This window comes from Streptomyces sp. NPDC040405 (genome assembly GCF_055595765.1).
The window spans coordinates 315,561-514,406 of sequence record NZ_JBVIVI010000008.1 but is presented as its reverse complement, the minus strand read 5'-3'; the positions used below and the strand labels follow the sequence as shown (position 1 = coordinate 514,406).

Genomic DNA, 198,846 nt, shown 5'->3' with positions numbered 1-198,846 from the left:
CCCACCGGCAGGGGCCAGGCCCGCTGGACCATGCGCTGGAAGACCGCGCTGAACGCCTTCGACATCACCTTCGACGGCCGACTCTCAGCAGCCCGTCAGTAACCAACAACCCCAGTTACACCGCTCGTTTGACAGACCCGGGCCCGCTCGAACCTGGGGAGCGTGGCCTGTTGCAGGTCTCAGGCCGCGGTTGGGGGGTTTGCCGTTCCGGCGGTGCGGCGGTGTTCGGCGTTGACGCGCTGGGCTTCTTCGAGCTGGTCTTCGAGGATGATGATGCGGCAGGCGGCCTCGATGGGGTCCCGTGGTCGACGAGTTCCCGATCGCGGGCCGCGATGCACAGCTGGTAGCGGGAGTAGCGGCGGTGTCCGCCCTCGGAGCGGAGCGGGGTGATCAGGCGGGCTTCGCCGATGGCGCGGAGGAAGCTCTGGGTGGTGTCGATCGTCTCGGCGGCCCGGCCCATGGTGTAGGCGGGGTAGTCGTCGTCGAGACGGCCGTAGGAGTCGTCTGTCTTCGCACCTCTCTGTGGAACGCGTGGAGGGGCCCTGGCGCCGTCTGGCACCAGGGCCCCGAAGGAACTGCTACACCATCTGCCGGCCCTGGTTACTGCGCCGGCTTTCTGTTTCCGCAGACCCGACCGAGATGCTGTCGGGGGTGCGGGGATCGCGGTTGCTTGACCGGAGACCACCTCACTATCGATGTCCTGCGGTACCCGGGCTCAAGACTTCCGCCCGGGCGATCCTGATGGCGCCTGGCTCCTCCGTTTCTTCCCTCTGGGATCTATCACTTACCTACTGCTGGTACTTCTCTCCTGCGTACTGCTGGTGATGCGAACTGCTCCGTGGCCCGTTGTAGCGCCACTCTTCGGCAGCCAGCCCCGTCGCCCGTCCTGCGTCTGCTCTGGCTTAGCACCCCACTGCCGAAGTTCCCGGTGCGCGCGTCCGCAGCCGACGCCTTCACCGAGGTGTTGCTCTCTGACTTCACTGCTGGGTACTGCGAACTGCACTTACCGAACTGCGGCACTGCTCACGGCGGCCCCTGATCACTGTGGGCCACCCGGTCCGGTCGTCAGTCCCGTCGCCGTCATGCGACAACCCTGGCTTCGGAACTCCACCACCGAACCGTCCTGCGCACTGCAACTGCGGGTACTACTGGCCGGCAGTTCGACTCTGCCAGGCCCCGTTGATCTCGGCTACGAGAGAAACCATAACCACACCACCACCCAATGTCTACTCTGGCCGACACAGATTTCCGCGTGTTCGACGGTGAGGTAATCGGCCTCGAGCGATGATGGAGGACGGGCGCAAGCCGGGTTAACGGGCCGCAGGCCGGGGCACAAGCCCCGGGCAGAAGGACCGGGCATTGACGATCCAGAGACCAGGGGGGACCTAATGGACACGATGAGCGTCAACGTCGCGACCCTCCGCTCCGCCACATCCATCGCCGGCGCACGCGAGAGCGCCCGGGACTTCCTCGGCGGGCTCGTACCGGCGATCGCGGCCGAGACCGCCGACACGGTGATCCTGGTCGTCTCGGAGCTCGTCACCAACGCCCTGCGTCACGGCGGCGGCACTTACACCCTGACCCTGACCGCGCACCCGGACAGCATCGAGGCGGCCGTGCACGACCGCAGCCCGCACGCGCCGCGCATGCGCACCCCCGACCTGAACGACGGCACCGGAGGATTCGGCTGGCCCATGGTCAACCGCCTCGCCCGCGCCACCGCCGTGACCCGCCAGGCGGCCGGCGGCAAGACCGTAACCGCCGTCCTCGCCCGGTAGCGCCAAGGCGCCGACGCAGTGCGTGGGCGACATCGGCCAGCGATCACCCGTAGAGCGAGCGGGCTCCCGGGCTATTGCCCTGGAAGCGCTGGCCCGCGGCGATCTCCTCGCCGACCACCGACCAGACTGTCTCGTCGTCGCGGAAGGGGAGCGGGTCAATGCTGCTCGTCTCCTGACAGATACGCTCGACCTCGCGCTCCAAGCGCTCGAAGTCGGCTTCCTCATCGCCGTCGTCGCCGCTGAAGGTGAACTCCTCAAGCAGGCGCTGGAACCGGAGGGTGACCTGGACGAGGGAGGAGACGTCCGTGTGGAGTTCCTGCACGGTCTCCTCGTCAGCGTCGAAGGCGTGCATCTTGCCGGAACCGGGGTCGAGGGCGAGGTGGGCGTTGAGCAGCCAGCCGATGACGGGCCATTCGCCCGCGTCCTCCGAGGCGTCCTCGAAGACCTCGGCGTCGACGACGTCCTGGACGAGGGGCAGCCAACCGGAGTCCTCGTCGGGCTCACGCAGCCAGAGCGTCCCGGTGGGGACGCCGACGGTCTGCAGGAGGCGGGCGCCCCCGGTGTCCGCGGTGGAGGGCGGGAAGGCCGTGGTGGGCAGGGTCGCGAGCCGGTCCTCGCCGAAGATGTCGGCGAGTTCGCTGCGGGTGACGTCGAAAAGCACTGCCGGAACTCCGAACTCGGCGGCGGCACGGGCCCCGTGGGACTCTTAGTGGACGGAAGCGGTCATAACAACAGCACCCGCTTCTCTTCAAAATGTACGTCAGCGGGCGTCGCGCCTGCCCGCCGCCCGACCGGCTGCGGACGGGAAGGGCGATGCCAGATCTCCGAACCCACCGCCTGCGTCATTGATGCCCAGAGCGTCAAGACCGCTACCAGCGTGCCCACCGACACCCAGGGCACCGACGCCGGCAAGAAGATCGGTCGGCCGCAAACGCAGCATCGTCGTCGATACCCTCGGCCTGTCACTGCTGGTCATGGTGGCTGTCGCCAGCGTCTCGGACAACGAGGCCGGTCTCCAGCTCCTTACCCGCGTCGCCGCCGACCACCCCACCATCAGCAAGGCATGGGTCGACACCGGCTACAAGAAGAAGGCGATCGAGCACGGCGCCTTGCTCGGCATCGACGTCGACGTCGTCCCGCGAAACGAGCAAGTCAAAGGCTTCTCCGTGATCCCGCGGCGCTGGGTCGTGGAGCGAAGCTTCGGATGGATCATGATGCACCGTCGCTTCGCCCGCGATTACGAGACCAAACCGGCGCACTCCGAGAGCATGATCCGCCTTGCGATGATCTCCAACCTCGCGAAACGAGCAACCGGTGAAACGCCTATAACTTGGCACAACCCATGAACTATCGCATCTTCAGCCGGAACGCCCTCTCAGAGGAAACTGAGAACTTCGCGTGCCAGGCTGACCGCCTGACCACCGCTTCATGCTCGATCCGCTGGAGGAGCCACCGATGAGCTTGATCAACGGCCTGCCCGCGCACGTTCTGCTCGTGCACTTCGTCGTCGTGCTCGTTCCCCTGACGGCGCTGGCATTGGTGGTCTGCGCCGTCCGGCCGAAGGCGGCGCAACGGCTCGGCGTGGTGCTGCCACTGCTCGCCCTGGTCACGCTCGCGCTCGTGCCCCTCACCACCAATGCCGGGGAGTGGCTGGAGCGGCACGTAGACAGCGACGCCCTGGTACGCCGGCACACCGAACTCGGTGACGGTCTGCTCCCCTGGGCCGGCGGCCTCTTCGTCCTGGCGGCCCTCGTCTGGTGGATGGCACGCCGGGCCACCGCGTCGGGATCCGGCACGCCCGGCAGCGTCCGCGGGTCCACCACTCCGGTGCGCGTCGCGGCCGCGGTCCTGTCGATCTTCGTGGCCGCGGGGGCCGTCGTGGACGTCTACCGCATCGGCGACTCCGGGGCGAAGGCCGCGTGGCACGACGCCTTCTCCAAGACCTCGTCGGGCGGCGGCGACGCGGACGAGGGCTGACCGACCGGCTCAGCCATGGGCTGGGCCATGCGCCGAGCGGGCGTGGGGTGGGCGCTCCGGGAAGAGCCGCCTTTGCGCGCGCATGACGACGTGCCCGAGGCCGGAGAGCGCGCAGGCGATCGCGAGGTCGACGGGCGGCAGCGGTTCGGTGCCCAACAGGGCGCGCAGGGGCGGCAGATAGACGCCGGCCGCCTGGAGGGCCAGGGCCGTTCCCACGGCGACCAGCAGGAAGGGGTTGGTGAGGCTGCCCGGGCGGGCGCGGGAGCCCAGTGCGACGCCGAGTTGGGTGGCGCCGAGGACCAGGAACATCATGGACTGCCAGGGGCGGCCGGTATCTCGCGCCCACACCCCGGCGGCCAGGGTGACGCAGGCGACGAAGGCGCCCATGATCAGGATGCGGGGCCACAGCCCGGCGCCGAGGACGCTCTCCTCGGGCGGGCGCGGCGGGTGGCGCATCACGTCCGGGGCCACGGGTTCGGCTCCCAGCGCCACACCGGGGAGGCCGTGGGTGAGCAGGTTGATCCACAGGATCTGGGCGGGGAGCAGGGGCAGCGGCATGCCGAGGAACGGGCCGAGGAGCATGACCAGGATCTCCGCCGTCCCTCCGGCGAGCGCGTAGAGCAGGAACCGGCGCACATTGGCATAGACGCGGCGGCCTTCCTCGACGGCGGCGACGACGGTGGCCAGGTTGTCGTCGGCGAGCACGAGGTCGGCCGCCTGGCGGGCCACCTCGGTGCCGCGCCGTCCCATGGCCACGCCGATGTCCGCCCGGCGCAGGGCGGGGCCGTCGTTGACGCCGTCGCCGGTCATCGCCACGACATGGCCCGCCGCTCGCCACGCCTGGACGATGTCCAGCTTCTGGTCGGGCGTGGTCCGGGCGTAGACGCGCAGGGCGGTCAGCTCGCCCGCGGTGCCCGTGCGGATGCGTGTCCCCGTGGTGACCTTGTCCTGCCGGGCGGCGATGCCCGAACGGGCCGCCACGGCACGTGCGGTGAGGGGGTGGTCGCCCGTGATGAGGACGGGGGTGATGCCGGCCCGTTCGCAGGCGGCGATGGTCGTACGGGAGGTGTCGCGGGGCGGATCGAGGATGCCGACGAGGCCGAGCAGTGACAGGCCCGACTCCCAGGTGCCGTGGCTCGCGGGTGGCGCCTCGTCGTGGTCGGCGGAGGCGACGGCGAGGACCCGGTAGCCGCCGCGGGCCAGTTCCTCGGCCCGGGCGGCGGCCCGGGAAAGCGTGTCCGGTGGGTCGGCGAGGACCGGGGGCCGGAGCATGACCTCGGGCGCTCCCTTGCAGACGACCCGCAGCCCGCCGCCGCCCCGGCGGTGCACGGTCGTCATGCGCTTGCGCGCGCTGTCGAAAGGGATCTCGTCGAACCGTGGCAGCCGGCGTTCCAGGGCCGCGCGATCCAGGCCAAGCCTGGCCCCGGCGGTGAGCAGGGCGGCCTCAGTGGGGTCGCCCATCGGGCGCCACCGTGTCTCGCCGTCCGACGAAGGTTCCAGCGCGGCGTCGTTGCACAGCATCGCGGCGCTCAGCAGCGCGGCCAGGTCGGGGGCATCGCTCGCCGTCACGGTGTGGCCGTCGCGGGCCACGCGTCCCTCGGGGCCGTAGCCGATACCGCTGACGGTGGCCGCGCCCCGGGGCGTCCACAGCTTTTCGGCGGCCATCCGGCCCTCGGTCAGCGTGCCGGTCTTGTCGGTGGCGAGCACTGTGACCGAGCCCAGCGTCTCCACCGCGGGAAGTCGGCGGACGATGGCGTGTCGATCGGCCATCCGCCGTGCCCCCAAGGCCAGGGCGAGGGTGACCACGGCGGGCAGGGACTCGGGCACGGCCGCGACGGCGAGGCTGATCGCGGCCACGACCATCAGCTCGACCGGCTGCCCGCGGCCCAGCCCCAGGGCGAGCACCACCGCGCACAGCGCGACGATGACGGCCGCCAGCACCCGGCCGAACCGGGCCAGCCGTCGCTGCAGCGGGGTCAGGCCCGGCGCGGTTCCCATCAGCGCGGCGATCCGGCCGAGTGCGCTGTCCGGCCCGGTTCCGGTGACCTGTACGCGTCCGCGTCCGCGGACGACCACCGTGCCGGCCGACACCGTGCCGAGCGCCGCGTCCGAGCCGACGGTCTTCTCCACCGGAACGGACTCCCCCGTCAGCGCCGACTCGTCGACCAGGAGCAGCGCGGCATCGAGGACGTCCCCGTCCGCGGGCACGATGTCCCCCTCGCCGAGCAGGACCAGGTCTCCCGGCACCACATCGGCGGCGGGTACGGAGGACTCGGCGCCGTCGCGTACCACCCGGGCGGTGGGGGCGCTCAGTGCCGTCAGGGCGGCCACGGCCCGTTCCGCCCGGACCTCCTGGGCGACACCGGCCACGGTGTTCACCGTGATGACGAGCAGGATCACCGCGGTGTCGGGGAGGTCCTTGGTGGCGAGGGTCAGCGCGGCGGCCACGAGCAGCACCACGATCAGCGGGTCGCGCAGTTGCTGCGCCACGCGGCGCCATACGGGCGTGGGTCTCTCCTGGGCGACGGCGTTGGGCCCGTACTCCCCCAGCCGCCGCGCCGCCTCCTCCCGCGACAGCCCTGCCGTCACCCGGGTCCGTTCCTCCCGGTCAGCCGTACCGCCGTGACCTTGTACTCGGGGCAGGAGGTGACCGTGTCGGCGTGGTCGGAGGTGAGGCGGTTCACGCCGCTGGCGGGGAAGTGGAAGGCACAGAAGACCTGGCCAGGGGCGGTTTCGACACCAATCCGGGTGAGCAGGCGGGCATTTCCGTGTCTGCTCGTCACCGTGACAGGCGCGCCGTCGAGCAGGCCGTAGCGGGCGGCGTCGTCCGGGTGGACATCGAGGTGGTCGGTGGGGTCGATGGTGAGGTTGCCTCCGCGACGGGTCATGGAGCCGGAGTTGTAGTGCGCCCAGCGCCGCCCGGTGACCAGGATCAGGGGGTACTGGTCGTCGGGCTGCTCCCCCGGCGGCAGATACGGAGCGGCCGCCAGGTGTGCCCGCCCGTCGGGGGTGGCGAATCGCTCCCGGTACAGTGTGGCCTCGCCCGGCCGTCCCGGGTCCGGGCAGGGCCAGGGGACGGCGCCCTCCCGGTCCAACCGCTGATGGGACAACCCGGCGAACAGCGGGGTGAGCCGGGCGCATTCGGCCAGCGCGGCCGCCGGGGTCGGGCAGCCCAGATCGGTGTCCATGGCGGAGGCGACGGCCTGGACGATCTCGAAGTCGGAGCGGGCCAGACCCGGTGGGGCCACGGCGGGGCGGACCCGCTGGAACCTGCGGTCGAAGTTGACGAAGGTGCCGTCCTTCTCCAGCCAGGAGGTGGCCGGCAGGACGACGTCCGCGTGGCGGGCGGTCTCGGACAGGAACAGCTCGTTGCACACGACCAGCGGACAGGCGTCCAGGGCCTGGGCCACCCGGTTGGCGTCGGGGTCGGTGGCACAGACGTCCTCCCCGACGACCCACAGCGCCCGCAGCCGCCCGGCCCGTGCCGCCGCGAACATCTCGGGAATCCGCAGACCGGGCCGGTCGGGCACGGGGGCGCCCCACACCTCCTCGGCCCGTGCGCGGACGGCCGGGTCGGTCACCTTGCCGTAGCCGGGCAGCACGTCGGGCAGGGCGCCCATGTCGGAGGCGCCCTGCACGTTGTTCTGGCCGCGCAGCGGGTTGACCCCGTATCCGCGGCCGGTGCCGACGGCGCCACGCAGGACGGCGAGGTTGGCCAGGGCCCGTACGCCGTCGGTGCCGTGGAGGTGTTCGGTGACGCCGAGACCGTGGACGATGGCGGGGCGTTCGGCCCGCCCGTAGAGCCGGGCGGCCGCCACCAGGTCCACGGCGGGCACGCCGGTGAGGGCCGCCACCCGGTCCGGCGGGTAGTCGGCCAGCAGCTCGGTCAGCTCCGGCAGTCCGGTGGCCCGGTCCCGCAGGAACGCGTGGTCAATGAGATCCTCGGCGAGCAGCACATGGGCGAGGCCGTGGAAAAGCGCGACGTTGGTGCCGGGCCGGGGCCGCAGATGCACATCGGCATGCGTCGCCAGCCCCACGGCCCGGGGGTCGGCGACGACGAGACGCGCCCCTTGGAGCACGCGCTGCAGCAGTCGTGCGCCGACCACCGGATGCGCCTCGACCGGGTTGGCGCCCACCACCAGCAGGCAGTCGGACCGCTCGGCCTCGTCGAAGGTGTCGGTGCCACCGGGGAGGCCAAAGGTGGCCGTGAGTCCGGCGGCGGACGGGGAGTGGCACAGCCGGGAACAGTTGTCGACACTGTTGGTGCCGATCACAACCCGCATGAACTTCTGGAGGAGGTAGTTCTCCTCGTTGGTGGCGCGGGCGGAGGAAATGGCCGCCACGGCGTCAGGGCCGCCTTCCTGGACGGCGGCGCGCAGCCCGCGGGCGATGTGGTGCAGCGCCTCGTCCCATCCAACGGGCTCCAGGCGGCCGTCGCGGCGCAGCAGGGGCCGGGTGAGCCGCTCGGGCGAGGTGCGGTAGCCGCGCGCGAAGCGGCCCTTGACGCAGGCGTGTCCCCGGTTGACCGGTCCGTCGCGGGCCGGCAGGACGGCCGCGATAGCGCCGTTCTCCGTGACCACGTCCAAGGTGCAGCCCACGCCGCAGTAGCCACAGGTCGTACGGGTTCGGGTGGCTGTCGCGGGGTCCGTGGGGCTCGCGCTGGTGAGTCCGGGCGCGGGGCCCGGCTCGAAGATCGCGCCGGTGGGGCAGGTGTCGACGCAGCCGCCGCACGCGACGCAGTCGGACTGGGCCCACGGCCCGCCGGTGCCGGGGGCGACGACGGTGTCAGCGCCCCGGCCGACCAGGGTCAGGGCGAAGGTGCCCTGCACGTCCGCGCACATGCGCACACACCGGCCGCACGCGATGCACAGGTCACGGTCGAGGTGGACGTACGGATGGGAGTCGTCGCCACCACGGTCTCCGGGGCCGGTGGCCGTCTCGGGCCCGATGCCCAGCGCCCGGCACACCCGGGCGAGTTCGGTGCGGCTGTCAGGGGTCAGGGCCCGGGGCGGCAGGGCGGAGACGATGACCTCGACCGCCTCACGGCGCATTGCCTGCAGCTCGTCGGTGGTGACTTCCACCGTGGCGCCGGGGGCCGCCGGGGTGACGCAGGACGCCACGATCCGCCCGTCGGCCCGTACCAGGCAGGTGCGGCAGGAACCGGCCGGGGCGAAGCGGTCATCGTGGCAGAGCGCGGGCAGCTCGATCCCGGCCGCGCGCGCGGCGGTGAGCAGCGAGACGCCCTCGGGTACGTCGACGGCGGCGCCGTCGAGCTGGATCGCGGTCATCGGTCCCACTCCGCCAGGGGTTCTCCGTAGGCTCGTGCGAGGCTGCGGACGGCGGGCGGGATACGCCGCCCGAAAGCACACAGGCTCGCCTCGGCCAGGACGCGCGCCAGCCTCCCGTATTCCACACCGGGCGGAGTGCCCGCGGACGCCAGTTCCAGGCCGCGGCGGGAGCCGACCCGGCACGGGGAGCAGGCCCCGCAGCTCTCGGCGGCGGCGAACTCCCAAACGTGCCGCAGGACGTCCTGCGGTGCCACGCGCCGGTCGAAGGCGACGAGACCGGCGTGGCCGAGGGCCGCGCCCCGGGCCGCCAGACCCGCCTCGCTCAGCGGCACGTCCAGCGCGTCGGCCGCGAGGAAACCGCCCAGCGGGCCACCCACCTGGAGCGCGGCGAGCTCGGCACCGTCCTTCAGCCCACCGCCCAGCTCGGTGACGATCCGCCGCACCGGTGTGCCCAGCTCGACCTCGTGGACGCCCGGCCGGGCGAACCGCTCGGACAGACACACCAGCTTGGTACCGGACTCCTCGGGTGTCCCGCGCCGGGCGTACGCCGCACCGCCCCGGGAGACGATCCACGGCACCGCCGCCAGCGTCTCGACGTTGTTCACCACCGTCGGCGCGTCCCACAACCCGCGCTGGGTCGGATACGGCGGACGAGGACGGGCACAGCCCCGGCCGCCCTCCAGACCGGCGATGAGGGCGGTCTCCTCACCGGCCACGTACGACCCCGCGCCCCGGACCACCTGGATGTCCACCGTGGTGCCGGTCCCGTGCACCCGGGGGCCGAGATGGCCAGCGGCATAAGCGTGGGTGACCGCCTCCTTCATCCGGGTCAGCGCTCGCGGGTATTCCGAGCGCACCAGCACCACGCCCCGGGCGGCTCCGCAGGCGAAACAGGCCAGGGCCAGTCCCTCCAGCACCCGGTCCGGGTCGGCTTCCATCAACAGCCGGTCGGCGTAGGAACCGGGGTCGCCCTCGTCCCCGTTGGCCACCACCACGGTGTCCGGAGCACCGCCCGCGGCGGCCCATTTGGCGGCCACGCGGTATCCCGCACCGCCACGCCCCCGCAGCCCGGATTCCGCCACCTCCCGATCGATGTCCTCGGGCCGGCGCGTGGCCACCACATCCGGCCAAACCTGCCACGGGCGCTCCCCCGACACCACGCCACCCAGCAGAACGGGGTCACCAGTGGCATCGGCCGCGGGAACCTCGGGCGCCGCCCGTGGTGGCACCCGGCCGGTGAGCTGCTCAGCCAGGTCGGGGCCGGTACGGGGCGTGTCACCGTCGAGGGCGGCGGGTCCCGCGTAGCAGTAGCCGAGGCAGCGAACAGCCTGCAGTGATGTCTCCCCGTCCGCTGTGACGCTCCCCGTGGCGACGCCCAGCCCGGCCTGCACCTCACCGGCATGGCGCCCGGCCGATGCCGCGAAGCACGCCGTCGCGGCGCACACCCGCACATGGCGGCGGCCGTGCGGGGCGGTGAGGTCCGCGTAGTACGAGGCCGGGCCGAGCGTGGCGGCGGCCGGCAGGCCGAACCGGGCACCCTCCTCGGGTGCCCAGTCCTCGGGGCCGTCCGCCGTCCGGGCGCGGGTACGGGCCAGGGATTCCAGCAGCCGGTCACCCGGACGCCCCCTCCGGGCAGCCAAGGCCCGGAAGGCGTCGAAGCGCTCTGCGGAGTAGGGGGCCGACATGGCTTCATCGTGCGACCGGTCTCCCAGCGGCGCATCCGGTGACCGCTGTCAGGGTCGGCCGTTCCCGCCATCGGAAGCATCCGATGGAACCGCGGCGGTGCGAGCGTGGCCAAGGGGGTACCCAAAGCGGACGAGTCGACCGTAGAAAGGCGGTGGGGATGATGGCGCTCCCGCTGGTCGTGGGTGTTGACGGATCGGACTCCAGTCTTGAGGCGGTGGACTGGGCCGTGGACGAGGCGGCCCGCCACGCACTGCCCTTGCGCCTGGTCCACGCCTCCCGATGGGAGCAGTACGAGGGCCGTCTCCCCTCGTTCGGCACCAGCCGCTCCTCCGGGGAGATCGTGGCCGAGAACATCGTCGCCTCCTGCATGCAGCGCGCGACATCGCGCAACGCGGAGGTGAAGGTGTCCGCCGAGGCCCTGTCCGAGGACGCCGTGTCGGCTCTGCTGCAAGAGGGCCGCGAAGCGTTCGCCGTGGTCACCGGCTCCCGCGGCAGGGGCGAGCTGGCGGACACGCTTCTGGGCTCGGTCAGTCTGGCGGTGGCGGCACGTTCCCTCTCTCCCGTGATCGTGGTCCGCGGCGCGGAGCGCAACCGTCGGGCGGCCTTCGGACGTGTGGTCCTTGCGGTCGGCGATGTCGCGGAGGGGTCGGCCGCCATCCGGTTCGCCTTCCGCGAGGCGCGGGCGCGGGACGCCGAACTGCACGCCGTACGCACCTGGCGGCGCCCGGCGCACTCACACGGGAGCCAGTCGCTGCTCATACACGAGGCGAGCACCCTGCTCTACGAGGAGCAGGCGGCGACCATCCTCAATGAGGTGCTGGACGAGGTCGAGCGCGAGGAGGGCGACAAGGGCGCCAAGACCGTGTGCCACCGCGAGGTGATCGAGGGCCCGGCACACCGGGTCCTTCAGGACGTGTCGGAGCAGGCCGATCTGCTGGTCGTCGGATCTCTGCACCGTCGCGACCGCTCCGGGTTGCAGCTCGGCCGGGTCAGCCATGCCGTGCTGCACCGCGCGGCGTGCCCGGTGGCCGTCGTCCCGCAGCGGGTGTGACCGGAACGGGTGTGCTCAGGCCCGCCACCTGCGGGCGGCGCGCAGCCGTCGCAGATAGGGGTCGTACGCGTGGCGGGGCAGGATGCGCAGCCGGACGTCCAGGGCCACGACGCCATCGGGCCGGGCCACCACCGGGTTGAGGTCGGTCTCGGCGAGCTGAGGGAGGTCACAGGCCATCCGCGACAGTCGCAGCAGGAGCTCTTCCAGCCCCTCCAGGTCGACAGCCCCGCCACCGCGATAGCCGAACAGCAGTGGGGCACAGCGCGGGGCGGTGAGGAGGCTGTGCACGTCGCGGTCGGTGAGCGGGGCGAGCCTGGCGGCGTGGTCGGCGAGGAGTTCGGTGGCGGTGCCGCCGAGGCCGAAGAGCACCAGGGGGCCGAACACCTCGTCCTGGACGACGCCCGCGAACAGTTCGATGCCCCGGCGCGCCATCGGCTGGAGGAGGGCACCGGTCATCCGGTCCCCGAAGCGCGTCCGCAGTTCCCGGTACGCGTGGCGTACCTGGTCCGGCCCTTCGAGGTCGAGCCGCAGCGCTCCTTGGTCGCTCTTGTGCACCAGGCCGGGCCAGTACGCCTTGATGGCCACCCGGCCGCGCTCCTCCCCGACCAGGTGCCGTACAGCGGCCGCGGAGGTGTCCTCGTCCTCGGCCCAGGCCCAGGGCAGCTGGGGGATGCGGTAGCGGTCGAGCAGGGCCGCGCAGTCACGCGGGTCGAGCCAGCCACCGCCGGGGTGGCGGGAGAGGAATGTTTCCACGAGGTCCGCCGCACCGGCGCGGTCGATCCCCGACAGCGGGGGGACGCTGCCTGGCGGTTCGGCCCGCCAGTGGGCATAGCGGACGGCGTGGGCGAGGGCACGGGCCGCCGACTGGGGTTCGGTGTAGGCCGGTACCAGGCTGTCGTCCGCGGTCGGCAGGAGCCGTACGGGAGCTTCCTGGTCGAGGAGGACCGCGGCCACCGGGCGGGATCGCCGCCCGGGTGCGGCGGTGAGGGCGAGCAGCGGGTCGTCCCGGGTGCCGGTGGCCAGCGCGGTGGGTACGAGCGCCACCAGTACGGCGTCCACGGCTCCGTGCGCCGTCAGCCGGTCCAGGCAGGAGCGCAGCCGGTCGGCGGTGACCGCGGCCGTGGTGTCCACGGGGTTGGTGGTGGCGGCCCCCGTCGGCAGAATTCCTCGCAGCTCATCGGCCAAACCCGTGTCGAGGGCGGGTACCGTCAGCCCCGCGTCGACGCAGGCGTCGGCGGCGAGCACACCGGCTCCCCCGGCGTTGCTCACGACCGCGACACGGGCACCGGCGGGCAGTGGCTGGGCGTGCAACAGCGCCGTGGTATCGACCAGTTCGGCGACGCTCTGGGTGGCGATGATGCCCGCCTGGGTGAACAGGGCGCGGCGGGTCATGGTGGGGGTGGCCGCGGCGGCGGTATGGGAGGCAGCAGCGCGCCGTCCGGCTTCCGAGCGGCCCGCGTCCACGGTCAGGACGGGCATGGTCCGGGCGACGCGGCGGGCGGTGCGGGAGAAGGCCCGCGGATTGCCGAAGGACTCCAGGTGGAGCACGGCGAGCCGGGTCGCGGGGTCCGACTCCCACCACTGGAGCATGTCGTTGCCGCTGACGTCGTACTTGTCGCCGAGCGAGACGAAGCTGGACACGCCGACACCGAGGCGCCCGTACCGCTCCAGCAACGCGATGCCGACGCCGCCGGACTGCACGGCGACGCCCACACACCCCGGCAGCGGCGGATGCGCGGCGAACGTGGCGTTGAGACGCACCTCGTCGAAGGTGTCGGCGATCCCCAGGCAGTTGGGGCCCACCAGCCGCATCCCGTGGCGGCGACAGCAGGTGAACAGCGCCTCCGCCTGGCCGGCGTCGAGCCCCGCCGTCAGGACGACCAGCGCCCGCACCCCCACCGCGCCGCATTCCTCCGCCACGCCCGGGACCGCGGGAGCCGGTACGGCGAGCACGGCGAGTTCGGGCACGCGCGGCAGGGCAGCCACGGACGGGAACGCCGGTGTTCCCTCGATGACGGGGGCATGGGAGTTGACCGCGTACAGCGGACCGGTGAAGCCCCCGGACCGCAGGTTCCCCAGCACGGCGCGCCCCACCGATCCGGGCCGCCGGCCCGCGCCGACGACGGCCACCGAACGCGGCCGCAGCAGTGGCCGCAGGCTGGCCACATCGGCGATCCGGCCCCGCCGGTCCACCGCCGCAAGGTAGTCCTCGTCCTCCGCCAGGTGGACGGTGCAGCGTACGTCGGTGCCGTCGAAGTGGCGTGAGGTGCGCAGACCCAGATCGCCGAAGACCTTCAGGACCTCGTGGTTCTCGGCCAGCGCTTCGGCCGTGAAGGCCGAGATCCCCGCCTCCCGGGCCGCGTGCACCAGGTGTTCGAGCAGCAGGGTGCCGATGCCCAGGCCGTGGCGGCCCTCGGCAACGGCCAGGGCAATGTCGGCGGACACCGGTTCGCCGGGGGCCGTGGGCAGCGTGTCGTACTCGGCCACGCCGACCACCCGGCCCCCGGCCACCGCGACGAGCGCCTGGTATCCGGGGTGTTCCGGTGCGCAGATGCGCTCCGCCGCCGCCCGTGCGTAGCGCGGATTGACGGCGAAGAAACGCAGCCGCAGGGCCTCGGGGGACATCTCACGGTGCATCCGCAGGACCTCGTCCAGGTCCTGCGGCCGGGCGGGACGTATCTCGACGGTGCTGCCGTCCGCGAGCAGTGCGTGGACCGTGCCGGGACGGTGGGTGGTGTCCGTCATCCGTGCCCCCTTCCGTCGGCCGGGCCGGCCTTGGGGACTGGTCCGCGGTCCGGGACCAGGAGCGAGGCGGCATGGTCGGGCACGAACGTCTGCAATTGCCTGGGGGGCCGCTGGTAGCCGGTGGGCGCGGGGCGGGACGGCAGCCGCAGGTCCGGCAGCCGGACGTCGCCGTACGGCACAGTGGACAGCAGATGGGCGATCATGTTGATCCGGGCCGTGCGCTTGTCGTCGCTCTCGACGACGTACCACGGGGCCTCGGGGATGTCGGTGTACGCGAACATCTCGTCCTTGGCCCGGGAGTACGCCTCCCAGCGGGTGATGGACTCCAGGTCCATCACCGATATCTTCCAGCGTCGGGTGGGGTCGCTCAGCCGCTGACGGAACCGCTGCTCCTGTACGGCGTCGCTCACCGAGAACCAGTACTTGAGCAGCAGGATCCCGTCCTCGACCAGCATCCGCTCGAAGACCGGGCACTGACGCAGGAAGCGCTGGTACTCCTCTTTGGTACAAAAGCCCATGACGCGTTCAACGCCGGCCCGGTTGTACCAGCTACGGTCAAAGAGCACGATCTCACCGGCCGCGGGAAGCTGCTCGACATAGCGCTGGAAGTACCACTGGGTGCGTTCGCGGTCCGTCGGCACCGGTAGGGCGACGGTGCGCACGACACGTGGGTTGAGGCGCGCGGTGACCCGTTTGATCGCGCCGCCCTTCCCGGCCGCGTCCCGTCCCTCGAAGACCACCACGAGGCGCTGGCCCTCGCCCCGTACCCACTCCTGGAGCTTCACCAGCTCGACCTGCAAGCGCCGCAGCTCCTTCTCGTACCGTGCGCGAGGCAGTCGTCCTGCTCCGCTCTCGTCCGGTGTCGTGCGGCGCGCCATCGGTTCTCCCTTCCAAGGGCGGCTGACCGCGTTTCGTCAGTCATGGGGTACGACGGCGACGGGGCACGTGGCGTGATGGAGGAGGGCGTGGGTGACATGGCCGAGGCGGGGGCTCACGGCGGGCCGGTGGGTGGGGCGGCCGACGACCACCAGGCCGGCCCGCGAGGCCGCCGTCAGCAGGACCTCCGCGGCGTGACCGTGCTCGACGTGCTCGGTCACCGGGACATCGGGATATTTCTCCTGCCACAGCTCCACCGCTTCGGCCAGCCGCCTAGGCTCCGCATGTCCGGCACCCTCGCCAGGAAGTGTCCGCGGGCCGTGGGGGAACACGGCCGGCGGCGCCAGTACCCGTACGGCACGCACCCCGGTCCCGTGTGCGGCGGCGGTGGCGAAGGCGAACTCGATCGGTACGGCCGACTCCGGCGGATCCTGGATGCCCACGACCACCTCGCCCCCTCCGGGCCCGGTCCGTTCCTCACTGCCTCGGCGCACCATCACCACCGGGCTCGTCGAGGACCCCAGCACGTGCAGTCCGACGGATCCGAGCAGAAAGCCGGCTGCCCGGCCCTGCCCGTGCGACCCCAGCACCAGCATCTCCGAGGCAGCGCCGCGGGCCACAAGACCCTCGACGGCCGTGCGCGGGACGAGTTCGGCGGAGACCGGCACCTTTGGGTAGCGGGCCATGAGACGCGCTTTCGCCGCGTCCAGGGCCTCCTGTGCCCAGAGTTTGCGCATCTCGGGGGTCTGGGCGGTACGCGCCGTCTGCGCCGGCAGCATCCAGGCGTGGACCAGCCGCAGCGGCGCGCCTCGGCACTGCGCCTCGCGCGCCGCCCACTCGGCGGCAGCCAGGCTTTCGGGCGAGCCGTCCAGGCCGACGGTGATGGGGCGTGCCATCGGAGTCTCCGTCATCGGGTCTCGGCCTCCTCGCGGATTCCGGTGCCGTCGCGGACGGGCAATCGCGGTGGCCCCCGCGCGCCACCACACCGGGGACGCGGGGGTGCGCCGGTCACCCATGCGGCCAGTGTGGCACCCATCGGGCGGCCACGCTGCCGAGCCGCATCGCCTATGGACAGCCCAGTCCAGCGCGACAGGCCCCCGCCCGGTGCGGACACTGGGAGCGAGGGCCGAACCAAGAGGAGAGGTCGTGGCCGGACTCCGGGACTTTCTGCTGCGGTTCCGCCCGGTCGGGTCGCCGGGCCGGGCGGCGCCCGGCGGCGTGCCCGCAGACCGTACAGCGGAGCTCAGCGCCGAGTTGGAGCCGCCGCTGGCGCTCCTGGAAGAAGCCGAGGAGGAAGCCCGGCACATCCGCGACGGCGCGGCCCGCGAGGCGACGGAGAGGCGGCGCGCGGCCGAGCGCCGGGCCCGGGAGATCGTGGAGAGCGCCCAGGAGCGGGCTCGGGAGGTGCGGGCGACGAGCGCGGCCCGCGTCCGCCGGGACGCCGAGGCCGAGGCGGCGGAACTGCTCGCCACAGCACAGCGGGAGGCGTCCGCGGTGCGCCGCAGGGCCGAGGAGCGTATGCCCCGTCTCCTGGACCGGGTGGCGCACCTGGTCGCCGAGGACATCGAGACCCCGCACACCCCTGCCAGAGGTCGGCCCGGGAACACCGGTCGGGGGAATCCGTAAGTGGGCGCCGCATGGGTGGCCGGGGTGACACGCGCCAGGGCCATGCTCTCGCGCGCCCTCGGCAGGCAGGAGGCAGAGGAGGTTGCTTCGGCACCGGGCCTCCAAGCCGCCGTTCGCCACCTGAGTTCCTCGCCCTACGGTCGGGGGCTGCTCCCCGGGACATCGCTCGCCGACGCCCAGCAGGCAGTGACGGCCGCTCTTCTATGGCATCTGCGGGTGCTCGCCGGGTGGCAGCCGCTCAGCGGCGCGAACACCATCCGGCTGCTCGCCTCCGGGTTCGAGATCGCCAACGTGGAGGACCATCTGCGGACGCTGACGGGCGTCGGCCGAGCCCGGGTGCCGTACCGGCTGGGCGCGCTGGCGACGGCCTGGCCCCGGCTGGCCCGTACCGGATCGCCGCGGGAGCTGCGGGCCGCACTGGCCGCTTCCGGCTGGGGCGACCCCGGGGCTGCCACTCCCGCGGCGGTGGCCGTGGGGATGCGGGTGTCCGCGGCGGTGCGTACGGCGATGGCCGTGCCGGAGGCCGCGCGCTGGGCGGCGGGGCGGCTCGCCCTGCTGGTCGGGCGGGAGGTGTTCGTCGCCCGCCGTTCCTTGTCCCGGCCGTCCGCGCAACGGGCGGAGCGGCTGCTCGGCGCGAAGGCCATGGCCGCGACGTCGTTCGCCGACTACCACCGCGCGCTGCCGCCCGCCGCCCGCTGGGCCGTGGCCGGGATCGACGGTGAGACCGGTCTGTGGTGGGCTGAGGGCCGGTGGTGGGACCGGCTGGACGAGGACGGGCGGGCGCTGCTGCGCGGCTCCCGCCCCGGCTCGGCACCAGTCGTGGGCGCGGTCGCCGTACTCTCCACGGACGCCTGGCGGGTGCGCGGCGCGCTGGAGGGCGCCGCGCGGGGCGGCGGACATCTGGAGGCGTTCGATGCGGCGTCCTGAGGCGATGGTGCCGGTCCGCATGCGGAGGGTGGCGATCGTCGCCCCGCGAGACGCGCTGCGGGACACGCTGGTGCGCGTCGCCGAAGCCGGTTGCATCGAGATCGACCACACCGAGGGTGGTGGTCCGGGCGTTCCCGGTCAGGGCTCCGCGTCCCATCGGCTACGGCGTTCGCGGGTGGAGCCCGAGCGCGCGGTGCTCAGTGTCCGGGCCCCCGACCTCGACACGTTGGAGCGTGCGGGTCGCACCGATCTACTGGCCGGTGAGGCGCAGCTCGAAGAACGCCGGGGAAGTGCGGTGCGGCGCGGAGACGTCGCGGCACTCGCCGGGTGGTGCCCCGCCGACGACGTTCCGGCGATCGCGGAGCGTCTGGCAACGGCGGGAGGGGCGCTGGTGCCGCTGCGCGCGCCGCGCGGAGTGGAGCCGCCGACGCTGCTCCGCGAAGCCGGTGCGGTACGGCGTTCGTTCGTGCCCCTGGTGCGGACGTACGGGACGGTTCCGTACCCGGATCTCGACCCCACGCTGCCCGCGGGCATCGCCTACGTGGTGATGTTCGGGGTGATGTTCGGGGACGCCGGACACGGGGCCCTGCTGCTGCTCGCGGGGCTCGCGCTGCGCTTGGGCCGCCCCCGCCGGGCCGCGTCCCTGCGCCCGCTGTGGCCGTTCATCGCCGGGGCCGGGCTCACCAGCTGTCTGGCCGGTGCCGCGTACGGCGAGTTCTTCGGGCCGACCGGCGTGCTGCCGGTGCTCTGGCTGAACCCGCTGCGGGACCCGCTGCGGCTGATCGTCGCGGCCATCGGATTCGGCGCACTGCTGCTGGCCCTGGCGTACGCGGCGGGCATCGCGAACCGCTGGCGGGAAGGCGGGCCGGCGAACGCCCTGTTCGCACTCTCGGGGATCGCCGGAGCGATGCTCTACGTGGGCCTCGCCGTCATGGGTGGCAGCGTCTGGTTCGGGCGCGCCGCCATCGTGGCGGGCGCCGTGATAGCGGGTGCCGGCCTCCTGCTGGCCGGATCCGGACTGTCCGCCGTGGCCGGCGGTGGCGCGCAGGGCGCCGTCCAGGTGGGGATCCGGCTCTTCGACGGGGTGCTGCGCATCGGCTCCAACGTCATCTCTTTCGCACGGCTGGCGGCCTTCGGACTCACGCATGCCGCGCTCGGCGCGATCGTGTGGCGTGGCACCACGGCACTGGCGGACCGGGGCGGGGCGGCGGTGCTCGCGGCCGCGGTGCTCTTCGCCGTCGGCAACGCGCTCGCCTTCGCCCTGGAGGCGCTGGTGGCCGGGGTGCAGGCACTGCGACTGGAGTTCTACGAGCTGTTCTCCCGGGTCTTCGAGGCTCAGGGGCGTCCCTTCCGTCCCTGGCGCCTGCCCGTGCTGAACGGTGAGGGGCACGTGGCGACCGCGCCGCGCGGTAAGGCGACGTACGAGGAGGCCATGTGATCGCCTGGTTCATCGCTCTGCCCGTCGTCGGCGTGGTGCTGGCGCTGGGGCGGCTGCTGCTGCGACGGTCCCGGCACAAAGCCCTGCGGTGGGTATTCGCCACCAACGCCCTGCTATTCGCGGGGGCGGTGGCCCTCCTCGTGGTGGCCATGGGCAACGGGTCCGCACAGGCGGCGGCACCGGCCGCGGCACAGAGCTCCGGCGCCGCCTCGGCCGCCCTCATCGGGGCCGCCATCTCGGTGGCCGGGGCCTCCATCGGCGCGGCGATCGCCGTGGCCTACACCGGGGCCGCCGCGGTGGCGGCGCTCAGCGAGCGCCCGGAGCTCTTCGGCCGGGCGATGGTCATCGTCGGGCTGGCCGAGGGCATCGCCATCTACGGGCTGGTCGTCGCCATCATCCTGATCGGGAAGTCCTGACCATGGGACGGGTGGCGGCCCTCGGGGAGCGGACGCGCGTGGCGGGGCTCGCCCTGGCGGGTGTCACCGTGGTCGCCGCCGAGGAGCCGGACGCGGTCCGCGAAGCCTGGCGTGTCCTTCCGCCCGGAATCGAGCTGGTCATCCTCACGCCCGCGGCGGCGGACGCGCTCGGCCCGGGGCCGCTGGAGAGCGTCCGGCCGCTGACCGTGGTGCTGCCGTGATGAGGAAGCCGGTGTCCGACGAGGCGGTGCCCGCTCTCGCGCCGGTGCGCGCGGAGCTGCTGCGTACAGCGCGGGCCGAAGCGCGGGAGGTCCTGGCCCGGGCCGACCGGGAGGCCGCGGCGCTGATCAGCGAGGCACGGACCAGGGCGCGCGTCCTCGTCGAGGACGCCCACCGGCAGGGCGAACGGGAGGGCGCTGCCGCCGCCCGCGGCATCAGGGCGGGCGCCCGGCGAGACGCCCGGATGCGTGAGCTGGCCGCCCGCGAAGCGGTGTACGAGGAGCTGAGCCGCCGGGCCCTCGTACATGTCCGTCAGAAGTGGGGCCCGGCCGACTTGGGCCGACTGCGAGAACGCGCCCGAGGGCTGCTGGGGCCGGACGCCGAGATCGCCGAGGTCCCCGGCGGGGGCGTGGTGGGCCGTGTGCCGGGTCGGTGGGTCGACTGCACCGTGGACAGGCTCACGGAACGCGCGCTGGACCGGCTCGGCGCGGAGGTCGAGACGCTGTGGTCGCCGTGAGCGGAGCCGACGAAGCACGCGGGCGGCGTCCCAGCCGTGTTCTGCGGGTCGCCGGACCACTGGTCGAAATGGAGTACGCGGGTGACACCGCGATGTACGACGTGGTCTCCTTCGGCCCGTCCGGGATCCCCGGCGAGGTGGTGTCGATCAGCGGTGATGTGGTGACCGCCCAGTCCTATGAGTACACGGGCGGCTTGGCCCCCGGTGACGAAGCACGGTCCCACGGGGCGCCGCTGTCCGCGACGCTCGGCCCCGGCCTGCTCGGAGGCGTGTTCGACGGCCTGTTGCGGCCGCTGTCCGGCAGCGGGGACTGGCTGCTGCCCGGGGCCGCCCGGGGCCGGGCCGCTGAGCGGAGCTGGTCCTTCGTTCCGACGACGGGCGAAGGAGAACACGTCGCGGAGGGCGGCGTGCTCGGGGAGATCCGCGACCGGGGGCCGGTACGGGTCCGGGTTCTCGTGCCCCCGGGAGTCAGCGGTGTGGTGGAGCACGTCGCGCCGCAGGGTAGCTACCCCCAGGACGCCGTGGTGGCCGTCGTGGGCGGCACGGAGGTCCGGATCGCCACCTCGTGGCCGGTGCGCCGTCCGCGTCCGGTGCGGGCACGTGGTGGCGAGCCGGAGGCGTTGCACACCGGCCAGCGGGTGATCGACCTGCTGTTTCCCGTCGCCCACGGCGGCACGGTGGCCGTCCCCGGCGGTTTCGGTACCGGGAAGACCATGCTGCTCCAGCAGATCGCCAAGTGGTGCGACGCCGATGTGATCGTGTACGTCGGCTGCGGGGAGCGCGGCAACGAGATGGCCGATGTCATCGCCGAACTGTCCGCGCTGGAGGACCCGCGCACCGGCGGACGGCTCGCCGACCGGACGGTGACCATCGCCAACACCTCCAACATGCCGCTGATGGCCCGTGAAGCCGGTATCCATACGGGGGCCACTGTCGCCGAGTACTTCCGCGACATGGGGCTGGACACCGTACTGATCGCCGATTCCACCTCGCGCTGGGCCGAGGCCCTGCGCGAATTCGCCTCCCGCACCGGCGCGCTGCCCGCCGAGGAGGGCTACCCGGCCGGGCTGGCGTCCGCGATCGCGGCCTTCTACGAACGCGCGGGGGCGGTGACGACACTGGGCGGCGACCGGGGCTCGGTGACCGTGATCGGGGCGGTGTCCCCGCCCGGCGGCGATCTGACCGAACCGGTCACGGCTCACACCGAACGGTTCGTGCGCTGTGTGTGGTCGCTCGACCGCGACCTCGCCTATGCCCGTCACTACCCGGCCGTGTCGTGGGCGGGGTCGTTCTCCCGGGACGCGGCACCGCTCGCCGCCCGTCGGGCGGCCGACGGCGACCCCGCCTGGGCCGCCCGGCGCGACCGACTCGCCGCGGTGCTGGCGGAGGCCGACCGGCTGGCGGATCTGGTCGACCTGGTCGGCATCACGGCCCTGCCCGACTCGGAACGTGTGAGCGTCCTGGCCGGACGGCTGGTGCGCGAAGGAGTGCTGCAGCAGAGCGCGCTGTCCGCCAACGACGCCTACTGCGGCCCGGACAAGGCCGCGGCAGTGGCCGACGCCGTCCTCGCTGTCATCGACCGCTGCCGGGAACTCGTCGCATCCGGCGTCTCGGCGGCAACCGTGGAGGCCACGGACTTCGGGCCGGTGCTGCGGGCGCGCGAGGAAGTGGGCCCGTATGACACAGCGGGAGTGACAGCGCGCCGGGAGACCATGCTCGCCGGGCTCGGGGAACTGCGGTGAGTGGCCGCCCCCGGCCCATCCCCCGCGGCGCGGGAGACGAGGCGCCGTGACCACGTGGAGCGAGGTCGAGTACACGGCCGTGACGGAACTGCGCGGCCCGCTCGCCATCGTGCGAGGAGTCTCGGGGGTGGGGTGGGACGAGTTCGTACGGATCACCCTGGACTCGGGCGAGCAGCGATACGGCCTGGTACTGGAGGTCGACCGCGAACTCGCTGTGGTGCAGGTGCTGGAGGACACCGCCGGAATGGACCCGTCACGCCTGCGGGTGTCCTTCGCCGGGGAACCGCTGCGCGTCCCCGTCGGCCCGGGCTGGCTGGGCCGGGTGTGCAACGGCCGCGGCGAGCCCATCGACGGAGGGCCGCCGGTGTTCGGCGAGACCAGCGCGGCGGTGAGCGGTACCCCGATCAACCCGGTCCGGCGGGAGCCTCCATCCGATCCGGTCCTCACCGGCGTCGGCGCCGTCGACGCCCTGACGACGCTGGTGCGAGGACAGAAGCTGCCGGTGTTCTCCGCGGCCGGGCTGCCGCATCTGGAACTGGCGGCCCAGATCGCCGCGCAGGCCACCGCCGGTGGCGAGGCGTTCAGCGTCGTCTTCGCCGGCATGGGCCTGACCCATCCGGACGCCGCCTTTGTACGGGACGCGCTGGAGGAGCGTTCGGCCGCGGGCGAACTGGTGCTGCTGCTCAACACCGCCGACGATCCCGTGATCGAACGGACCCTGACCCCGCGCGTCGCGCTCACCGTGGCCGAACACCTCGCCTTCTCCCTGGGCCGCCACGTGCTGGTGGTGATGACCGACATGACCGCCTACGCCGAGGCGCTGCGCGAAGTGTCCGCGGCACGGGGCGAGGTCCCGGCCCGCCGGGCCTACCCCGGATACCTCTACAGCGATCTGGCCTCGCTGTACGAGCGCTGCGGCCGGATCCGCGGCCGCGCGGGCTCGATCACGGTGCTGCCCGTCCTCACCATGCCCGCGGGCGACATCACCCACCCGGTACCGGACCTGACCGGCTACATCACCGAGGGCCAGATCGTGCTCTCCCACAAGGTGCACGCCCGGGGGGTGTATCCGCCGGTGGACGCCCTGTCGTCACTGTCCCGCCTCATGCGCAAGGGAGCGGGCCCCGGGCGCACGCGTCCCGACCACCTGGACCTCGCGTCCCAGACGCTGGCCGCGCTCGCCCGGGCCCGGCAGGTCAGGGAGCTGTCGGACCTGGTGGGCGAGGCGGCCCTGAGCCCGACCGACCGCCGCTACCTCGACTTCGACGAGGCGTTCCTGCACCGCTTCCTGCACCAGCCGTATGACGAGGCGCGCCCCCTGGACCGGACACTGGACGCCGCATGGCAGGTTCTCCTCGCCCTGCCCCGCGGTGAGCTCACGATGCTGCCCGCCCCGCTGCTGGACGCGCACGGCGCGCGAGCGGAACCGGACCACGGCGAGCAGGCGGAGCTGGATGGCGGCGGCGAGCGGAACGGGGACGAGCCGTGACGGCCCCGTCCGGCCCTCCGCCCTCCCGCGCCGGACGGCTGCGCCTTCGGCACAGCCTGGATGTGGCGTTGCGTGGTGCGGAGCTCCTGGAGCGGAAACTGCGCGTCCTGCGGACACGGCACGAAGCCCTGCTGTCAGCCGAGGAGGCCGGTGCGCGGGCATGGCGGCAGGCCGTTTGCGACGCCGAGACGTGGCTGCTGAGAGGGCTGCTTCTGGGTGGCGAACACGCCCTGGAAGCGGCGGCGGAGGGGGTCGGCGCCACGGACTTCACCTGGCGTGAGGAGTCGACCGTGGGGGTGCGCCACCCCGCACTCGCCTCGTGCCGTATCCCGGACCGCTCCCCCGACGCGGCCACCCCGGGCAACACCGCTCTGGTGCACGCCGAAGCCGCCTACCGGCAGGTGCTGCTGGCCGGCGCCGAGTACGCCGTCGCACGGCAGGCCGCCCGGGTCGTCGGAGCGGAGGTGGCCGGCACGCGCCAGCGGGTCCGCGCCCTCCGGCGCCATTGGATCCCCCGCCTGGAGGAGACGCTCGACCGGATCAACCTGGCTCTCGAAGAGAGCGAACACGAGGACGCCGTACGCCGCCGCTGGGCCGCCGGCAGGTACAGAGAGCGTGGCGGACCGTAGGGGTGGTGCGTGATCATTTGAGCCCGCCATCGTTTGCCGACAGGGGAGGCATACGAGAAACGGCCGGTCTGTCAGCAGTCCGCTTCGTCGGGGGCGATCAACTCGCGCTGGGCGGTCTGGGCGACGCGGGCGAGAAGGGTGCGCAGCTGCTCCGCATCCTGGGTGTCGAGGTCAGTGAGGAGGCGTGCTTCGGCGGCGGCGAGGCTGCTCCGTACCTGGCTGAGGCGGGCGCGTCCGGTGGCGGTGATGAGGATCTGGCAGGCTCGCCGGTCGCGGAGGTCGGGGCGGCGGATCACGAGCTTGTGCGCTTCGAGGTCGTCGAGGAGATAGGTCATCACAGTGCGGTCGAGGCTGACCTCTTTGGCCAGGGCGAGCTGCGAGGGCGGCTCGCCGCCGCCGACCAGAACGACCAGAACGACCAGAGCGACCGCCACGGAGACCTCGTCGAAGCACCGTTGCGGCCAGCTGTCGCGCGGACCACCGGATGGATCGCGGGCAGCATCACAGCGGGAGCCGTGGCCCTCATCGTGCTCAACGTCCGCAGGGGCATCTCCTGCGCGATGGCCCGTCGCAGGCATGCCCAGTGGGGCGCCGAATGGGACCGGCTGGAACCCCGGTGGTCCCGGAGACTTCCCTGAAGGGCGCGGCTTCACGCAACCGCGGAAGGGCCCTGTGTGTCATCGGTGTGGAAAGAGATGTGTTCGCGGACCGAGACCACCCCGTCCACGCTCCGGCACAGCCGGACAATGATCGGAATCAGACTCTTCACTTCCACCGATCCGCCCAGTGTGACCTCGCCCTCCCGTACCTCGACCGTCACGGCGGAGGGAGCCAGCCGAAGGGTCCGGCGCAGGATGTCGCTGCTGATCTCGTCACGGATGGCATCGTCGTGGCGCAGGAAGACGCGCAGCAGGTCGCCGCGGCTGACGATGCCCATCAGTCTGTCCGTCTCGTCCACGACGGGAAGCCTTTTGATGTCATGGACCGCCATCAGGCGGGCGGCTTCGGCGACCGTCCACTCGGGGCCTACGCACACGGCAGGAGCCGACATCAGCTCCTCCGCCCTCGCACCCTCAGTCTTCGCCCGCTCCCATGCCTCCGGACGCGGCAGCAGCACCCGGCCGGACGGATCGGCCTGACCTGACACCTTGCGCAACAGGTCGGCCTCGGACACCACACCCATCGGACGGTCGGAAGCGTCCACGACCGGCACCGCTGTGACGTCGTTCTCCGCGAGGAGCGCGACGAGTTCCTTGAACGGCATGTCGCATGGCGCCCGGACCACCCCTCGGGTCATGAGCTCTCCCACTGTCCTGTGGTGCACCCTGTCGCCTCCTTCCGACCTTCTGCCGTCCCGGTCGGCTCCCGGCTGCCAAGCCTCGCAACTCATAGTGGCCTCCGAATGAGCTGCACGGCCCACCCGGTCGGCCATTCGGCCCAGGACAGCACTCAACCGCCGTGCCATGGTGGAGAGAGAAGGAGCAAGGGGGACGGGAGGCAGGAAACCTGATGCGTGCCCATGTCGGCGACCAACTGATCGTGGAGAGCCCGAGCACCGGCGCGACCAGGCGGGACGGTGAGATCATCGGGCTCCACCATGACGACGGAACGCCTCCTTACGACGTGCGATGGTCGGACTCGAATCGAGTCAGCCTCGTGTTCCCCGGCCCGGACGCACACATTCACCACATCGAGCACGCGTCGGAGAGGCCCCGGGGCCGCGCGAGTGGGCAACCCCCGTCCGACGAGGTCGTCACGGCTCTGGTACGGGACGCCACAGCCGCCCCGTCGATGCACAACGCCCAGCCATGGCAGTTCCGGTACTTCCGGGGCAGGCGTGTCTTCCACATCCGGGCAGACCTCCGGGGTTCCTTGCCCCACTCCGACCCGGAACTGCGCGCCCTGCACTTCGGCTGCGGCGCGGCCCTGATGAACCTGCGGGTCGCGGTCGCGCACGAGGGATGGCAGGCGACAACCCGGCTGCTTCCCGATCCGGCCGACTCCATGCTGCTGGCCTCCGTCGCACTGACCAGCCCGCTCGACGGCGGTGACGACGATCCGGCGTCCCTGTACCCCGCCGTGCACACCCGGCACACCAGCCGTTACCCCTTCGCCGAGACGCCCATACCCGATTCCGTACGCACCGCTCTTGCCGACGCCGCACGCCGGGAGTACGTCTCACTGTCGTTCGCGTCAGGCTGGCATCTACAGGCCGTCCTGGACCTGGCGCTGGAGGCCGAAGCCCGCAATCTCACCGATTCGGGCGTTGCGGCGGACCTGGCCCGCTTCACCCGCCGGGCGGACGATGCGCGGCCTGCCACCGAAGGCGTCCCGGAGCACGCCTTCGGGCCCCGCCGCCGCATCGGCAAGGCGCCCATGCGGGACTTCGCGGGCGGCGAACCGGTTCCCGGCCGGCCTACCGCCGACTTCGAGACCACCCCACACCTGGCCCTGCTGAGCACCGCACGCGACCGGCCCGAGGACTGGCTGCGCGCCGGCCAGGCGATGGAACGGGTGCTGCTGCACGCCACCCTCGACGGGCTGGCCGCCTCGTTCGTCACCCAGGCTCTGGAATGGGACGACCTGCGCTGGCCGCTGCGTGACCCTATGTCGGGATCGGCCTATGTGCAGATGGTGCTGCGGCTGGGCTACGGCCAGCCGGGCACGCAGACCCCTCGTCGGCCGGTCCATGACGTGCTGGACATCGAGCCGTAGCCCTGTCGACGCCACTGCGCGAGCCGCGTTCAGGAAGATGGTGCCGCCTCGGCGTGTCCAGGGGCGCTGAAGTGGCATTCGACATCCACGACGCCCTCCACGGCCCGGGCGAGGCGCGCGGCCACAGGAATCAGAGCGGTGTCGCCCAGCTGCCCGCTGAGAGTGGCCACGCCCTCGTCCACCCGCACGTGGATGGTGTGTGCGAGACCGGGGAAGAGACAGGACACCACCGTACGGCGGACCTCCTCCGCGATGTCCTCGTCCGCCCGGAGGAAGACCTTCAGCAGATCGCCCCGGCTGACGATCCCCCGCAACATGCCCTCGGCGTCGACCACGGGAAGCCGCTTGACCCGTCTGACGGCCATGATCCGCGCTGCTTCGGCCAACGTTGCGTCCATGTGCACGGTCACCGCCGGGGTGCTCATCAGCTCCTCCGCCGTCACCGCCCTCGCCTTCGCGAGGTCGGGCAGGCGCCGCATCTGCTCGAAGCGGTCCGGATCGCTGTCCCGGAACTCCTCCTTGGGCAGCAGGTCCGCCTCGGAGACGACTCCGATCACCCGCCCCTCGCCCTCCAGGACCGGCATGGCGCTCACATGCCACTGGCCCAGGGTCTGCACGATTTCCTTGAACGGCGCGTCCCGCCCGACAGCGACGACCGTTCGCGTCATCACATCGCTCACGATATGCGGAGTCTCAGGCACAGGACCTCTCCTCTCTCATCGGTTCCACCCGGCGTTTCCGATCGTGCCGTCGCCGACCCGACTCAGGGCGGGGTCCGCGGACGAGCGGTTTACCCCCGGTCATTCATGAGGAACCACGGCGACCGGACAGACGGCGTGGTGCACGGCCGCCTGCACCACGGGGCCAAGGCGGGGGCCGAGGGTGGCTGGGTGTCTCCGCCTCCCCACCATCAGCAGATCACTGTCGGCCGCGGCCCGTACGACCGCCTGGGCAGGGCTCTCCAGCCGGATTTCGTCGATGACCCGCACCCGGGGAAACTTCTCCCGCCACGGCCGCAGGACCTCGTCCAGTTCCCGTCGCGCCTGCTCGGCGAGGTCCCGGGCCACATCGGCCTCCGCGCCCCCGGCGGCGGTATATGCCCGGTCGGGCTTCCTCCCGTGGACGGCATGCAGCGGCACACCACGGGTGAAGGCGGTGACGTAGGCGAACTCGAGGAGGTTGTCCTGGGGACCGTGCAGGCTCAGGCCCACGACCACATGCCGTTGGCGTCCCTCCGCCGCCCGGTCCCCGCGGACCAGCACCACGGCCCGCTCCGCCCGGCCGACGACATGCAATCCGACGTCGCCAAGGAAGAAGCTCGCCACCCGGTCCAGCCCCCGTGAACCGAGCACCAGCATCCGCGACCGCGCGGCCGCGTCGAGCAGGGCCGTCTCGGCCTCGTCCGCGACCAGGTCCTCCACGATGGTCAGCCGCGGATGGAGGTCGGACAGTTCGGTGTGCGCGTCGTGCACGATCCGCTGCGCCCAGTAATTCTGCTCGTCCGCCGCGGGACTGTCGGGAGTGGACGGGGACAGCAGAATCCACGCGTGCGTCAGACGCAACGCCAGTTCACGCCGCTCCGCCTCACCGGCGGCCCAGCGAGCGGCGGCCAGACTCTCGGACGAACCGTCGAGACCTACGGTGACCACTTGCTCCATGGCGGTTGCCTCGTCTCACAAGAAGCCCCTCTACACCCGGGGAAGTACCCCGAAACCACTCAAACCACCACCCCGGTAGACGGGTGCAGCACCCCGTTCCCACGCGCGGCCGCGCCACTGGGACGGGAACATTGTGTGCGAGAGGAGGAACATGAGCAGCCACATGCCGCGGACAGACCACGCGACCGCGCCTCCCCAGCTGTCCTGGATGCTCACCCTTGCCACGACCGGGTTCTCGGTCGCCTTCTGGGCGTGGTCCCTGCTCGCCCCGCTCGCACCGGCCCTCCGGCAGGACCTCGGCCTCACGCCCTTCCAGCAGTCCTTGGTGGTGGCCACACCCGTGCTCGTCGGTTCGCTCGGGCGGATCCCCATCAGGGCGCTCACCGACCGTGTCGGCGCCCGGGTGATGTTCCCGCTCGTCACCGCCGTGACCATCCTGCCCGTGCTCTATCTCGGGCACATGGCCGACTCTCTGGCCGAGGTGCTCGGGGGCGGGTTCCTCCTCGGTCTGGGCGGCACGACGTTCGCGATCGGCGTCCCCTTCGTCAACGCGTGGTATCCCCCCGAGCGGCGTGGACTGGCCCTCGGACTCTTCGGCATCGGCACAGGCGGAACGGCCATCTCCGCCTTTACCACCGTGCAGCTCACCGATGCCGTTGGCCGGAGCTTCCCCTTCGACCTGGTCGCGGTCCTTCTGGCGGTGTACGCCGTCACGGCATCCCTCTTCCTCCGTGATAAGCCCCGGACGTGCCGTCACGGCGGAATCGCTGCTGGCCCGTACGGCGGCCACACTGCGTACGGTCGTCGCCTGGCAGGCGGCCTTCCTCTACGCCGTCTCCTTCGGCGGGTTTCGTCGCCTTCGGCGTGTATCTGCCCACGTATCTCACCACCGCCTTCGGGCTCGAACGCGCGGACGCCGCCACACGCACGGCCGGCTTCGTCCTGCTGGCCGTCGCTATGCGCCCGGTGGGCGGGTGGCTGTCCGACCGGGTGCTCCAGTTCCGGTTCTGGTGACGGCTTACGCCGTGGTGGCCGCTCTCGCGCTCGTCGCCGCGGCAGAGGCCCCCTTGGTCCCTCTCGGCACGATCTCCTTCCTGGGCATGGCCGCCGCGCTGGGCGCCGGCGCCGTCTTCGCTCTCGTCGCCCGCTTGGTGCCCCCGGAACGTGTCGGCTCCGTCACCGGCGTGGTCGGCGCCGCGGGCGGGCTCGGCGGCTTCTTTCCCCCGCTGGTGATGGGGGCAGTGAACAGTGTCACGCACGACTACACCTGGGGATACGTCCTGCTGGCCGCCACCGCGGCCGTCGCCGGAGTGTTCACCGCCAGCGTCGTACGACGTAACGCACGATGACCCGGAAGCCGCCGGAACGGCTGCCACCCTGCGGCTGCCCGCCCACTGTTCCTCGACCCAAACGGCCAACACCCGCTGGGTAAGGGCGAGCCACTCCCTCGCGACGCCTGGTCGCCCGCCGGCCCTCAGGTGCCCATTCGGCGCAGCACGCGTGGCCGCACGCACAAGTTGATCAAAGGATGTTGCTGACGGCCCGTCGGGAGCGAGCGGCCCGAGCCGTCCCCTTCCACCCATGCAAGGAGCCACGGCGCGTCATCACCGCAGCGCTCGGCGGGCACGATGTCGCCCCGGCCGTGGTGTCACCCGACTGACCGCTTCAGCGGTGGGGGAGCCACAGGGCGTGGCTCTGGCCGGGGGCGAGGGTGACGGTCCGGTCGGGGAGTACCAGCCGGATCGGCTCGTGATCGGAGTCGGGAACGGCGATCTGCAGTCGGCCGCGGTCCAAGCGGAGGCTCACGCCCCAGTGGCCGCGGTAGCGGAGGGAGAAGTGGAAGGCAGGCATTTGAGGAAGCGGAGCCGGGTCCAAGTGGAGTGCCCCGTCGTGGGTGCGCAGCCCGGTCAGTCCGCGCTGGACCAGGTCCAGGGTGCCGGCCATGGCGCCGAGGTGGATGCCTTCAGGAGTGGTTCCGCCCTGGATGTCGGCGACATCGGATTCCAGCGCCTGTAGGCAGTACTGCCAGGCCGCCGCACGCTTGGTCCGGGCAAGAACCCAGCCGTGCACCAGACTGCTGAGGGTGGAACCGTGACTGGTGCGCTTCAGGTAGTAGTCCACAGTGCGGCACCACACCGTGTCGTCCACGGTGTAACCGAGCGTTCGGAAGAGCGAGGTCAGTTCGTCCGGTGCAAAGAGGTATCCGAGCATGAGGACATCGGCCTGCTTCGACGCCTGGTAGCGGTTGACCGAATCACCCTCGGCCTCGAGGATGCGGTCGAGTCGGCGGATGTCCCGGTACGTGGCGCGGTAGGCGTCCCAGTCCAGCTCGGCCAGCTCCCCGTAGCGGTCGAACTGGCTGATGACTCCAGCGTGGAAGGGCACGTACAGCCGCCGCGAGATCTCCTCCCAGCGGGCGAGTTCGGCGTCGTCCAGGACCAGCCGCTCCAGCAGCTCCTGCCGCCGCCACACCGGCAGGCCGCGGGCAAGATCGAGTGCCCGGCCGAGTACCCAGGCAGCGGTGACGTTGGTGTACGCGTTGTCGTCCAGTCCCGGCCGGGAGCTGCCCGGGTATGCGTCGTGGTATTCGTCCGGGCCGACCACGCCGCGGATCCGGTAGCGGCCGAGCGCCGTGTCCAGATCTGCCAAGCTGCCCCAGAAGCGGGCGATCTGGAGGATCATCTCGGCGCCCTTGGTGTGCAGGAACTCGGTGTCCCCGCTGGCCTCGCAGTACTGCCACACGTCGTACGCCACCGCGGAGTTCACATGGTGCTGGAGCCGGGAGTGGTCCGGCAGCCAGTGGTTCGAGAGGGGGTTGAGGTGGAGTCGCGGTGTCTCCTCCCGGCCGTCGCTGCCGCTCTGCCAGGGGTACATCGCTCCTAGGTGTCCCGCCTCCCGGGCGGCTCGGCACGCCTGCGGCAGCCGCCGGTGGCGGTAGGTGAGCAGGCTCCGGGAGACTTCGGGGAAGTGCAGGTTCAGATAGGGCAGGACGAACAGCTCGTCCCAGAAGACATGCCCCCGGTACGCCTCGCCGTGCAAACCGCGCGCCGGGACACCCACGTCCAGATCGGCGGTGTGCGGCGAGAGGGTCTGGAGCACGTGGAAGAGGTGGAGCCGCAGGATGCGGCCGGGCTCCCCCGGTACGTCGAGTTCGGCGCGCCGCCACAGCGCGGCCCAGGCACCGGCGTGCGAGGCGCGCAGGCCGGGGAAGTTTTCGGCCGTCGTCGCGCGTTCCACCGCCGCCCGCAGCGGATCGGCGATCGCCAGGTCGCGGGAGGTGTGTATTGCCACGATCTTGTCGACGACGACCGGGTGGCCTGGTTCGACCAGCAGGGTCAGTGCGTGCCCGGCCCGCCGACGTCCGATGCGCGGACGGCATGACATCGGCTCGGCCCCTGTGACCCGGGTCTGCGCGGCGAGCGCGATACGGATGTCAGAGGTCCGGGTACGGCAGCGCAGCCATGCGGTATCGGAGTCCGCGTCACCGGAGCCGAACCCCGTCAGGTGACGCTCGTCCAGGCCCTCGTAACGGCGCACGTTGGCATTGCGCACGTCCCCGTCCAGGGCCGACTCGACCTCGATGCGGCGCAGTCGGTCCTCCGCCGTGAGGACGGTCCGCAGCGCGGCGAGGTGGGGGTCGCCCATGTGGACCAGCCGGTGCTGCTCCACTCCAAGCCGGTGCCCGTCGCGGTCGCGGTAGCCGACCGTCCGGGTGAGGATCCCTGTGCGCATGTCCAGAATCTGCTGGTAGTCGAGCGGCGCGCAGGTGTCCGGGGACAGCCACGCTCCGGCGGCGCCGTCCTCGGACAGTGTCCGCAGGCGCAGCGGCAGCCAGTTCGGCAGATTGACCAGATCCTCGTTCTCCACCTCGCGTCCCGCGACGGCGGAGCGCAACCGGTCGTAACACCCCGCCACGTACGTGCCGGGGTAGTGCACCGGCCCGGTACAGCTCTCGGGCGCAGCGCCGCGGGTCGCCGTATAGCCGTTGCCGAGGGTGCACAGCACCTCACGCAGCCGTTCGGCGGCCGGGTCATAGCCGCGGTACTCCCACGTCCACTCCGTCATGGGGCGCTCATCTCCTCGTCCCATGATGGGAACGCCGCCCCGACGGCGCATGCCGACCGACGGGGGCGGCGGGGCCCTTCGGCCCATGTCCGGTCCCTTCCCGCCGGACCGATCCTGGACATCGGGCGGCCGGGATACGAGGGCGGTGAGGGAGATGTCCGACGCGACCACTACCGACCTGTACGAGGTCACGATGGCCATGGCGTACCTGGACGAGGGAATGACGGCCCCCGCCACGTTCAGTCTCTTCGTACGGAACCTGCCACCCGGCCGCGGTTTCCTCGTCAGCGCGGGCCTGGAGTCGGCACTGGACTTCCTCTCCGCCTTCCGTATCCGCCCCGAGGACACGCGCACCTTCGCGGAGGTACTGCGCCGTCCGCCCCGCGACCTGGCAGCCCTGACCGGCCTGGAGTTCACCGGAGAGGTACGGGCGGCGCCCGAGGGCCGGGTCGTGCTCGCCGGAGAACCGCTGCTGGAAATCACGGCGCCACTCCCCCAGGCCCAGCTGGTGGAGACGTACGTGCTCAACCAGCTCAGCCACCAGACCGCGATCGCCTCGAAGGCCGCGCGCTGCGTACTCGCGGCGGCGGGCCACCCTGTCGTGGACTTCTCCCTGCGGCGGACGCACGGGACGGAGGCCGGATTCCACTGCGCGAGGCTGGGCGCGATGACGGGATTCGCGGGCACCAGCAACGTGGCCGCGGCAGCCGCCTGCGGTCTACCGGCCATCGGCACGATGGCCCACTCGTTCGTGGAGGCGTTCGCCTCGGAAGAGGAGGCGTTCCGTGCCTTCGCCCGCACCCACCCCGGACCGGTGACACTACTGGTGGATACCTACGACACCCGGCAGGGCGTCCGCACGGCGGCGCGAGTGCTGCACGACCTGGGGTGCGCCCCCGGCTCGGCCGTACGGCTCGACAGCGGCGACCTCGGCGCGCTGGCGAGCGAGGCCCGCACGATCCTGGACAGGGCCGGGCTGCCGGAGGTGCGCATCGTCGCAAGTGGCAGCCTCGACGAATACGCGGTGGACCGGCTGGTCCGCTCGCAGGCCCCCATCGACGTCTACGCGGTGGGCACGCGGGTCGGCGTCTCCGCCGACGCCCCTTACCTGGACTCCGCGTACAAGATGGTCCAGTACGACGGTCGGCCGGTGATGAAGCTCTCCGCGGCCAAGGTGACCGCTCCGGGACCGAAACAGATCTTCCGCCGCCCGGGACACCCCGATCTGATCGCCCTCAGCGACGAACCGCCCCCACCCGACAGCCATCCCGTGCTGGAAACGGTGATGCGCCACGGACAGCGCACCGCCCCACGCCCCACGCTCGCGGAAAGCCGTGAGCGCCTGACCGCCGATCTGGCCGACCTGCCGCACGCCGCCCGGCTCATCGAGCATCCAATCGCGCCGAAAGCCGTCTCCTCCGCAGCGCTGACCGCGCTCACCGATCGAGTACGCGACCGCCTTCACGCCCTCACCGTCACGGGGGTGCACACCGGTTCGGTGCGATGACACGCGCACGCGGTCTTGTCGATCAGTGTCCGCGAGGTGCGTACATGGTCACGGCCATTCCGGCGAGGCAGATCAAGGCACCGATGACGTCGAAGCGATCGGGGCGGTAGCCGTCGGCGACCATGCCCCAGGCGATCGACCCGGCGACGAAGATGCCACCGTACGCGGCGAGGATGCGGCCGAAGTCGTCGTCGCTCTGGAAGGTCGCCACCACCCCGTACAGCCCGAGCGCGATGACGCCGGCGCCGATCCAGACCCACCCCTTGTGCTCGCGGATGCTCTGCCATACGAGCCAGGCGCCTCCGATCTCGAACAGGGCGGCGACGGCGAAAAGGGCGATGGAGCGGGCGACGAGCATGACGAGGGTCTTTCTGACGGGGTGAGCAGGGGGAAGAGTAGGCGGGCCCGGTCAGAGGGCCGGGCCGAACAGCTCGGCGAGCAGGCCGGCCGCGTCGGCCGGGGCTCGGACCTCCAGGCGGAGGACCCGGCCGTCGAGGTGGAGGCGGAAGTCGAAGAAGGGGCAGCACTGCTGCTCGGCCGCAGCGAGTTCGGCGACGGTGGCCGTCCGGTCGGCGGGCAGGGTCAGCCGCAGCCCATCGGGAACCGGTGTGCGCTCGGCGCCGTCGACGGCCGCGTGCCAGGCGGCGGCGCGCTCGGCCATCCGGTCGCCGGTCAGGGAACAAGCCACGGGCAGGCGCGCTGCGGTGCGGGCGGCAGGCCGGAGCGGCACAGAACGCGCCGGATGGTGGCGGCGGCGACCCGATGGCCAAGCCGTCGCAGTTCGCCCTGGATCCTGACCTATCCCCAGGTCGGGTTCTCTCTCGCCAGGCGCTGGATGAGCGCGACTGTCTCTTCCGGCAACGGCGGCCGGCCGGGCCTGGCTGGTGCCTGTCGCCATTTCCAGCGCACCAGACGGCGGTGCCAGGTCAGCAGGGTGCCCGGAGTGACCAGGCGATGGCGACGTAAGGCAGGTGGCAGGTACTGGGCGAGAGCGGAGAGCACGGCACGGTCAGCCCATTCTTCGCGGCGGCCGACCGGCCCAACAAGAGGAGGCAGCCCAGTAGTCGGCAGAAGATCAGGTAGAGCAGTCGCAGACCCACGATCACTGATCATGCCCATGCTCGGGCGATCGCAAAGCCCCAGGTCAACCACCGTACGGCAATAAAGACACCCTTCAGGGGTACCGCCCGCTGCCCGAGCCGTCGGCGGACAGGGAGGACGGCGAGACGTAGCGCCCGCCCGCCGCACGCGGTCACGCCCTGCCATCGGCGCTCGGCGGCAGGGCTGCTCCATCCCAGGTCCAGGCCATCTGGCACCCTCCCGCACTCACGGGTATCCGAGTAAGCCCTCGCACACCTGTCTGCGTGCGTTCCGCTGTCCGACGTCGTCAGGCCTGGAGGACTTCAGTGCGGGAGAGGGCCCGCTTGAGCAGAGCCTGCAGCGCGTCCTGCTCGTCCTGCGTCAGGCCGGCGAACAGGGGTTCCTCGGTCAGGACCTTCAGCAGCCGTTCCCGCAGCTCGGTGCCCTCCGGGGTCAGGACAAGCTGCTTGGCCCGGCGGTCGGTGGGGTGGGGGCGGCGCTCTATCAGCCGCAGGGTCTCCAGCTTGTCGATCACGACGGTGGCATTGGACGGTTCGCAGCTCATCCGCCCGGCAAGCTCGCGCATGGTCATCGGACCTGTCATCTCGCGCAGGGCCGAGGCCTGCGCGACGGTCAGACCGAGCCCGGCCACCCATTCACGCATGCGCGCATTGCTCTGCATGTCCAGGTCGTGCACCAGCTTGCCCAGCTCCCACTGCGCTTCCGCCTGCGTCTCCGTCATCGCCATGGCTCCAGACTAGCAAACTACTTCAAGTCATGGTAGATATGACTTGAAACATTAAAGTCATATGCATTGGAGGAGCCTCATGAACCTCAACCTCACGGGTAAGACCGCCGTCGTCACCGGCGCCAGCCGGGGCATCGGACTGGCCACCGTCCGGACCTTGATCGGCGAAGGGGTCCGCGTCGTGGGCGCCGCGCGCACCATCACTCCCGAGCTGAAGGAAACCGGCGCCCACGCCGTGTCGGCGGACCTGAGCACCGCGGAAGGCGTTTCCGCCCTGATCGACACGGCGCTGGCCGAGCTGGGCGGCATCGACCTGCTGGTGAACAACGTGGGCGGCGGGGACGAGGCCGTCATGGGCTTCCTCGACGCCGGCGACACCCAGTGGACCCGCATGTTCGACATCAACGTGCTCGCCACCGTCCGCGCCACGCGCGCGGCCCTGCCCAGCCTGATCGAGCGTCGCGGGGCGATCGTCAACATCTCCTCCACTGTCGCCCGGATGCCCCTGGGCGTCCCGGCCAGCTACAGCGCCGTCAAGGCGGCGGTCACCGCGCTCGGCAAGTCCCTGGCCGAGGAGTTCGGCCCCCAGGGCGTGCGCGTGAACACCGTCTCCCCTGGCCTGGTCCGCACCACCGTCTACGAGGACTCCAACGGCCCGGTCGCCCAGCTGGCCGCGGCAGCAGGTGTCAGTCTCTCCGACTTCGTCCAGCAGGTCGCGAAGGCCCAGAAGATCACGACTGGCCGCATGAGCGAAGCCGAGGAGGTCGCTGCCCTGGCCGCGTTCCTGCTGTCCGACGTGGCCGGCAACATCACCGGCGCCGACTACGTCATCGACGGCGGCACCATCAAGACGGTCTGAATCCAGCACCTCAAACCACGAACAAGGAGGACAGAACCATGGCTCACGTCGTCGTCGGGTCCGCCGAGCGCACGATCGACGCTCCCGCGGATGAGGTCTACCGCTACCTGGCGGACATGCACCTGCACGCTCGCTTCCTGCCCGCCCCCTTCTACGACTGCCAGGTCGTGGACGGCGGCCCGGGCGCGGGCAGCGTCGTCCAATACAAGATCGACTTTGCTGGGGGCGTCCGGGAGCTGCGGATGCAGGTCACCGAGCCGGAGCCGGGCAGAACTCTGGTCCATACCGATACAGGCGGCTCCGGCCTCGTGACGATGTTCACCGTGACCCCGCAAGGCGAGCGGGCGCTGGTGAACATCACCTCCAGCTTTGACGGCGAGACCGGCGTCGCCGGCTTCGTCGAGCGGATCATCGCGCCGCGCAGGCTGCACCGCGTCTACGCCAAGGAACTCGCCAGCTTCGACGCCCACGCCCGCGAGCAGCGCGTCGGCTAGCAGCAGCACGTATCACTTGTCAGTCATCAAGGAACAGGAGTTCAACCATGAAGATGCTCACCTTCAAGGCCACGACCCACAGCGCGAGGTCGGCCCGGATCGGCGCGCCGATCAGCGCGGCGGCCATGGAGTCCGTGATCGACGAGCCGGGGCCGGTCGAGGTCAAGACGATCGGCGCGGACTGGGAAGCCCCGATCACGGGGCTGCTCAACATCAAGCACCCGAAGGCCGTCGCGGCCGGGATCACCGACCACAAGGAGCCGATCAAGATCTACGCCCACGTCGTGCGGCACCCCACGCAGGGTTTCTTCCTGGTGGACACGGGTGTCTCGCGGCGGCTGGTGGAGGACCCCGTGGGGGTCGGGGTCGGAATGATGCTGAGGAAATACGGGGGCATCGAGAAGATGCACCCACAGCAGAGCACCGCGGAGATCATCGAAGCGGAGGGAGTTCCCCTGAACGGGGTCTTCATGACCCATCTCCACCTCGACCACGTCTCCGGACTCCCGGACGTTCCCAAGGACGTCCCCATCTACACAGGCGCCAATGAAGCGGAGGCGTCGCTCTTCCTGAACCTGTTCGCCCAGGGAACGAACAACCACCTCCTGGCCGGACGGCCACCGCTCGAGGAACTCCAGTTCGCCAAGGACCCGGACGGAAGGCTCGAAGGTGTCAACGACGTGTTCGGCGACGGCTCGTTCTTCGCGATCCTGACCCCGGGCCACACCACCGGACACGTCTCCTACCTCGCCCGTACCACGGCGGGTCCGGTGCTCATGACCGGTGACGTCAGCCACACGCGCTGGGGTTGGGACAACGGCGTCGAGCCCGGCACCTACATGCAGGAGCGCGAACCCAGCATCAAAAGCTTGCTCGCCTTGAAGGCGCTCAGCGAGCGCCACCCGAACATGATCGTGAGGCTGGGCCATCAGGAATAGCCCCCAGGCGGCCGAAAGCAGCCGATGCCGGGCCCCCGATGAGGCGACCAGGGGCTTGGCATCCGTCCACCACATCCCGAATCCATCAGGGCCAGGGGTACACACGACGAGCCAGAGCCGTTCGACCTCCTGGTCGCCGGACCCACCCACCGCACCAAGATCCTCATTGGCTACACCCGGGTGTCCACCGGCGGGCAGAAGCTCGACCGCCAGATCGGGGTCCTCACCGCGGCCGGGTGCCGACGGATCTCGCCGACAAGAAGTCCGGCAAGGACGCCTTCACTCGGAGCTGAAGGCCTGCCATGCCCTCCTCGCCGCCGTGGCGAGGACGACGGCGGCGACCAGGGCGCCGGGCTCAAGCGGAATCGCCACCCGCTACGAGACCGCACTCGTCGGAGCGTCCGGTCGGAGCCAGTGGGTGACGTCCACCACCAGGACCAGACGTCCGTCGGCGGCCTCGGGCTGCGGTAGCCCGGCCAGCACCTGCCGCAGCTGCGGCACATCGACATTCCCGCTGTTCAGCGCGTCGTACATCGCGCCGTGCCCGCGCCGGTGCTCGGCCGTCAGCGTGAGGTCCGCCGGTGTGGTCACCGGCCCGTCCGCGCACAACAGCGCATCGGTCAGCTCGAACAGTGTGTCCCCACGCACGGGCAGGCAGTCGAAGAAGTCGTCCCGGAAGTGTGACGCCACCGCGAACGCTTCCCATCGGACGTCGTGATGCAGCAGACTCATTCCCCCACGGCCTTTGTACTGGTCAAGTGCCTCTTTGGTCGGAGCACAGGATCAGCCGGAGGCCGTGTTCACGCCCCCGGAATCCACGTACGAGCGAGCGCGTTCGGGGCATCGTTCGAGGTCAGACCAGGCGGGCGCCGTCGGCCTCACCCCGGAACACTGTCGCTGATTTCGTCGCGGATCGTGGGCGCCGCGCCCTTCCGTTGGTCGTTGATGGGCCTGGTGCCGCGCAGGCCGAAGGCGGAGACCGCCGCCCCCAGCAGCACCATGACCACCGGGACGACGAGCGCGGTGCGGTAGGCGTCCAGCACCGCGCCTGGTGAGCCGTCGGCGTCGGCCGCCGCGATCCCGTACACCGCGGTCACTGCGGAGATTCCGACCGCCGAGCCGAAACTGGGTGAACGTGTACAGCAGCCCGCCGGCCAGGCCCTGCTCCTCCTTGGCTACGCTGTCGGTCGCCGCGATGGTGAGCGGACCGTAGGCGAGGGCGAAAGCGGTGCCCGAAATGATCAGGCTCGGGAACATCGCCGCGTAGGACCAGTCCATCTCGACCGGCAGGAAGAGCCCGTAGGCCACGATCGCCAGCAGGAAGCCGCCGAAGGTCACCCGGCTGTTGCCGTACTGGAAGCCGAAGAACGCGCCCAGAAAGAGCAGCGCGCCGAGGTCGGCCCGCACCATCGCGGCCTTGCGGAAGATCCCCATCCGGACGAGCGGCGCTTTGGCGCGCCGTTCGATCACGATGAACACCGCCACCAGCGCCAGCCCGGCGGCGAGCGCGCCGAGGGTCAGCTCGAGCCCTTCGCCGCGGTGCTCGAGCCGGACGATGCCGTAGGCGAACAGCAGCATCGCGGCGGCGGCACTGGCCGCGCCGACCAGGTCGTAGCTGCGCTGTGCGGGCTCGGGGCGGGCCTCGGCCGGCAGCAGCCTGAGCGCCGCGAGCAGGATGGCGCCGGCCAAGAACACCGGGGCGAAGAACACCCAGCGCCAGCCGAGTTCGGTCAGCAGCCCGCCGATGACGAGGCCCAGCGAGAAGCCGCCGGCGCCGACGCCGGCGAAGACCAGCAGGGCCTTGTCGCGCTGCGGCCCCTCCGGATACGAGGTCGTAATGATCGACATGGCGGCGGGGGTCATGAAGGCCGCCGCCACGCCGGTGACGAACCGGGCCACGACCAGCATCCAGCCGTCGATCGCGAAGCCGCCCAGCATGGAGAAGACCAGGAAGACGCCCAGCCAGGTGAGGAACATCCGCCGCCTGCCCAGCAGATCGGCGGCGCGGCCGCCGAGCAGGGTGAAACCGGCGTAGCCGAGCACGTAGCCACTCATCACCCACGCCGCGGTGCCGGTGGTCAGGCCAAGGTCGGCGCGGATGGTGGGGACGGCAACGGCCAGCATGGCGACGTCGCTGCCCTCGAGGAAGATCGTGCCGCACAGGACAAGCAGCACGGCCCAGGCTCGTCCGCTCTTGCGGGCCGCGGGGACGGTGGACACGGATCGCTCCTCACCCGTTGAGTCGCTTGGTCACCGCCGGTTCATCAGCAACGGACGCCATTCGTCGCGCAAGCTGCACGAGCCCAGCCACGTCGCCCGTGCCCGCACGTCGAACCATCCCTCCCTGAGCCTTCACGATCGCCATGGCCGCGACCGTACCGAGCAGCCAGCAACCCAGGCCGCACCTTTTATCTGCACCCGGAGGTTCGCGTGGGTGGCCGCTGACCCTGAAGCCCACAACCATGGTCCGGTACCGCACCTACGTCACCGCCGACCTCATCCCCGCACTCGGCCAAGTCCGTCTCGATGACCTCGGTTACTCCCACATCGCCGGCTTCGTCCACACTCAACTCGCCCACGGCCGCGGCAAAGTCACCATCCACCGCTGCCTGGCCACCCTCTCCAGCGCCCTGGGCGACGCGGTCAAACACCACCGCCTCAGCCACAACCCCGCACGCCCCACCATCATCCCCCGACCACCCGCGGCCAAACGGCGCATCTGGACCCTCGACGAAGCCGCCCGCTTCCTGCGCTACTGCCACACCGCCGACCCGCTCATGGCCGACCTGGTCGAAGTCCTCATCGGCACCGGCATGCGCAAAGGCGAAGCCCTCGGCCTCCACTGGGCCGACGTCCACCTCCCCGAAGGCATGCTCTTCATCCGCTGCACGCTCTCGGCCGTCGACAACAACCACCTCGTCCTCACCGCACCCAAGACCCGCAGCAGCAAGAACTGGATCGCCATCTCACCCCGGGTCGCCACAGCCCTACGACGCCGCCGCGCCGCGGACCCGGATCCCCGCCGATCCTCACCGCGCGGGGATCTCGTCTTTCACCAGCCGGACGGCAGCCCCCTCCACCCCGAATACGTCCTCAACCACTTCCACCTGCTCTGCCGCAAAGCCGGGGTCCCGCGCACGACCGTTCACGACCTGCGCCACCTCGCCGCCACCATCTCCATCACCGCCGAACAGAAGATGCATCTGCCCAGGCCGCGACCACCCTGCGACCACGCCCCGCGGAAACACGGAAAGGCCGCCCCCGCCTTCCGGCGGAAACGGCCTTCGACCTGAGAAAACGCTGGTCGGGACGACAGGATTTGAACCTGCGACACCTTGCCCCCCAGCGACATCGTCATCGACTGGTTCTTCGGTCGGTCCCGTCAGGTCCTGACTCAGCTTCTGGGTGCGTGCCGGCCGGTCACGAGTTCGGCGAGGTCTTCCGGATGAAGGAACGAGGGTGGCGGCGGTGGGCCCCAGCTGAACAGGCCTTCCGCCCCTTCCCAGACCTCGGGTTCCCAGACCTCGTCCTCGGGGATGCAGTCCATGTCCGAGTAGTACTCGGAGAAGTTGCCAGCCGGGTCTTTGAGGTACCAGAAGAAGTTCGATCCGGCGTGGTGGCGGCCCAGTCCCCACACATGGCGTTCGGGGTGGTCCTCGAGCATCGCGGTCGCGCCCCGCCCGACCTCGTCGATGTCGTCCACCTGCCAGCTGGTGTGGTGCAGGAACGCAACCGGCGCGGCCATCGCCAGTACATTGTGGTGGTCGACGGAGCACCGCATGAACGCGCCCTTGTCGCCGATGTAGTCGCTGATCTTAAAACCGATGCCATCGGTGAAGAACCCCATGGTGGCATGGAGATTGGTCGTGCCGATGACCGCGTGCCCGAGCTTTTTGGGCCGGACCGCCCCGTCGCGGAGCACGCCGGGCGCGCGGCCCGTGCGCTCCACACGTCCCGGGCTGTTGTAGGGGGTGGCGGGCACCGGTTGTGCCACGATGCGGGGCGCGACTTCGACACGGGCCACCACCTCCGTTATCGGCTCGGTCGCGCGGAGGACGTGGGCGTCGAAGTCGCGGGGAACACCGAGTCGTTCCAGGTTCGCCGCGATGCGGGCGATGTCGTCCGCATCGTCCACCCCGATGCCGATCTCCACCAGCCGACGGATGGGTGTGCGCACGAGACACAGTTGCTCCCCGCCGTCGCGGGTGGCGAACACGCCCCCACCGCGGTGCTCGAGACCGAATGCGTCGTAGTAGGCGACCGTCGCGTCGAGATCGGGAACGCCGATGGTGACGCTGGTCAATCTGTGCAGGCTCATGGCGTTATGCCTCCGGGGACTCGCGAAAGACCTGGTTGAGCTCGCCGATTCCGTCGATCCAGCTGCGCAGTTGCTGCCCGGAGGTGGAAAACCGCCGGGGTTATGGGCCCTGGCCGACTCCGGCAGCGTACCGGTGAACACGCGACCGCCGGGGTAGAGCGTGATGATGCGGGACAGGTTCGCGACCAGCCCGGCGATCGGGAATATCAGGTCGTTGGTTCGGCCGCGCCGGACGATCTCGCCGTCGACCTCGGACCACGACATGCCGCCGCTGTGATCGGAACTGCCAGCATGTGGTCCGTGGCATTCAGCCCAAACGGTCGCACCTTGGCCGTCGGCGGTGATGATGGCAAGGTGCGGCTGTGGGATGTGAATACAGGAGCCGTTCACGCCGCCTTGACCGGCCACGGTGACGCTGTCGAGTCGGTGGCGTTCAGTCCGGATGGCCGCACACTGGCCAGCGGCAGCAACGACCACACCGTACGACTGTGGAACATCTCCCTCCCCAACCCGGCCCGAGCGATCAATACAATATGCCGCGCTATCAGCCGGGACATGACCCCGCAGGAAAGCTCCACTTATCTGCAAGGCCAATCACTCCGCCACCCTTGCCGATCCTGAGCCGGTCAGCCCTGCTGATCGCGGTCACACAGCGCATCAGGATCTCTGCGGACACGCTGGAGTCCAGCAGCAGGCCCCGTATTCCCACGCTACCCGCATCACGACTCCCCCAGCGGACACGCCGGTGGGGTCCCGGAGCGCGTACTTGCCGTTGCGCTGCTTGGTGGTGTCGATGGCGACGTCGCCGGTGTACTCGGAGTGGCCCTTGCCCGTGGCCTGGTGCTGCGCGCCGTAGGAGGCGATCTGCTTGCCGACGGTTTCGCCGTGCGCGCCGGTGCCCTTCACGGTGGTCTGCCAGGGCAGACGCGGGGTGCCGTTGACGGCCCGGGCGATCGACTTGGGGCGGGAGGTGGCGTCGTTGACGCCCTCACCGGCCCGATATCACCTTCGTGCGTGCCCGATGGCCTCCTGAGGCTCCTCGCGGGCGGCCCGTGGCGGGCGGGGGCGGCGGGGGCGTCCGATCAGCACGGCCAGGTGCACCGCGAGCATCACCGCAGCGGTCACGGCGGCGCTGTGCCACAGCAGCGCGTCCATCCGGCCCGCCGAGAGATACGCGCCCGCAGCCACCGCCACCAGGGCGCACACCGCGCGGTCGATGATGCTCTCCACCGACAGCAGGGTGGCGCGCGGAGCGCCCGGCGGCACCGCGTCGTTGACCAGTTTGCGCTGGATCGGATACGCGAAGCCGGTGACCGCCGAGAACAGGCAGAGCAGCGCCACCGCCGCCATCGGCCCGCCGAGGGTGATCCCGGCCAGGGACAGCGCCATCGCCAGGCTCAAGACGGACACCATCGTCAGCGGTTTCAGCTTGCGGCCCAGCCACTGCGGCCGGGCCGCGCCCACGGCCTCGGCCACCGTCACCGCCGCCAGCACACCGCCGTGCGAGGGCTCCGGGATGCCCTGGTCGATCAGGATCGGCTGGAACAGGTTCACCTGGCAGATCCGGGAGAGCGTGAAGACCGCCACGCCCTGCACCATCACCAGGGCCAGCCACGGGGAGCCGCGCAGGTGGCGCAGCGCCCGCCCGGCCTCCCGCCACACCCCCGACCGGCGTGCGCCCGACTCCGCGCCCACCAGCCGGGGCAGGGCCATGGCACAGGCCAGTGACGCCGCCGCGCTCACCGCGCTGAGGAGATACGGGGTGGGCCGGGACAGTGCCATCAGCGGTCCCACCAGCGGCCAGCACATCACCTTCGCGGCCAGCCCCAGCGCCCGCGCGTTGCCCTCGGCGCGCAGATAGTGGTCGTCCGCGCCCTGTGCGTGCAGCGCGTCGTAGAGATAGGCGCTGGCCGCCCCGGAGGTGAGGGAACGGCCCGCGGCGATGGCGAGGAAGTGCACCAGGAAGCCGGTGTAGTCGGGAGAGAAGACCGGGACCAGGTTCGCCGCGGTCATCACCACGGCGCCCGCGCGCAGACAGTTGCGGGCGCCGATCCGGTCGGCCACCAGACCGGTCGGGATCTCGAACAGGCAGAACGCGATGTAGTAGAGGGACTGGATACCGAAGATCAGCGCGTCCGAGAGCCCGGCCTGCCGCTGGTAGGCGTAGAAGACCGGCATCCACCACAGCAGGTTGAACAGCAGCTGGAAACCGTTGTTGAGGGCGATGACCCGGCGTGCCCCGGCGGTGAGCGGGGTCCGTCCCTCCGCCGGGGAGCGGCGGAGGAACGGCGCACGGCCCTTCACAGCGCGTACGGGCGGAGCTGGACCAGCTTGAAACCGCCCTCTTCGGTCATCAGCCACTCGATGTCCAGCGGATCGTCCGGACCATCCGGATCGTCCGCGAAGTGCGACTGGAGCAGCCGCCCGGTGAGCGCGAGATCCGCCAGCCGTGCCCGGGCCGAGGACGGCAGGTCCTCAACCGAAGAACCGAGGTCCACCGTGCGGCCCCCACCCTCCACAGTGTTGTAGAGGTACTGCAACGGCAGCGCAGTGCCGTCGACGACGCTCTCGGGCGAACCGGGCGTGCAGTTGATGTAGACGTTGCGGAAGTCCTCACGCCGCGTGGGGTTGCAGGTGACCAGCACCCCGCCGAGCCCGGCCGGGGTGTACTCCTGCACGATGACGCCCATGTAGGTGTCGTCCAGGGAGATGCCCGCCTCGTGACGGAGCCGGACACTGCGCGGCGACACCAGCGAGGCCCACACCTGCCGTACCGCGTCGAGGAGTTCGTCCGTGCCGTGCACCGTGGTGATGGACTCGTAGACCCCGGCGGCGGAAAAGCCGGGCAGGTCCTCGGCATTGGAGGAGGACCGCACCACCAGCCGCTTGCGGCACACCCGGTCCGCGAACGGGCCGGTGATCCGGGCGGCCACATCCTCCGGCACCGGGGTGCCGCGCAGCAGCTGCTGGAGGCTCAGGCACAGCGGGTCCAGCACATCGGTGGCTCCCAGCTCCAGCGCCATCTTCAGCTTGCCGATGCCCTGTTGCAGAGCGGGCGAGGAGATCAGGAAGCGGTGCTGGAGGGCGAACGGCAGCGCCACGCCGTCGGGCGCGGTGACGGTGGCCGCCACGAACTCCGAGGCCGCCCGGCGCAGCGCCTCAGGGTCGGCGGGCGCGGTCAGCCGGGAGGCGAGATGGCCGTACAGATCCTTCCGGGGCGGCCGGGCGCGGCCGTAGAAGGCGGTGAGATCGGCGGTGCGGCTGTCCAGCACATGGTGGAGTTCACCGAGGTTGGCGGCCTTGGTGCCGTATCGGTCGCGGTCCTCGCGGCGCAGCCGGCGCAGTTCCAGGACGGGGACGTCCTCCAGCAGTGGCGGCTCCAGCCGGATCCGCTGCTGGTGCCACGCGGGCTCGTCCAGCTCCGGGACCTCGTGCAGCCGGACCAGGCTCACCTCGTCGTCCTGGACCCGGTAGCACACCCACGCCCCGTCCAGCTCCTCCGACTCCACCAGCCGGGCCATGTCGCGCATGATGGCGTTCGGGATGCCCCAGCCGGAGGCCAGCACATTGGTGTGGGACAGCGGGGTGATGGGGGCGGCGTTGATGAATCCGGCCACCCGTGGCACATCGTCGGGCAGACAGTCCATGGCCACGATGTCCGACCAGCCGAGGTCCGCGGCGTGCGCGCGGTACTCCTCGAGCGAGGCGAACCAGCGCAGCCTGCCGATGGCCTCTCCGGTGTTCAGCGGGGTACGGGGGCGGCTGACGAACAGCTCGTGGCTGAGGATGCGCGGCAGCGTCACGTCGCTCACCGGGGCGAGTGCCGCCTCCTGGCCGTGGTTGGCGGGTTTCAGCAGCAACGGCAGCCGCCCGTCGACCCGCTCCCGGACGAAGTCGTAGAACTCCTGGAGCAAGGGGCCGTCCATGGTGTCGGCCTCGGTGGTCTCCAGCACCAGGAACGGCCGGTCCCGGCCCTCAGTGTCCTCGTCGGCGTGCAGCGACAGCACACCGAGCAGGAAGCGGCGGCCGGGGGCGGTGTACACCGAGGCATTGAACGCGTCGAGTCCGGCGTCGAGTTCGCCCAGGTCCATCCCGAGGATGCGGGTGGCCACATAGTTGACATGGAAGGGGTGGACGGCGGTGTCCAGCAGATGCCAGGTGTGCTCGGTGCGGTCGACCACCACCTTCAGATACGGGTGTCCGGCCAGCACTCCGGACAGCGACCGGAACAGCGGCAGCGACAGGTTCTCGCCGACCACGGTGGCATCGGTGCCGGGCGCGGTGGCCGGGCCCGCAAACGCGCTGATGCCGGTCATCACGGCCTCCCGGTGGCCGGGACGGGCGGCAGGGCGGTGGGCAGGGCGTCGTTGAGCCTTTCGAAGTCACGTATCACCGTGACCGGATCGTCGGCCACCAGCAGACACAGCGCCGCCATGGTGTTCGCGCCCGCCGCCGGGTCGTAGACCGGCACCGGCGTGCCGTCCGGCAGCGAGTGCTCGGCCACCTTCGTCAGCCGCGCCCCGGTGGAGATCAGTCCGGTGCGCTGGACGGCGTCGAAGTCCCACAGCCGCCGGTCCGGCCACGGCGCGCCGGAGCCGTCCACGGCCAGCACCACCAGGGAGCCGGCCGCGCCCTTGGCGTCCGCGGCGCCCAGCACCGAACCGGGCCCCGGATCGGGCCAGTCGACCTCGCGGCCGAGCAGCCGGTCGATGAGCATGCCGATGACGTCCACCCCGAAGACCTCCTCGATCTGGGGGACGGTCATCGCGCCACCGAACCGGGCGGCGGTCTCGATGACCCACATCCGTCCGTCGGCGCCCAGCTTGATTTCGGTGTGGGTGCCGCAGGTGCGCAGGCCGAGCGCGTCCACGGCGGCCGTCGCCAGCTCCACCACCTTGCGCTGGGCGGCCTCGGGGAGCAGGGCGGGGGTGATCCCGGCGCGCTCGGTGAACGGCTCGACGGTGGGCATCCGCCCGCTCAGGCACACCGGGTGATACACGCCCTCGGCCACGACGCCCTCGACGCTGACGTAGTCGCCCCAGCCCGGCTCCTCGAACCAGCCGGCGGCCGTGCCCGTCACGATCTCCTCGACGAGGAAATCGGCGTCCGCCGCGGCCACATGGAGCTCGGCGTAGCCCTGGCGGGCGGACTCCTCCATCACCTCACGGGCCCGGGCCCAGGCGGGCGCGATGTCCTCCGGGCCGCGCAGGATCTGATGGGCGGTGGACCCGGCGCTCCAGGCCGCCTTCATCAGCATCGGGTACGGGATCTCGGCCGCGGCCTCGTGCAGATCGCGCTCGGTGGCCACGGAGCGGAACCGTGGCTGGGACACCCCGTGCGCGTCCCAGGTGCGGCGCATCATCCGCTTGTCCCGGGCCAGCACGCAGTGCGCACCGGCCCCGGCGAGCCCCAGCCGCTCGCAGGCGTCGGCCACCGCCACCACGGCGTACTCGGACGGGGTGAACACCGCGTCGGTGCCGACGGCCTGTGCCTCAGCCGTGATGAGCGCGACGAGGTCCTGGGACGCGGCGTCCACGGGAGCGACCACCGAGGCGCACAGCCGGGTGACCACCCCGTGGGCGGAGGGCGGAAGGGGACTGAGCACGAGCAGATGCACTTCGGCCTTCGCGGCGACCCGGGACAGCGCGTATTCCAGCGGCGGCCCGCCCTTGGCGTAGACAAACAGCACCTTGCTCATAGATAACGACTCCTCGGTCCAGGGTTTCCCGACGGCTCAGCGAAAACCGGCGGGCTGGCACATCCGCCACGATCCGGGCCCGTCAAGCGAACCAGTCGGACAGGACGGCTACCCGCCGAATCGGGGGTGGGCACTCAGGCAAATGCCTGAGTGTCACGAGGGATTCACGGTGAGCGAGGTCACCGGGTGTGGGTTTCAGTCCTTTTCGGCCCCTTTTGCGTTCCGGCTGGTTACGCCGCATGTGAGCGCGGGGCCTGGGCAATCCTTCGTCATGCCTTCGGCGGTCCGTACCCGGAGGCCGGATCGGAAAGGCGGCTGGTGTCCGATATGGGCCTGAGTACGCTGCTCGAACGCATGCCCGTGTCATGGTGGGAAGCCGATGAGGGGCTGCGCATCGTCAACTGCGGCGGGGGCGCCTTCCACGACCCCGGCACCGCACAGCGGTTCGTCGACAGTCTCGGCGGCACGGCCGACGCCGCGCGGGAAGGGGCGGCTACCGAGGGCCGGGAGTCGGGGATCGACCGCCGCCAGGTCCGGTTCGGCGGGCGGCTGTTCGACGTCACCTCCTTTCCCTGCCGACTGGCCGGTGACGGCCGGGGCGGGGTCAGCGGGCTCGCGGTGGACATCAGCGCCCTGGAGTTCGGACGCCACGGCTACGCCGCGTTCACCGACTTCGCCGCCTTCGCGCCCGCCGCGGCGTTCATCCGTGACGCCCACGGCCGCTACCTGTGGGCCAACCACGCCTACGCCCATCTGTACGGCACCACCCCCAACGCCGTGATCGGCAGCAGCGTCACCGATGTCGACGCCCCCGAGGACGTGGCGACCTTCCAGACCCTGGACCGGCAGGTGATCAGCTCGGGCAAGCCGGTGCGGCACACCATCGGCTACCACCGCCCCGACGGCTCACCCGGGCGCGCGGTCGGCCACCGCTTCCCGGTGGCCGAGGGTGGCCAGACCTGTGTGGCCGGGATCTACATCGACATCACCGACTACACCCTCGCCCTGAGCCAGCGGCGCGCCGCCGAGGAGGACCTCCAGGCACTCAGCGAACACAGCGGCCTGCCCTGCGCCCTGCTCTCGCCGGGCGGCCGGATACGCCGGGTCAGCGCCTCGGCCGCGGAACTGCTCCGGGTCCATGTGCCCGATCTACTCGGCCGCCCCGCCCACCGCTATCTGACCCCCGCCGACGATCTGGCCGGACTGCGCCACGCCTGGTGGGATCTGGTGAACCGGCGCCGGCACCGGTTCCAGACCTCCGCGGTCTTCCTCGACTCCCGTGGCGACGAGTGGCGGGCCCGGGTGCTGCTCACCGCCGTCAGCAGCGGTTCACGGCGGGCCCGCGGCGTCTGGGCGGTACTGCCCCACCACACCCTGCCGCACCCGCCGCTGCCACCGCTCACCGCGGCGCAGTTGCGCATCCTCACCCTGCTGTCCGCCGGACACGGCAACAACGAGATCGCCGCCTCGCTCCGGCTCTCCCGGCAGACCCTGGACTACCACCTCGGCCGGCTGCGGGAGTTGCTGGCGGCACCCACCCGGCTGGCGCTGGTCAGCCGGGCGTATGTACTGGGCATCCTCGATCCGCAGGCGTGGCCGCCGCGCTCGGCCGTCGGCTGCCGCCCGGCCGGTCCCTGCTGACGGGAAGCGGACAGGAAGCTTCGGCGTTCGGAACTGATCCAGCCCTGGCGCTGCCACCAGCCGATCGCATGGCGCGCGATAGACAGTTCGCGGCTGATGGTGTCGGCGTCTGTCTCATCCGCCCGGGCAGTCGCCAGTTCGGCCAGCCACTTCGGAAGCGCGCCGCGTCGGGGAACATCCTCAGGCAGCATCGGCTTCCCGGCCCGGCGGGGCCACCCCCGCCCTGCCGCCGCAGCGACGCGGTCCCGCCGCAGCAGCCCCGCACCGAACGCCACCGACTCCGCGGCCCCGCGCGCAGCAAGACCGGCTCACCGCCGCCCTGCGGCTGGGCTGCGCCGTTGAGCAGATCGGACCGTGCGCGTCGTGCCAGGAACTGACCCACCGCCTCCGCCGAGGCGGCGGCGGGGACACGGTGAGGGAGGTGGAGACCTGACTCCGCCTGGCGCAGGGGCGCCTCCCGGTGGTGGCACACCGAGGGGCGCGATGGGCGCGGTCCGCTGGCCGGAGGCTTCGACGGCTGCCGCGCGAGAGTGTGGTTCGGGGCTCCGGCCACTCCGGAGTGGCTCGGTTGCGAGTTCCAGCGCCTGGGGAACCAGCGCGTCCGTACCTTCGGCCATCCACCGGGCGTCGCGAGTCACCACGATGTTGCGCCTGCCGGACAGCGGACGGAATCGCGGAGGTGGAAAGAATCCCATGTCTTGCGCCCCATCACTCCGGATGACCGAGGGTGATCGCCTTGAAATGTGCCATGTCCTCAGGCACTCGCCACGGAATCGCGTTCTCGGCGCCGACCACACCGTCGCGAGCCTGCGCCCCGAATCAGCTCGACCTTCACGAGGGCGGGTTCTGTGTCGGCCACACGAGTCAACCGCGACGATGTCCGCTCCTTCGCGAGCCAGGTGTACCGCGTGGCTGCGCCCCTGGCCGCCTCCGGCCCGGTGATGAAGAAGACCTTCCCGTCCAACAGCCCCACCCCGGCAATCCCTTTCTCTGGCGGGGTTTGACGGTTCTGCAGACGAGGGCCACATAGCCGCCTCACCGCGGAGAAAGCGGTCTCCGCCCGCCGTCTCCCGTTCCGTGAACGCGATCACCCATGTCGGCGACCAACCCTCGGCGCCGTACCGATCATGCCGGCAAGGTCGAATCCGAACGGGACTCCGGCGCAGCGGACCCGACCGGAGAATCGTTCGGCTGCTGACGTGACGGATAAGCAACGCAAGCTTCAGGGTTGCCAGCCTTGTCGGATGCCTGCGGCGAGGATGAGGACTTTCATCCGGTCAGGCTGTGAATCGGCCTCCGTTGCTCAGCAGTACTGCACCAACGACATTTGATGCGGCAGGCGACGCCAGGTAGCAGATGTTGTCGGCGAGTTCCTCCGGCGTCGCGTATCCCAATGCACCCGACTCGGCCATCCTCTGGCGGACGGCATCCGGAGTACGTGCCGCCATCGGCGTGTCCACTGGCCCCGGAGCGACGGTGTTGACGCGTACACCGAAAGCGATGGCCTCTTTTGCCACGGCCTGGGACAGCGCGTGTACGCCGGCTTTGGAAGCGGCGTAGTGCGGATATCCCGTGAGCGTATCGAACGCCGCGGACGAGCCAACAGTCACGATGGCGCCCCTGCCGCGGGTACGCATGGCTCGCACAGCAGCTCGCAGAACGTGGAACGTGCCGTCGAGGTTCACGGCCATCACCCGTCGCCAGGCGGCGTCATCGAGTTGAGTCAGCACGTCCACTGGCTCGCCCGTCTCCTGAGCCTCGAGGATCCGCGCCTTGGCGTCAGGGTCGTCGACCCCGGCCGTGTGGATGACCACGTCGATGCGGCCTTCGGATTCGAGTACGGACGACACGACGGCATCGACAGCCTGCGGATCGGTTACGTCGACAACGTGAGCAACCCCTTTGATGGCGGACGCGACGGTGCGAACACCGTCCGCATTGAGGTCACCCACGTGCACAGCCGCGCATCCTTCAGCAGCAAGCAGGCGGGCCACTGCGGCCCCGATTCCTGACCCGCCCCCTGTAACGAGGGCGACCTGCCCCGCGAAGCGTCGCTCATGGATCGTTGCCATTTGGCTATCTCCTAGATCTCGTACAGAGGTGCTGCCATCCCCACGGCCATGCGTATCCGCGCTTTGGTTCCTTCGCTCGATCCCGAGGCCTACATCACGCAATGTCGCACGCTAAACCCGCGATGATTCCATGCTGATCGAATCGATGCTGCCGGAGTAGGCGAACCGCCCTTCATAGAGGTCGGATACCGGCGTTCCGGTGTTGCATCCGACGTCCAGGGTCTCACTGCAGGAATACCGGTACGGAACCGTACGCGGAACCTCGCCCTTTCCTATCTCGGCTCCGTCGAGAAGAAACACCACGTCGCCGCCGGAGCCAGGCACCTCGTGGACGACCTGCTTGCCCGTAGCCGGGTCGATGGTCGGACTCGTGACCCCACCAACGGACTCCACGGCCACACCATCGATCACGTGACCGGACAGTGACCTGCGCAAGGCCTTCTGCGCCTCTGCTGGTCTGCGCCTTGGGGAATCGACAGCCATCTTCATCGATGGTCCTTCTCAGGGAATGGCATCCGCCGAGAGGCCGGGTGCGTGCCAGCCAGCGCGTAAACGCTCTGGCGAGATCAAATTTAACTGAACTCAGGTATGCATCTCGTCTTGTAGTTGATCTGCCGAGGTGGGTGTCGACTAGCATCAAACCTAATTGAACTCATGTCAACACCTAGGTCGCGCTGAACGAATGGCCCGACCAGGCCCGGCCAGATGGAACGTCCGGCGACCTCACCGGCCGGAAGATGACGTGGAACGTGAGCGAAGATCGCGCGGCGGAGCTCGGCGGTCATGTCGTCCCCAGACGGGGTGGCGCGGGTGCGGGGCGACCGTCTCCAGCGGGTTACCGGCGCCGAACACGGCCTGGATGCGGCCACGGCGCATCGAGCGCCCGGTGACCCGCCTGACGGCGGCCGTTACCGCTGACAAGCCTGCCGCAGACCGGATCCTCGGCCACCCCGACGCTGGGGGCAAAGGCGTGCAGCTCGAAGGCGTGTTCCGAGCCAGGCGGGTAGGTGCCGACGGCCCCGGCCATCGCTGTCGGGATCCGTGACAGGTCGGGTTCCAGGCCGATATAGCTCCACACAGATCGTCACACCGGGCACGATCTCGCCGTCGTATCCAGAATCGGGGAAATCGCCTTCATGGTACAGATACGGGTACTCTCCCGTCATACCGCAGCCATGCGCCGACAGGTAGTACCTGTTCGCGTAATACTCTTCCGGAATGTCCCAGGCTTCCCTCGCGTAGTCCCGAAAGTTCATACCCGGGCGCAGGATGGACATGTTGTGGTGAAGCTGCTCATACGCGACTTTGTAGAGCATTTTTTGTTCGTGGGTTGGCTTTCCCGGACCTGAGTGGAAGGTGGAGGCACGAGTGCCGGAGATGGAACAGCAAGCTTGCTGGGAAACACTTGGCGAATACCGTCTGTTCTACTCGTGCGAATGGAACTCCGACGGCGTCGCCGCGATTGATCCAGGCGTCGCCGTAATCGTCGGCCAAGAACGCTCCCCCTTGGCCCAGACCGTGCTCGCCTGGCCCAGACCGTGCTCGCCTACCTCGATCGCCGGGGAGACGTCAACGCGACCGCGGCAGCCTTGAACGTGCATCGCACCACCCTTTACTACCGCCTCAACCAAGTCGCCAGCCTCATCGGCCAAGATCTCAACGGTCCCGCACGGTTCCGAATCCACGCCGCGCTTCGACTCGCCCAACTGTCCAACCTCTGAGGTCTGGTCCCACCACCACCTCCACGTGCCGGGCGTTGGTCAGGGGCTCTCCTCGCCTTGGGCGACTTCGACCTCGTGGTGGAAGGTGAGCACATCGGTCGTCGCTGCGCCCGCGGACAGAAGTGCGCAGACGGCCAGGAGCAGGGCAGTCCAGCGTCTGGCCGGGGCCGGCCGTTCCGCGGGGGCCAGGAGCGCGGCGACGCGCTGCGGGACCGGGCCGGTGGTCGCGCCGGAGGCGAAGTCCGGGCGGGCGGAACGGGAGCCATGGCCGGCCAGCGCGGCACGGGCGATGGCCTTGGCCGTGAGGCGCCGGTCGCCGACGGCGTCGGCGGCGGCCTCGTCGGCGGCGCGTTCGGCGGCGAGCCGGATGCCGGAGCGCAGTGCGCGCAGGGCGGGGTGGCAGTGGGCGGCGAGTTCGGCGGCGGCGAGGAAGTAGTGGTGGCCGGCCCGGTTGTGGGCGCGTTCGTGGGCGAAGAGTGCCTCGCGTTCGGCTGGGCCGAGGCTGCGCAGCATGGCGGTGGTGACGACGATGCGCTGCGGGCGGCCGGGCAGGGCGTAGGCGTCCGGATGCGGCGAGTCGATGACGCACAGGTCGCCCGCCGCAGGGCGGGCTTCGGCCTGGGTGCGGGCGGTGCGGAAGGTGCGGGCCTGGCGGAGGGTCGAACGCCCGAGGGTCCAGGCGCCGACGGTGAGGGCGCCGGTGGCCAGCGCGGCTGCGGGCAGAGTAAGCAGGTCAGAGGGCGTACGCAGGGGGTGGACGAGCTCGCCGAGCGCCGCGAAGAGGGGAAGCCTGAGCAGTCCGGTCAGTACGAGGGCGCCGAGGGCGGCCACGCACGCGCCGGCCAGCACCAGGGCGGAGGCGGTCAGTACCCACAGCGCGGTGACCGGGGCCAGGCGGGCGAGGGCGCGCCGGGCCGAGGGCGGTGCCGCGAAGGGCAGCAGCAAGGGAACCATGAGCAGGGCGATCACTGTTCATCCGCTTCCAGCAGCCGCCGCAGCACCTGCTCGTCGTCGGCACTGAGCTGGGCGACGAACCGGGCCAGAACCGTCTCCCGGTCGGTGTCCCGCGCCAGTTCCCCGTGCATGCGGCGGGCAGTGAGCCCGGGGGCGTCCTGGACGGCGAAGTAGGCGTAGCCGCGACCCTGCCGCTCGCGGCCCACGATGCCCTTTTCGTGCAGGCGGGACAGGATCGTCGTCACCGTCGTACGCGCCAGGGCGACACCGAGGTCGAGCTGCACGCGGCCCGGGGTGAGCGGCGCGTCAGCGGCCCACAGAGCGGCCATGACGGCGGCTTCGAGCTCGCCGGCCGGACGCCGTTCGTCCTTCTCATCGGTCATGGGAACGTTCCTCACCCCGCCATCGTCTACAGTTCAGTAGACCGTCTACAGGATAGTAGTCGTTCGGGTGCCGTCTCGGCGGCGCCCGTCCGTCCAGTATGAGAGGGCTCGTGCCGATGGCCGCACCTCCCTTCGCCGAAGCATCACAGCTCGCGGTGAACATCCTCAGTGCCCGGTCCCTGCTGTCCGCCTTCGGCGTGCTGGGGGTCGGCGTGGTGCTGTTCGCCGAGACGGGCCTGCTGGTCGGCTTCTTCCTGCCGGGTGACTCACTGCTGTTCACGGCCGGCCTGCTGTGCACCGGGACCGCCGACGGGGGTGTGCGGTTTTCCCTCGGCCCGCTGCTGATCGCCACCGCGGTGGGCGCGCTCGCCGGTGCGCAGTGCGGGTATCTGCTCGGCCGGAAGGCGGGCGGGGCGCTGCTCGCCCGTATCCGTTCGCCCCGGCTGCACGAAGGCGCCGAACGGGCCGAGGCGCTGTTGGAGCGGTACGGATACGCGAAGGCGATCGTGCTGGCGCGTTTCGTGCCGGTGGTGCGTACGGTGCTGAATCCGCTGGCGGGCGCCCTTGGTGTCCCGGCGCGGAGGTTCACGGTGTGGCAGGTCTCCGGCGGGCTCGTCTGGAGTCTGGGACTGACGCTCGCCGGGTACGGGCTCGGCTCCTCCGTCCCCGGCATCGACACGTACCTGCTGCCGGTGATCGCGCTCATGGTGATCGTGTCACTGATCCCGCTCGCCGCGGAGCTGTCCCGTTCCCGCAAGGCCAAGGCGGCTCGGCGGTGATCCTCGCGCTCGACGGATCGTTCCTCGACGGATCGGCCTACACGGATGTCGTGGGCCTGGCGCATCGCGCCCCCGGCTGGCTGAACGGCATGGTCTCGGTGTGGTCGGCATACGGGCTCGTGGTTTTCGCCGTGCTCATGGTCCTGGGCTGGTGGCGAGCGCACCGGGACGATGTCGTGGCCGCGGTGACGGCGCTGGCCGTGCCGGTGGTCGCCGTGCTGGCATACGCCGTGGACTCCCTGCTGAAGCTGGTCGTGCGCGAGGACCGTCCCTGCCAGAGCCTGCACGTGAGCACTCTGGATCCATGTCCGGCGCCGGGCGACTGGTCCTTCCCCAGCAACCACGCGACCATCGCCGCCGCGGCCGCGGTCGCCCTGTTCCTCGTATCCCGTCGGCTCGGCGCTCTCGCCGCCGTGGCCGCGGCCACGATAGCGGCCTCCCGGGTCTGGGTCGGTGTCCACTATCCGCACGACGTGGTGGCCGGTGCCGTGGTCGGCGCACTCGTCGCGCTGGGCGCGGCAGGCGTGCTCAAGCGGGCTCCGGAGACCCTGGCCCGGCGGATGGCGGCCACGTGGCTGCGGCCGCTGCTGATGCCATGAAGCGCGAAGACGCCGCCGGACTGGCCGGGGGCACGGGCCTGGCCGCGTGGGCGGGGTTCGGCGTGCTGAGCATGGTCGTCATCGGCCACGACGGTGCCCCGCCGCTCATGGACCATGGCCTGCTGTCCTGGTCCATGGGCCACCGCTCCGATGTGGTGGTGGCCCTGGCCCGCGGGCTGACCGCGACCGGAACCGGGGTGGCCCCGTACGTGCTCGTCGCCGTGGCCGGAGTCGTCGTGGGACGGACGCCGCCGTCCGGTACGGCGTGATGACGCTGATCGAGCGGGCACGCCCGCCGCATACAGACTGGGCCGCGCACGCCTCGGGCTGGGCGTTCCCGTCCGGTCACGCCACCACGGGGGCTCTCGCCGCAGGACTGGTGATCCTCGCGGTATGTGTGCGAGCCCCGCGCGGGAGAACGCCGGTCTGTCTGGTGGCCGCCCACACGTTCATCACGGAGACCGCACTCAGGGACGAAGGAGCGTTGGAGGATCATGCGCCACAGCATCCTGGTCGTCGAGGATGATCATGCCCTGCGTGACGTACTGCTGCGCGGGCTGTGCGAGGAAGGTTTCGACACGTTGCCGGCCGCCGACGGTGCCACCGCCCTGCGCCTGGCCGCCGGAGACATCGCCGCGGCCGTGCTCGACGTCGGGCTGCCCGACGCGGACGGGCGGGATGTGTGCCAGGCGATGCGGGCTGGCGGATTCCTGTCCCCCGTCATCTTCCTGACCGCCCGTCACGGGCTCACGGACCGGTTGTCCGGGTTCTCCGCCGGGGGCGACGACTATCTGCCCAAGCCGTTCCACCTCGCCGAACTCGCCGCCCGGCTGCGCGCCGCCCTCAAGCGCGCCGGGCCCGGCCCCGCTGCCACCGCCGGGAACCTGGTCCTCGACCCTGTCCGGCACAGCGTCACCGTCGGTGGCGCACAAGTCGACCTGACCCCGACGGAGTTCCGTCTGCTGGCCACCCTCATGGCGGCGTCCGGCGGCATCGTGCTCCGGCGTGAGCTAATCCGGGCGGGCTGGCCCGAGGGCGCGCAGGTCAGCGACAACACCCTGGACCAGTACATGACCCGGCTGCGCCGCAAACTGAGCGAAGCCCGCAGTGAGCTGACGATCGGCACCGCCCGCGGGATCGGGCACCGCCTCTCATGACCACCGTGTTCGCCCGGCTCGCGCCACGCACCTTGCGCGGCCGCCTCTCCCTGGTCGCCCTGACCACCGCCGCGTTGCTGATGACGTTCCTGACCGTGGTGTTCAATACCGTGGTCCGCCACCACCTCCAGCGCCAGGCCGACGACGAGTTGCGCACGCGGGCGGCCGCCGTCGCCACGACCGTCGACACGAGCGGTCCGACGGTACGGGTCCTGGAGTCCTCCAACGACGGGCTCCTCGATGCGAACGTGTGGATCTACGCGGGCACCCGGCTGCTCGAACAGCCGCCGTCACCCGCCGTTTCGCTGACCCACGCCGCCGAACGGCTCGTCGCACACGGCGGGCGGGAGTGCACCGCCATCACCGCCACCGGCCACAGCCCCGGACGTATACGGCTCTGTGCTCAGCCCCTGCGGAGCGGCCACAGCCCGGCCACGGTGGTCACGGCCCTGGACCTGGCCCCGTACCGCAGTTCCGCGGACACCCTGCTTCTGGGTTCGCTCGCCCTGGACGCGACGATGCTCGGCTGCACCTACGTCCTCACCCGGCTCGCGGTGGGCCGCGCGCTGCGTCCCGTACGCACCATGACCGACCAGGCCACCCAGCGGAGCTCCGTCGCCTCTGCGGAGCGCTTCGGCACGGTACGGCAACCAGTCGAGCTCGCCCGTCTGGGCACCTCCCTGGACACGCTTCTGGACCGCATCCGCGCGGCACTGCGCCACGAGCGGCAACTCACCGGGGAGCTCTCGCACGAACTGCGCACCCCGCTCAGCCGGATCGTCGCCGAGCTGGACTGGTGGCAGGCCCGGCCGCGCTCGTCCGCCGAGACCCGCGCCACCCACCAGGTCGTCGCCGACGCCGCGCGGTCCATGCGCACGATCTGCGACACGCTCCTGGACGACGCCCGCGGCGGCACGCACACCGCGGGCACGGCCGAGGTCCGGCCCGTGCTGCGCCGTCTCGTCGCACACCTCGACGTCCCGGACCACGTGACCATCCATCTCGACAATCACCACGGCGGCGACCCCGCCCTGTGCCTGGAAGCCGGAGTCCCTCCGGCCCTCCTCGAACGCATCGTGAGCCCGCTGCTCGCCAACGCCTCGCGGTACGCCCGGTCCAGCGTCGTCGTGCGCACAGTCCGCGAACCCGGCAGCGTACGCATCGAGATCACCGACGACGGGCCCGGCGTACCGGGGCCGTTCGTCGAGCAGCTCTTCCAGCCGGGCCGACGTGCCGATCCCGGTGACGGACACGGCGGAGCGGGCCTCGGGCTGCCGCTCGCACGACGCCTGGCCCGCTCGGCCGGTGGTGAGGTGTCCTATGACAGCGGTCACGGGCCCGGGGCGAGGTTCATGGTCAGCCTGCCGACCGGCTGACCCGGCGGCCCCGTCCCCGGCGACCGGCGGTCGCACGCATACGGAACGGCCGCCGCCCGCTCATGCCGCCCGCTCGCCGAGCCGCTCCGGCTCGATGACGTCCTTCCGTGTCACCGCCAGATAGACGACCAGGCCGAGGATGACCGCGAGGAACAGCACGCTGGTGACCACGGTGCCAAGGCCCAGGCCGCCACCGCCGGACGGCTGGGAGAGGTAGTCGCCGACCGAGGCGCCGAGCGGGCGGGTCAGGACGTACGCGATCCAGAAGCTCCACACCGCGTTCAGGCCGAGCGCGAAGTGCGCCACCGCGACGGCGGCGATCGCCAGGGCGAACAGCACCGCGGACACCCAGTAGCCCAGAGCCATGCGCTCGGCCACCAGGTCGCCCGCCGCGGTGCCCAGCGCGAAGGTGAACAGCACCGCGAGCCAGTAGAAGGACTCGCGGCTCAGGGAGTCGACGCTGTGGATGGACAGGGTCCGCTCGCGGCGATACCAGGCGGTGAACACGATCGCGAGGACGGCCGCGAACACCGTGGTGCTCGTCGTCAGGGGTACGCCCATGTTGTCCGTGAGGTTGTCACTGATCAGAGTGCCGACGATGCTGATCAGTGCCACGGCGAGCCAGTACACGCCCGGCCGGTACGCGGTGGTGCGGAACTGGACGGCGAGCACAACCGCCAACAGCCCGCTCATCAGCAGCGACACACCGGTCAGGCCCAGGCCCAGCTTCTCGTTCAACATGTCCGCCGCGGTCTCGCCCACAGTCGTGCACAGCACCTTGATCACCCAGAAGTACACGGTGACTTCGGGCACCTTGTTCCAGCGGAGGCGGTGACCGGGCGAGGCAGCGGCAGGGTCGCGGACCGTGGAGGTCTCAGAAGTCTCGGATGTCATGAGGCCTGACCGTGCCACCGAATACCTGAACACATCCTGACTGCCGTGCAGCCTCACCGCCTTGACGGCCTCGAAGCCAGGTGGTCAGCGGCCGGGCCACGTAGAGGCGCTGCCCGTCGAACCGGTGGAGGGGCCAGCCCAGGACGTACGCCGGTGGCTCGCCGTTCGCCGTGGTGAGAGCGGCCACCGGCGTCTGACGCGCGGTCCGCAGGAGGTCCGCCCGGGTGGTGTCGGCGTTGTGGCCCTGGGTCTGGGCGGAGGAGCAGCCGGCGTAGAAGGCGATCGGGATGGCCTCGTGTCCCGTCAGCAGGCACGGTGGCCGTACGCCGAGACGGTGCAGTTCGGCCGCCGTACGGGCCCAGTCGCGGTGGGTGGCGGTGGTGCGGTCCACGGTGTGCTCCAACACGGCGTACTGCACCGCCAGATGCCCGGCGAGACCCACCGAGGCCAGGGTCACGGCTGCTGGTCGCCACCATCCTCTCGACGCGGTGACCAGGTGAGTGAGTGCGCAGGCGACCGGAATCGCCAGCAGCCCGTAAGCGGGCAGCAGGAAGCGCGGCGCGGCGTACCCGATCAGGAACAGGTACGGAAGCGCCGCTGTCGTGGCACAGGCCATGGGCAGGAGCGTGTCGGCCACGCGCCGGGCCCTGACCGCGATCACCAGGCCGAGGGCCGCCATTACGGGGAGGGCGAACCACCACGCGGTGATCACCGGGGATGGCATCGGTGTGGTGCAGGGGCGGCACAGGACGCGCCCGCCCAGGCTCCGCAGCTGGTCGCCGACGGCGATGTGCCAGCCCAGTCCGCCCTGGATCCGGGAAGCGCCGGCGAGCCGTGCGCCCAGGCCGCCGTAACCGACGTACGCCTCGACGATCCATTCCGCCGCCCCGGCCGCCAGCCCGACGCCGAGCGCGCCCCACAGCGCGGGTCGCCGCCATCGGCGTACGCACGCCAGGGCGGCGAACAGAGGCAGTGTCGCCCAGACCGCGTCGGTGGGCCGCATCCACGCCATCAGGGCCGCACTCGCCGCCAGCCCCCACACCGCCGCCCGGTCGAAGCGATCCGCCTGGGCGCGCAGGAAGTTCCCCACGGCCGCGAGAGCGCCGATCGCGACCCAGAAGTTGGGCATCGCCTGCGGCCCGTAGAACACCGTCACCCACAGCGTCGCGAACAGCGCACCGGCCAGCGCCAGCACACGTGCCGGGAACAGCCCCCGCCAGCTGCGCAGCGCCAGGAAGAGGCCGAGCCCGGCCAGCACGGCCAGATAGATCCGCAGCAGCGGCGTCGACGACGACCACGAGGCGACCGGTGCCACCAGCAGCGAGATGCCACGGGCTCGGGGCGCGCTGAAGAACGCCGCCGGAGCGTGGGAGCTGACCTGGCTGACGTACACCGTCTCATCCCAGCCCAGCCCCATCCCGGTCCCTACGAGCGCCAGTTGGGCCAGCACGAACCCGCCCGCCACCACCGCGAGAAGGTTTCTGCCTCGAGGACCCCACACCGCGCGGGCAACCGGCGGCGGCGCGTGCCGCGTGGCGCTGGACAGCGTGGTGTGCAGGCTCGCGGTCATTATCCACTCCTTACCCCTACGGGATGTAGGGTCTCCGCCATCCTACAAAGCGTAGGGCCGGAGGAGGAGGTATGAGGCAAAGATGAATAAAACACCCCCTTTCACCCGGAAGTGCAGCGCGGAGGTCGAGGAGGTCTGGCCGCGTGACGCGCGCATCACGCTGCGCCTTTCGCTGGTCGGTGCCGAGGCCCAACAGGCCACCGTCGTTCTGCGGGTCCGGGGCGAGGACGGCGGCGAGCTGCGCCTGCCGGCCGACAGTACCGGCCGGGGGTACGAAGTCCGCATCCCGCTGCGTCTCCTTGCCGCCCCCCGCATCGCGGACGAGTGGTGCTGGGATCTCTACCTCGACGTCGGCGCCGGAGACGAGCCCTTGCGTCTGGGCACGCACCTGGACGACATCACCGGCAAGAAGAAGGTCTTCGTCTATCCGGCCCAGCGCGCGGCCGGCCTCTGGGCGGCGCCGTACTACACGGTCAAGGACAACCTTTCCATCCGCTGCCGCCGGGAGGAGGGCAAGTGAACATCCGTTTCCTTCTCCTCAACGTCTACGCGGTCGGCGGCACTGTCCGCACCGTCGTCAATCAGGCCAACGCGCTCGCCGACGCCGGCCACCGGGTGGAGATCATCAGCGTCCACCGGCACCGCGCCGCCCCGGTATTCCATCTCCACCCGAACGTCCACATGCGGGCCCTCGTGGACGCCACGTCCACCGCGCCCTGGGGGCGACGCCACATCGAGGAGTGGCAGGCGGGGCGGCCCAGCTCACTCGTGGAGCGCACAGAGGTGAGATACGACCGCTTCAACCGGCTCACCGACCGCCGTATCGTCCAGTACCTGCGCTCCCTCGACAACGGCATCCTCGTGTCCACCCGGCCTGCCCTCAACCTGCTCTCGGCCCGCTTCACCCCCGCGAACGTCGTCACCATCGGCCAGGAACACCTGCATTACACCCACCACAAGCCCGCCCTGGCCGCGCAGATAGACCACTGGTACCGGCGGCTGGACGCCGTCACGACGCTGACCGAGACCGACCGGCGGACGTACGCTTCGCGTCTCGGCCTCAGCCGCGTCCGTGTCGAGCACATCCCCAACCCGCTGCCGACCGCCACCGCCGTTCGCTCCACGCTGGACCGGCCGCTCGTGGTCGGCGCCGGTCGCCTCGTGAAGGCCAAGGGCTTCGACACCCTCATCGAGGCGTTCGCGCCCATCGTCCGGGACCATCCCGACTGGCAGCTGCGGATATACGGCTCCGGTCCCGAACGCGACGCCCTGCGCGCCCTCATCCACGAACGACACCTCTACAACCACGTCTACCTCATGGGCAGTACGCCGCACCTGGACGAGGAACTCGCCAAAGCGTCCATCTTCGCGCTCGCCTCCCGCCACGAAGGGTTCGGCATGGTGTTGTCCGAGGCGATGAGCCACGGCGTCCCACCGGTCAGCTTCGACTGCCCGCACGGGCCCCGCGAGATCATCACCGGCGACGACGGCCTGCTCATCACGCCCGGTGACACCGCCGCCCTGACCAAGGGCCTCACCCTGCTGATCGAACGGCCCGACGTGCGCAGATCGCTGGGCGAGCATGCCCTGGCCTCGTCCTCGCGGTACGCACCGGATCGCATCCGCACCCGCTGGGAAGCCCTTTTCGCCGAGTTGACGGCCGCCAAACGGTGACGGCTGCCAAACGGTGACTCGCTCCCCTCCCCCGCGCCCCCTACGCGCTGTAAGGTGACGAGCATGGCAGGAACCGACCCCCGCAGGACGGTACGACGCAGCGCCGGCGAGCTGGAAAGCGAAGTCCTGGCCACGCTGTGGGCCACGGACCAGGCCCTGACGCCCGCAGAGATCCAGAGGGAGATCGGCGGCGGTCTCGCCTACAACACCGTGCACACCATCCTCAAGCGCCTGTACGACAAGGGCCTGGTCCTGCGCGACGTGGACGGGCGGCGCGGCGCGTACGGGCCGGTCAAGAACGCCGCCGAGCTCACCGCCGAAGCCATGCACCAGGCGCTCGACCGCGGGCCGGACCCGATCGCCACGCTCCAGCAGTTCGTGACCGGCCTCAGCCCCGAGGAGGAAACGGCACTGCGGGAACTGCTGGAGAGAGGCGAGTCGTGAGGATCGACGTCTACACCCCGTTCCTGCTGTCCCTGCTGCTCAGCGCGGTCAGCCCCCTGACCGGCAGGCGGGTGGCCCCCGCCCTCGCCGCCCGTGTGCTGACCGCGGCCGCCGTCTGCACCGCCGCCACCACAGTATGGTCGCTGCTCCTCCTGGCGATCACTCTGATCGGGGAGGCCCCGCCCGTCGTCGCGGACGCCCGCGACGACGGCTGGCCACTGCCGGACCCCGTTCCCGAAACCATCGCCTTCGGCGCGCTCCTGGCGCTCGCCGTCCTCGCGCACCGCGTGTACCGCGCCGCCCGGGTCGAACACGCCACCCGCCGCGCCCTGACGGCCCTGTGCGACGGGCATCCGGCCGACACCGAACTGATCGTCGCCGCCTCGTCGGCGCCCCGGGCCTTCGCCATCCCGGGCAGGGCGGGCTCACCGGGCCGGATCCTCGTCACCTCGGCCATGCTGAGCGCCCTCGACCCCGCAGAACGCCACGTGCTGCTCGCCCATGAACGCGCCCACCTCACCCACCGGCACGCGTTCATCTCCACCGCCGTCACTCTCGCCGCCGCGGCCAACCCGCTGCTCGTCCCCGTGCGCCGCACGGTCTCCTTCCTCGTCGAACGCTGGGCCGACGAGCAGGCAGCCGACGCCGTCGGCGACCGCGGCACCACCGCCCGCGCCCTGGCGCGCGCCGCTCTCACCTCGGGCCGACCCGGGCCGTCCTGCGCGCTGAACTTCACCGACCGCGCGGTCACCCGCCGCGTCGCCGCCCTCCAGACCGCCCCTCCCCCACACCTGTGGCCTCTCACCACGACCGTCCTCGTCCTCGGCATCCTCCCGGCCCTGGGCGCCGCCGACGCCACCGGCGACCTTCTCCAGCTCGTTCAGCACATGCTGACCTGACACTTGTGCCGCTGGTGGCTTGGCTGAGGAGGGCCGTATGAATCCAGTGGTGGTGACGTCCGCGGGGAAGGTGCGAGGCACCAGCGGGGACGGGATCTCGTGTTTCCGTGGGATCCCCTTCGCCGCGCCGCCCGAGGGCCCACTGAGGTTCCGGCCCCCGGCTCCGCCTCCGGCGTGGGACGGCACCCGGAACGCTCTCGCATTCGGCGCGGCGCCCCCGCAGCTGGCCCCGGCACCCGGCGCCCCGGCCATGTGGCAGCCCAGCGACGGGCTGGACTGCCTGACACTGAACGTGTGGACCCCCGACCCCGGGGCGGCCAACCTGCCGGTCATGGTGTGGATCTACGGGGGCCTGTGGAAGCACGGCTCGGCGAGCATGCCCCACTACGACGCCACCACGCTCGCGGGCTCCGGAGTCGTCGTGGTGACCTTCAACTACCGGGTCGGCTTCGAGGGCTTCGGGCACCTGCCCGGCGTGCCGGACAACCGCGGTCTGCGCGACCAGGTCGCCGCCCTGGAGTGGGTCCGGGACAACATCGACGCTTTCGGCGGCGACGGCGACAATGTGACCGTCTTCGGCCAGTCCGCCGGTGCTGCCTCAGCCGTCCTGCTGATGGCCGCGCCCGCAGCGCGGGGGCTGTTCCGGCGTGCGATCGCCCAGAGCGTCCCGGCAGGCGCCCGCACCCGGACCGAGGCAGAGACGATCACTGCCGTGATCGCGCAGGCCGCAGGCGTCCCGGCGACGTGGGACGCCATGGCCGACCTGCCGCCCGAGGACATCCTGGCGGTCCAGGACGCGCCGCTTCGCGCTCGCGAGGACGGCTTCACCGCATTCGGTCCCGTCGTCGACGGGGACTTGGTGACCGGGCACCCCTGGGCCGCCCTGGAAGCGGGCGCAGGCCGCGATGTCGACCTCGTCTGCGGCTTCACCCACGAGGAGTACCGCGGCCAGGGACCGGCCCCCGCTGCGGGAGTCGACCTGGAGCTGGTCGCCGAGGCGGTCGGCCTGGGCAAGGAGGCGGCAACCGCCTACCGCCGGACCCACCCAGGGCTCACCGACACCGGCCTGTTCACGGTCATGCTGTCCGACGCCCTCGTCCGGATGCCGGCCTCCCGGGTCGCCTGGGCCCACACCCGCGCAGGCGGCCTCACCTGGCTGTACGACTTCACCTGGCAAGGCCCCACCCTGGGCGCTGCCCACGGCATCGACGTCCCGTTCACCTTCGGCAACGCCACCAGCCGCTACGCCGCCCGGTTTCTGGGATCGTTGCCGCCCTCCGACTTCGCCGACCTGTCCGGGCGGTTGCGAGCCGCCTGGGCCTCCTTCGCCGCAACCGGCGACCCGGGCTGGCCACGCTTCACCCCCGACCAGCCGACCACCAGACTCTGGAACCTCCCACCCGCCGACGCCGCCTACCCGCTGGAAGCATCCCGACAGATCTGGGAACGCGCCGCCCCCGCATAGAACTTCCCGGCACACGACGCCGGAAGAGCGGACACCAGGCAGTCCGTCGGCGGAGATACGTGACTCTTCCCGCGCGAGCTCGATCCGGCAGGCCGCGTGGTGACATTCTGGAGTGGACAGTCACGGAAGTCAGCGGGATAAGGCATCAGAGGAAGCTGGGAATTGTCTGCTATTCAGCTCAGGGAACACCAGGTAGCCCAAAAAGCGAGTTTCCGTAAGTGGGTTGGATTTCCTGCAAAATCTTCTGTGCCTCAGCGAGGGGCGCGGGGCACGATCGTGTCCGCAACCGGTTCGGGAAAGACGGTCACCGCTGCCGCGAGCGCGCTGGAGTGCTTCACCGGCGGCCGGATCCTGGTCACCGTACCGACCCTGGATCTGCTGGTGCAGACCGCCCAGGTATGGCGCCTGGTGGGACATACCTGCTCCATGGTCGCGGTGTGCTCGCTGGAAAACGACGCGGTACTGAACGGGTTGGGGGTGCGTACCACCACCAATCCGATCCGGCTCGCGATGTGGGCCGGGAAGGGGCCGGTGGTGGTGTTCGCCACCTACGCCTCTCTCGTAGACCGTGAGGACATCGACGCGCCGGTGGGCCAGGTGGGCCAGCCGACGGTCCGCGGGCCGCTGGAGGCCGCTCTGGCAGGCGGGGAGCGGCTGTACGGGCAGTCGATGGACGGTTTCGACCTCGCAGTCGTGGATGAAGCCCACGGGACCGCTGGTGATCTCGGGCGGCCATGGGCAGCGATCCACGACAACACCCGCATCCCGGCCGACTTCCGGCTCTACCTCACCGCGACACCGCGCATCCTGGCCTCGCCCCGGCCGCAGAAAGGCACGGACGGCCAGGAGCTGGAGCTCGCGAGCATGGCCGACGACCCGGAGGGCACGTACGGCCGGTGGCTGGCTGAGCTGGGACTGAGTGAAGCGATCGAGCGCGGGATCCTCGCCGGGTTCGAGATCGATGTTCTGGAGATCCGAGACCCCTCGCCCGTGCCGGGGCTGTCGGAGGAAGCGCTGCGAGGCCGACGCCTGGCGCTGTTGCAGACCGCGCTTTTGGAGCACGCTGCCCGGCACAATCTCAAGACCGTGATGACGTTCCACCAGCGAGTGGAAGAAGCGGCCGCGTTCGCGCAGAAGCTGCCGGAGACGGCCGCGGAGCTGTACGTCACCGAGGCCCCGGATGACGCGCTCGCGGCGGCGGAGGAGCTGGCGGCGTCGTCGATCGGTGCCGGGTTGTACGCGCTGGAGGCCGGGCGTCATGTCCCGCCGGACCGAGTGTGGTCGGCGTGGCTGTGCGGAGACCACCTCGTCGGTGAGCGGCGCGAGGTGATCCGGCAGTTCGCGGACGGCACCGATGCGGCCGGGCGCCGGGTGCACCGGGCGTTCCTGGCCTCCGTGCGTGTGCTGGGAGAGGGTGTCGACATCACGGGCGAGCGGGGCGTGGAGGCGGTGTGCTTCGCCGACACCCGTGGCTCACAGGTAGAGATCGTGCAGAACATCGGCCGGGCGCTGCGGGTGAACCGCGACGGTTCCGCCAAGGTTGCGCGCATCATCGTGCCCGTTTTCCTGGAACCGGATGAGGACCCGGCCGACATGGTCGCCTCCGCCAGTTTCAAGCCGCTCGTGGCGGTGCTCCAGGGCCTGCGTTCCCACGATGAGCGTCTGGTGGAGCAGCTCGCCTCCCGTGCGCTCTCACGGGACCGGCGGGAGGGTGCGTATGTCCGGCGTGAGGCGGGTGGCCGGATCGTCGGGACCGGTGGCAACGGTGACGGGGAAGAGCAGGTGGAGGTGAGGGACGGTGGTGGTGCCGGGTCGGCGCTGCTGCGTTTCTCCAGCCCCAAGGACGCGGCGACGATCGCGGCGTTCCTGCGCACCCGGGTCTACCGGCCGGAGTCGCTGGTATGGCTGGAGGGCTACCAGGCCCTGCTGCGCTGGCGGGCGGAGAGGGACATCACCGGTCTGCACGCGGTTCCCTACGACACCGCGACGGCCGTGGGCGTGATCAAGGACTTCCCGCTGGGGCGGTGGGTGCACCAGCAGCGCAAAGCACTGCGGGCAGGCGAGCTGGAAGCACGGCGCAAAGAGCTGCTGGACGCGCCGGAGGCGGGCATGGTCTGGGAGCCCGGCGACGAGGCATGGGAGAACAAGCTCGCCGTGTTGCGCTCCTACCGGCGCGCTGCCGGGCACCTGGCCCCCCGTCAGGACACGGTCTGGGAGACGGGCGGGGCGAGAGCGCCCATCGGGCAGCACGTGGCCAACCTCCGCCGTAAAGGGGGCCTGGGCAAAGACCAGGAACGAGCCGTGAAGCGGGCGAAACAACTGACGGCGATCGACCCGGACTGGAAATGCCCGTGGCCACTGGACTGGCAGCGGCACTACCGAGTCCTCGCCGACCTCGTCGACGCCGACGGTGTCCTGCCCGAGATCCCGCCCGGGGTGTGTTTCGAGGGCGACGACATCGGACGGTGGCTGGAGCGGCAGAAACAGCCGGGCACCTGGACCCGGCTGTCCACCGAACAGCGGGACCGGCTCACCGGGCTGGGTGTGAAGCCGTTTGAGGCACCGTCCGCCGCCCAGGTGACCACGTGCCCGGAGGGGCCGTACAGGGTGCAGGCAGGCTTTCAGCGGGGCCTGGCGGCCCTCGCGCAGTGGATCGAGCGAGAAGGTGCAGGCCGGGCGGTACCACGTGGGCACGGCGAAGAGATCATGATTGCGGGTGAGGCCGAGCCGGTGGTCGTGAAGCTGGGAGTGTGGATCTCCAACACCAAAAGCCGCCGGGACAAGCTCACTCCCCCACAACGAACCGCGCTGACAGAGCTGGGAGTTGATTGGGCCTGACCGTCGAAGTGTTCACGCGTGTAGCTGCTCGCCGCCGACGGCATGTTGGCCGAACTCGCCGCGACGACCGGGCCGGAGTACTGGGCCGCGGACGGCGTGCACCCGACGCCCGCCGGTCATGCCGCGCTCGCGGCGGCCTGGCTGCGCCTGGTCGCGTGACCGGGCCGCGCGAGTCGCCTGAGGGGTTGGGGTGTTGGGGCTGCCGGAGGTGAAGCGGCGCGGGCCTGCCCGGCACGAGGGCGTGCGGGCCTCTCGTTGGGACCACCCGTTCAGCTCAGCCAGGGGAATCGACCGGAGGTGGTGTGTCGCCCGGCTTCGCCGATGCGGGGTATATGTTCCTCATTATGGCCTTTGGCGTATGGCATTCGCGGACGGGACGGAGTTGAGGCCGTGGCGTTCGCGGAGACCGGTGGGGGCCGTGAGTCCGTGCCCGCCGGGGGGCGGTCGTGGGCGCCGCTGCTGGCGGTGTGCACCGGGTACTTCATGGTGATCCTGGATGTGACGGTCATCAACGTCGCCGTGCCGGTGATCGGCCGGGAACTCCCGGCGTCGCTGACCGGCATCCAGTGGATCACCGACGGGTACACCCTCGTCTTCGCCGGGCTCCTGCTGACCGGGGGCGCGCTGGGCGACCGGCTGGGCAATCGCCGGGTCTTCTGCTGGGGCGTGGGGGTGTTCACGGTGTCCTCGGCCGCGTGCGCGCTCGCGCCCAGTGCTCCCGCCCTGGTCTCGGCGCGGCTGGTGGAAGGGCTGGGGGCGGCGCTGATCGTGCCCGGGTCGTTGGCACTGCTCCAGCAGTCCTATCCGGCACCGGCCGTCCGCTCGCGGGCCTTCGGGTTGTGGGGGTCGATGGCGGGCATCGCGGCCTGTGCCGGGCCGCTGCTGGGCGGGCTGCTGGTGGACACGGTCGGCTGGCGGTGGGTGTTCCTCATCAACCTGCCCGCCGGGGCGGCCTGCCTGGCGCTGACACTGCGGCACGTAGGGCGCTCGCCGCGGCGCACCGCGCGGGCTCTGGACTGGCCCGCGCAGTGTGCCGTCGTGGCGGCGGTGGCGTTGCTGATCGCGGCGCTCAACGAAGCCGGGCGGCGGGGCTGGACCGATCCGGCTGTCCTCACCGCGGGGGGCCTGGCCGTGGGGGCCGCCGCCGGGTTCGCGGTGCGTGAGCGGCTGGCTCGGTCGCCTGCCCTGCCGCTTCGTCTGCTGCGCTCGCGTGGGATGAGCGGTGGAACCGCCATCGGTCTGCTGTTCAACTTCGGCTTCTACGGCATGATCTTCACCGCGAGTCTGGAATTCCAGCACCAGCGCGGCTACAGCGCACTGGACACCGGGCTCGCGCTGCTCCCCGCGGTGGCGATGACCATGTTCGCGTCCGCCCTGTCCGGGCGGCTGGCCCGCCAGACCGGCGACCGCCCACTGGTGACTTCCGGCATGCTCCTGGCCGCCGCGGGACTGGCCGGTTGGGCCGCCGCGGGATCCCATCCCGCCTATCCCCTGCTGATCGCCCCGCTCATGGCCGCGGGTTTCGGCACGTCCTTCGCCCTCACCGGGGGGACCACCACCGTGATGAACGCCGCGCCCGGGGCGTATTCGGGGACCGCCTCCGCCCTGTTCAACACCACCCGTCAGATCGGCAGCGCGGCCGGGGTGGCGCTCGGCGGCAGCCTCCTCGCGACGGCCACCGACTACTCCACCGGGCTGCGGACCAGCATGGCCATCGGCGCGCTCGCCTACCTCATCGCCGCAGTCCTCGCCTGGTTGTGCGTACCCGCGAAACAGGACCGGCCCTAGGACGCCGGTGTGGTGCGCCCGAAGCAGCGCTCCAGTTCGTTCAGGTCGTAGAACTCGCTGCCGCGGGAGACCGGCCGGCACCCGGTCTTGAACGAGGTTTCCTTCTCGTTGTAGAGCATCCGCACGAGGTACTTGTTGCCCTTGCGGAAGACGTCCCACTGGATGTTCGCGCCCAGCGGCGCCACGGACGCGCCGCGCCAGGGGTTGTCGGCGTAGGTGTACGGCTTGTCGGCGGTGGCGGCCTTCGTGCTTCCGGGGAGCTTCATCAGCGTGGCGAGCGGGATGATCTCCTCGGCGTGGGTGAACCGCAGTTCCGCGCCGAGCTTGCTCGTGCCGTCGCGCTTGGCCTCGACCTGCTTGAAGAGGTCGTCGAGCAGCACGTCGGCCATCTTGTAGGTGATGTCGCTGTCGGCGAAGCTCGGGCCCTTCTCGTAGAAGTCCTCGGTGTCGCCGAGGTAGCCGAACCAGGCGGCGTCGCGCGGGGCGATGTACTGGTCCAGGTGCCAGCCCTTGCCGTCGGGGCTCTCGTCGCTCATCGCCGGGGCGATGGCGTAGAGGTTGTAGACGGCCTCGGCCGCGTCGACGTCGCTGCCGATGGAGGCGAACTCGCCGTCGGAGATCCGCTGCACGAACGAGGGCTTGAAGATTTTCTTCAGTACGTTCTCGGCGGCGCGGTGTGTGGCCGGCTGGTCCTTGATGCTCTTCAGGGTGGCGGCGAGCCGCGGGTCGTTCTCCAGCCAGTCCTGGTAGGCGGCGGCGCCCGTGGACTTGTGGAAGTAGAGCAGGTCCTTGTCGGTGCGGGCCGGGCCGATGAGCGGTTTGAGGGCGGGGTCGGTGTCGCCGAGGGAGGTGGCGAACTCGTCGCCGCTGTCGACGGCCCGCCCCTGCCCGGAGCTGACCACGTCGATCTTCTCGGATGCCCTGGCGATCCGCTGGAACAGGCCCGGCAGCCGCTTCTCCAGCCGTACCGCCGTGTCGCGCATCTCGCGCTCGCCGCGCCCGCTGAGGTTGCCGTATCCCACCTTGGCCATGGCGGCCTGGAGGGCGCGCACCTCGGGGTCGAACTTCTGCCCGCGGGCGGTGAGCAGGCCCTCGGCCTCGGCCTTGTCCCACAGCGCGAGGATCAGGTCGCCGTCGGCGCCGTCGGTCGCGGAGCGCGAGCCGTGCCGGGACACGTTCTCCGTGAACACCGGGGCGAAACCGGCAGGCGGGCGCTGGTACGAGTGAGCGTTCTGCTGGGGCTCGTACGTGGCCTTCGTCCCGTAGCTGTACGTGGCCTCCGTCCCGTTGCCGTGGACGCTGCCGGATGCCTGCGCCGACAGCGGAGCGGTCAGCAGGGCACCGAGCCCGAGGACCAGGGCGGGGGTGATGCGTCTCATGGGCGGACCGTTCTGCTCGCGGAAGGTCGGGGGATCGCTCAGTGATCGCCCATATGGTCCGCGGGCAAGGTGAACACGCCATGGCCGAACGGTATGGCGTGCCCCAAGTCCGGCATGTCCGTGTGGTGCCGGTATTTCTGGATGAACCCCTCAGCGGCTTCGGGGCCAGCCGCTCCCCGGAACCTCAGCTCACGCGGCGAGCGTCTGCGCCACGGCCACCGCGGGCACGGGTGCCACCGGGATGCGTACCGGCACGACCGGGGAACGGGCGGGCCACACACGGTAGGTGGTCTTCGCCGGATCCACGAGGGGCTCGCCGAGAGCGATACGCCCTTCGGAGTACAGCCTGTCGCATTCAGGGGTGGGCAGGGCTACGTAGCAGCCTCCCCTGTTGGTGAGGGAGTTGTACGGCTGCCAGTAGCCGTACCGGCGTCGCCCACTCGCGTGCACGGTGAGAAACACCGGGGTACGGGAGTCGGACATGATGCGGAGAACACCGGCCTCGGCGGCGTCGAACGGGACCTCGGAACGGGAGCGGGACTGGTAGAGGACGGGGGACATCATGATTGCCTTTCCGAGGGGCCGGGACTCAAGATCATCTACCCAATTAAAGCAGCGATTTGATCTCGATCACACCCCCAACTTCCGCCTGATCAGTCGGGCTTGAGCGTCCCGGGGAGTACGCGATCGCCGCCGCCTCACCGGCCGGATGGTGTCAGCTGTCCGTGGACCGGACTGAGCTCATGATCTTCTTGATCTCGGCGGCCGTCAGCGCGTTCGGAACCCCTTGGTCCGCGTAGATCACCCAGCCGTGCATGGTCCCGTCGGGGAGCTTCTGCGCGATGCTGTGCACGATCGCCTTCGGCGGGACGCACGAGCTGGGGCGGTTGGTGACGGTGACCTCGGCGGTCGCGGTGTAGCCGTCGATGCCTCCCAGCTTCACCGGCTTGGCCGGGGTGACCTTGATCTTGGGCTTGTGGTCCTCACCGCCGTACGCGGCGAAGCCCCAGTTGCCCGCCCAGTTACGGGCGTTCTCCTGGAGGGAGCCGTCCTTGCCACCGCCCGTGGTGCCGACGGTGGCGAGCTGCCCCTTGCCCGCCTCGCCCATGGCCTTCGGGTTGGGACTCGAAGAGCACCCGCCCTCGCGGTAGCTGGCGGCCCCGGTCATGACGACGATCGGCTGGCCGGCCTTGTCCGTGTAGGACAGGGCCGTGCCCTCGTCGATGAGCTTCCACTTCTTGGCCTTGGCGGGCACGTCGTAGCGGAAGTGGTGCTTCTGTGCGGTCTGCGTCTGCCATCCCGGGACCGACGGCTGATCCCCCGCGGGGCTCGCCGGGGCGGAGGACTGGGACGATCCCGCCGAGGGCGCCTTCGACCCCGCGGCGTCGGTCTTCTTGTCCGTGGCCGTGCCCGTGTCCTCGTTGCACCCGCTCAAAGCGACGGCCATGCCGATGCCGAGGGCCGCGATCAGGGTCTTCTTCGTTCGTCGGGATGGTATCCGGATGGACTGCGGGTGCTGCTGGGCAATGGGTTCAAGGATCTTTGACTGAGACATGATCGGCACTCTAAGCCAACTGCGCTGCCGCCATTCCCCCAGGTGGGCGCCCTGCTGCGAGACGTACACCTACTCGTGACACACCACACAAAGTTGATACACACCGCACCCCCACTGCGGTCACAGCTTTTCGAAGGGGTCGTGCCCGGAGAGCAGCTTGTCCACCCGGGCCTGATCGACCCGGCTGACGAGCTGCCCGGCCTCCTGCCGGTCCCGGATCACCTTGGCCAGGGTGAAGGCGGAAGTCACCAGGTAGAGCACGGCGATGGCCAGGAAGCCGCGCACCCATGCGTTGGCGTCAAGCCGGAAGATGCCGATGGCGGTGGCCGCCATGGCGATGGAGAAGGAAGCGACCGCCTGACCGTAGAACGCGGTCGTGCTCTGCTGCTTGACCGGTGTCTCACTCATGGGCAAAGGATCGACGGTCGCGATCGGCCCCGTATCCGTTCGGATACTCAGGTACGTACTCAGACCGGGCACCCGGCACTCGGGCCCTGGTCGATTGTTTCGCGCGGCGAAACGGGCTGCGCAACAACGCGGGCAGGCGCCAGCCTCGTAGGACGCGGGCCCGGACAGCAGGTCGGAACGGGGGAGGGCCCGACACGCGCCTTGCGCGGAGAACGGCAGGACAGCAACACGGCCGGACGGCAGGACAAGTACAGCGACTCGCGATCAGTGGAGGAATCTTGCGATCGAGGCAGTCAGTCATCGTGGCCCTGGCGGCGGGGACCGCCATCGCGCTCTCGGGGGCGGCCGCTGGCCCCGCCGCGGCCGGTGGGGGCTCGGGCGGCGCGGCGCACACGGGGGCTGAGGTCCGTCCCCTTGGCGTCTGCTGGGTCGGCGGCCATATCTGCGGCAACGTCTACAACCGCGACAACCGGTACACACTTCTGATCACCGACGACTGGGGGAAGTATCGCAACTCCGCGACCTGGCACACTCTCAAGCCCGGCCAGAACGGGCACCACGTGGGCGTGAAGGATGTCGACGGGTACTGGGTCGGCCCCGGGTGCAAGGTCAAGCGTTCACTGGGGCTGAGGACGATCGGGCCCGGCTGGCACAAGGTGCGCAACGGCCAGAAGATCCAGATCGTCGATATCCGCTGCTGAGTCGTACGCGGTCAGGCCGTGGGGCATGTCTTGCGGTACGCCGTGCCTGGTATCAGCTGCCGCCACTCCTGTGACGTGAGGTTGCGGCCGGCGGTGCGGCACAACTCCGCCGAGGTGTGCCGGGGGTCGACGGTCCACAGCATGACGGACTGGTCGTCGCCGCCGGTGGCCAGCGTACGGCCGTCCGGGCTGAAGGCGAGCGACCGGACCTGCTTGGTGTGTCCGGTCAACAGGGCCAGTGGGCTGCGGCGGGAGATGTCCCACAGCATCACCGACTTGTTCGCGTTGGCCGTGGCGAGCGTGCGGCCGTCCGGGCTGAACGCCAGGGCGAAGGCGGGCCCGGTGCTGTCGGCGAGGTCGGCCACGCGGGTGCGCTTGGCCACGTCCCACAGGATCACTTTCTGATCGATGCCCGCCGTGGCGAGGGTGCGGCCGTCCGGGCTGAAGGCCACGGTTCTGATCTGTCCCGCATGCCCTGTCAGGGTGGCCAGCCTGGTCCGTCGTGCGACGTCCCAGAGCGTGACTTTGTGATCGTGGCTGCCGGCGGCGAGGAGTCGGCCGTCGGGGCTGAAGGCGACGGCGTCGACGGCGGTTTCGGCATCTCCGGACGCCGCCAGCAGAGAGGCCAGGCGAGTGCGGCGGGCGGCGTCCCACAGGATGACTTTCCTGTCGGCGCCGCCCGTCGCGACGAGGCGCCCGTCGGGGCTGTACGCGATATCGGTGACGCGGCCGGTGTGCCCGGTGCGCCTGACGGGCGGGCCGTGGCCCGAGAGGTTCCAGAAGGTGAGGATGTGGTTGCGGGCGCTCGCGGGCTGGGCGTCGGAACCGCTCACGGTAGCGACCGTACGCCCGTCGGGGGCGAACGCCACGGCGTGGACGGACCCGGATCCGCTGGTGAAAGTGGTGCGACGGGTGCGGCGTCCGATGTCCCAGAGCACGAGGGTGTCGTCGCTTCCAGCGGTGGCGAGGGTGCGGCCGTCCGGGCTGAAGGCGACATCGTTGACCCGGTCGCGGTGGCCGGAGAGCGGAACCCGGGCCGTGTCCCAGAGCACGACCTTGCCGTCCTCGCCCGCGGAGGCGAGAAGAGAGCTCCGCGGGCTGAAAGCGAGCGTATAGACGTTGGTGGTCTGCCCGGTGAGCGTGGTCAGGCGGGTGGCGCTGCCGACGTCCCACAGCATGACCGACTTGTCGTGGCCTCCCGTGGCGAGGGTGTGCCCGTCGGGGCTGAAGGCCACCGCCCTGACCTCCCCGCTGTGACCGTGCAGCGTGGCCACGCGGGTGTGGCGCCGGACGTTCCACAGCCTGGCCGTCCAGTCGTCACCGGCGGTGGCGAGGGTGCGGCCGTCCGGGCTGAAGGCGACGGCGCCGACGGACTCGGTGTGGCCGGTGAGCGTGGCGATCGGCTTCCCCGTCGTGGTGTTCCACAGCTTCACGGTGTGGTCCGCACTGGCGGTGGCCAGGGTGCGGCCGTCCGGGCTGAAGGCCACCGCCCAGACGATGCCGGTGTGGCCGGAGAGGGTGAGGCGCCGGGCGCGGCGTCTGGTGTCCCAGAGCATGACGGTGTGATCGGCGCCCGCAGTGGCCGCGGTTCGGCTGTCCGGGCTGAAGGCGATGCTTTTGATCTGCCCTTTGTGGCCGGTCAGGGCAGCCGAGGGCGTGCGCGCGGCAGCGTCCCAGAGCACCAGCTTCCCGTCGTTGCCTCCCGTTGCCAGGGTGCGGCCGTCCGGGCTGTACGCCACCGCACGCAGCCAGGTGGGGTGTCCGGTCAGGGTGGCGAGCCGCCGCCGTGCGCCGGTGTCCCACAGCATCACCGTACGGTCGCGGCTGACGGTGGCGAGCGTTCCGTCGGGGCTGAAGGCGGCTTCGGAGACGGCATCGTCGTGGCCGGACAGCTCGGCGCGGTAGTACTGATGTGCCGAGATGGTCAGCATGGCGCTGCGCGCTTCGTAGGTCCGCGCGGTACGGAACGCCTCCACGCTCAGCAGCATGGCCGCGGCCGGACGGGACTCGACGAGGCCGAGCGCCTCGGCGGCCAGTTGCCGTGATACGGCGACCCGGTGGGCTCTCAGGGCCTCCTGGCGCTGTCGCAGGGCGACCACGCTGACGCCGGTGACCACGATCAGCAGCAGTGCGAGACCCGCGGCGAGGAAGCGCAGATGACGGTGGCGCCGTACGGCCGCGGCTCGTTCGTCGTCCGCCAGGCCGACGCTCGCGTCGAGGAACTCGCGCTCCGCCGCGTTGAGCTCGTCCCCGCTGCCGTCGTGGGATGCCCAGTCGCGGAGGACCGCGAGCCGCGTGCCCCGGTACAGTGCGCCGGAGTCGCGTTCGAGGTCCGTCCATGCCTGGGCGGCCTCGGTCAGCTGCCGGTGGACGCGCAGCCGCTCGCGGTCCTCCTCGACCCAGGTGCGCAGCCGCGGCCAGCCGTTGATCAGCGCCTCGTGTGCGAGGTCGACGGCGTCGTCGTCCAGGGTGATCAGCCGGGCGCGGGTGAGCCGTTCGAGGACGGCGGAGAGGTCCTCGGGGGTGGCGGTGCTGTCCAGTTCGGACCGGTCGACGGGGCGGCGGGTGTCCTGGGCGCCCTCCCCCGGAGTGATCAGTCTGAGCAGTACGCGGCGGGCGATCTCGGCACGTTCGGGGGTGAGGTCGGCGTAGGTGTGCTCCGCGGTGCGGGCGATGGCGCCGTGCAGGCCGCCCGTCGCCTCGTAGGCCGCCTCGGTGAGGGCGCGGCCGCAGCGGCGGCGCCATGTCTCCAGCAGTACGTGGGACAGCAGGGGCAGTCCCCCGGGCTCGTCCGTGACCTCCTCGACGAGCCGGGCGGTCAGGGCCCGTTCCACGATCAGTCCCGCGGCGGCGGCCGGTTTCACGATCGCCTCGCGCAGCTCGTTCGGGGTCATCGGCCCGACCAGCAGGGTGGCGGTCCGCAGGGCATCGGTGAGCCCGCGGTGCTCGGCGCAGCGCCCGAGGAAGTCGGCGCGCACCGCGATGATCACGCGTAATCGGCTCCCGGGCTGACGCGCCGTCCGCAGCAGGTCGGTGAACGCCGTCCGCTCCGCGGGGTCGGCGCACAGCGTGAAGACCTCCTCGAACTGGTCGACCACGACCACCGTGTCGCCTTCGGTGTCCTTGGGGGCGAGCAGTCCGGCGTGGGTGCGGGCGGGGTGTGCGCCGGGGGTGAGGATGCGGATGGCCGCGGGGCGTTCCTCGTGCGGGACGGCATGCTGGAGGGCGGGGATCAGCCCGGCGCGCAGCAGTGAGGACTTCCCGCTGCCGGAGGCGCCGACGACGGCGGTCAGGCGGTGGGTGCGCATCAGCTGGAGCAGATCGGCGACCAGTTCGTCGCGGCCGAAGAACCGCTCCTGGTCGCGGGGTTCGAACCGGGCGAGACCCTGGTACGGCGGCTCGGCGTCGTCGTGTTCGGTGGCCTCGGCCGCCGTTTCCTCGGCCGTCCGCCGCCAGCGCCGCTCCCATTCCTCCGGGTCCCCTCCGCACCCCTCGACATAGGCCAAGGTGACCTGCAGCGAGGGCAGTTGTTCGCCCGAGGCGGCTCTGGAGAGGGTGGAGACCGTATACGGCGTGCGCTGGGCCAGCACGCGGTAGGTGATCCCGTCGGCTTCCTGGCGCAGCTTGCGCAGTTCCCACGCGAACCGCTGTACGGGCCCGGCGCCCGGGTCCAGTGGCGCTTCCGGTCGGCCCACTGGGCCCCCTCTCCCCGCTTCCCCGTCCTCCACAACCTACGGAGCGGCAAAAGGGCCGGGCAAGGCCGCGCCGAGGGCAGGACATCGCGCTCGGTGACCGTCTCACCTGTGGCGAGGTGGTTGTTGCGGGCCGCGGATCGGGGCTGCGCAACAAGGCGGGCGCCACGGAGAGTCGGTGGCGTACGGCGTCGTCGCCCGGCTCACAGCGGGCCGGGCGGCACGTCGTACGGAGATCCGCCGCTCCCCCGCACCGCGCCGGTCCGGGGGCTGGAACCGAAGGGAATCATCATCATGTCGATCTCGATCCGCACCGCCCTGGCGGCTGCCGCGCTCGTCGCCGGGTCCGCTCTCGCCGCGGTGCCGGTGGCGTCCGCCGCCGACTCCGCGCCCACGGCCCGTAGCGCCCAGGCCGGTGGCTTCCACATGTACCAGCACGACAAGTACAACCAGGGCCGCAACGGCGGCTGGGCGTACGTCACGCGCACCGACAAGGACCTGCGGAACAACACCTGGGACAGGGGAGGGAAGGTCGACAACGGCACCAGCTCGGTGAAGAACCAGACGCGCAGCTACGTGGACCTGTACCAGAACGTCGCCAACGCCCGGGGCCGGTGCACGGGTGCGCACACGACGTCGTACCCGGGCACCAATGACCCGAACCTGAGCAACGACGCGATCAAGGACAACCGGCTGAGCTGCGTCATCTTCCGCTAGGCCGCGAGTGGGGGTGGCGCCCGGACCGACCGGCGGGCGCCACCCCCACCGCGACGAGCGCACCGGAAGGGAGACAGGAGGGGCCATGACCATCCGTTCCAGCGCCGCCCGCTCGGGCGCGGGCCTCCTGCTGCTGTGTACCGTCGCGGCAGGGTGCGCCTCCCCGGCACCGGCTCAGCGGCCGCCCCGCGACGAGGTAACCGCTCCGGCCATCGGCGCCGAGGCCCGGAGCATCACACTGCCCTTCGACGCCTACGAGTTGTCCGACCGGGACATCCACACGATCGAGTCGGCCGAAGACCTCCTCCTGCGCCGTTGTATGCGAGGGCGGGGCATGGGCTGGACACTGCTCCCCCGCGCGGCGGGCAAGGACCTGGCCCCGCCGAACCGCAGCCGCTACGGGCTGGTCGAGGCCGAGGTCGCCCGCCGCTTCGGGTACCACGTTCCGCCCGCCCCGCCGACCGTCGCGCGGCGCGAGGCGGCGGGCACGTCTCGGGACGCCGCCCTGAAAGCCCGGCAGCGCCGGGCCGCGTACGGGAGCAACGGCACGGGAGGGTGCTGGAAGGCGGCGCACGCGGATCTGCTGCGCGGCGCGCCGAAGTCCGATCACTCGTCGTTCAACCGGCTGGTCACGCTCACCTTCGAGCGGTCCCGGCGCGAGGCCGCCGTCCGCCACGGCACGCGCGCGTGGAGCGCCTGCCTGCGGAAGGAGGGCTTCCGTCACGCCGATCCGCTGAGCGCCGCCGGCCATCGGGGCTGGGCGAGGTCGTCCCGGCCGTCTCCCGAGGAGATCCGTACCGCGGTCGCCGACGTACGGTGCAAGGGCAGGACCCGGCTCGTCGAGATCTGGCGCACCGCCGAGGCACGCCTGCAGACGGAGACGATCCGCGCTCACGCCCGCAGCTTCCGCGCACTGAAGGCCGCCAAACTCCATTGGCTGCGCGCCGCCGACCGGGTTCTCGCGCGATATGGCGCGGGACGCCCTCAGCCGCGCCGGTGGGTGTTGAGCCGGGCGGCCTGGAGGGTCAAGTAGTCGCGCTCGGCCAGGTTGGACGCCTTGTGGGCGGCCTCGGCGTAGAGGCGTGCCGCGGTCGTCAGGTCGCCGTCGCGTTCGTGGAGGTACGCCGCTACCGCCGTATGGCGGGGCAGCGAGTCGTCCAGCTCCGCGAGCGCCGTCAGACCAGCGCGGGGGCCGTCGGCCTCGCCGACGGCCACGGCACGGTTGAGGCGGACGATGGGGCTGTCGGTCAGGCGCGCGAGTTCGTCGTACCACTCGACGATCTGCACCCAGTCGGTCTCCTCGGCGGTGGGCGCGTCGGCGTGGAGGGCCGCGATGGCGGCCTGGGCCTGGAACTCGCCCAGCCGGTCGCGGGCGAGGGCGGCCTGCAGGATCCGGACGCCCTCGGCGATCGACTCGGTGTCCCAGCGGGTGCGGTCCTGTTCGGCGAGCGGCACCAGGCCGCCGTCGGGCGCGGTGCGGGTGGCGCGGCGGGCGTGGTGGAGCAGCATGAGGGCGAGGAGGCCCGCCACCTCGGGGTGGTCGTAGGCGGCCGCGAGCTGCCGGGTGAGGCGGATGGCCTCGGCGGAGAGGTCGATGTCGCCGGAGTAGCCCTCGTTGAAGACCAGATAGAGGACGCGCAGCACGGTGGCGACGTCGCCGTGCTGGTCGAACCGCACGCCGGAGACGGTGCGCTTGGCGCGGCTGATGCGCTGCGCCATGGTCGCCTCCGGCACCAGGTACGCCTGGGCGATCTGGCGGGTGGTGAGGCCACCGACGGCGCGCAGGGTGAGCGCGACCGCGGACGAGGGGGTCAGTGAGGGGTGGGCGCACAGGAAGTAGAGCTGGAGGGTGTCGTCCGCCGTGGGGGTGGGGCCGGGGGCCGGTTCCTCGTCGAGGAGGTCCTCGCGTCGGCGCCGGGCGGCGTCCGCCCGGGACTGGTCGAGGAACCGGCGCCAGGCCACGGTGACCAGCCAGCCCTTCGCGTCCCGTGGCGGGTCGGCGGGCCAGACGCGGACCGCCTCGATGAGCGCGTCCTGTACGGCGTCCTCGGCCGCCGCGAAGTCGGCTCCGCGGCGGACGAGAATTCCGAGGACACCCGGCGTGAGGCTCCGGATCAGGGCCTCGTTCATCGGTGTGGTCATTCGGTGGTGGTGGGATGCGAGCCCATGAAGGGGCGCAGTTCGAGCCACTCGTGGATCGGCTTGCCGTCCGCTCCGGGGGCGGCCGACAGCTCTCCGGCCAGTTCGACGGCGCGCTCGTAGCTGTCGACGTCGATCACCATCCAGCCCGCGATGAGGTCCTTGGTCTCGGCGAAGGGGCCGTCGGTGACCGGCGGGCGCCCCTCACCGTCGTACCGGACCCACGTCCCCTCGGGGGCGAGCGCCTGGCCGTCGACGAACTCGCCGGTCCCCTCCAGCCGGTCCGCGAAGTCCTGCATGTACTGGATGTGCGCCGAGACCTCTTCCGGCTTCCACTGGTCCATGGGCACGTCGTTGACCGCGGCCGGAGCGCCGCGGTAGTGCTTCAGCAGCAGGTACTTGGCCATGATGGTTCTCCTCGATGCTGGTGCGACCCATTGTGGTCGCGTTCATCCCTGGGACGGAGCAGGCCACGGGTTCTCGACATCGTCGCCGAAAAATTTCTTGGCTCTCTCGAATCAGGGGTGGATCGCCGAGGCCGTCAGGGGCTCTTCCGCGCCTGTCGCGGCCCCTCAAACCGGCGCGGCGGCGGGTGCTAGCGTAAGCGGACTGGGCCGGTCCGTCCGGCGAATCCGTGTCCTGACGGGGGACTCTTTCACCATGCACCGCCTTCCTCGCGTCGCCGCGTTCGGCGCGCTCGCCGCCTCTGCCCTCCTCGCCCTGACGGCCTGCTCCGGCAGCGGGTCGGGCGACGCGTCGTCCGCCACCGGGAAGGACGGCAAGGACGGGAAGGGGAAGAGCGGCGCCAGCGGCAGCGGCTCGCCGAGCGCGACGGGCGCGCCGTCGAAGTCCGCCGCGGCGGACGGGGGGACCGGCGGGTCGGGCCCCGCCCAGGCCGTCACGTCCAAGGTTGAAGTCAGCATCAAGTCGTGCCAGTTGCGCGACGCGTCCAAGCTGTTCGCGGTCGTCCAGCTGAACAACGCGAACGGCCCGGCGGACTACGCCTACACCGTCAAGGTCCGCTTCCTGAACTCCGCGCACCCCGACAAGGCGGTCTACACCACCCTCGCCCACCGGCCCGTCCGGGCCGGAGTCATGCAGAGCATGCTGGCGTCCACCGAGTGGAAGGGCGACTCCGCCGCCATGCCGAAGACGTGCGAGGTCGCCAAGGCCACCAAGGTCAAGACCGGCGGCTGACCCCAGGCGTGGTGGGCCGGGGTTCCTGGTCCGGCCAGGCGGGGCCCGCCTGGTGGGGGCCGGTCGGCGGAGGTGGGATGGCGGGGCTGGTGCGTGCGGTGATCACCATCACGGCGAGGCCGAGTGCCGCGACCGCGGCGCCCATGTACAGCGGGGCGGTGTAGCCCAGGCCCGCGCTGATCGCGAGGCCGCCGAGCCAGGCGCCCAGGGCGTTGCCGACGTTGGAGGCCGAGACGTTGGCGCTGGCGGCGAGTGGCGCGCCGCCCGCGGCGTCCGTGACGCGGGTGATCATGCCGGGGACGGCGGCGAACCCGAAGACACCCATCAGGAAGACCAGGACCACCGACGCCACCCGCCCCTCGGCCAGCAGCCCGAACGCGGCGAGGGTGGCGGCGAGCCCGGCCAGGGAGGCGATCAGCGTACGGTCGCGGTCACGGTCGGCCGCCCGGCCTCCGGCGACGTTGCCGATGACCAGGCCGGTGCCGTAGACGACGAGCAGCCAGGCGACGTCGGTGCTGGAGAAGCCGGTGACCTCGGTGAACGTGTACGCGATGTAGCTGAACGCCCCGAACATGCCGCCGTAGCCGAGGGCGGTGGCGGTGAGGGTCAGCCAGACCTGGCGGGAGCGGAAGGCGCGCAGCTGGGGGCGCAGACCGGCCGTCCGGTGGGCCTCGTCGACGGCGCCCGCCCAGGCCGGGACCCACACGGCGATGGCGGCCACGGCCAGCACGCCGATCCCGGTGACCGCCCAGAACGTGGCGCGCCAGCCGAAGCGTTCGCCGACGAGGGCGCCGAACGGCACGCCCAGCACGTTGGCGACCGTCAGCCCGGCGAACATCACGGCGACGGCGCGCGAGGCCCGTTCCGGCGGGACCATGCGGCGGGCGACGAGGGAGCCGATGCCGAAGAAGGAACCGTGGCACAGGGCGGCGACGACCCGGCCGAGCAGCGCGATGGCGTAGGTGGGCGCCACGGCGGAGAGCAGGTTGCCGAGGACGAACAGCACCACCAATCCGACGAGGACGGCCTTGCGGTGGATGCGGGTGGTGGCGGCGGTCAGCAGGATCGCGCCGACCGCGACGCTCAGGGCGTATCCCGAGATGAGCCACCCGGCCGCGGCCTCGGAGACGTCCAGGTCCTGGCTCACCTGGGGCAGCAGGCCCGCGATCACGAACTCGGTCAGGCCGATCCCGAAACTGCCGAGTGCGAGCGCGACCAGCCCGGCGGGCATCGCCCGCGTATCCCCGTCCCGTCGGATGTTCACGCAAACATCATAGGGACGGCGCGGGTACGACAGGGAGGCTCGCGCTTGCGTCACCTGGGATGGGGGCGTGGCGGATGAACCACTCGGTGGCGAACAGCCGCTCCCGTTCCTGCGGTGGGAGGTCGGCGATCACCCCTGGCAGGGCTCCCCGCTCCACCTCGGAGCGGTGCGCCAGTACGGCGGCGATCTTCTGCTCCATCCACGGGCCGACATCGACGGTTGCGGTGATGTGTGCGTCCGCGAGCATGGTCACCCGGTGGGTGTGCACGTGATCCGGGTGCCCGGGGAGCCGCCGTAGGCATCGTGGGTGACCATGATGTCCGGGCGGAATTCCCGGATGTGGGCCACCAACCGCCGCACCGCCTCGTGCGGTACGAGCGCCCGCGGCCGCGTGACGGGCGAGCACTCCGCCGGCCGACAGCGACTCGTCGTCCGGGTGAGACGGGACGGGCCGCCCGCGAAAACTGAATCGCCGCGGGGCCGCACGCCCATAGGATCGCGGCGTGATGGCAGGCACACAGACAGGGGGAGCATGTGGCCAGGGTTGTCGAGTTGCTGACCTATCCCATCAAGGGGTGCGCGGGAATGCCGACGCACACCGGGGTGCTGACGCCCGCGGGTCTCGCCCATGACCGCAGTTTCATGGTCACCAGCGAGGAGGGTGTCTTCCGCAGCCAACGGCGCGACCCGCGGCTGGCTTTGATCCGCCCGGAGGTCGACGCTGACGGGCAGCGGCTCACGCTGCACGCGCCGGGCGCGGGCCCGGTCGGGATCGACGTCGACACCTCCGGTCGGCCTGGGGAAGTCGAGCTGTTCGGGGCGCCGTTCCGGGGCATCGACCAGGGCGACGAGGCCGCCGCGTGGTTATCCGACGTCCTCGGCGCCCCGAGCCGCCTGGTGCGCGTACCGGCCGACCATGACCGGGTGACCGACGGCCGGACGCCCGGCACGTCCGGATACGCCGACAGCTGCGCCGTCCACGTCCTCTCCCGGTCCACCCTGGATCTGCTGAACGAGCGGCTGGGCGAGCAGGGCACCCCGCCCCTCCCCATGGACCGCTTCCGCCCGAACATCGTCGTCGGCGGCTGGAACACCCCGCACACCGAGGACCGCGCCCACCGGATCACCATCGGCGACACGGCACTCGGCTACGCCAAGCTCGCCATCCGCTGCGCCGTCACCCTGGTCGACCAGGAGTCCGGCGCCAAGGCGGGCCCCGAACCACTGCGTACCCTGGCCACCTACCGCCGAGCCGCCGAGGGCGGTGTCGCCTTCGGCACGAAGTACGCCGTGCTGGGCCCCGGCAAACTGTCCGTGGGTGACGACGTGCACGTCACCTCGTGGGGCGAGTCCGAGCTCTGACGCGTCTTCCGCGGGGTCGCGCGCCGGACCGGTGTGCTTCTCGAACGACCAGTTGGGAGTCTCATGTCCGCCGTGCCCGTCACCGCCACCCGCATCGCCCTCGTGGTCCTCTACACCGACCGCTTGGAGGAGTCGCGCGCGTTCTACACCGGCCTGGGGCTGCCCTTCGTCCGGGAGCAGCACGGGCGCGGCCCCGTTCACTACGCAGCCACCCTGCCGGACAGCACGGTGTTCGAACTCTATCCCGCCACCGCCGAGCGGCCCGCGTCCAGTGCGCGGCTGGGCTTCACCGTCGACAGCCGAACGGTGGCTGCGTCGTTGGCTCCTGGGCGCCACGTCGTGGAGGATCCGGATGGGCGTGCCGTGGAGCTGTACGTGGTCTGACGTCCCGGTGGCCCGCGGCGTGTCGGCGGTGGAACGCCCCGGACCCGTCGCTACTCTCCGTAGGCGGTCGGCCGCGCACTCCACTGGTCTGCTTCAGGAGATCCACCGATGGTTGTCAGCAACCTTGTCCTCATCGCGGGCGCGGGTGGCGTGGGCCGTACCGTCCTCGGCCAATTGCGCGCGCAGGACGTGCCGGTGCGAGCGATGGTGCGTCGTGACGACGATCGTGCGGCCGAGTTGCGCGCGCTCGGCGCGGAGGTCGTGGTCGGCGACCTGACCCGGCCCGAGACCGTCGCGGCCGCGTTGGAGGGGGTCGCGCGGATGTATTTCGCGATGCCCGTGTCGCCGGACCATCTGCTGGCCGCGACGGTGGTGGCCACCGTGGCGCACGAGTACGGGCGGTTGGCCGCGCTGGTCGGCATGTCACAGATGACGGTGTCGCAGATGACGGCCACCAGCACCGGGGAGTCCCACCAGCAGCGGTTGCACTGGCTGGCGGAGCAGGTGCTGAACTGGTCGGGGCTGCCGGTGGTGCATATCCGGCCGACGTCGTTCCTGGACAATCCGCTGTTCACGTCACTGGCGGCGGAATCGATCCGGGAGAACGGCACGATCGCGCTGCCGTTCGGTACCGGGCGTACGTCGCCGGTCGCCCTGGACGACGTGGCCCGGGTGGTGGCCACCGTGCTCCGCGACCCGGCTCCGCACATCGGGCAGGTCTACGAGCTGACCGGGCCACGCTCGCTCCCCATGACGGAGGTGGCTGAGGAGTTCTCACGGGCGCTGGGGCGGCCGGTGTCGTACGCGGACGTGCCGCTCGACCGGTGGCGGGCCGGGGTGCTCGCCAAGGCGGGCCTGCCGCAGCACACCGAAGAGCACATCGCCACCATGGCCCGGTTGCACCGGGAGAACCGCTACGACCGCGCGACGGGCGATGTCGCTCGCGTGACGGGCACGCCCGCCCAGTCCGTCGAGTCGTTCGTGGCCGCTCGCAGGGACTTCTATCTCGGCTGAGCCGCTGGTCCGTCGCTCAGGGCCGGGGCCGGGACGGTGATCTTTTCGGGCACCGCATCGTGGTGGGCTTCCTCCTCCCGGGACAGACACTCGATCAGGTAGTCGCCGGTTTCGGGGTCGATGGTCACGCCGTGGGTCTCGCTGCGGAATCCGGGGAAGCGGCGGTCGAACGACTCAAGGGCGGTCAGATAGCGCAGCAGCGGACCGTTCACGGTGCCGATGCCCTCGCCGGGCATCAGCACCGGGATGCCGGGTGGCGTGACGGTGACCATGGCCGCGGCCACCCGGCCCGCCGCGTCGCCGAGCCGTACCCGCTCCGTGCCGCCTCGGATCAGGCGCTGGTAGCACAGCTGCGGAGGTGCGACCGGCTCCGGCAGCTCCTGGAACGCGGTGTCCAGCAGCCGGACCAGGTCCACCTCGCGCAGATAGTCGTGCATCTCCTGGCACAGACCGCGCAGTGTGCCGCCGGTATAGCGGTTCGGGTACGCGGTGACCAGCCCGGGCAGGACGCGGTCGAGCGGTGCGTCCTCGTCGTAGTGGGCCTTGAAGTCCATCAGGGCGTCCAGGAGGGTGCCCCACTTGCCCTTGGTGATGCCCATGGAGAACAGGACCAGGGTGGTGTAGCTGTCGGTCTTCTCCACGACGACGTTCCGGGTGGCCAGGTAGGACGTGAGGACGCGGGCGGGGATGCCCGCATCGGCCATGTGACCCGTTGCGTCGATCCCCGGGCAGGTGACGGTCACCTTGAGCGGGTCGAGCATGCAGTAGCCCTGTCCGAGCCCGGGGAATCCATGCCATTCCGCGTCGGGCTCCAGCTCCCAGCACGACGGTTCCGTGCGGAGCAGCTCGGCCGGGGCCTCGTCGAAGGGCAGCCGCTCGCCGCTGGACGGGTCGGTCACCGTCTCCGGCTGCCAGACCCCGAAGAACCAGGCGGGCCGGTCGCCCGCGGTCTTGATGCGACGGCCGATCCGCACCACCGCCTGGCGGAAGCGGATCGCCTCGGTCACGGCCTCGTCGATCAGCCAGCGTCCCTGTGGGCCGTCCATCATCGCGGTGGCGACGTCCAGGGAGGCGATCATCGGATACAGCGGGGAGGTGGTGCCGTGCATCATCAGCGCCTCGTTGAACCGGTCGTGCTCCACCGGGGCTCGGGGCGCGGGCTTGATGTGCACCATGGCGCTCTGCGACAGCGCGGCCAGCAGCTTGTGGGTGGACTGGGTGGCGAAGACGGTGGGCCGGTCCGGGCCGGGGAAGGTGTCGGGTCCTACGGACATCCCGTAGCGCCCGGCGTAGAGGGGGTGGAAGCGGGCGTAGGCGAACCACGCCTCGTCGAAGTGGACTCGGGGGGTGCTGGCCGCGAACGCCCGGGCGACCTGGACGGCGTCGTAACACAGGCCGTCGTAGGTGGAGTTGGTGAAGACCGCATACTGGGCTCGGGGGGAGAGCGCTTCGCGCGTCAGTGGGTTTCCCCCGACGCGGGCGGCCACGGTATCGGCCTGGACCTCGCCCGGGGGCAGCGGTCCGGAGAGGCCGTAGCCGTTGCGCGTGGGGATCAGATACACCGGCCGTGAGCCGGAGATGACCAGGCCGTGCAGGACCGACTTGTGGCAGTTCCGGTCCACGAGGGCGATCTCGTCACGGGTCACGCTGAAGTGGCCGACGAGGCGGTCGCAGGTCGAATCGCCGTGGAGGACGAAGTACGTGAGGTCGGCGCCGAAGACCCGGGCGGCGTTCCGCTCCGCCTCGCCGATGGGCCCGGTGTGCTCGAAGAGGGAGCCGAGTGCTTCGACCGAGATCGACAGATCGCTGCGGAACAGCCGCTCCCCGAAGTAGTCGTGGAAGGCCCGGCCCACCGGTGACTTCAGAAAGGCGACGCCGCCGGAGTGGGCCGGGGTGTGCCAGGAGTACTCGTGTGTGTCGTCGAAGTGGCGCAGCGCCTTGAAGAACGGTGGCAGTACGGCTTCGCGGTAGGTGCGGGCGGCGCTGGAAATCCGTCCGGCGATGAAGGCAGCGGTGTCCTCCTCCGGCCAGACGTATCCGACCACGGTTTCCGACACCCATAGCGGCAGGTCTTCGAAGCCTTCGTCGGCCGTGACGAGGAAGACCGGCAGGCTCTGGAACCGTCGCCCGATGTCACGCAGGACGGCGGCGCCGCCCGGTTCGCCGGCTGGTTCGCCGTTGGGATCGAGCTCCCAGTCCACCAATGCCGCTGCCAGCCCGGCTTCGGTGCGCAGCACTGTCCGGGCCTCGGCGCCGGTACCGGCCCATCGGACCGCGAATCCGGCGGCCTCGACCGCCTCGCGGATCCTGCGCAGTTGTTCGGCCCCGGCCGTGTCGCCGCCCGGGTGCTCCCGGACCGCGAACAGAACGGTGTCGCCCGCCATATCCCCCTCCTCCGTCTGCACGCCCCTGTGGTGTCCGAGTCTCCAGGGACGGACCCGTGCATGGCGGCGCAGTCGGGGAAGACCACCCGAAAGAAGGAAAATCGCCCCCGCACCGTCCGGGCTCAGCCGGTGCGCACCGCCCGGGCCAGGAAGTGGTGCGCCGCGTCCTCGTAGCAGAGCAGGTCCCAGCCCGCCGCGTGGAGCGTGGGGCGCAGGTTCTTCTCGGCCAGCAGGTCGTCGGGGGCCAGGGGGCGGCCGTGGCGGGCGGCGCGTTCGGCGCGGCCGGAGCGGTGGAAGAGCAGCAGGGTGCCGCCGGGGGTGGTGACGCGGGCCCATTCCCGCAGGGCGGCCGCGGAGTCGGGGACGTGGTCGACGAGGCCCGCGCTGAATACGCCGTCCAACGACCCCGTCGGCAGCGGCAGTCGGCAGGCGTCGGCGACCAGCAGGCGGGCGAGGTCCGCGCGTCCTTCGCGGGCGGCGGCCGTGAGCATGGCCGGGGTGAGGTCCACGCCGAATACGACCCCCTTGGGACCGACTTCGTCGCGCAGCGCGGGCAGGGCGAGGCCGCTTCCGCAGCCGATGTCCATGACCCGCTGCCCCGGGAGCAGCTCCATCCGGGTGATGGCTGTCGCGTACCGGGGGCCGTCGGCGGCGAAGTGTTCCTCCCAGGTGGCGGCCAGCGGGGTGAAGTGGGCGCGGGTGGTGGTCCGGGCGGCTCGGGATGCCACGAGGGTGGCGAAGCGCTCGAAGAGGCCGTCGCGGTGCGGTGCCAGGGCGGCCAGTTCGGCGGGGGTGGACTCCTGGAGGTCCGGTGCGGTGGCCGCCTCGTCCGGGAAGGCGGTGACGAAGGCGTCGACGGCTTCCTGGTCCACCTCCAGGTGGAATTGCAGCCCCCAGGCCGAGCGACCGATCCGGAACGCCTGGGCCGGGTAGCGGTCGCAGGAGGCAAGCAGGGTGACACCGGCCGGGAGGTCCATGGTGTCGCCGTGCCAGTGCAGTACGCGCAGGCGGTCGGGTGCGGGGGCGAACAGCGGGTCCGCGGGCGCGGCCGGGGTGGTCCGTACCGCTCCCCATCCGATCTGCTGGCCGTCGCCGGGCCGGGCCACGCCGCCCGCCGCCACGGCCAGGAGTTGCGCGCCGAGGCACACGCCGAGCACGGGGGTCCCTGCGTCCAGGGCGGCCCGCAGCAGTGCCAGCTCGGCGGCGCGGGTCGGAAACGCCGAGGGGCCGTCGTACGCCGCCATCGGTCCGCCCATGACCACCAGCGCGGCCAGTCCGTCGGGCGACTCCGGTACCGGGTCCCCGGCCCAGATCCGGCATACCCGTACGGGCAGCCCGGCGGCTTCCAGTGGGGCGCGGATCGCGTAGGGGCCCTCGTGCGGCAGGTGCTGGACGACCAGGACGTCCGTCGGTTCGGTCCAGCTCACACGTCACCCTTCGTCGTCGCCGCACGGCTGCCGCTCGGCACGGGCTGCCACCTCCCGGATGACCGTACCCGGGCCCGGGTCGCGTACAAACGCACATGCCAACCTTGCCGGTCACCACTCCGGCTCCTGCGATGCGTCCGGCGCCTGTCTCCCCGCATGTGCGGCGGGGGCGTCGGCGTATGCCCGTCTGTCGGCCCGGGGGCGCCGCCACCGGTCCGCGAGCCTTCGTACGCCTTTTGCCTCGCGCGTGCGACCGCGCCCGCGACGGTCGCGCCCGGGCCGACTACCGTGAACCCACAGCAGTCCCAAACCAGGACAATCCCACCTCTCCCCCGGGAGGCGTTCCGCGATGAGCCTGAGCATCCGCAACCAGATCCCCGGCACCGTCACCGCCATCACGCCCGGCGAGGCCATGGCCGCGGTCAAGGTCCGTCTCACGGGCGGCCAGGAACTCACGGCGGCGATCACGGTGGAAGCCGTCGAGGACCTCGGGCTCGCCGAGGGCTCCGCCGTCCGCGCGCTGATCAAGTCGACGGAGGTCTCGCTGGCCACCGAGCCGGTGGCGGGGCTGTCGATCCGCAACCGGCTGCCCGGTACGGTCACCGGCGTCACCATGGGCGGCGCCATGGCCTCGGTCAAGGTCACGGTCGACGGCGGTGAGCTGACCGCCGCGATCACCAAGGACGCCGTCACCGACCTCCGTCTGGAGGCCGGTTCCTCCGTCATCGCCCTGGTGAAGTCGACGGAGGTGTCCCTCGCCACCGGGTGAACGCCGCAGCGTCGGCGTCCGGCCGAGAATTGCCTCAACGCGCCCCTGACAACTCAAGATTCCCGTGGCACGCTGCCTCACGCACGTCTATCCGCACCGCTCTTCGTTCCCCCACCCTGCCCGGGCCCACCAGTCCGGGCACGGCAGAAGGAGACATGCGTGAGACGCCATCGCACCGCCGCGGGCATTCTGCTGGCCGTCGGAGCCCTGCTCACCGGCGGCCTCGTCAATGGGGCCGCGGCCAGCGCGTCATCCCCCGCCGAACCGGCCCCCGGGCCGTCGGCAGCGGCCCACACCGCCTCGTCCGCAGAACAGCACCGGGCCCGCACCTTCTGGACCGCCGAGCGGATGCGCGCGGCCACCCCGCTCGATCTGCTGCTGACCCGGGAGGCCGCCAAACGCCTGAAGACCCCCGAGCCCGGTGGGCCGTCGACCAGCGTCGAGCCCACCGCCGCGCCCGCCTCCTTCCCGCAGGCCGGTGGCCCGTGGACCGGCGGCGGGGATGTGGTCACCACCTCGGGCCGGGTGTTCTTCACCTTCCAGGGGCGTACCGCTTCGTGCACCGGCAATGCCGTGACCAGCCAGAACGCCAGTACCGTCATCACAGCCGGGCACTGTGTGAAGTACCAGGGCAGCTGGCACACCAACTGGGTCTTCGTGCCCGCCTACGACAACGGCAGCGCGCCGTACGGGCAGTGGACCGCCGCCACGACACTCACCACCCCGCAGTGGGAAGCCACCGAGGACATCAACAACGACATCGGCGCCGCGGTCGTCGCCCCGCTGAACGGCCAGAAGCTCGCCTCGGTCGTCGGTGCGCAGGGAATCCAGTTCAACGGCGGCTACAACAAGCAGATGTACTCCTTCGGCTTCCCCGCCGCCTCGCCGTACGACGGTACGAAGCTCATCTACTGCAGCGGCAACAGCTCGAAGGACTTCCTCTTCACGCAGGACCACGGCCTCGCCTGCAACATGACGGGCGGCTCCAGCGGCGGTCCCTGGCTCACCGGCTTCAGCGAGGCCACCGGCACCGGGCTGCAGGTCTCCGTGAACAGCTTCGGCTATGTCTTCCTGCCGAACCAGATGTTCGGTCCGTACTTCGGTGACGTGGCCAAGGCCCTCTACGACAAGGCCCAGGCCGCCTAGCGGCACACCGGCCCCGGCGGCGGGGACCCGCGCGGAGGCGAGTGGCCCCTGTGCACCAGGATGGACCCGTGACCGATCCCCTCTCCCAGGCCCCGGCCCGGACCGGCCGGACCGCCCGGGTCCCCAAGCCGCCACGCGAACGGACCTGGAAGGACCTGTCGCCGCTGCTGCGGCTGCTGATCCTGACCCAGCTCGCCTTCAACGTCGGTTTCTACGCCGTGCTGCCGTTCCTCGCCGAGCACCTCGGGACCGCGATCGGCATGGCGGGCTGGCTGGTCGGCTTCGTCCTGGGCCTGCGGACCTTCAGCCAGCAGGGTCTGTTCGTGGTCGGCGGCTGGCTGGTGGACCGGCACGGCGTGCGGCCGGTCGTGCTGGCCGGGTGCGTGCTGCGGATCGCCGGGTTCGCCTGGCTGGGGTACGCGGGGTCGGTCTGGGCCGTGGTCGGCGCGGTGCTGCTGATCGGTTTCGCCGCCGCGCTGTTCTCCCCCGCGGTGGAGTCCGAGGTGGCCCGGCAGGCGGTGATCTGGGAGGAGGAGGGCCGTGGCCCTCGTACCCGGGTGCTGGCCCTGTTCAGCGCGGCGGGGCAGGCCGGGGCGTTCGTCGGACCGCTGCTCGGCGGCCTGCTGCTGGTGGTGGACTTCCGTACCGCGTGCCTCGCGGGAGCGGGGGTCTTCGTCCTCGTCCTGGCCGGGCACGTGCGGCTGATGCCGCAGCACATCCCCGGCCGGGCCCGCACCCGGGAGCGGGGCGGGGTGCGCGCCATGCTGGCGAACCGCCGCTTCCTCGCCCTGTGCTGCGCGTACGGCACCTATCTGCTCGCCTACAACCAGCTCTACCTCGCGCTGCCGGAGGAGGTGGAGCGCGCGACGGGTTCCCAGACTCCGCTGTCCTGGCTGTTCGCGCTGTCCTCGCTGCTGGTGGTGTGCGCCCAGCTCCCGGTGACCCGCTGGGCGGGCGACCGGTTCGGCCTGCGCCGCTCGATGACGGGCGGGCTGCTGCTCATCGCGGCGGGTTTCGCGGTGGTGGCCGCCGCGCGCCCGGCCGGGTGGTCGGGGGCCGTGGGGCTGCTGCCCGCCGCGGGGTTCGTCGTCCTGCTCACTCTGGGCCAGATGCTGGTCGTCCCGGCCGCCCGCGCCTGGGTGCCCGACCTCGCCGAGGACGGACGGCTCGGCCTCTACACGGGCGCGCTGTCCTCCGTGTCCGGCGTGATCGTCCTCATCGGCAGCTCGGCCACCGGCTCCCTGCTCGACCTGGGTCTGCCGCCCGCCGTGCCGTGGCTCGTTCTCGCCGTCGTTCCCGCCCTCGCGGTGGCGCTGCTGCCCCGCCGCCGGGAGCCGGGCGGGGCCGCGGACACGCGTTCCGGCTGACGACGGCCTCGTCGGGGCTGTCCGAAGTGGCCGGGTCTGCCTTGTGGGTCAGGTGGCCGGTCGCCAGCCCAGTGCCGGGCCGAGCCTGGTGGCGATGTCGGTGAGGATCTGGACGTAGTCCTCGTGGCCGAAGGTGAACGGCAGCGCGAACGCGACCTCCTCGACCTCCCGGAAGGCGGCGTGGGAGGCGAGCCGTTCGGCGATCTCCTCCGAGGTGCCGACGAGGTCGGGGGCGAACATCATGCGCGCCGGTCCCTGCGGCGTGGCGGTCCGTGGCAGCCGCTCGCGGGCGTATTGCTCGTACTTCGCGCGCTGCTCGGGCGAGGCGGTGTCGGTGGGGATGACGACGAGTCCTTGGGAGACTCGGGCACGGTCGCCGTCGGGGTGGTGGGCGCGGAAGGTCCGGATGTGCGAGAGCTGGATCTCGGCGAAGTCCTCGGACTCCTCCGCCTTCACGACGCTGCTGGTGAGCAGGTTCATTCCGTGCTCACCGGCCCACCGGGCCGACCGCAGGCTGCCGCCGCCGTACCACATGCGGCGGCCGAGTCCCGGGGAGTGCGGCTGGACCCGGTCGGAGAACACTTCGAAGCCCTCGACACCGCTGAAGCCGGTGACGGGCTCGCCGCGTACGAAGTCCAGCAGCCGTCGGACGCGCTCGTGGCTGAAGTCCTCGGCATCGGCCGTGTCCGGGTAGAGCGCGCCCTTGACCTGGTCGTAGTGGTTCGGCGGGCCGACGCTGACGCCCGGATTGAGGCGGCCCCGGGACAGGATGTCGACCGTCGCCAGGTCTTCGGCCAGCCGCAGCGGATTCTCCCATCCCGTGGGTATGACGGCCGTGCCCAGTTCGATGCGGCTGGTGCGCTGCGAAGCCGCCGCCAGGACGGCGATGGGTGAGGAGATGCCGTATTGCAGATGGCGGTGGCGCACCCAGGCGCTGTCGAACCCCAGACGTTCGCCCCGTTCGATGATCTCCAGTGTGGACTCGTGGCCCGGGCGCGGGTCGGCTTCGTCGAACAGCCCGATGGTCAGGAAGCCGAGCTTCCGCAGAGGTTTGGGGCTCACCGGCGCCCGCGTGTGTGTCGTCATACGGCAGGAGTCTCCAGTATCGCCGCCGCGGCGATCGGGGCGGGTTCGGGCGCGGCGGCCAGCAGGGCGCTGGTGTAGGGGTGTTGCGGGTTGACGCACACCTCGTCCGCGGCTCCCGTCTCGACGATCCGGCCCCGGTGCATGACCGCGATGCGGTGGCTGACCTGCCGTACGACGGCCAGGTCATGGGCGATGAACAGCAGTGCCAGGCCGATGTCGCGCTGAAGGTCGGCCAGCAGGTTGACGATCTGGGCCTGTACGGAGACGTCGAGCGCCGAGACGGGTTCGTCGCACAGCAGCACGGAGGGCTCCGGGGCGAGGGCGCGGGCGATTCCGATGCGCTGGCGCTGGCCGCCGGAGAACGCGCGGGGCAGCCGGTCGGCGACGGCCGGGTCCAGACCGACCAGTTCCAGCAGCTCGGCGACCCGCCTTCGGCGTGCCGCGCGGTCCGGGTGGATCCCGTGAACGAGGAGGGGCTCACCGACGATGTCGCCCACGGTCATCCGGGGGTTGAGGGAGGCGTACGGGTCCTGGAACACCATCTGCACCTGGCGGCGCAGCGCCCGTAGCGCCGTGCGGGAGGCCGGGTGACGTCCTCGCCGCGGAGCCGGATCGTGCCGCCGTCGGCGGGGTGGGCGTGGGCGAGGAGCCGGGCGAGGGTGGATTTGCCGGACCCGGACTCTCCGACGATGCCGAGGGTTTCGCCCGCGTGCAGGGTGAGCGAGATGGCGTCGACGGCGACGAGCGGGGCGTGGCGGCGTCCCCGGAACTCCTTGCGCAGGGCGGTGGCCTCCAGCAGCGGTGCGGCTCCTTCGGCGGGGGCGGGGGCGGTGTGTTCGGCGGGCGGGGCCGCCGTGACCGGCTGGGTGTCCTGGTGCCAGCACGCCACGCCGTCGGCCAGGGGCGGCGCCTCGGTCCGGCACTGCTGGTCGGCCGCCGCGCACCGCTGCGCGAAGGCGCAGCCGGCGAGTGGCAGTGACAGGTCGGGCGGTGCGCCGGGGATGCCGGTGAGCCGGGTGCCGGAGGGGGACGACAGCCGGGGCACGGCGGCCAGCAGTCGTGCAGAAGCTCACCGGCTTCAACGGCCACGACTCGCGCGCCCTCATCGACATCCTCCAGTCGCACATCGAACGTCCGGAGAACACCATCCGCTGGCAGTGGCGCGCCGGTGACGTCGCCATCTGGGACAACCGCGCCACCCAGCACTACGGCACCGACGACTCCGACGACCACGAGCGCACCCTGCGCCGCATCACCATCGACGGCGACGTACCGGTCGGCGTCGACGGCCGCCGCTCGGTGCTGCTCGCCCCGGAGTCGGTGCCCGAGCCCGCCTACGGAGCCGCCTCGGGCGCCTCCACCGATGGCGTGGCCGCGCAGACCTGATCCGAGCCCAGTCGGGCTACGGTGCCGCGTGGGTTACTTGGATTCCACTCGTCCGAGCGGGTCGGGGTCCGCCGTCAGCGCGTCGCGTGCCGCCTGCCACGCGGGATCCCCGGGGTACAGCTCGGTGCGGAGGTAGGCCCAGGTGAGCCGCTGGACGGCGGACACGCGCTCGGGGTTGTCGTCGGTGGTCTCGGCGACGTCGTATCCGGAGATCCCGCCGAGGCCGTGCTCCGCGTCGAACAGGGTGAGCAGGGCCTTGGGGCCCGTAGAGAGGGTGTACGGGTCGGCGTGCCAGTCCGGGCCCATGACCGTCAGATGGGCGGAGGCGTCCTTTTCACCGGCGACCACGAGCGTGGGTGTCGTCATCGTGGAGAAGTCCATGGTCGAGGCGAAGGAAAGGATCTCGGCCGCGGACGGGCTGAGGGCATCGCCGCCCCTGCCGGGCGCGGCGAGCAGGATGCCCGCCGTGATGCGGGGCTCGGCCAGGTTCACCTCCGTACCGTCGTCCGGATCGGTGAGCCGGGCGCCGAGCAGCAGGCTCGCGGTGTGCCCGCCCATCGAGTGCCCGGCTACGGCGACCCTGCTGTGGTCCAGGCGCCCGAGGAGCTGCGGGACGGCGGCCTCGATGACATCGAGCTGGTCGAGGATGCGCTTCATGTCCTCGGCCCGTGATCGCCAGAACAGCGGCGCCCCGGGGGTACCGGGGTCCAGGCTCAGCGTCCGGGAGCTCAGGTGGGTGGGCTGGATGACGACGAAGCCGTGCGCCGCCCAGAAGTTGGCGAGGGGGGCGTAGCCGTTCAGCGAGGAGAGGTGGTGCGAGTAGCCCTGGCCGTGCGAGAGGAGGATGACCGGCAGGTCGCTCCCGGTCACGGGCGCCGAGACGCGCATCTCCAGATCCACGGGCCGCCCGGGGGCGGGGAGCACGACCGGGCTGACCGAGAGGACGGGAGCGGGCGAGCTGAACGGGTCGGCTGTGTACGTCGGTTCACTCATGATGCGGGTTTCCCTTCGATGGCTCCGGCCACACGAAAAACGGAGCGCTGTTCCGATTAATATACGGAACACTGTTCCGCTTCGTCAACGGCTGCCGGAGTGCACCCAGTTCCGCGCATCAGGGCATGAGCGGCCGCCGTCGGCCACTGCGACGCGTACGACTGGGGGTACCCCGCCCACGGGTACGCCGATCAAGGACGCCGACGAGGACGCGTAGCGCAAGCACACGCGCCACACACTGCCGCGGGGCCGTACGGGATCATCCGTACGGCCCCGCATCCGCTACCGCGGTTCTGCCTGGTCCATTCGCTTCTCGGCCCAGGACTGCCGGATGTCCTGAACCCCGCTGAGCCCGGCCCAAACCCCACGCGGCTCACGATCATCTTATCGAGTTAATAGTGGCGACTCCCTACGGCCAATCGGGCGCACCGGCCACTACTGTTCCCCGGGTCCGGGCGGATACCCGGACGCCTACCCCTCCCTTCCTCTTTTCCGGTGTCGCGCACGTGCGCGAGGCCATCGCCGTTCCGAAGGAGAGCTCGCCCGATGACTGTTGGTACCAGCCCGGAAGCACCTCAGGAGCCGACTCGGCAGTCCAGCCTGAGCACGGCGGCTGCCCGTAACCTTGCGACCACGACCAAGTCCGCGCCGCAGATGCAGGGGATCACCTCGCGGTGGCTGCTGCGGTCGCTCCCCTGGGTCGAGGTCAAGGGCGGCACCTACCGGGTGAACCGTCGGCTGACCTACACCGTCGGCGACGGGCGCGTGGAATTCGTGCAGGACGGTGCCACGGTCCGGGTGATCCCCCGCGAACTCGGCGAACTGGCCCTGCTGCGCGGCTTCGAGGACGTGGAGGTGCTGACGGCCATCGCCGACCGGTGCGTCCAGCGCGACTTCCGGGCCGGTGAAACGCTGGTCGAGCGCGGTGCGCCCGCCGAGCAGTTCCACATGATCGCCCATGGCCGGGTCAAGCGGACCACGGTCGGCAAGTACGGAGACGAGGTCGGCGTCGCCGTGCTCGCCGACGGCGACCGGTTCGGTGAGGACGCCCTGCTGGACGAGGACGCCCGGTGGGATTCCACCGCCACCGCCGAGACCAGCGGCACCCTGCTCACCCTGTCCCGCGCCGACTTCGCCGCCGTGCTGTCGGCGGCGCCGAGCCTCCAAACCCATGTGCGGGTGTTCCGTTCGCTCGGCGACCGGCGGCAGAACCATCGCGGCGAGGCCGAGATCGCCTTGTCGGCCGGTCACAACGGCGAACCCGCGCTGCCCGGCACGTTCGTCGACTACGAGCTGAAGCCGCGCGAGTACGAACTCTCCGTCGCGCAGACCGTGCTGCGGATCCACACGCGGGTCGCCGACCTCTACAACGAGCCGATGGACCAGACCAAGGAGCAGCTGAGGCTCATCATCGAGGCGCTGCGGGAGCGCCAGGAGCACGAGCTGGTCAACAACCGGGAGTTCGGTCTGCTCCACAACGCCGACTTCAAGCAGCGCATCCAGACCCACTCCGGCCCGCCCACCCCGGACGACCTCGACGAACTGCTCTGCCGCCGCCGCGGCTCCAAGTTCTTCCTGGCCCATCCGCGGACGATCGCGGCGATCGGGCGGGAGTTCAACTCCCGCGGGCTGTATCCGACCCATGTCGACCTGGGCGGGCAGCAGGTCCCGGCCTGGCGCGGCGTCCCGATCCTGCCGTGCAACAAGATCCCCATCAGCAAGGAGAACACCAGCTCGGTCCTCGTCATGCGCACCGGCGAGGACAACCAGGGGGTCGTCGGCCTCCGGCAGACCGGTCTGCCGGAGGAGTACGAACCGGGCCTGTCGGTGCGCTTCATGGGCATCGACGAGAAGGCGATCATCTCCTACCTCGTCAGCGCCTACTACTCCGCCGCCATCCTGGTGCCGGACGCCCTCGGCGTGCTGGAGAACGTGCAGATCGCCCGCAGCCGCGACTAGTTCCCCTCCCCTGCCCGACGGCTACGACGGCCCCACGGCCACGACGGCCCGGATCCCGGGCAGGTCGCGCATGCCCGGGGTCCGTCCGGGACAGCCACCCACCCCACCGAGGAGCCATGGATGCCCGCGCCTGAGTTTTCCCCGCCGCCTCCCTTGCCCGCCCCGCCGTCTGCGGACATCGCCGCCCTCGACGCCGCTCCCGCCGATGTCGCCGCCGTCGAGGTGCGCACCGCGAGCGTCGGCATGGAACGGATCCTGCGTGGTCCCAGCGGCCTGGGCACGGCGAGCCTGCACCTGGCCCCGCGCGAGGAGCCGACGCCGCCCGCGCCGCCGGAGGATCCGGCCGAGGGCCACCCGGTCCCGGGGCTCTACTACCACCCGGTGCCGGAGCCCGACCCCGGGCGGGTGGAGGAGGTCAGCCGCCGGATCAAGGCCTGGGCGCTGGACGAGGTCGACCTGTACCCCGACGACTGGGAGGACCAGTTCGACGGGTTCTCCGTGGGGCGCTACATGGTCGCCTGCCATCCGGACGCCCCCACCGTCGACCACTTGATGCTCGCCACGCGCATGATGGTCGCCGAGAACGCGGTGGACGACTGCTACTGCGAGGACCACGGCGGCTCGCCCATCGGCCTCGGCGGCCGCCTTCTGCTGGCGCACACCGCCCTCGACCCGTTGCACACGGCGAAGGAGTACCAGCCGCAGTGGGCGGAGTCGCTGCACTCCGACGCGCCCCGGCGCGCCTACCGCTCGGCCATGGAGTACTTCCTCCGGGAGTCCAGCGCCTCCCAGGCCGACCGGTTCCGGCACGACATGGCGCGTCTGCACATGGGGTACCTCGCCGAGGCGGCCTGGGCGCAGACGGACCACGTCCCCGAGGTGTGGGAATACCTGGCGATGCGCCAGTTCAACAACTTCCGGCCCTGCCCCACCATCACCGACACCGTCGGGGGCTACGAACTGCCCGCCGACCTGCACGCCCGGCCCGCGATGCAGCGGGTCATCGCGCTCGCCGGGAACGCGACCACCATCGTGAACGACCTGTACTCGTACACCAAGGAACTGGCCAGCCCCGGCCGCCATCTGAACCTGCCCGTGGTGCTCGCCGAGCGTGAGGGGCTCTCCGAGCGCGAGGCCTATCTGAAGGCGGTCGAGGTCCACAACGACCTCATGCACGACTTCGAGGCCGAGGCAGCGGCCCTGGCCGTCGCCCTCCCCGTTCCGACCGTGCAGCGCTTTCTGCGCGGCGTGGCCGTGTGGGTCGACGGCAACCACTACTGGCACCAGACCAATACCTACCGCTACAGCCTGCCCGACTTCTGGTAAGAGAAATGGACTTGTCGATGACCAGCACCGAGTACACCACCGAAATCGCCGATCCCTCCTCCATGTTCATCCCCGCCCCGGCGACGCCCTACCAGGGGGACATCGCCCGCTACTGGGATCGCGAGGCCAGGCCCGTGAACCTGCGGCTCGGCGATGTGGACGGCCTGTACCACCACCACTACGGCATCGGTGACGTCGACCACGCCGCCCTCGGCGACGACGGCGACAGCGAGTACGAGAAGAAGCTGATCGCCGAGTTGCACCGCCTGGAGTCCGCGCAGGCCGAACTTCTCCTGCACCATCTCGGTCCCATCGAGCGCGACGACACGCTCGTGGATGCCGGATGCGGCCGCGGCGGGTCCATGGTGATGGCCCACCAGCGCTTCGGGTGCACGGTGGAGGGCGTGACGCTGTCGGCCAAGCAGGCCGACTTCGCCAACCGGCGGGCACGCGAACTCGGGATCGAGGACCACGTCCGCGCCCACGTGTGCAACATGCTCGGTATGCCCTTCGAGACCGGGCAGGCCGCGGCCTCGTGGAACAACGAGTCGACCATGTACGTGGACCTGCACGACCTGTTCGCCGAGCACTCCCGCATCCTCGCGGTCGGCGGCCGCTACGTGACCATCACCGGCTGCTGGAACCCGCGTTACGGCCAGCCGTCGAAGTGGGTCTCGCAGATCAACGCGCATTTCGAGTGCAACATCCACTCCCGCCGGGAGTACCTGCGCGCCATGGCCGACAATCGCCTCGTCCCGCAGGCGGTCGTCGACCTCACCGCGGCAACCCTGCCCTACTGGGAGCTGCGGGCCACGTCCTCGCTGGTGACCGGCATCGAGGAGGCGTTCATCAACTCCTACAAGGACGGCTCCTTCCAGTACCTGCTGATCGCAGCCGACCGCGTCTGACCGCCCGCCTGCCGGCGGAAGGAGCGGAAAGAGCCGGGCCCGTCCCCCCTCGGGCCCGGCCCTTCGGCGGCTACCCGGTCCAGTGATGACGGGCCAGGTCGGCCAGAGTGGTGAGGACAGTGCTGGGCAGGCGGTCCTTGTGGCGCAGATAGTGGATGCCCAGGACGGGTTTGCTGGTCCAGGGCAGGGGTGCCACCTCGCCGCGGGCGAGTTCGTCGGCGACGGCCGCCGCGGGGAGCAGGGCGATGCCCAGACCTGCCGCGGCGCAGCGTTTGAGTGCTTCCACGCTGACGAATTCCATGGTGGTGGGCTGGATGACCGCGTCGCCCAGTTCGCGTTCCATGACGTCGCGTTGGGCGCAGCCGGGCTCGATGAGGAGCAGGGTTTCGTCGGCGAGGTCGGCGGTGGTGACGTGGCGGCGGCGCAGAAGCGGGTGGCCGGGGTGGGCGATCAGTCGCAGGGGCTGCCGGGCGAGGAGTTCGCTGGTGGCCATGGGGGCGGTGATCTGTTCTTCGAGGAGGAATCCGGCATCGAGGGTCCCTTCGTTGAGGGAGGCGAGCAGGGTGTTCCGGTCTGCGGGGCCGAAGGCCACGCGGAGGTGGGGGAAGTGGTCCATCAGGGCCCGGAGGACGGGTGGCAGGAGGTGAGCGCAGAGGCTTTCGGGGGCGGCGATGCGCAGGGTGCCGCGGATGGTGCGGGGGTCACCGCTGACGCCTTGGACGGCCTGGCGGGCCTGTTCCGCCTGGTGGGCGAGTTGCCGCGCGTGGGGCAGTAGCTCGCGACCGGCGTGAGTGAGGGTGATGCGCCGCCCCAGGCGCTCGAAGAGTGCGGCGTCCAGGTCCTGCTCGAGGGCCTTGATGTGTGCGGTGACGCTCGACTGGACGTAGTCCAGGTCCTGGGCGGCTCGGGTGAAGCTCATGTGGCGGGCGACGGCGAGGAACGTCGTGAGGTGCTTCAGCTCCATTCACTCATCGTAATCAGTGATGGTATGGATCGGATATGTTCGTTGGACCCGATGGGTCCGAGCACCTACAACTTGAGTCATGGTCCTCTTCACCTCGCGCCGGACCGACCCGGCACAGCGGCGCTCCCCCACCGGACTGGCGGGGCGGGACTTCCTCCTGCTGCTCGTCGCCACGCTGGGGACGTTCTCCAATTACGCGCCCCTGCTGTCCGTGGTCTCCCTGTGGTCGGCCGAGGGTGGCTCCGGGCACGGCGGGGTGGGTGCGGCCACCGGAGTGACGATGGCGACCACGGTGGGCGTTCAGCTGGTGATGAGCGGGCTGCTGCGCCGGTACGGGCTGCGGCGCATCCTGGCGGCCGGTGCCCTGCTGCTGGGCCTGCCCACGTTCGCCTATCCGGTCTCCTCCGGTCTGGAGTGGGTCCTCGCCGTCTCGGCGGTGCGGGGCGTGGGCTTCGGCATGGTCGCGGTGGCGGGCAGCGCCCTGGTGGCCGAGCTGGTGCCACCGGGCCAGCGTGGCCGGGCGGTGGGCCGGTACGGGGTCGCGGTGGGTCTGCCGCAGGTCGTCTGTCTCCCGGCGGGGGTGTGGTGTGCGCAGCAGTTCGGCTTCACCGCCGTCTTCGTCGTCACCGGAGCCGCGAGCGTGCTGGCGGCTCCCCTGGCGGGGCTGATGTCGGGGCGGCGGGTGGCGGAGCACGAGGAGGGGGATGCGGAGGCGTCGTCCGGGCGGGAGCGGACCGAGCAGGGCGGCACGAGCCGTCCCGCGGGGGGTCTGCGCCCGCTGGCCGGGCCGTGGGCGATGCTCATCGTCTCCGCGTGTGCTCTGGGCGGGATGACCTCCTTCCTCCCGCTCGCCCTGAAGGGGGAGGCGGCCGCCCCGACCGCGCTGTTCGTGCTGTCCGCGGCGGTGATCGTCGGCCGCTCGGCAGCCGGATCGTTCAGCGATCGCGCCGGGTCGGGGCGGCTGCTGGTGCCCGGGGTGCTGGCGTGCGCCTTCGGTACGGCGGGGGTCGCGGGGGCGGCCGCCGGTCTGCCCGCTCCCGCCGTACTGGCCTCGGTGGCGGCGGGGCTGTACGGGCTCGGGTTCGGCGCCCTGCAGAACGACACCCTGGTGATGATGTTCCGCCGGGCGGGTCCGCGGGGGCACGGCATGGCCAGTACGGCGTGGAACATGGCGTACGACGCAGGCACCGGGGTGGGCGCCGTGGCCGTGGGCGTGGTCTCCCAAGTGCTCGGCATGGACGGTGCCTTCGCGGCGGCGGCCGCCCTGATCGTGCTGGTGGGGCCGCTCGCCCGGCACGAGCGCAGCCATGAGACCGCCCGGCGGGATACCCCGGTTCCGGTGGGCGAGACCTGCTGAACCGGCAGTTGGCCGGAACGTGGCAAGCCGACTTGCCGTGGGCGTTCCCGGCACTCACGCTACACATTCCAGCGAACAGGAAGGCAGTTCGATGGCCATCACGTCACAGTCCACCGGAAAGACCCGCAGCAGCGGGAGCGGAAGCGCCTTCGTCGACCTCAGCCACGAGATCACATCGGGAGCGACGGCCTATCCGGGGATGGCGCAGCCGGTGCTGGAGGACTACATCTCCCGCGAGCAGTCACGGAAGATGTACGCCCCCGGCACGGAGTTCCACAGCGCACGGCTGTGCCTGGTAGGGCAGTCCGGAACCTACCTCGACGTGCCCTTCCACCGTTATGCGGACGGCTACGACCTGACCCGGCTGGATCTCCGCCAGGTCGCCAACGTACCGGCCTGTCTGATCGACACCGACGAGGAGGAGATCGGCCCCGAGTGTCTGACCGGCCATGACCTCGCGGGCCGGGCCGTGCTCATCCGTACCGGCTGGTCCCGGCACTGGGGAACCGACCGCTACGGCAACGGGCATCATCCGCACCTGTCGGCCGAGGCCGCCGCGCTCCTGGCGCAAGCGGGCCCGGCTGTCGTGGGCATCGACTCCCTGAACATCGACGGCACCCACACCGGCGAACGCCCCGCCCACTCCCTGCTGCTGGGCGCGGGCATTCCCCTGGTGGAGCACTTGACCCACCTGGCCGAGCTGCCGTCGTCCGGTGTGCGGTTCACCGCCGTGCCGGTGAAGGTCTCGGGAATGGGTACCTTCCCGGTCCGTGCCTTCGCGACCTGGAATCGGTGGATGTAACGGCGAAGGAGTTCACAGGGACAGGCATCCACGCACTCCCGCGCCTGCTTCGGACAGTCAACGGAAGGCGAACATGGTCAGCTTGCAGCAGTTCCGCACTCTGCACTCCGTACGGTCACACGGTGGTATCCATGCCGCGGCCAAGGCGCTTCACCTGTCGCCGTCAGCGGTCTCCCAGCAGATCAAGGCCCTCGGCTCGGAGTGCGGGTTTCCTCTGGTGGAGCCGGACGGGAGAGGGATCAAACTCACCGAGGACGGCTCGCGGATCGCCCAGATCGCCTCCCAGATCGCGGACCTGTGGGAGTCTTCCGTCTCCCGGCGTCCCGCGGAGGGAGCGATGGCGGCCGCGCGGAGACGCTGCATCAAGGTCGGCGCCTTCCCCTCGGCGCTGGTGCGGTGCGTACTGCCCGCGATCAGCTGCTCCGGGGACCTGCCGTTCGACATGCACTTATTCGAAACCGCCCCGTATGAGGGGCGGAGGCTGGTGGGGGAAGGCGTCCTTGAGGCGGCCGTCTCGCTCCAGGAGGCAGGCGAAGAGCCAAGAGATCTGCTACGGGTCGTGCCCTTACGGCACGACCCGTTCTTGTTCGTGGGCCCGCCGGACCTCATTTCCTCGGTGGCCCGCCCCGGCGCCGGGCAACCGCTGTCGGCGGTGCGCTGGGTGCTGCCCCGGGCGGGGTCGGACTGTGACCGCCTCATCGCCACCCACCTCGCACGGCACGAGATCACCGCACGCCCGGTGGGCCGCACCGACGACTGGGTGCTCGCCCAGGAGATGGCGATCGCCCTGAACGCGCTGGCCTTCGTGCCGTCCTCGGCGCTCGCCACGCGCAGCGACCTCGCCCGCTGTCTTCAGGCCGGAGAGATCTCCGCGCCCGCGCGCACCGTGGTGCTGGTCGCCGAGGCCGCCGCCGCGGCGACCGGCTGGTTCACCATTTTGCAGCAACGCCTCCAGCAGGCCTATACGCGCACCGCGGGCGTCGCTTACGGCACCTGATCCGGGTGTGCGTTCCGCAGGCGCACCAGCCCTTCGTATTCGCTCTTCAGCTTCCACTCGGGGTCCGGTGGAACATGGCCGGGACGCGGGACGTAGTCGGAATGGCGACGCTGTCCGACGTCGTGCAGATAACGGGGGCAGTTCTCGAACACCTCCGTCATCGTGACGCATACGACGGCGTCCGCTTCCGGGAAGACCTCCAGCTGTTCGGGGTTTCGTGACACCTGTGCCTCGCCGTTGATGCGCAGCTTTATCGGCTTCTCGTAGTCGATGATGAGGATCCCCACGCGGGGATTCTCCAGGATGTTTCCCAGGCTGCGGAACATGCCGTTTCCGTCATAGCTGGGAAACATCAGAACATCGGGGGCGAGGATCTTCAGGAAACCGGGGAGTCCTCCTTTGTAGGAGCAGTCGGGGGCCCCTTCGGCGTTCGCGGTGGCGAGGTAGAAGCAGTCCGCCGCCTCGATGATCCGGGCCGCCGTGTCGTCCAGCCGGTCGGCCACATAGCGCTGTGCGATGTGATCCGCCAGCTTCCGGGTCCCCAGGAGGTCCTGGACGCGGCGCGGGCCCTGGCCATAGAAGTCGTGACCGGGTGCAGACATGATCGTCCTCTTTCAGGCGACATCACGGTCGGCCCATCGTTGAATCCGGTCCGCACGAGGTGCAATGACCGTGCGCATATCGCGGACATTGCCATTCGCGGTGGTCAGGATCTCTCGTCGCCGTATTAGCCGTCCGCCCGCCGCCGAAGAATGCCGCTCTCCTGGATCAATGCCGTGGCCATGCTTCCGCGGAAGCGAATGTCGATCATTCCGTGGTTCTTCATCGTGGTGAGTCCGCTCCGGGAGCGAGGGAACGCTGTCGGTCATGGTCACCGCACATGACAGAGAACTATGGGCGAAGGAACTCACCGAGAATCGATTCACCAGCGGCAGCGTGTTCACGCTGCTGGACGAGGACGGCAGCGCTCCGGCCGAGTGGGACACGTTCGCCGACAGCTGGTCGCGGCTGCCGGTGGACGCGTTCATGGCGCACGGCGAGACATACCGCAGGCGGCGGCACTCCGTGTTCAACGTGTACGCGGACGGCCTCATCGACGAATTACAGCCCCGTCCCTATCTGCAGAGCCCGGACATCAACCACCTCAACGGGGGCGTGCTGCGGACCTATGAGCCGATCGAGACCGCGATCACATCCGGTTCCCTGTTCCACGGTCTCCTGGCCGGTCTCACCGCCGTCCTCACCGAAGTCCACGGCTTCGACGTATGGCACCACCAGTGCTTCCAGAACCGGATAACCACCAGCGGCGAACAGACCGGCAGCCCGACCCCTGAGGGCGTGCACCGCGACGGCGTGGACTACGTCGTCACCCTCCTGGTCCGCCGGTACGGCATCGAGGGCGGCCGCAGCGGTCTGTACGACGCGGTGACGCGCCGCCGGATCCACTCCGAGACGCTCACCGCCCCCGGCGACATGCTGCTCGCCGACGACGAGGAGACGCTGCACGATGCCACCCCCATCACGCCCGCGCATCCGGACCGCCCCGGCCACCGGGACGTGTTCATCGACGTCATCACCCGCGGTACGCAACCCCGCTGAGCCGTGCGACGCCGCCGCGCCCGAGGCGCCGGGCTCACGGCGCTCAACTCAAGGAAGGAAACACCGCACATGACGCTCACCACTTTCCGTGACGCGCCCACCGCAACGTTCGCCGACCAGCTCAGCTCGGCCTTCCCCGACCACGGCACCCCCGATCCGCGGACCCGGCTGTCCCTGCTGGGGCGGCTGCACCAGCACTACGTGGCCTACATGGCCGGGCCGGAAGAGTTCGCGACCGTTCCCCGGCTCAACACCGACCCGCAGATCACCGCCATCGAGGACGCCTGGCTCGCCTGGGAGGACGCCCAGGTCGACACCGCGGATCTGCCCACCGACGGAGCCGCCTTCCACGACTGGTTCCTCTCGGTCGCGGACGCCCATACGCAGCCGGAGTTCTGCGACTACCTGGCCCACGAGGCGAACCTGGAGGAGATGGCCCTCTTCTTCATGGGCGAAGAACTCGTCGACAGCAAGTTCGACGACCTCATGGCCATGGTCCAGATCGGCACCGAGGGCCACACCAAGCTCACCATCGCGGAAAACTACTGGGACGAGATGGGCGAGGGCGACATCAACGGCGTCCACACCCGCATGTTCGAACACTCGGCCGTCTACATGCGCGACCGCCTGGACAAAGCCGGTGTCGACCGCAGTCAGCTGTACTGCCCCGAGGCCTATGAGAACGCCTGCCTGCTGCTGATGTACGGGATCCACCGCCATCTCAACCCCCGCGCCCTGGGCGCGATGGGGGTCCTGGAGCAGAGTGCCTCACCCCGTTTCCAGGCCATGGTCGACGGCTGCGACCGGCTGGGAGTGCCCTCCGACGTCATCGACTACCAGCGCGTCCATGTCCATGTGGACGCCGACCACGGCGCCGAATGGTTCGAAGGCGTCTTCATACCGCTCGTCGACCGCTCCCCCGCCCTTCTGCGGGCGATCTCCCTCGGCGTGGCCACCCGCGTCCGCGTGGCCAATGGCTACTACCGGCACATCTGGCAGGCCATGCGCGCCCTCCGCGACTGAAGGGACCTGAGATGTCCGCCCCCTCTCCAGCACAGCCCCGGCTTCTGTTCCAGAAGGCCCGGGTCGCCCGGCGGGACGAAGCCGTCTTCCTCGCCAAGCTCCTCGTGGCCCTCGGCCTGGCGGGCCTGGCCGGATACCTCGCCCTCGCTCCTTCGCTGCCCGTCGCACTCGCCGGATCGGTTCTGCTCGGCGCCGTCTACACGCACATGGTCGAACTCCAGCACCAGTGCCTGCACCACTCGGCGTTCCGCGCCGCAAAGCCCCACAGGCTCATCGGCATTCCGCTGGGCGTCCCCCTGCTGGTGTCCTACAGCCACTACCGGGTCCGCCATCTGCAGCACCACCGTTACCTCGGCACACCGCAGGACTCCGAATTCTTCGGCTTCGACACCCGCAAACCGCTCACCTGGGGCCTGCTGCTGCGCGGGCTCCTGGACTACCCGCGTCTCCTCACCGTCCTCAAGGAAATCGGCCAGAGCTACACCGGCCGCTGGACCTACGATCTGGGGCAGATAGCCGAACGCCGCCGCCGGGACATCATCGCCGAATACCGGCTGCTGGGAGTGGTCCTGGCCGGTGCGGCCGCCGTGGCCCTGGCCGGGTACGGGGACCTCCTGCTGCGGCTGTGGATGGTGCCGCTGCTGTTCGCCATTCCGATGCACTTCCTGGTCGAACTGCCCGAACATCTGCTGTGCGACAGCGACACCACCGATGTGCTGCACAACACCCGCTCCATCCGCGGCAGTCGGCTGACCACCTGGTTCACCAACGGCAACAACCTGCACATCGAGCACCACGCGGCGATGACCGTGCCGATCAACCGGCTGCCGGAGCGGCATGCCGAGGCCCGGGAGCACGCCGCCCATGTCGAGCGCAGCTATCTCGACTTCTTCAGGAAGACGGCCGCGGCCGCCCAGCACAATCTGAGGAAGACGCCCGAGCCTCACACCCCGGGGAGCTGGCGATGACCGTTGCCGTTGCCCGGGTCCGGCCCGCCACGATGAGCGTGCAGGGCTCCGCCATCCATCACGCACGGCTTCTGATCAACGATGTCGTCCCCGACGCCGTCCGCGTCTCCTGCGTCGACGACATCATCCGCATCGAGGCGCCCGAAGCCGATCTCCGCATCCAGCTGCGGCCCACCCCAATGGGAGACGGCACGGTGCTGAGCTTCTGCGCCACGTTCCGGGAGAACAAGCCCGCGGGCGGCACCTGGTGGTCCAGCTGGGAAACGGAGGTCCACGCCCCGCCGCACAGCCACCACGTGGGCGAGATCATCGCCGACGAGATCCGGCGAAGCCGTACCTCGTTCGCCCATGCCCTCCCCGATCCGGTACACGCCGAACCCGGCTGAAACGCTCCGAAGGCAGGCTGCCCGCCCCGTACAGCCGTCCGGCGCGGGCAGCCTGCCTTCGCACGCGTCCGGCGGCCTCCGACCAGGAAGCAGCGACGACATGGAACTGACCGAAGCAGTCCTCACCCGCCGAAGCCAGCAGCGGCTGACGGATCCCGCACCGGACGACGAGCAGTTCACCCAGCTCCTCAGGACGGCCTCCGCCGCGCCGGACCACGGACGGCTGCGGCCCTGGCGGTGGGTCCTCCTCCGGGGCGGGCAGCGCCACGCGCTGGGACGGGCCCTGGCCACGGCGGGCCCCGACGACGCACGGGCCCGCGCGGCGCTCAAGCCCTTGCGCGCGCCCCTGCTCGCCTCGATCGTCTTCGTCCCCCGGCAGCACACCAGAGTTCCGCGGTGGGAGCAGCTCGCCGCGACCGCGGCGCTGGTGCACTGCCTGGAACTACTGCTCCACGATCATGGCTGGGGAAGCATCTGGCGCACCGGGCAGGGGCTGGAGTCCCCCGCGGTGTACCACGCGTTGCACCTCCGGCCCGGCGAACAGCTGCTCGGCTGGCTGTACATCGGCACCCCGCACCCGCACCGCTCGACGGCGCCGAAGGCGGTGGGCGACGTACAGGACACCGTCACACGTCTCGGCGTGCCGGGCGTCCCGGTCGAGGGCACGTCAGCGGCGTGAGCCGGTCTTGGTGGTCTTGCGGTAGCCGAAGGGGCCGGGCAGGTCCACCGAGGTCGTCCTGCGGCCGGTGGAGGAGTAGGTGCGCTTGGCGTCGCCCTTTCCGACCGTGACGGAAACGGACTTGCGGTTGATGTTGAGCCGGACGCCGGGAAGTATGCGGAAGCTCTTGCGGAAGGTGACGGGCACGACAACTCCTTTCCTCGTTCTCCGCGTTCCCCGCGGGCCCGTGGTTACGCGGCCCGGGCGGCTGGAGACGCCTCGGGAACAGCTTCGGGGACAGGTGGGTGACGGCCTCGTCACGCCCGTGCTGCCACCCTTCACCAGCAAGAATGTGCCGTGGGAAGGGTTCGTCCGATGCCACCGCCAAAGGCTCTCGCGCTGCGGCCGCGGGCGGCGAAGAAGGCTCCCGCCCCGGCACAGGAGCGGCCGGACGCGACCGGCCCCGCACACTCCCCGTTCCCTCCGTCCAACGCCGCGGTATCGGTGGCGTTGACCGGCGGGCGCGGACCGGCGCCGCGTCCGCCGCTGCCGGCCAAGCCGCCGCCCGCCGGGCAGAACACGGTCGGCAATGGCGCGGTCGCGGCTGCCCGCCGCGCCGAGCCCGCCGACCGGCGGCCGCCCGCGCCCGAACCGGCACCAGCGCCGGTGGAGGCGGAGGCCGCCGCGGCGTCCGGCGGCGGGCCGGACGCGCCGGAGGTGACGGCACGGCCCGGGCCGGAAGCGGATCCGAAGTTCGCGGCGCTGAAGAAGGACGTACGGCGCAAGAAGCGCTCCGTGGCGGCCTCGCACCCGCCTCCGAGGACCGAAGCGGCGGCGGCACAGGACGCGGCCCTGCCGCCCAAGGACGACGAAGAGGCGCAGGGCAAGACCGCCAACGCCGAGAAGATGAACGAGGCCGAGCCGAAGGAGTTCGACAAGGGCGCGTTCATCAGGGCGGTCGAGAAGGCGATCGCCGAGAAGGCGCCGAAGAACCTGGACGAGGCGGACAAGTTCGCCGACTCCGGCAAGGCCGACGAGGTACGGGCGGAGGTGCAGGGCCAGGTCGGTCAGGGCAGGACGGACTCGGCCGAGCAGATCGCCACGACGACCGCGGCGCCGCCGGACACCTCGGCGGCGGTGCCCAAGGAGGTCGTCCCGCTGGCCGCCGACCGGCCGCCCGGGACCCCGGGGGCGCCGAACCCGGCGGACGCCGTACCGGACAGGCTGCCGCCGTCCGCCACCGACATGTCCGCGGGGCCTGCCCAGGTCGACCAGCGGATGGCGGACGCACAGGTCACCGAGGCGCAGCTGCAGAAGTCCAACGAGCCTACGTTCAAGGGCGCGTTGGGCGAGAAGAAGGCCGCCGAACGGCATTCCTCGGCGGCCCCGGGACGGCTGCGGAAGCACGAGGCGGGCCAGCTGCGCGCGTCCACCGCGCGGGCGAAGCGGCTCGGCGCCGCGGCCATGGGCGCGATGGGCGCCCAGCGGGTGCGCACCGGGCAGCAGGTCGGCGCGGGCAAGTCCGGTGCCAAGGGCCGGGACGAGGACAAGCGGGCCCAGGTCACGGCGACCCTGCAAGGCGTCTTCGACACGATGAAGAAGGACGTCGAGACCATCCTCGACGGCCTCGACAAGCTGGTCGACGACCAGTTCGGCAGAGGTGAGAAGGCAGCACGGGACGACTTCACCGCCGAGCACAAGCGGAAGATGGAGGAGTACAAGGACCGGCGGTACTCGGGCGCGACAGGCAAACTGCGCTGGGTGCGGGACCTGTTCGCGGGGCTGCCCGCGGAAGCCGACAAGATCTTCGACGAGGCCCGCGCCCACTACGTCCGCCGGATGCGGCAGGTGATCTCCGATGTCGCGGACACCATCGGCGCGGAGCTGAACCGGGCGAAGCGGCGCATCGCCGAGGGCCGGGGCGAGTTGCAGGCCGCGGTACGGGCGCTCCCGGCCGACCTGCGGTCCATCGGGCAGCAGGCGGCCGCCGAGTTCACCGACAGGTTCGACGAACTCACCCAGGCCGTGGACGACAAGGGCACCCAGCTCGTCGACACGCTGGCCACCAAGTACACCGATGCGCTGAAGTCGGTCGACGACGAGATCGCCGCGGAGAAGGAGAAGAACAAGGGCCTCGTGGCCAAGGCCGTGAGCGCGGTCAAGGCCGTGATCAACACCATCCTGGAGCTGAAGCGGCTGCTGCTGTCGGTCCTCGCCAAGGCCGCGTCGGCGGTCATGCTGATCCTCAAGGATCCGATCGGCTTCCTGCGCAATCTGGTCTCGGCCGTCGGCGCCGGTCTCAAGCAGTTCCTGGCGAACATCGGCCGCCATCTGCAGCAGGGCATCCTGTCGTGGCTGTTGGGAAAGACGGCCGAGGCGGGCATCGAGGTGCCGTCGAAGTTCGACGTGCGGGGCGTCCTGCGGATGCTCGCCTCGGTGCTCGGGCTGACCTGGCAGAACATCCGCGCGCGGATCGTCCGCAAGGTACCGAAGATGGAACCGGCGGTCGCCGCGGCCGAGACGTCGGTGCCGCTGGTCGCGGAGGTCCGCAAGCGGGGCGTCGCGGGAATGTGGGACGACCTCAAGGCGCGCGTGGGCGACCTGAAGAAGGAGCTGCTCGACAAGGTCATCGCGTATGTGACGCCCACGATCATCGAGGCCGGGATCATGTGGGTGCTCTCGCTGCTCAACCCCGCTTCCGCGTTTGTGCGGGCGGTGAAACTGATCATCGACATCGTGCGCTTCATCGTCACCCAGGCGCGCCAGATCTTCGAGTTCGTGAACGCCGTGCTGGACGCGGTCATCGCCATCGCGAAGGGCGGCAGCGGCGGCGTGCCGGGCCTGATCGAACGCGCGCTGGCCCGGTCCATCCCGGTCCTGCTGGGCGTGCTGGCCGCGATCCTGGGCGTCGGTGGTATCGCCTCCCGCGTGAAGCAGATCGTCCAGGCGATGTCCAAGCCGGTGAACCGGGCGGTGGACTGGGTCATCGACAAGATCGTCGGCCTGGTGAAGAAGCTCTGGGCCAAGCTCAAGCTGACGTTCGGCAAGAAGAAGCCCAAGCCGAAGCGGCGGCCGGACCGGAAGCGGCCCGGCAGGCCGCGCCGGAGGAAGCGCCCGGACCAGCGGCGCAAACCCGGCCGGCGCAGGCCGAAGCGGAAGCGCGACCCGAAGAAGAAGCGGCCGGACAAGCGGTCCCCGGCGGACAAGAAGCGCGCCCTCGACGCCGCCGTGCGGGACGCGACGGCCCTGCTCAACGAGGAGTCGGCGACGGTCAAGTCCGTACGGCGCGGGCTCCCGGCCATCAAACGGCGGCACCACCTCACGCGGATCCGGCTCAAGAAGGTGACCGGGGACAAGTACCGCATCAAGGTGGCCATCAACCCGGAGGCGGAGACCCCGGTCGAGGACCTGGGGGACAAGTTCCCGTACAAGGTCGGCCCTGCCGAGGGCAACTTCAAGATCAGGAAGCATGGGAAGGTGGTCGACCAGCTCAACCCGATCAAGAACCTTCCCATGGCGGGGCGCGACCAGCGGACCGGCTTCGTCGTCAACATCGCGACCATTCCGAGCCAGGTGAACGCGGGCATGGCCGCCCGCTACCTCCACGACGCCTGGAAGAGCCCCGAGACCAAGCACTTCGGGCCGGTGAGCACCGCCGTCGTGATCGGCGTCAACACCTTCGAGCACCTCGACCAGAAGAACGACAGCAAGGTCCTCAACAAGGCCATCGACACGGTCAAGCGGCCGGTCAAGCTCATCATGGCCGTGTTCGGCTTCATCTGGACGCCCAAGTGGCTCCACGCCAAGGACGGCCATGAAGTCCCCATGGCGGAGGTCCGCAAGAAGTACCGGGCCCTGACCGGCGACGAGAAGCGCGTCGCCGAGAAGCAGGAGAAGGGCCTGCGCGACAAGGGCGCGCTCCCCTACGGCCTGTTCCGCGAGGAGGTGACGAACTCCTCGTACACCCGCGAGGCGACGGCCATCCTGTCGCACGCCAACGACCAGGTGCACATCCTGGGCCAGGACGCCGACACCGGGGTCGCGGTGTCCGAGACGACGGGGGTCCTGGCCGCGTACAAGCGGATTCTGGACGCGCTGGAGAGCCATCCGCAGATCACGATCGGCGGCTACCACTTCAAGGGCTTCAACTGGAGCCCGGCGGGCGACCAGCGCCCCAAGCAGCTCACGCTGCTCGCCAACGAGCTGGACCGGGCGATCCGGGTCGCCATCGGCAAGCGGTTCCCGCAGATGCTCTACCCGACCGAGCCGAACATGCTGATCAAGGCGTGGGACCGGCACCGGCCGGACGGCCTCTTCCAGAACAGCAGGCTGGGCGCCCTGCGCCGGATCCAGGGCGGGCTCTACGGGGTCGGCAGTGCGGAGGGGCGCACCCTGCGGATCCGGTACATGGAGGTCTTCGGCGAGGAGCTGCCCATCGCCTACGCCCCCGGGGCATCCACCACCACGAGCCCGGAGCCGGGAGACCGGGACCGCGGACTGATCAGGGAACCGTCGGACGTCCAGCTGGCCGGCCGGGGCAGGATGCGGGGCAAGGGCGGCGCGGAGGAGGCCATCCGCGTCGCGCACCGGATGTACGCGCTCATCATCCAGTCGCAGTCCTACGCCAGCGCCCACACCCTCTCCCGGGAGTACTTCCACGCGAATCCCGGGCTGTCCAAGAGGCTGCGGTTCACCCTGCGGGACACGGTATTCGTCCATGTCGAGAACGTGGCGATGCTCATGGCCGACAATCCCAGGCTGACCGCGCAGAGCGCGAGCATCCAGGCGGAGCTTCAGCGGCTGTCGGAAGCCGTGGACCGGCTCGTCCGCGGCTCGGGCGGCGACCAGCGGCGCAAACAGGCCGTCCAAAGGGCCCGCGATCTGACCTCGGACATCATCAAGGCGATGACCGCCCCCGAACTGCACACCTACTGGGAGAGTGTCCGCACGGCCCTCGACGAGGCCATGAAGGACGCACCGGAGAGCGGAGGAGAGACGCGGTGAACCCGGAGACCGTCGGCAGGCTGCGGGACGAGGCGTCGCGCGACGACTACGCCTCGATGGCGCGCCTGGCGCGGGCGCTGTACGAGAGCGGGCTCGGACCGCGCGAGGTGCTGCGCGAGGCTTACGGCGCGGACTTCCCCGAAGAGGTCTTCGTCATCGTCGGCGCCGGGCTGTCCTCCCTCGACCTGCTGGCCTACTTCGCCAATCAGCCCTGGCAGCTGGCCGTCCCGCCCGAACAGGGCGGCCCCGCCGAGGTCCCCGGCCCGCTGGCCGACACCGAACTGCTGGTCCTGGCCCTGGACCCCGGTTTGGTGCCGCTGGTGCAGATCCCCGCGGCCACGTCCGCCGGGGACGACCACGTCGTGTGCTACCGGACCGAGGAACTGCGGGCGGGCCGCCCCACGGTCTTCTGCCTCCGCGCGGCGGCCTACCCGTACAGCGAGGTGCGGGACGCCGAGGCGGTGCGCTGCGGGGATTCGCTGCTCGACGTGTTGTACGAGGTGCACGCCGACGACGTCCGCCGGCTGGAGGGGGAACTGCACCAGCCGTGGAACCGGGGCGCCGGGTCGGTGGACCACGGGGAGGTGGAGCAGGCGCGCGCGTCCCTGAAGCTGGTCGAGGAGTTGCGGCGTAAGACGGCCGGGCGTCAGGAGGGCTGAGCGGCCTTCGGCTTCGGTGCCACGACCGCCACCACGACCGGCGGGGGCGGGACGGGAGTCGTCCGGGCCGCCGCGCCCGCCACGGCCGCGTTGCCCACCTGGTTCTGGCCCGCCGCCAGGAGATGTTCGAGCGCGGTGGGCGACTGCGGCGACGCCACGGGGGCCGGTGCGGGGGCGGGGGCCGGGGTCTGGCGGGTGGCCGTGGCGGTGTCCTGCGGCCGGGCCGGTGGGACCGGGGCCACCAGGCGGTGCAGGGAGAGCGGGGGTTCGGTGGGCAGCATCGGCTTCACCCCTGGGTCGCGTCGTCGAGGAGGTGGGCGTGGGGGCCCAGTTCGGCCGGGCGGAGCAGGCGGGCCTCGCGCTGGAACTGGCGCGCCACGCCGCGGACGATGTGGCGCATGCCGATCGTAGCGCTGTCGCCGTCCGCTGCGGAGAGGGCGGCGGTGCGGGCCGCCGCGGTGATGCCCGCGCCGGTCATGTCGAGGCGGGCCAGGGCGTCCAGGTCCACGTCGGGGGCGAGCGGGGCCTCTTGGGGGAAGGCGACGCGCCAGAGTCTGCGGCGTTCGGCGGCGGCCGGGCGGGGGAAGTGGACGACGAAGTGGAAGCGGCGGGTGAACGCCGGGTCGATGTTGTCCTTCAGGTTGCTGGTCAGGATCACCAGGCCGTCGCTGGCCTCCAGCCGTTGCAGGAGGTAGCCGACTTCGAGGTTGGCGTACCGGTCGGTGCCGTGCTTGACCTCGCCGCGCTTGCCGAACAGGGCGTCGGCCTCGTCGAAGAGCAGCACCGCGTGGCTCTCCTCGGCCTGCCGGAACGCGGTCTCCATGTTCTTCTCCGTCTCCCCCACCCATTTGGAGACGACCTGGGCGAGGTCCACCTTGAGCAGTTCCAGGCCCAGCATGCCGGTGACGATCTCGGCGGACATGGTCTTGCCCGTTCCGGGCTCTCCGGTGAAGAGCGCCTTGACTCCGCCGTGCCCCGTGCGGCGGGCGAAGCCCCAGCTCTCGGCGATCCGGGGCCAGGCGCGGAAGGCCGAGGCGATCTCCAGGATCTGGCGGAACTGGACGTCGGGCAGGACCAGGTCGTCGACGGTGCGGCGGGGCACGATGGAGTGGACGGCGCTGCCGCTGCGGCCGCGGGTGACGGTGGCGATGGCGGGCTCGACGTGGTCGGCGACCGGCTCCGGGTGTCCGTTTCCGGCCACGCGCGCCCCGGCGTCCGCGACCGCGGCGACGGCGCGCAGTTCGCCGCCGCTCATCCGGTACCGGACGGCGAGGTCTTCGAGGAGCGGCCCGTCCAGATCCGGGAGCGCGGCCGACCACATCGCCCGGCGGTCGGTGAACCCCGGTGCGGGCACGGTGAGTTCGGCGTAGGCGCGCGCGGCGAGCAGCCCCGCGGGGCGCCAGGGCTTCAGGCCGGTCAGGCACACCGGCACGCGGGAGCGCAGCAGGGCGGCGCAGAGCGCGTCGGCGTGGGGCCGCCGCTGCTCGCCGTGCAGGTCGTCGGTGGGGATCCACAGCACCGCGCCCAGCGCGGCGGCCGTCCGCAGCTCCGCTTCGGGATCGATGGCGTCGGCGGCCAGGGTACGCAGCGGTGCCTGCGCGGCCCGGGCCAGCGCCTGGGCGGCGTCGAGCTGGCCGTCGGGCGGGCAGCCCCACAGCCCGGCCAGGTCGATGTCGCCGGAGCCGAGGGCGCGGCCCAGCCGGGTGAGCCGGTCCGAGGACAGGTGCGGGGACAGGACGCGCCGTTCGGGCGGGGCGACCTCGCCGGGGTCGTGGCCGAGGAGTCCGACGTCGCCGCCCCAGCCCAGCAGGAAGTCCAGCACTCCGGGGCCGAGGATCAGTTCCTGGGCCAGCTCGACGGCGGCCTCGCCGTACGCGCGCAGCAGACCGTACCGGCGCAGGGGCGCGGCCGGGCCGAGGGAGCGGCGCAGGGCGAGCCGGGCCGGAGCGCTGTCCGCGCCGGTGCCCGCGCCCACGCTCAGCAGCAGTTCGACGCTGGGGAGGCGGCGGTTCAGGTTGTCCACGATGTAGGCGTAGATCCGCTCGTAGCCGCGGTCCAGTTCGGGCGCGGCGACCAGCAGCAGCGCGTCCTGCTCCGCGCGGGTCAGGCCGAACCGGGTGGCGAGGGCGTCCAGCGGCAGGGTGGTGCCGTCGGCGGACGCGCGCCGCCGCAGGTCGCGTTCGGCGTCCGGCTCCGGCTGCCGGGGGACGTACGGTTCGGCCATGGTGTCGGTGAAGGTGTGCACCTCGCCGAGGAGTACGCCGACCTGTTCGTCGGTGACGCAGTACGGGGTGAGGTCCGGCCTGGTGAGCCGGGCCGCGAGCCGGGCCTGCCGTTCGACGGCGGCGCGCAGTGCCCGGTGGGTGTCGGCCAGCCGGATCCGCAGGTGCTCCACCGCTGATTCGCCCATATGTCTCACCCTGCCGAGAAGGTCAGGGTCCGGCCGCCCAGCCAGACCACGTCGGGCACGTCGGCGAGCAGGCCGCCGCGCAGGAGGTCCGCGTGACGCCGTCCCATCGGTACGCGGACCCGGACGGCCGCGGGCTCGAAGCGCACCGTGGCCTCCAGGTCGGCGAAGCGGTGCAGGGCCAGGAGCGGATCCGGTGTCTCGCGGTCGCGCCACAGCGTCCAGGCGACCGTGGACAGGCCGAGCGCCGCGGCCAGGGTGACGGTGCGCTCCAGCCCGCCGTCCCGCGCGAGCGGTACCGCCCGGCGCTCGGTGACCAGGGCCGTGACCAGGCCCGCGAACCGCTCGGCGTGGGCGGGCAGTTCGGCGGCGAGGCGCAGGTCCGGTGCCGTGCCCGTGGCGGTCCACAGCGGTGTGCGCCAGGGCAGCCGCGCCACCGGGTCGCCGCGCAGCGGCCGTATGCCGGTGAGGAACGGCACGCCTGCCGAGGCCAGGTCGCGCAGGGTGCCGGGCGGCAGGGGCCCGTCGCAGAGCAGTACGGCCGGCCGCCCGCACGCCTGCCAGTACGGCAGCAGCCCGGCGGCGTCCGGGGCCCAGGCGATGGGGAACATGCCCTGGGCGTCGACGAGGAGCAGCGCGTCGTCGGCGCCGGTGAGCAGGAGCGGGTCGGCGGGGTCGTGGCCGCGGCACACCGAGAGCGCCAGGACGCCGTCGAGGACCGGGAGCGCGGGGCGCGCCCGGCGGGCGAAGGCGGTCAGGTGGTCGTCGGCGACGGGTGGGCGAAGGCCCGCGAAGGCGGCCGCGGCCTCGGTGTCGCGTTCGGTGCGGCGCCAGCCCCGCGCGGTGGCGCCCAGCACTTTGTAGGCGAGGGACGCCGCGAACAGCGGTGCGTCCTCGGCGAGGTCGATGCCCACCAGGGCGGGGCCGATGGCGTCGAGGTATCCGATGCGTGCCAGGGGTCCGGCGAGGAGGAACGGCAGCGCGGACCACACCCGTACTTCGCCGCTGGTGCGCGGCGCGAGGGTGCGGCCCTCGGTCCCGGGCGGCATCGCGGTGGTATCGCCGGGCGCGCCGGGCGGCGCGGCGGCGGTGGCGGGCGGGGTGCCGGGCGGTTCGGGCGCGGGCCGGTCGGGCGGCGCGGTCAGGGTCCGGGCCAGCCGTACGGCCTCCTCGGGATCCACGGCCGCCAGGTGGGCGGCGAGTGCCCGGGGCAGGTCGGCGGGGTCGGTGCCCGCGACCGCGGTGCGCAGCGGTTCGGGCAATGTCCCGGTGGGTCCGGCGGCCCGCGCCCGCGCGAGGAGTTCGGCGAGCAGCCGGGCGGCTGTCGTGTCGTCGGCGCCGAGGAGGGCGGGCAGATACGCCCGTACGGACTCGTCCGGCAGCAGCGCGAGCAGCGCGTCCAGTTCGCCGCGCTCGGCGAGTTCGGCGAAGAGCGCGGCGGCGCTCGGGGCGGTCCACGGGTCGGGCGCCGCCGCGAAGGACTCCTCGAAGGACACGGCGCCGGTGTCTGTGTCGGCGTCCGCAGCGGCGTCGGGCGGGTCGGCGGGGATCTCCACGACCGGCACGGGCGCGAAGTGGACCTCGACGGGCGGCCCGCCGCTCGTCGCCCGGCCGGGACCGGCCATCCGGCCGGGCCGGACGGTGACGGTCAGCGGTTCGGTGATCTCCACGTCGGGTCCGTCGGCCGCCAGCCGCTCGGCGAAGTGGTCCGCCAGCAGCTCCGGGAGGGAGTCCACGACGTGGCGGACCAGACCGCGCGGATCGGGTCCCCAGCTCCACCCACCGCGCCGGACCACCGTCACGGTGCATCGGTGCACCGTGATGTCGCCGGTCTCGCCGGTGTCCGGCGCGGTGGGGGTGCTCACGTCACCTTCACCATCCCCAGGTGGCCCGTCCAGCCCGCCGCGAGCACCAGCACCCCGTGCACACTGCCCGCGACGAGGGTGACCGGCAGTTTCGTCTGGGTCTGCTGGGCGGCGATCTCCCCGGCGAGCACATGGGTGTTCTGCTCGTCGGACACCAGGGCGACCACGGGTGTGGGGCGTGCCACGGCGACCTGCACCGTGAGGATGAGCCCGTCCGTGGCCAGCGCGACGCCTTCGGTCCACGACGCGAGGCGCACCAGCGCCGGTTTGGGTTTGCCGTCGGTCACCTCGACGCCGAAGGCCAGCGGATCGGCGAGGGCGCCCGGTTCGTCGTCCACGGCCGCCACGGCCAGTTCCCTGGCGCTCAGCGGAAGGGTCGCGATACGGCCTTCGCCCAGGGGTACGCGCAGCGGCAGCGCGGACCCGACGAGGTCGGCCACCTCGGGAGCCGGGGCGCCGGTGCCGGTACCGGTGGCGGCGCCGGTCAGGGCCAGTGCGCCCACGACGTGGCCGGTGTCGGCCGTGTACACCACGGAAAGAGCCATCGTCAGCCACCGCCGTTCGTTGGTGCGACCGTCGCCACGACGAGGAAGTCGACCGCCCCGGGCTGTTCGACGACCTTGGCCGGGGACGCCAGGGGGTTGTACAGACGCATCCGGCACCGGACCCGCCGGTCGGCGTCCACGGTGGCCTCCACCGGGCTGTACAGCGTCGCCTCCGGCAGGGGTGGTGTGCGCGGGGTCAGCTGGACGTGGATCACGACCCGGCCGTCCGCGACCTGTTCGGGGGTGATGCCGGACGGCAGGGGCAGCAGCATCCCGTCGGTGGCGGTCCCGGAGGCCACCAGCGTGCTCCCGGCGGGCATCCGGCCGCTGAAGCTGCCCTCGATCGTCAGGTTGCCGTTGGCGGCCACGGTCATCAGCGGGGCGACAGTGCCGCTGCCCTGGTAGAGGCCGAAGACCAGGTTCGGGGTGTCGCCTCCGGACAGGACGAGCGCGGGCTTGCCCTCCTCTGCTTCCGGGCCGGTCCGCAGGGTCAGCGCGCCCGACCGGGCCGCTACGGTGTCCGCCCGCACGCCCGCGTAGCGCACCGCGACACCGCGCGCCGTGGTCCCGACGCCGCTGAAGTGGCCCTCCGTCCAGTGGACGTAGCCGAGGAGGACCAGCCAGCGGGCGGGCGGGTCGGCCGGTGGGTCGCCGATCGCGGGCGGCCGCTGCTCCGCGACCAGCCGTTCGTCGCCGCGGCGGCCGAAGAGGATCTGGTACGACTCCTCCACGCGGGTCTTGGCGGCGCTGCCGGAGCAGGAGACGGGCCCGGCCGGCTGGGCCGGTTCCCGGTCGGCGGAGGTGAGGAAGACCGGATAGGGCTCGTCCGTCAGCTGGTCCGCGCCGTTGACCTCTTCGAAGTCGCTCTCGCGCAGTACGACCGGCTCGGTGAGGACCATCTCGCGGCCGGTCCCGTCGACGGCGATGCCCGCCGAGATGCTCACCTCGGTGTAACGGGTGTTGGTCAGCGGGTCGGTGCGGGGCTCGGTGGCGAGGCCGAGCCCTTCGACGATGCCCCACTCGTGCAGATGGCGCGCGTGCCGGGCGGCGCCGCCGCGCGCGTACTCCACCGTGGCGGACAGGTCGGCGGCGGCCAGTACCTGGCCCTCGTGGAAGGCGGGACGCAGCGGGCCCGTCATGGCGTCTCACCGGGCTTCTGGGGACGGGAGCGGGGCGACCGGGTGCGTTTGACCGGGGGCTTGGGCGGCTCGCCGTCCCCACGGGCCGGTGCCTGGTCAGGCGCCGGGTCCGCCTCCCCGCCCGCGTCCGGGTCCGGGGCCGGATCCGGTGTGCCTTCGCGTTCTGCTAAGCGTTGCTCCAAGTGCGTGACCTGCGTCTCGGCGCTGCCCATGTGGGCGCGCAGGCCCTCCACGGCGGCGGTGAGGTCGGCGACCTGTGTCCTGAGCCGGGCGAGTTCCTGCATGCTGTCGGTGACTTCGCTGGGGGTCGTGTAGACCTGTTCGTGCAGCGCCTTGGGCGGTGTCTCGCCGGGGGCGGGAGTCAGCAGCAGGGACAGCATCTCCTCCAGGTCCCCGCCGCGCGGCCAGTCGCCGAGCAGTCCGTCGGCGTACGGGCGCGCCACCGGGCCCTCGGTCGGGAGCGGCAGCGTGTGGTGGACGGGCAGGGGCTCGCAGCACACGCGCTCGGCGAGTTCGCGCAGCCGGTAGAGCTTGGGCAGCCATTCGCCGTAGGCCGAGCCGCCCGGCAGCACCTGTTCCCGGGTGGCGGAGCAGACCCGTACGACATCGCAGCCGTCCAGCTCCACTTGAGCGAGCAGGACGTCGGTGTCGGTGCAGTCGCCGCACGGCGGGTTCAGCGTGGCGCATGCCGCGTCGGTCAGGAAGCGGCGCACGGCGGTGGCCAGCGTGGTGGCCGCTTGTGCGATCTGCTGTACCTCGGCGATGGTGGCCTTCTCGGTGCTGTCCGGCGGCGGGGCGGGCAGCGGTGGCGGTACGTCGGCGGCGGCGACCTCCTGGCGCAGCGCGCAGTCGGCGAGGTCGGTGGCCAGGTCCAGGCGGCACAGCAGCCACTCGCGGATCAGGCCGAGGTCCGCGCGGAACTCCACCCGCAGGGCGTGGCCGAGCGGGGTGCCCTGGGCGAGCATGCGCACTTCCAGTGGCGCGTCCGGGTCGCCCCGCTCCGGTACGACCCGGGCAGCGGTCTCGGTGACGACGGCGTGGGCGATCGCGGCGCGCAGCGGGTCGGGCCATGCGGCTTCCATATCGGCGCCGCGGAGCCGTTCGCATGCCGTGCCGAGGGCGCCGCGGGCCTCCCGCACGGTGGCGAGGTCCGGGTAGTCCTGCCTGAGCCGGTCCTGCCCGGCCGGGTCGTAGGTGTCGAAGCGGGCGACGGCGGCGGCGAGCCCGCGTACGTGCTCGGTCATCTCACGGGCCGTCGGCGGAGGCGGCGGGCTCTCTCCGCCCGCGTTCTCGCGCAGCCACGCGAAGGCGGTGGCGTAGCGCTGCGCGTCGGCGGCGTCGAAGCGGAAGGTGCGTCCGGTGCCGGTCGACGCGAGGGTGAGGGCGTCGGCGTAGTGGCCGAGCCGCCGGTCGCGGGTGCGGGCCCGGTCCGCCCGTGGGAGGTCGCCGATGTTCGCGAGAAGCCGGGTGCCGGGGTTGTGGCGGTGGTCCTCGGAGTCATCGCATTTGACGACGAAGCGGAATCCTTCCTGGACCCTGGAGGGCACGCAGCCCGGTGAGGGGCAGGGCTCCTCCGTGGCGTACGGTGCCACCGGCTCGACGGGAAGCTCCTGGTAGCGCACGTAGAGCCCGTAGCGGCGGCCGCCCTCGTCGGCGTCGTTGCCGCAGTTCTCCCCGCAGTCCACGCCGAGGGCTTGCACGCGCCGTTCCTGCACCAGGGCGGTGACGTCGACGCGTTCGGTGCAGGCGACGACGATGTCGTTCCCGGCGCAGTCGAGGGCGTGTCCGGGATGAACGGCCACGGTTCCGCCGCCGCACGGGTCGCAGGTGACGCCGAGGCCGCAGATGACGCCCGGCCCGTACAGGGACCGGTTGTGGAGTCTGCGCTTCGCCGTCGTGTACTCGACCAGCAGGCTGAGGTCGTCCTCGGTCAGCAGTTGCCCTGCGAAGAAGCGAGGACGTACGAAGGCGGAGGTCCGGGTGGCGTCGCCACCGCAGCCGCATCCGCAGTCTGTTCGCATGATCAGCGCTCCTTCACGAAGAACCAGCTCTCGAACACGTCCCCGCCCGCACCGGTGCCGGACGTCCAGGGGCCGATGCCGGAGGGCGGGAGGTCGCAGCCGCCGTGCGCGGCGGACCGGGTGTTGTGGTGACCGATGGTCGGTACGCGTCCGCCGACGTGGGTGCCGTCGACCGGGCGGCAGCAGCGGTCGAGGAGGAACGCGGCGCGGACGGTGATCAGTACGCGGTCGCCGTCCTGCAGCGTCTCGCGGGTGGTCTGGCGGTAGCGGAACTCCTGGGTGAACTCCTCACACCCGTCCTCCGCTTCGGGGTCCGGTTCGGCGAACCTGCCGCCCATGTACCAGGTGGAGGCGTTGCGTCCGCTGCCGCCCTCGATGACCTGCAGCTCCACCACGCCGGGCCGCAGCGTGTCGGTCCGTACGCCGGAGGAGAACCGCACCACGAGGCCGCCGTCCTCGTCCTGGGTGCCGAGGAGGGCCTTGGCCTCGTCGATGGTGTAGGTGTGTCCGTGGATCCAGTTGACGCCGGTGATCACGGTGGGCACATGGCGGCCGAACGTGCGGCGTACGTTCATGTGGATCTGGTCGCGGCGCACCGGCTCGTACCAGTCCGGGCAGTCGATCCTGGCCAGCCACAGCACCTTGTGCTCACAGGCCGCGCAGCAGGTGTCGCAGCGCTCGTCCGCCGGGGGCTCGCACCCGGTGACGCGCACTGTGTAGCACTCCTCCGTCCAGCCGAACTCGCAGTCGGACGTGTCCGCGCAGGCGTCGTTGTAGACGGCGCGGGTGGGCTCGACGGGCCGTTCGGCGTACTCGATGCCGACCCAGACGGTGTCGGTGTCCCGTTCGTGCGGGGGCAGCGCCTTCCACAGGTCGATCGCGCAGCCGCCGCGCACCACGACCTCGTTGCCGTCGCAGTCGACGCCGAGGCCGGGGGTGATCGTCACCTTGGCCCTGCGCCGGGTGCTCCGCGGTGTTTCGCCATCGCTCTGTTCGGCGGATGGCGTCTCCTCGCCGGTGTCCGGCGGGCAGTCGTCCTCGTCCCGCGGTGCCGGTTTCACGTACAGGCCGCACACCACGCCGTAGCCGAGCAGCGCGCGCATGCGCAGCTTCAGCTTCTCGCGGTGGTAGTCCTGTTCGCGCTGGAAGTCGCGTGCGCCCAGCATCTGGCCGTGGAAGTACCGCAGCCTGCGCAAGGGTGGCGCGTCGAACTCCTCCGCACCCGACCGTGATGTCTCTGTCTCCGTCATCCGCCCCGTCCTCTCACGACACCTGTGTATGCACACCGACGGCGGAGACGACTCCCACGCCCACCCCTCGGCGCAACCCTCTCGGTCCCGGCCTCAGCACCCCGTCGCGGCCCAGCCGCAGGGGCTGTGCGCCGCCCAGTACGGGCGCGGGCAGGGGTACGAACGCGGTGTCCACGCCGACCGTGGACCGCGAGCCGACCACGAACCCCGCGCCACCGGTCCGTACCGAACCCACCGTGTGCGCGGGCGCCTGCCGCTCCACCAGCCGCGCGAGCGCCGTCCCGTCCGCCGATCCGGCGGGCAGGGCCAGCCGGAACCGGTGCGCGTGCGCGGTGAACGGGTCGCTGTCGGGGGCGCCGAACGCGCGCAGCGGCGCCGCGCCCAGCGCCGAGCCGCCGACCCGGAACCGGCTCGCCGACCGGCCGAACAGCCTTATGGCGCCCAGTCCTTGGTCCCGTCCCGGCCCCGCGCAGCCGGTAGCCCCGCGCAGGTGCGCCCAGCGGCGGTCCGTCGCCAGTTCGTCGACGACCGGGGTCACCCCGAACACGATGCGTACCGCCTCCCGCAGCGCCCATGGCGTGCCCCGGCGCCGGTACAGCTCCGGGGCGGCGGCCAGCAGCGCGCGCCGGGTACGGGCGTCCCAGCCCGCCTCGAACGACAGGCCCAGCAGCCCGGCCAGCCAGGGCAGCACCCGGTCGGGGACGCCGACCGGGTCGAGGAGTGCCGGGTACCGCTCGATGACCCGGTCGAGCTGGGCGAGCGTGGCGTCGAACAGCGACAGGAAGCGTTCGGTGAAGTCGTCGGCCGCGGGGTCCTGGCGGAAAGCGGGCGGCAGCAGATCGGCGCTGGTGACCCGGGGGAAGTCCAGCCGGATCCGGCGGACGACCGGAGTGGCCGCACCGTCGCCGGAGAGCCGCAGCCGCAGCCGCAGGAAGCGGCCGGGCGGCTGGTCCACGAGGAAGTCCGTGGTTCCCGGGGCCGACGCCTGCCAGTCGCTGTCGTCGTACCGGCCGTCCTCGCTCACCACGATCCGCACGGCGACCGCCGTCCCGTCGGGCACGTCGGCGTCCACGCGGACGCGGTGCCAGCGGCACCGCGAGATGCCGCTGTCGATCAGGGCGGTGACGTACGACCCGCTGGTCACGTACGCGTCGGTGGCGGGCGGCACGGGGTCCCGGGGCAGGCCCTGCCAGGTGTGGCAGGTGGTCGCGGGGCCGTCGGGACCCTGCTCGCTCAGGCAGAACCCGTCGTCGTCGGCCGAGGCGAGTGCGGACGGCGGGAGGGCCGCGGCCAGTTCGTCCAGGGTGGCGGTGCGGAAGGAATGGTGGTTGCCGCCCCGGTGGATCGTGAGCCGTCCGCCGTCGTCGGTGAGCAGCCACACGGTCCGCTCCGGTCCGGTGCGCAGGCCGATGACCTCGCCTTGCGCGCCGGTGCGCAGTACGCCGCGGAAGCGGCCCGCCTGGTCGTACCGCCGCAGGGCCGTGCTGCCCTGACAGGCCACCAGGATCTCGCCGCCGGGGGCAGGGGTGGCGTGGCGGGGCCGCTCGGCCCGGATCACCCCGGCGAGTTGCGCCCCCTCGCGGTGCCACACCAGAACCCGGCCGGAGTCCACGACCGTCAGCCGGTGTCCGCGCGCGGCGACCGAGACCGGGGCGCGCAGCAGGCCGGGGTCGCAGCCGGGCGGCCAGAGAGGGGTGAACGCGCCGCAGGAGTCGCGGCGCAGCAGCCGCCGCTCGCCGGGGATCAGCAGGTACCAGGCGCAGGGCCCGCACCCCGGCGCCAGGCGGGAATCGGGGAACCAGGGCAGCAGTTGGCCCCTGGTGGGGCCTTCGGGCGCGGTGCCGCGGTGGGCGAGGCGGAGGCCGGACGGGTCGTCGAAACCGGCGATGCCGTCGGTCTCCTGCTGGTCCCAGCCGACGTAGGCGTCGAGCAGCCGGAAGGTCGCGGGGTGTGGTGTGCACGTCATGGCTGGTCTCCTACGGGGATCAGCAGCGGGCGCTCCGGCCAGACGAGGGTGTGGGGCGGGAGAGCGTGGTCGGTGCAGGGCGGCAGGCGCATGCCATCGACGGTCAGCGAGAGCCGGGTGACGGCCAGCACCCCGTCGACCGCCAGGAGCCGCCGGACCAGCGCCGTGTGCCGCAGCGCGCCGCCGAACGGCCAGCCCGCGCCGTCCTCCCCGCCGCGCAGCGGATCCAGGTAGGTGCGCACCGCTTCGCCCGCCCGGGCCAGGACCGCGGCCCGGTCGAGGTCCGGGTCGAGCGTGACCCAGGACTCCACCCCGACGCGTGCGTACGGGGTGGGGGCGGCGACGACCGTGACCCCGGCGGGTGCGGCTTCGCGCGACAGGAAGTCGGCGACGGCCCGCAGGGTGGCGGCGGTGGGGACGGGCGGTTCGCCGGGGTCGTCGCCCGGCGGTACGGGGGGTACGACGAGGACGCCGACGACGCCGGGGATCGGCTTGCCCGCGAAGTCGGGGTGCAGGCCGGGTACGCCCCGGGCGCGGGCCACCGAGGCGCCGGGCGCGCGGAGGGCGAGCTGACCGTAGTCGGCGGGGGCCACGGCCCGGCCGCGGGCGCGCAGTTCGCCGACGCCGCGGCGCATGGCGTCGGCGTCGGGTTCGGCGTCCGAGCCGCCGGAGGCCGGGAAGGGGTTGCCCACTCGGGTGACGAACGGCAGCGCGGTCACCACCCCGCTGACGGCTCCCGCCCGTACGGCTCCGGCGCTGCCGCCGCCCACGCGGTAGCGCACGGCGCGGACGTTGCGGAAGCCGGGCGGGACGGCCGTGCCGTTGACGCCGTCCCCGAAGGTCACTTCGCCGCTTTCGTGGTCCACGGTGAACACGCGGTCGTCGGCGCCGTATCCGGCCAGGCTCTCCACCTCGCGCCACCGGGTGGAGGTTCCGGCGGTGGTGCCGAACACGTCGCCGCCGGTGTCGTCGTCGACCTCGATGACCACCGATCCGGCGAGGATGGGCACCTGGCTGAGCTTCATGCGCCGCCGCCCGGCCGCCGTACCGTCCTGGACGGGCTGCAGCGGCTCGTCGCGAATGGTGCGGGCGGCGGTGGCGGTGACCACGTTCAGCCGCAGTCCGGACAGGACCGGCGCCGGGCCGGGGAAGGCGCCGTGCGCGATCCGCAGGCGCAGCCAGCGCAGCAGGGGGCGGGGCCGGGTGCCGGGCGGGCTGCCCGGCTGCCAGGAGCGCGGCACTCTCAGCTCGACGGTCCCGTCCGCGCCGAGCCCGGCGGTGGAGTCCCGCAGCACCTCGGCGGGGACGAGCCGGTTGCCGTCCAGCACGTCCCAGCGCAGCAGCGGCGCGGGCGGCAGCGGGAGGGGCACCGCCCCGCCGGAGGCCGCGGGCGCGGGGGGCGCGGCGACGACCACGAAGCCCAGCGACAGCCGCGGGTAGGGGCCGGTCGGCCCGGCGAGTCCGATCCACAGCCCGTTGCCGGGCTCCGGGTCCCGGCCGAAGGGCGCGAAGGGGCGGCTGGGCCCGGACGGTCCCAGCGGCAGGGTCTCCAGCCGTCCGGCCTCCTGGACGGCGAGGGCGCCGAGGGTGGCGGGGGTGGCGTACAGGTCCTGGTCCGTCTCGTAGACGACCTGTCCCGCCGGGGTGGAGGCCGCGCTCTGGAATCCGGCGGGGACGAGTACGGAGGAGCCGTCGGGCGGGTTGACGGTGAATTCGAGGAGCGCGGCCGCCGCTCCGGCCGGGCGCCGCCGCACGCCCGCCGTCGCCAGGTGTTCGGCGAGCACCTTCTCCGGGAGCCGGTTGACGCGGCCGAGTACGGGTTCGGCGAGGGTGCCGAAGAGGCGGACGAGCGCGACCCCCGCGTCCTGGCGGTCGGGGTCGGTCCAGTCCGGGGTGTAGCCCGCGATGCGGCCGCGGACGGCGGTGCGGACCGCCTCGCGGGTGGCGTCGAGGACTTCGGGCTGGGCGCCGGTGGGTCCGGGGCCGGGCACGGTCCGCCCGTCCGCCCGGTCCTCTTCCCGGGCGTCCCGCTCCCACCACACGTCGCCGGTCATGTCAGCCCCTCCCCCGGTTCGACGGCGGGCACGATCCGGGTGCGGACCGTGCGCAGGACGGGCAGCTCCCCGGCGGCGAGCGGCACCTCGTCGCAGGCTTCGTCCGGGTCGGCCCCGTCGAGGCCGACGCCGACGGCGGCGATGTCCGCGAGGTCCCCCAGCGCGCGTTGCGCGGCCCGCAGCAGGGCCGAGGGCCGCAGCGGCTGTCCGAAGGGCCAGCCGTCCTGGTCGTCGCCGCCCACCAGCGGGTCGAGGAAGCGGCGCAGCGCCGCGGTGACCGCGGTGGCCACGCGGGTGCGGTCGGCCGGGTCGCCGGAGAGGTCGACGCGCAGGGCGACGTCGCGGTAGCGGGGCGCGCGGACGAAGACCTCGGAGGTGAGCAGCCGCGCCTGGTCGAGGCGGGTGGCCACCGCGCGCAGCATGCCCGGGTCGGGCAGCGGCGCGGCGGCGAAGTCCTCGCGGGCGAGGTCGTCCCGGGGGGCGGCCGGGACGATGTGCACGGTCACCGCGCCGGGCACCGTGGCGCACGGGAAGCCGGGGTGCTCGCCGAGGGCCGGGTAGGCGCGGGCCACGGCGACGCCCGGGGTCGTACAGGCCAGGGTGACGAAGTCGTCGGCGGTGACCGCGCGGGTCACCTCTCCCAGGGACGCGGCCGCGCGCTGCCGCGCCTCGGCGACCGTCTCCGGGTCCGTGCCGCCTTCGGCCCGTACGAGGTTGGCGGCCGAGACCGCACCGAGCCCGGCCGGATCGTCGGCTGCCGGGAGCCAGTTGCCGGTCATCCCGCCGTTGCCGTCCCTGCCGCCGCCGGTCACGTAGGCGACGCGCACGTCGGGGTCCGGGCGGGGAACGCGCCCGGTGAGTCCGTCGCCGAACACCAGCGCGCCCTCGGCCCGGTCGAGCACGAAGATCCGGTCGGCCGGTGCGCCAAAGGTGAAGTCCGGCACCGGCTGCCACTCCTGGTCCGCCAGGCGCAGGGTGGCCTCCAGGAGGCGGTCGGCGGCGTCCGGCAGGAAGAGGTGCTGGCCGGGCAGCCTGAGCCAGGCGTCGATCTGCTCGTGGAGGGTGGCACCGTCCGCGGTGCGGTACGTGCGGTGGTGTGCGGCGGACACGTTGACGGCGAGCTGGCGGAGGCGGGGCGGGGCCGCGTAGGTGGCGGCCGGGGTCGACACCAGGAGCCCGGTGTCCTGTGTGGTCCAGTCGGCCGGTGGGTGCAGCCGGACGACACCGGAGCGTCTGAGTCCGGCCGTGCCGTCCTCGACCTTCTGATATGTGCCGGAGATGTCCGTGCCCGGCCGGAACCAGGACCAGGTCAGCTCGGCGGGCGGCGGTACACCGTCGACCGCCCCGGGCAGCCACGACGGTACGCACGCGGCGGGCGCGTCCAGTTCCACGAGCAGACCGATCGGGCCGGTCGCGGCGTGCGCTCCGGTGAGCGGCAGGGTGAACCGGACCTCTGCCGGGGCTCGGTCGCTCGCGAGCAGGGCGATGCCGCGGCGGGCGCGCAGGTCGGCCGTGCGGTCGCGGTCGGTCCACACGGTGATCTCACCGTCCTCGGCGAGCGGGAGCACGGCCACGTCGTCGTCGAGGGTGAACGCGATCCGGCCCATGGGGTCCCGGGTCAGCGCCGTGCCCGCGGGGACGACGGGTACGGCGGTGTCCTCCCGCTGTGCGGCGAGGCGCAGCACGGTGGCGGCGGGCCGGGCGGGACGCGGCGGTTCGAGGCCGAGCAGCCGCAGTATGGCGACCACGAGCGCGTCCGGCACCTGGTCGAGCCAGTACAGCCGCTGTTCGAGGAGGTAGGCGAAGAGTTCGAGGAGGGTGACGCCGGGGTCGACGGGCGCGTGCAGCGTCCAGGTGCCGTCCGACTCGGCGGGGATGCGGCGGCGGATGGCCGCCATCATGTCGGCCCAGGTGAGGTCGTCCAGCTTGGGCGCGGGCAGGGTCATGGTGTCCCCCCGGTGAGGCCCGTGAGTCCGGTGTAGAACGGGAACACCAGGTTCGCCTTGGTGTTGCTGCGCCGGATGCGGTAGACGACCGAGACGGTGATCCGCGACTCGTCGGCCGGGTCGGCCTCCGCGCGGACCTCCTCCAGTTCGACGCGCGGCTCGTGGTCGCGGACGGCGGCGGCGATCGAATGTTCCAGGTCGCGCAGGTTCTGCACACTGCCGGGCGCGAAGAGCAACTCGTTGGCGCGGGTGCCCAGTTCGGGCTGCATGACGCGTTCGCCGGTGCCGGTGAGCAGCAGCGCCCGCAGGCAGTGCTCGATGCTCTCCTCGCCGGTGGCGTAGCCGAGCCGCCCGGACGCGTCGGGCAGGATCGGGAACCGCCAGCCGGTTCCGAGGAACTCCTCGCTCATGCCGTCCTCGCCTTCTTGGCCAGCACGGCGGGGGTGAGCGGCGGGGTCGGCGGACCGGTCGGTCCGGCGGCGGAGGGGTGGGTGTGGGTGTTGAACGCCTGGAGCAGCGCGTTGCCGAGGACGAGGGGTTCGGTGGCGCCGCCGCCGAGGTCGATGGAGGGTGAGTCGACGGTCACCTTGGGCGCCTTGAGGGTGATGTCGCCCTGGGCGGTCACGGTGACGCTGCCTCCCTCGGCCGCGGTGATCCGGATCGCCTTGCCCTGGTCGTCCAGTTCCACCACGTGCCCGGCGGCGGAGGTGATCCTCAACGCCGCCTTGGACTCGGTGTCGTCCAGGAGCACTTCGTGGCCGTGCCGGGTCCGGATCATCTTCTGGTCGCGGCCGTCGGTGCGGGCGGTCGGCGGTTTGTCCTCGCCGTTGTAGAGGCCGCCCAGGACGATCGGGTACCGCATGTCGCCGTGCACGAAGGCGACGATCACCTCGTCGCCCTTCTCGGGCACGAACACCGAGCCGTAGCCGTTTCCGGCGTACAGCTGGCCGACCCGGACCCAGTCGGTGACGGTGGTGTCGTCGAACCAGGGGAACTTCAGCTTGACCTGGCCCTCGTCGTCGCCCTCGTTCTCCACGACGAGCGCTTGGACGACGCCGTAGTAGCGCTTGTCGGTGGAGCGGGCCCGTGGCGTGCCCCTCATGGTCACTGGTCCCCCTGATGGATCCGCCGTGCGGTGAACTGCGTGAAGAAACCGCTGGTGTTGAGGGTGTGCTCGACGCGTTTGACGAAGTAGGTGCCGGAGAAGCGGCGGCCGAGGCCGTAGATCTCCAGGTTGTCGCCGGGCCGCAGTTCGGGCAGGCCCGCCACCTTGCCGGTGGCGGTGATGAACTCGTAGGCCCGCTCGCGCAGCAGGCTGATCGCCAGTTCGCGGGCCTCCTGGTCGCTGCCGACCGGCGCGTCGACCATGACCTCCTGGCGGCCCTGCAGGGTGGACTCGGCGACCTGCGGCCCGCTCTGCCCGTCGGCCGTGTTCTGCCCGGCGGGAAGGTTCTCGGCGGTCGCGGTGAACGCGATGGCCTGTTTGGTACGGGGGTCCCAGCCGCGCACGGTGACCTTGCTGACCTGCTGGGACACCGTCAGCGTCGGGGTGAACTCGATCAGGTTGGGGATCAGCCCCGCGGGCTGGCCGGTGGGGCCGGTGCTCAAGCCCGGTGCGTACGCCAGCCGGTACACCCGGATCGGGCGGCCGTCGCGGCCGTCGGTCGGCTTGATGAAGTACAGGGTGTCCTCGCCGGTCTTCGCGTCGGGGAGGATGTAGCAGTCGAAGTCCAGCCGCTTGGCCCGCTCCAGCAGGAACGTGGCATCGTCCTGGTTCTTCTGCACCACCAGGTCGTGGGTGGGCCCTTCCCTGGTGACCTCGATGCGCAGGTGGTTGCGCTGGGCGATCTGCTCGGCGATGCGCCAGTCGGGCAGATTGCGGTAGGTCTTGGTCTCGTTCTCGGTGGGCTTGCGGTCCTTGAGCCGCAGCAGCCCGTCCACGCCGCTGACCTGGACGGTGGGCGAGGCGCCGTCGGTGAACTTCGGGCTGAGCGTGGAGATGGTCCCGGTGGCGACGGTGAGCAGCTTGTCGGCGTAGCCGAGCCGCACCGAGACCCGGCCGCCGAGCCGGAAGCTCGCCGAATCGCTGTGCTTGAACCGCAGGTTCGCGTCGTCCCAGTTGTTCAGGGTGAGATCGAAGCCGGACATCTCGTCGATGTCCCGGTTCACCTTGATGTCGATGATGTCGTTCTTGGTCGACGGGTCCAGCTCCAGTCCCTCGATGCGCACCTCGAACTCGGGCGCGTACCGGTCGGGCGGGGCCACCTCGGGCGCGGGGGTGCTCATCGCGCCCTCCTCACGGCAGCCGGGGCACGGTCAGCACCCGGCCCGGCCGCAGGTCGCGCGGGTCGCTGATGCCGTTGGCGCGCGCCAGCTCCCGCCAGGCGTCGGGCCGCCGGTACAGCGCGGCGGAGATGGAGCTGAGCGTGTCGCCGCGGCGCACCACATAGCTCTTCTCCACCGTGGGCGAGGAACGCGGCGTCTGGGCGACCTGCACGGCGGCCGTACGGAACTCCTTGAGGGAGAGGTCCAGCATGGCGCGCAGCGGCACCCCGTCCGGCCGGAACAGCTGGTAATTGACGTCCAGCTTCTCCACGACGCCGGTGAAGACCTCCTCGTCCCAGACGAAGCGGACGACCGGGGGCGCGTGTTCGCGGCTGTCGGGCCGCAGCAGGTCGCGCAGCGCGTTGACGTAGGCGGTTCGTACGTTCTCCAGGGTGTCGGAGGTGTCCACCAGGGCTTGGACGGTGAGGGTTTCCGTGCCGCCGCGGACGTACTGCAGGGGCGGTGTCTCCAGGCCGGGGATGGTGATCTCGGCGAACGTGTTGCTCTTGCTCAGCTTGTAGTCGGTGGGGTTGAACCGCAGCGGGATCCGCCGCTGCCGCTCGTCCGCGATCACCGGCCGGACGATCTCCAGACGGGCCCGGGCGGCGCCCTGCCGGGCGAAGGACACAGGCGTCACGCTCATTGGTGGCCCTCCCCGTCGCCGAAGCTCCGCTCGGTATCGGTGCGTCGGGCGCGGGCGCACTGATCCTCGTACAGCTTCGCCCAGGCCTGGATGTGCTTGTTGAACAGCTGGGTGAACACGGCGCCGTCGTCGCCGTCCACCTGGAACCGGACCTCCAGCTGGTGAATGGTCACCTTCGGCACGCCGGTCACCTCCCCTGGCTCAGGCGCGACAGGGCGTTCGCCGCGGTGTCCTGCAGGACCTTCGTCAGCCCCTCGTGGGCGATCTCCAGCGACTCGATGGCGATCGCGTTCTGCTCCCCGTGCAGGTCCGGGCCGCTCCACTTGGCGGCGAGGCCGCCGTGGAAGGCCCACGCCGCACCGGGCACCCCGTCCGGGCCGAGCACGATCACCGCGCCATCGCGGCGGGCGCCGAGGGAGTCGGCGAGCCCGGCCTGGTACCAGGACCACAGCCCCGGGTCGCGCACCACTCCGCGCTTGAGCGTGATCCGGTTCCATGAGTGGCGCAGCGGCAGCTGGTGGACCGAGTCGTTGCGCCCGCCCTCCGGGTAGCTGGTCACCTCCAGCTGCGCGCCGAGCCCGGTGACCTCCTGGAACGCGCCGGACGCGGCCAGCGGCAGCAGCAGTGCCTGCGCGGGCGGCAGATAGGCGTCGCCGGGGTCGAGGGTGACCAGGAAGCGGTATTTGGGCAGGGGATCCAGGGTCATGCCTCGATTACCTCCAGGTCTCGGTCCTGGCCGAGTACGAGACGGAGCCGGATGAACTCCATGGGGACGGCCGGGGCGACCTCGATCTCGCAGACCAACTGCCCCGGGTCCTGTTCGGGCGGGTTGTTGGTGTCGTCGCACACCACCCGGAACGCCTGCTCGGGCCGGGCCCCGGCGAGCGCCCCGGCGCGGAAGGCCGACAGCAAGACGGAGGTCAGCGCCCGCACCAGGGTCAGCCGCAGCTCCGGCGAGTTGACGTCGAACACCAGCGGGCTCGCCGCCCGCCGGATGGCCCGCACCAGCAGGTGCGTCAGCCTGCGGTGCGCGATGTAGCGGGTGCTCGGGTCGGCGGACAGGGTGCGCCCGCCCCACACCATCAGGCCCCGCCCGCGGGTGCACCGGATCAGGTCTATCCCCGCGTCGAACAGCCGGACCTGCTGCGGTTCGGGGTACTCGGCCGCGAGGTCGACGGCCTCCAGAATCACGGCGTTCGCGGGCGTGTGGTGTGCGCCGCGCTCGCCGTCGAGGCGGGCGATGACGCCCAGGACGTGCCCGGACGCCGGGACGGTCCGCAGGTCGTGCCCGTCGGGGACGCGCAGCGGCGGGTGGTGGACGGCGGCGCAGCCGAGCAGCCCGCCGTCGCCGGTGGCCGCCAGGGAGCCCGCCCAGGCGGCCGCCTCGTCCACGGAGGACAGCCGGGGCGGTACGTCGAGTACGGCGAGGCGGTCGTGCAACGGCTCGATGGTGCGGAGCAGTTCGAGCACCAGGTCGGTGTGGGTGGTGCCGGTCAGGTCGGTGCCGAGGTCGGGCAGCGCCACCAGCGCCGGTTCCGGCAGCTCGGCCTGGGTGGTCACGGCGTCCGCGTACGCGTCGCGGGCCGGTGCCGCGTCGGTGCCGCCCGCGAGGTTGAGGTCCCAGGACAGCGTGATCGGGCCGGGCAGGTCCGGCGGTGGTGGCGGCCCGTCCGGGACGAGCCGGATGTAGCGGGACGCGGCCAGCCGGTCGGCCACCTCGGCGAGCGGCAGCCCGGGGAAGGTCTCGGGCGGCTCGCCGGGCAGCATGACCCGTACGCCCACGGTGGGCGGACCGGCGACCGTGCTGGCCTGGTAGCGGATGGCGACGCGCGCGCCGTTGGCCCAGGCGCCGGGGCTGGTGGCCACCACCCGGTAGCCGGTGGCGGCCAGTCCGCTCAGCGGACCGGCCGCCCACCGGGTTTGGGCCGTGGTGGCCGGTCCGGACACGCGGAGCACCCAGGCGGTGCGGCCGCCGTTCTCGAAGAAGCCGCGCAGTGCGTACGGGGTGGCGAAGGCGCCGTCCGGCGGTCCGAAGGCGGCCACGACGTCGTTCCAGCTCTCCACGCGCACGGGAGTGCCGACCGGGCCCCGGCGGAGCCGGCCGAGGAACACCGCCACGTCCGTGCGCAGCGGCTCCGGGTCGGGGCCGCGGACCGCGGACGTCAGGGATACGCCGGGAAGCGCTTCGCCGGCCATGTCAGGCGTCGATCTCCAGCTTCTCGACCGCCAGGACGAGGGTCTCCATGGCGATCTCGTTCTTGGTGGCGCTGAGCGTCGGGCCGGTGTACTTGGTCGGCCAGCCGCGGTCGAAGTTCCAGCGCATGGCCTCCTGGCGGTTCTCGTCCAGCAGCACGATCGACCCGGAGGTGCGCCGTACCTTGCCGTTGAGCGCTTCGACGATCCAGTTCCAGAAGCCGACGTGGCCGGTGACGCCGCGCTTGAAGGTGAGGTTGGTGAACTTCTTCAGTCCCGGGATCTTGCGGACGGTGATGTCCTCGCTCCCGGTGCGGTACTCGATCGGCGGAATCTCCAGCTCCAGCCCGCTCACCTCGGTGAAGGACCCGCTCACCGCGACCCCGTCGTCGCTGACGTTGGTGACGATGATCTGGAAGTTGTAGGACGCGTACGGATCGTCCCTGGTTACGGGCGGCATGGTGGCCCCTCCTCAGTCCTCGGTCGGGCTGCTCAGGCGAGTTGGGTCTCGCGGGTCTTCTGCTGGATCCGGAAGATCACGAACTCCGCCGGGAAGACCGGCGCGACGCCGATGACGCAGATGAGCCGACCGTTGGCCAGGTCGTCCTCGGTCATCGTGGTGCGGTCGCAGGCGACGAAGAACGCCTCGTCGGCGGTGGTACCGGCGAGCGCGCCGCTGCGCCAGACGGTGGTGAGGAAGTTGGTGACGGTCTGGCGGACCAGGGCCCACAGCGCCTCGTCGTTCGGCTCGAACACCACCCACTGGGTGCCCTCGTCGATCGACTCCTCCAGATAGAGGAACAGCCGCCGGACGTTGACGTACTTCCATGAGCTGTCCGAGGAGAGCGTGCGCGCGCCCCACACCCGGTGGCCCATCCCGGGGAAGAACCGCAGCGCGTTGATGCCCTTGGGGTTGAGCAGGTCCTGATGGCGCTTGGTGACGTCCTGGGCGATGCCGTCGGTGAGCCGGATGCCCCGGATGACCGCGTTGGCCGGTGCCTTGTGCACTCCGCGCTCCACGTCCGTACGGGCGTAGATCCCCGCCATGTGGCCGGACGGCGGCACCTCGGTGTCGCGGCCCGTGGACGGGTCGCGGGTGACGAGCCACGGGTGGTAGAGCGCCGCGTACTTGGTGTCGAACGGCTCGCGGAACGCCTGGATGCCCTCGGTGTCCAGACCGTCCTGGGGGTCGAGGATCGCGAACCGGTCCCTGAGCAGTTCGCAGTGGGTGACCAGGGCCGATTCGACGGTCCCCGACCACACTCCGGGCACGGCGCAGACGGCCACCTCGTCGATGTCCTCCAGCGCGGCGATGCCGGTGCGCTTGCCGCTGCCGCCGTCCTCGCCGACGAAGTCGGCGACGCTGAGGCTTCCATAGGCGTCGTCGCCGGGCTCCAGGGTCAGCCAGGATCCGACCGCGGGCAGGGGGAACTTCGTCGGGTCGGTGGACAGCCCGGACAGCGCCGTCGCCCGCACCAGCTGCGAGCGGCCGGCCAGGGTGGTCACCAGGTTCGACGGCGCGTCGCCGGTCAGCCGCAGGTTGCGGTACGACTCCGTCACCACGCCCCCGGAAGGGGCGGTGAACCGGGCGTCGACCTGCGCCTCGACCAGCTGCAGCCGGTCGGTTTCGAAGAGCGTTCCGGGCACGTTCCCGTCGAGGGTGACGACATCCGCGGCGACCGACTGGACGGTGCGGATGGTCAGGCTGGTGCCGTCGTCGAGCTGGACCACGGCGCCCTTGTACAGCCTGCTCGCCCCGCCGACCCGCAGCGCCGGTCCCGCCGAGGTGTTGCCCCGGCGCACGCGGCGCACCAGCAGCCCCTTGCGCCACGCCTCATGGGACGTGCCGGACGGCAGGGTCAGCGTCACCTTCCCGTCCGCCGGCTGACTGAGCTGGACCTTGAACCGGCCGGAGCCGATCTGCACCCAGACGTCGGCGGGCAGGTCGTCGGGGTCGAGCCCGGTCCGCGCGGCGACCTCGACCGTTTCGCTGTCCGCGGCGGCGTCCGCGGCCAGCTGCGTGACGAACAGCGCGCCCTCCTGCGGATCCGGCAGCACCGGCAGCGCGGCCCCGCTCATCGGCTGGATCCGGACCTGAACGCCGCTGCCCCATGAGCCGGGGCTGACGGCGGTGAACTCCAGCGTCTCTTCCGCGCTGCGCGTCCCGATCTGCACATAGTCGCCGCGGGCCGTCCTGACCTCCGCGGGCAGCGCGGCGTCCAGTTCGATCCGGCGGGCGGTCGCGTCGTAGGCGGCGACACCGGCGGTGTGGATCGACTGCTGATCGTCGCCGCGGAAGATCTGGATCTGCTGACCCACACCGGTGAATCCGATGAGGTGGCCGAGCTCCAGCCGGGTGGCGCCCTTGGCCGCGTCACCGGCGACCGGGCTCACCAGGCCGTGGCCCACGACGCCCGCGGCCGGGGTCGCCTGCCTGCTGGCGACCCGCTTGATGTACAGACGCTGGCCGCCGTTGTCGAAGAAGCCCTTGACCGCCAGCGGGAACAGCCACCAACGGCCGCCTTCGGCCGGGTCGTTGGCCCAGGTGTCCCGGATGAGGGGGTCCGGCTCGGGGACGAACCCGCCGAACGTGTTCTGGAACTCCAGGAAGTTGGTGACCAGCTTGGGCTTGCCGGTGTACGGGCCGCGTACGGTGACCCCGGCCATTCCGGCCGTACTGGTGCTCACCCCCGCGATCGGCCGTGGGCCCGCATCGACCTCCTCGATGTAGACCCCGGGGCTCAGATACTCCGCCATGGACGGCTCCTTAACTCTCGCGGATCTCTATGACGTGCCGGTGCTCGATGTCCTGCGGCAGCCGCACGACCAGCGATCCGGACCGGCCCGGCCGCTCGGTGGCCCGCAGACGGAATGTCTCCTCGACGGCGTGCTCACCGGCCTTCTCGCCCTCCCACCGCAGGGCCAGCCGGAAGGCGCCCGTGGCGTCGGACAGGGTGCGCTCGTGCCATGGCGTCAGGTCCCGGCTGGTCCGCCCCTCGGCCTCCACCAGCACATTGGCGATCGGCTCGGCGGTGGCCGCGTCGACCACGGCGCCGTGCACCGTGCGCACGCCCGGCGGATAGGGGAAGGAGGTGCCGGGCAGCAGCCGGACCAGCCGCGGTTCGGCCGCCACCGCGGGCGGGTGGGCGTCGTCGTACGGGTGCACCAGGAACTCGACGCCCACCAGAGCGGCCGAGAACGGCTGGCCGTCGGCCGGGTACAGCGGTTGGTACCCGGCGGCCGCGAACCGGGCCCGGTGGCGCCGCGGCACGGCCGCCCACGGCTCGCCGCGGCGGCCCAGCCCCGGATAGGCGAAGGCGGCGCTGGGCGTGCGCACCGCCGCGTCGTCCAGCGGCAGCCAGCCGCCGTCCTCGAACCGGTCCAGCTGGACCGTCACCCCGGCGCCGCGCACCCGCCGGGCGTAGTCGTCGAACGGGATGAACCAGGCGGGGCTGTGGAGGGCGGAGCGTGCCAGCGGCAGGAAGCGGCTCATGGCGTCGCCGCCCCGCTGATGACCCGGCTGTGCACCGGGCGGACCGCCGTCCCGGTGGCGGAGTCCAGATTGACGACGCGGACCTCGTAGTTCAGCGAGAGCCGGTACGGCTTCTGGATCGCGTACCAGACCCAGGACTTCTGATCGAGGGTGAGCGGGGTCAGGCTCAGGTGCAGCGAGTCGGTGCTCGCCGCCAGGCTGCCGGACAGCTGTGTGCCGTCCAGGATCGCGTCGTCGTAGAACGTCTGCATCGCCCGGCCGAGCATGCGGTGCTGGGTCTCCTGGTCACCGCCCCAGGGGGTGATCAGGTAGCGCAGCAGCAGAGCCATCGGCGGCTTGCGGGTGACCGGCGGGTCGGGTGGCTGGGAGCGCACCGGTGGCCGGTTCCGCGATGTCGGGTCCTCGGCGATTTCGTAAAGGAACACCGTGAGTTTCGGCGGCGGTGTCTGCACCGTCTCGGAGAGATCGTTGAGTTCCGCGATCGGCGGTTCCACCTGGCTGAGTCCGCGCAGGGACTGGGTCAAGGTCTCCACGATGACCGTCGAGACATCGGCGATGACGCCGAAGTCACCCATGCGAATCCTCCCCGCGCTCCGCGCCCGAAAGCGTGCCTCGACGAGGATGCAGGGCCCGGCGTGACCCAATCGCGATTCACCCATCACACGAGCGTCACCAGCCCGTTTCCGCCGCACGGCGATGACGTTGGCGGTCACGCGCCGACAACGCCGGGGTGACACCGATAAGGCATATTTTTCTTCCATGGAAATCCACTCAGAGCAGGCCGGTGTCCTGATCCTCCGAGTGTGGGTGGAAGAGGGAAGGCCGGACGGCTTCCGGGCGCGCATTGTGCGAACGGGCGGACGGCACGAGGCGCCTCCGACCGCGGTGAGCGCGGTGGACGACGTCCTCACCGCCGTACGCGTGTGGCTCGATCAGTTACTCGAACCCGACAGGTGACGTTTCCGCGACGTCCCGGTGATGCCCGGCCATATAACGTTGTCCACCGAAGGGCAGGGCGCACGATCATGAATTGCTCGTAACATGGCTGGGCAGCATCCCGATTGCCGGTTTGGGATCATTCACTGAAGCCAATATCGCCCGGGGGGCCGATGAGCGCAGAAGGCCACGTCATAACGTTGAGGCTGCTCAAAAGCTTCGCACTATCGGTCGATCACAAACGTGTTCCCCTTTCTTCCAGCGCCCAACGCCTCCTCGCGTTCCTCGCCCTGCAGGACATGCCGCGCACCCGGACGTATGTGGCCGGAATGCTGTGGCCCGACGTGACGGCTTCCCGCGCCAACGCCAACCTCAGATCGTCTTTGTGGCGCGCGACCCGGACGGGACATCAGGTCATCGACGCGTGCACCCAGGAACTGGCGATCGCCAAACACATCGACGTGGACATCCACACGGCGTCGACGCGTGCGCACCAGCTGCTCGACATGTCCCGCCCGTGCGACGACATCCTGACCGCCCGGACCCGGGCGGACCTCTCGTCCGATCTGTTACCGGAGTGGTCGGAGAACGAGTGGGTGCTGGTCGAGCAGGAGCAGTACCACGAACTCCGGCTGTACGCCCTGGAGGCGATGACCGAGCGGCTGACGGCGGCGGACCGCCACGGTGAGGCGGTCGCCTCCGGGCTGGCCGCCGTCCGTGCGGAGCCCCTGCGGGAGAGCGCGCACCGTGTGCTGATCACCGCGCATCTCGCCGCGGGCAACAGGGTCGCGGCCCTGCGGCAGTTCGAGCAGTGCCGCCGTGTGCTGCTCGACGAACTGGGCCTCGAGCCTTCCCCGGCACTGCGAAGCCTGGTGCCGTCCCACCCGTCCCACCCGTCCCGCCCGCCTCACCCGCGTCATCCGTCCGAGCCCGAGGGGGCGGCGCCCCCGAAATCCCGGCGCGTCGTCGTGCGCCGCCCGGCGGGCGATGTCCTGGTCGAAGGCGCGGGCGGAAGGTAGCCCGGTCGGCCGCTCAGCCCAGCCCTTCCTGGTGGGACCAACGGGGCTCACCAGGGCTGTCGTACGGCTGCGGGGGCTCTCTCCTGGACTCGCCGCGGGCGGCGCCGCGCGCGGCCCGCATGTGGTCGCAGGCCCGGGAGTCGGGGCTGAAGTCGATGCCGGTGGCGGCCGCGAGTGCCCCGAAGAAGCTCTCGCCGAACTCCGACTGCTTGGTGGTCGTCCAGTTGTATGTCTCGCAGTCGCGCAGGGCCCGCATCATCATGCGGCTCCCGTAGCCCCGCCGCTGCCATCGCTCGGTGACCCGGATCTTCCTGACCAGGCCCCTCCGGCACACGCCGCACACCTGCCAGCTGAGCCGGGCGAAGTCGTCCCCGTCCGGCACCTGGCACACCCGCAGTTGCCGGTATCCGGCCGGGACGCCGGGCGGGGTGTACGCCCAGACCTCCCCCTCCTCCCTTACGCGCCCGGGTTCCCGCCCGCGTAACGCGTCCACCAAGCGCCCCCACAGCCCGGCCCGCTCGCCGCCCGCCATCAGCGGCCGCGTCCGTCGGCGGTGCCGATTCCGCGCACGTCCTCGACGGCTTGTCTTCTCATGTCCCCACGCCCCTTCGTCCGTCCCCCGCCGGCCCCCGGAGGGCCGGCGGAGCCAGCCTGCCCCACCCGGGCCCGCCCCGACAGGCTGCGGTCCGCCGACACGCCGTGGCGGGACGCCGGTTGTCGGTGCGCGAGGTATTGACGCTCTTCGTGAGGCTTCTATGCTCCAAGGGCATCCGAGAGCCCGGCCGATGTTCGGTATGTCGAATCAGGCTGGGCGGCACACGCATGCACACCCGCACCATCCGTTCCGGTAAGGCCCTCCTCACGCGCCACCGTTCCGGATCCGCAAGGGCGTACCTGGTGTTCGTGCGGCATGCCCCTTGGAGCCCTCATGCTTCCAGGACGACAGCTCCACCCGCGCGCGTTCCACGCGGCCGCGGTGCTCCTGCTGGGTCTGGCGATGTCACTGTTCGCCCTCCCCGCCGATCAGTCCTCCGCGCCGACCCCGAACGCCCGGACGGCCGCAGGTTCCGCCGTCCGGCTGCCGGGCAGCTCCCAGTGGTCCTCCAGCGGACCGCTGATCGCGCCCCAGCCCGATGCCACGTATCCCGTCGTGTCCGTCAAGGACCCGACGGTGGTGCGGGCGGGCGGCAAGTGGCATGTCTTCATGACGACCGCCAACACCCAGGGCGCCTGGAGCCTGGCCTACACCAGCTTCACCGACTGGTCGCAGGCGGGTTCGGCGCCGCTGACGTATCTGGGCACCAATCCCAATATCGGCAGCCGGTACGCGGCCGCACCCCAGGTCTTCTACTTCGCGCCCAAGCGCCTGTGGTACCTCGTGCATCAGACCGGCCCGCCCTCGTACTCCACCAGCACCGACCCCGGCAACCCGCGCAGCTGGTCGGCGCCCAAGACCTTCGACAATGCGGCGGGCTCGGGCACCCTGGACTACTGGGTCATCTGCGACACCGCCAAGTGCTATCTCTTCTCCGCGGATGACAACGGCCACGTTTTCCGCTCGGAGACCACGGTCGGGGAGTTCCCGGGCGGCTTCCGGAACACTCAACTCGTCCTGCAGGACTCCAAGTTCGCCCTGTTCGAGGGTGGGGCGGTCTACCGTGTGCAGGGGAGCGACACCTATCTGCTGATGATGGAGGCCATCGGCAGCGACGGCAGGCGCTACTACCGCTCCTTCACCGCCCAGGACCTCACCGGCCAGTGGCAGCCGCTGGCCGCCACCGAGTCCAATCCCTTCGCCCGCGGCAACAACGTCACCTTCCCCGCAGGCGCCTGGACCCGCGACATCAGCCACGGCGAACTCATCCGGACCGGAAACGACCAGACCATGACCATCGACCCGTGCCGCCTCCAATTCCTCTACCAGGGCATGAACCCGTCGGCGAGCGGCGACGACTCCCAGCTCCCGTGGCGACTGGGGCTGCTCACCCAGACCAACAGCGCCTGCTGAGACGGAGGCGTCGGCGCCCCCGGCTCACGGTGTGCCCCGGGGGCGCACATCGACGCAGATCCAGTCGTACTGGCCGTAATGCAGCAGCTCGGCGCCTTCGAAGAGGGTCACCGCGGAGTCGCCGTACTCCCAGACCACAGCCCGCTCCGCCGCCAGCGCCTCGTCCGGCGCCCGCGGCACCGGTTCGCCCAGCCGCGCGCGCAGCAGTTCCTCGGCCGCCCGGAAGGCGGAGGCCCAGTCGTCCTCGGTGGCCTCCGGCTGCCACCGCCATCCCGTGAACGCGTCGAACTCCCAGACCTCCTCCGGGGGCAGCGGCTCCCCCGCCGGGTCGGTCACCTCGAACGCGCCGTAGGCGAGCGGCATCAGCACCCCGACGGTGTCCAGGCAGCCGGGGTGGGCACACGCCACCTCCGGTCCTGCCTCCTCGCAGCCGGGATGGTCGCCGATCCACAGATGCCAGCCCTGGCCGCCCTCCTCGCCGGGCGGTGGCAATACCTCCATCTCCGGGATGACGGGCTCGCCCTCGCTCCCGGACAGCTGCCAGCCGTTGCGTACGAAAAGGTCCTCATAGGCCGGATACGTCCAGGCCAGCCCCACGAACTGCAGTGCACGGTCGAGCCACTGGCCGTCCGCGAGAGTCATCATCGCCATGCGCGGGACAGTACCCCGCCACGCCGGGAGGCCCATGGTGGCCTGCGTACTCGCGCCGGTTATCGTGTCGAGGCACATCGAGCACGGTCAGAACGAAGAGGGATGCGGTGTCGGACAAGGGGCGGCTGGTCGCCAGGCGGTACCGGCTGACCGAGCGGATCGGCAGCGGCGGCATGGGCACGGTGTGGCGGGCCGAGGACGATGTCCTGGGCCGCCAGGTGGCGCTCAAGCGGATTCACGCTCCACACCATCTCTCCGACGACGAACTCGCCACGCTGTACGAGCGCACCCGCCGCGAGGCGCGGAGCGCCGCCCGCATCACGCACCCCAACGTGGTCGTCGTCCATGACGTCGTGGACGACGACGAGGGGCTGCCGTGCATCGTCATGGAGTACGTACCGTCCACCACCCTCGGCGCGTTGCTCAAGGAGCGCGGCACCCTCCCGCCCCAGGAGGCGGCGCGGATCGGCCGGGGCATGGTCGCCGCGCTCCGGGCCGCGCACGCGGCCGGAGTGCTGCACCGTGACGTCAAGCCCGGCAATGTGCTGCTCAGCGGCGACGACAGGATCGTCCTCACCGACTTCGGCATTGCCGTGACCAGCGGAACGTCGACGCTGACCCGGACCGGGGAGATGATCGGCTCCATCGAGTACATGGCGCCGGAGCGCGTCAGGGGCCGCAAGCCCGGCCCCTTCTCGGACCTCTGGGCGCTGGGCGCGACGCTCTACCAGGCGGTGGAGGGGCAGCCGCCCTTCCGGCGGGATACGGCGATCGAGACGGCCTACGCCAACGCCGCCGACCCGCTGCCGCCGATGCGGCACGCCGGGCCGCTGGGACCTCTGATCGAGGCGCTGCTCGCCAAGGACCCCGACGCGCGGCCGTCGGCGGAGGAGACGGAGCGGGAACTGCGCGCCGTGGCGGCGGAGGCGCCGACCCGGGTCCGGGCCCCACGGCAGGATGCCCCGGACACGGCCGCGGCCCCGCCGCCGTCCGGCGGCGGGCGCCGTAAGCGGCGCCGGGTCATATGGAGCGCCGCGGTGGTGGCGCTCACGACCGTGGCCGTGGCCGGTGCCGCCTACATCTGGCCGAACGACGGCGGGCAGCGGGACGGTGGCGACGGCAAGGCGAAGGCCCCCGCATCCACGCCCCCACCGGTGCCCCGCGGCTACCACCTGGTCGAGGAGAAGAAGCTCGGCGTCTCCTTCCCCGTACCGAACGGGTGGAAGCTGAAAGATCGCACGTCCGAGAGCGTCAGCTACAACGCCCCCGACAACCTGGTCGGCATCATCATCGGCACGGTGGACCCCGCAGGGCCGACACCCGTGGCGCACTTCCGGGACATCGAGGCGAACACGAAGAAGAACTACGACGTGTACCGGCGGCTGCGCCTGGACCGGACCACCTTCCGGGGCCAGCCCGCGGCGGTCTGGGAGTGCACGTTCCAGGGCAGAGTGCGCACGTTCCGCGCCATCGACCTCGGCTTCGGGCGGGAGGGCGGCAAGGAGTACGACGTCTACCTCTCGGCGCCCGACGACCAGTGGGACACCCACCGTCCCGTCTTCGACGCGGTGAAGCAGGGCCTGCGCACCCACTGACCGGGGCTCATCACCGTACGCGCGTGTACTGGTTCACGCCGTCGGTGAACGCCACCGTCACCTGCCCGCGGAGGACCAGGACGTCCAGATGTGCGGCCGTCTCGTTGACCGCGAGCATCTGGTTGAAGGCGCTCAGGTCTCCGAACGGCACGGCCCGGCGCGTCCAGCCGAGGCCCCGTGCCACCGCGTGGGCGTCGAGCGTGTCCTCGCCCAGTGCGGCCAGGCTCCCGGCGAGCCGGTCGTCGTGGTGGGTGAGCAGTTCGGCGACCCGGGTGTGGGCGCTGTCAGTGACGGGCCCGTGCGCGGGCAGCAGGCGGGCGTCGCCGTAGCGGGTCATCAGCCGCAGCGAGTCCAGGTAGTCGGCGAGCGGACGGCCGCCCGGTTCGGCCAGTTCGAAGCCGATGGAGGGGGTAATGTGCGGCAGGACGTGGTCCCCGGAGAACATCAGTCCGCGCTGCTCGTCCAGGAAGACCACATGGCCCTTGGTGTGTCCGGGGGTGGGGACGACCCGCAGCTCGCGGTCGCCGAAGCGGAGGGTTTCGGCGCCGAGCCAGCGGTCGGGGGCCTCCCACACGCTCGGGTCGTAGCCGCCGTGGTCCATCGCCTCGATGCGGTCGGCGAGTTCCCCGGCTCCCGAAGCGCGCAGGGTGCGCAGCGACCCGACGGGCTGGTCGCTGCGCAGCCGGTCGAGCATCTCCAGTCCCGGGCGTTCCCCCGCGCCGAGGTAGACGCGTGAGCCCAGCAGTCGGCGCAGCTCCACGGCGTGGGTGTAGTGGTCGCGGTGGATGTGGGTGACGAGAATGTGGCTGATGTCGCCGGGGTCGCGGCCGATGGCGGCCAGGGCCTCCTCGAGCGTCTTGCGCGCCTCGGGGATGGCCCAGCCGCCGTCGATCATGACGATGCCGCCGTCGTCGTCCAGGTCCTCCAGGAGGTAGACGTTCACGGCGTGCAGGCCGTCGTTGGGCAGCGGCAGGGGCACGCGGTGCACCCCGGGCTGGACGGTCTGGACTCCGGCCGCTGCCCACGGACCCTGGTCGAACCGCGCTGTCATGATCCTCCTCATCGGTGTGCTGCCCGGACCACGCCGGATGGCGTCCGCGGTGGCACGCTCTCGCGCACCCCCGCGGGGGCTCGTCAGGACCGGCCGGCCTCGTCGGCGTGCAGTCTGACGGCCAGGTCCCGGGCCCCGCCCCGGTCGAGCTTGCCGACCTTCGTCTGGGGCAACTCGTCGGTACCGTACACGTATTCGGGCCACTTGGTCTTGGACAGTCCGATGTTCTCCAAGTGGCCGGTCATCTCGGCCAGGTCGACGGGCCTCCCGTCCGTGGTGACGACGAGCAGGGCCACGCGTTCACCGAGGACGTCGTCAGGAACGGGCGCCACACACGCCCGGGCCACCCGCGGGTGACCGGCGACCGCGCGCTCGATCTCGGTGATGTCGATGTTGCGGCCGCCCCGGATGATGATGTCCTTCTCCCGGCCCATGATGGTGATGGTGCCGTCCTCGTGGACGATCAGCAGATCGCCGGTGGGCAGATAGCCGTCCTCCGTCAGCGCCGGGGGAACGGCCCTTCCGTCACCGGCATAGCCGAGGAAGAGGGAAGGACCGCGCACCTGCGCCCGGCCGGTCACCCCGGGGCCCGCCACCTGACCGTCGGGAGTGAGCGCGCGCACGTCCGTGCCCGGGAAGGGGCGGCCGTCTCTGCCGAGCCTGATCTCCTCCGGGTCGTCGGGGCCCGGCGAGGTGTGGCCGAGACACTCGGACATGCCGAAGACCCGCAGGATCCTTGTGCCCAGGGACCGTTCGGCCCGGGCCAGGGCTCGGCGGTCCATGGGCCCGCCGCCGACGGTGATCGACCGGACGCCCCGGAGGATTCCGGAACCGGCCGCCTCGTCGCCCATCTGGAGCGCCATGGTCGGTACGCACATGGTCCAGCGGACCTCGTTGTCGGCCATCCGGCGCAGCGCGCGAGCCCGGTCCCACTTCCCCGTCATGACGAGCGGTCCGCGCAGCAGGAGGGAGAGATAGACGCCGAAGCAGTACGCGGCCGTCGACGACAGCGGGACGATCGCGGCGACGGCGTCGCCCGGCGACAGGCCGTTGACGCTGATGGTGGTCGACGCGGCGTAGCGCAGGGCCTGCTCAGACTGTACGACGCCCTTGGGCCGCCCGGTCGACCCGGAGGTCAGGCCGATGAGGACGCCGCCCGACCACCGGGACACCTCGCGTTTGTCCGGGGCGGACAGGCACGTCCAGCCGTCGAGCACGGTCCGCACCGGGCCGGGCAGCCGTTCCGCCACTCCCCACTCGGCGATCGCCGAGGGTTCGGCGACGACGGCGTCCGGGCGGATGTCCTCCCAGGCGGTGGCGAATTCGGCCTGGGTGGTGTGCCGGTTGACCAGCGCGATGACCCCGCCGTCCCCGGTGCTGAGGCCCGCGGCGAGGGTGGCGGCGACCGTGCGCCACGAGTTGTCCGCCTGGATCAGGACGGTGCCGACGGCTCCGTCGGCCGTCCCGGCGGACAGTGCTCCGGCCAGCCGCGTGGCCTCCTCGAGGAGCTGCCGGGCGGTATGGCTGCCCGTATCGTCGATGACGGCGACGAAGTCGGCCTCGTCGGCCTGCCGTTGGAACTCCCGCACTACCTGTCGCATCTCGTCCCTCCTCAGGCGGCGAACAGCTCCGCCTCGTACCCCATGACCGCGATGCGGCGGCCCTTCATGTCGCCCACCTGGGCGACGGCAGCGGCCCATTCGGGGCTCGCGAGGGCCTTCTTCAGGTCCTCGGGGGAGTCGAAGCCGAGGACGGAGAGGCCGTCCCAGCCGTCGGAGCGCGGCTCCAGGGCGGCGTCGATCTCGGTGTGCCGCCAGCTGCGCAGTCCGGGCAGGTGGCGGGTCAGCTCCGCGTGGTCGCCGCGCCACCACGCGATGAACTGCTCGTGTGTCCACTCCGGGGGCCGGGCTGCCAGCAGGACGAGGTTGTACATGGCGGTCCTCCGCACGTGGTCGCTTCCATGGACACTGGGTGAGGCAGGCAGGGTCAGGTGAAGCGGATCTCGGACGAGCGCCCGATCAGCAGGCGCTGAAGCCGCCCGTCCCCGTTCACCCGCCCGGCGGCGACGAAGCTCGCCTCGGGGATGCCCGCGCGCCGCACCTCGCCCAGGAAGAATTCGTCCCGGCCGAGCGTGGTCGCCGCGAGCCGGTGGTGGGTGCGGGTGCCTTTTTCGCGCTGTTCGAGGTAGCCGACCAGGGCGTCGCGGCCCCCCGCGAAGTCGGTGGCGTCGCCGCCGCCGGTGGAGAAGAGGATGGACAGCGAGAAGTCGTCGCTGATCAGGTCGAGGATGCGGGACGGTTCGTCCCCGTCGAGGATCTCGAACCACGCGGTGAGGAAGGGGGCCGCCGCCGGGGTGCCCGTCATACCCGGCCCCTGTCCCCGGCCCAGTCGACCAACTGGAAGGTTGTCGTGAAAAAGGCCTGGTAGCGGGCCATGAGCCCGCCGGGCGAGAGCACCGCGGCCGAGTGGAAGGAGCCGGAGTAGCGACCGCCCTCGGTCACCACTCCGTATACGGTCTCCAGGTCGCCGTCCCGGCTGTGGCGCAGGATCTCGTGTGTCCGGTCCACGGGGTTGCGACCGGCGATGTACGCGGCGAAGTCTTCCCTGGATGTGCCGGTGACCTCCTTGCCCGGCAGGGCGAGGAGGAACCGGAAATCGGGTTCCAGCAGTTCGAGCGTCCGTTCCGGATCCCGGCTGTCCATGCCGGCCAGATACGCGCGCAACACCATGAGGGGGCCCTTTCCGTCGGCGGCCACTCATTAAGGGTGATCAAATTGAGTCAAGTTCAATTCAGTTTGCATCGTAAGCCCGCTGAAACACGGCTGACAAGAGCCCGTACGAGACCATCCTGCGCCGTCGGCACGGCTTTGGCGCGGGTGCGGGCGGCGGGCAGGGCGCGGGCATGGCAAAGCCCCCGGCGGAGGTCCGCCGGGGGCAGGAGCGACAGGGCGCTCAGCGCGTCACGTGGCGACCATCCGCACGCAGGCGCCCTCGATCAGCTCGCTGATCTCCGACAGCGGGGTCGGCCCCGACGGCCGGTACCAGCGCCAGACGCTGACGATCAGGCCGAGTACGCCCGCGCCCAGCAGCTGTGCGTCACGGAGCGGGAACACACCCTGGGACATGCCCCGGACCAGCAGGTTCGTCCAGTCCCGCTCAACGAGCTGGACCAGCTGGCGGGCCTCGACGCGCTCGGCCTCCTCCCGCTTGGACTTGCGCGGGCCGGAGAGCAGATCCATGTGGTTGTGCAGGATGCGCATCTGCAGAACCTCGTGGTCGGAGACGTCGTACGCCGCCCGGACGGCCGCCCGAAGGGCCTCGACCGGGTCCGTGGCGTCCGCGGTCGCCTCCGTGAACTTGTCGTGGGACCGCTGCAGCTCCAGCCGCATGATGGTGAGCAGACAGTGAGTCTTGGACTCGAAGTAGTGATACAGCGCCGTCTGCCCGATGCCGACCCGCTCCGCCACGGTGGACCACTTGGTGGCCTCGAAGCCCGTCTCGCCGAAACAGCCGACGGCGGCCGTCAGAATGGCCGCGCGCTTGGACCTCGGTCCCGCTTCCGGTTCAACCCTTGTCGCCATGACCCCGTCTCCTGGCCGCCGTCCACCCCGTCGGTACCCGAGAGTAGCCCCAACCTGAACTCAGTTGCCAATCGGCTCGGGCTAGCGCGGCTCGACTCGGGCCGGTCCGCGTCAGAGCCGCTCCAGTACGGTCGCGTTCGCCATGCCGCCGCCCTCGCACATCGTCTGGAGGCCATAGCGGCCCCCGGTCCTGCGCAGCTGGTGGACGAGCGTCGTCATGAGCCGGGCCCCGGTGGCGCCGAGCGGATGCCCGAGCGCGATCGCCCCGCCGAAGGCGTTGACCCGCTCCGGGGCGGCGCCGGTCTCCTTCTGCCAGGCGAGGACGACGGAGGCGAACGCCTCGTTGATCTCGACCAGGTCGATCGCGCCGATCGGCAGCCGGGCCTTGTCCAGCACCTTCTCGGTGGCCGGGATCGGGCCGGTCAGCATGTGGATCGGGTCGGAGCCGACGACGGCCATGGTGTGCACCCGGGCCAGCGGGGTCAGGCCGTGGCGGCGCACCGCCTCCCCGGAGGCGATCAGCAGGGCGGCGGCGCCGTCGGAGATCTGGCTGGAAACGGCGGCGGTCAGCCTGCCGTCCTCGGTGAGGGGCTTCAGCCCGGCCATCTTCTCCAGCGTGGTGTCGGCGCGCGGGCCCTCGTCGGCGGTGAGCCCGAAGGCCGGGGTGATCTCGTCATCGAAGGCGCCGTCGGCCTGGGCGGCGACGGCGCGCTGGTGGCTGGTGAGCGCGAACTCCTCCATGTCCGTGCGGGAGATGCCCCATTTCCCGGCGATCAGTTCGGCCCCGCGGAACTGTGAGACCTCCTGGTCGCCGAAGTGGTCGCGCCAGCCGTCCCCCGCGTACGGGCTGCCGAGGCCCGCCTGTTCCCCGACGTACATGGGGCTGGCGATGGGCACCAGGCTCATCACCTCCACCCCGCCCGCGACCACCAGGTCGGCGGCGCCGGAGCCGACCGCCTGAGCCGCGAAGTGCACGGCCTGCTGGGAGGAACCGCACTGGCGGTCGATGGTGGTGCCGGGCACGTGCTGGGGCAGTCCCGCGGACAGCCAGGCGGTGCGTGCGACGTTGCCGGTCTGGGCGCCGATCTGGCCGACGCACCCGAAGTACACGTCGTCGACGGCGCCCGGGTCGGCCCCGGTGCGCTCCAGCAGGGCGCGCAGCACATGGGCGCCGAGGTCGGCGGGGTGCACCCCGCTGAGCGCGCCCTTGCGGCGGCCGACGGGAGTACGGACGGCTCCGACGATGAACGCTTCGGACATGGCGGGCTCCATGGTTCGGGTGCGGGTTTCAGGCATAGGGGGGGGCAGGCCCTGGGGGGTTTCAGGCGCTGCGGGTTTCAGGCACGGGGGATTTGCATGGGGGTCAGGCGCTGGGGGCGGTGCGCGTGAAGTCGGGTGTGCGCTTGCCCAGGAAGGCGGCGACGCCCTCCTGCCCGGCGCCGGAGGCGGCCGCGGCGGCGATCGCGCGGGCCTCCCGGTCCAGGTGCGGACCGAGGTCGGCGGTCAGTCCGGCGGCGACGAGACGGCGGGTGGCGCCGAAGGCTGCGGTGGGGCCGCGGCGCAGCGCCTCGGCCGTGCGCGTGGCCTCCGCGACCAGCCGGTCGGGGGCGACGACCCGGCTCACCAGTCCGATGTCCGCGGCTTCGGCGGCCGTGACACGGCGGTTGGTCAGCAGCAGGTCCAGGGCCCGCTTGGGGCCGATGAGGCGGGGCAGGAACCAGCTGACCCCGGCGTCCGGTGAGTAGCCGATGCCGGTGTAGGCGGCGGTGAAGGAAGCGGTGTCGGCGGCGAGGGTCACATCGGCGGACGCGGCCAGGCCGAGTCCCGCGCCCGCGACGGCTCCGTGGACGGCGGCCACCATGGGCGCGTCGTACGCCGCGAACGTGCGCAGCGCGTCGTGCAGCGCGTCGGTCACCTCGGTGAGGTGCCTCTCCAGCGCCGCGCCGGAGAACCGGGAGAACTCCCTGAGGTCGCCGCCGACGCAGAAGGACTTCCCCTCGCCGGTCAGCAGGACGGCCCGTACGCCCTCCGCGACGCAGGTCCGTGCCGCGTCCAGCAGTCCGCGTGCCAGGTTCAGATCGATGGCGTTGCCCGCCTCGGCGCGGCGCAGGGTGAGGTGGGCCAGCCCGTTGTCGATGCGGAGCTCGATGCCGCCCGTCATCGCGCGGTCCATCCGCCGTCGACGGTCAGGATCTGCCCGGTGCAGTACGAGGAGGCGTCCGAGGCGAGGAACAGCAGCGCGCCGTCGAGTTCCTGGCCTTCGCCGCCGCGCCGCAGCAGGGTGTTGCGCTCGACCCAGCGGCTGGAGCGTTCGTCGCCGAAGAGGTCCGCGGTCATCTCGGTGCGGAACCAGCCGGGGGCGAGCGCGTTGACGCGGGTTCCGCCCGCGCCCCACTGTCCGGCCAGTTCCCGGGTCAGCCCGATCAGTCCGGCCTTGGACGCGGAGTAGCTGGCGCCGCCGAGCGGGGCGCCGGTGACCAGGCCGAGGATGGAGGAGACGTTGATGACGCTGCGGCCCGGCGCGCCTTCCTCGGCTGGTGCCTCGGCCACGAGACGTGCCAAATGGAAGGGGGCGGTGAGGTTGACGCCGAGGACGTCGGCGAAGGTGTCCGGGGATTCGTCCCGGGCGCGGGTCTCGCCGGGGCTGGCGGCGTTGTTGACGAGGATGTCGACGCGTCCGGTGGCGTCCCGAGCGGTCTCGACGAGCCGCGTACGGTCCGATTCCCGCGAGACGTCGCAGACGACGGGGTGGATGCGCGCGTCGGAGTCGGCGAGTTCCTTCAGCCGGTCGAGGCGCCGGGCGGCGGCGAACACGGTGGCGCCCGCCTGCGCGAGGACTGCGGCGAAGCGTGCGCCGAGTCCGGCGGAGGCGCCGGTGACCAGGGCCGTCCTGCCCTGGAGGGAGAACAGCTCCGCGGCGGGTCGGGGGGCGCTCATCCGTCCACCCCGATCGGCAGGGCGGTCGCGCCGCCGTCGAGCACCAGGGTCTGGCCCGTCATCCACGAGGAGGCGTCGGAGGCCAGGAACAGTGCCGCGTGGGCCACGTCCTCCACCGTGCCCAGGCGCCGCAGCGGGAGCTTGGCGGTGAGGATCGGTTCGCGGACCTCCCACACCGCCCGCGCCAGCTCGGTCTTGATCAGCCCGGGGGCGATGGCGTTGACGCGGGCGCGCGGCCCGAGTTCGTAGGCGAGCTGCCGGGTCATGTGCAGCATGGCGGCCTTGGTGGCGTTGTAGTAGCCGATGTGCGGATCGACGACGAGCCCGCCGACGGAGGAGATGTTGACCACCGCTCCCCCGTGTTCGGCCATCCAGGCCCGCCAGGCGTACCGGGTCCACGCGATCATGCCGTACTGGTTGACGCGTACGGTCTTCTCCGCGCGTGGCAGGTCCAGGTCGAGCAGATCGCCGTGGTACGGGTTGGTCGCCGCGTTGTTGACGAGGACGTCGAGGCGGCCGAAGCGGGACATGGTCTCCTCGACGCACGCCTGCGCCTGCTCGGGCTCACCGGCGTTGGCCACCACGGTGTGGATGTCGCCGTCGCCCTTGACCCGCAGCAGCTCTTCGCGCGCGCCGTCGAGTCCGGCCGGTTTGCGGGCCGCGATCACCACGTGTGCTCCGGCCGCCCGGTAGGCGGTGGCGATGCCGAGGCCGATGCCGCGGGATCCGCCGGTGATGACGGCCACCTTGCCGTCGAGGCTGTTGGCGCTCACGCTGCCCCCGTCTTCGGGTCGGTCGTGCGGTACTTGGCGAGTTCCTGGCGGGCCACGGTCCGCAGATGTACTTCGTCGGGGCCGTCGGCGATGCGCAGCGCCCGGGTGATGGCGTACAGCCGGGCCAGTACGGTGTCGTCGCTGACGCCCGCCGCGCCGTGGGCCTGCACCGCGCGGTCGACCACCTTGTGGGCCACGTCCAGCGCCGCGACCTTGATGGCGGCCACCTCCATGCGGGCGGCGGCGTTGCCGACGGTGTCCATCAGCCAGGCCGACTTGAGGACGAGGAGCCGCAGCTGCTCGATCTCGATGCGGCTGCGGGCGATCCACTCCCGGATCACGCCACGGTCGGCGAGGGGCCCGCCGAAGGCGGTGCGCGCGGTGACGCGCTCGCACATCAGCTGCAGGGCGCGCTCGGCGAACCCCACGGCGCGCATCGCGTAGTGCATCCGCCCCGGGCCGAGCCGTCCCTGGGCGAGCGCGAAGCCCTCGCCCTCGCCGCCGAGGATGTTCTCGACCGGTACCCGGACGTCTTCGAAGAGGACGTCGCCGTGTCCGAGCCGGTCGGTGTAGCCGAACATGGGCAGGTCGCGCAGGACCGTGACGCCCGGGGTGTGCCGGGGGATGAGCAGCATGCTCTGCTGCCGGTAGGTGCGTGCTTCCGGATCCGTCTTGCCCATCAGGATGATGAGCTCGCAGTCGGGGTCGAGGATCCCGGAGGTGTACCACTTGCGGCCGTTGACGACGTAGGCGTCGCCGTCGCGGGTGATTCGGGTGCGGATGTTGCGGGCGTCGGAGCTGGCGACCTCGGGCTCGGTCATGGCGAAGCACGAGCGGATCTCCGCGTCGAGCAGCGGCCGCAGCCAGCGCTTCTGCTGCTCGGGGGTGCCGTACAGCGCGAGGAGTTCCATGTTGCCGGTATCGGGCGCCGAGCAGTTGAACACCTCGGGGCCGATGATGGATCGCCCGGCCAGTTCCATGAGCGGCGCGTATTCGAGGTTGGTGAGCCCCGCGCCCCAGTCGCCGTGTGCCATGAAGAGGTTCCACAGGCCCTCGGCGCGAGCCTTCTCCTTCAGCCCGGCCATGACCGGCGGCAGCGCGTGCGGGTCGTCCCCCTCGGCCAGCTGCCTGTCGTACGTCGCTTCCGCGGGAAAGACGTGCTGCTCCATGAACGACCGCATGCGGTCCTGGAGTTCACTCGCGCGGGGCGAGAATCCGAAATCCACGATTGCTCCTGTTCGGGTGGCCGGTCCGGATCAGCCGAGGATGTCGCGCGCGGTGCGGATCATCGCGGCGATGGTGGGCGGCAGGCGTTCCTGGTCCGGGTCGTGGTGCTTGCCCTCGCGGTGGCGGCGCAGATTGTGGCCCATGATCGCGGCCATCTTCATGCGGCCGAGCGCCCGGAACCAGTCCATCGCGGGCAGGGCGGGACGGCCGTCGCGGTAGGCGGCCAGGAGGTCGGTCTCGCCGGGCAGGCCGGGTACGGGGTGTCCCAGCCGGGGGAAGTTGCGGTGGTCGGCGAAGAGCAGGAACCAGCCGAGGTCGATCCGCGGGTCGCCGACGCTCCAGATCTCCCAGTCCACGACGGCCACGGCGCGCTCGTCCACGCACAGCACATTGCCGAGCCGGAAGTCCCCGTGCAGCAGCACCGGCGGGAGGCCGCGTGGCACACCGTCGGCGAGGCGTGCCAGCAACTCCTCCCCGCCGGGCCGCAGTTCGGCGGGAACGGCACGCAGGGTGCGGCTCCATCGCTCCAGCTCGCCGGAGGCGTCGAGGGGTGCCGGCGCGTCGAGTCCGGGCGCTTCGGTATCGGTGGCGTGCAGCCGCCGCAGAACGGTGGCGATCTCCAGCATCCGGGCGCGGGCCGTGGCGGCGGACAGCTCGTGCTCGTCGAGGACCGGTTCGACGGCCTCCCCGGCCGCGAAGTCCATGGCGAACCAGGCGGGCTGGGTCTCGTCGACGGCCACGACGCCGGGCACCGGCACCGGGGATCCGGCCAGCGCGCCCAGCACCCGGGCCTGGCGCAGGACGTCGTTGCGTCCGACGGGCCGCTGTCCGGGCGGCACCGCCTTGATGACGTACCGGGCGTCCCCCGCCGTGACCGAGTACGTCAGCCCCGAGTGGCCGCCCGGCAGCACCGTCAGCTCGCCGATCGCCGCGCCCGGGTGGTGGCGGGCGAGCCGGTCGCGGACCCGGGCGGCCAGCTCCGTCCCTTGCGTGGCCGTGCTCATCGGACGGGCTCCTTGGGCAGGCCGAGGACGCGTTCGGCGAGGATGTTGCGCTGGATCTCGTCGGTGCCGCCCGCGATGCTGTAGCCGGGGGCGCCGAGCAGATGTTCCGTCCAGGCGTAGGTGCCCCACTCCCCCGTGTCCGCCACGAGGCCCGGCCCCAGCAGCTCGGACACCAGGTCGCCGGTGCGGCGCATGGTCTCGGTGGCGTACAGCTTGCCGACCGAGGCTTCCGCGCCGGGTTCGCGTCCGGCGACGAGGGCGGCGGTCACCCGCAGTCCGATGAGCCGCTGGATCAGGGTGCGGATGTGGAGGTCGGCGGCCCGCTGCTGTTCGCCGCCGGTCAGGGGGCGGGGCAGGTGCGCGGCGAGGTCCAGTGCCCGGTCGGCGTTGTCGAGGCCGAGGCTGCCGGAGTCGAGCCGCTCGGCGGCCAGCACGCTGAGCGTGACCCGCCAGCCCTCGCCGACCGGGCCGAGCCGGTCGGTGTCGGGCACGGTCACGCCGTCGAGATAGACCTCGTTGAAGCTGGTGCCGCCGGTCATCTGCCGGATGGGCCGTACGGTGACGCCGGGCGCGTCCATGCGCACCAGGAAGACGGTGATACCGGCGTGCTTGCGCACGTCCGGATCGGTGCGGCACACCGCGACGCCCCAGGTGGCGACGCGGGCTCCGGAGGTCCACACCTTGTGCCCGGTCAGCACCCAGGAGTCGCCGTCGCGCACCGCTCTGGTGCGCACCGCGGCGAGGTCGGATCCGGCCTCGGTCTCCGAGAACAGCTGGCAGGCGAGTTCGTCGGTGCGCAGCATGGGCCGCAGCCAGCGGTCCTTCTGCTCCTCGGTGCCCCAGATGCCGATCGCGGGGGCGACGAGCGCCTGCGTCACGGGGAAGATCTCGGGGCGGTGCGGTACGTCGAAGGCCGCTTCCTCGGCGCGGTAGAGCTGCTCGTAGTACGCGGGCAGGCCCCGTCCCCCGTAGTCCTCCGCCCAGTTGAGGGCGGACCAGCCCTGGTCGTAGCGGGTGCGTTCCCACGTCTGGACGCGTGCGGTGTGCTCGCGCTCCTGCTCCTCGGTCCAGTTCTCGAACACGGCGACGGAGTCGGAGCCGCTGCCCCATTCCCCGTCGGCGGCGCGGGGCCGGGCGACGGTGTCGAGCCACTGCCGGGCCGCGGCGCGGAACTCCTCGGGTTCCAGGATGCCGCTCATCTCTTCGGCCACCTCTCTGCCACCTCCGTTCGGCGGAATGTTCAGCGGGTCTCTCAGCGGGTCGTTCAGCGGGACAGCACGGTGCAGGCGCTCACGCCGGGGGCGCCGTACACATGGGTGAAGCCGACCCGGGGCCAGCCGGGGACCTGCCGTTCACCGGCTCGTCCGCGCAGCTGCTGGACGATCTCGTAGACCTGGCGCAGCCCCGAGGCTCCGATGGGTTCGCCGTTGGCGATGCAGCCGCCGTCGGTGTTGACCGGCAGCGCCCCGCCGATTCCGGTGGCGCCGGAGGCGACCAGTTGCTCCTGCTCACCGTCCTCGCAGAATCCGCACTCGGCCATGTGCATGACCTCCGCACCGCTCTCGGTGTCCTGCAGCTGGCAGACGTCGATGTCGCGGGGGCCGACCCCCGCCTCCTCGAAGGCCGCCGCCGAGGCGTCGCGGCTGACGCTGGTCAGCTCGCCCGCGGGGATCCACGGGCTGAAGACCTCGAACGAGCCGAAGCGCCGGGTACGCAGCGCCGCCGAACGCAGGGTGACCGGCGGGCCGTCCATGGCACGGGCGGCCTCGGGCGAGCAGAGCACCAGCGCGGCCGCGCCCGCTCCGGGTGAGCAGAACATGTAGCGGGTCAGCGGATCGCTCACCATGCCGGAGTCGAGGATCTCCTCGGCGGACAGCGGCGCCCGGCGCCACGCCTCGGGGGTCAGGACACCGTTGCGGTACGCCTTCTCGGCGACCAGGGCGAGCGTCCGCGGGGTGATCTTGTGGTCGTGCATATAGCGCTGGATCTTCATGCCGAAGAACTGGGTGGTCACCATCAGCCCGTCGCTGCCGTACTCCGTGCCCAGGCCCCAGTCCTCGGGCCTGGGGTCGAAGGCGCCGCGCGGGTGCTTGTCGAAGCCGACCGCGAGGACGACGTCCGCCATGCCGGAGCGGATCGCGTTGACGGCGGAGATCAGCGCGCTGCCGCCGGTGGCGCAGCCGTTCTTGACGTTGACGAACGGCAGCCCGGTGAGGCCGAGTTGGGACACCAGGGTGTCGGCGAGACCCGCGCTGTCGCTGCCGCCGAACGCGGCCCGCACGCGCGACCACGCGATTCCGGCGTCCGCCAGAGCGGCGTTCACCGCGCCGACGGCCAGCTGGCGGCCCGTTGCCTCGGACCGGCCGAACGGGGTGCGCCCGGCGCCGCAGATCAGGACGTCGGTGCTCATGTTCCCTCCGCGCCGTGAGTGGTGGGCCGAGCCCGCGGGACGCCGGGGCCCGCGGTCACGGTGAGGGGCATGCCGATACGGATGTCCTCGAGGTCGTCGAGGTCGAGGACGGCGGCCACCCGCACGCCCTCCGCCAGCTCGACATAGCCGAGTGCGAAGGGCACGAAGCCTCCGGGCGGGGCCTGGTAGGGCGGCGACTTGGGGGCGTACCGCTGCACCGTCCAGGTCCACAGCGTGCCCGTGCCCCGGAGGGCCACCGGATCGGCGGCCCCGCCGCAGCGCGGGCACGTGTCCTCCGCGGGGTGGACCGTCACCGCGCAGCCGGAGCAGCGTGAGCCCTGGAGCCCGGCGGTCGTCGGACTCCGCGGATCCATGGCCATCCCGGTCAGCGCCCCTGCCACTTGGGTTCACGCTTCTCCAGGAACGCCGACACGCCCTCGTTCGCGTCGTCGGAGTTGAGCGCCACGCCCACGGCGAGATGCTCCATCACCATCAGCGACTGGGTGTCGGCGTCCAGACTGCGGTCGATCGTCATCTTGGTGAGCCACATGGTGAAGGGGCTCTTGTCGGTGAGGTTCCCGATGAAGTCCTCGACCGTCGCGTCCAGCTCTTCGGCCGGTGCGGACATGTTGATGAGCCCGAAGTCGGCGGCCTCGACGCCGGAGAGGAGCTTGCCGGTGAGCATCAGCTCCTTGGTCTTGCGGATGCCGATCATGCGCGGCACCCGGTAGATCGGGCCCGCCCCGCCGAACAGCGCGCGGCGGATGTGGAAGTCGCCGATCTTGGCGTCGTCGGCGGAGATGGCGAAGTCGCAGGAGATCATGATCTCGAAGCCACCGGCGGTGACGTGGCCCTCCAGCACCGCGACCGAGGGGGTCTTCATCGAGTACAGGCGATCGCAGACCTTCGCGGACTTCACCGCCACGTCGATCGCGTTCGACTTGCCGACGTATTCGGCCTTCAAGCTGTCGAGGTCGAAGCCCGAGCAGAAGGTGCCGCCACGGCCGCGGACCACCAGGACCCGCAGCTCGGGGTCCTCGTCGACCTCGGTGATGATCTCGTCCAGCCGGTCCAGGATCGGCACGGTGACGCAGTTCTTCTTCCACGGGCGGTTGAGCCACACCCGGGCGATGTGGCCGTCACGCTCGAACTGGATCTCGTCTTCCACGGTCATAACCTCACCCCTCGTAACTGAACTGAATTCACTACAACTCTGAAAGCAGGAGGCCGCGCTGTCAACCCCTTGATCGAGCCAGGAAGCGCGACGATCAAACCGAACATGGTTCAAGGGCCAGTCCGGCGAGCCCGGCGAGCCGCGTCCGGTGCTGGTCCGCGGTACCGAAGAGCACCTCGCTACTACGGGCGCGGCGCACATACAGATGGGCCGGGTGCTCCCAGGTGAAGCCGATTCCGCCGTGCAGCTGGACGTACTCGGCCGTGGCCAGGCGGAAGGTCTCGGAGCAGACAACGGCGGCGGCGCAGGCGGCCACCGGCAGCTGCGACGGGTCGACGGCGGCGCAGGCCGTCGCGTACGCGGATGCCGAGCGCGCCGCTTCCAGCGCGACCAGCACATCGGCCAGCCGGTGCTTCACGGCCTGGAAGGAACCGATGGGGCGCCCGAACTGGTGGCGCTGGGCCACGAACTCGACCGTGGCATCCAGCGCGTGACCGCTGCCGCCGACCTGTTCGGCCGCCAGCGCGGCCCGCCCGGCGTCCAGCGTCACCGCGACCGTGGCCTCGGCGTCCTCCGCCGCGCCCACGGGGGTGGCCGGTGCTCCCCGGAACTCCAGCAGCGCCTGGCGGCGGGTCTCGTCCAGGACGCGGCGCGCCGTGCGCCGACAGGTGCCGGGGTCCGGCTCACAGGCGAACAGCCGGGGTCCGCCGGGGGTGGCCGCCCGCACCAGGATCAGTTCCGCGCCGGACCCGTCGAGCACGAAGTCCGTCCGCCCGCGCAGCACCCAACCGGCGCTCCCGCGCTCGGCGGCGACCCCGGGCTCGCGGTCGCCGAACCCGGCCACGGTCGCGGTCAGCGTGCCGTCGGCGATCCGGGGCAGATGGCGCTCGCATGCCGCGCGGTCACCGCTGGACAGCAGGGCGTGCGCGGCCAGGACCACCGTGGACAGCAGCGGGGCGCCGCACAGGGCCCGCCCGGTTTCCTCCAGGGCGACCGACAGTTCGGCGAAGGTGAAGCCCGACCCGCCGTACTCCTCGGGAACGGCCAGCCCGTGGACGCCGATCTCGCCCGCGAGTCGCGCCCAGAGCGCTTCGTCGTATCCGCGCGGCGTGGCCAGATGTTTGCGGACGTCCTCGGGGCCGCTCGCTTCGGTGCAGAGATCCCGCAGGACGGTTCGGAGCTGGCGCTGTTCGTCCGTTTCGGACAGCAGATGGGGGGCGATTTCGGGGTGGCGAGGGTGCATGGGTGCTCCATCGTGCTCGTACGACGGGATCGGATGTAAGAAGTGAACTCGATTCATGACCGTAGGCAGGGAATCACGACCGGGCAAGACCTCCGCGCACCGGCCCGCCCTCCGTTCATCTATTGAACTCACTTCATCTCTGTTACCGTGGCGGCCGCGGCACGACAAGACCTGGGACGGTGACGATGAGGGCACTGCGGCTGATGGCGTGGGGCGAACCCCCGGCAGCGGTCGATGTCGAGCGGCCCGTCCCCCAGGGCGCTCAGGTCCTGGTGCGGGTCGAAGCCACCGGGCTGTGCCACTCCGATCTGCACGTCATCGACGCGGCTCCGGGGACGCTCCCGTACCGGCTGCCGTTCACGCTCGGCCACGAGGTCGCCGGGCGGGTCGCGGCCCTGGGGCCCGACGCGGACGGGGTGGCGACGGGCGAGCGCGTGGTGCTCTACGGACCGTGGGGCTGCGGCACCTGCGGCCGCTGCGCCGCGGGGTGGGACAACTACTGCGACCGGCGTGACACCCTCCCCTGGCACGGCGCGGGCCTGGGCCGGGACGGCGGAATGGCCGAGTACGTACTCGTCCCGTCCGCCCGCCACCTGGTGCCGTCCGGAGATCTGCCGGCCGAGCAGACGGCCCCGCTCTCGGACGCCGGTCTGACCTCGTACCACGCCGTGGCCGGGCTCCGGCACGCGCTTACGGAGGGCACCACCGCCGTCGTCATCGGCATCGGCGGGCTCGGTCATCTGGCGGTGCAGATCCTGCGCGCCACCACGGCGAGCCGCGTGCTGGCGGTCGATGTCCGGGACGAGGCCCTGGCCCTCGCGGACCGCTCCGGCGCGGACTTCGGCACCCTGATGCGGGCGGACACCGCCCGGGTGCTGAGGACGCGCGGCGGCGGCACGGGGGCGGACGCCGTGCTCGACTTCGTCGGCACCGAGGAAACGCTGGACCTCGCCGTCGGCGTCCTGCGGCCCGGTGGCGAACTCGCCGTCGTCGGCAGCGGAGGCGGCCACCTCACGGTCTCCAAGCGGGGCGCCCTCCCGCCCGGCTTCAGGCTCTCCCTGCCCTTCTGGGGAACCCGCCCCCAGCTCGCCGAGGTGGTCGCGCTGGCACGCGCGGGAGCGCTGCACGTCGAGACGGAGCGCTTCCCGCTGTCCGCCGCGCCGGAGGCGATCGACCGGCTGCGCCGGGGCCGGGTGCGGGGGCGGGCCGTGCTCGTCCCCGACTGACCACGCTCACACGCTGCGCGAGGGTTCTTGTTCACGGCTACGGAAGGGAAGCTCCGGATGCGCTTCGACGGAAAGGTCGCGATCGTCACCGGCGGGGCCCGGGGCATGGGCGCCTCACATGTCCGCGGACTGGCCGCGGAAGGGGCCCGGGTCGCCATCTGCGACCTGCTGGACGACGAGGGCGAGGCACTGGCCCGCGAGCTCGGCCACGCGGCGCGGTACTGCCACCTCGACGTCACCGACGAAACGCGGTGGCGGTCCGTCGCCCACACGGTCGAGGACACCCTCGGCCCCGTGGACGTCCTGGTCAACAACGCCGGGATCATTCACTTCGGTGGCGTGGAGGAGCAGTCGCCCGAGCAGTTCCGCCAGATCCTCGACGTCAACCTGGTGGGCGCCTTCCTCGGCATGCACACCGTCCTCCCCGGCATGCGCGACCGCGGCCACGGGGCGGTCGTCAACCTCTCCTCCGCCACCGGCATGACGGGTTTCGCGAACAGCGTCGGCTATGTGGCGAGCAAGTGGGGGGTACGAGGGATGACCAAGGCCGCCGCGCTGGACATGGCGGGTACGGGGGTGCGCGTCAACTCCGTACATCCGGGCGTCATCCGCACGCCCATGGCTGAGCACGTCTCACCCGCGCTGTTCGCCCATCAGCCCGTTCCCCGCATGGGCGAGCCCGACGAGGTCACCCGCATGGTGCTCTTCCTCGCCTCCGACGACGCCTCGTACACCACGGGCGGGGAGTTCCTCATCGACGGCGGCCAGACCATCGGCATCGGCGGTCACGACCACGCGGCGGACGAGGCCGGTGGGTGACCGGCGGCCAGCGCCGCCGGTACGCCCCGCCAGCCGCTCACACCGCTACACGTCCTTGCGGACGGTGAACAGGGCACCGATCCCGATCAGGCAGACCGCCATCACGAAGAACGACGGGGAGAGCAGATTCCCCGTCCGCTGGACCAGGAACGCCGCGATGTAGGGAGCCGTACCGCCCGCGAGGACGGTGCCGATGTTGTACCCGATCGCCATACCGGTGTACCGGACCCGGCGTTCGAAGAGATGCGGCCACAGGCTGGCCGCCGGGACCTGCACGAACGCGCTGCTCACCATGAAGAGCAGATAGGCCAGACCCGCCACGGTCAGGTTGTGCCCGCCCATGAGCGACATCGCGGGGTAGGCGGTCACCAGGAAGCCCAGCAGCCCGGCCAGCAGCACGCGACGGCAGCCGAACCGGGCGGCGAGCCAGCCGGCCGGCACCATGAGCAGCACCGTCACGAGCACGACCCCCGCGGTCAGCCAGAACACGTGCGTGGAGTCGTACCCCAGGTTCGTGGTCAGGTAGATGCCGATGTACGTCAGCCCCAGGAAGATGGCGCCGCCCTGCGCCATGGCCAGGCCGATGGACTGCAGAAGGGCGGTGCGGTGGGTGGACAGCACCTCCCGGACCGGCGCGACGGGGATGTCGGCGCGCCGCGCCGCCTCCTCGAACTCCGGGGTGTCCTCGATCCGCAGCCGGGCCCACAGGCAGATCAGGGTGAGCGGCACCGCCATCAGGAAGGGCAGCCGCCACCCCCAGTCGGACATCTGGCCCGAGGTGGTGAGGGCCGAAATCGCCCCGGCCGTGGCGGCCGCGAACATGAATCCGAGGTTGGACCCGATGGGCGTGACGGCACCGAGGAACGCCCTGCGCTGCGGCGGCGCCGACTCGTAGATGTAGGTGTACGCACCGACCGACTCGCCGCCCGAGGAGATACCCTGCACCATCCGGGTGAGGAACAGCAGCACCGCGGCGAGCACACCGATCTGGTCATAGGTCGGCAGCAGCCCTGTGACGCTGCTGGCCACCCCCATGCACAGCACGGAGGAGACCAGCGCCTTGCGGCGGCCCCACCGGTCGCCGAGCCGTCCGAAGAAGATGCCGCCGAGCGGCCGCACCACAAGGCCGGTGGCCAGCACCGCGAGCGCCGCCAGCACCGAGGCCGTCGGATCGTCGCTCGGGAAGAACTGAGGAGCGATCACCACGGCGAGATAGCCGTAGACGCTGAAATCGTAGTACTCGATCAAAGTGCCGATGCTTCCGGCGAGCATCGCGCGGCGCACTGTGCGGGGATCGTACGGCGATGACGCCGCCCCCGGCGGGGCTGGCTGCTCGGTGGTGCTCATGATCCGGCTCTCCTTTCGAACGGCACGGATCCGGGCCGTGCCGACGCCGGGGACGCTACAGAACTGAACTCAGTACAGCTAGCCTTAGGTAGGGATTTCTCGGATAATCCGGGAAGTGACGACGGAGGCGGAGAGAGTGAGCTGAATTGAGTTCAGAGGTCTGACTCTCAGGCGGCACCACAAGATCGAGCCTGCCGTGCCGCCGCACCACATCGGTGACGGCACACACCGCCGTGCTTTGAACTGACTTCACCTCTCTTACCGCGTCGGTCCCGGCACCGGCAAGACCTCAGCCTTGAGATGTGAATTGGATTCGGTTTTACTGTGCTGACCGGACCAGAGGAGAGGCGCGTGGACGCAGAAGTCGTCGATCTGCTCATCATCGGGGCGGGCATGGCGGGGCTGACCGCCGGTGCCCGCGCGACCCGCGACGGCCTGTCCGTGGCGGTCGTGGACACCAGCACGGACGTCGGCGGCTCGGCCCGCTTCGCCGGATACGCGTGGACCGCCCCGAGTCACGAGATCATGGACCGGCACAATCCACGAGGAGACCTCGCGCTGAAGCGCGCCCTCGTGGACCGGTTCGCCGAGGGCGTGTCATGGATCCGCTCGGTCGGGGTGCAGGTCAACGACGCGCAGCGCATTCTCAGCTTCGGCCGCGGACACCAATTCGACACCAACCACTACCTCGACACCTGCCGTCGGCTCATCCTCGACGGCGGTGGCCGGATGCTGCTCGCCACGCACACCGAACACCTGCTGACCGAGGGCGGTGCCGTCGTGGGTGCCCTGCTCAGGTCGTCCGACGGCACACGCACGAAGGTCGGCGCCCGCGCCACCCTCCTCGCGACCGGAGGATTCCAGGGCGACCCCGCGCTCCGCGCCGCGCATGTGCACCCGCACGCGGACCGCATGGAGCTCCGCTCCAACCCCCACAGCCGCGGGGGTGGCTACCGTCTGGCCACCGGCGTCGGCGCGGCCACCGGCCACGCCGACGCGGGCTTCTACGGCCACCTCATTCCGAGCGGCGTCCCCTTCGCCGACCCGGTGGACTTCGTCGACCTGTCGCTGTACTACAGCGAGCACGCGCTCCTGTTCAACCTGCGCAACGAGCGCTTCGTGGACGAGACGCTGGGCGACCACCTCACCACCATGGCACTGCTGGAACAGCCGGAGAGCCGGGGTCTGCTCATCGCCGATGCCCGGGTCTTCCGCGACTGGATCGTCGGCTCCTACGTCGACGGCGCGGTCGCCGTCGACAAGTTCGCGCTGGCCACCAAGCGGGGCGGCCGCACAGGACTGGCCGAGGACCTCGACGAACTGGCCTTCCTGCCCGAGGAATGGGGGTACCGCGGCGACGCCATCCGCGACGGCGTCGAGCGGTTCAACGAGCGCGTCTCGGCGGGGCTCGCCGCGGCGCCCGGCCGAGAGCTGGATGCTCGGGCGCTGGACGAACCCCCCTACTACGTCATCGAGACGGTACCGGCCATCACCTTCCCGTTCCACGGAGTGCGCATCGACGACCGCGCCCGGGTCCTGGCGGAAAGCGGGGAACCGCTGCCGGGACTCCTGGCCGCCGGGTCGGACACCGGCGGGCTGTGGCACCGCGCCTACGCGGGTGGCATCGCGTCAGCCCTCGTCTTCGGGCTGACGGCGGCGGACACCGCCGCCGACACCGCCGCGGCGTAGGTCAACGGGCGCGACCCGCCTCCGGGACCGCCTCACCGGGCGGCACCGGGCCGGGAGGGGTGCCGTCGCCGAACGGGCGCCCGCCCAGTTCCTCGCGTCCGTGCGGGGTGGACCAGCCGGAGAGGTCGGGGCCGAGCGGGACGATGCCCGTGGGATTGACGCTGGTGTGCACCTGGTAGTAGTGCCGCTTGATGTGGTCGAAGTCCACGGTGTCGCCGAATCCGGGCGTCTGGAAGAGGTCGCGTACGTAACCCCACAGCACCCGGTCCTCGCTCAGCTTGTTGCGGTTGCACTTGAAGTGGCCGTGGTAGACGGCGTCGAAGCGCACGAGCGTGGTGAACAGCCGGATGTCGGCCTCGGTGAGGGTGTCGCCCACCAGATAACGCCGCGTGGCCAGACGTTCCGACAGCCGGTCCAGACGGGCGAAGAGGGGCCGGTAGGCGTCCTCGTACGCCTGCTGATGGGTGGCGAAACCGGCCTGGTAGACGCCGTTGTTCACATCGAGGTAGACCCCCTCCATCACCTCGTCGATCTCGTCGCGGTGCTTCTCGGGGTACAGGTCCGGCGCCCCCTGCCGGTGCAGCGCGGTCCACTCGGTGGCGAGGTCGAGGGTGATGCGCTGGAAGTCGTTGGTGACCAGGCTGCCGCTGGGGACGTCGACGATCGCGGGCACGCTCACGCCCCCCGGGTACTCCTTCTCGCGGGCGTCGTACGCCTCGCTCAGGAACGCGATGCCCAGCACCGGGTCCCGATCCCCCTCGTCCAGGGTGAAGCGCCAGCTCCGCTCGTCCTGGATCGGGTCCGTGACCGCCAGCGACAGGGCCGACTCCAGGCCGAGCAGCCGTCGCGAGATCAGCGCCCGGCTGGCCCAGGGGCAGGCCCGGCAGACGACCAGCCGGTAGCGCCCGGCCTCGACCGGCCAGCCGTCCCGGCCGTCGGCCGTGATCCGGTCGGAGAAGTGCGGCCCGGACCGGGTGAATTCCTTCTCGTCACGGGGTGTGTCCTGGCCAGCGGGGTTCAATTCGATTACCTCCCGAAGCGGGCGGCGCGTGTATGTCCGCCCGACGTGTGTACGGTCGGCTCACTACCTACCCTGCTCCACACCGGGGAGACACGCGACGCGACGCGATCCCGCGAGACCCCGCCGAGACCTCAGACGCCGTGGGCGTCGGCTCTCAGCCGGTGAGCAGCGCGTGCGCCCACTGTTCCGCTCGCCGCTCGATGTATTCCGCGTCGCCGCGCCAGGCGTCGCCGTGGCCTTCCCGCCACAGGGTTGCCCAGGGCTGATGGCCCAGGGCCGCCTGGTCGCGCAGGAAGTCGTGCATGGCGCGGGTGCGGCGGCCCAGCAGCGGTACCAGGTCACGGCGCTCGGCTTCGTCGAGCCCATAGGCGTCGGCGAAGATCCGCACCCGGTCCGCGGCGTCGGTGCGCTGCCACTCGGGGTGCGCGGACAGCGGGACGAAGCCGTGCAGGGCATAGGCGACATCCCACAGGCGGGAGCCCGGGGCGGCGGTGTCCCAGTCGATGAAGGCCCACTCGTCCTCGCCGCCGACCACCAGGTTCCACGGCGCCAGATCCTGATGGGCGATGATGTCGGCCCCCTCGGCGGGGATGAGCACCTGCCAGCGGGCGTCCGGCGGCGGCGTGAAGTCCTGTACCGCGTCATGGAATTCCCGGATCATACGTGCGACACGGGCCAGCCCTCGCGCGGGCTCCAGCAGGGCGAACCGGTCGGGTCACACCACCTGGCCCGGCACGAAGGTCAGCACCTCCCGCCCCTGCTCATCGATCCCCAGCGGACGAGGCGCCGCGCGGAAGCCCGCCTCGTGGAGGTGCGTCAGGAGGGCGTGCACCGCCGGGGCCCACGGCCCCGCGGGGCGGCGGACTGTATCGCCGACGCGCACGACGCCGTCGCTGACATTGCCACCGGACAACGGCTGCTCTTCAGGCTGCTGCACAGGGGCCAGTCTACGAAAGTGTGCATTATGCCGTAGGTGAAGGACCCGTGGATACCACTTCGCATTCTGCGCACAAAATCACCAAAGAAGCGGCGCATATGCAAGGATCCGACCCCCCGGGACGGATCCGGCCCGGGACGCGGAGGGGAAACCATCGTGAAATCAATGACCTTCAGATCCGCTGTCGGGGCGGCACTGACGGTGGCGCTGTCGGCCGTGGCACTGCCCGCCTCGGCCGCGAGTGCGGCGCAGACGGGTGTGGTGGACGGGGCGACCGCCACGTCCTTCGGGCAGTTGGCCGACGCGGTGCTCACCGAGCGTACGGCGGCACTGCTGGACGGGCAGCAGGCGCGGCGTACGGCGGCACCGGCCACCAAGAAGGCGCGGCTGTCGGCCGGGTGGACGCGGACCCAGAACTCGGCGCTGTCCACGCTGCGCACCCGCAAGGCGCGGCTGGCCGCGCTGGGCGAGGCGTACACGAAGGCCGACACCAAGGTCAGCGTGGGCAAGACCCGTGTCGCGGACGGGCATGCGACCGTCCAGGCCACGGAGACCACAACGCTGACGTACAAGAAGATCCGCGGGGACGAGCCCGCGAACACCCGCTTCGAGGCCCACCACGAGCTGAGCTTCACCGCCGGGACCGGCGGGAAGTGGGAGCTGACGGGCATCAGGCCCACCGACGACGGGCCCAGGGCCATCAACGAGCCCGCCACGGTGGCAGTCAAGGCGGCGGCGCTGCCCAGCGCGACTCCGGCGGCCACGTCGAAGCCGTCCCAGTCGGTGAGCAAGCCCGCGGGGGCGTACAACTACACGGCGATGGCCACGTACGCGGAGAAGTACTGGAGCAACTACAACCCCGCCTACCGGAAGTTCAACGAGGCCGGAGGCGACTGCACCAACTTCATCAGCCAGGCCCTGAAGGCGGGCGGGTGGAAGCACGCGCCGGGCGACGGGCAGGACTACCGCACCTGGTGGTACGACACCTCCACCCAGGCGACCTCGTGGGTGGGCGCCAATGAGTGGTCGTGGTTCACGCTGGACGCCAAGCGGGCGACCAACCTGGCCAACGTGTACTACATGGGTGTCGGCGACGTCATGCAGATGGACTTCGACCGGGACGGGTCCAAGGACCACACCATGATGGTCACGTACCGCTCCTCCAGCGGCGTCCCGTACATGACCTACCACTCGGTCAACACGTACCGGAAGTCGGTGGCGAGCATCATCGCCTCCAACCCGAACTCGCTCTACTACGCGTACCGCACCTGACGGACCCGCACGCCAACGGACCGTGGCCCTCGCCCTTCGGGTGGGGGCCACGGTCCGTTGTCGTGCGTCGTCACAGGTGATGCGCGCCGCCCGGGCTCTCGGCCGCGGTCGGTGCCTCCCGGCTGAAGGCGTGCTCCGGTTCCGGGTGGCCCGGGCCCGGGCCGGGGAGGTGGTGGGTGGCGCCGGGGCGGAGGCCGTCGAGGTGGACGGCGATGTGGCGGCGGGCGGTGATGTCAAGCCACTCGGGCGGGGTGTTGGGGAGGGGGCGGCTGATCATGGCGGCGGCCATCAGCAGGTCGATGGAGTTGACGTCGCCGCGCACGGCGCCGCGCTCCCGGCCGCGGGCGAGCACCGCCTCCAGGCACCCGGTGACGCGGTGGCGCAGGATGGTGGCTTCCTCGTCGTGGAAGGCCGGGCCGCCGAACAGCGGGAGGACGAGGCGGGAGCGCTGTTCGACCATGCCGGTCAGGAAGCGTTCGACGGCCCGGAGCGGGGCGTCCGGACCGCCCTCCTCGGCGACTTCCAGTGCGGCCCGCGCTTCGGTCAGCACGGTTTCGTAGCCCTCGACGGCCACCTGTCGGCAGAGTGCGGCGCGGTCGGGGAAGCGGCGGTAGAGCGTGGCGATGCTGACGCCGGCGCGGCGGGCGATGTCGTCCAGGGGCGCGGCGGTGCCGTGCTCGCTGAACATCGCGCGGGCAGCGTCCAGGATGCGCTGCTGGTTCCGGCGGGCGTCGGCGCGCATCGGGGGCTTCGCCCGTATGGATTCCTGACCGTCCCTCACGTCCTCCGCGCCTTCCCTCCAAGTGCGTGATCACACCACACGGCTGAGCCTAGCCGGGCGGGGCGCGGGATCCGACCGTTGTGTACGGGGGCACAGGGGACCGGTGCCGCCCCGGTGGGAGGTGTCGCTACGCGCCGTCGGCCCAGCCGGTGGCGGCCACCAGCTCCCGTGCGATGTCCACCACCAGCCGTCCGTCGGTGGCCACGCGCAGGGTGTCCGCGGGGGCCTGCTCGTCCAGGAGACGGGCCTTGCGGGCGCTGCCGCGCAGCTCGTGCTCCAGTTCCGAGCCGATTTCCCGGCCCGTCAGCCGCTCCTCCGTCGTGGCGTCCGAGGCGGTGAGCAGGACGCGTACGATCCGGGCGCAGGGCGCGGTGGCGCGCTCGATCATGTCCGTGGTCGCGGGCAGCACGCTCACGGTGTTCGTGTAGACGAGGCGCCGGTGGCCGAGTTCGGCGTAGTTGGCCCAGAAGGCCGTCAGGTTGCGTTCGGCGATCTTCCTGCGGTGAGGGTCGTCCTCGGGGGCCGGGTGCACTTGGGCCATGAAGTCTCCCTCCATGATCGCGTGGGGCACCGACGCGGCGCGCAGCTGTGCCGATACCTCCCAGCCGACCGTCGTCTTGCCGACGCCCGCGCGTCCTCCGATGACGAGCACTTCGGTGTGTTCCATGGAGGGAGGGTGCCAGCCGCGCGCCGCCGGACGCGGTGCCTTATCCGGCTCGGCGCCGTCTTCCGTGCGCTAGGCGCGGTCTGACGACAGGAAGTCCGACAGGGCTTCCAGCAGCCGGTCCACGTCCTCGGTGCTGGTGTACGGGGCCAGCCCGACGCGGAGTCCGCCGGTGTCGCCGAGGCCCAGCCTGCGGGAGGTCTCGATCGCATAGAAGGATCCGGAGGGTGCGTTCACGCCGCGGCCGGCCAGGTGGCGGTAGGCGTCGGTGGTGTCGCGCCCTTCGATGGTCAGCAGGAGGGTGGGGGTGCGGTCCGCGGCGCGGGAGTGGACCGTGATCGGGCCGAGGGCGGCCAGCCCCTTGTCGATGCGCAGCCGCAGCGCGTCCTCGTGTTCTTCGAGGGCCGCGTACGCCGATGCCAGGCGTTCGCGGCGGCTGCCGCGCGCCTGTGGGTCGAGGCGGGCGAGGAAGTCGACGGCGGCGCGGGTCCCGGCGAGGAATTCGTACGGCAGGGTGCCCAGCTCGAACCGCTCGGGGATGGCGTTCGGGGAGGGGAGCAGCTTGTCGGGGTGCAGGGTTTCCAGGAGTTCGGGGCGGCTCGCCAGGACGCCGAGGTGGGGGCCGAGGAACTTGTACGGGGAGCAGGTGAAGAAGTCCGCGCCGAGCAGGTCGAGGTCGACGAGGGAGTGGGCGGTGTAGTGCACGCCGTCGACGTACAGCAGCGCCCCGGCGTCGTGGGTGCGCCGGGCGATCTCCGGTATCGCCGGGCGGGTGCCGATGAGGTTCGAGGCGGCGGTGACGGCGACCAGCCGGGTGCGGTCGCTCAGGACGGCACTGATGTCGTCGGGGGTCAGCTCGCCCGTCGCCGGGTCGAAGTCGGCCCAGCGCACGGTGGCCCCGGCCCGGTCCGCGGCCTGGACCCAGGGGCGGACGTTGGAGTCGTGGTCCAGGCGGGTGACCACGATCTCGTCGCCCGGCGACCATGTCGCGGCGAGCGTACGGGAGAAGTCGTAGGCCAGTTGGGTGGCGCTGCGGCCGAAGACGACCGCGGTGGGGTCCGCGCCGAGCAGGTCGGCCATCGCCTGGCGGGCCGCCGCGACGATCGCCTCGGCGTTGCGCTCCCCCGCGGTGGTGCGGCCCCGGTTGGCCAGCGGGTGCGCCAGTGCGTCGGTGATGGCCTCGATGACGGGTACGGGGGTCTGCGTACCGCCGGGGCCGTCGAAGTGGGCCGAACCGGCCGTCAGGGCGGGAAACTGCGCGCGGATGGCGGTGATGTCGTACGTCACGGCAACTCCTTGCTGCGGTGCGGAGGGCGGTCGGCGGATGAGGCACCGTGGTGATCGATTATGGAGTTCACCGGGGCTGGGGGGGAACACCGCAACAGCCGGGCGGAGGCGTGATCAGGCGAGCGCCCGGCCGCCCTGATTGAATCATCCCATCAGGGATATAACGGGAAGAACGGTCATCCCGCCCCGTCGAGCGGGACGGAGCGCCGGACCGGACGCGGGACCGGGGCGCGGAGGGTGGTGGCACCGGCGTGAGCAGCGAGTCTCCCCCTCCGCCGGAGCGGACGCAGAGGCGGGAGGGCAGGCTGCGTCCGGGCACCCGGCGCGGCGGCCGTCCGCGCCAGGGCACGGGGGCTGCGGCGCGGAGGCGGACCGGGCGCGGGGCGGGCGGTGCGGACGGCGCGGGCGACCGGGTGCATCCCGGGCTCCGGCTGGCCGCCGCGTACGCGTGGCGGCTGCTGGCCGTCGGGGTGGCGGTCTATCTGGCGTTCACCGTGCTGGGGCGCTTTCAGCTGGTGGCGGTCGCGGTGTTCCTGGCGCTGGTGGGCACGGCGCTGCTGCGGCCGTTGGCCGACGTACTGGCGCGCGGACTGCCGCGGCCGCTCGCGGTGGCGCTGGCGGTGTTCGGGAGCCTGCTGGTGGTGCTGGGGCTGCTGGCGCTGGTGGGCAATGCGGCGGCGGGTGAGGCGGGCAGACTCCTGGGCGAGTTCCGCGGCGGGATCGGCCGGATCACGCGCTGGCTGGAGGGGCCGCCGTTCCATGTCCGGCACCGCACGCTGACCGGGCTGCACGACAGGATCAGCTCGTTCGTCTCGGCCCATCGCGCCACGCTCATCAGCCGGGCGCTCAGCAGTGCGGGCCGGGTCGTGGAGGCGCTGACGGCGGCGGTGCTGGCGCTGTTCTGCTCGCTGTTCTTCGTGCATTCCGGCGACGGGATGTGGCGGTGGTTCCGCGAGCAGCTTCCGGTGGCGGCCCGCTCCCCGTGGGACCGGGCGGGCCGGGCGGCCTGGAGCACCTTCGCCGGGTACACCCGGGGGATCATCGTGGTGGCGGCGGCCAACGCGGTTCTGGTGGGCCTGGCCCTGTTGCTGCTGCGGGTGCCGCTGGCCCTGCCGCTGACCCTGCTGGTGTTCTTCGCCACCTTCATCCCGCTGATCGGCTCACCGATCGCGCTGGCCGTGGCCACGGTGGTGGCCCTGGCGGGGCGGGGGCCGGTCATCGCGGCGGTGGTGCTCGTGCTCATCGTCGTGGTCGGGCAGATCGAAGGGCATGTGCTGCATCCGCTGGTGATGAGCTGGGCGGTACGGCTGCACCCGGTGGTGGTGGCCATCTCGGTGATCTCCGGAAGCATCGTGGCGGGGGTGGTCGGCGCGATCGTGGCCGTGCCCATGGTGTCGGTGGCCTGGTCCGTGACGCGTGCGCTGCGCACCCCGCCCCGATAAATTGCATCTCAGATTCGCATTATCTAACCTGACGTCATGCGGCTGACGAAATCAACCGACCTGGCCCTCCGCGCCGTCATGCGACTGGCGGTCGCCGGAGCCGAGCCGTGCACCGCACGGCAGATCGCCGGGGAGATGCGGGTGCAGTACAGCCACTTGGCGAAGGTGGCCGCCCGTCTGCAGCACCTCGGCCTCATCGAGACGCGACGGGGGCGCGGCGGCGGGCTGGTGCTCACCGAGACCGGCCGTACCGCGTCGGTCGGCCAACTGGTCCGGGAGCTCGAAGGGGCAGATGAGGTGGTCGACTGCGAGGGCGACACCCCATGCCCGCTCCGGCAGGGCTGCCGACTTCGGATGGCGCTGCGGCAGGCACAGGAGGCGTTCTTCTCCTCGCTCGACCCGCTGACGGTCACCGATCTGGTCGCCTCCCCCACCGGGCCCGTCCTGCTCGGGCTGGTGGGCCGAGGCCCGGGGGCGGACCGGTGACCCCGCCGGGAGCGCCGGCCGGGTCCGCCCGCGCCGGTGCGCCGACGCTCGCCGCGCCGGGTTTCTTCGCGCCGTTGAATACGAATCCTACGTACCATTTAGGAGCCGGTGATGCTCTCCCAGAAGTCCGCTGACACCGTCCGTGCCACCCTGCCCGCCGTCGGCGCGGCCATCGGGTCCATCACCGACCTGTTCTACCGGAAGCTCTTCGAGGCCCACCCGGAGCTGCTGCGGCACATGTTCAACCGGGGGAACCAGGCCGCGGGTGTCCAGCGGCAGGCCCTCGCCGGTGCCGTGGCCGCGTTCGCCACCGCCTTGGTGGAGCGCCCGGAGGTCCGGCCCGACGCGATGCTGAGCCGGATCGCGCACAAGCACGCCTCGCTCGGGGTGAGCCCCGCCCAGTACCCGCTCGTGCACCGTCATCTGTCGGCCGCGATAGCGGAGGTGCTCGGGGACGCGGTCACCGAGGAGGTCGCGGCCGCCTGGGACGAGGTCTACTGGCTGATGGCGAACGCGCTCATCGAGATCGAGCGGCGGCTGTACGCCGAGCAGGGGGTCCTGGCGGGCGGCACCTGGCGCCCGTGGGAGGTGATCGAGCGGGTCCAGGAGACCGCGGACGTCGTCACCTTCCGGCTGCGGCCCGCGGACGGCCGCCCGGCACCGGCCTTCAAGGCGGGCCAGTACGTATCGGTCCAGGTCGAACTGGCCGACGGGGCGCGCCAGATACGCCAGTACAGCCTGACCAACCCGCCGGGAGCCACGGTACGCTCCATCACCGTCAAGCATGTGCGCGGCGGCACGGGGCCGGACGGCGAGGTCTCGGGGCATCTGCACGAGCACCTCCGGGAGGGCGATGTGATCAGCGTGTCCGCCCCGTACGGCGACCTCGTGCTCGGCCCGGAGGACACACCGCTGCTGCTGGCGTCGGCCGGTATCGGCTGCACGCCGATCGTCGCGATGCTGGAGGACCTGGCCGACCGGGGGCACCAGGCCCCGGTCATCACGGTCCACGCCGACCGCTCCCCCGACGGTCACGCGCTGCGCGCCGATCAGGAACGGCTGGTCACCAAGCTCGCCCAAGGCTCCGCGCACGTCTGGTACGAGCAGCCGGAGGACGGCCGACCGGCCGAGCGCACCGGCCGGTTGGACCTGTCCGGCATCGAGATCCCCGACGGCGTCCATGCCTATCTCTGCGGGCCGCTGGGGTTCATGCGGTCGGTCCGCACCCAGCTGCTGGAGCGCGGCGTGCGGCCGTCGGCCATCCACTACGAGGTCTTCGGCCCCGATCTGTGGCTCGCGCAGGGCTGATCCCGGCTCGGCCCGCACACGCTCACGGCCGACCGCCGTTTTCGGTCGTCGTCGGCAGCCGCCGGGCCCGGATTACGGCGTGAAGGACACGAATGGCCCACGGCGTGGTCGCCTCGGTCCGGGTACTCGTGGGACGGTACGCATCACGGATTCCGCCCATCCCGGAGGAATCACCGGAAATGGCCGTCGGTACCCCCGCACTCGACCGAGGAACCATGGATCGCGAAAAGATCACTCTCAGCGGTACGCAGGAGACGATGCTCGCCACGCTGTACGGGAGGGCGGTGGACAGCCGTTCACCGCACTCCGTCCTGGGGGATCACACGGCCCAGGAGGCGGTGGAGCGCGTCGCCTACGACTTCGGCAAGACGGGCATGACGGAGACCACCGCGGTCGGCATCGCGCTCCGGGCCAAGCAGCTCGACGACTGGACCTCCGCGTTCCTGGCCGAGCACCAGAAGGCGACGGTGCTGCATCTGGCGTGCGGGCTGGACACCCGGGTCCACCGGCTCGACCCGTCGTCGTCGGTGCGCTGGCTCGACGTCGACTACCCCGACGTCATCGAGCTGCGTCGGCAGCTGCTTCCCCAGCCGTCGGGGAGCTACGAGATGGTCGCCTCCTCGGTGACCGAGGAGGCGTGGCTCCGCGAGGTGCCCGACGACCGGCCGACCGTGGCCGTCTTCGAAGGGCTGACGATGTATCTGCGCAAGGAGGAGGGCAAGCGCCTCATCCAGCGGATCACCGACCGGTTCCCCAGCGGCCAGCTGCTCTTCGACGTCTACGGGTCACTGGGCATCCGCCTCCAGAAGATGGTTCCGGCGGTGCGCAACGCGGGCGCCACCCTGCACTGGGGCCTGGACGACCCGCGTGAGGTCGAGGGCTGGCACGACGGGCTGACGCTGATGGACGCGGTCCGCAGCGTCGACATGCCGGGCATGGAGGCGATGCCCACCTCGGGCAGGGTGAGCATGAAGGTGATGGCCCACCTGCCCGGCTTCAAGGACGTGGGCCGCATTCTGCGCTACCGCTTCTAGAAATCCTCATCGTCACCGCACTCACACCGGTTCGGGCTGCGGTTCCAGTTGCGGCCCCGGTGTGATCTTCGGTTCCCAGAGGCTGGTGGCCCGTACATAGCCGAGAACCACTGAGAGCATCGCCAGCAGAAGAAGCGGTCCGAACACCCACGGATGTTTCGCCATCTCCATCGGCAGATAGCGATAGGACACCAGGAGCGCGGCGAAGACCGCCGTACCGTGGGCGACCAACTGGACTCCCGACCGGTCCCAGCCATGTTCGATCGAGCGCAGCGCCCCCTCGATCGTGAGCGCGAACACCACACCGGCGATGAGGTCCACGCCGTAGTGGTAGCCGAATCCCAGGGTCGCGCTGAGCGTGGCAACCAGCCAGAACGTGCCCGCGAATCGCAGAATTCGCGGCCCCTTGCGGGAATGGATGAAGATCGCGGTAGCCCATGCCGTGTGCAGGCTGGGCATGCAGTTGCGCGGGGTGACGTTGTCGTACGCGAACGGGTGCGGAGGGTTGAGCGGCGGCGGCGTGTGCGGCCACAGGTTGGCCAGCGCCCAGTGCTCTCCGCCGGTACCGAAGGCACCGGTTCCGTAGGCGAAGACCGGTCCGACCACCGGGAAGATCATGTAGACGGCCGGCCCGAGGAGGCCGATGGCCAGGAAGGTGCGCACCAGATGGTGGCCCGGGAAGCGACGCTCGGCCGCCACGTGACGCAGCTGGTACAGCGCGACGATGACCGCGGCCACCGGAAGCTGGATATAGACGTAGTCGAGAACATGGGCGCCGACCGGTCCGGCGGCCTCGACTATCCGGCCCGCCAGCCACGACGGGTTGCCCAGCGCGTGGTCGGCGGTCGCCAGGTACGGGTCGAGCACTACCGGGCGGGTCTTCGCCGTGATGAGCAGCCAGGTGTCGCCGGTCTTACGGCCCGCCACCAGCACCAGGCCCAGCCCGACGCCCTTCAGCAGCAGGACGCGTTCCCGGCCCGTGCGGCGCGTGACGGCGATGACCGCATAGCCCAGAATCACCCACAATGCGCCGTTTCCGAAGGGGTGGCCGTCGGTCACCTTCGCGTCGATCGCCCACCGCACCAGGAAGAAGACGATGTCGATGCCGATCGCGACCCCCACCGCGATGAAGCGCTGGCGCCAGGTGAGAACCACCATCATCAACGCCATACCGGCGTACAGCAGGAAGCCCGACTTGGGGGCGACCACCACTTCTTGCGCCTGGCTGGTGATCGGCCCCGGCAGACCGTAGCGACGCGCGGTGATCTCCAGCGCGACGAGGAAGCCGAGGAGCGCCACACCTGCCGCGGCCCACAGCATCACCCGCGGTCGGCGCCATGCGGCGAAAGTCATTCCTGAGTCTATTCGCGAAAACACCCGCGATGCTTTAGGTATCAATTGGTCAGCCGATTTGCTAGATATTGGGTGAGTAAGTCACTCTTCGCGCCGAATAGCATGGTCCTCCGTGAAGGGCGGGCGATGGGGGCGCTCGTCGTGAGTTTGATCATTCTATCGGAGCAGTGCGGGCGTCCGGCGTCAGCGCCCGCGGTCGGCGTGCCCCGCCCGGGCGAGGGCCCCGCGCCCGGCCGCCCCCGGCCGCATCGCGCCCGACACCGGGGCGCTATTTGATGCCGACCAGCATGGAATAGCCGCCCATCAGGGCTTCGATCCGGATGCTGCCGAATCCCGCCTCCGCCATCCAGGACCGGCCGTCGGCGGCGGTGTATTCGAATCCGGCGACGGATTCGATCAGCATGTTCAGGCTGCCCAGCAAGCCGAACGCGTTGTGCCGCCGCTCGTCGTCGATGATCGCGTCGTAGACGAGTACCGCTCCCCCGTCGGGCAGGGCGTCGTACGCCTTCTTCAGCAGCAGCCGCTTCTCGTCCAGGCCCCAGCCGTGCAGGATCTGGCCCAGCACGAGGACATCCGCGGTGGGCAGTTCGCCCGCGAAGAAGTCGCCGCCGTGGAAGGTGAGCCGGTCGGCGAGGCCGAAGGACGCCACGTACGCGTCGAAGGCCGGGCGCACCCGGGGCAGTTCGTAGACGCCGCCGCTGATGTGGGGGTGACGCTGGGCGACCGCCACCGGGACGCAGCCCTGGGCGCCGCCGACGTCGAGCACCGTCCGGTAGTCGGCCCAGGGAAATTTCTCGGCTATCACCCGAGCCATTCCCATGCTGAGCCCGGTCATGCCGTGCAGGAATCGTTCGAGTCCGGCCTGGTCGTGATAGATGGCGCCGAAGGCGTCTCCGCCGTGCTTCTGCTCGTTCTGCGGCTTTCCGGTGCGCAACGCCTCGGTGAGCGATCCCCAGAACGGATAGAGACGGCTGTTCGCCATCTCCAGGACTCCGCCGACGTAGGTGTCCTTCTCCCGGTCGAGGAACGCGTCGGCGCTGGCGCTGTTGCGATACTCGCTCCCCGTTCTCTCCAGGAATCCCAGGGCGACCAGCGCGTCGAGGAAGTCCGCCGCGCTGCGCGGATGCAGCCCCAGCGCCCCTGCCAGCTCGCCGCCTTCGCGAGGGCCTTGGGCGAGCCGGGTGAAGACGTCGAGTTCCACGGCGGTGAGCAGGGTCTTGGACGCCATGAAGCCGAGCCCCACCTGCAGAATGGGCTCCGGGCTGATCTCGTGCGACATGAGGTTCCTCGCCGTTCTTCCAAAAATGGGCGCATCCGCACTCGGCCGGTGTCATTGCGGACTTTCGTACGTTACCGCGCAGTTGGAGCCGGTGAAGGCCCGGCCCGAAGGCGAGAAAGCGCTTTACGTCATCAAGTCGGGCGCGTGGCACGCACCTTGACACCACTGATGACAGCGCTTTCTATGGCGTGATGACTCCTGGACGACGATCCGTCAGACCCGGTCGGCGGCCGCTCGGCCTGCTCACGGCCGCCGCCCTCGGCGCCGCCGCCGCACTCACGGCGCTCCCCGCCCCCGCGCTCGCCTCCGCCCCTGGGCAGGCCACCACTTCGGCCGTGGGCACCACCTATTACGTCGACTCCCGCTCCGGGAACGACGACGCGTCCGGCACCAGCACCCGCGCGGCGTGGCGCAGCCTGGAGCGGATCGGCCGGACGGCCTTCCGTCCCGGTGACCGCATCCTGCTGAAGGGAGGCGGTTCCTGGAAGGGGCAGCTGTGGCCGAAGGGCTCGGGCGAGAAGAACCGTCCCATCACGATCGGGCGCTACGGTCCGGGGCCCAAGCCCCGGATCCTCGGGGAGGGCGCCGTCGATGACGCGGTGCGGCTGTTCAACCAGGAGTACTGGGAGATCCGCGACCTCGACGTCAGCAACGCGCTGCCCGCCACGGGGACGCCCGGGGAGAATCTTCGCGATCTGCGCGGCATTCATGTGTCGGGGGACGACTCGCGGCAGCTGGACCACTTCGTGATCGACCGGGTCGATGTCCACGACGTCACGGGCGAGGTGAACTGGATCAGCGGCGACACCGCGGGCAACGCCCCCGGCGTGCGCTTCAAGACCGGGTGGGACCGGTCCAAGAAGACCGGCGGCATCGTCTTCGACACCACGGTTCCCGATGTCACCGCGCCGCCCGCCGATCCGACCGTGCTCCACGACGTACGGGTGCAGAACTCCACGGTGCGCAACACCTCGTTCGCGGGCATCGTCGTGAAGCAGTACACCGGCGATCTGAAGGACGCCGACGGCGATCCGGTCGCCGTGCCGACCGGCTGGGGCACCCGGACCTCGGCGGCCGACACCACGTTCACCCCGCATACGGACATCACCATCCGGAACAACTACGTCTCCCAGGGCGGCACCGCGTACGGCTGCAACGCGATGTATCTGACCAACGTCCGCGGCGCGGTGGTCGACCGCAATGTGGTCGACCGGGCGGGAACGTCGGGCATCGAGGCGTACTACGCCGACGACGTGGTGATCCAGCGCAACGAGGTGTACCGGACGGAACGGAAGGCCGGGGGCGCGGACTCCAACGGCATCGACGCGGACAAGGGCACCACGCGGGTGGTCATCCAGTACAACTTCGCCCATGACAACGGCGACGGGATCCTGCTCTGCCAGTTCGCCTTCGGCGATGTCGTCGTGCGGTACAACGTGCTGAACGGAAACTCGCGGTATCCCCTGTATCTGCACTCGGACAGGGCCGCGTCGGCCGAGGTCTACAACAACACGGTGCACAACGCGTCGAGCAAGTACCTCGTCTACGGCTACGGCTCCTCACTGAACGCGCGCTACAACCTGCACGACAACGTGTTCTCCTCGGGGGTCGCCGACGCGACCCTGACGACCAGCCCGACCATCACCTACGACCGCAACTTCTACGGCGGCGCCCCGCTGCCGGTACCCGCCACCGACGCACACGCGCGCACCGGGGACCCGCTGTTCGTCAACCCGGCCGTTTCGGGCCCGTACGGCACCCCCACCAGCGGCCCGCGGCTGCGCACCGGCCTGGCCTTCGCCCCCCGTCCGGCCTCCCCCCTGATCGACACCGGAGCCGCCACCCCCGACAACGGCGGCCGCGACTACCGGGGCACAACCCTCTACCGCGGCGCACCCGACATCGGCGCGATCGAGGGCCCGCGATAATCGCCGCTGATTGTCGGCCCGGTTCCGGGCCGCGGACAGGAGGCGGAGATGGAGACCGGCATTGTCGATCCGATGGAGCTGCTGCTCGCGGAGCGTGCCTGTGAGCGTCTGATCGTGGAGTTCCTGCGGCGACTCGATCTGGGGGAACCCGGCACAGTGGCGGAGTTGTTCACCGCCGACGGGACATGGGAGTGGCCCGCCGGGGACCGGCTGGTGCGGGGGCGGGAGGCGCTGGGGACGTACTTCGCCTCGCGGCCCTCGGATCGGCTGTCGCGTCGGGTGTGTTCGAACATCCTGGTCACCGTGGACTCCACGACGACGGCCCGCGCGACGTCCTATTTCGCGACGTACCGGGTCGACGGCTATCGCGGGGGCATCGTCCCGGCGCGGCCGCCGGTCAACGTGGGGCACTACGAGGACGCGTTCCACCGGGTGGAGGGGCGGTGGCTGCTGGCCTCGCGGACCACGCATCTGGCCTTCGGCGGGGAGACGGAGCGGCTCGGGGGCGCGGAGCGGACGTGAGTCAGCCGTCCTCCGCGGCCGCGTCACAGCGCCAGCAGCGGTCGAAGGGGGCGGTGTCCTGGAGGGCGCCGCATGTGGCGCAGACGCGGTCCAGCCAGCAGGCGGCGTCCCCGCCCTCGGGTTCGGCGGGGGCGCGGTCCGAGGGCTGCCGGGGGTCGGTGTCACTCATCGTCGGTGTCCCTCTCTCGCCGGGCCGTTGGCTGGCGTTATCAGGATCCCATGCGACAGATAGGTCGGATCTATGTGGGGCAATGGCGGCTTGATGGGCCATCATTCGGTCTCACCCCTCCCCAGTTATCGGATGACTCGGTAACGTGTCCGCCTCGGGAGGCAAACATGGAGAGATCTGTCAGACGCTCCACACTGGTCCTGCTCCTCTGCGGCGCACTGGCCATGACGCTGTTCGTCACGGGCCCGGCGGGTGCGAAGGGGCAGGGAGAGGACTCCGCGTGGACGGTGAGCGGTCCTTTGCCGAACGGTCGACCGTCCCCTACGGAGGGCTCCGGTCCGCTCGCCCGGCTACGGCTCGACCGGGCCTCGGGTGCGCTGACGCTTCAGGTGTCCCGAGCCGGTCGTACGGTGGTCGAGCCCTCGCCCGTGGGCATCGTCACCGAGCGGGCGGACCTGTCGCGGGGGCTGCGGTTCCTGGGCCGCAGCGACCGTACGGTGGCCGGGCGGTACCGGTCCACGGTCGGCAAGGAGCGCTCGCGTGCGTTCCGCATGACCGAGGCGCGCTTCCGGTTCCGGGGCAGCGGCGGCGCCCGGCTGGACGTACTGGTGCGGGCGTCCGGCGACGGGGTCGCCTACCGCTACGTCCTGCCGTCCGGCAGCGGTGATGTGCTGGGCGAGACCTCGGCGTTCACGCTGCCCGCGGACGCGGACGCGTGGCTCGGCACGTACCGCAAGGACAACGAGAACCTGTTCAAGCAGTACACCGCGGCGACGGCGCCCGCCGGTGAGTACATGGCGCAGGCCCTGTTCGAGACGGGCGGCACCTACGCCCTGATCGCCGAGTCGGACCTCACCGGCCGCTACTCCGCCGCCCGCCTGGTGCACGAGGAGGGCCGCCCGACGTACCGCATCGGGCTGTGGGACCAGCGGGTCGAGTCGAGCGGTCCGCTCAGCACCCCGTGGCGCGCGATGGTCGTGGGCGATCTGGCGACCGTCACCGAGTCCACCTTCACCGACGATCTGGCTCCCGCCTCGAAGGTCGCCGACACCTCGTGGATCCGGCCGGGGCCCGCGCTGTGGACCTGGCTCGCGGGCGGACGTCCGGCCGGGCAGAGCCTGTCGATGCAGAAGGGGTACGTGGACTACGCGGCACGCCGCGGCTGGCCGTATGTGGTGGTGGACGCGGGCTGGTACTTCGACCCGGAGCAGTGGGACGTCACCAACCCCGACTGGCAGCGCAACAGCTGGATTCCGGAGCTGGTCCGGTACGCCAAAGAGCGCAAGGTGGGCATCCAGGTCTGGATCCACCATCGCGATCTGGACACCGCGGAGGAGCGCGAGCAGTGGCTGCCGACCCTGGAGAAGTGGGGCGTGAAGGGGGTGAAGATCGACTTCATGGACTCCGAGGCCCAGGAGACGCTGCGCTGGTACGACGAGATCCTCCCCGCCACCGCCGCCCACCATCTGCTCGTCAACTTCCATGGCTCGACCATCCCCAAGGGTATCCAGCGCACCTGGCCGCAGGTGATGTCGATGGAGGGGGTCAACGGCGAGGAGAAGCGGGTGAACACCCCGGAGCATCTGGCGACGCTTCCCTTCACCCGCAACGTCATCGGCTCGATGGACTTCACCCCGGGCGCCTTCCAGCGGGCCGAGCGGCCCAACGCGGCCTCGGACGCGGGCGAGCTGGGCCTGTCGGTGCTCTACGAGTCGGGGATCCAGAACCTGGCGGGCACCCCGGAGTCGTACGACGCCCGTCCGCAGGCCCGTCGCTTCCTGGAGCAGATACCCGCCTCCTGGGACCGCACCCGGCTGCTGGCGGGGCGGCCCGGGGAGAGCGCGGTGCTGGCACGCGCGAAGGGCGGGCGCTGGTTCATCGGCGGCATCTTCACCGGTGACGCGCACACCACCGCCGTACCGCTGCGGCTGGGCCAGGGGAAGTGGCTGGTCGATCTCGTCCGCGACGGAGCGGACGGCCTGGTGCGCGAGCCACGGGTGGTGCGCGGCGGGGACACCCTGTCCGTCCCGGTGGTGAAGGACGGCGGCTTCGCCGCCATCGCCTGCCGCTGGCGTCCCGGCATCACCAGCTGCGACCGGTCCTGACACACCTGGCCGCGCCCTGCGCCGGATCCGCTCCGGATCCGGCGCAGGGCGCGGAGCGGCGGATTCCGCGCATCTGACGCATGATCGTTCCAGGGCGACCGAGCGGATCACACGTCAGGAAGCGGATATGGCGATCACCAGATGGTTCTTCGAGCCCGGCCACACGGCCGCCGAATTCAGGGCCAGGCACATGATGGTCACGTACGTGCGTGGGCAGTTCAAGAACGTTCAGGGCTCGATCGAGGTCGATCTCGACCAGCCGGAGGGCGCCCGGATCGAGGCGACCATCGACGCGACGCAGGTGTACACGGGGCAGCCGCAGCGGGACGCCCATCTGCGCAGCGCGGACTTCTTCGACGTCGCGCACCATCCGACGTGGACGTTCACCGGCACGGGCGTCACCCAGCTGAGCGAAACCGAGTTCGAGGTCGCGGGCGATCTGATGGTGCGCGGGGTCACCCGCCGGGTGCCGCTGCATGTGGCCTATCTGGGGCAGTGGGGCACGCCCTGGTGGGAGGGTGATCAGGATCTCGGGCCGCGGCAGCGGGCGGGCTTCCTCGCGACGGGCCGGGTCAACCGGCATGACTTCGGGGTGTCCTGGAACGACACGGTCGACCGGGGCGGGGTCGTGGTGAGCGACATGGTCGACATCACCATCGACGTCGAGGCCGTTCTCGACCCCGCGGGCGGGCGCTCCTGAGCGACTGGACCACTAGGCCCTGTCCGGCGGATCTTCGCGGGCCCACGACGCCTGGCACGGCACCTCGCCGCGTTGTCGGGATCGCCCGAGTACGACCCGGTACGAGGACGCCCCTCCGCCTTGCGATGCTCCCCCAGCTACCGCTGGGAGGTACCCCCTGCACCAGACGCCGCGGGCTGATCCACGAAGATCCGCCGGACAGGACCTAACCGCCCGGTGGCTTGCGCGTGCGGGTCCACTCCCCCAGCTGCCGGGCCGTCCAGGTGTTGATGACGCGCTCCTTCGGCACGCCGCATTCCACCGCCCGGGTGCATCCGTTGAGCTGCCAGTCGAGCTGGCCGGGCGCATGGGCGTCGGTATCGACCGAGAGATACGTCCCCGCCTGAACCGCCTCCCGGAGCAGCCGGCGCGGCGGGTCCAGCCGCTCCGGCCGACAGTTGATCTCCACTGCGGTGCCCGACTCCGCGCAGGCCGCGAACACCTGGGCGGCGTCGAACGACGACTCGGGCCGCTTGCCGCCCAGCAGCCGTCCCGTGCAGTGCCCCAGCACATCGACGTGGCGGTAGCCGACCGCGGTCACCATCCGGCGGGTCATCGGGCGCGCGTCCATCCGCAGCTTGGAGTGGACGGAGGCCACCACCAGGTCCAGCCGGTCCAGCAGCTCGGGCTCCTGGTCCAGCGAGCCGTCGGCCAGGATGTCGACCTCGATCCCGGTCAGCAGCCGGAACGGGGACAGCGTCTCGTTGAGCGCCGCCACCACGTCCAGCTGCTCGCGCAGCCGGTCCGCCGAGAGTCCCCGGGCGACGGTCAGCCGCGGGGAATGGTCCGTGAGCACGGCCCAGTCATGGCCCAGCCGGGCGGCGGTACGCGCCATCAGCTCGATCGGGGAACCGCCGTCGGACCAGTCCGAATGCAGATGGCAGTCGCCGCGCAGCGCGGCTCGCAGCGCGTGCGCGGCGGCGTCGGGCGGCCGGTCCCCGCCCGCTCCGGGGCCGGGTTCCAGCTTCCGCAGATAACCGGGCACCTCGCCCCTCAGCGCCTCCTTGACCACCTGTGAGGTCTTGGGGCCGAGGCCCTTGAGCGAGGCCAGCGTGCCCGACCTCACCCGTCGCTCCACCTCCTCCGGGGCCAGTCCGGCGAGTACCGCCTGCGCGGTACGGAAGGCGCGCACGCGGTACGTCGGTGCCTGTTCGCGCTCCAGCAGGAACGCGATGCGGTCCAGGGCCGTCAGCGGGTCCACCCGCGGGCCTCCTTCCTCGAGCGCGCCGGTCCCTCAGGCGCGCCGGTCCGGGCGGCGGCCCGGAGGCTGCCGGGGCTCGGCGCGGGCGGTCTGTTCGGGCACGTCACAGGTCTGCGGCGACTTGTCGGAGACGGTGATGGGCCGTCCGTAGTGCTGGATCTCCAGCGGGGCGCCCTCGACCAGGGTGTAGGTGGCGGTGAGGTCGGTGATCTCCACCCGCAGCCGCCGTCGCAGCACCTGCACGCTGAAGGCCAGCCGGGCCAGCTTCTCCGGCAGCTTGGGCGAGAAGCACAGGCTGCCCTCGCGGTACCGCATCCCGCCGAACCCGGCGACCAGCGCCATCCAGGTGCCCGCCAGCGAGGCGATGTGCAGCCCGTCGCGGGTGTTGTGCTCCAGATCCCGGAGGTCCATCAGGGCCGCCTCGCCCAGGTAGTCGTAGGCGAGGCGCAGATGGCCGACCTCGGCGGCCATGACGGCCTGGGCGCAGGCGGACAGGGAGGAGTCCCGGACGGTCAGGGGCTCGTAGTAGGCGAAGTCGCGGGCCTTCTCCTCGTCGGTGAAGCACTCGCCGCGCAGATACAGGGCCAGCACCAGGTCGGCCTGTTTGACGACCTGTTTGCGGTACAGGTCGAAGTAGGGGAAGTGCAGCATCAGGGGGTACTGGCTGGGGTGGGTGTTCTGGAAGTCCCACTCCTGGTGGCCGGTGAAGTCGGCGGACTGTTCGTGGACGCCCAGCGTCTTGTTGTACGGGACCGCCATGGCCTCGGCCGCGTCCCGCCACGTCGCGGCCTCCTCGTCGTCGGCGCCCAGCAGCGAGCCCTTGTCCGGGTGGCGCTCCACGATGTCCGCCGCGGCGCGCAGGTTCGACTGGGCCATGAGGTTGGTGTAGATGTTGTCGTCCGCGATGGCGCTGTACTCGTCCGGGCCGGTCACCCCGTCGATGTGGAAGCGGCCATGGTGGTCGTGGTGGCCCAGGGAGCGCCACAGCCTGGCGGTCTCCACCAGGATCTCCACCGCGGTCTCGCGTTCGAACTCCTCGTCGCCGGTGGCGGCGACGTAGCGCACCACGGCATCGGCCACATCGGCGTTGACGTGGAAGGCGGCCGTGCCCGCCGGCCAGTAGGCGGAGCACTCGGAGCCGTCGATGGTGCGCCAGGGGAAGGTGGCGCCCTCATGTCCCAGCTGGCGCGCCCGCTCCCGGGCGGCGGGCAGGGTGGACTGGCGCCAGCGCAGCGCCTGGGCGACCGCCTCGGGGAAGGTGTAGGTCAGCAGTTGCAGGACGAAGGTGTCGGCGTCCCAGAAGGAGTGCCCGTCGTAGCCGGAGCCGGTGAGGCCCTTGGCGGGGATGGCCCGTTCCTCGGCGCGCGCACCGGCCTGCAGGACGTGGAAGATGCCGAACCGCACGGCCTGCTGGATCTCGGCGTCGCCCTCGACCTCGACGTCGGCGCGGGCCCAGAAGTCCTCCAGCCAGGCGCGCTGCTGTTCGACCAGGCCCTGCCAGCCGGTGGAAGCGGCTCCGGCGAGCGCCGCCTCGACCTGGTCGCGTACGGCGGGCAGCGAGCGCGCGCCTGACCAGCCGTAGGCGACCAGCTTCTCCAGCCGCAGCTTCTCCCCCGGCTTGAGGACGGAGGTGACGGTGAGGCGGGCGACGTCGTCGCCGCTTTCGCTGGCGTGGCGGGTGGGCGGCGGCCCGGTGATCAGGTGGTCGGCGGCGGCGGCGACCCGCAGCTGGCTGGCCTTGGTGCAGTGGATCAGCAGCAGCCGCTTGTCGACGGCGGCGTTCTCCTCGGGCTCCAGCGGGCTCTCCAGCGCGGAGGCGACCCGCGGGTCCCCGGCATGCTCCGGCAGCTGTTCGTTGGCGACCAGTTCGGACTGGACGACGACCCGGATCTCGGCGTCCAGCGCCTCCACCTCGTAGGCGATCGCGGCGACGGACCGCTGGGTGAGCGAGACCAGGCGGGTCGAGCGCACGCGCACGCTGGTTCCCGAGGGCGAGGTCCATTCGCAGCTGCGGTGCAGCACCCCGGCCCGCAGGTCGAGCACGCGCTCGTGGGAGCGCAGCCGCCCGTAGCGCAGATCGAAGGGCTCGTCGTCCACCAACAGCCGGATGATCTTGCCGTTGGTGACGTTGATCATGGTCTGACCGGCTTCGGGATAGCCGTATCCGGCCTCGGCGTACGGCAGCGGGCGCAACTCGTGCACCCCGTTGAGGTAGGAGCCGGGCAGACCGTGCGGCTCGCCCTCGTCGAGGTTGGCGCGCCAGCCGACATGGCCGTTGGAGAGCGCGAAGACGGACTCGCTCTGCGGCAGCAGATCGAGGCGGAGCGCGGTTTCGCGCAGCTGCCAGGGATCGACGGCATACGAGGAATCGGTGATCACGTGGGGTCCTCCAGCAGCTCGGCGAGATCCTTGACGACGATGTCGGCGCCGTGTTCGCGCAGCGCGTCGGCCTGGCCCGCCCGGTCCACGCCGACGACGCGGCCGAACCGTCCGGCGCGGCCCGCCTCCATGCCCGCCAGGGCGTCCTCGAAGACGGCCGCCTCGGCGGGGGCGGCGCCCAGGTCCCGGGCGGCCTCCAGAAAGGTGTCCGGACGCGGTTTGCCCGGGAGCCCCCGCTCGGCGGCGACCAGGCCGTCGATCCGCACCTCGAAGAGGCGCTCGATACCGGCGGCGATCAGCACGTCGCGGCAGTTGGCGCTGGAGGAGACGACGGCGGTGCGCAGCCCGGCGGCGCGCGCGGCCTCGGCGAAGCGCACCGATCCGGGATACGCCTCGACGCCCTCCTCCCGGATCTTCTCCAGCACGAGCGCGTTCTTCCGGTTGCCGAGCCCCTGGACGGTGTCCTTGTCGGGCGGGTCGTCCGCGCCGCCCTCGGGGAGGCCGATGTCCCGGGAGGCCAGGAAGGTGCGTACGCCGTCGGCGCGGGGGCGGCCGTCGACGTACTCGTCGTAGTCGGTGGCCTTGTCGAAGGGGCGGAAGGAAGGGCCGTCGCGGCGCCGCAGGAACTCGTCGAACATCTGCTTCCACGCCGCCGCGTGCACCACCGCGGTCCGGGTCAGCACGCCGTCGAGGTCGAACAGGCAGGCCCGGATGCCCGCCGGGAGGCAGAGCTTCGTCATGGCCCCCGATTCCCCCGCGTCCGCCGGAATATGCGGCGGATCACCCGGTTGGTCCGGCGGGGGCGGGCGGAAGACCTAGGCCCTGTCCGGCGGATCTTCGCGGGCCCACGACGCCTGGCACGGCACCTCGCCGCGTTGGCGGGATCGCCCGAGTACGACCCGGTACGAGGACGCCCCTCCGCCTTGCGATGCTCCCCCAGCTACCGCTGGGAGGTGCCCCCTGCACCAGACGCCGCGGGCTGATCCACGAAGATCCGCCGGACAGGACCTAGTCGGGTACGGCGGTGCGGCCCTCGCGGCGGGAGCGCTCGGCGGCCTCCAGTACGGCCACCACCTCGCGGCCGAACCGCACGTCGCAGGAGTCGGCCGCGCCGTCCCGGGCGCTCAGCAGCAGCCGGTCGACGGCCGTGGTGAACGCCTCGACCGCCGTGGTTCCGGGGTCGGGCACCTCGGCCGTCCCCTGTTCCCCGTAGAAGTCGCAGCCGAACCCGACGGCGGCGGGCCGGGCGTCCAGCGTGAGCGCGAGGCTGCCGACCGCGCCGGAGTCGTGCCGCAGCAGTACATGCGCGGCGCCGCGCGGTCCGTCGAGGGCGGTGACCTCGGCCACCGGGCCCAGCACCGGCAGCAGCAGGGACAGGGCGTGCGGGCCGACGTCCCACAGCGCGCCGCGTTCGCGGCGCCAGGGTGAGCCGCCGTAGGGGCTGCCGGACCGGAAGATGGAACCGAAGCCGGTGGCCCGGCCGCCGTCCCAGCCCCCGGCCGCCGCGGCATGGTCCAGGAACGAGGCGACGGGCGCGGCGAAGCGCCGGGTGAAGAAGACCACCGAGGCCAATGCGCGCTCTTCGACGGCGGTCACGATCCGGTCGGCGGCAGCGGTGGTGAAGGCCACCGGCTTGTCGAGCAGCAGATGGCGTCCGGCCAGCGCGGCACGCTCGGCGAGGCCGCTCTGGATGTCCGGCGGGAGGGCGATGGCGACCGCGTCGACGTCGGCGATCAGCGCGTCGGCGTCCGGGTAGGCGCGGGTGCCGTAGCGGTCGGCCAGTGCAGCCGCCTTGGCCGGGTCGCGGCCCCAGATCCCGGCCAGTTCCGCGCCGGGGTGCGCGGCGAGAGCCGCGCCGTGGGTCTCCGCGGCCCAGTGTCCGGTGCCCAGCAGTCCGAAGCGCATCCTTACCGCCCTTTCGCCCGGTCCGCCGCGGGGCGCTCCCACGGCCAGCCGCGATCCTATGCCGCCTCCCCGGGCGGGCCGTCGGCCGCCGGTGGTACGCCGCTCACCTGCTTGGACGCGGGCGCGTGCCGGTCGGCGGGGGCGGTGACAATCTTGGGCCACGGCCCCGCCGCAGACCGGGCACGGCCGCGCTCACCTCACCGCTGGAGGATGTCCGTGGCCAGCCCGACCCGTCCGAGCCCCACGATCCCGGGCCGTGCGCCACGGCCTTCGCCGGCGCGCGGCCGCACCGCGGCGCATGCGGTCACGGCGCTGCTGCTGTGCTGTGCGGCGGTGTCCGCGTGCGCCTCCTCCCCGGAGCACGCCTCCCACCCGCGCCAGTCGGCGGCGCCGCATTCGGCCCGGGCGCAGTCCGCGGCCGAGAAGGCCGAGAAGGCGGCCCGGGCCCGTCTGCTTCCGGGGATGCCGCCGCCGCTCGATCCGCACGACCTCTACGCGGCGGACCGGCCGGGCAAGCTGTCCCGCGCTGTGAAGGGCTTTCCGCCGCGGATCTACGTGCCCAACACACTGTCGGACACGGTGAGCGTGATCGACCCCAAGACGTACAAGGTGGTCCGCACCATCCGGGTCGGCCACCAGCCGCAGCATGTGGTGCCGTCGTGGGACCTGAAGACGCTGTGGGTCAACAACGACCTCGGCAACAGCCTCACCCCGATCGATCCCAGGACCGGCCGGGTGGGCCGCCCGGTGGACGTCCACGATCCGTACAACCTCTACTTCACCCCGGACGGCAAGCACGCGGTGGTGATGGCCTCCAAGGACCGGGCCCTGGTCTTCCGCGACGCGCACACCATGCGGGTGGTGAAGTCGGTTCCGGTGACGTGCTTCGGCGTCAACCACGCGGACTTCTCCCCCGACGGGCGCTACTTCATCGTCAGTTGCGAGTTCTCGGGCGAGCTGCTGAAGGTGGACACCGCCCGGATGAAAGTGGTGGCGCACCAGCGGCTGCCGCTCGCGGGGGCCATGCCACAGGACGTCAAGATCTCGCCGAACGGGAAGACCTGGTACGTCGCCGACATGGTGGCGAACGGGGTGTGGGTCCTGAACGGGGACACCTTCGGCCGCCCCCGGCTGCTGCCCACCGGCAAGGGCACCCATGGCCTCTACGTCAGCCGGGACTCCCGCACGCTGTACATCTCGAATCGCGGCGAGGGCACCATCTCCCTGCTGTCCTTCAAGACCTGCAAGCTCACCGACCGCTGGCGGCTGCCCGGCGGCACCAGCCCCGACATGGGCGGGGTGTCCTCGGACGGCAAGGTGCTGTGGCTCTCGGGCCGCTACAACGGCGAGGTGTACGCGATCGACACCCGCACCGGTCGGCTCCGCGCCCGGGTCCCGGTGGGCGGGGGCCCGCACGGGCTCGCGGTCTATCCGCAGCCGGGCCGCTACTCCCTCGGCCACACCGGCATCTTCCGCTGAGCGGTTCGACGAAGGACTTCCGGTCGGTATATAGCCCGCCTATATAGACCCGTGATACATATGTAGGTGTGGAATACATGCATCAGTCCGGCTCACCGGAAACCCCGGAGACCGAGGGCACCGCGGCCCGTGAGGAGGTCGCGGAGGCGCTGGAGCAGCTGGCGTTCCTCGCGGTGCGCCAGCTGGCCACCCGGGACATCAGCTTCACCGCCGCCTCCACGCTCGGCCGTCTGGACCGGGAGGGCCCGGCCCGGCTCACCGCACTCGCCGCCGACGAGGGCGTCACCCAGCCCTCGATGACCCAGCTGATCCAGCGGCTGGAGCGGCAGGGCCTGGTGACCCGGGTCGACGATCCGCACGACGGGCGCGTGGTGCTGGTGGCGATCACCGATGGCGGGCGCGCGCTGCTCGCCGAACGGCGCCACGACCGCACCGCCCGGCTGGCCGGACTGCTCGCCACCCTGCCCCCCGAGGACGAACAGGCACTCGCCGCCGCCGTCCGCGCCGCCGCCCCCGCCCTCCATCGGCTGGCGGCAGGCGCGGGACGGACCCGCAGGCCCCCGGGGAGTTCCGCCTCCTGAACGGAGCCCTTCTTGTCCGCCGAGCCCCGCACCGTCAGCCCCTTCAAACAGCCCAAGGCCGTCTGGGCGGTCGCCTTCGCCTGCGTCATCTCCTTCATGGGCATCGGCCTCGTGGATCCGATCCTGCCCGCCCTCTCCAGCAAGCTGCGGGCCACGCCCAGTCAGGTGTCGCTGCTGTTCACCAGCTATCTGGTGGTCACGGCGGTGGCCATGCTGGTCACCGGTTTCGTCTCCAGCCGCATCGGCGCCAAGCGCACCCTGGTCGCCGGTCTGGTGCTCATCGTGCTCTTCAGCGCGGCGGCGGGGGCGTCCGGCGGCATCGACGGGATCGTCGGGTTCCGCGCGGGCTGGGGGCTGGGCAACGCCCTGTTCATCGCCACCTCGCTCGCCGTCATCGTCGGCTCGGCCAGCGGCGGTTTCGCCGGTGCCATCATCCTCTACGAGACCGCCCTGGGCGTCGGCATCGCGGTCGGCCCGCTGCTCGGCGGCGAACTCGGCGGCATCAGCTGGCGCGGGCCGTTCTTCGGGGTGTCGGTCCTGATGAGCCTCGCCCTGATCGCGACCATCGTGCTCGTCGAGCCCACCCCCGCCCCGGTGCGCCGCGCCTCGGTCATGGACCCGCTGAAGGCGCTGCGCCACCGCGGACTGCTCACCATGGGACTGACCGCGCTTCTCTACAACTGGGGCTTCTTCACGGTGCTGGGCTACGCGCCCTTCCCGATGGACCTGGGCCCCCATGAGCTGGGCTATGTCTTCACCGGCTGGGGCGTGTTCGTCGCCTTCTTCGCCGTCTTCGGCGCGCCCTGGCTGCAGGCGCGGCTGGGCATAGCCCGCGCGCTGTATCTGAACCTGACGCTGTTCGCCCTCGACATCCTCGTCATCGCGGTGTTCACCACCTCCAGGGCGACGCTGATCGCGGCGGTCATCGTGGCCGGTGCCTTCATCGGCGTGAACAACACCATCACCACCCAGGCGGTGATGACCGTCGCGCCCGTCGAACGGCCCGTCGCCTCGGCCGCGTACGGCTTCGTCCGCTTCATCGGCGGCGGGCTGGCCCCGTACGCCGCGGGCAAGCTGGCCGAGCGCACCGGGGTGCACACCCCGTTCTACGTGGGCGCCGCCGCCGTCGTCCTCGGTATCGCCGTCCTGGCCACCGGCCACTCCCTGCTCGCCGAGGCGGAACGGGCGCAGGCTGCGGAGGCGCCGACGGCCGAGGCCGCCTCGGTTCCCGCTGCCTGAGCGGAACGCCGTGGTCAGATGCGCCAGGAGCGGATGCGGCCCGCCGCGTCGAAGACGTCCGCCTTGCTGGACAGGATGTCGCGGACCAGGTCGATCAGCGCACCGTACGGCGGGTCGATGCCCTCGCCGGACGCGTGCATGTAGGCCACGGCGGTCGCGCTGGCGAAGCGCGCGTTGCTCGCCGGGAGCGGCCTGAGCATGGCGAGCGTGTGCAGCAGCGCGGCGGCCCGCCACGCCGAGTCGGGATCGACGCCCAGGCGCGGCGGGTCGACACGGTGGCGGGCCACGGCGGCGACCAGCCCCGAGAAATCGGAGATGGCCGGCTGTTCGGGGAGGACTTCCTCATGGCGCTGGAGCAGCCACGGGACGTCGATATGAAGCGGCGGCATCGTCAGGCGGCCTGTCCCGGGTGTCGGTGTTCGTCGTCCGGGAACGCGTCCGCGAAGGCGTCCGCGTTGTCCGCGAAGAAGCGGCGGAAGACCTCGGCGCCTTCCTCCAGGGCACGGTGGCGGGCGATGTCGGCGACGGTCGCCTCGCGGACGAGGGCCTTCATCGTCGTACCGCGTTCCTTGGCGATCTGGCGGAGGTCCTCAAGTTCCCGATCGCTGAATTCCACGTTGAGTGCTGACATGCCGCACACCCTACTTGCCCGGTACCCCGACATCAATCGTCGCAGCTCACATGATGTTTTTGTAGGTACTGGACAAGGGCTTGAGGAGCCTAGGCACCGGGCGGCCGGGCACCGCTTCCGTCGACCCGGACGAACGGCTCGCGCACCTCATGGCTCGTCAGCGCGCGGTACGCGGCGGGGCGCCGGAACGCGTTCCCCCAGGTCTCGCGGCGCCGGTAGTCGCGGAGCGCGTCGAGGTCGAAGACCGCCGGGTAGATGCCTTCGGCCTCGCCCGCCTCGACCACGAGCATGTCCCGGGAGCGCCCCTCGGCGAAGGCGATGCCGTCGAAGGCTATGGAGTGCCCCCAGCCGGGGCCCGCGTAGTTGGCCATGGCGAAGGCGGTCATGTTCTCGGACGCGCGCGCCCGGAACTGGCTGAGCCGGTTGATCTCCAGATCGCAGGCGTTCGGGGTGAGGACGAGTTCCGCCCCGGCGAGCATCAGGGCCCGGGCGCTCTCCGGGAACTCCCGGTCGTAGCAGATCATCGCCCCCGTCACGACCTCACCCGCCGCCGTGTCCAGAGTGCACACCTCGAAGCCGTCCCCCGGGGTGAGGACGGCCTCGGGCAGGTCGAAGGCGCAGGTGTGCACCTTGGCGTAGGTGAGCGCGAGGCGGCCGTGGCGGTCGATGAGGGAGACGGTGTTGCGCGGCGGCCCGTCCCAGCGCTCCAGGTAGGTGAGCGCGATCGCCATGTCGAGTTCGTCCGCCAGCTCGCGGAAATGGGTGACGAAGGGCCCGTCACGGGTGATCGCCTCATCGCCCCATACGGCCTCGGGCGCGGGCAGCGGCGGTGCGGGCGGAGTGCCGTCCCACAGCCGGGGGTGGCGGTAGAGGTCCCCGGTGGTCTCTTCGGCAACGGTCGGGCGGTAGCCGTTGCTCCACATCTCGGGGAAGAGCGCGATGTCCGCGCCGATGGCCTTGGCCCGGCGGCAGGCGGCCTCACCGGTGGCGAGGTTCGCCCGCAGGCCGCGCCCGGGAGGGGCGAGCTGGAGCAGGGCGACGGTCAGGGTGGTCATGACGGTTTCTCCTTCGTCGGCTGTGGGAGCTGAGGCGAAGGAGTGTCCGGTGGGCCCCGGGCGCGGGGCAGGCGTCAAAGCATGTCCGCCACGCTACTCGGCGCCGGGGGCGTTGGCGAGGGGGCGGGCGGCCGGGACGCACGGCCGGTGAGGGTACGGTGAGCCGCATCACAGGAGATCGCGGGAAACGCGGGAATCGCGGGAGGAGAGCGTGACCATGGAGCAGCGGGTGTGCGGCCGGACCGGCCGCGAGGTCTCCGTCGTCGGGCTGGGGACCTGGCAACTGGGCGCGGGCTGGGGCGATGTCAGCGAGGCGGACGCCCTGGCCGTGCTGGAGACGGCCGTCGAGTCGGGGGTGACGTTCTTCGACACCGCCGATGTGTACGGGGACGGGCGCAGCGAGCAGCTCATCGGGCGGTTTCTGCGGGACCGGCCGGACGCCGGGATCTTCGTGGCCACCAAGATGGGGCGGCGGGTGCCGCAGGTCGCGGAGAACTACACGCTGGACAACTTCCGTGCGTGGACCGACCGTTCCCGCGCCAATCTGGGCGTGGACACCCTCGATCTGGTGCAGTTGCACTGCCCGCCGTCCTCGGTGCACGCCACCGACGCGGTGTTCGACGCGCTGGACACGCTGGTGGACGAGGGGCGGGTGGCGGCGTACGGGGTCAGCGTGGAGACCTGTGAGGAGGCGCTGACCGCGATCGCCCGGCCGGGGACGGCCAGTGTGCAGATCATCCTCAACCCGTTCCGGCTCAAGCCGCTGGAGAAGGTGGTTCCGGCGGCGGCAGAGGCCGGGGTGGGGATCATCGCGCGGGTGCCGCTGGCGTCCGGTCTGCTGTCGGGCCGGTACACCAAGGACACGCTGTTCGCCGACGACGACCACCGTACGTACAACCGGCACGGCGAGATGTTCGACCAGGGCGAGACCTTCTCGGGGGTGGACTTCGCGGAGGGCGTCGAGGCGGCGGTGGAGTTCGGGAAGCTGGCCTCGGAGGGCGTCACGCCCGCCCAGACGGCGCTGCGGTGGATCGTCCAGCAGCCGGGGGTGACGTCGGTCATCCCCGGCGCACGGTCGCCCGAGCAGGCGCGGGCGAACGCGGCGGCAGCGGCGCTGCCGCCGCTGCCGCAGCCCACCCTGGACGCCATCGGCGAGCTGTACGACCGGCGGATCCGGGCACAGGTGCATCACCGCTGGTGACGAGGCCGCCGCGGCCTCAGAATCCCGCGTCCGCCGCCCATCGGGTCAGTTCCCGCTGGGCGGCGGCGCGCAGTTCCGTGGAGGGGGCGGCGGTGCCGTCGGCGACCAGGGCGTAGTGCAGGGTGCCGGAGCCGGAGTCGGCGGGTGCGGACAGCACCAGGCGGCGGGCGTCGGCGCCGCCTGGCTCGGCCGCGGTGGCGATGGGGTGGTCGGCGGTGTGCCCCTGGGCGGTGTACGCGGGCGGGCCGGTGACGGTGCCCAGGTCGGAGACGACGGTGGTGGCGGCGGGGTCGAAGTCGCGGGGCAGATGCAGTTCGGTGGGGGCGTCGGTGCCGCCGTCGGAGCGCCACACCAGCAGACCGTAGCGGCCGGAGCCGGTGAGCTTCGCGACGTTGGGCAGGGAGCTGGGGATGCGGTCCCAGCTGAGGGTGGTGCCGCCGTCGCGTGAGCGGTCCTCGAAGGTGAACGCGAGCGTGCGGCCCGCCACCGCCCGCGGGTAGAGGCGGTCGAGCAGCCGGGCGTCCTGGCGCAGTTGGGCGTTGCCGGAGTCGTCGAGGCGTACGGCCGAGAGGTCCTCGTCGTTCCAGGCATCGCCCTCGGTGAGGATCTTCGAGGTGTTCCCGTTCATCGCCTCGCGGTGGCGGCCGTTGTAGAGGTCCCACTGCCACTGGTTGGAGGAGAGGGCGGGGCCGGAGGCGGCGGGCTTGGTCCACCAAGTGGCGCCGGGCAGGCGGGAGTCGAGCGCCTGGTACATGCCCTTGAGGACGGTGGGGGCCTTGTCGGAGGTGAAGCCGGTGAGCGGGTGGCCGAACTCGCTCATGACGGCCGGGGTGCCCAGCGCGGTGGCGCGGTCGCGGAGGGCGCCGAAGTCGGTCGAGTACTGGCCGTCGGCGGCCTTGCCGGGCATGAAGATGCCGGAGATGGCCTTCTGGTCGTAGTAGTGGGTGTTGAAGACATAGCGGGAGCCGGGTTTCCCCGCATCGAGCAGCCCGCCCTCCTGGCGCTGGAAGTCCAGGTTGGAGTTCCAGAACATGTTGGGTTCCACGAAGGCGGGCTTGTCCCGCCAGCCCGCGGCGTCCATGCGGGCGCGGAACTTCTCGTAGAACGGCCACAGCACGTTCTTCTCCCAGGTGCGGCTCTTCTCGCCGTTGTCGTAGACGCCCGCGTAGGGCTCGTTGAGCGGGTCGAAGCCGGTGACGCGGGCGAACGCGTCGGCGGGGAGGTGCTGGGCGAGGTAGGACATGGTCTTCTCGGCGGTGGCGAGGAAGGCGTCCTGCACGCGCACGGTCCCGGCGCTGGTGGTCAGGGCGCGGTTGTGCCAGAAGTCGCGGGTGGACTTCATGACGGCCTGGTTCTGGGTGATGTTCTGGCCCCAGTGGGCGCAGATGCCGCAGGACTCCTTGCCGTAACCGCCCGCGTCGACAACCCACTTCGGGGCGCCGTCGCCGCTGTACCAGCTGTCCTTGTCGAAGAGGTGGCGGGAGTAGAGGTCCTGGTGGAAGTCGGGGAAGACCCGGATTCCGGCGTCGAGGAAGGCCCGGATCTGAGCGGTGACCTGCTCCAGATAGGCGGTGTCCACCTCACCGGGCCGGGGTTCGGCGTGGGCCCAGGAGAGCAGGAAGCGCACCGAGTTCGCCCCGGTCAGGTCGCGCATCGCGGCGGCGGACTTCCGGGCGTCGGCGACGCTGGCGAAGGGGAGGCCGTTGTTCTCCTCCAGCTTGGTCTCGCCGGAGACGTTGAAGCCGCGGAGCACGACCTCGCGGCCGTGGCCGTCGGCGAACCGGGCCCCGTCCGTGGTCACCTCATCCGCGGCCCGCCCGTCGAACCAGGGCGTCTCGGCGGCGGCCGCCGGGGTGCCCGGGGCCGCGACGACCGCGGCCACCAGCAGAACGGCCGCCCCGAGCAGCCCTGTGCGGCCCGCTCGGGGACGGCCGTTCCGTATGCCTGAAGTCGCGGTGCCTCGCGCCGCATGCGTCGCCATGGACACTACCGTCCAGTAGACATGAGGAATCGTCAACTAGCGGTGCACTGCGGATCGTTCAGCGATGGCGAGCCGTCACGGCATTCGGGTTACCGCGAGTAACTATTGCCCAGGGAGGCACCCGCTTCCGGGGCGCCGAGCGTGTCGGGCCCGAAGGAGACGATGCCGTCGGTCGTCAGACCGGCCGCCTTGCCGCGGAGCACCCAGGCGGCACCGCTGGAGGTGTAGGTGCCGTCCTCGTCGGGGGCACCGGCGGAGAGGTCCGCAACGCCGTCGCCGTTGGTGTCGGTCAGCTGTACCGCCGCGCCGAAGCGGTCGCCCGCCTCCGCGGCGCCCGGGACCCCGGCGGTGTCCTGGGTGAACGCCTGGGCGCCGGTCCCGGACAGACCGCCCGAACCGCCGTACAGCTGGACGACACTGCCCGCGTCCGCCTGGCCGGCCTCCAGGTCCTCGTACGGGATGCCGACCGCGACGTCCGCGTAGCCGTCGCCGTTGACGTCGTCGGCGCTGAGCGAGTAGCCGAACTGGTCGCCGTTCTCGTTGACGCCCGGCACCCCGGCGGTGTTCTGGTCGATGGTCTTGGTGCGGGTGCTCGGCCCCGACGCGGAGCCG

At 71.4% G+C, this 198,846-nt stretch carries 179 protein-coding genes and 9 pseudogenes (1 of these 188 cut by a window edge); 79 read left to right on the top strand and 109 right to left on the bottom strand.

Annotated features, from left to right (window positions below):
- Window positions 1-179 precede the first annotated feature (179 nt).
- Window positions 180-460, bottom strand: a pseudogene (locus ACZ59A_RS31380) (MerR family transcriptional regulator).
- A gap of 928 nt (window positions 461-1,388) precedes the next feature.
- Here ACZ59A_RS31380 and ACZ59A_RS31375 point away from each other — a divergent pair.
- Window positions 1,389-1,778, top strand: coding sequence for an ATP-binding protein (locus tag ACZ59A_RS31375; RefSeq protein ID WP_470965544.1), 390 nt, complete (start codon window positions 1,389-1,391; stop codon window positions 1,776-1,778).
- 43 nt (window positions 1,779-1,821) lie between these two features.
- Here the strand turns inward: ACZ59A_RS31375 and ACZ59A_RS31370 are convergent, their stop codons facing one another.
- On the bottom strand, window positions 1,822-2,439 hold the full coding sequence (locus ACZ59A_RS31370) for an SUKH-4 family immunity protein (protein WP_470965541.1): 618 nt from the start codon (window positions 2,437-2,439) through the stop codon (window positions 1,822-1,824).
- A gap of 141 nt (window positions 2,440-2,580) precedes the next feature.
- On the opposite strand from ACZ59A_RS31370, the pseudogene ACZ59A_RS31365 reads away from it, so the two are divergent.
- Window positions 2,581-3,124: pseudogene (locus ACZ59A_RS31365) on the top strand (transposase); the annotation flags it as partial.
- A 109-nt stretch (window positions 3,125-3,233) separates the two neighbouring features.
- Window positions 3,234-3,755 (top strand): DUF2231 domain-containing protein, encoded by a 522-nt coding sequence (locus ACZ59A_RS31360; RefSeq protein ID WP_470965538.1) that lies wholly within the window; start codon window positions 3,234-3,236, stop codon window positions 3,753-3,755.
- A 9-nt stretch (window positions 3,756-3,764) separates the two neighbouring features.
- Here the strand turns inward: ACZ59A_RS31360 and ACZ59A_RS31355 are convergent, their stop codons facing one another.
- Genes ACZ59A_RS31355 through ACZ59A_RS31345 form a run of 3 tightly spaced genes read right to left on the bottom strand, consistent with a single transcriptional unit; the run spans window position 3,765 to window position 10,728 of the window.
- Window positions 3,765-6,344: a cation-translocating P-type ATPase gene (locus tag ACZ59A_RS31355; RefSeq protein ID WP_470965535.1), complete on the bottom strand. Its 2,580-nt coding sequence runs from the start codon at window positions 6,342-6,344 to the stop codon at window positions 3,765-3,767.
- The gene (gene fdhF, locus ACZ59A_RS31350; RefSeq protein ID WP_470965532.1) at window positions 6,341-9,043 is read right to left on the bottom strand and encodes a formate dehydrogenase subunit alpha; all 2,703 of its coding nucleotides are present in this window, start codon (window positions 9,041-9,043) and stop codon (window positions 6,341-6,343) included. The genes ACZ59A_RS31355 and fdhF overlap by 4 nt, the downstream gene beginning before the upstream one ends.
- Window positions 9,040-10,728: an NAD(P)H-dependent oxidoreductase subunit E gene (locus ACZ59A_RS31345; protein WP_470965529.1), complete on the bottom strand. Its 1,689-nt coding sequence runs from the start codon at window positions 10,726-10,728 to the stop codon at window positions 9,040-9,042. Before ACZ59A_RS31345 ends, fdhF begins: the two co-directional genes overlap by 4 nt.
- A 161-nt stretch (window positions 10,729-10,889) precedes the next feature.
- Here ACZ59A_RS31345 and ACZ59A_RS31340 point away from each other — a divergent pair, with 161 nt between their 5' ends.
- Window positions 10,890-11,780: a universal stress protein gene (locus ACZ59A_RS31340; protein ID WP_470965616.1), complete on the top strand. Its 891-nt coding sequence runs from the start codon at window positions 10,890-10,892 to the stop codon at window positions 11,778-11,780.
- Between the two features lie 15 nt (window positions 11,781-11,795).
- Here the strand turns inward: ACZ59A_RS31340 and ACZ59A_RS31335 are convergent, their stop codons facing one another.
- Genes ACZ59A_RS31335 through ACZ59A_RS31325 form a run of 3 tightly spaced genes read right to left on the bottom strand, consistent with a single transcriptional unit; the run spans window position 11,796 to window position 16,312 of the window.
- On the bottom strand, window positions 11,796-14,525 hold the full coding sequence (locus ACZ59A_RS31335) for a bifunctional acetate--CoA ligase family protein/GNAT family N-acetyltransferase (RefSeq protein WP_470965526.1): 2,730 nt from the start codon (window positions 14,523-14,525) through the stop codon (window positions 11,796-11,798).
- Window positions 14,522-15,403 (bottom strand): polyphosphate kinase 2, encoded by an 882-nt coding sequence (gene ppk2 / locus ACZ59A_RS31330; RefSeq protein WP_470965523.1) that lies wholly within the window; start codon window positions 15,401-15,403, stop codon window positions 14,522-14,524. The genes ACZ59A_RS31335 and ppk2 overlap by 4 nt, the downstream gene beginning before the upstream one ends.
- Before the next feature lie 36 nt (window positions 15,404-15,439).
- Window positions 15,440-16,312 carry a universal stress protein gene (locus ACZ59A_RS31325; protein ID WP_470965520.1) on the bottom strand — a complete coding sequence of 291 codons (873 nt, stop codon included), beginning with the start codon at window positions 16,310-16,312 and terminating at the stop codon, window positions 15,440-15,442.
- A gap of 235 nt (window positions 16,313-16,547) precedes the next feature.
- Here ACZ59A_RS31325 and ACZ59A_RS31320 point away from each other — a divergent pair, with 235 nt between their 5' ends.
- Genes ACZ59A_RS31320 through ACZ59A_RS31280 form a run of 9 tightly spaced genes read left to right on the top strand, consistent with a single transcriptional unit; the run spans window position 16,548 to window position 24,404 of the window.
- Complete coding sequence (locus ACZ59A_RS31320; RefSeq protein ID WP_470965517.1) at window positions 16,548-17,027, top strand: hypothetical protein; 480 nt, start codon at window positions 16,548-16,550, stop codon at window positions 17,025-17,027.
- Window positions 17,028-17,051: 24 nt separating this feature from the next.
- Window positions 17,052-17,954, top strand: coding sequence for a hypothetical protein (locus ACZ59A_RS31315; protein WP_470965514.1), 903 nt, complete (start codon window positions 17,052-17,054; stop codon window positions 17,952-17,954).
- Window positions 17,941-19,392 (top strand): V-type ATPase 116kDa subunit family protein, encoded by a 1,452-nt coding sequence (locus ACZ59A_RS31310; protein WP_470965511.1) that lies wholly within the window; start codon window positions 17,941-17,943, stop codon window positions 19,390-19,392. Before ACZ59A_RS31315 ends, ACZ59A_RS31310 begins: the two co-directional genes overlap by 14 nt.
- On the top strand, window positions 19,389-19,808 hold the full coding sequence (locus tag ACZ59A_RS31305; protein WP_470965508.1) for an ATP synthase subunit C: 420 nt from the start codon (window positions 19,389-19,391) through the stop codon (window positions 19,806-19,808). Before ACZ59A_RS31310 ends, ACZ59A_RS31305 begins: the two co-directional genes overlap by 4 nt.
- A gap of 2 nt (window positions 19,809-19,810) precedes the next feature.
- Window positions 19,811-20,029 (top strand): hypothetical protein, encoded by a 219-nt coding sequence (locus ACZ59A_RS31300; protein ID WP_470965506.1) that lies wholly within the window; start codon window positions 19,811-19,813, stop codon window positions 20,027-20,029.
- Window positions 20,029-20,544: a hypothetical protein gene (locus tag ACZ59A_RS31295; RefSeq protein ID WP_470965503.1), complete on the top strand. Its 516-nt coding sequence runs from the start codon at window positions 20,029-20,031 to the stop codon at window positions 20,542-20,544. The genes ACZ59A_RS31300 and ACZ59A_RS31295 overlap by 1 nt, the downstream gene beginning before the upstream one ends.
- The gene (locus ACZ59A_RS31290; protein ID WP_470965500.1) at window positions 20,532-22,286 is read left to right on the top strand and encodes a V-type ATP synthase subunit A; all 1,755 of its coding nucleotides are present in this window, start codon (window positions 20,532-20,534) and stop codon (window positions 22,284-22,286) included. Before ACZ59A_RS31295 ends, ACZ59A_RS31290 begins: the two co-directional genes overlap by 13 nt.
- A gap of 46 nt (window positions 22,287-22,332) precedes the next feature.
- Window positions 22,333-23,775 carry a V-type ATP synthase subunit B gene (locus ACZ59A_RS31285; RefSeq protein WP_470965497.1) on the top strand — a complete coding sequence of 481 codons (1,443 nt, stop codon included), beginning with the start codon at window positions 22,333-22,335 and terminating at the stop codon, window positions 23,773-23,775.
- Window positions 23,772-24,404, top strand: coding sequence for a V-type ATP synthase subunit D (locus ACZ59A_RS31280; protein ID WP_470965494.1), 633 nt, complete (start codon window positions 23,772-23,774; stop codon window positions 24,402-24,404). The genes ACZ59A_RS31285 and ACZ59A_RS31280 overlap by 4 nt, the downstream gene beginning before the upstream one ends.
- Before the next feature lie 71 nt (window positions 24,405-24,475).
- Here ACZ59A_RS31280 and ACZ59A_RS31275 read toward each other — a convergent pair whose 3' ends face one another.
- Both ACZ59A_RS31275 and ACZ59A_RS31270 read right to left on the bottom strand, forming a co-directional pair.
- Complete coding sequence (locus ACZ59A_RS31275) at window positions 24,476-24,838, bottom strand: MarR family winged helix-turn-helix transcriptional regulator (protein ID WP_470965491.1); 363 nt, start codon at window positions 24,836-24,838, stop codon at window positions 24,476-24,478.
- A 215-nt stretch (window positions 24,839-25,053) separates the two neighbouring features.
- Window positions 25,054-25,728 carry a CBS domain-containing protein gene (locus tag ACZ59A_RS31270; protein ID WP_470965488.1) on the bottom strand — a complete coding sequence of 225 codons (675 nt, stop codon included), beginning with the start codon at window positions 25,726-25,728 and terminating at the stop codon, window positions 25,054-25,056.
- 185 nt (window positions 25,729-25,913) lie between these two features.
- On the opposite strand from ACZ59A_RS31270, the gene ACZ59A_RS31265 reads away from it, so the two are divergent.
- Entirely contained in the window at window positions 25,914-27,119 is a 1,206-nt protein-coding gene (locus ACZ59A_RS31265) for an Acg family FMN-binding oxidoreductase (protein ID WP_470965485.1), read from the top strand.
- Window positions 27,120-27,148: 29 nt separating this feature from the next.
- Here the strand turns inward: ACZ59A_RS31265 and ACZ59A_RS31260 are convergent, their stop codons facing one another.
- Complete coding sequence (locus tag ACZ59A_RS31260; protein ID WP_470965482.1) at window positions 27,149-27,820, bottom strand: CBS domain-containing protein; 672 nt, start codon at window positions 27,818-27,820, stop codon at window positions 27,149-27,151.
- Between the two features lie 99 nt (window positions 27,821-27,919).
- The gene (locus tag ACZ59A_RS31255) at window positions 27,920-28,777 is read right to left on the bottom strand and encodes a universal stress protein (RefSeq protein ID WP_470965479.1); all 858 of its coding nucleotides are present in this window, start codon (window positions 28,775-28,777) and stop codon (window positions 27,920-27,922) included.
- 151 nt (window positions 28,778-28,928) lie between these two features.
- Between ACZ59A_RS31255 and ACZ59A_RS31250 the strand changes: the two are divergent.
- Window positions 28,929-30,126, top strand: a pseudogene (locus ACZ59A_RS31250) (MFS transporter).
- Window positions 30,127-30,442: 316 nt separating this feature from the next.
- Here the strand turns inward: ACZ59A_RS31250 and ACZ59A_RS31245 are convergent.
- A complete protein-coding gene (locus ACZ59A_RS31245; protein WP_470965476.1) occupies window positions 30,443-32,842 on the bottom strand; it encodes a glycoside hydrolase family 65 protein in 2,400 nt (799 codons plus the stop codon).
- Window positions 32,843-32,996: 154 nt separating this feature from the next.
- On the opposite strand from ACZ59A_RS31245, the gene ACZ59A_RS31240 reads away from it, so the two are divergent.
- A complete protein-coding gene (locus tag ACZ59A_RS31240) occupies window positions 32,997-34,349 on the top strand; it encodes a nicotinate phosphoribosyltransferase (RefSeq protein ID WP_470965473.1) in 1,353 nt (450 codons plus the stop codon).
- 22 nt (window positions 34,350-34,371) lie between these two features.
- Here the strand turns inward: ACZ59A_RS31240 and ACZ59A_RS31235 are convergent, their stop codons facing one another.
- The 3 genes from ACZ59A_RS31235 to ACZ59A_RS31225 form a co-directional block, all read right to left on the bottom strand.
- Window positions 34,372-34,707: a YnfA family protein gene (locus ACZ59A_RS31235; protein ID WP_470965470.1), complete on the bottom strand. Its 336-nt coding sequence runs from the start codon at window positions 34,705-34,707 to the stop codon at window positions 34,372-34,374.
- A 51-nt stretch (window positions 34,708-34,758) separates the two neighbouring features.
- A complete protein-coding gene (locus tag ACZ59A_RS31230) occupies window positions 34,759-35,037 on the bottom strand; it encodes a hypothetical protein (protein WP_470965467.1) in 279 nt (92 codons plus the stop codon).
- A gap of 699 nt (window positions 35,038-35,736) precedes the next feature.
- Complete coding sequence (locus tag ACZ59A_RS31225) at window positions 35,737-36,177, bottom strand: MarR family winged helix-turn-helix transcriptional regulator (protein ID WP_470965464.1); 441 nt, start codon at window positions 36,175-36,177, stop codon at window positions 35,737-35,739.
- A gap of 79 nt (window positions 36,178-36,256) precedes the next feature.
- Here ACZ59A_RS31225 and ACZ59A_RS31220 point away from each other — a divergent pair, with 79 nt between their 5' ends.
- The 3 genes from ACZ59A_RS31220 to ACZ59A_RS31210 are packed head-to-tail and all read left to right on the top strand — an operon-like array spanning window position 36,257 to window position 38,468.
- Entirely contained in the window at window positions 36,257-37,036 is a 780-nt protein-coding gene (locus tag ACZ59A_RS31220) for an oxidoreductase (protein WP_470965461.1), read from the top strand.
- 38 nt (window positions 37,037-37,074) lie between these two features.
- On the top strand, window positions 37,075-37,530 hold the full coding sequence (locus ACZ59A_RS31215; protein WP_470965458.1) for an SRPBCC family protein: 456 nt from the start codon (window positions 37,075-37,077) through the stop codon (window positions 37,528-37,530).
- A 47-nt stretch (window positions 37,531-37,577) separates the two neighbouring features.
- Window positions 37,578-38,468, top strand: a complete 891-nt coding sequence (locus tag ACZ59A_RS31210; RefSeq protein WP_470965455.1) for an MBL fold metallo-hydrolase — start codon at window positions 37,578-37,580, stop codon at window positions 38,466-38,468.
- A gap of 384 nt (window positions 38,469-38,852) precedes the next feature.
- Here ACZ59A_RS31210 and ACZ59A_RS31205 read toward each other — a convergent pair.
- The 3 genes and pseudogenes from ACZ59A_RS31205 to ACZ59A_RS31195 all read right to left on the bottom strand — a co-directional run.
- Window positions 38,853-39,200 (bottom strand): annotated as a pseudogene (locus ACZ59A_RS31205) (transposase); the annotation flags it as partial.
- Window positions 39,201-39,346: 146 nt separating this feature from the next.
- Window positions 39,347-40,688, bottom strand: a pseudogene (locus tag ACZ59A_RS31200) (MFS transporter).
- Between the two features lie 10 nt (window positions 40,689-40,698).
- Window positions 40,699-40,833, bottom strand: a complete 135-nt coding sequence (locus tag ACZ59A_RS31195; protein ID WP_470965452.1) for a hypothetical protein — start codon at window positions 40,831-40,833, stop codon at window positions 40,699-40,701.
- 97 nt (window positions 40,834-40,930) lie between these two features.
- Here ACZ59A_RS31195 and ACZ59A_RS31190 point away from each other — a divergent pair, with 97 nt between their 5' ends.
- Complete coding sequence (locus ACZ59A_RS31190; RefSeq protein ID WP_470965449.1) at window positions 40,931-41,761, top strand: tyrosine-type recombinase/integrase; 831 nt, start codon at window positions 40,931-40,933, stop codon at window positions 41,759-41,761.
- Window positions 41,762-41,862: 101 nt separating this feature from the next.
- On the opposite strand, the gene ACZ59A_RS31185 is transcribed toward ACZ59A_RS31190, so the two are convergent.
- Window positions 41,863-42,786: a VOC family protein gene (locus ACZ59A_RS31185; protein ID WP_470965614.1), complete on the bottom strand. Its 924-nt coding sequence runs from the start codon at window positions 42,784-42,786 to the stop codon at window positions 41,863-41,865.
- Window positions 42,787-42,939: 153 nt separating this feature from the next.
- Window positions 42,940-43,050 (bottom strand): annotated as a pseudogene (locus tag ACZ59A_RS31180) (hypothetical protein); the annotation flags it as partial.
- Between the two features lie 27 nt (window positions 43,051-43,077).
- Between ACZ59A_RS31180 and ACZ59A_RS31175 the strand changes: the two are divergent.
- Window positions 43,078-43,407, top strand: a complete 330-nt coding sequence (locus tag ACZ59A_RS31175) for a WD40 repeat domain-containing protein (RefSeq protein ID WP_470965612.1) — start codon at window positions 43,078-43,080, stop codon at window positions 43,405-43,407.
- 36 nt (window positions 43,408-43,443) lie between these two features.
- On the opposite strand, the gene ACZ59A_RS31170 is transcribed toward ACZ59A_RS31175, so the two are convergent.
- From ACZ59A_RS31170 to ACZ59A_RS31155, 4 genes are all read right to left on the bottom strand, one after another.
- The gene (locus ACZ59A_RS31170; protein WP_470965446.1) at window positions 43,444-43,692 is read right to left on the bottom strand and encodes a hypothetical protein; all 249 of its coding nucleotides are present in this window, start codon (window positions 43,690-43,692) and stop codon (window positions 43,444-43,446) included.
- A gap of 96 nt (window positions 43,693-43,788) precedes the next feature.
- Entirely contained in the window at window positions 43,789-45,090 is a 1,302-nt protein-coding gene (locus ACZ59A_RS31165; RefSeq protein WP_470965443.1) for an MFS transporter, read from the bottom strand.
- Window positions 45,087-47,102, bottom strand: coding sequence for a PEP/pyruvate-binding domain-containing protein (locus ACZ59A_RS31160; RefSeq protein ID WP_470965440.1), 2,016 nt, complete (start codon window positions 47,100-47,102; stop codon window positions 45,087-45,089). Before ACZ59A_RS31160 ends, ACZ59A_RS31165 begins: the two co-directional genes overlap by 4 nt.
- On the bottom strand, window positions 47,102-48,484 hold the full coding sequence (locus ACZ59A_RS31155; RefSeq protein ID WP_470965437.1) for an ATP-grasp domain-containing protein: 1,383 nt from the start codon (window positions 48,482-48,484) through the stop codon (window positions 47,102-47,104). The genes ACZ59A_RS31160 and ACZ59A_RS31155 overlap by 1 nt, the downstream gene beginning before the upstream one ends.
- A gap of 354 nt (window positions 48,485-48,838) precedes the next feature.
- Here ACZ59A_RS31155 and ACZ59A_RS31150 point away from each other — a divergent pair, with 354 nt between their 5' ends.
- Complete coding sequence (locus ACZ59A_RS31150; RefSeq protein WP_470965434.1) at window positions 48,839-50,125, top strand: PAS domain-containing protein; 1,287 nt, start codon at window positions 48,839-48,841, stop codon at window positions 50,123-50,125.
- Window positions 50,126-50,833: 708 nt separating this feature from the next.
- Here ACZ59A_RS31150 and ACZ59A_RS31145 read toward each other — a convergent pair.
- From ACZ59A_RS31145 to ACZ59A_RS31130, 4 genes are all read right to left on the bottom strand, one after another.
- Entirely contained in the window at window positions 50,834-50,920 is an 87-nt protein-coding gene (locus tag ACZ59A_RS31145; protein ID WP_470965609.1) for a dihydrofolate reductase, read from the bottom strand.
- Window positions 50,921-51,402: 482 nt separating this feature from the next.
- Window positions 51,403-52,197, bottom strand: coding sequence for an SDR family NAD(P)-dependent oxidoreductase (locus tag ACZ59A_RS31140; protein ID WP_470965431.1), 795 nt, complete (start codon window positions 52,195-52,197; stop codon window positions 51,403-51,405).
- 111 nt (window positions 52,198-52,308) lie between these two features.
- The gene (locus ACZ59A_RS31135; RefSeq protein WP_470965428.1) at window positions 52,309-52,686 is read right to left on the bottom strand and encodes a hypothetical protein; all 378 of its coding nucleotides are present in this window, start codon (window positions 52,684-52,686) and stop codon (window positions 52,309-52,311) included.
- 419 nt (window positions 52,687-53,105) lie between these two features.
- Window positions 53,106-53,576, bottom strand: coding sequence for a M24 family metallopeptidase (locus ACZ59A_RS31130; protein ID WP_470965606.1), 471 nt, complete (start codon window positions 53,574-53,576; stop codon window positions 53,106-53,108).
- A gap of 159 nt (window positions 53,577-53,735) precedes the next feature.
- On the opposite strand from ACZ59A_RS31130, the gene ACZ59A_RS31125 reads away from it, so the two are divergent.
- Entirely contained in the window at window positions 53,736-53,918 is a 183-nt protein-coding gene (locus ACZ59A_RS31125) for a helix-turn-helix domain-containing protein (protein WP_470965425.1), read from the top strand.
- 39 nt (window positions 53,919-53,957) lie between these two features.
- On the opposite strand, the gene ACZ59A_RS31120 is transcribed toward ACZ59A_RS31125, so the two are convergent.
- Together ACZ59A_RS31120 and ACZ59A_RS31115 are read right to left on the bottom strand one after the other, a co-directional pair.
- Complete coding sequence (locus ACZ59A_RS31120; RefSeq protein WP_470965422.1) at window positions 53,958-54,887, bottom strand: M48 family metalloprotease; 930 nt, start codon at window positions 54,885-54,887, stop codon at window positions 53,958-53,960.
- Window positions 54,884-55,255 (bottom strand): BlaI/MecI/CopY family transcriptional regulator, encoded by a 372-nt coding sequence (locus ACZ59A_RS31115; RefSeq protein WP_468050662.1) that lies wholly within the window; start codon window positions 55,253-55,255, stop codon window positions 54,884-54,886. The genes ACZ59A_RS31120 and ACZ59A_RS31115 overlap by 4 nt, the downstream gene beginning before the upstream one ends.
- 116 nt (window positions 55,256-55,371) lie before the next feature.
- Between ACZ59A_RS31115 and ACZ59A_RS31110 the strand changes: the two genes are divergently transcribed.
- The 5 genes from ACZ59A_RS31110 (at window position 55,372) to ACZ59A_RS31090 (ending at window position 59,166) form a co-directional block, all read left to right on the top strand.
- Window positions 55,372-56,034 (top strand): DedA family protein, encoded by a 663-nt coding sequence (locus tag ACZ59A_RS31110; protein WP_470965419.1) that lies wholly within the window; start codon window positions 55,372-55,374, stop codon window positions 56,032-56,034.
- The gene (locus ACZ59A_RS31105; protein WP_470965416.1) at window positions 56,031-56,633 is read left to right on the top strand and encodes a phosphatase PAP2 family protein; all 603 of its coding nucleotides are present in this window, start codon (window positions 56,031-56,033) and stop codon (window positions 56,631-56,633) included. The genes ACZ59A_RS31110 and ACZ59A_RS31105 overlap by 4 nt, the downstream gene beginning before the upstream one ends.
- The gene (locus ACZ59A_RS31100) at window positions 56,630-56,902 is read left to right on the top strand and encodes a hypothetical protein (protein WP_470965412.1); all 273 of its coding nucleotides are present in this window, start codon (window positions 56,630-56,632) and stop codon (window positions 56,900-56,902) included. The genes ACZ59A_RS31105 and ACZ59A_RS31100 overlap by 4 nt, the downstream gene beginning before the upstream one ends.
- A gap of 225 nt (window positions 56,903-57,127) precedes the next feature.
- Window positions 57,128-57,790 (top strand): response regulator transcription factor, encoded by a 663-nt coding sequence (locus ACZ59A_RS31095; RefSeq protein ID WP_470965409.1) that lies wholly within the window; start codon window positions 57,128-57,130, stop codon window positions 57,788-57,790.
- The gene (locus ACZ59A_RS31090) at window positions 57,787-59,166 is read left to right on the top strand and encodes a sensor histidine kinase (RefSeq protein ID WP_470965406.1); all 1,380 of its coding nucleotides are present in this window, start codon (window positions 57,787-57,789) and stop codon (window positions 59,164-59,166) included. Before ACZ59A_RS31095 ends, ACZ59A_RS31090 begins: the two co-directional genes overlap by 4 nt.
- A 60-nt stretch (window positions 59,167-59,226) precedes the next feature.
- Here the strand turns inward: ACZ59A_RS31090 and ACZ59A_RS31085 are convergent, their stop codons facing one another.
- Both ACZ59A_RS31085 and ACZ59A_RS31080 read right to left on the bottom strand, forming a co-directional pair.
- Complete coding sequence (locus tag ACZ59A_RS31085) at window positions 59,227-60,060, bottom strand: COG4705 family protein (RefSeq protein ID WP_470965403.1); 834 nt, start codon at window positions 60,058-60,060, stop codon at window positions 59,227-59,229.
- The gene (locus ACZ59A_RS31080) at window positions 60,041-61,630 is read right to left on the bottom strand and encodes a hypothetical protein (protein ID WP_470965401.1); all 1,590 of its coding nucleotides are present in this window, start codon (window positions 61,628-61,630) and stop codon (window positions 60,041-60,043) included. Before ACZ59A_RS31080 ends, ACZ59A_RS31085 begins: the two co-directional genes overlap by 20 nt.
- An 82-nt stretch (window positions 61,631-61,712) precedes the next feature.
- Between ACZ59A_RS31080 and ACZ59A_RS31075 the strand changes: the two genes are divergently transcribed.
- From ACZ59A_RS31075 to ACZ59A_RS31045, 7 genes are all read left to right on the top strand, one after another.
- Window positions 61,713-62,150 carry a hypothetical protein gene (locus tag ACZ59A_RS31075; RefSeq protein WP_470965398.1) on the top strand — a complete coding sequence of 146 codons (438 nt, stop codon included), beginning with the start codon at window positions 61,713-61,715 and terminating at the stop codon, window positions 62,148-62,150.
- On the top strand, window positions 62,147-63,304 hold the full coding sequence (locus ACZ59A_RS31070) for a glycosyltransferase family 4 protein (protein ID WP_470965395.1): 1,158 nt from the start codon (window positions 62,147-62,149) through the stop codon (window positions 63,302-63,304). Before ACZ59A_RS31075 ends, ACZ59A_RS31070 begins: the two co-directional genes overlap by 4 nt.
- 63 nt (window positions 63,305-63,367) lie before the next feature.
- The gene (locus ACZ59A_RS31065; RefSeq protein ID WP_468050672.1) at window positions 63,368-63,748 is read left to right on the top strand and encodes a BlaI/MecI/CopY family transcriptional regulator; all 381 of its coding nucleotides are present in this window, start codon (window positions 63,368-63,370) and stop codon (window positions 63,746-63,748) included.
- Window positions 63,745-64,647 carry a M56 family metallopeptidase gene (locus tag ACZ59A_RS31060; protein ID WP_470965392.1) on the top strand — a complete coding sequence of 301 codons (903 nt, stop codon included), beginning with the start codon at window positions 63,745-63,747 and terminating at the stop codon, window positions 64,645-64,647. Before ACZ59A_RS31065 ends, ACZ59A_RS31060 begins: the two co-directional genes overlap by 4 nt.
- Before the next feature lie 37 nt (window positions 64,648-64,684).
- Window positions 64,685-66,112 (top strand): carboxylesterase/lipase family protein, encoded by a 1,428-nt coding sequence (locus ACZ59A_RS31055; RefSeq protein WP_470965389.1) that lies wholly within the window; start codon window positions 64,685-64,687, stop codon window positions 66,110-66,112.
- Between the two features lie 162 nt (window positions 66,113-66,274).
- On the top strand, window positions 66,275-68,950 hold the full coding sequence (locus tag ACZ59A_RS31050; RefSeq protein ID WP_470965386.1) for a helicase associated domain-containing protein: 2,676 nt from the start codon (window positions 66,275-66,277) through the stop codon (window positions 68,948-68,950).
- A gap of 390 nt (window positions 68,951-69,340) precedes the next feature.
- Window positions 69,341-70,738, top strand: coding sequence for an MFS transporter (locus ACZ59A_RS31045; protein ID WP_470965383.1), 1,398 nt, complete (start codon window positions 69,341-69,343; stop codon window positions 70,736-70,738).
- Here the strand turns inward: ACZ59A_RS31045 and ACZ59A_RS31040 are convergent.
- The 4 genes from ACZ59A_RS31040 to ACZ59A_RS31025 form a co-directional block, all read right to left on the bottom strand.
- Window positions 70,735-72,117, bottom strand: coding sequence for a histidine-type phosphatase (locus ACZ59A_RS31040; protein WP_470965380.1), 1,383 nt, complete (start codon window positions 72,115-72,117; stop codon window positions 70,735-70,737). The two genes, ACZ59A_RS31045 and ACZ59A_RS31040, sit on opposite strands and share 4 nt — an antisense overlap.
- A gap of 189 nt (window positions 72,118-72,306) precedes the next feature.
- On the bottom strand, window positions 72,307-72,681 hold the full coding sequence (locus ACZ59A_RS31035; protein ID WP_470965377.1) for a hypothetical protein: 375 nt from the start codon (window positions 72,679-72,681) through the stop codon (window positions 72,307-72,309).
- A gap of 151 nt (window positions 72,682-72,832) precedes the next feature.
- Window positions 72,833-73,672, bottom strand: a complete 840-nt coding sequence (locus ACZ59A_RS31030; RefSeq protein ID WP_470965373.1) for a DUF8017 domain-containing protein — start codon at window positions 73,670-73,672, stop codon at window positions 72,833-72,835.
- Window positions 73,673-73,792: 120 nt separating this feature from the next.
- Window positions 73,793-74,080, bottom strand: coding sequence for a YiaA/YiaB family inner membrane protein (locus ACZ59A_RS31025; RefSeq protein ID WP_468050681.1), 288 nt, complete (start codon window positions 74,078-74,080; stop codon window positions 73,793-73,795).
- A 278-nt stretch (window positions 74,081-74,358) separates the two neighbouring features.
- Here ACZ59A_RS31025 and ACZ59A_RS31020 point away from each other — a divergent pair, with 278 nt between their 5' ends.
- Entirely contained in the window at window positions 74,359-74,781 is a 423-nt protein-coding gene (locus tag ACZ59A_RS31020; protein ID WP_470965370.1) for a hypothetical protein, read from the top strand.
- Between the two features lie 11 nt (window positions 74,782-74,792).
- Here the strand turns inward: ACZ59A_RS31020 and ACZ59A_RS31015 are convergent, their stop codons facing one another.
- Window positions 74,793-78,476 (bottom strand): nSTAND1 domain-containing NTPase, encoded by a 3,684-nt coding sequence (locus ACZ59A_RS31015; protein WP_470965367.1) that lies wholly within the window; start codon window positions 78,474-78,476, stop codon window positions 74,793-74,795.
- A 291-nt stretch (window positions 78,477-78,767) separates the two neighbouring features.
- Between ACZ59A_RS31015 and ACZ59A_RS31010 the strand changes: the two genes are divergently transcribed.
- Together ACZ59A_RS31010 and ACZ59A_RS31005 are read left to right on the top strand one after the other, a co-directional pair.
- Window positions 78,768-79,190 carry a hypothetical protein gene (locus ACZ59A_RS31010; protein WP_470965364.1) on the top strand — a complete coding sequence of 141 codons (423 nt, stop codon included), beginning with the start codon at window positions 78,768-78,770 and terminating at the stop codon, window positions 79,188-79,190.
- Between the two features lie 85 nt (window positions 79,191-79,275).
- Window positions 79,276-80,223, top strand: coding sequence for a hypothetical protein (locus ACZ59A_RS31005; protein WP_470965361.1), 948 nt, complete (start codon window positions 79,276-79,278; stop codon window positions 80,221-80,223).
- Here ACZ59A_RS31005 and ACZ59A_RS31000 read toward each other — a convergent pair.
- The gene (locus tag ACZ59A_RS31000) at window positions 80,175-81,320 is read right to left on the bottom strand and encodes an RNA polymerase sigma factor (RefSeq protein ID WP_470965603.1); all 1,146 of its coding nucleotides are present in this window, start codon (window positions 81,318-81,320) and stop codon (window positions 80,175-80,177) included. The genes ACZ59A_RS31005 and ACZ59A_RS31000 overlap by 49 nt on opposite strands.
- An 8-nt stretch (window positions 81,321-81,328) precedes the next feature.
- Complete coding sequence (locus ACZ59A_RS30995) at window positions 81,329-81,736, bottom strand: YciI family protein (RefSeq protein WP_468050687.1); 408 nt, start codon at window positions 81,734-81,736, stop codon at window positions 81,329-81,331.
- Between the two features lie 253 nt (window positions 81,737-81,989).
- Here ACZ59A_RS30995 and ACZ59A_RS30990 point away from each other — a divergent pair, with 253 nt between their 5' ends.
- Window positions 81,990-82,526, top strand: coding sequence for a hypothetical protein (locus tag ACZ59A_RS30990; protein WP_470965358.1), 537 nt, complete (start codon window positions 81,990-81,992; stop codon window positions 82,524-82,526).
- Here ACZ59A_RS30990 and ACZ59A_RS30985 read toward each other — a convergent pair.
- Complete coding sequence (locus ACZ59A_RS30985; protein WP_470965600.1) at window positions 82,510-83,757, bottom strand: MFS transporter; 1,248 nt, start codon at window positions 83,755-83,757, stop codon at window positions 82,510-82,512. The two genes, ACZ59A_RS30990 and ACZ59A_RS30985, sit on opposite strands and share 17 nt — an antisense overlap.
- A gap of 40 nt (window positions 83,758-83,797) precedes the next feature.
- A pseudogene (locus tag ACZ59A_RS30980) lies at window positions 83,798-84,211 on the bottom strand (PIG-L deacetylase family protein).
- A 113-nt stretch (window positions 84,212-84,324) separates the two neighbouring features.
- On the opposite strand from ACZ59A_RS30980, the gene ACZ59A_RS30975 reads away from it, so the two are divergent.
- The 3 genes from ACZ59A_RS30975 (at window position 84,325) to ACZ59A_RS30965 (ending at window position 86,550) form a co-directional block, all read left to right on the top strand.
- On the top strand, window positions 84,325-85,152 hold the full coding sequence (locus tag ACZ59A_RS30975; protein WP_470965355.1) for an MOSC domain-containing protein: 828 nt from the start codon (window positions 84,325-84,327) through the stop codon (window positions 85,150-85,152).
- Between the two features lie 63 nt (window positions 85,153-85,215).
- Window positions 85,216-85,536 carry a VOC family protein gene (locus tag ACZ59A_RS30970; protein ID WP_470965352.1) on the top strand — a complete coding sequence of 107 codons (321 nt, stop codon included), beginning with the start codon at window positions 85,216-85,218 and terminating at the stop codon, window positions 85,534-85,536.
- 108 nt (window positions 85,537-85,644) lie between these two features.
- Window positions 85,645-86,550, top strand: coding sequence for an NmrA family NAD(P)-binding protein (locus ACZ59A_RS30965; RefSeq protein WP_470965349.1), 906 nt, complete (start codon window positions 85,645-85,647; stop codon window positions 86,548-86,550).
- Here ACZ59A_RS30965 and ACZ59A_RS30960 read toward each other — a convergent pair.
- Together ACZ59A_RS30960 and ACZ59A_RS30955 are read right to left on the bottom strand one after the other, a co-directional pair.
- Window positions 86,538-88,934 (bottom strand): Orn/Lys/Arg family decarboxylase, encoded by a 2,397-nt coding sequence (locus tag ACZ59A_RS30960; protein ID WP_470965347.1) that lies wholly within the window; start codon window positions 88,932-88,934, stop codon window positions 86,538-86,540. The genes ACZ59A_RS30965 and ACZ59A_RS30960 overlap by 13 nt on opposite strands.
- Window positions 88,935-89,056: 122 nt before the next feature.
- Entirely contained in the window at window positions 89,057-90,361 is a 1,305-nt protein-coding gene (locus ACZ59A_RS30955) for a methyltransferase domain-containing protein (protein WP_470965344.1), read from the bottom strand.
- A 349-nt stretch (window positions 90,362-90,710) separates the two neighbouring features.
- Here ACZ59A_RS30955 and ACZ59A_RS30950 point away from each other — a divergent pair, with 349 nt between their 5' ends.
- The 3 genes from ACZ59A_RS30950 (at window position 90,711) to ACZ59A_RS30940 (ending at window position 93,643) form a co-directional block, all read left to right on the top strand.
- Window positions 90,711-91,130, top strand: a complete 420-nt coding sequence (locus tag ACZ59A_RS30950; RefSeq protein ID WP_468050697.1) for a TOBE domain-containing protein — start codon at window positions 90,711-90,713, stop codon at window positions 91,128-91,130.
- 159 nt (window positions 91,131-91,289) lie between these two features.
- A complete protein-coding gene (locus tag ACZ59A_RS30945; RefSeq protein ID WP_470965340.1) occupies window positions 91,290-92,276 on the top strand; it encodes a trypsin-like serine peptidase in 987 nt (328 codons plus the stop codon).
- Between the two features lie 68 nt (window positions 92,277-92,344).
- Window positions 92,345-93,643, top strand: coding sequence for an MDR family MFS transporter (locus tag ACZ59A_RS30940; protein ID WP_470965337.1), 1,299 nt, complete (start codon window positions 92,345-92,347; stop codon window positions 93,641-93,643).
- A gap of 48 nt (window positions 93,644-93,691) precedes the next feature.
- Here the strand turns inward: ACZ59A_RS30940 and ACZ59A_RS30935 are convergent, their stop codons facing one another.
- Together ACZ59A_RS30935 and ACZ59A_RS30930 are read right to left on the bottom strand one after the other, a co-directional pair.
- Complete coding sequence (locus ACZ59A_RS30935; RefSeq protein ID WP_470965335.1) at window positions 93,692-94,729, bottom strand: LLM class flavin-dependent oxidoreductase; 1,038 nt, start codon at window positions 94,727-94,729, stop codon at window positions 93,692-93,694.
- Window positions 94,726-95,795 (bottom strand): annotated as a pseudogene (locus ACZ59A_RS30930) (oligopeptide/dipeptide ABC transporter ATP-binding protein); the annotation flags it as partial. The gene ACZ59A_RS30935 and the pseudogene ACZ59A_RS30930, both read right to left, overlap by 4 nt.
- Between ACZ59A_RS30930 and ACZ59A_RS30925 the strand changes: the two are divergent.
- Window positions 95,789-96,115 (top strand): annotated as a pseudogene (locus tag ACZ59A_RS30925) (TauD/TfdA dioxygenase family protein); the annotation flags it as partial. The pseudogenes ACZ59A_RS30930 and ACZ59A_RS30925 overlap by 7 nt on opposite strands.
- 33 nt (window positions 96,116-96,148) lie before the next feature.
- Here the strand turns inward: ACZ59A_RS30925 and ACZ59A_RS30920 are convergent.
- Window positions 96,149-97,108, bottom strand: a complete 960-nt coding sequence (locus ACZ59A_RS30920; protein ID WP_470965332.1) for an alpha/beta hydrolase family protein — start codon at window positions 97,106-97,108, stop codon at window positions 96,149-96,151.
- 546 nt (window positions 97,109-97,654) lie between these two features.
- Between ACZ59A_RS30920 and ACZ59A_RS30915 the strand changes: the two genes are divergently transcribed.
- The 3 genes from ACZ59A_RS30915 to ACZ59A_RS30905 all read left to right on the top strand — a co-directional run bounded on the left by ACZ59A_RS30915 (window position 97,655) and on the right by ACZ59A_RS30905 (window position 101,301).
- Window positions 97,655-99,067, top strand: a complete 1,413-nt coding sequence (locus tag ACZ59A_RS30915) for a family 2B encapsulin nanocompartment shell protein (RefSeq protein WP_470965329.1) — start codon at window positions 97,655-97,657, stop codon at window positions 99,065-99,067.
- Between the two features lie 120 nt (window positions 99,068-99,187).
- A complete protein-coding gene (locus tag ACZ59A_RS30910) occupies window positions 99,188-100,393 on the top strand; it encodes a family 2 encapsulin nanocompartment cargo protein terpene cyclase (RefSeq protein WP_470965326.1) in 1,206 nt (401 codons plus the stop codon).
- Between the two features lie 17 nt (window positions 100,394-100,410).
- Window positions 100,411-101,301, top strand: a complete 891-nt coding sequence (locus ACZ59A_RS30905; RefSeq protein ID WP_470965323.1) for a geranyl diphosphate 2-C-methyltransferase — start codon at window positions 100,411-100,413, stop codon at window positions 101,299-101,301.
- 70 nt (window positions 101,302-101,371) lie between these two features.
- On the opposite strand, the gene ACZ59A_RS30900 is transcribed toward ACZ59A_RS30905, so the two are convergent.
- A complete protein-coding gene (locus tag ACZ59A_RS30900) occupies window positions 101,372-102,265 on the bottom strand; it encodes a LysR family transcriptional regulator (protein ID WP_470965320.1) in 894 nt (297 codons plus the stop codon).
- Between the two features lie 79 nt (window positions 102,266-102,344).
- Between ACZ59A_RS30900 and ACZ59A_RS30895 the strand changes: the two genes are divergently transcribed.
- The 3 genes from ACZ59A_RS30895 to ACZ59A_RS30885 all read left to right on the top strand — a co-directional run bounded on the left by ACZ59A_RS30895 (window position 102,345) and on the right by ACZ59A_RS30885 (window position 105,421).
- The gene (locus ACZ59A_RS30895) at window positions 102,345-103,622 is read left to right on the top strand and encodes an MFS transporter (protein ID WP_470965318.1); all 1,278 of its coding nucleotides are present in this window, start codon (window positions 102,345-102,347) and stop codon (window positions 103,620-103,622) included.
- 91 nt (window positions 103,623-103,713) lie between these two features.
- Window positions 103,714-104,424 (top strand): cyclase family protein, encoded by a 711-nt coding sequence (locus ACZ59A_RS30890; protein WP_470965315.1) that lies wholly within the window; start codon window positions 103,714-103,716, stop codon window positions 104,422-104,424.
- A 73-nt stretch (window positions 104,425-104,497) separates the two neighbouring features.
- Window positions 104,498-105,421 (top strand): LysR family transcriptional regulator, encoded by a 924-nt coding sequence (locus ACZ59A_RS30885; RefSeq protein WP_470965312.1) that lies wholly within the window; start codon window positions 104,498-104,500, stop codon window positions 105,419-105,421.
- On the opposite strand, the gene ACZ59A_RS30880 is transcribed toward ACZ59A_RS30885, so the two are convergent.
- Window positions 105,409-106,023 (bottom strand): pyridoxamine 5'-phosphate oxidase family protein, encoded by a 615-nt coding sequence (locus tag ACZ59A_RS30880; RefSeq protein ID WP_470965308.1) that lies wholly within the window; start codon window positions 106,021-106,023, stop codon window positions 105,409-105,411. The genes ACZ59A_RS30885 and ACZ59A_RS30880 overlap by 13 nt on opposite strands.
- A gap of 265 nt (window positions 106,024-106,288) precedes the next feature.
- Between ACZ59A_RS30880 and ACZ59A_RS30875 the strand changes: the two genes are divergently transcribed.
- From ACZ59A_RS30875 to ACZ59A_RS30855, 5 genes are all read left to right on the top strand, one after another.
- A complete protein-coding gene (locus ACZ59A_RS30875) occupies window positions 106,289-107,020 on the top strand; it encodes a 2OG-Fe dioxygenase family protein (protein ID WP_470965305.1) in 732 nt (243 codons plus the stop codon).
- Between the two features lie 69 nt (window positions 107,021-107,089).
- Window positions 107,090-108,043: an iron-containing redox enzyme family protein gene (locus tag ACZ59A_RS30870; protein ID WP_470965301.1), complete on the top strand. Its 954-nt coding sequence runs from the start codon at window positions 107,090-107,092 to the stop codon at window positions 108,041-108,043.
- Between the two features lie 11 nt (window positions 108,044-108,054).
- Window positions 108,055-109,011, top strand: coding sequence for a fatty acid desaturase family protein (locus ACZ59A_RS30865; RefSeq protein ID WP_470965298.1), 957 nt, complete (start codon window positions 108,055-108,057; stop codon window positions 109,009-109,011).
- Window positions 109,008-109,397: a hypothetical protein gene (locus ACZ59A_RS30860; protein ID WP_470965295.1), complete on the top strand. Its 390-nt coding sequence runs from the start codon at window positions 109,008-109,010 to the stop codon at window positions 109,395-109,397. Before ACZ59A_RS30865 ends, ACZ59A_RS30860 begins: the two co-directional genes overlap by 4 nt.
- A gap of 100 nt (window positions 109,398-109,497) precedes the next feature.
- Window positions 109,498-110,076, top strand: coding sequence for a nitroreductase family protein (locus tag ACZ59A_RS30855; RefSeq protein WP_470965291.1), 579 nt, complete (start codon window positions 109,498-109,500; stop codon window positions 110,074-110,076).
- Here ACZ59A_RS30855 and ACZ59A_RS30850 read toward each other — a convergent pair.
- Window positions 110,065-110,262, bottom strand: coding sequence for a DUF4236 domain-containing protein (locus ACZ59A_RS30850; protein ID WP_470965288.1), 198 nt, complete (start codon window positions 110,260-110,262; stop codon window positions 110,065-110,067). The genes ACZ59A_RS30855 and ACZ59A_RS30850 overlap by 12 nt on opposite strands.
- 168 nt (window positions 110,263-110,430) lie before the next feature.
- Between ACZ59A_RS30850 and ACZ59A_RS30845 the strand changes: the two genes are divergently transcribed.
- On the top strand, window positions 110,431-115,059 hold the full coding sequence (locus ACZ59A_RS30845; RefSeq protein ID WP_470965285.1) for a hypothetical protein: 4,629 nt from the start codon (window positions 110,431-110,433) through the stop codon (window positions 115,057-115,059).
- Complete coding sequence (locus tag ACZ59A_RS30840) at window positions 115,056-115,718, top strand: hypothetical protein (protein WP_470965282.1); 663 nt, start codon at window positions 115,056-115,058, stop codon at window positions 115,716-115,718. The genes ACZ59A_RS30845 and ACZ59A_RS30840 overlap by 4 nt, the downstream gene beginning before the upstream one ends.
- Here ACZ59A_RS30840 and ACZ59A_RS30835 read toward each other — a convergent pair.
- From ACZ59A_RS30835 to ACZ59A_RS30735, 21 genes are read right to left on the bottom strand one after another with little or no spacing between them, the layout of a single operon-like run.
- Complete coding sequence (locus ACZ59A_RS30835; RefSeq protein WP_470965278.1) at window positions 115,706-115,999, bottom strand: hypothetical protein; 294 nt, start codon at window positions 115,997-115,999, stop codon at window positions 115,706-115,708. The two genes, ACZ59A_RS30840 and ACZ59A_RS30835, sit on opposite strands and share 13 nt — an antisense overlap.
- 5 nt (window positions 116,000-116,004) lie before the next feature.
- On the bottom strand, window positions 116,005-118,128 hold the full coding sequence (locus ACZ59A_RS30830) for an ATP-binding protein (RefSeq protein WP_470965276.1): 2,124 nt from the start codon (window positions 118,126-118,128) through the stop codon (window positions 116,005-116,007).
- Between the two features lie 5 nt (window positions 118,129-118,133).
- Window positions 118,134-119,990: a hypothetical protein gene (locus ACZ59A_RS30825; protein ID WP_470965272.1), complete on the bottom strand. Its 1,857-nt coding sequence runs from the start codon at window positions 119,988-119,990 to the stop codon at window positions 118,134-118,136.
- Complete coding sequence (locus ACZ59A_RS30820) at window positions 119,987-120,535, bottom strand: hypothetical protein (RefSeq protein ID WP_470965269.1); 549 nt, start codon at window positions 120,533-120,535, stop codon at window positions 119,987-119,989. The genes ACZ59A_RS30825 and ACZ59A_RS30820 overlap by 4 nt, the downstream gene beginning before the upstream one ends.
- A 2-nt stretch (window positions 120,536-120,537) precedes the next feature.
- The gene (locus tag ACZ59A_RS30815) at window positions 120,538-121,674 is read right to left on the bottom strand and encodes a hypothetical protein (protein ID WP_470965266.1); all 1,137 of its coding nucleotides are present in this window, start codon (window positions 121,672-121,674) and stop codon (window positions 120,538-120,540) included.
- Window positions 121,671-123,695: a hypothetical protein gene (locus ACZ59A_RS30810; protein ID WP_470965262.1), complete on the bottom strand. Its 2,025-nt coding sequence runs from the start codon at window positions 123,693-123,695 to the stop codon at window positions 121,671-121,673. Before ACZ59A_RS30810 ends, ACZ59A_RS30815 begins: the two co-directional genes overlap by 4 nt.
- Before the next feature lie 2 nt (window positions 123,696-123,697).
- Window positions 123,698-124,945: a hypothetical protein gene (locus tag ACZ59A_RS30805; RefSeq protein WP_470965256.1), complete on the bottom strand. Its 1,248-nt coding sequence runs from the start codon at window positions 124,943-124,945 to the stop codon at window positions 123,698-123,700.
- A gap of 13 nt (window positions 124,946-124,958) precedes the next feature.
- Window positions 124,959-126,911, bottom strand: coding sequence for a phage tail protein I (locus ACZ59A_RS30800; protein ID WP_470965253.1), 1,953 nt, complete (start codon window positions 126,909-126,911; stop codon window positions 124,959-124,961).
- Entirely contained in the window at window positions 126,908-128,965 is a 2,058-nt protein-coding gene (locus ACZ59A_RS30795; RefSeq protein ID WP_470965249.1) for a putative baseplate assembly protein, read from the bottom strand. The genes ACZ59A_RS30800 and ACZ59A_RS30795 overlap by 4 nt, the downstream gene beginning before the upstream one ends.
- Window positions 128,962-130,911, bottom strand: a complete 1,950-nt coding sequence (locus ACZ59A_RS30790; protein WP_470965245.1) for a putative baseplate assembly protein — start codon at window positions 130,909-130,911, stop codon at window positions 128,962-128,964. The genes ACZ59A_RS30795 and ACZ59A_RS30790 overlap by 4 nt, the downstream gene beginning before the upstream one ends.
- Entirely contained in the window at window positions 130,908-131,321 is a 414-nt protein-coding gene (locus ACZ59A_RS30785; protein ID WP_470965241.1) for a GPW/gp25 family protein, read from the bottom strand. Before ACZ59A_RS30785 ends, ACZ59A_RS30790 begins: the two co-directional genes overlap by 4 nt.
- The gene (locus ACZ59A_RS30780) at window positions 131,318-132,013 is read right to left on the bottom strand and encodes a phage baseplate assembly protein V (RefSeq protein ID WP_470965238.1); all 696 of its coding nucleotides are present in this window, start codon (window positions 132,011-132,013) and stop codon (window positions 131,318-131,320) included. The genes ACZ59A_RS30785 and ACZ59A_RS30780 overlap by 4 nt, the downstream gene beginning before the upstream one ends.
- 2 nt (window positions 132,014-132,015) lie before the next feature.
- On the bottom strand, window positions 132,016-133,197 hold the full coding sequence (locus ACZ59A_RS30775) for a phage late control D family protein (protein ID WP_468050791.1): 1,182 nt from the start codon (window positions 133,195-133,197) through the stop codon (window positions 132,016-132,018).
- Between the two features lie 10 nt (window positions 133,198-133,207).
- The gene (locus ACZ59A_RS30770) at window positions 133,208-133,879 is read right to left on the bottom strand and encodes a CIS tube protein (RefSeq protein ID WP_468050793.1); all 672 of its coding nucleotides are present in this window, start codon (window positions 133,877-133,879) and stop codon (window positions 133,208-133,210) included.
- The gene (locus ACZ59A_RS30765) at window positions 133,876-134,061 is read right to left on the bottom strand and encodes a putative phage tail protein (RefSeq protein WP_470965235.1); all 186 of its coding nucleotides are present in this window, start codon (window positions 134,059-134,061) and stop codon (window positions 133,876-133,878) included. The genes ACZ59A_RS30770 and ACZ59A_RS30765 overlap by 4 nt, the downstream gene beginning before the upstream one ends.
- 5 nt (window positions 134,062-134,066) lie before the next feature.
- On the bottom strand, window positions 134,067-134,585 hold the full coding sequence (locus ACZ59A_RS30760; protein ID WP_468050799.1) for a phage tail protein: 519 nt from the start codon (window positions 134,583-134,585) through the stop codon (window positions 134,067-134,069).
- Entirely contained in the window at window positions 134,582-136,075 is a 1,494-nt protein-coding gene (locus ACZ59A_RS30755) for a phage tail sheath subtilisin-like domain-containing protein (protein ID WP_470965232.1), read from the bottom strand. The genes ACZ59A_RS30760 and ACZ59A_RS30755 overlap by 4 nt, the downstream gene beginning before the upstream one ends.
- A gap of 1 nt (window position 136,076) precedes the next feature.
- Window positions 136,077-136,532 carry a phage tail protein gene (locus ACZ59A_RS30750; protein ID WP_385443756.1) on the bottom strand — a complete coding sequence of 152 codons (456 nt, stop codon included), beginning with the start codon at window positions 136,530-136,532 and terminating at the stop codon, window positions 136,077-136,079.
- A gap of 32 nt (window positions 136,533-136,564) precedes the next feature.
- Window positions 136,565-138,829, bottom strand: coding sequence for a phage tail sheath family protein (locus ACZ59A_RS30745; RefSeq protein ID WP_470965228.1), 2,265 nt, complete (start codon window positions 138,827-138,829; stop codon window positions 136,565-136,567).
- Between the two features lie 10 nt (window positions 138,830-138,839).
- Window positions 138,840-139,565, bottom strand: a complete 726-nt coding sequence (locus ACZ59A_RS30740) for a carboxypeptidase regulatory-like domain-containing protein (protein WP_470965225.1) — start codon at window positions 139,563-139,565, stop codon at window positions 138,840-138,842.
- The gene (locus ACZ59A_RS30735) at window positions 139,562-140,140 is read right to left on the bottom strand and encodes a Pvc16 family protein (protein ID WP_470965222.1); all 579 of its coding nucleotides are present in this window, start codon (window positions 140,138-140,140) and stop codon (window positions 139,562-139,564) included. The genes ACZ59A_RS30740 and ACZ59A_RS30735 overlap by 4 nt, the downstream gene beginning before the upstream one ends.
- A 184-nt stretch (window positions 140,141-140,324) precedes the next feature.
- On the opposite strand from ACZ59A_RS30735, the gene ACZ59A_RS30730 reads away from it, so the two are divergent.
- Together ACZ59A_RS30730 and ACZ59A_RS30725 are read left to right on the top strand one after the other, a co-directional pair.
- On the top strand, window positions 140,325-140,522 hold the full coding sequence (locus ACZ59A_RS30730) for a hypothetical protein (RefSeq protein WP_468050819.1): 198 nt from the start codon (window positions 140,325-140,327) through the stop codon (window positions 140,520-140,522).
- 278 nt (window positions 140,523-140,800) lie between these two features.
- Window positions 140,801-141,520 (top strand): AfsR/SARP family transcriptional regulator, encoded by a 720-nt coding sequence (locus ACZ59A_RS30725; protein ID WP_470965218.1) that lies wholly within the window; start codon window positions 140,801-140,803, stop codon window positions 141,518-141,520.
- A gap of 13 nt (window positions 141,521-141,533) precedes the next feature.
- Here ACZ59A_RS30725 and ACZ59A_RS30720 read toward each other — a convergent pair whose 3' ends face one another.
- Window positions 141,534-142,052 (bottom strand): hypothetical protein, encoded by a 519-nt coding sequence (locus tag ACZ59A_RS30720; RefSeq protein ID WP_470965215.1) that lies wholly within the window; start codon window positions 142,050-142,052, stop codon window positions 141,534-141,536.
- Between the two features lie 396 nt (window positions 142,053-142,448).
- On the opposite strand from ACZ59A_RS30720, the gene ACZ59A_RS30715 reads away from it, so the two are divergent.
- The gene (locus ACZ59A_RS30715) at window positions 142,449-143,528 is read left to right on the top strand and encodes a glycoside hydrolase family 62 protein (RefSeq protein WP_470965212.1); all 1,080 of its coding nucleotides are present in this window, start codon (window positions 142,449-142,451) and stop codon (window positions 143,526-143,528) included.
- 24 nt (window positions 143,529-143,552) lie between these two features.
- Here the strand turns inward: ACZ59A_RS30715 and ACZ59A_RS30710 are convergent, their stop codons facing one another.
- Entirely contained in the window at window positions 143,553-144,179 is a 627-nt protein-coding gene (locus ACZ59A_RS30710; protein ID WP_470965209.1) for a hypothetical protein, read from the bottom strand.
- A 107-nt stretch (window positions 144,180-144,286) separates the two neighbouring features.
- Here ACZ59A_RS30710 and ACZ59A_RS30705 point away from each other — a divergent pair, with 107 nt between their 5' ends.
- Window positions 144,287-145,774, top strand: coding sequence for a serine/threonine-protein kinase (locus ACZ59A_RS30705; protein ID WP_470965206.1), 1,488 nt, complete (start codon window positions 144,287-144,289; stop codon window positions 145,772-145,774).
- Between the two features lie 10 nt (window positions 145,775-145,784).
- On the opposite strand, the gene ACZ59A_RS30700 is transcribed toward ACZ59A_RS30705, so the two are convergent.
- The 17 genes from ACZ59A_RS30700 to ACZ59A_RS30620 all read right to left on the bottom strand — a co-directional run bounded on the left by ACZ59A_RS30700 (window position 145,785) and on the right by ACZ59A_RS30620 (window position 161,174).
- Window positions 145,785-146,825, bottom strand: a complete 1,041-nt coding sequence (locus ACZ59A_RS30700; protein WP_470965204.1) for an MBL fold metallo-hydrolase — start codon at window positions 146,823-146,825, stop codon at window positions 145,785-145,787.
- Between the two features lie 83 nt (window positions 146,826-146,908).
- The gene (locus ACZ59A_RS30695; protein ID WP_470965198.1) at window positions 146,909-148,426 is read right to left on the bottom strand and encodes a class I adenylate-forming enzyme family protein; all 1,518 of its coding nucleotides are present in this window, start codon (window positions 148,424-148,426) and stop codon (window positions 146,909-146,911) included.
- Window positions 148,427-148,437: 11 nt separating this feature from the next.
- Window positions 148,438-148,758, bottom strand: a complete 321-nt coding sequence (locus tag ACZ59A_RS30690) for an EthD family reductase (protein WP_470965193.1) — start codon at window positions 148,756-148,758, stop codon at window positions 148,438-148,440.
- A 53-nt stretch (window positions 148,759-148,811) separates the two neighbouring features.
- The gene (locus ACZ59A_RS30685; protein WP_470965187.1) at window positions 148,812-149,189 is read right to left on the bottom strand and encodes a hypothetical protein; all 378 of its coding nucleotides are present in this window, start codon (window positions 149,187-149,189) and stop codon (window positions 148,812-148,814) included.
- Window positions 149,186-149,554, bottom strand: coding sequence for a nuclear transport factor 2 family protein (locus ACZ59A_RS30680; protein WP_470965597.1), 369 nt, complete (start codon window positions 149,552-149,554; stop codon window positions 149,186-149,188). Before ACZ59A_RS30680 ends, ACZ59A_RS30685 begins: the two co-directional genes overlap by 4 nt.
- Before the next feature lie 231 nt (window positions 149,555-149,785).
- Window positions 149,786-150,406, bottom strand: coding sequence for a TetR family transcriptional regulator (locus tag ACZ59A_RS30675; protein WP_470965182.1), 621 nt, complete (start codon window positions 150,404-150,406; stop codon window positions 149,786-149,788).
- Between the two features lie 111 nt (window positions 150,407-150,517).
- Window positions 150,518-151,666: an acetyl-CoA C-acetyltransferase gene (locus ACZ59A_RS30670; RefSeq protein ID WP_470965176.1), complete on the bottom strand. Its 1,149-nt coding sequence runs from the start codon at window positions 151,664-151,666 to the stop codon at window positions 150,518-150,520.
- A gap of 103 nt (window positions 151,667-151,769) precedes the next feature.
- A complete protein-coding gene (locus ACZ59A_RS30665; RefSeq protein ID WP_470965173.1) occupies window positions 151,770-152,567 on the bottom strand; it encodes an enoyl-CoA hydratase/isomerase family protein in 798 nt (265 codons plus the stop codon).
- Window positions 152,564-153,343 carry an SDR family NAD(P)-dependent oxidoreductase gene (locus ACZ59A_RS30660; RefSeq protein ID WP_470965169.1) on the bottom strand — a complete coding sequence of 260 codons (780 nt, stop codon included), beginning with the start codon at window positions 153,341-153,343 and terminating at the stop codon, window positions 152,564-152,566. Before ACZ59A_RS30660 ends, ACZ59A_RS30665 begins: the two co-directional genes overlap by 4 nt.
- Window positions 153,340-154,116 (bottom strand): SDR family oxidoreductase, encoded by a 777-nt coding sequence (locus ACZ59A_RS30655; protein WP_468050864.1) that lies wholly within the window; start codon window positions 154,114-154,116, stop codon window positions 153,340-153,342. Before ACZ59A_RS30655 ends, ACZ59A_RS30660 begins: the two co-directional genes overlap by 4 nt.
- On the bottom strand, window positions 154,113-155,342 hold the full coding sequence (locus ACZ59A_RS30650) for an acyl-CoA dehydrogenase family protein (RefSeq protein WP_470965165.1): 1,230 nt from the start codon (window positions 155,340-155,342) through the stop codon (window positions 154,113-154,115). The genes ACZ59A_RS30655 and ACZ59A_RS30650 overlap by 4 nt, the downstream gene beginning before the upstream one ends.
- A gap of 30 nt (window positions 155,343-155,372) precedes the next feature.
- On the bottom strand, window positions 155,373-156,347 hold the full coding sequence (locus tag ACZ59A_RS30645) for a phosphotransferase family protein (protein ID WP_470965161.1): 975 nt from the start codon (window positions 156,345-156,347) through the stop codon (window positions 155,373-155,375).
- Window positions 156,344-157,546 carry an acyl-CoA dehydrogenase family protein gene (locus ACZ59A_RS30640; RefSeq protein WP_470965594.1) on the bottom strand — a complete coding sequence of 401 codons (1,203 nt, stop codon included), beginning with the start codon at window positions 157,544-157,546 and terminating at the stop codon, window positions 156,344-156,346. The genes ACZ59A_RS30645 and ACZ59A_RS30640 overlap by 4 nt, the downstream gene beginning before the upstream one ends.
- 65 nt (window positions 157,547-157,611) lie before the next feature.
- Window positions 157,612-158,757 carry a thiolase family protein gene (locus tag ACZ59A_RS30635; protein WP_470965158.1) on the bottom strand — a complete coding sequence of 382 codons (1,146 nt, stop codon included), beginning with the start codon at window positions 158,755-158,757 and terminating at the stop codon, window positions 157,612-157,614.
- A complete protein-coding gene (locus ACZ59A_RS30630) occupies window positions 158,754-159,137 on the bottom strand; it encodes a Zn-ribbon domain-containing OB-fold protein (RefSeq protein WP_470965591.1) in 384 nt (127 codons plus the stop codon). Before ACZ59A_RS30630 ends, ACZ59A_RS30635 begins: the two co-directional genes overlap by 4 nt.
- 5 nt (window positions 159,138-159,142) lie before the next feature.
- Window positions 159,143-159,931, bottom strand: a complete 789-nt coding sequence (locus tag ACZ59A_RS30625; protein WP_468050877.1) for an enoyl-CoA hydratase/isomerase family protein — start codon at window positions 159,929-159,931, stop codon at window positions 159,143-159,145.
- Window positions 159,932-160,025: 94 nt separating this feature from the next.
- The gene (locus tag ACZ59A_RS30620; RefSeq protein ID WP_470965155.1) at window positions 160,026-161,174 is read right to left on the bottom strand and encodes an acyl-CoA dehydrogenase family protein; all 1,149 of its coding nucleotides are present in this window, start codon (window positions 161,172-161,174) and stop codon (window positions 160,026-160,028) included.
- Between the two features lie 185 nt (window positions 161,175-161,359).
- Here ACZ59A_RS30620 and ACZ59A_RS30615 point away from each other — a divergent pair, with 185 nt between their 5' ends.
- Both ACZ59A_RS30615 and ACZ59A_RS30610 read left to right on the top strand, forming a co-directional pair.
- Window positions 161,360-162,400: an NAD(P)-dependent alcohol dehydrogenase gene (locus tag ACZ59A_RS30615; RefSeq protein WP_470965588.1), complete on the top strand. Its 1,041-nt coding sequence runs from the start codon at window positions 161,360-161,362 to the stop codon at window positions 162,398-162,400.
- 57 nt (window positions 162,401-162,457) lie between these two features.
- The gene (locus ACZ59A_RS30610) at window positions 162,458-163,219 is read left to right on the top strand and encodes an SDR family oxidoreductase (RefSeq protein ID WP_470965153.1); all 762 of its coding nucleotides are present in this window, start codon (window positions 162,458-162,460) and stop codon (window positions 163,217-163,219) included.
- A 45-nt stretch (window positions 163,220-163,264) separates the two neighbouring features.
- On the opposite strand, the gene ACZ59A_RS30605 is transcribed toward ACZ59A_RS30610, so the two are convergent.
- Window positions 163,265-164,566 carry an MFS transporter gene (locus ACZ59A_RS30605; protein ID WP_470965151.1) on the bottom strand — a complete coding sequence of 434 codons (1,302 nt, stop codon included), beginning with the start codon at window positions 164,564-164,566 and terminating at the stop codon, window positions 163,265-163,267.
- 351 nt (window positions 164,567-164,917) lie between these two features.
- On the opposite strand from ACZ59A_RS30605, the gene ACZ59A_RS30600 reads away from it, so the two are divergent.
- Window positions 164,918-166,255: an FAD-dependent oxidoreductase gene (locus ACZ59A_RS30600; RefSeq protein WP_470965148.1), complete on the top strand. Its 1,338-nt coding sequence runs from the start codon at window positions 164,918-164,920 to the stop codon at window positions 166,253-166,255.
- Window position 166,256: 1 nt separating this feature from the next.
- On the opposite strand, the gene ACZ59A_RS30595 is transcribed toward ACZ59A_RS30600, so the two are convergent.
- From ACZ59A_RS30595 to ACZ59A_RS30585, 3 genes are all read right to left on the bottom strand, one after another.
- Window positions 166,257-167,276 carry a glutathione S-transferase family protein gene (locus ACZ59A_RS30595; RefSeq protein WP_470965145.1) on the bottom strand — a complete coding sequence of 340 codons (1,020 nt, stop codon included), beginning with the start codon at window positions 167,274-167,276 and terminating at the stop codon, window positions 166,257-166,259.
- 154 nt (window positions 167,277-167,430) lie between these two features.
- On the bottom strand, window positions 167,431-167,937 hold the full coding sequence (locus ACZ59A_RS30590) for a phosphotransferase (protein WP_470965141.1): 507 nt from the start codon (window positions 167,935-167,937) through the stop codon (window positions 167,431-167,433).
- A 54-nt stretch (window positions 167,938-167,991) separates the two neighbouring features.
- Window positions 167,992-168,213, bottom strand: a complete 222-nt coding sequence (locus tag ACZ59A_RS30585; RefSeq protein WP_470965138.1) for a hypothetical protein — start codon at window positions 168,211-168,213, stop codon at window positions 167,992-167,994.
- 165 nt (window positions 168,214-168,378) lie between these two features.
- On the opposite strand from ACZ59A_RS30585, the gene ACZ59A_RS30580 reads away from it, so the two are divergent.
- On the top strand, window positions 168,379-169,485 hold the full coding sequence (locus ACZ59A_RS30580; RefSeq protein ID WP_470965135.1) for an amidase domain-containing protein: 1,107 nt from the start codon (window positions 168,379-168,381) through the stop codon (window positions 169,483-169,485).
- A gap of 70 nt (window positions 169,486-169,555) precedes the next feature.
- Here the strand turns inward: ACZ59A_RS30580 and ACZ59A_RS30575 are convergent, their stop codons facing one another.
- The 3 genes from ACZ59A_RS30575 to ACZ59A_RS30565 form a co-directional block, all read right to left on the bottom strand.
- On the bottom strand, window positions 169,556-170,266 hold the full coding sequence (locus ACZ59A_RS30575; protein WP_470965132.1) for a TetR/AcrR family transcriptional regulator: 711 nt from the start codon (window positions 170,264-170,266) through the stop codon (window positions 169,556-169,558).
- Window positions 170,267-170,393: 127 nt separating this feature from the next.
- Window positions 170,394-170,933, bottom strand: coding sequence for a nucleoside/nucleotide kinase family protein (locus ACZ59A_RS30570; protein WP_470965129.1), 540 nt, complete (start codon window positions 170,931-170,933; stop codon window positions 170,394-170,396).
- 69 nt (window positions 170,934-171,002) lie between these two features.
- The gene (locus ACZ59A_RS30565) at window positions 171,003-172,217 is read right to left on the bottom strand and encodes a cysteine desulfurase-like protein (protein WP_470965126.1); all 1,215 of its coding nucleotides are present in this window, start codon (window positions 172,215-172,217) and stop codon (window positions 171,003-171,005) included.
- A gap of 251 nt (window positions 172,218-172,468) precedes the next feature.
- Here ACZ59A_RS30565 and ACZ59A_RS30560 point away from each other — a divergent pair, with 251 nt between their 5' ends.
- From ACZ59A_RS30560 to ACZ59A_RS30545, 4 genes are all read left to right on the top strand, one after another.
- Complete coding sequence (locus ACZ59A_RS30560) at window positions 172,469-173,659, top strand: AI-2E family transporter (RefSeq protein WP_470965123.1); 1,191 nt, start codon at window positions 172,469-172,471, stop codon at window positions 173,657-173,659.
- Between the two features lie 36 nt (window positions 173,660-173,695).
- Window positions 173,696-174,145 (top strand): RrF2 family transcriptional regulator, encoded by a 450-nt coding sequence (locus tag ACZ59A_RS30555; protein WP_470965120.1) that lies wholly within the window; start codon window positions 173,696-173,698, stop codon window positions 174,143-174,145.
- Window positions 174,146-174,256: 111 nt separating this feature from the next.
- Window positions 174,257-175,453 (top strand): globin domain-containing protein, encoded by a 1,197-nt coding sequence (locus tag ACZ59A_RS30550; protein WP_470965118.1) that lies wholly within the window; start codon window positions 174,257-174,259, stop codon window positions 175,451-175,453.
- Window positions 175,454-175,668: 215 nt separating this feature from the next.
- On the top strand, window positions 175,669-176,487 hold the full coding sequence (locus ACZ59A_RS30545; protein ID WP_470965116.1) for a class I SAM-dependent methyltransferase: 819 nt from the start codon (window positions 175,669-175,671) through the stop codon (window positions 176,485-176,487).
- A 21-nt stretch (window positions 176,488-176,508) separates the two neighbouring features.
- Here ACZ59A_RS30545 and ACZ59A_RS30540 read toward each other — a convergent pair whose 3' ends face one another.
- On the bottom strand, window positions 176,509-177,807 hold the full coding sequence (locus ACZ59A_RS30540; RefSeq protein ID WP_470965113.1) for a phosphatase PAP2 family protein: 1,299 nt from the start codon (window positions 177,805-177,807) through the stop codon (window positions 176,509-176,511).
- 301 nt (window positions 177,808-178,108) lie between these two features.
- Window positions 178,109-179,119, bottom strand: coding sequence for a methyltransferase (locus tag ACZ59A_RS30535; RefSeq protein WP_470965111.1), 1,011 nt, complete (start codon window positions 179,117-179,119; stop codon window positions 178,109-178,111).
- Between the two features lie 191 nt (window positions 179,120-179,310).
- Between ACZ59A_RS30535 and ACZ59A_RS30530 the strand changes: the two genes are divergently transcribed.
- Window positions 179,311-181,047, top strand: coding sequence for a right-handed parallel beta-helix repeat-containing protein (locus ACZ59A_RS30530; RefSeq protein ID WP_470965108.1), 1,737 nt, complete (start codon window positions 179,311-179,313; stop codon window positions 181,045-181,047).
- 48 nt (window positions 181,048-181,095) lie between these two features.
- Window positions 181,096-181,569 (top strand): nuclear transport factor 2 family protein, encoded by a 474-nt coding sequence (locus tag ACZ59A_RS30525; protein ID WP_470965105.1) that lies wholly within the window; start codon window positions 181,096-181,098, stop codon window positions 181,567-181,569.
- A 1-nt stretch (window position 181,570) separates the two neighbouring features.
- On the opposite strand, the gene ACZ59A_RS30520 is transcribed toward ACZ59A_RS30525, so the two are convergent.
- Window positions 181,571-181,738 (bottom strand): hypothetical protein, encoded by a 168-nt coding sequence (locus ACZ59A_RS30520; RefSeq protein ID WP_470965102.1) that lies wholly within the window; start codon window positions 181,736-181,738, stop codon window positions 181,571-181,573.
- A gap of 167 nt (window positions 181,739-181,905) precedes the next feature.
- Here ACZ59A_RS30520 and ACZ59A_RS30515 point away from each other — a divergent pair, with 167 nt between their 5' ends.
- The gene (locus ACZ59A_RS30515; RefSeq protein WP_470965099.1) at window positions 181,906-183,843 is read left to right on the top strand and encodes a glycoside hydrolase family 97 protein; all 1,938 of its coding nucleotides are present in this window, start codon (window positions 181,906-181,908) and stop codon (window positions 183,841-183,843) included.
- Between the two features lie 127 nt (window positions 183,844-183,970).
- Window positions 183,971-184,543, top strand: coding sequence for a YceI family protein (locus ACZ59A_RS30510; protein WP_470965096.1), 573 nt, complete (start codon window positions 183,971-183,973; stop codon window positions 184,541-184,543).
- A gap of 205 nt (window positions 184,544-184,748) precedes the next feature.
- Here ACZ59A_RS30510 and ACZ59A_RS30505 read toward each other — a convergent pair whose 3' ends face one another.
- From ACZ59A_RS30505 to ACZ59A_RS30490, 4 genes are all read right to left on the bottom strand, one after another.
- Entirely contained in the window at window positions 184,749-185,783 is a 1,035-nt protein-coding gene (locus tag ACZ59A_RS30505; RefSeq protein ID WP_470965093.1) for a PHP domain-containing protein, read from the bottom strand.
- Between the two features lie 33 nt (window positions 185,784-185,816).
- Complete coding sequence (locus ACZ59A_RS30500) at window positions 185,817-188,162, bottom strand: glycoside hydrolase family 65 protein (protein WP_470965090.1); 2,346 nt, start codon at window positions 188,160-188,162, stop codon at window positions 185,817-185,819.
- Window positions 188,159-188,902: an HAD family hydrolase gene (locus tag ACZ59A_RS30495; RefSeq protein ID WP_470965088.1), complete on the bottom strand. Its 744-nt coding sequence runs from the start codon at window positions 188,900-188,902 to the stop codon at window positions 188,159-188,161. The genes ACZ59A_RS30500 and ACZ59A_RS30495 overlap by 4 nt, the downstream gene beginning before the upstream one ends.
- A 268-nt stretch (window positions 188,903-189,170) precedes the next feature.
- Window positions 189,171-190,067: a Gfo/Idh/MocA family protein gene (locus tag ACZ59A_RS30490; protein ID WP_470965087.1), complete on the bottom strand. Its 897-nt coding sequence runs from the start codon at window positions 190,065-190,067 to the stop codon at window positions 189,171-189,173.
- A gap of 216 nt (window positions 190,068-190,283) precedes the next feature.
- Here ACZ59A_RS30490 and ACZ59A_RS30485 point away from each other — a divergent pair, with 216 nt between their 5' ends.
- The 3 genes from ACZ59A_RS30485 to ACZ59A_RS30475 all read left to right on the top strand — a co-directional run bounded on the left by ACZ59A_RS30485 (window position 190,284) and on the right by ACZ59A_RS30475 (window position 193,366).
- Window positions 190,284-191,546: a YVTN family beta-propeller repeat protein gene (locus ACZ59A_RS30485; RefSeq protein ID WP_470965084.1), complete on the top strand. Its 1,263-nt coding sequence runs from the start codon at window positions 190,284-190,286 to the stop codon at window positions 191,544-191,546.
- Between the two features lie 77 nt (window positions 191,547-191,623).
- The gene (locus ACZ59A_RS30480) at window positions 191,624-192,127 is read left to right on the top strand and encodes a MarR family winged helix-turn-helix transcriptional regulator (RefSeq protein WP_470965082.1); all 504 of its coding nucleotides are present in this window, start codon (window positions 191,624-191,626) and stop codon (window positions 192,125-192,127) included.
- 12 nt (window positions 192,128-192,139) lie between these two features.
- A complete protein-coding gene (locus ACZ59A_RS30475; protein WP_470965080.1) occupies window positions 192,140-193,366 on the top strand; it encodes an MFS transporter in 1,227 nt (408 codons plus the stop codon).
- 14 nt (window positions 193,367-193,380) lie between these two features.
- Here the strand turns inward: ACZ59A_RS30475 and ACZ59A_RS30470 are convergent, their stop codons facing one another.
- The 3 genes from ACZ59A_RS30470 to ACZ59A_RS30460 form a co-directional block, all read right to left on the bottom strand.
- On the bottom strand, window positions 193,381-193,755 hold the full coding sequence (locus ACZ59A_RS30470; protein WP_468050958.1) for a toxin Doc: 375 nt from the start codon (window positions 193,753-193,755) through the stop codon (window positions 193,381-193,383).
- A gap of 2 nt (window positions 193,756-193,757) precedes the next feature.
- The gene (locus tag ACZ59A_RS30465) at window positions 193,758-193,997 is read right to left on the bottom strand and encodes a hypothetical protein (RefSeq protein WP_468050962.1); all 240 of its coding nucleotides are present in this window, start codon (window positions 193,995-193,997) and stop codon (window positions 193,758-193,760) included.
- A gap of 89 nt (window positions 193,998-194,086) precedes the next feature.
- Window positions 194,087-195,052 (bottom strand): carbon-nitrogen hydrolase family protein, encoded by a 966-nt coding sequence (locus ACZ59A_RS30460; RefSeq protein WP_470965076.1) that lies wholly within the window; start codon window positions 195,050-195,052, stop codon window positions 194,087-194,089.
- Between the two features lie 217 nt (window positions 195,053-195,269).
- Between ACZ59A_RS30460 and ACZ59A_RS30455 the strand changes: the two genes are divergently transcribed.
- Window positions 195,270-196,253, top strand: a complete 984-nt coding sequence (locus ACZ59A_RS30455) for an aldo/keto reductase (protein WP_470965585.1) — start codon at window positions 195,270-195,272, stop codon at window positions 196,251-196,253.
- A 16-nt stretch (window positions 196,254-196,269) separates the two neighbouring features.
- Here ACZ59A_RS30455 and ACZ59A_RS30450 read toward each other — a convergent pair whose 3' ends face one another.
- Window positions 196,270-198,234, bottom strand: coding sequence for a cellulase family glycosylhydrolase (locus ACZ59A_RS30450; protein ID WP_470965073.1), 1,965 nt, complete (start codon window positions 198,232-198,234; stop codon window positions 196,270-196,272).
- Window positions 198,235-198,323: 89 nt separating this feature from the next.
- Window positions 198,324-198,846, bottom strand: partial view of an FG-GAP and VCBS repeat-containing protein gene (locus ACZ59A_RS30445; RefSeq protein ID WP_470965070.1) — the end only. It continues 935 nt past the right edge of the window; the window shows 523 of its 1,458 coding nt (coding positions 936-1,458); its start codon lies beyond the right edge, outside the window — the gene reads right to left on this strand; its stop codon occupies window positions 198,324-198,326.

Excerpts from the sequence above, each read along its gene's own strand:
- ACZ59A_RS31375 (WP_470965544.1), top strand. The coding sequence starts at position 1,389 with ATGGACACGATGAGCGTCAACGTCGCGACCCTCCGCTCCGCCACATCC.
- ACZ59A_RS31360 (WP_470965538.1), top strand. The coding sequence starts at position 3,234 with ATGAGCTTGATCAACGGCCTGCCCGCGCACGTTCTGCTCGTGCACTTC.
- fdhF (WP_470965532.1), bottom strand. The coding sequence starts at position 9,043 with ATGACCGCGATCCAGCTCGACGGCGCCGCCGTCGACGTACCCGAGGGC.
- ACZ59A_RS31345 (WP_470965529.1), bottom strand. The coding sequence starts at position 10,728 with ATGTCGGCCCCCTACTCCGCAGAGCGCTTCGACGCCTTCCGGGCCTTG.
- ACZ59A_RS31340 (WP_470965616.1), top strand. The coding sequence starts at position 10,890 with ATGGCGCTCCCGCTGGTCGTGGGTGTTGACGGATCGGACTCCAGTCTT.
- ACZ59A_RS31335 (WP_470965526.1), bottom strand. The coding sequence starts at position 14,525 with ATGACGGACACCACCCACCGTCCCGGCACGGTCCACGCACTGCTCGCG.
- ppk2 (WP_470965523.1), bottom strand. The coding sequence starts at position 15,403 with ATGGCGCGCCGCACGACACCGGACGAGAGCGGAGCAGGACGACTGCCT.
- ACZ59A_RS31325 (WP_470965520.1), bottom strand. The coding sequence starts at position 16,312 with ATGACGGAGACTCCGATGGCACGCCCCATCACCGTCGGCCTGGACGGC.
- ACZ59A_RS31310 (WP_470965511.1), top strand. The coding sequence starts at position 17,941 with ATGCGGCGTCCTGAGGCGATGGTGCCGGTCCGCATGCGGAGGGTGGCG.
- ACZ59A_RS31300 (WP_470965506.1), top strand. The coding sequence starts at position 19,811 with ATGGGACGGGTGGCGGCCCTCGGGGAGCGGACGCGCGTGGCGGGGCTC.
- ACZ59A_RS31295 (WP_470965503.1), top strand. The coding sequence starts at position 20,029 with ATGAGGAAGCCGGTGTCCGACGAGGCGGTGCCCGCTCTCGCGCCGGTG.
- ACZ59A_RS31265 (WP_470965485.1), top strand. The coding sequence starts at position 25,914 with ATGCGTGCCCATGTCGGCGACCAACTGATCGTGGAGAGCCCGAGCACC.
- ACZ59A_RS31255 (WP_470965479.1), bottom strand. The coding sequence starts at position 28,777 with ATGGAGCAAGTGGTCACCGTAGGTCTCGACGGTTCGTCCGAGAGTCTG.
- ACZ59A_RS31245 (WP_470965476.1), bottom strand. The coding sequence starts at position 32,842 with ATGACGGAGTGGACGTGGGAGTACCGCGGCTATGACCCGGCCGCCGAA.
- ACZ59A_RS31240 (WP_470965473.1), top strand. The coding sequence starts at position 32,997 with ATGTCCGACGCGACCACTACCGACCTGTACGAGGTCACGATGGCCATG.
- ACZ59A_RS31235 (WP_470965470.1), bottom strand. The coding sequence starts at position 34,707 with ATGCTCGTCGCCCGCTCCATCGCCCTTTTCGCCGTCGCCGCCCTGTTC.
- ACZ59A_RS31225 (WP_470965464.1), bottom strand. The coding sequence starts at position 36,177 with ATGGCGATGACGGAGACGCAGGCGGAAGCGCAGTGGGAGCTGGGCAAG.
- ACZ59A_RS31220 (WP_470965461.1), top strand. The coding sequence starts at position 36,257 with ATGAACCTCAACCTCACGGGTAAGACCGCCGTCGTCACCGGCGCCAGC.
- ACZ59A_RS31215 (WP_470965458.1), top strand. The coding sequence starts at position 37,075 with ATGGCTCACGTCGTCGTCGGGTCCGCCGAGCGCACGATCGACGCTCCC.
- ACZ59A_RS31210 (WP_470965455.1), top strand. The coding sequence starts at position 37,578 with ATGAAGATGCTCACCTTCAAGGCCACGACCCACAGCGCGAGGTCGGCC.
- ACZ59A_RS31195 (WP_470965452.1), bottom strand. The coding sequence starts at position 40,833 with ATGGCGATCGTGAAGGCTCAGGGAGGGATGGTTCGACGTGCGGGCACG.
- ACZ59A_RS31190 (WP_470965449.1), top strand. The coding sequence starts at position 40,931 with ATGGTCCGGTACCGCACCTACGTCACCGCCGACCTCATCCCCGCACTC.
- ACZ59A_RS31185 (WP_470965614.1), bottom strand. The coding sequence starts at position 42,786 with ATGAGCCTGCACAGATTGACCAGCGTCACCATCGGCGTTCCCGATCTC.
- ACZ59A_RS31175 (WP_470965612.1), top strand. The coding sequence starts at position 43,078 with ATGTGGTCCGTGGCATTCAGCCCAAACGGTCGCACCTTGGCCGTCGGC.
- ACZ59A_RS31160 (WP_470965440.1), bottom strand. The coding sequence starts at position 47,102 with ATGACCGGCATCAGCGCGTTTGCGGGCCCGGCCACCGCGCCCGGCACC.
- ACZ59A_RS31155 (WP_470965437.1), bottom strand. The coding sequence starts at position 48,484 with ATGAGCAAGGTGCTGTTTGTCTACGCCAAGGGCGGGCCGCCGCTGGAA.
- ACZ59A_RS31150 (WP_470965434.1), top strand. The coding sequence starts at position 48,839 with ATGCCCGTGTCATGGTGGGAAGCCGATGAGGGGCTGCGCATCGTCAAC.
- ACZ59A_RS31140 (WP_470965431.1), bottom strand. The coding sequence starts at position 52,197 with ATGGCAACGATCCATGAGCGACGCTTCGCGGGGCAGGTCGCCCTCGTT.
- ACZ59A_RS31135 (WP_470965428.1), bottom strand. The coding sequence starts at position 52,686 with ATGAAGATGGCTGTCGATTCCCCAAGGCGCAGACCAGCAGAGGCGCAG.
- ACZ59A_RS31115 (WP_468050662.1), bottom strand. The coding sequence starts at position 55,255 with ATGACCGATGAGAAGGACGAACGGCGTCCGGCCGGCGAGCTCGAAGCC.
- ACZ59A_RS31110 (WP_470965419.1), top strand. The coding sequence starts at position 55,372 with ATGGCCGCACCTCCCTTCGCCGAAGCATCACAGCTCGCGGTGAACATC.
- ACZ59A_RS31100 (WP_470965412.1), top strand. The coding sequence starts at position 56,630 with ATGAAGCGCGAAGACGCCGCCGGACTGGCCGGGGGCACGGGCCTGGCC.
- ACZ59A_RS31095 (WP_470965409.1), top strand. The coding sequence starts at position 57,128 with ATGCGCCACAGCATCCTGGTCGTCGAGGATGATCATGCCCTGCGTGAC.
- ACZ59A_RS31090 (WP_470965406.1), top strand. The coding sequence starts at position 57,787 with ATGACCACCGTGTTCGCCCGGCTCGCGCCACGCACCTTGCGCGGCCGC.
- ACZ59A_RS31085 (WP_470965403.1), bottom strand. The coding sequence starts at position 60,060 with ATGACATCCGAGACTTCTGAGACCTCCACGGTCCGCGACCCTGCCGCT.
- ACZ59A_RS31080 (WP_470965401.1), bottom strand. The coding sequence starts at position 61,630 with ATGACCGCGAGCCTGCACACCACGCTGTCCAGCGCCACGCGGCACGCG.
- ACZ59A_RS31075 (WP_470965398.1), top strand. The coding sequence starts at position 61,713 with ATGAATAAAACACCCCCTTTCACCCGGAAGTGCAGCGCGGAGGTCGAG.
- ACZ59A_RS31065 (WP_468050672.1), top strand. The coding sequence starts at position 63,368 with ATGGCAGGAACCGACCCCCGCAGGACGGTACGACGCAGCGCCGGCGAG.
- ACZ59A_RS31055 (WP_470965389.1), top strand. The coding sequence starts at position 64,685 with ATGAATCCAGTGGTGGTGACGTCCGCGGGGAAGGTGCGAGGCACCAGC.
- ACZ59A_RS31040 (WP_470965380.1), bottom strand. The coding sequence starts at position 72,117 with ATGAGACGCATCACCCCCGCCCTGGTCCTCGGGCTCGGTGCCCTGCTG.
- ACZ59A_RS31035 (WP_470965377.1), bottom strand. The coding sequence starts at position 72,681 with ATGATGTCCCCCGTCCTCTACCAGTCCCGCTCCCGTTCCGAGGTCCCG.
- ACZ59A_RS31030 (WP_470965373.1), bottom strand. The coding sequence starts at position 73,672 with ATGTCTCAGTCAAAGATCCTTGAACCCATTGCCCAGCAGCACCCGCAG.
- ACZ59A_RS31025 (WP_468050681.1), bottom strand. The coding sequence starts at position 74,080 with ATGAGTGAGACACCGGTCAAGCAGCAGAGCACGACCGCGTTCTACGGT.
- ACZ59A_RS31010 (WP_470965364.1), top strand. The coding sequence starts at position 78,768 with ATGTCGATCTCGATCCGCACCGCCCTGGCGGCTGCCGCGCTCGTCGCC.
- ACZ59A_RS31005 (WP_470965361.1), top strand. The coding sequence starts at position 79,276 with ATGACCATCCGTTCCAGCGCCGCCCGCTCGGGCGCGGGCCTCCTGCTG.
- ACZ59A_RS31000 (WP_470965603.1), bottom strand. The coding sequence starts at position 81,320 with ATGAACGAGGCCCTGATCCGGAGCCTCACGCCGGGTGTCCTCGGAATT.
- ACZ59A_RS30995 (WP_468050687.1), bottom strand. The coding sequence starts at position 81,736 with ATGGCCAAGTACCTGCTGCTGAAGCACTACCGCGGCGCTCCGGCCGCG.
- ACZ59A_RS30990 (WP_470965358.1), top strand. The coding sequence starts at position 81,990 with ATGCACCGCCTTCCTCGCGTCGCCGCGTTCGGCGCGCTCGCCGCCTCT.
- ACZ59A_RS30985 (WP_470965600.1), bottom strand. The coding sequence starts at position 83,757 with ATGCCCGCCGGGCTGGTCGCGCTCGCACTCGGCAGTTTCGGGATCGGC.
- ACZ59A_RS30970 (WP_470965352.1), top strand. The coding sequence starts at position 85,216 with ATGTCCGCCGTGCCCGTCACCGCCACCCGCATCGCCCTCGTGGTCCTC.
- ACZ59A_RS30965 (WP_470965349.1), top strand. The coding sequence starts at position 85,645 with ATGGTTGTCAGCAACCTTGTCCTCATCGCGGGCGCGGGTGGCGTGGGC.
- ACZ59A_RS30960 (WP_470965347.1), bottom strand. The coding sequence starts at position 88,934 with ATGGCGGGCGACACCGTTCTGTTCGCGGTCCGGGAGCACCCGGGCGGC.
- ACZ59A_RS30950 (WP_468050697.1), top strand. The coding sequence starts at position 90,711 with ATGAGCCTGAGCATCCGCAACCAGATCCCCGGCACCGTCACCGCCATC.
- ACZ59A_RS30935 (WP_470965335.1), bottom strand. The coding sequence starts at position 94,729 with ATGACGACACACACGCGGGCGCCGGTGAGCCCCAAACCTCTGCGGAAG.
- ACZ59A_RS30920 (WP_470965332.1), bottom strand. The coding sequence starts at position 97,108 with ATGAGTGAACCGACGTACACAGCCGACCCGTTCAGCTCGCCCGCTCCC.
- ACZ59A_RS30915 (WP_470965329.1), top strand. The coding sequence starts at position 97,655 with ATGACTGTTGGTACCAGCCCGGAAGCACCTCAGGAGCCGACTCGGCAG.
- ACZ59A_RS30910 (WP_470965326.1), top strand. The coding sequence starts at position 99,188 with ATGCCCGCGCCTGAGTTTTCCCCGCCGCCTCCCTTGCCCGCCCCGCCG.
- ACZ59A_RS30905 (WP_470965323.1), top strand. The coding sequence starts at position 100,411 with ATGACCAGCACCGAGTACACCACCGAAATCGCCGATCCCTCCTCCATG.
- ACZ59A_RS30900 (WP_470965320.1), bottom strand. The coding sequence starts at position 102,265 with ATGGAGCTGAAGCACCTCACGACGTTCCTCGCCGTCGCCCGCCACATG.
- ACZ59A_RS30895 (WP_470965318.1), top strand. The coding sequence starts at position 102,345 with ATGGTCCTCTTCACCTCGCGCCGGACCGACCCGGCACAGCGGCGCTCC.
- ACZ59A_RS30890 (WP_470965315.1), top strand. The coding sequence starts at position 103,714 with ATGGCCATCACGTCACAGTCCACCGGAAAGACCCGCAGCAGCGGGAGC.
- ACZ59A_RS30885 (WP_470965312.1), top strand. The coding sequence starts at position 104,498 with ATGGTCAGCTTGCAGCAGTTCCGCACTCTGCACTCCGTACGGTCACAC.
- ACZ59A_RS30880 (WP_470965308.1), bottom strand. The coding sequence starts at position 106,023 with ATGTCTGCACCCGGTCACGACTTCTATGGCCAGGGCCCGCGCCGCGTC.
- ACZ59A_RS30875 (WP_470965305.1), top strand. The coding sequence starts at position 106,289 with ATGGTCACCGCACATGACAGAGAACTATGGGCGAAGGAACTCACCGAG.
- ACZ59A_RS30870 (WP_470965301.1), top strand. The coding sequence starts at position 107,090 with ATGACGCTCACCACTTTCCGTGACGCGCCCACCGCAACGTTCGCCGAC.
- ACZ59A_RS30865 (WP_470965298.1), top strand. The coding sequence starts at position 108,055 with ATGTCCGCCCCCTCTCCAGCACAGCCCCGGCTTCTGTTCCAGAAGGCC.
- ACZ59A_RS30860 (WP_470965295.1), top strand. The coding sequence starts at position 109,008 with ATGACCGTTGCCGTTGCCCGGGTCCGGCCCGCCACGATGAGCGTGCAG.
- ACZ59A_RS30855 (WP_470965291.1), top strand. The coding sequence starts at position 109,498 with ATGGAACTGACCGAAGCAGTCCTCACCCGCCGAAGCCAGCAGCGGCTG.
- ACZ59A_RS30845 (WP_470965285.1), top strand. The coding sequence starts at position 110,431 with ATGCCACCGCCAAAGGCTCTCGCGCTGCGGCCGCGGGCGGCGAAGAAG.
- ACZ59A_RS30835 (WP_470965278.1), bottom strand. The coding sequence starts at position 115,999 with ATGCTGCCCACCGAACCCCCGCTCTCCCTGCACCGCCTGGTGGCCCCG.
- ACZ59A_RS30830 (WP_470965276.1), bottom strand. The coding sequence starts at position 118,128 with ATGGGCGAATCAGCGGTGGAGCACCTGCGGATCCGGCTGGCCGACACC.
- ACZ59A_RS30820 (WP_470965269.1), bottom strand. The coding sequence starts at position 120,535 with ATGGCTCTTTCCGTGGTGTACACGGCCGACACCGGCCACGTCGTGGGC.
- ACZ59A_RS30815 (WP_470965266.1), bottom strand. The coding sequence starts at position 121,674 with ATGACGGGCCCGCTGCGTCCCGCCTTCCACGAGGGCCAGGTACTGGCC.
- ACZ59A_RS30810 (WP_470965262.1), bottom strand. The coding sequence starts at position 123,695 with ATGCGAACAGACTGCGGATGCGGCTGCGGTGGCGACGCCACCCGGACC.
- ACZ59A_RS30805 (WP_470965256.1), bottom strand. The coding sequence starts at position 124,945 with ATGACGGAGACAGAGACATCACGGTCGGGTGCGGAGGAGTTCGACGCG.
- ACZ59A_RS30800 (WP_470965253.1), bottom strand. The coding sequence starts at position 126,911 with ATGACGTGCACACCACACCCCGCGACCTTCCGGCTGCTCGACGCCTAC.
- ACZ59A_RS30795 (WP_470965249.1), bottom strand. The coding sequence starts at position 128,965 with ATGACCGGCGACGTGTGGTGGGAGCGGGACGCCCGGGAAGAGGACCGG.
- ACZ59A_RS30790 (WP_470965245.1), bottom strand. The coding sequence starts at position 130,911 with ATGACCCTGCCCGCGCCCAAGCTGGACGACCTCACCTGGGCCGACATG.
- ACZ59A_RS30785 (WP_470965241.1), bottom strand. The coding sequence starts at position 131,321 with ATGAGCGAGGAGTTCCTCGGAACCGGCTGGCGGTTCCCGATCCTGCCC.
- ACZ59A_RS30780 (WP_470965238.1), bottom strand. The coding sequence starts at position 132,013 with ATGAGGGGCACGCCACGGGCCCGCTCCACCGACAAGCGCTACTACGGC.
- ACZ59A_RS30775 (WP_468050791.1), bottom strand. The coding sequence starts at position 133,197 with ATGAGCACCCCCGCGCCCGAGGTGGCCCCGCCCGACCGGTACGCGCCC.
- ACZ59A_RS30770 (WP_468050793.1), bottom strand. The coding sequence starts at position 133,879 with ATGAGCGTGACGCCTGTGTCCTTCGCCCGGCAGGGCGCCGCCCGGGCC.
- ACZ59A_RS30760 (WP_468050799.1), bottom strand. The coding sequence starts at position 134,585 with ATGACCCTGGATCCCCTGCCCAAATACCGCTTCCTGGTCACCCTCGAC.
- ACZ59A_RS30755 (WP_470965232.1), bottom strand. The coding sequence starts at position 136,075 with ATGGCCGGCGAAGCGCTTCCCGGCGTATCCCTGACGTCCGCGGTCCGC.
- ACZ59A_RS30750 (WP_385443756.1), bottom strand. The coding sequence starts at position 136,532 with ATGCCGCCCGTAACCAGGGACGATCCGTACGCGTCCTACAACTTCCAG.
- ACZ59A_RS30745 (WP_470965228.1), bottom strand. The coding sequence starts at position 138,829 with ATGGCGGAGTATCTGAGCCCCGGGGTCTACATCGAGGAGGTCGATGCG.
- ACZ59A_RS30740 (WP_470965225.1), bottom strand. The coding sequence starts at position 139,565 with ATGAGCCGCTTCCTGCCGCTGGCACGCTCCGCCCTCCACAGCCCCGCC.
- ACZ59A_RS30735 (WP_470965222.1), bottom strand. The coding sequence starts at position 140,140 with ATGGGTGACTTCGGCGTCATCGCCGATGTCTCGACGGTCATCGTGGAG.
- ACZ59A_RS30730 (WP_468050819.1), top strand. The coding sequence starts at position 140,325 with ATGGAAATCCACTCAGAGCAGGCCGGTGTCCTGATCCTCCGAGTGTGG.
- ACZ59A_RS30725 (WP_470965218.1), top strand. The coding sequence starts at position 140,801 with ATGCCGCGCACCCGGACGTATGTGGCCGGAATGCTGTGGCCCGACGTG.
- ACZ59A_RS30720 (WP_470965215.1), bottom strand. The coding sequence starts at position 142,052 with ATGGCGGGCGGCGAGCGGGCCGGGCTGTGGGGGCGCTTGGTGGACGCG.
- ACZ59A_RS30715 (WP_470965212.1), top strand. The coding sequence starts at position 142,449 with ATGCTTCCAGGACGACAGCTCCACCCGCGCGCGTTCCACGCGGCCGCG.
- ACZ59A_RS30710 (WP_470965209.1), bottom strand. The coding sequence starts at position 144,179 with ATGGCGATGATGACTCTCGCGGACGGCCAGTGGCTCGACCGTGCACTG.
- ACZ59A_RS30700 (WP_470965204.1), bottom strand. The coding sequence starts at position 146,825 with ATGACAGCGCGGTTCGACCAGGGTCCGTGGGCAGCGGCCGGAGTCCAG.
- ACZ59A_RS30695 (WP_470965198.1), bottom strand. The coding sequence starts at position 148,426 with ATGCGACAGGTAGTGCGGGAGTTCCAACGGCAGGCCGACGAGGCCGAC.
- ACZ59A_RS30690 (WP_470965193.1), bottom strand. The coding sequence starts at position 148,758 with ATGTACAACCTCGTCCTGCTGGCAGCCCGGCCCCCGGAGTGGACACAC.
- ACZ59A_RS30685 (WP_470965187.1), bottom strand. The coding sequence starts at position 149,189 with ATGACGGGCACCCCGGCGGCGGCCCCCTTCCTCACCGCGTGGTTCGAG.
- ACZ59A_RS30680 (WP_470965597.1), bottom strand. The coding sequence starts at position 149,554 with ATGGTGTTGCGCGCGTATCTGGCCGGCATGGACAGCCGGGATCCGGAA.
- ACZ59A_RS30675 (WP_470965182.1), bottom strand. The coding sequence starts at position 150,406 with ATGGCGACAAGGGTTGAACCGGAAGCGGGACCGAGGTCCAAGCGCGCG.
- ACZ59A_RS30670 (WP_470965176.1), bottom strand. The coding sequence starts at position 151,666 with ATGTCCGAAGCGTTCATCGTCGGAGCCGTCCGTACTCCCGTCGGCCGC.
- ACZ59A_RS30665 (WP_470965173.1), bottom strand. The coding sequence starts at position 152,567 with ATGACGGGCGGCATCGAGCTCCGCATCGACAACGGGCTGGCCCACCTC.
- ACZ59A_RS30660 (WP_470965169.1), bottom strand. The coding sequence starts at position 153,343 with ATGAGCGCCCCCCGACCCGCCGCGGAGCTGTTCTCCCTCCAGGGCAGG.
- ACZ59A_RS30645 (WP_470965161.1), bottom strand. The coding sequence starts at position 156,347 with ATGAGCACGGCCACGCAAGGGACGGAGCTGGCCGCCCGGGTCCGCGAC.
- ACZ59A_RS30640 (WP_470965594.1), bottom strand. The coding sequence starts at position 157,546 with ATGAGCGGCATCCTGGAACCCGAGGAGTTCCGCGCCGCGGCCCGGCAG.
- ACZ59A_RS30635 (WP_470965158.1), bottom strand. The coding sequence starts at position 158,757 with ATGAGCACCGACGTCCTGATCTGCGGCGCCGGGCGCACCCCGTTCGGC.
- ACZ59A_RS30630 (WP_470965591.1), bottom strand. The coding sequence starts at position 159,137 with ATGGCCATGGATCCGCGGAGTCCGACGACCGCCGGGCTCCAGGGCTCA.
- ACZ59A_RS30625 (WP_468050877.1), bottom strand. The coding sequence starts at position 159,931 with ATGACCGTGGAAGACGAGATCCAGTTCGAGCGTGACGGCCACATCGCC.
- ACZ59A_RS30620 (WP_470965155.1), bottom strand. The coding sequence starts at position 161,174 with ATGCACCCTCGCCACCCCGAAATCGCCCCCCATCTGCTGTCCGAAACG.
- ACZ59A_RS30615 (WP_470965588.1), top strand. The coding sequence starts at position 161,360 with ATGAGGGCACTGCGGCTGATGGCGTGGGGCGAACCCCCGGCAGCGGTC.
- ACZ59A_RS30610 (WP_470965153.1), top strand. The coding sequence starts at position 162,458 with ATGCGCTTCGACGGAAAGGTCGCGATCGTCACCGGCGGGGCCCGGGGC.
- ACZ59A_RS30605 (WP_470965151.1), bottom strand. The coding sequence starts at position 164,566 with ATGAGCACCACCGAGCAGCCAGCCCCGCCGGGGGCGGCGTCATCGCCG.
- ACZ59A_RS30590 (WP_470965141.1), bottom strand. The coding sequence starts at position 167,937 with ATGATCCGGGAATTCCATGACGCGGTACAGGACTTCACGCCGCCGCCG.
- ACZ59A_RS30580 (WP_470965135.1), top strand. The coding sequence starts at position 168,379 with ATGACCTTCAGATCCGCTGTCGGGGCGGCACTGACGGTGGCGCTGTCG.
- ACZ59A_RS30570 (WP_470965129.1), bottom strand. The coding sequence starts at position 170,933 with ATGGAACACACCGAAGTGCTCGTCATCGGAGGACGCGCGGGCGTCGGC.
- ACZ59A_RS30555 (WP_470965120.1), top strand. The coding sequence starts at position 173,696 with ATGCGGCTGACGAAATCAACCGACCTGGCCCTCCGCGCCGTCATGCGA.
- ACZ59A_RS30550 (WP_470965118.1), top strand. The coding sequence starts at position 174,257 with ATGCTCTCCCAGAAGTCCGCTGACACCGTCCGTGCCACCCTGCCCGCC.
- ACZ59A_RS30545 (WP_470965116.1), top strand. The coding sequence starts at position 175,669 with ATGGATCGCGAAAAGATCACTCTCAGCGGTACGCAGGAGACGATGCTC.
- ACZ59A_RS30540 (WP_470965113.1), bottom strand. The coding sequence starts at position 177,807 with ATGCTGTGGGCCGCGGCAGGTGTGGCGCTCCTCGGCTTCCTCGTCGCG.
- ACZ59A_RS30535 (WP_470965111.1), bottom strand. The coding sequence starts at position 179,119 with ATGTCGCACGAGATCAGCCCGGAGCCCATTCTGCAGGTGGGGCTCGGC.
- ACZ59A_RS30530 (WP_470965108.1), top strand. The coding sequence starts at position 179,311 with ATGACTCCTGGACGACGATCCGTCAGACCCGGTCGGCGGCCGCTCGGC.
- ACZ59A_RS30525 (WP_470965105.1), top strand. The coding sequence starts at position 181,096 with ATGGAGACCGGCATTGTCGATCCGATGGAGCTGCTGCTCGCGGAGCGT.
- ACZ59A_RS30520 (WP_470965102.1), bottom strand. The coding sequence starts at position 181,738 with ATGAGTGACACCGACCCCCGGCAGCCCTCGGACCGCGCCCCCGCCGAA.
- ACZ59A_RS30515 (WP_470965099.1), top strand. The coding sequence starts at position 181,906 with ATGGAGAGATCTGTCAGACGCTCCACACTGGTCCTGCTCCTCTGCGGC.
- ACZ59A_RS30510 (WP_470965096.1), top strand. The coding sequence starts at position 183,971 with ATGGCGATCACCAGATGGTTCTTCGAGCCCGGCCACACGGCCGCCGAA.
- ACZ59A_RS30495 (WP_470965088.1), bottom strand. The coding sequence starts at position 188,902 with ATGACGAAGCTCTGCCTCCCGGCGGGCATCCGGGCCTGCCTGTTCGAC.
- ACZ59A_RS30490 (WP_470965087.1), bottom strand. The coding sequence starts at position 190,067 with ATGCGCTTCGGACTGCTGGGCACCGGACACTGGGCCGCGGAGACCCAC.
- ACZ59A_RS30480 (WP_470965082.1), top strand. The coding sequence starts at position 191,624 with ATGCATCAGTCCGGCTCACCGGAAACCCCGGAGACCGAGGGCACCGCG.
- ACZ59A_RS30470 (WP_468050958.1), bottom strand. The coding sequence starts at position 193,755 with ATGCCGCCGCTTCATATCGACGTCCCGTGGCTGCTCCAGCGCCATGAG.
- ACZ59A_RS30465 (WP_468050962.1), bottom strand. The coding sequence starts at position 193,997 with ATGTCAGCACTCAACGTGGAATTCAGCGATCGGGAACTTGAGGACCTC.
- ACZ59A_RS30460 (WP_470965076.1), bottom strand. The coding sequence starts at position 195,052 with ATGACCACCCTGACCGTCGCCCTGCTCCAGCTCGCCCCTCCCGGGCGC.
- ACZ59A_RS30455 (WP_470965585.1), top strand. The coding sequence starts at position 195,270 with ATGGAGCAGCGGGTGTGCGGCCGGACCGGCCGCGAGGTCTCCGTCGTC.
- ACZ59A_RS30450 (WP_470965073.1), bottom strand. The coding sequence starts at position 198,234 with ATGGCGACGCATGCGGCGCGAGGCACCGCGACTTCAGGCATACGGAAC.